Genomic DNA, 220,472 nt, shown 5'->3' with positions numbered 1-220,472 from the left:
GCGCGCATCGCCCGCGCGATCGCGCAGCGCATCCCGAACGGCTGCTCGCTGATCCTGAACCTGGGCACGACCACCGAGGCGGTGGCGCGCGAGCTGCTGCACCACAAGGGCCTGCGCGTGATCACCAACAACCTGAACGTCGCCAGCATCCTGAGCGACAACACCGACTGCGAGTTGGTCATGGTGGGCGGCACGGTGCGGCACCGTGACCGCGGCGTGGTCGGCGAGGCGGCGGTGGACTTCATCCGCCAGTTCAAGGTGGACATCGGCCTGATCGGCATCTCCGGCATCGAGAGCGACGGCTCGCTGCGCGACTTCGACTACCGCGAGGTGATGGTCGCCCGCACCATCATCGAGCACTCGCGCGAGGTCTGGCTGGCCGCCGACCACAGCAAGTTCAACCGCCCGGCGATGGCCGAGGTCGCCCGGCTGCCGCAGATCGACCTGATCTGCACCGACGAAGCCCCGCCCGAGCCCTTCCCCACCCTGCTGAACGACGCCGGCGTAGAGTTGGTCGTGGCCGACTGATGGACCGCCCCCTACGCGCTTCGCGCGCCAAGGCCGGAGGCCTTGGCCGTCGCCAGGCACAAACAGTCCGCAGGGACTGTTTGTGTCCGAGCTCCGCCCCCTCACGGGGGCAAGCCCGAAGGACCGGCAAAGCCGGATCCTCGGGCTTCGCTTGATCAAACCGCGCGAGCGCGAGAGCATCGGCGCCAGCGCAGAGTCACCCTATCGGAGACAAGACAGCAATGACCTACCTGCTCGCCCTCGACCAGGGCACCTCCAGCTCCCGCGCCATCGTGTTCGACGCGCAGGGCGGCATCGTCGCGATGGCGCAGCGCGAGTTCCGCCAGATCTACCCGCAGCCCGGCTGGGTCGAGCATGACGCGCTGGAGATCTGGGACAGCCAGCTGGCCGTCGCGCGCGAGGTGCTGGCCAAGGCGAACCTGAAGGCGGCCGACATCAAGGGCCTGGGCATCACCAACCAGCGCGAGACCACCGTGGTGTGGAACCGCAAGACCGGCCTGCCGATCTATCACGCCATCGTCTGGCAGGACCGCCGCGCCGAGCCCATCTGCGCCGCCCTGCGCGAGCAAGGCCTGACCCCGCTGGTGCAGGGCAAAACCGGCCTGGTGATCGACGCCTATTTCTCCGGCACCAAGTTGAAGTGGATCCTCGACCAGGTGCCGCAGGCGCGCGAGCAGGCCGAGCGCGGCGAGCTGGCCTTCGGCACGATCGACTCCTGGCTGATCTGGCGCCTGACCAATGGCGAGATGCATGTCACCGACGTCAGCAATGCCGCGCGCACGATGCTGTTCAATGTGCACGAGAACCGCTGGGACCAGGAGCTCCTGGAGCTCCTGGAAATCCCCGCCGCCATCCTGCCGGCGGTCCATCCCTCGGCGCATGAATTCGGCCGGGTCGCGCCCGAGCACCTGGGCGGCGCGATCACGATCGGCGGCATCGCCGGCGACCAGCAGAGCGCGCTGTTCGGCCAGGCCTGCTTCAAGGCCGGCATGGCCAAGAACACCTATGGCACCGGCTGCTTCATGCTGATGCACACCGGAGCGCGCTTCCAGACCTCGGCCAACGGCCTGATCACGACCAGCGCCGCGCAGTCGACCAGCACGCCCGAGTTCGCGCTGGAAGGCAGCGTCTTCATCGGCGGCGCGGTGGTGCAATGGCTGCGCGACGGGCTGCAGGCGATCAAGGGCTCGGGCGAGGTGCAGGCCCTCGCGGAGAGCGTGCCGGACGCCGGCGGCGTGATGTTCGTGCCGGCCTTCACCGGCCTGGGCGCGCCCTACTGGAACGCCGAGGCGCGGGGATCAATAGTCGGCCTGACGCGCGGCTCCACCGTCGCCCATATCGCGCGCGCCGCGCTGGAGAGCATCGCCTTCCAGAGCGCGGCCCTGCTGCAGGCGATGAGCCGCGACGCGGTCGCCGCCGGCGGCGCGCCGGTCAGCGAGCTGCGCGTCGACGGCGGCGCCTGCGTCAACAACCTGCTGATGCAGTTCCAGGCCGATCTGCTGGGCATCCCGGTCGTGCGCCCCAAGGTGATCGAGACCACCGCGCTGGGCGCCGCCTACCTGGCCGGTCTGAGCGCCGGCGTCTACCGCAGCCTGGACGAGTTGGGCGACAACTGGCGCGCCGAACGCCGCTTCCTGCCGACCATGCCGCGCGAACGCGCGGCCGAGCTGATGGCGAACTGGGAGCGGGCGGTCAGGCAGGCGTGCGCGAGCTGAGGCGGGGCGTGCTGGCTAGCGCGCGCCGAGGTTGATGATCACGACGCCCAGCACGATCAGGGCCAAGCCCAGCAGCCGCGCCGCGTGGGCCGATTCGTCGAACCAGACGATACCCAGCAGCGCCGTCAGCGCCGTTCCACTGCCCGCCCAGACGGCATAGGTCGGACCGACCTCAAGCTGCCTGACGGCGATCGACATCAGCCAGATCGCCACCCCGTACAGCGCGCAGACGGCGACGGAGGGCATGAGCCTGGTGAAACCGTCCGCATAGCGCAGGGCCATGGTGCCCGCGACTTCCGCCGCCACGCTGGCCGCGATGAGCGACCACGCCAGAGCTTGTTGTGAGCTCATGATGTACCAACCTTCTTCTCAGGCTGCGCGCTTGTACCGAACGCGGCCATGAGAGTGGGAGCGGTACCCCAGGACTGGCGGGAATTCTAGCCAGGGCTGCAGGCGGAATTGCCCATCGGACAATGTAGCAGGAAGGGGTCGCCGTACCTCACCCGAAACCCGCTCGGGGCCTGCACGCCCTATGCTGCCGCGCATCCTTTTCTCGCCTATCTCGTCCGCCGCCCGATCCGATGAAGAAGAAGACGATGCCCCTCATATTTCGCCCGATGCTCCTGCTCGCTGCGATGCCCGTCGTCCTGCTGGCGGCCTGCGCCACACCACCGACGCGCGACACGGCGGCGGCGGGCATCTCTTCAAGCTGCATCCACGCCCATCCCGCCGGCGAGGCGGAGATCGGCTACTGCCAGGCGCGCCGCGTCGGCAACACGCTCTACATCTCCGGCATCGTCGGACAGGGCCCCATGCCGGAGGCGATCGCCCAGGTCTATGGCGGGCTGCAGCGCAGCCTGGCTGCCAACGGCCTGGACTTCCGCCATGTGGTCAAGGAGACGGTGTTCGCCACCGATCTCGATGCCTTCATCCGCCACAAGCAGCTGCGCAAGGACTATTACGCCGGCCATCTGCCGGCCGCCAGCTGGGTGCAGGTGGCGCGGCTGTTCCAGCCGGCTTATGTGCTGGAGGTGGAGCTGATCGCGCAGTTTCCCCAACCCTGATGCAATCGTCGATGTCCGTCAGGTGTTCCACGCCGACACGATCAACAGCACCTTGCCCGACACGCCCGGCTTGGAGTGGCCGGCCGGCAGGGCCACCTCGATCTGCAGCGCACCGCCCTTGACCGTTTCGTAGCTGAGCGCGCGGGTCGCGACGCCGACCCGTTCGCTTTCCCAGTTGTGCTTGATCTGCCAGTCTCCGCCTTCGTTGATCGGCGGCTCCAGCGAGATCAGCAGGCTGTCGCGGAACAGATGGCTGCCCTCGAAATGCTGATCCGGCCAGAAGCGCTTGTTGATCTGGTAGTCGGGCACGCGCACGCCCAGGTCCATCGCATAGGCCAGGGTGCGGTCCTGGGTGCTGACCTTGGCGCGGTTGGCGAGGAAGACAGTCGACAGGTAGATCAGGTTGCCGCCGGTGTCCTGCTGGCGCGTCAGCTGCTGGTGGGTGCGGCAGGCGGGCGAGTCCTCCTCGGCGGTGCGCCGGCTCAGGAACCAGCGCTTGCCGCGCGGCCGCGCCAGCAGCTCGAACTGGTAGAGCGCCTCCACCTCGGCCGCCTGGGCCTCCAGCGCCTCGGGCAGGCGCACCTCGTCGACCTGCAGCCAGATGTCCACCCGCACATCGCCGAACAGGAAGCGCGACAGGTTCTGGTAGGCCTCCTCGCTGTTGACGATGCCGAAGAAGCCGGAATGCGCGCGATAGCAATAAGCGGTGGCCGCGGTCTTGGTGATGTTCAGGCGCGCGTCCAGGCCCCAGACCGAGGCGTTGTCGACCCGCACCAGGCCGTCGCTGCCATTGCCGGCGAAGGCGCGCGACAGGCCCATGCCCGCCTCGTAGTCGGCGCGATTCGTGCCGACCATGCAGAACACCCGGTCGATCGGGAACACCGCCTCGGGTAGGAAGTCGACGCGCCGGAACTTGTCGTAGACCGCCTGCAGGTTCAGGTAGCCGGCCATGCGCCGGTGGTTGAAGTTGTCGATGTCGTTCAGGGTCAGCCAGGACGGCACCTGGAAGCCGGCCAGCTGGATGCCGTTATGCGGCGTCGCGTAGGTAAAGACCTTGTTGACCGCGCGCCGCGCCGCCGCCTCGCCGAGCGCCGGGTTCTGCAGAAAGCCGCGCACCACCAGGCCTCCCATCGAATGCGCGACCAGGTAGCAGCGCACCTCGGCCTCCGGCACGCCCTCCTGCGCCGCCACCAGCGCGCAGACACGCCGCACCAGCGCCGACAGGCCGCGCGAATAGTCCTCGATGTTGCGCGCCTTGCCCTCGCCCAGCAGGGTCGAGCCGTCGTCGTAGTAGCGGTAGATCACGACCGAGCGCGCCGGGATACCGGCATTGCCGGCGCGCGGCTGCCAGTCCGCGTCCATGATGTCCAGGCCGTTCTCGTAGACATCGCCATAGCCGAACTCGGCCGCCAGGCGCAGCAGCGGCGACTCGAACACGAACTTCTTCGGCGGCTCGCGCTTGTCGGTGCTGGCGCGGTAGATCGTCGAACCGAGGTTGAAGCCGCAGAAGGGATCGGCCGCGGTGTCGTTGCGCTCGCCCTCGCTCATCGCGTAGCCGCGCACATAGATGATCGGATGGAACGGTGCCTGCAGCATGGCGCACTCCTCGGGTCGCGTGTCGATCCGGCGCTTATAGCCAAGCCCCCTGGCGGCCGCAATCCTGCGGAAGGCGGACCGGCATGAGAAAACCCGCCGGGGCAGAGAGCCCGGGCGGGTTTGTTTACTTGCCTGAGAAGCGCTGTGGCTTACTTGAACTGGTAGGCCACCGAGCCGTAGTAGAAGCGCCCGCGGGGATCGACGAAGGAGCCGGCATAGCCGGCCGCATGCGAGCCGTAGGACGGCGCCGCGGTATAGGGCGGCTCCTTGTCGAACAGGTTCTTCACGCCCAGGCGCAGGGTCAGGTTCTTGAAGCCGGTGTAGCTGCCCGACAGGTTCCAGCGGCTCGAGTCCTTGACCTTGTGCTCGGCGGCACCGCCGACATTGTTGTAGACCAGCAGGGCCGACTCGGTCCAGCCCTTGACGAACTGGTTCTCCAGCGCGACGCCCCAGGTGGGCTGGGCCCATTCGAAGGTCGCGGTGTGCTGCCAGCGCGGCACCGGCTGCACGATCGCGCCGTCGCCGGCGGTACCCACATAGCTGATGTAGTCGGTGCCCTTGCCGACCTCGCGCTTCCACTCCGCCACATAGGTACCGGTGATGCCGGCACTGAAGCGGCTGCCCTCGCCCAGGTTCCAGGTGCCGCGCACATCGATGTCCAGGCCCGAGGTCTTCATGCCGCCGAGGTTCTCGATCGGCGTGTCGATGTAGGCGATGATGCCCTTGTTGGCGCCGGTCTGGATGCGGTGGATGCGCGACTGGTACAGGGCGTAGAGCTTGTCGTCGCTCAGCACCGCGTCGCCGCCGATCTGGCTGATCTGGTCACGCTTGCGGATGCTCCAGTAGTCCAGCGCCACCGACAGCCATTTGACCGGCTCGGTCACGATGCCCAGCGTGAACTGCTTTGACTTCTCCGGCTTCAGGTTCGGCGAGGCGGTGTTCAGCACATTGAACTGGTTCTCCGCGCAGCGTGGGTCGCCTTCGGCCAGCAGGTCGGGCGGGCAGTCCCGGTCGGTGGCCGGATTGGCGGTATTGGTGAAGGACTGCGGGCTGTGCACATCCCACAGGGTCGGCGCGCGGAAGCCCGTGCCATAGGAGCCGCGCAGCAGCAGTTCCTTGCTGGGCTGGAAGCGCAGCGCGACGCGCGGATTGAAGGTCGAGCCGAAATCGCTGTAATGGTCGTAGCGCGCCGCCAGCGTGCCCTCCCAGCCCTTGGCGAAGGGCAGGCTCAGCTCGGAAAACACCGCACGGATCGTGCGCGAGGCATTGGTGGGCGGCACATTGCCCTCGCCGCCCACATGCAGGCCGGCCGCATAGTCGGCATTGACCGGCCGGTCCTTGGCCTGCTCGCGCCGGAAGTCCACGCCCACCGCCACGGCCATATTGCCGCCCGCCATCGGCATCAGCTCGCGGCTGGCCTTGGCGTCGAGTTCGGTCACGGTACTGGTGGAGCGGCGCATCGGCCCGTCCATGCGGGCGCTGTTCCAGGCCGCCATGTCCGTGCTGGGACCGAAGGGGTTGATATTGCCGGTCGCCAGCGCCTGGATGAACTTGGCCTCGTGCACATAGTTCTCGTACTTCAGCGAGCCCTTGGACTGCGAGTGGGTCAGGCCGGCGTCGTAGTCCCAGCCCGCCAGCAGGCCACGCGCACCCAGCACCAGGCGGCTCTGCGTGTTGGTGTTGTCGTTGATGCGGTTGCCCAGCGGCACCGCACGCAAGGCAACCTCGACCATGCCGGTATTGCCCGGGTCCCATTGCGCGGCGGTGTAGCCCAGCTTGGTCAGCAGGTCCCGCGGGAAATAGGGGCTGCTGGTCGGCAGCCTGAACGAGGGGTATTCGCCGGTCGTGCGGTCGAAATGCCCGGCGGTGGCATCAATCGGCACCGGCGCGATGCGGCCGATGCTGTGATTGCGCGCGAACGAGGCCTCGGCGAACAGTTCATGCTCCGGGCTGAGCTTGAAGCTCAGGCGCCCGAACAGGTCGCCCTTCTCCTGGTCCGGCAGGTTGTCCAGCACCGAGGGGTAGATGAAGCGGCAGCGCTTCTTGTCGGTGTTGTTGGGCGTCTTGGCATCCACGACCTGCAGCACCGTGTAGGTCGGGTCGCAGGCCTCGAAGGCCGCGCCGGGACTCAGGTCCTGATAGGCGCCCGGTGAGATGCCCAGGGCCACCAGGCGACCCGGGAAGGCCCGGCCAGAGGTCGGTGCGCCGCCGTCGACGATCTCGTCGAAGCGGTTGTAGAGCTTCTGGTCCAGTGCCTTGAGCCGGGTGTTGCGCTGCACATTGCCGGTCAGCAGCAGATTGAAGCCATCGGCGTTGTAGTCGCCCAGGCCCACCGACAGCGAGGCCCCCTTCTCGTCGCCGCCGATGCCGGCCGAGGTCGTGCCATAGCGCACCGAGACCTCGCCACGCTTGTAGTCCCGGCGGGTGATGAAGTTGATCACGCCGCCGACCGCGTCGGTGCCATAGACGGCCGAGGCGCCGTCGCGCAGCACCTCGATGCGCTCGATCGCCGCGAAGGGGATGCTGTTCAGGTCGACCGCGACATTGCCGCCGATCGAGCCGAAGGGATGGTTGGCCAGACGGCGGCCGTTCAGCAGCACCAGGGTCGAGTTGGCACCCAGGCCGCGCATGTTCGCGTAGGAGGTGGCATAGCCGGCACCCTGGGTGCTGTCGGAGAAGGCCGCGGCGCTGGCCGACACGCGGCGCAGCAGGTCCTCGACATTGTTGGCCCCGCTCTTCTCGATCTGCTCGCGGGTGATGACCGAGACGGGCAGGGCCGTCTCGGATTCCAGTCGCTTGATCGACGAACCGGTGATCGTCACCCGGTCCAGCGATTCCTGGGCCCAGGCGGCCGGGAGGGCCGTCGCGCCATAGGCGAGCGCTAACGCGCCGCACAGTCTCGTGGTCTTGCGCATAGAGAGGTTTCCTAAGTCGATGTGAGTCCTTCCCGGAGCCGCTCTGACGTCGGCCTGTTGCGCGATAAGCGCACCGGAACCAGGGCATCGATTCTTGGAAGCTCGAACACGCCTCCCCATCAGGGGAAACCTAAGTCGTATGGCCGCCGCAAACTTTCGCCAATGGGCGATTGGCGTGCTAAAAGATGCGCCCTTCGCCCACCCCGGCCAGCACCGCGACCCCCAGCAGCGCAAAGATCACCGCCGCGATGCCATGCACCAGCCGCACCGGGATGCGCCCGGCCAGGCGGTCACCCAGCAGCACGGCCGGGACGTTGGCAATCATCATGCCCAGGGTGGTGCCGGCCACCACGGCCCAGAAGGCCTTGAACTGGGCGGCCATCGCCACCGTCGCGATCTGGGTCTTGTCGCCCATCTCGGCCAGGAAGAAGGCCACGATCGTGGTGCCCAGCACGCCCAGCTTGAGCTTGCCGCCGCCCTCTTCCTCCTCATCCAGCTTGTCGGGCACCAGGGTCCAGGCGGCCATCGCCAGGAAACCCAGGCCCAGGCCCCAGCGCAGCACCTGCGGGCTCAGCTGGGTCGTGATCCAGGCGCCCAGGGCGCCGGCGCAGGCATGGTTGACAACGGTGGCGATCAGGATGCCCAGGCAGATCGGCAGCGGGCGACGGAACCGCGCGGCCAGCAGAAAGGCCAGCAGCTGGGTCTTGTCGCCGATTTCGGCCAGGGCCACCAGGCCGGTAGAAACGAGGAAGGCTTCCATAACGGGACTCACACGGCCAGCAAGCGCGCAATTGACCATGCCGCCCCGGCCGTGTGAGAACGAAGTGCCGGGCAGCATGGTCAAAGGTCTTGCCAGGTGCGGGCACTGCCCGCGCCATGGTTCTCACGAACCAAGTGTGTTGACGCGGGCCAGCAGCGGGATGAGGGCTGCCGCGGCTACTCCCCAATGACGGGGCGGATTGTAGCCTAGGGTCTGTTGCCAGCTCAGCGGCCCCGCGCGCGGCGCTGCAGGGTCGGGCTGGCCAGGTCCAGCTCGGCCGCGCGGATCACCCAGGCACCCGGGTCCAGCGCGCGCAGCCCCGGCCCGGCCGCGCCGAGATCGCCGACCACCACGGTGCGCAGCGCATCGGCGCGCCAGTAGCGCGCGGCGAAGGCGCGCAAGGCCGCCGCGTCCACCGCCTGCAGCTCCTGCGGCAGGCGCGTCAGCGCGGCCGGCTCGCGGCTCTGCAGCAGCTGCTCGGACAGCAGGCCGGCCAGCCCGGCGCTGGTCTCGAGCCGGCGCCCCTGCTCGCCCAGCCAGCTGGCGCGGCGCGCCTCCAGCTCGGCCGCGCCGAGCGGCTCGACGCCCAGGCGCTGGATCTCGGCGGCGATCAGCTTCGCCACCTCGGACGCGCTGTCATGCTTGGTCTGGGTATAGGCCGCCATCCAGCCGCCGCCGGCCAGGCTCTCGACCTGGCTGGCCGCGCCGTAGCTGAGGCCGCGCTTGATGCGCACCTCGCGCCCCAGCCGCGCCGAATAGCCCTGGCCCAGCACCGCATTGGCCAGCAGGCCCGCGCCGAGTTCACGCGCGCCCGCCTCCAGCCCCGCATGCGGCCCCAGCACCAGCACCGCGCTCTGGCCCGCACCGGGCACGTCGACCAGCAGGGTGCGCGCGGCCAGCGGCCGGGCGCGCACCGGCGCCGGCAGCAGGGCCGGCACGCGCGGCGGCGCACGCCAGCCGCCGAAATGGCGCTCGGCCAGCGCGCGCGCCTGTGCCGCGTCGAGATCGCCGCCGAGGATCAGGGTGCTCAGCTCCGGCCGCAGCTGCAGGCGCAGCACGTTCAGCAGATCGTCGCGCCGGATGCGCGCCAGCGAGGCCGGCGTCGGCTGCTGGCCCGCGGCGCTGTCGCCCCAGAACAGCCGCCGCCCCAGCAGCTGGGCCAGCGCGGCCGGATCGGCCAGGGTCTGGCGGTAGCCGTCGATCGCTTGCGCGCGGCTGCGCTCCAGCTCCGAGGCCGGCAGGGTGGGCCGGCGCGCCAGGTCGGCCAGCAGCGCCAGGCCCTCGTCCAGGCTCGGCGTCGCCAGGGTCAGGCCCAGGGTCGCGGCCTGGGCCAGGGTCTGGCTCTCCAGGCTGGCGCCCAGGCTCTCGGCCGCGAAGGCGATGTCGCCGCCGTCCGCCGCCAGACCCTTGTTGCCGCCACCGCCGCGCTGCGCGCCGCGCGTCATCACGTCGAGAAAGAGCTGGGCCAGGCCGGCCTTGCCGGCCGGGTCCAGCAGGCTGCCCAGGTTCAACTGCAGCTGCGCCGTCACCAGCGGCCAGCCGCGCCGCTCGGCCAGCAGCACGCGCAGGCCGTTGTCCAGGCGCAGCTCGCTCAGCGGCGGCGGGCGCGGTGCGCGTGGCCGGCTCGGCGCCGGTGCCTGGTCGAAGCGCTGCTGAGCCCAGGCCGGCCAGGCCAGGGCCGCGCCCCACAGCAGCTGGCGCCGCCTCATCGCGCGGCCCCCTCGCCCGGGCCATAGAGCAGCGCGACGCGCGCGCCCTGCAGCACATGGCGGCGCAGCGCGCGCTGCAGCTCCTCCGCGCCGACCGCCTGCAACCGCACCAGATCGCGCTCGGCCGCCAGCGCGTCGCCGCGCAGCAGCAGCGCGTTGCCCAGCGCCAGCGCGCGGCCCTCGGGCGTCTCGCGCTCCACCAGGGCCTGGGTCAGCAGCTGGGCCTTGGCCTTGTCCAGCTCGGCCGTCGCTAGCGGCTCCTCGGCGACGCGGTGGATCTCGCGCGTCAGCGCCGCCAGCAGCGCCTCGGGGCGCGTCGTGCCGGCCGCGATCGCGTGGGCGGCCAGCAGCCCCGCCTCGGCATTCAGCATCAGCTCGAAGCCCACGCTCTGCGCCAGCGGCCGCTCGTTGACCAGGGCCTCGTTCAGGCGCGCGGCATCGCCCTGTGCCAGCAAGGCCTGGGCCAGCTGCAGCGCCGGCACCTCCTCGGCATCGGCGCGCGGGCCCTGCCAGATCGCCAGCGCGGCCGGCTGCGGCACGCCGGGCGCCGTCAGCCGGTGCAGCTCGTCGCGCGTGCGGCGCGGCTCGCGGCTCTCGCGGCGCGGCACCGGCGCGCGCGGCAGCGGGATGCTGCCGAAGTAATGCTCGACCCAGGCCTCCAGCTGCCCCGGGTCGAAGGCGCCGGCGACGATCAGCACGGCGTTGTCGGGGCGGTAGAAGCCGGCATGGAAGGCGCGCAGATCGGTCAGGGTCGCGGCGTCCAGCTCCTCGATATGGCCGATCACCGGCCGCTGGTAGGCATGCTGCTGGTAGCCGTAGACCGGGATCGCGTTGAACAGCCGACCATAGGGATCGGCCAGCACGCGCTGGCGGTACTCCTCCTTGACCACCGCGCGCTCGCTGTCGAAGGCGGCCTGGTCGACGTTCAGGTTCGCCATGCGCTCGGCCTCGGCCCACAGCAGCGGCTCCAGGTGATGGGCCGGCACGACGCTGTGGTAGACCGTCATGTCCTCGGCGGTGAAGGCATTGTTGCTGCCGCCGACATCCTCGGTCAGTCGGTCGAACTGCTCGGCCGCCATGTGCCGCGTGCCCTTGAACATCATGTGCTCGAACAGGTGCGCGAAGCCGGAGCGGCCGGGTGGATCGTCCTTGCCGCCGACCCGGTACCAGAGCTGCACCGCCACCGAGGCGCTGTCCTCCATCGGCAGCGCCAGCAGGCTCAGGCCGTTGGCCAGGCGGCGCTGGCGCGGCGCCAGCGGCGGCAGGCGCGGCCAGACCAGGCCGCGCGCCGGCAGCGCAAGACCTGCCCCCGCGGCCCAGGCCAGCAGGGCGCGGCGGTTCGGTCCGGAGGTGCTGCTGCGCATGGCGCCGTAGCATAGGGCAAGGCCCTGCTGCCAGCGACTGTCAGCAGGGCCGGCGCATCATCGTGCTCCGCCTCATTTCCTTCGGAGACCCCTCGCATGAACTTCGCCTACACCCTCGTCTATGTCGCCGACGTGGGCGCCTCGCTGGACTTCTACGAGCGCGCCTTCGGCCTGCGGCGCCGCTTCCTGCACGAGTCCGGCGCCTATGGCGAGCTGGAGACCGGTGCCACCGCGCTGGCCTTCGTCGACCACGCGACCGCGCGCGACAGCGTCGGCCACGACTACCTGGCTGCCGAGGGCAGCGAGCGCCCGCTGGGCATGGAGGTCGGCTTCACGACGCCCGACGTGGCCGCCGCCTTCGAGCGCGCGGTGGCGGCCGGCGCGGTGCCGCTGAAGGCACCGACCGTCAAGCCCTGGGGCCAGACCGTCGCCTATGTGCGCTGCCCCGATGGCAGCCTGGTCGAGCTCTGCACCCCGATGGGCTGAGGCGATGCTGGACCGCATCAAGACCTCGGTCTTCATCGCCACCAGCCTGGACGGCTGCATCGCTCGCGCCGACGATGGCCTGGACTGGCTGGATCGGGCCAATGCAGCGGTGCCCGCGGGCGAGGACTGCGGCTTTGGCGCCTTCCTGGCCACGGTGGACGTGCTGATCATGGGCCGCGCCAGCTACGACAAGGTGCTGAGCTTCGGGCCCGAGGCCTGGCCCTATGGCGAGCGACGCGTCATCGTGCTGACGCGCCGGCCGCTGCCGGAGGGCGGGCCGCGGGTCGAGGCCAGCCGCGAGGAACCGGCCGAGCTGCTGGCGCGGCTGCAGGCCGAGGGCCTGCGCCATGCCTATGTCGACGGCGGGCTGACGGTGCAGCGCTTCCTCGCCGCGGACCGGGTCGACGCGTTGACCCTGACGCTGATCCCAGTGCTGCTGGGCGCGGGCAAGCGCCTGTTCGGCGAGCTGCCCGCGGACCGCTGGCTGCACGCCGGGCCGGTCAAGACCTGGCCCTTCGGCTTCGTGCAGCTGTACTACGAACGTCTGCTCGCGGCCTGATCAGGCCGCGCGGCGACGCCGCGCCGCCACGCCGACGGCCAGCAGGCCCAGGGCCATCAGGCCGTAGGTGGCGGGCTCGGGCACCGGGGTCAGCGTGAAGTTCAGGTTGTCGGCATAGCCGTCGTTGTCGCCGCCGCCAACGCGCTCCATGCTGAGCCAGAACTGCAGGGTCGCGGTCTGGCCCGGCAACGCGCCGCTGGCCTCGCGGTAGAACAGGCCGGTCTTGTTGCCGCGGTCGGCCGCCGAGACCGGGCCGATCTCGGTGGAGCCGATCTCGTCGCCGGACAGGTTCAGGAAGGACACGTAGAGCTTGGCGTTGTCGCCCTGGGCCTGCCAGCCGCCCAGCCAGCCGCTCAGGCTGAAGCGGTCGCCGGCGTTGGCCGGCACGCCCAGGTCCAGCGACTGCCAGGCCACGGTGCGCGAGCTCGTGCTCGTACCCGCGAACATCTTGCTGCCGCGGTCCAGCGGGCCCGGCTCGCTGGGCTTGACCCAGTTGTTGCCGTAGTTGACCGACTGGATGAAGCTGTAGTCGTCAAAGCCGTTCCAGCCGGCGATGCCCTGCTCGGCATTGCCGTTGACGATCAGGTTCTGGCCGTAGACGGCGGCCTGGCTGGCGCTGGCGGCCAGGCCCAGCAGGGCGGCCGCGACGAGGGTGTTGAGTTTCAACATGATGGGAATTCCGGAATGAAAAAGAGGTGATGGGGGTTCAGGGGCGGTACTGGTCGAGCAGGGCCGGGCCGCCGAGGGCCGGGTCGCTGATCGAGGGCTCGCCGGTCTCGATATGGCCGGCCAGACGGCGGCTGAAGCCGGCCAGCTCGCGCACCTTGACCGAGAGGTCGTACCAATGGCGGCTGGCGGCCTGCGGCAGGCGCAGCTCGACCGTGGCGCCGGCGGCGACGCGATGCGCCTGGACCGGCTCCTCGCTGTACTTCAGCGCCTGCAGCTCGAAGGTGGCGGCCACCGTGCCGCGGTTGATCAGGCGCAGCAGCAGTTCGCCGTAGACGCGGTCGCTGTGCACCTCGATCTCGGGGCGCGGCTTGTTGGCGGCCAGGGCCACCGGGCCGGTGAAATGGCGGTGGAAGCCGTTGGGGCCCAGCACCCAGAGGTCGTAGCTGGCGCCGACCGGGGTCCAGCGGCCTTCCAGCTGCTTGCCGGCCTCGACCGTGTAGCGGCGCGGCAGGTCGCCCAGCGCCAGGCGGTCGTAGACATGGAACACCGCGCCCACATCACCCTCGTTCTCGAAGCGCAGCAGCACGGCATTGCCGTCCTGGCGCGCCTGCACCTGCAGCTCATAGGGCAGCGCGCGCGCGGGGCGCACGCCCTCTTCCTGCACCGGGGCGACCAGGTTCTGCGGCGTGGCCGGCGTCTTGGTCTGGGTCAGGGCCTTGGCGCGGGCGCGCAGCGCGGCGGTGGCCGGCAGGTCCTTGACGAAGGGCTGGTCCTCCGGGTTGCGGAAGTCGAAGCAGCTCAGCAGATCGCCGCTGACGGCACGGCGCCAGGGGCTGATCAGCGGCTCCTGCACGCCGAAGCGGGCCTCCAGGAAGCGGATCACCGAGCTGTGGTCCGACACCTGCGAGTTGACCCAGCCGCCCTTGCTCCAGGGCGAGACCACGTACATCGGCACGCGCGGGCCGAAGCCGTAGGGGCGGCGGTGGTACTGCGGGTCCGAGCCGTTCAGGTTGTGGTGGTACTCGCCCACCGTGTCCACCGTCGAGGCGCCGGCCAGGCGGGCGCGCGCCGGGTCGGCGTTGTAGGTCTCGTAGGCCGGCACGGCCGGCGGCGGCATATGGTCGAAGAAGCCGTCGTTCTCGTCGAAGTTGATCAGCAGCACCGTCTTGCTCCAGACCTCCGGATTGGCGGTCAGCGCGTCCAGCACCTTGGCGGTGTAGTCGGCGCCCTGGGCCGGGCTGGAGGGGCCGGGATGCTCGGAGCCCTCGGCGGTGGCGACCACCCAGCTGACCTGGGGCAGCTTGTTGGCCAGCACGTCTTCCTTGAGCTTGTCCAGGTCGCGCGTGCTGACGCCGCGCTCGCGCAGCACCTGCGAGTAGCCGGGGCGCTGGTACCAGGCGTCGCGGAAGGGGCGGAAGCCGGCCAGCGGGTTGTCGGTGAAGTTGTCCGCCATGTTCTGGTAGACCTGCCAGCTGATGCCCGCGGACTGCAGGCGCTCGGTGTAGGTGATCCAGGTGTAGTCGGTGGCGGGGTTGGCGTTGAAGCTGTCGTGGCTGTTGTCGGTCGACGGGCCGCCGGCGACGGCCAGCGGGTCGTTGTGGCCGGTCCACAGGAACAGGCGGTTGGTGTTGGTGCCGGTCTGCGTCGCGCAGTGGTAGTGGTCGCACAGGGTGAAGGCCTCGGCCAGCGCGAACTGGAAGGGCAGATCCGCGCGGGCATAGTGGCCCAGCGAATGGTTCTGCTTGGCCTTGGGCCAGTTGTTCATGCGGCCGTGGTCCCAGGCGGCCTGGGCGTCGGTCCAGCTGTGCGGCGTGCCGGACACGCGCATCACGCCGAAGTCCTGCTGGGTGTTCAGGTGGAAGGGCGCAATCGCCTTGCGGCCGCCGCCCCATTCCGGGCGGCCCGGCACCGGCGCGCCGTTGCCGATCGGCTGCACGAACACGCTCTTGCGGGTGTAGGTGCCGGGACGGTCCAGCACCGGGATCGGGAAGGGGTCGCTGAAGCCGCGCACGCCGGCCAGGGTGCCGAAGTAATGGTCGAAGCTGCGGTTCTCCTGGGTCAGGATCACGATGTGCTCGACGTCGTTGAGCGTGCCGGTGCGGTAGCTGGCGGGGATGGCCAGCGCGCGCTGGATCGCGGGCGGGAAGCTGGCCAGGGCGGCCGAGGCGCCGGCGCCGGCGGCGAGGTTGCGCAGGAAACTGCGGCGGTCTTGCTGGGAACTCATGGGGGGAGGACTCCTGGGGACCTGGTCGGGTCCCGTCTAGGTTGGCGAAACGGGCGCCAATCTAGGAGGCCTGTTTGAAGCCCCAACGACGTCGGACTAGGCCGAACGGACTACGCCGGCGACCCATCCCCCTCCCAAAAGGGTCAGCTCTTGCGCTCAGGCCCCATGTTCTGGGGCGCCGCGGCGGATTCGGGCGGCTGCGCCGTCTCCGCGACCACGCGCGCATAGCGCGCAAAGCTCCAGTAGGCCCAGGCCCAATCCATCAGCACGACCAGGCGGTTGCGGAAGCCGATCAGGAAATAGACATGCACGAAGAGCCAGAACAGCCAGGCGAAATAGCCGCTGAACTGGAAGCGCCCGACATCGGCCACCGCGGCCTTGCGGCCGATCGTCGCCAGCGCGCCGTAGTCGATGTAGCGGAACGGCGCCGGCTCCGGCCGGCCGGCGATGCGCGCACGGATCGTCTGCGCCGCATGCCGCCCCATCTGCTTGGCGCCGGGGCTGACGCCGGGCACCGGCTTGCTGGAGCCGTCGCGCTCCAGGCTCTGCGCCGCGGCCAGGTCGCCGACGACGAAGATCTCCGGATGGCCCGGGATGTTGAGCCGGCCGTCGACGATCACCCGCCCGGCGCGGTCCAGCGGCACCTCCAGGTTGCGCCCCAGCGGCGAGGCGGCCACGCCGGCGGCCCAGACCACGGTGCGGGCCGGGATGCGCTCGCGCCGCCCGTCCTGCTCGACGTCCACGCCCTCGGCATCGATGCCAACCACCCGGGCACCGGTGCGCACCGCGACGCCCAGCCCCTCCAGCTGCGTCTGGGCCTTGGCCGAGAGCTCGGGCTGGAAAGCCTGCAGCACCCGCGGCGAGCCCTCCAGCAGCAGCACCTGGGCGCGGCTCGGGTCGATGCGACGGAACTCGTTCTTCAGGGTATGGCGCGCGATCTCGGCCAGGGTGCCGGCCATCTCGACCCCGGTGGGACCGGCGCCGATCACGACGAAATTGAGCCAGGGCCGGCGCGCGCCCTCCTCGTCCAGCACCTCGGCCTGCTCGAAGGCCATCAGCACCTTGGCGCGCAGCTTGAAGGCATCGGCCAGGGTCTTCAGCCCCGGTGCATGCTCGGCCCAGTCGGCCTCGCGGCCGAAATAGCTGTGGGTGGCGCCGCTGGCGACGATCAGATGGTCATAGGCGATCTGCTGCCCATCGGCCAGCAAGACCTGGCCCCGCTGCTTGTCGATGCCGGCCACCTCGGCCATCAGCACCGTGACATTGCGCTGCCGGCGCAGCATGTGGCGGATCGGCGCGGCGATCGAGGGCGCCGACAGGCCGGCGGTGGCGACCTGGTAGAGCAGGGGCTGGAACAGATGGTGGTTGCTGCGGTCGATGATCGTGATGTCGACCAACCCGTCGTCGCCCAGGGTGCGGGCGGCCTCCAGGCCGCCGAAACCGCAACCGACGATCACCACATGAGGCCTCTTACCTCGGTCACTGCCAGCGTCGCTCATCCATGCTCCCGCTCCTGCGATGAAGCCCATTCTCACCCAGGGTGCGAAGCCAGCCGGCGCGCTCGGGCATTTGCAGGTCCGCTTCCGGCCAGCCGGCGCGGCGCGCGGGCGCCAGACTGCGGCCATCGTCAATCGCCATGGAAACCGCCATGACCCGCTACCGCATCGCCGGCCTGTCGCCCGAACCCTTCCGCCCGCTGTTCGGCCTGTCCGACGCCGAACTGGCCGAGCGCCATATCCTGCGCCGCCACGTGCCACCGGGCGGCGGCCTGCCCGACCGCATCGAGCTGCGCGACGCCCAGCCGGGCGAGAGCTGCCTGCTCCTGAACTACTGCCACCTGGACCTGCCCAGCCCCTATCGCGCCAGCCACGCGATCTTCGTGCGCGAGGGCGCCGAACGGGCCTTCGAGGCCGAGAACCAGCTGCCGGAGATGCTGCGCAAGCGTCTGCTGTCCTTGCGCGCCTTCAATGCCCAGGGCCTGATCGTCGAGGCCGGCGTCGTCGAGGGCCGGCTGGCCGAGGGCCTGATCGGCCATCTGCTGGACCTGCCCAGCACCGCCTTCATCCATGCGCATTTCGCCGGCCATGGCTGCTACGCGGCGCGCATCACGCGCGCCTGACAACCCCTCACCTCAGGCCGGCTCGAAGCGCAGCTCCGCGCTCGGCACGGCCTCGATGCGCGGCCCGAAGCTGGTGATGTTGCTCAGGGTCGCGTTGTGGTGGGCGCGGATTTGCGCGCCATCGGCATGGGGCTTGTCATGCGTGGTGTGGGCATCGGCCACCAGGCGCACCGGGTAACCCAGCGCGGCGGCGCGGCGCGTCGTCGTATCGACGCAGAACTCGCTGGCATAGCCGCAGATCGCCAGGCGCTGCACGCCGCGCTGCTGCAGCAGGGCCTGCAGCTCGGTGTGGTTGAAGGAGTCCGGCGTGGTCTTGTGCAGGCGCAGGTCGCCGCTCTCGACCCGCAGCCCGGGCTGTAGCTGCCAGCCCTCGCTGCCGCGGGTCAGCGGCGTGCCCTCGCGCTCATGCAGCACGAAGATCACCGGCGCGCCGGCGGCGCGGGCACGCGCGCTCAGCGCGTTGATGCGCTCGATCACCGCCTCGACCTCGTAGGGGCGTGGCTCCGGATCGAGCAGCGCTCGCTGCATGTCGATGATCAGCAGGGCTTCCAGCGCAGGCATGTGATGACTCTCTTCGCGATCAAGAGGCCGCCAGCCGGCGGCGGAAATAGACGACCCGTTCGGTCTCCTCGAAACCCAGGGCCCGGTGCAGGGCCTGGCTGGCCACATTCTCCAACGCCGTGTCGGAGGCGATCTCGCTGCAGCCCTGGGCGCCGACCCAGCTCGATGCGGCCCGCACCAGCGCGCCGGCGATGCCGCGGCGGCGCGCCTCGGGCCGCACATAGAGGCCCTCCAGGAAACCGACCGGCGAGCCCTCGGTGCCGTTGACATAGTCCCGGCGCAGCGCCACCTCGGCCAACCCCAGCGCAGCGCCGCCCGGCCCGTCCAGCGCCAGGAACTGCGCGTAGCGCGCCGGCTCGGCCACCATCTCGGCCATGTCGGCCCGGTGTTCCTCCTCCGGCCCGGGCCACAGGTCGCGGCGCAGCGCCAACCAGCGCAGGTCGGCCGGATCGGCGCAGGGCTCGATATGCGGTGGCGGCGCGGCCACCACGGGGTCGGGTCTTGCCGGCGCGTGCCCCAGCCCCTTGGCGAACAGCCGGTTCTCGTGGCGCTCGTCCTCGAACTCGTACCAGGTCCGGCCCAGCTCCGCATAACCTTGGCGCGCATAGAAGGCGCGGGCGCGCAGATTGTGGACCCAGGCCGTCAGCCACAGCCGCCCGGCGCCGGCCTCGCGCGCCGCGGCCTCGGCGGCCAGCAGCAGCTGCCGGCCCAGCCCCCGGCCGAGCCAGGGCCGCTGCACGTAGAGCCGCTCCAGCTCGGCGGCCGGCCCGGCATCGCCCAGCAGCGCATGGCCCGCATGCAGGTTCAGCTGGGCAAAGCCGAGCAGATGGCCGTCGCGCTCCGCGACCAGGCAGGCGGCACCGGGACGCGCCAGCCGGGCCCGCAGCGCGGGCACCGACAGCTGGCCCTGCAGCTCGCGCACGAAGGACGGCCGGATGCCCTCGGTCGCATAGGTGTCCAGGAACACCTGGCCGGCCAGCAGGGACAGGCAGTCCAGATCCTCCACCCGCACCGGCCGCAGCCGCACCGTTTGCTCGTCCATCGCCTCGCCTTCCCGCCATCGCTTCACAGAAGAGCCGCGATGGTAGCGGGCTCAGACGTAGGGCCGCTCGCGCAGCCACTTGGTGGCGATGTACTTGACGCCCTCGATCACCGGCAGGCCCGCGTGCAGGGTGGCGTGATCCTCCACACCCTGGGCGTCGACATCGGCGAAGTAGAGCGCGGAGCCGGGTATCGGCCGCAGCTCGTAGCCCAGCTGCGGGAAGCGGGTGCCGCCTCCGGCCTCGACCTCGCTGAGGTAGAGGATGCAGGTGCCGACCCGCTGGCCGCCTTGCTGCAGATGGCGCTGGCTGCCGCTCAGGGTGGGGTGAAAAAAGTCATGATGGGCGCGGTACTCGCCGCCGGGGCCATAGCGCAGCACCTGCAGGCCCTCGCCATGGTCGACCGGCCAACGCAGCAGCGCCGCCAGCCGCGCCTCGATGCGCGCCAACAGCGGCGTCTCGCCGCGATGGAACCAGGCCCCTGCGCTGGTGCGGTGCTCATGCGGACGGGCCTCGCCCAGCTGATCGTCGACCACGGTGGAGCGGGCCAGCCGGGTCTCGGCCAGCGCGATCATCTGGCGGCATTCGTCGGCCGAGAGCAGGTTCTCGAACAGGACGACCTGCGGCGCGTCCAGCACCGCCGCCACCCGCACGCCCTGCCCCTCGCAGACCAGCCGGTTCGCACGCAGATCGGGCGCCGGCCGACCGCGCAAGGCCTGACCCTGAGCGGCGTCGAGCGCGCCGCCATTCAGCGCCTCGTCCAGCGCCCGTTCGGCCAGGACCTGGGCATGCCCGCCCTGCACCAGCAGGGGCAGCATCGAGTCGCGACTGCAGCCACGCCCGACGTTTTCACGGACCCAGGCCTGCCAATCGGGAGAGAGTTGTTGCAGCGACATCGGACGATCGTACTGACAGCACGGCGTCAGCAGTGTGAAGCGAGCATCGGAAGCAGCCACAATGGAGGGATGCGCCGTGCCGACCGCCTGTTCCAGATCGTCCAGCTCATTCGTGGGCGCCGTCTTTCCACCGCCGAGTTCCTGGCCGAACGCCTGGAGGTCTCGGTCCGCACCGTCTACCGCGACGTGGCCGCCCTGCAGCAGCAGGGCGTGCCGATCGAGGGCGAGGCCGGTGTCGGCTACCGCATGAAGGCCGGCTTCGACCTGCCGCCGCTGATGTTCACCAAGGAAGAGGCCCAGGCCCTGGTCGCGGTGGTGCGGCTGGCACGGCCCGCGCTGGACGCCGGCCTGGCGGCGCCGGCGGAGGCCGCGCTGTCCAAGATCCTGGCGGTGCTGTCGCCGGCGGCACGCGCGGCGGCCGAGAGCCTGGCCGTCTACGCGCCGCGCGCCGGCATGGACGAGACCCTGAGCCAGCGCCTGGTGCAGCTGCGCGAGGCCACCGAGCTGCGCCGCAAGCTGCGCCTGAACTACCTGGACCTGAGCGGCATCAGCACCGAGCGGGTGGTGCGGCCGCTGGCCTGCTTCTTCTGGGGGCCGGTCTGGACCGTGGCGGCCTGGTGCGAGATGCGCGAGGACTTCCGCAGCTTCCGCGTCGACCGGATTCAAGACCTGACCCCGCTGGACGAACGCTTCCGCGACGAGCCGGGCAAGACCCTGGCCGATCTGGAGCGCACCCATATGGCGAGCTGAGCGACGGCCTACCGGCTTCGTCATGCTGTCACGGAGCGCGTGGATAGTTGGCGGATAAAAACGTCCGAGTATCTTCTGCATGCAAGCCGCCACAGGCCCCGGTATCGATGACCGGGGCTGGACCGAATGGATCGCTACCAATCTGCTGCGAGGCTGCAGCACCGACTCCATGCTGCAGGGCATGGTGCGTGCCGGCTTGGGCGCCGATCCGGCCCTGGCCGCCATCCAGCGGGTCGCCGATGATCCGATTTTCACGGCGGCCTTGCGAGCCCGGCGCAGGCATCAGAAGCTGCTGTCGGTCGTCGGCAATATGCAGTCGGTGTGGGCCGCGGACCCGCGGTACGCGGAGATCCCCCGGCACCAGGCGATCGATGCCGCCGACTTTCTCGCTCGCTATGTGCATGCCTTCCGCCCCGCGGTGCTGACCGGCCATGCCCGCGCCTGGCCGGCGCTGCGGAACTGGCGCCTGGACCGGCTCGCCGCTCGTTTCGGCGAGGAGCTGATCGAGGTGCAGGACGGGCGCAACGACGATCCACGCTTCGAGGAAAACAGCGTCGCGCACAAACGTCCGATGCGCTTCGGCGAGTTCCTGGCCTATGCCGAGCGGACGGCCTGGGACAACAACGCCTACCTCACCGCCAACAACGGCCTGCTGCGCCAGGCCCGTTTCGCCGGCCTGCTGGACGATGTCGGCGAGCTGCCGCCGCTGGCGGACCGAGCCGCCCTGGCCTCGGCAGCCCATCTGTGGATCGGCCCCGCCGGCACCAAGACGCCGCTGCATCACGACACCTGCATGCTGTTCCACACCCAGATCGTCGGTAGCAAGCGCTGGCGCCTGGTCTCGCCGCTGGAATGGGAGCGCATGTACAACCACAACCATGTGTTCAGCCCAGTCGACCTGGATGCCCCAGACCATCAGCGCTATCCCGACATCGCCGCGACCCGCGTGCTGGAGGCGGTGATCCACCCCGGCGAGACCCTGTTCCTGCCGCTGGGTTGGTGGCACCAGGTCTGCGCGCTGGAGCCCAGCGTCTCGATCAGCTACACGGGGCTGACGATTCCGAACCGCTTCGAATATGTCGATCCGGCCATGCCCTGAGCCGGATGTCCTGATCGAGGATCGCGCCCCGGGCCGCCCGCTGGTCATCAGCTTCGGCTTCGCGCAATGGGAACGCCCGCCCGCCTGCGACTTCCAGGGCCGGCTCAAGAAGATCGAATGGATCCTGGGCGAGAGCTTCCAGAAGATCCACCTGCGCGACACGCGGCTCGCCTGGTACCTGCAAGGGGTCCATGGGCTCGGCCCGGATCTGCCGAGCACGATCAGCAGCCTGCGGGCGCTGATCGATGAGCTTCGCCCCGCAAGAATCATCACGCTCGGTCAGTCGATGGGCGGCTATGGCGCCATCCTGTATGGCCGGGCGCTAGCGGCTGCGCGGGTTGTCGCCTTCGGCGCCTTGTCGACGATGGAACTGGCCGCGGCGCTGCGCCATGGGGACCGCCGCTGGCTGCCCGTCATGCAGTCGCTGCAGGACGCAGGCATCCCCGGCGCCTCGACCGACCTGGTCGACCTGCTGGCGGATCGGGCTACGGAAACCCCGGAACTGCGGCTGCACTATGGCTGCGCGCCCGATGCGCCCGAGCATGGTCATGAGAATCTCGATCTACTGCATGCGCGCCGGTTCCAGGCCCTCGCGGGCACTTCGATCCGGCTGCATCCCGCGGCGTCGCATGCGGTGAGCGAGCATCTGCGGGCCCGCGGCGAACTCGATACCGTGTTGCTGGAAGACCTGTTCGACGTCCCGGCCGAACTGGTGCATTCGCGTGGGCACCCGAGATTGACCGACGACTGGATTCAATGGATCGCGGAGAACCGCATCCGGAACGCGGACATGGACGGGATGATCCACGCGATGGAGGCCAGGGGCATCGCGGGCATCACGGCGCGCTCGGCGATCGCCACCGTGATCCGCGACCCCTTGTACCAATGGGCGGCCCGTACCCTCTCCAGCGTTCAGGGCCCCTGAAGCTACCCGACGGTCCTGGGCGAGGTGACGCTCAGGCGCAGCCGCCCCGCCGGCGCCTCGATCCAGCGGTAGAAGGGCAGCGAGGCCAGGTTGCTCAGGGCCCAGGCCGCGGCCATCGCGGCCACCGCCAGCGGCGCGCTGTCGACGTCCTTGCGCTCGAACAGCGCGTTGACCAGCAGGCAGATCGGGAAATGCACCAGGAACAGCGCGTAGGAATGCGTGCCGGCCTGGGCCACCAGGTCCGCCAGACGGCCCGGCGCCAGCAATGCGCGGCCGGCCTGATGGCGACGCTGCAGCCAGGTCAGCGCCAGCGCGGTCAGCGCGGCCAGCAGGATGCGGCCGCGGAACTCGTACAGCAGCGCGCCCAGCACCAGGACCATGATCAGCAGGGCCCAGCCCCAGCGCCGCCGCGTGCCCAGGTTCAGCCAATGCACCAGCGCACCCAGGCCGTAGGCGCCGAAGAAATAGATCGCGTAGTTGTCCAGCCCGCTGTCCAGGTTGAAGCACCACAGCGAGGCCGCGGCCAGCGCCAGCACCAGCAGCGGCGCCAGCGCGCGCGGGCCGCGCCGCGAGGCCCACAGCAGGGCCAGCAGCAGCGCGAACAGCTGCAGGTCCGCCGCCACATACCAGGCGCCGACGGTCAACGCCTCATGGCCCAGCACACCCTGCAGCAGCAGCGCATGGGCGAGCAGCTGGCCCAGGCTCACCGATTCCGGCACCAGCTCGGGCAGCCAGCGCGCCACCAGGGCCGAGCACAGCAGGGTCAGGCCCACCGCGGCCATGAAGGGCATGGTCAGGCGCAGCCAGCGCCGCAGCAGCAGGGCCAGCGGCGCTCCGCTCGCCGCGAAGCCGCCGTCCGGCGCCAGCGCCCGGGCGCTCAGAAAGCCGCCCAGCACCAGGAAGACCTGCACCGCCATGCGGCCATAGTCGTAGAGCACATCGATCAGCGCCGGCCAGAGGCTCTGGACCGTCTCGGCGACCGGGCCATAGGCGGCCAGGTGGTGCAGCACGATGGCCTGGGCCGCGAGCGCCTTCAGCGCGTCGACATGCAGCAAACGGTGGCGGGAGTTCGTCGTCGGGGAGTTCATGGACGGGGCCGGCAGCGCGCTCCGGCAGGAGCAGCGCGGCACCGGCCCCGGGGCCGGCGCATGGGCCGGCAGGGGCAGCGCAACAAGAAGGCGCTATTTTATGACGCGCCCGTGACGGGCCTCAGGCGCCGTCCTTCAGCCCCGCCAGCGCCAGGCTCTTGCGCGGGTTGACCAGGTTGACGCGGCCGGGCTTGCCGTCGGCGCCCGGCTGGCGCTCGGCGCCCTCCAGGATCAGGGCCTTGGTCTGCTGCGGCGTCAGCTCCGGCTTCAGCGCGATCAGCTTGGCGGCCAGATTGGCCACCTGCGGGCTGGCCATGCTGGTACCGCTGAGCTTCATGCGCTCGCCGCCGGGGATGAAGCTGTCGACCTCGAAGCCGTTGGCATGCACGACCACGGTCTTGCCGAAGGTCGAGAAGCTGGTCTCGCTGCCGCTCTTGTCGACCGCGCCGACCGTGATCAGGTTCGGCAGCGACAGGCCGGCCGGGATGTACTCCTGGAAGTCGGCGCTGTTGTCCTCGTTGCCGGCGCCGGCCACGAACAGGATCTCCGGCGCGCCGGCGATCGCGGCGTTCAGCGCGTCGCGCTCGGTCTTGAACAGCTTCAGCGCCAGCTGCTTGCGCTCCTCCGGGTTCTTGCCGACGTTGTGATACGCCAGCGCGCCCTCGTGGAAGCTCGGGCCATAGCGCCAGCTCATGTTGACGACGCGCACGCCGGCCTTCTTGAAGCCCTCGACGATGCTGCCGTAGACCGCGGCGGCGGCCTTGGAGCGCTCCTCGGTGGGCAGGATGGGCTCGGTCTTGTGGCTCCACAGCATGGTGGCGGCATAGGCCTTGGCGAAGGGATTGCCGTCCAGCGCGATGCCGGCCACATGGGTGCCATGGGTGTAGAGGCCGACCAGGGCCATGTCCTCGGTGAAGCCCTTGGCCTGATCGGCCTTCAGCCCGGCCAGGGTGCTGCGGAACTGGCGCGAGGCCTCGGTGTCCAGCGCCGCGCGCTGGTCCATCGCGCCCTTGACCAGGGTCTTCAGCTGCGGCCAGCGCGGCTCGGCCGCCCCCAGCGGACGCAGCAGATCGGGCGAGGCCTTGCCGTTCTCGTCGAAGGCCAGGCCGCGCTCCGGCACGCCCGGGAACAGCTTCAGGTCCACGCCCGAATCCCAGATGCCGACGACCACTGGCTTGGCGGCCGCGCTGAGCTGCAGCGCGACGGTGCGCGGGGTCCAGATGTCGGGCTTCTCCTGCGACTTGGCCTGCGCGTCCAGCACCGCCTGCAGCCCGGCCACCACCGCGGCCTGGTTGGGCGGCAGGGTCTCCTTCTGCAGGCGTGCGCCGATCACGCCCTGCAGCACCTGGGCCGGCACCACGCCCTGGCCGTTGCGGGCCAGCACATCGAGCTGGGCCTTGAACACGCCGAGCACCAGCTCCGGGTTGTAGACCTCGATCTGGCCCTTGGTCGACTTGACCTGATCCTGCACCTCGGCCCAGTTCATCGCGCCGTAGCGCTGGCGCACCGCGCCCTGCAGCCAGGCGGCGTCGCGCTTCTCCAGCTGCTGCTGCGCGATCAGGTCGGTCAGCACGCCGGCGGTCTGGCGCGGGCCGGCCTTGTCCTGCAGCGCGCGGGCCTGGGCGGTCAGGCCCGGCACCGCGGCCCAGTCGCCGCGCAGCTGGGCCAGGGTGGCCAGGCTGGCGTAGATCTCGCGCAGGGTGGCGGCGTCCTTGATGTCGTAGGCGGCCAGGTCGGCGCGCAGATCGGCCTCCAGCTGAGCGCCCAGGGGCTTCAGCTCGGCCAGCGGCAGCGCCAGGTAGTCGCTGGGCAGCTTGGGCAGGGTGTAGACCCGCCGCGGCAGCTCGTCCGCGCGGGTGATGGTCTGGCGCTGCTGCGGCGCCTGGGTCTGAGCCTGCGCCGGCAGGGTCATCAGCGCGCTGGCGATCGCCAGGCTCAGCAACTTGATCTTGTTACGACTGTTTTGGCTCGAAGTCACGGCAGACACTCCCTTGTCGATGATCGGTGAGGATGATGGTGAACCCCCACGATAGCCGCCCCCGGGCCAGGCTCCAGGGGCATGCGACGAGTGACCGGCCGGAGCGCCTGGGCCGCGGATTCGGCCCGCCGGGGGTCAGATCTTGCCGGTAAAGATGCGGCCCAGCCAGCCCAGATACCAGTCCAGCAGGCGTTTCGGCAAGGGCTTGGCCGGCTCCGGCGCCGCGGCGGCGGCCACCGCATAGCGCGCCTGCAGGGCCTGGTTGAAGGCGGCAAAGAAATCGGCCGCCATCTTCTGCGCCGCCAGGTCGACCAGGCGCGAGCCGATCTGCGCGATCTTGCCGCCCACCGTCGCGACCACCGTGTAGTGCAGCAGGGTCTCGCGCGGGCCCAGGGTCTCCAGCCGCACCTGGGCCTGGCCCTTGCCATGGCCGGCCGCGCCGCCCTGGCCCTCGAAGGCCAGCTGGTAGCTGGTCGGCGGTTTCAGGTCCGAGAGTTTCAGCTTGCCCTTGAATTTCGCCTTCACCGGGCCGATGGCCACCGCCATCAGCACCTCGTACTCGCCCTCGGCCAGCGGCGTCAGCGCCTCGCAGCCGGCGATCGCAGCCCTCAGCATCTCGGTGTCGTTCAGCGCGGCCCAGGCCTGGGCCTGGGCGACGGGCAAGGTTTCCTGTCCGGTCAGTTGCATAGCAAGAGTTCCACGAGCTGTTCCAGGCTCGCCAGATTGTGCGCGGGAAGATGGCTGTCAACCTCGGGCAGCAGCGCGCGGATGCCCGCGGCCTTGGGTTCGAAGCCCTCGAAGCGCAGCAGCGGATTCAGCCACAGCAGGCGTCGGCAGGACAGGCGCAGGCGCCGCGCCTCGAAGGCCAGCTGTTCGAGCGCCGCGGCGTCGCCGGCCTCCAGGCCGTCGCTGACCAGCAGCAGGGTGGCGTCGCTCGTCAGCACCCGGCGCGCCCAATCGCGGTTGAAGGCATGCAGGCAGGCGCCGATGCGGGTGCCGCCGGACCAGTCGGCCACCCGCTGCGCGACGGCCGCCACCGCCAGGTCGGGGTCGCGCTGGCGCAGCAGGCGGCTGATCGGCGTCAGCCGCGTGCCGAACACGAAGCTGTGCACCCGCGGCACCTGGCGCCGCTCGGCCGGGTTCGCCAGGCCATGGGCCAGATGCAGCAGCATGCGCGAGTAGCGGCTCATCGAGCCGGAGATGTCGGCCAGGATCACCAGCGGCGCGATGCGTTCGCGCGGCCGGCGCCAGCGTGGCGGCGCCAGCTCCTGGCGCGCCTGCGCGCGCAGAGTGGCGCGCCAGTCCAGCCGGCCGGCACCGCCGGGGCGGAAGCGGCGCGTCGGGCGGGTCTGCAGCCAGGGCCGCAGGCGCGTCAGCGCGCGCTTGGCCTGCGCCCATTCCTCGGGCGTCATGGTCTCGAAGTCGCGCTGGCGCAGCAACTCGCGCTCGCTGCCGCTGAGATGGGCGTCCAGCTCGAGGCGCTGCTCGGGCTCGCGCGCCGGTTCGATAGCGTCCCGGCGCGGGAACAGCGCCTCGGCCAGGCGACGGTTCTCGGGCGGCGGCGTCAGGGTGCCGGGTCTTGCCTGGACCCGGGGCAGCAGCATCGCCAGCACACGGCCCAAAAGATCAGGGTCCCGCCAGAAGATGTAAAAGGCCTGCTCGAACAGCGCGCGATGCTCGGCCCGGTCAATCAGGCAGGCGGCCAGGGTGGCCTTGAAGTCGGCGCGCCGCGCGATGCCGCCCTCGATGCGCAGCGCTTCCAGCGCGAGCTGCACGCGATCGGTGCCGACCGACATGCCGGCCTTACGCAGCACGCGGCCGAAGTGCATCACGTTCTGAGCCAGAAAGTCAGCCATGGACTTCCGCCTCGACCTGGGCCAGCAAGCGTGCCGCCTCCGAGCCCTGCACCTTGGCGATATCGTCCTGGTACTTCAAGAGCACGCCCAGGGTGTCGTTCAGCGTGGCCGGATCCAGCACCAGGGCGTTGAGCTCCAGCAGCGCGCGCGACCATTCGATGGTCTCGGCGATGCCCGGCAGCTTGTAGAGGTCCATGGCCCGCAGGCCCTGCACCAGCGCGACGATGCGGCGCGCCAGCATCGCGTCGATGCCCGGCAGCTTCAGGCGCAGGATCTCCAGCTCGCGCTCGGCACTGGGGAAATCGACCCAGTGATAGAGGCAGCGGCGCTTGACCGCGTCATGCACCTCGCGCGTGCGGTTGCTGGTCAGCACGACGATCGGCGGGGCCACGGCCTTGATCAGGCCCAGCTCGGGAATGCTGAGCTGAAACTCCGACAGCAGCTCCAGCAGGAAGGCCTCGAAGGCCTCGTCGGCGCGGTCCAGCTCGTCGATCAGCAGCACCGGGCCGACCGGATTCGCCTGCGGGTCGATCGCCTGCAGCAGCGGCCGCGCGATCAGGAAACGGCGCGCGAACAGCGCGTCGCCGCCGGCCAGCGCGCCGCTCTTGATCTCCAGCATCTGACGCGCGTAGTTCCACTCGTAGGCGGCGCTCGCCAGGTCCAGGCCCTCGTAGCATTGCAGCCGGATCAGCGGCCGCTCCAGCAGACCGGCCAGGGCCTTGGCGATCTCGGTCTTGCCGGTGCCGGGCTCTCCCTCCAGGAACAGCGGCCGCGCCAGGCGCAGCGCGAGGAAGGCCGTGGTGGCCAGCTCGCGCGGCGCCACATAGCCCTGGGCGCGCAGGCCCTGCTGCGTGGCGTCGATGCTGGCGGGCAGCTCCGCCATCAGGCCGCCGCCGCGACCGCGCGCCCGGCCAGCACCGGGATCAGCGCGGCGCGGTATTCGGCCGAGCCATGCAGATCGCTGTTCAGGCCATCGGCGGCGATCGTCACGCCCTGCGCCGCGGCGGCGCTCCAGCTCGCCGCCAGTGCCTGCTCCAGCGCCTGGGCGCGGAACACGCAGGGGCCGGCCCCGGTGACAGCCACGCGCACGCCGCCCACCGTCTGCGCGACGAACACGCCGACGATCGAGAAGCGCGAGGCCGGCTGCTTGAACTTCTGCCAGGCTGCCTTGCTCGGGATCGGGAAGCTCACCGAGGTGATGATCTCGCCGGCCTGCAGCGCGGTCTCGTACAGGCCCTTGAAGAAATCGTCCGCGGCGATCGAGCGCTGGTCGGTGTGGATGGTCGCGCCCAGACCCAGCACCGCGGCCGAATAGCAGGCGGCGGGATCGTTGTTGGCCAGGCTGCCGCCCAAGGTGCCGCGGTTGCGCACCTGGCGGTCGCCGATGCGGCCGGCCAGGTCGGCCAGCGCCGGGATCGCGGCCTGCACCTCTTTCGAAGCGGCGACCGTCGCATGCGTCGTCATCGCGCCGATGCGCAGCTGGCCGGCGTCGACGCGGATGCCGCGCAGCTCGGCCAGGCCCGAGATGTCGATCAGCGCCTCGGGCGCGGCCAGGCCCAGCTTGATCGCGCCGAGCAGGCTTTGCCCGCCGGCGATCAGCTTCGCGTCGGTTTGGCTGGCGGCGGCCTTGGCGGCCTCGGCCAGGCTGCCGGCTTGGGAGTAGGCGAATGATGATGAGGTCATGGTCGTCTCCTTGCGCTCAGCGCGGGGCGGCGTTGATCGCCTGCCACACGGTGTGCGGCGTGGCCGGCATCGGCAGGTCCTTCAGGCCCAGCGCGTCGCAGATCGCGTTGATCACCGCCGGCGGCGAGCCGATCGCGCCGGCCTCGCCGCAGCCCTTGACGCCCAGCGGGTTGTGGGTGCAGGGCGTGCCCTTGGCGGTCTTGACATTGAAGCTGGGCAGGTCGTCGGCGCGCGGCATCGCGTAGTCCATATAGCTGCCGGTCAGCAGCTGGCCGGAGTCGGTGTCGTAGATGCCATGCTCCAACAGCGCCTGGCCGATGCCTTGCGCCAGGCCGCCATGCACCTGGCCCTCGACGATCATCGGGTTCACGACATTGCCGAAATCGTCCACCGCGCTGAAGCGGTCCACCCGCACGACGCCGGTGGCCGGGTCCACCTCGACCTCGCAGATATAGCTGCCCGCGGGGTAGGTGAAGTTGGTCGGGTCGTAGAAGGCGTTCTCGTTCAGGCCCGGCTCCAGCTTGTCCAGCGGGTAGTTGTGCGGCACATAGGCGGTCAGCGCGACCGAGGCGAACGGGACCTTCCTGTCGGTGCCCGCCACCTTGAACTCGCCGCCCTCGAAGGCGATGTCGCCCTCGCTGGCCTCCAGCAGATGGGCGGCGATCTTTTTGCCCTTGGCGATCACCTTGTCGACCGCCTTGACGATGGCCGTGCCGCCCACCGCCAGCGAGCGGCTGCCATAGGTACCCATGCCGAACAGCACCTTGCCGGTGTCGCCATGCTGGATGTCGACATCGTCGAGCGGGATGCCCAGCTTGTCGGCCACCACCTGGGCGAAGGTGGTCTCATGGCCCTGGCCATGCGAATGGCTGCCGGTGAAGATCGTGACCTTGCCGGTCGGATGCACCCGCACCTCGCCGGCCTCGAACAGGCCCGCGCGCGCGCCCAAGGCCCCGGCGATGTTGGACGGCGCCAGGCCGCAGGCCTCGATATAGGTCGAGTAGCCGATGCCGCGCTTCAGGCCCTTGGCCTCGGTGGCGGCCTTGCGCGCGCCGTAGCCGGCCACATCGGCCAGCTCCATCACCTGGTTCAGGGTGGCCTCGTAATCGCCAGTGTCGTAGGTCAGGCCCACCGGGGTCGCATAGGGAAAGGTCTTGATGAAGTTGCGGCGGCGGATCTGGTCCGGCGCGATCTTCAGCTCGCGCGCCGCGGTTTCGACCAGGCGCTCGACCACATAGGTGGCCTCGGGCCGGCCGGCGCCGCGGTAGGCGTCGACCGGCGCGGTGTTGGTGAACACGCCGGTGACCTCGGCATAGATCTTGGGCGTGGTGTACTGGCCGGCCAGCAGGGTCGCGTAGAGGATGGTCGGCACGCTGGAGGCGAAAGTGGACAGGTACGCGCCCAGATTGGCCGTGGTCGTCACCCGCATCGCGAGGAAGTTGCCCTGCGCGTCCAGGCCCAGCTCGGCCACCGTCGCATGGTCGCGGCCATGGGCGTCGCTGAGGAAGGCCTCGCCGCGCTCGGCGGTCCACTTGATCGGCCGGCCCAGCTGCTTGCTGGCCCAGGTCAGCGCGGTCTCCTCGGCATAGAGAAAGATCTTCGAGCCGAAGCCGCCGCCGACGTCGGGCGCCACCACGCGCACCTTGTGCTCCGGGATGCCCAGCACGAAGGCGCACATCAGGAGGCGCTCGACATGCGGGTTCTGGTTCGCGACATAGAGCGTGTAGCTCTCGTCGGCCGGGTTGTAGCTGGCGTTGGCCGCGCGCGGCTCGATCGCGTTCGGGATCAGCCGGTTGTTGCGGAACTCCAGGCGGGTCACATGGGCGGCGCGTTCAAAAGCCGCGTCCACGCCGGCCTTGTCGCCGCAGCCCCAGGTGTAGCAGACGTTGTCCGGCGCCTCCTCATGCACCGCGCCGGCGGCGGAGCCCTTGGCGGTGGCGGCATCGACGATCGGGGTCAGGTCTTCATAGTCGACCTCGATCAGCTGGGCCGCGGCCTTCGCCTGCGCATAGCTCTCGGCGACGACCAGCGCGACCTGGTCGCCGACATAGCGCGCCTTGCCGTCGGCCAGGATCGGGTGCTTGGGCTCCTTCATCGGCGTGCCGTCCAGGCTGGTGATCAGCCAGCCGCAGGGCAGGCCGCCGACCGCGCGGAAATGCTCGCCGGTGTAGACGCCCAGCACGCCCTCGGCCGCGGCGGCGGCCTGCGTGTCGATGCGCCGGATGCGCGCATGCGCATAGGGCGAGCGCAGGAAATAGGCATAAGTTTGGCGCGGCAGCACGATGTCGTCGGTGTACTGGCCGCGGCCGGTCAGGAAGCGCGCGTCTTCGCGGCGGCGGATGCTCTGGCCGATCAGGCCGGCCGGTCCCTTGGGTTCTGGTGCGTTCATGGTGGGAGCCCTCCCCTTTTCACTTGGCCATCGCCTGCGCGCCGGCCTGCACCGCGCGCACGATGTTGTGATAGCCGGTGCAGCGGCAGAGATTGCCCTCCAGCCCCTCGCGGATCTCGGTCTCACTGCTACAGCGGTGGTGCTGCACCAGGTCGACCGCGCTCATCACCATGCCCGGGGTGCAGAAGCCGCATTGCAGGCCATGGCACTCCTTGAACGCCGCCTGCATCGGGTGCAGTTCGCCGCCGGCCGGCGCCAGGCCCTCGATCGTCGTCACCTCGGCGCCGGCAACCTGCACGGCCAGGATGTTGCAGCTCTTCACCGCATGGCCGTTCAGATGCACGGTGCAGGCGCCGCATTGGCTGGTGTCGCAGCCGATGTGGGTGCCGGTGAGCGCGAGCTCCTCGCGCAGGAACTGCACCAGCAGGCGGTCCGGCGCGACTTCGCGCGTGACCGTCCTGCCATTGACCTTCAAGCTGATGGTCGGATGGCTGCTCATGGCCTTGTCTCCTGTGGCTGGTTTTGAGGACTGGCTTTCTGTCTGACGTGCCAGCCAATCGTCGCGGCTGGCCTCGCGCGGCGCCATCTACCGTTTACCCGCATGTATGCCCATACATAGGGCGGACGGACCCCGGGTTGCCAGCCGCGGCACCATGCCATGTCTTCTGCGCCCCGGCCGCTCTTCGGGTATGTTTCGCGCCAGGAGAACGCGCAAGCCAACATCACCATGGACAACGTCGATCTGAATGTGCTGCGCCAGGTGGATGCCTGGCTGCGCGAGGGGCGCCGCGCGGTGCTGGGCACGATCACCCGCACCTGGGGCTCGGCGCCGCGGCCGGTCGGCGCGGTGGTGGCGCTGCGCGACGACGGGCTGATCGCCGGCTCCGTCTCCGGCGGCTGCATCGAGGACGATCTGGTTGCCAAGCTGCGCGAGGGCGGGCTGAACATCGCCAAGCCCGAGCTGATCCGCTACGGCGTCGATGCCGAGCAGGCGAACCGCTTCGGTCTGCCCTGCGGCGGCACCCTGGAGCTGATGCTGGAGCCGCTGACGCCGGCCTCGCTGCTGCCCGAGCTGTTGGCGCGGCTGGCGCGCGGCGAACGGGTGCAGCGCCGGCTGGATCTGGCCAGCGGCGCGGTCGAACTGTCCGGCCCGCAGGCCGGGGCCGATGTGGTGCAGCTCTCGGCCAGCGCCCTGATCACCCACCATGGCCCGCAATGGCGGCTGCTGATCATCGGCGCCGGCCAGCTGACCCAGTACCTGGCGAACATGGCCCTGGCGCTGGACTACCAGGTGCTGGTCTGCGACCCGCGCGAGGAATACCAGCCCGAGATCCCCGGCGCCACCCTGACCCGCGAGATGCCCGACGACGTGGTGATGAGTTTCGCGCCGGATGGGCACAGCGCGATCGTCGCGCTGACCCATGACCCCAAGCTGGACGACCTGGCGCTGATGGAGGCGCTGAAATCCCCCGCCTTCTATGTCGGCGCGATCGGCTCGCGCGTCAACCAGGCCAAGCGCAAGGCCCGGCTGGCCGAGCATTTCGGCCTGGCGCCCGAGCAGCTGGCGCGCCTGCACGGCCCGGTCGGCCTGCACATCGGCGCCCGCACCCCGCCCGAGATTGCGCTGGCGATCCTGGCGCACATGACCGCGGAGCGGCATGGGGTGAGGATCGTCAGTAACGCGCCGACGGGGAGCGGGGTGGAGGCGGGATGCGTCGTGCGGTGATCGATTACAAGATCTCCCCGGACATCGGCGACCCGGAGCTGAACCGGCTGTTCTCCGCATCCTGGCCGAACCACCGGGACACCGAGTTCCGATCCACCCATCGCTGCAGCATGGCCTATGTCTGCGCCTACCAGGGGCAGCAGCTGGTCGGCTATGTCAACGCGGCCTGGGACGGCAAGACCCATGTCTTCGTGCTGGACACCACGGTTCACCCCGACGTCCGTCGTCAGGGCATCGGGCGTGAGCTGGTGCTGCGGGTGCTGGAGCAGGCCCGGCTGCGCGGCGCGAGCTGGGTGCATGTCGACTACGAGCCGCAGCTGAGGGAGTTCTACGGCCGCTGCGGGTTCCGCACGTCCGAGGCGGGGGTCATCAGCCTCGCGGGCGCGGGATGATCCGAGCCGGCACCGAACATCAGACAAGTAAGGCACCCATCCTCATGCCGCCTATCCATCGCCGAAACCTGCTGCTGGCCGGGGCGGGTCTTGCGCCGCTGCTCTCGTCCTGCGCGAACGACATCAGTCGGTTGCGCGAGCGTCCGCCGGAGGAACTTGCCCAGCGGCTCAAGGTCTGCTCGGCGGCCTATGCGGTGCTGCGCGCCGGCAAGCCCGGCGCTCCGGTCGCCGTTTCGGGCTGCAACGGCACCGAGGAGGAGAAGGCGCGGCCCGACGCCATCTTCCAGGCCGCCTCACTGACCAAGCCGGTGGTCGCTTATGCCGCGTTGCGCCTGGTGCTCGAGGGCCGGCTCGACCTCGACGCCCCGGTGTCCCGCTATCTGCCCGATGGGTATCGGCATTTCCACAAGGCCCTGATGCGCAGCGCCGACGATGCGCATGACCTGGTGCCCGCAAGCACCTTGCGGCGGGTGTCGGTGGCGCAACTGCTCAATCACAGCGCGGGTTTCCCGAACTGGTCCGGCGGCACGCTCACCCTCGGGTCGGAGCCGGGCCGGCGCTGGGGCTACTCCGGCGAGGGCTATATGCTGCTGCAGAGCGTGATCGAGTCCGTCACCGGGGCCGAGCTGGCGGACTACCTCGACCGGCAGCTGTTCGCGCCGCTGGGCATGGCCGACACCAGCCTGATCTGGCGCGACGCCTTCGAGGCGCGCGCCGTGAGCGGCATGACGACCTACGGCATCCGGCAGCGCGGCCGCTTCCGCCGAGCGATGGCCGCCGCCTCGCTGTACACCACGGCGGCCGACTACGCGCGCTTCATGTCGGCGCTGCTGGCCGACGCCGAGCTGCTGTCGCTGCTGCTCGCCAGGCCGGTCGAGGTCGATGCGGCGCTCGGCCTGCAATGGGGCCTTGGCTGGGGGATCGAGCAGGCCCCGGGCGGCCCCTACCTCTGGCAATGGGGCAACAACCCCGGCTTCCGCGCTTTCGCGATGGCCTCCGCCACGTCGGGCGATGGCTTCGTGCTGCTGAGCAACAACGACCGCGGCATGCCACTGGCCGCCTCGCTGGCGCATGCGGTCCTGCCCGGGGAGCACCGCGTCTTCCGCTTCCCCCGGGTGGCATAGACCCTATCCATCCCCGCCCCACTGCAGAAAGACCCTCCATGTTCGATCATGTCAAATTCGGCGTCAGCGACTACGCGGCCAGCAAGAGCTTTTATCTGCGCGCGCTGGAGCCGCTGGGCGTCAAGCTGGTCGGGGAAGGCGCGCCCAGCTATGGCTGCGAGCTCTGCGTCGAGGGCGGCACGGTGTCCCTGTGCCTGTTCGAGACCGCGGAGAAGCCGGCCCATCTGCACCTGGCCTTCCAGGCCCAAAGCCGCGCGCAGGTGGATGCCTTCCATCGCGCGGCGCTGGCGGCCGGCGGGCGCGACCATGGCGCGCCGGGCCTGCGGCCGAACTATCACGCGAACTACTACGCCGCCTTCGTCATCGGGCCGGACGGGCACAACATCGAAGCGGTGTGCCACGCGGCCGAAGCCTAGTAGGCACAAGCTCTCACCGCATCGTGTAGCCGCGCCCGTCCATGCAGGCCTCCACCGCCCGGTTGAACACCGAGGCGTCGTTCATCGCCGCGGGCTGGGTGGTGGCCCAGCGGTTGCATTCCTGGCGGTCCGCCTCCTGCTGCTGGGCGCCCTGGCCGTTGCGCGGATAGATGATCGGCTCCGGCCGCAGGGGCGGTGGCGGCGGGGCCGGCATCACCTGCGCCTCGGGCGGCGGCGCGGCCACCACATAGCCGGGACCGCCGACCACCGCGGTGTAGTAGATGCCGTTGGCGTAGTAGTAGGGCAGGCCGCCGACGCGCAGGCTCACATAGGCCGAGGGCAGCACCGGCACCACGATGCCGACCGGCGGCACGACGACGCGCCAGCGCGGGCCATGGGGCCGGTACCAGACGCCGCTGTCGAAGAAGAAGCGGTCCGGCCCGAACACGATGCTCAGGCTGCTGCGCGGCAGCGCCGGCGCGATGAAGCCGGGCGCCGGGTAGTAGCGGTCATGGTGGAAGCGGCTGTCGTAGACCATGCGGCCATGGTGGATCGTGTCGCGCGGGCCGCCGGGGCCGCCATGGTGCTGGGCCAGGGCCGGCGTGGCTGCGGCGGCGCCCAAAAGGATGCGGCAGCGGCAGTGCAAAGGCGCCGGATACGGTGCTTGTCGTTCATGGTCGGACCACTCCAGGAAAGGGACGCAGCCCGGGGGACAGGGCTGCTCAGACAACGGCCCCATCCTGCGCCGCGACGACCGCGCTCGCGTTGCTGCCGGGTAAAGAACAAAGCCGCGCGGGCTAGGATGCGGCACCCCTACCCCCTCGGACGCCCGCGATGATCCAGCTGCACTACAACCCCGGCAGCGCCAACCTGGCGCCGCATATCCTGCTGCATGAACTGGCCCTGCCCTTCGAGCCGGTGCCGGTGGACCGCGAGCATGGCGGGCACAAGAGCGCCGCCTATCTGAAGCTCAATCCCAACGGCCTGATCCCGGTGCTGCGCGACGGCGATCTCGTGCTCTACGAGACCGCCGCGATCCTGCTGCACTTGGCCGACAGCCATCCGCGGGCGGGCCTGGCACCGGCGCTGGCCACACCGGAGCGCGCGCATTTCTACAAATGGCTGATCTGGCTGACCAACACCCTGCAGCCACTGCTGATCGCCTATTTCTACCCCGATCGCTGGGTGACCGAGGGCAACGCGGCGGGCGCGGCCGAGGTCAAGGCCCGGGCCGAGGCGCGCATCGCGCCCCTGCTGGACCAGCTGGAGGCGCAGCTGGCCGCGCAGGGCGGGCCCTGGCTGCTGGGCGCGGACTACAGCGCCGCCGATCCGATGGCCTTCATGCTGTGCCGCTGGACCCGCGGCTTCGCGCGGCCCGCGCGCTCGCTGCCGCGGCTGCAGGCCTATCTGCAGCGCATGCTGAAGCGCCCCGCGGTGCTCCAGGCCCTGCAGGCCGAGCGCCTGCCTCAGCCCTGGATCTGAACGAGATCGAGGGGTGCCCGGCCATGGCCTCGCTGCCCAAGCGGGGCTATGCTGGGGCCAGCCACCCCGCCCACCCAGCCCGATGCAAGACCTGCAGGCCTCGCTGAAAACCGAGCAGCGCTTCTCGCTGAACTGGACCTATCTGGACGCCATCGCGCGCGGCGTCTCCGTGATCGACCTGGGGGCGCTGGCGCTGCGCAATCTGCGCGACGCGCGCCAGTTCGCCCGCGAATATGGCTATGACGTCGAGCAGCCCGGCGTGCCGGACTATCTGCGCCGCACCCGGCGCGAGGCCCTGGACTTCGTGCGCGCGCAGTTCCTGCGGCCGGAGCAATGGGCGCTGCTGCCGCCCGAACTGAGCGACGATGCCAGCGACCCGCTGCAGCTGCTGGTGCAGGCCTCGCAGCATGCCCACCGCTTCGAGCCGACCCGGCTGTGGGCCTGCACCCTGCTGAAGGTGATGCACGGTCTGTTCTACATCGACAACAACCTCAAGCTGCGCCATTTCTCGACCATCCGCCAGCAGGTCTTCGCCGGCCTGGACGAGGTGATCCGCGGCGAGGGCGAGCGGCAGTATCTGACCGACGGCCGCATCTGCCTGCCCCTGGTGCATGTGGACCGCAAGCGCAACAAGGGCCGCCACAGCATCCTCCTGAAGCTGCTGCAAAAGCCCGAATATGTGGCGGCCGACATCCATGACCATCTGGGCGTGCGCCTGACCCTGAACACCCGCATGGAATGCCTGCTGGCGCTGGACCTGCTGCGCCGCGCGCATCTGGTGACCCTGACCAATCTGGAGATCAGCCGCACCCGCAACACCCTGGTGGACCTGCTGGCCGCCAAGGAGGTGTTCACCCGCCACCGCGCCGAGATCGACCGCAGCATCGGCTATCCCGAGACCCTGCTGCGCCAGATGGACCAGGAGCTGGCGGCCGCCGCACAACGCCAGACCCAGCGCGACAACCCGCACAGCGCGGCCGACTTCCAAAGCCTGCAGCTGACCGCGCGCAAGATGATCCACCTGCCCGCCGCGGCGCTCGGCCGGCAACCGGAAAGCGCCGAGGATCCGAACGAACGCCTGATCAACAGCGATGGCGATGTCAGCTTCTTCTTCGCCTACGAGATCCAGCTGCAGGACGCGGCCAGCTTCGAGCAGAGCCAGCAGGGCGCAGCCAGCCACGAGGCCTACAAGCGGCGCCAGATCCAGACCGCGCGCCGGCGCGTGCTGGGGCCGCAGCTGCTGGCCTGGCTGCAGGCGCAAGCCGGAGATGCCGACGAGGGCCGAACCGGCACAATCGGCGCATGAGCACAAGTCCCACCGAACTGCTGCTGATCCGCCATGGCGAGACCGACTGGAACCGCCGCCAGAGCTTCCAGGGCCAGATCGATGTGCCGCTGAACGAGCGCGGCCTGGCCCAGGCGCTGCGGGTTGGCGAGCGGCTGGCCGGCGAACGCTTCGACGCGCTGGTCGCCAGCGACCTGATCCGCACCCGCCAGACCGCCGCCCCGCTGGCCGAGGCGCAGCGGCTGGCACCCGCCTTCAGCGCCGAGCTGCGCGAGCAGGCCTTCGGCATCCTGGAGGGTCTGAGCTTCGACGACATCAAGGTCCGGCACCCGGACGAGTTCGCGCTCTGGGCGCGCCATGATCCCGACTACGCGCTGCCCGGCGGCGCGGAAAGCCGGCGCCGCTTCCATGAGCGCGTGATCGGCGCGCTGCAGGCGCTGGGCCACCAGCATCCGGGCGCGCGCCTGGCCGTCGTCACCCATGGCGGCGTGCTGGACATGGTGTGGCGCAGCGCCAGGAACCTGCCGCTGACGGGCCCGCGCGAATGCCCGATTCCGAACGCCGGCCTGAACCGGCTGCGCCTGGCGCCGGACGGCCGCTTCGAGATCCTCGCCTGGGGCGAGGACGCGCATGTGCGAGACCTGGCTTAATTAAGAAAGCGCCTCAGCCCGTACCCTGCAGCGCACGCCGGATCGAGGCGCGATAGCCCGCCGGCAGATTGGCCGGCAGCGCATCGGCGGCGAACAGGCCGATCTGCTTGTGCTCGTGGCTCAGCCGCGGCTCGAAACGCGCGCCCTCCCGCAGGCGGCAGCGATGCGTGACGATGAAGACATGGCGCGTGGGGATGACCTCGAACAGATAGCTGTCCAGCGGCGCGCCGACCTCGACCCGCAGGTCCAGCTCCTCCTCGATCTCGCGCGCCAGGCATTGCGGCACCGTCTCGCCCGGCTCCAGCCGGCCGCCCGGCAGCTCCCACTCGTCGCGCTCATTGAGCATCAGCACCAGCGCGCCGGCCGGCGAGCACAGCACGCCCTTGATCGAGACCGGATAGCGATCGCTGCTCATCCTGTGCTTCCTCCTCAGGGCTGCGCCACCGGCAGCGCGCGCAGATAGGTGTAGAGCTTTATCGCCAGCGCCTCGCGCTCGGCCGGCGCCAAGGTGTCGGGCAGCGGCGGCATCGCGGTGCCGGGCTTCACCGCGGCCGGCTCGATCAGCCAGCGCCGCCAGGCCGACTCGTCCAGCTGCTTGGCACGCAGCGCCAGGTTCAGCGGCATCTTGTCGCCGCCGAAGCCGTTGACCTGGTGGCAGCTCAGGCAGAACTTCTGCGCCTGCGCCGCCGCGTCCTCATGGCCCGCCGGCAGCCCGGCCGGCAGCAGGGCCAGGCGGCTGCTGGGCTTCAGCGCGATCTGCGCCACCTGGTAGGGCCACAGCGCCCCGCCCTCGGCCAGCAGCTCGGGCGCGCCGATGTTGTCCCACACCAGGTAATAGGGCCCCAGCTCGACCTGCTTCTCATGCTGCGCGACGTTGTCCACCTTGAAGGCGCTGCCGTCCTGGCGCGCGAACACCAGCCAGGCGCGGTACTTGGCGAAGCGCTCGACCGGGATGCGCGAGACAAAGCCGTCCAGCGCGCGGACCTCGACCTCCTGGCCCGGCGTCGCGTTCCAGCGCGGCCCCAGCCAGGCGGCCAGCAGGGCCGTGGCCGGCCAGCCGCGGTAGACCAGGCGCACCTCCTTGCCGCCGACGCTCAGGTGCGGCTCGACCACCGTGACGTCCCGGACCTCGGCCGCGACGCGCTCGCGCAGCGCGGCGGGCGCGGGCAGCGGATTCGCCGGCTGGGCCAGCGCGGGCCCGCCCAGCAGCAGCCCGCACAGCAGCGGCAGAACTCTTCTCAGCATCGGTCTTGCGGCCATGGTCTCGTCTCCTCCCTGGCGCCGCAGGTTAACGCAAGCCCGATGACGGGCGCCAGCCTCGCGAGATGGTGCACAGTTGGGGCATGACGAAAGACATGACGATGTTGCTGATACGCGGCGCGCGCCTGTGGGCCGGCATCGGCCGGGGCGCCGCGGCGCCGCAGGACCTGCTGCTGCGCGAGGGCCGGGTGGCCGCGATCGGCACGCGGCTGGACGCGCCGCCCGGCGCGGCGATCGAGGACGGCAGCGGCTGCCTGCTGCTGCCCGGTCTGGTCGATGCCCATGCCCATATCGACAAGACCCTGTGGGGTCAGCCCTGGCATCCGCACCGCGCCGGCCCCAGCCTGCGCGAGAAGATCGACAACGAACGCGCGGTGCTGCGCGAGCTGGGCCTGTCGCCCGAGCTGCAGAGCGAACGCCTGCTGCGCCACATGCTGGCGCGCGGCACCACGCACACGCGCACCCATGTCGACGTCGGGCCCGAGATCGGCCTGGCGCATTTCCACGGCGTGCGGGCGATGGCCGAGCGGCACCGGGCGCTGATGGACATCGAGATCGTCGCCTTCCCGCAGACCGGCGTGATGTGCGCGCCCGGCACCCTGGACCTGCTGGAGCAGGCCGCGCGCGAAGGTGCGCAGCTGATCGGCGGGCTGGACCCGATGGGCATGGACCGCGACCCCAAGGGCCAGCTGGACGGCCTGTTCGCGATCGCTGCACGCCATGGCTGCGGACTGGATATCCATCTGCACGACCGCGCCGACCTCGGCGCGGTGACCGTCGAGATGGTGGCCGAGCGCAGCCGCGCGCTGGGCCTGCGCGGCAAGGTGGCGCTGAGCCACGCCTTCTGCCTGGGTCAGGTCGAGCCGGCGCGGCTGGAGGGCCTGATCGAGCTGCTGCTGCGCGAGGACATCGCGGTGATGACCCATGCGCCCTCGGGGCCGACCGCCTTCCCGCCGGTGCGTCTGCTGGCCGAACGCGGCGTGCGCCTGTTCAGCGGCTCGGACGGCGTGCGCGACACCTGGAGCCCGCTGAACAACGGCGACATGCTGGAGCGTGCCTACCTGATCGCCTATCGCAGCGGCTTTCGCGACGACGCGGGCATCGAGCTGGCGCTGTCGATGTGCAGCTTCGGCGGCGCGCAGGCGATGGGCGCGCCGGGCTATGGCCTGGCGGTCGGCGACCGCGCCGATCTGCTGCTGGTCGAGGCCGAGACGGCGGCCGAGGCGGTGGTGATGCATCCACTGCGCCGGCTGGTGATCAAGGGCGGCCGGGTGGTCGCGCGCAACGGGCGCGCGCTGGTCTGAGCCGACAACAGGACGAGAAAGGATTCCCCATGGCGATCAGCTGGCTGACGGCGCTCAAGGCCGTGCCCTGGAGCGATGTGATCGAGGCGACGCCGGTGCTGGTCAAGGGCGCGCGCAAGCTGTTCAAGCGCAGCCAGGACGAGGCCGCTGAGCAGGAAACGGCCAGCAGCACCGAGCGGCCCCAGACCCTGGGTGAGGCGCTGGACCGGCTGCAGCGGCTGGAGGCCGAGCTGGCCCAGCTGAGCCGCCAGCAGGCCGACAGCGCGGCCCTGCTGCAGAGCCTGGCCGAGCAGAACGCGCGGCTGGTCGTGGCGATCGAGGGCCTGCGGCTGCGCGCGAAGCTGCTGCTGGGAGGCTGTGCCGCGCTGGGCGGCGGGCTGATCGCGCTGCTGGTGTGGCAGCTCGGCAGATGAAGAAGGCAAGCCCCCAAGAAAGAAAAAGCCCCGCTCAAGGCGGGGCTCAGGATCGTGCTTCTAGCGAAAGCCAGATCAGAAGGCGTAGACGGCGCCCAGGTTGAACTGGTTGATCTTGACGTCAAAGCGGTCGGCGCCCGAACCGATCGTGTTCTTGCCCAGGTTCACGTACTCGGCACGCAGCGACCAGTTCTTGTCGATGGCATAAGCACCACCGAAGCCGATCAGGGCCTTGTTCTTGTGCACGGACACGCTGACATTACCTTCGGACCAGTCCAGCGAGTTGCGGGCGTAGCCCAGGCGGCCATAGAGCGAGAACTCCTTGCTCAGCGGGAGAATGCCCAGCACCGAGGCGCTCAGCGAATTGGCGCTCAGCTTTTCGCCATCCAGGGTCCAGCGGCCCAGACGGCGCGCTTGCACTTCGAAGGCCACGTTCTCGTTCAGGCTGTAGCCCACGGTACCGCCGAAACCGGTGCGGCTGGACTTCTCGCCTTCCACCTTGAACTTGCTGGAGCCGATGTCACCACCGACGTACCAGGCGGAGCCGGCGGCCAGAGTTTGACCAGCGGCGATGGCGAGAGCGGCCAGCACAAATGCTTTCTTCATTGTTCAACTACCTTGTTCTATCTAGATCGTTACGGCCCCCCCTGCGAGAGCCGGCGCGGATGCTAGCAACAGTTCTTTACCAAGCAGCAAAGAACTGTTGTAGGTAGCATGAAAACCCGCCCCTGGGGGAGGTGTTCCGTGAAGAAAGCCCGGCGGATCAGTGCCGCATCGCGGCCAAAGTTTCGACGCGCTTGAGCAGCTCGCGGTCGTTCCAGGGCTTCTTGAACAGGCCGTACAGGCCCTGGATCTCGTGCACACGGGTGTGCAGCTCGTCGTGGCCGGTGATCGCGATGATCGGCAGGTTCTCGGTGGCCATGTCGCCCTGCACCGCGGCGATCAGCTCGAAGCCGTCCTTGTTGGGCATCTCCAGGTCGGTCACCAGTACCGCGAAATGCTGGCCGGCGGCCAGGGCCTCCAGCGCCTCGACCCCGTCCTTGGCCAGGGTGATACGGTAGCCGGCGCCCTCGAACAGCTTGCCCAGCTTGGCGCGCACCACCGCCGAATCGTCGACCAGCAGCAGATGGGCCGGGTCGTTGGACTTGACCGGCTGGGTCGGCTGGAAGGTCGGCGGCGGCGGCGTGGCCGGCACCGGTGCGGCAGCCGCAGCCGGCGGCGCGGCGGGCGGGCGCGGCGCCCGCGTGGCCACCTCGTCGTCATCGCCCCGGCGGCGGCTGATCACGATCACCACGATGGCCAGCGGCACCGCGATCAGCAGCGGCAGCAGATAGTGGCTCAGCAACTCCGGGACTTCAAAAGGCATGTGGGCTCTCTTTGCTCGGCACGGCGCGGCAAGACCACCATGGAGATGGCCGGCCGCCTGGGGCGGACCGCCAATCTACCATCAGCCCATGACCGGCACAGCGCGGAAAAGCCCGCGTTTGGCCGGCCGGCCGGCCCCGCGCTTCAGCCCTGGCGGCCGTCGCCGCCGACCGCCCGGTAGGCCACCGCGCCCAGCACCGCGCCGATGATCGGCGCCACCCAGAACAGCCACAGCTGCTGCACCGCCCAGCCGCCCACGTAGAGCGCCACGCCGGTGCTGCGCGCCGGGTTCACCGAGGTGTTGGTGACCGGGATCGAGATCAGGTGGATCAGGGTCAGGGCCAGGCCGATCGCGATCGGCGCGAAGCCGGCCGGCGCGCGCTTGTCGGTCGCGCCCAGGATGATGATCAGGAAGAAGGCGGTCATCACCACCTCGCAGACCAGGGCCGCCACCAGGCCATAGCCGCCCGGCGAATGCTCGCCGAAGCCGTTCGAGGCGAAGCCGGCGCCGACATCGAAGCCGGCCTTGCCGCTGGCGATCAGGTAGAGCACGCCACCGGCCGCCAGACCGCCCAACACCTGGGCGATGATGTAGGGCAGCAGCTGCGAGGCCGGGAAGCGCCCGCCGGCCCACAGGCCGACCGAGACCGCCGGGTTGAAATGCCCGCCCGAGATATGGCCCACCGCATAGGCCATCGTCAGCACGGTCAGGCCGAAGGCCAGCGACACGCCATGCAGGCCGATACCCACATTCGGGAAGGCCGCCGCCAGCACCGCGCTGCCACAACCGCCCAGGACCAGCCAGAAGGTCCCCAGGAACTCGGCGCCATATTGCTTGCTACTACTCATATCGTCTCTACCTCCGCTAGGTTGCCGGGCCGCGCGACTGCGCCCCGATGCGCGGCATCATGGAGCGAGCGGTGTGACAAGACAAGCTGCGGTTTGTCCCCTGCGCAGGGGCCAGGTCTTGCTGCGGACGGCGGCCTGCTGCTTACTTGTCGGACAACAGCAGCCGCACGCCCAGCAGCGCCAGCACCGCGCCGCTCAGGCGGTCCAGCGTGGTCTTGGCGCGCAGATAGCGCTGCCGCGGCCCGGCGGCCGACAGGGCCAGCGCCACCAGCAGGTACCAGCCGCCCTCCAGCAGCAGCACCGCGGGCGGCAGGGTCAGGCTCAGCGCCAGCGACGGGCTGGCGGGCAGCAGGGCCGCGAAGATCACGCCGTACTGCACGATGGCCTTCGGGTTGCCGAGCATGGTGCCGGCGCCCAGCAGGAAATGACGCAGCCATTGCCCGGTGCGATCCGCCGTCCCGGCAGCGCTTGTCGCGTCGACGGCCAGCGGTGCACGCGCGCCGCGCCAGATCTGCCAGCCCAGATAGAGCAGATAGAGGCCGCCAACCACCTTCAGGCCCAGATAGACCAGCGGCAGCTTGATCAGCAGCGCATGCAGGCCCAACAGAGCCAGCAAGGCCAGCACCATCGCGCCGATCGCCATGCCCAGCGCCGACGCCACGCCGGCGGTGCGCGAGACGCCGACCGCCGTGCGCGCCACCAGCAGAAAGCTGGGTCCCGGGCTGACCACACCGACCAGCAGCACGGCCAGGATCCCCATCAGTGACATCACGGTTTCCATTGCGTTCCTTTTCTATGGCCAAGGTCAGATCTGATCGAACCTCGGCAGGAACACAAGGAAAGATTCAGCCCAGATCCTGCTGCCGCTCGATCACGCGCGAGGCGATGCCGTATTCAATCGCTTCTTCGGCGCTCAGCCAATGGTCACGTTCCATGTCGGCCTGCACGCGCTCAAGCTTCTGGCCGGTCTGGGTCGCGATCACCTTGGCGATGCGCTCGCGGGTGCGCAGGATCTCGCGCGCCTGGATCGCGATGTCGGAAGCCTGGCCGCCAGCGCCGCCCGCGGGCTGGTGGATCATGAAGCGGGTGTTGGGCAGGCAGACGCGGCGCTCCTTCGGCGGCGCCAGGAAGATATGCGCGCCGGCGCTGGCCACCCAGCCGGTGCCGACCGTCGTCACCGGCGCGTTCACGAAGCGGATCATGTCGTGGATCGCGTCGCCCGATTCCACATGGCCGCCCGGCGAGGAGATCAGCAGGGTGATCGGCTTGTCCGACTCGGCCGCCAGCGCCAGCAGGCGGCGGCAGGTGGCATGGGCTATGGTGTCGGTGATCTCGCCGAACAGCAGCACGAAGCGCGACTTGAAGGCGAGCTGGGCCTCCAGGTTGTCGGGACGTTCGCTGCTGCTAGGAGTCTCGGGGGTTTGCTGGCTCATGATGATGGGCTCCTGAAGATATTGATATTGCAGATTTCTCAATGAGGGCGATTGTGGGTCATCCGGGACGGCATCGTCAGACTTCGGGGGAAGAAGAAGCAAACACGCCGGCCAGCTTGGCGATCGACGCGCCGCCCGCGTAACCGACGGTGCCGACCGGCACCCGGCCGCCGATGGCGGCGATCACCTGGCCGGCCCATTCGGGTTCGAAGCCGCCGCACAGCTCGATGAACTGCGCCCCTGCCTCGACCAGCTCCACCGCCACCGGCACCGCCGCCGGCACCGCCGCCGCGGGTTCCGGCACCGCGACCACCACGCTGCGCACGCCGCCACGCTCGATCACGAGCCGATCGATGTGCGGGTCGGTCTCGGGTGCTTCGAAGATGAAGGCCCAGCTGATCGTCATGGGTGTGCTCCCGTTCTGCTCGGAAGCACAAGCTTAGCGGGCATCGATCGGCGATGCCTTTTGCACCAGCCTCAGGAGGCCTGACGCGCCGCCCGCAACCTCCGCAACACCGGCTCGTTCAGCTCGCGGCTCATCTTGTTCCAATGCCGGGTGATGCGTTCGATCTCAGCCTGCAGGCGCTGCGCGGTGGCCTGGTCGCCGATGCCCAGAGCCCAGATCGCGTATTCGGCATGGGCCTCGAAGGTGCCGTGGCGGGACAGGGCCTCCTCGAAGGCGGCGCGGGCCTCGTCGCGGTGGTGACCGTCCAGTGCAGCCAGGCAGCGGGCCCGCAGCACCGCGATCTGATCGGCGCGGAAGTCGGCGCGCTCGCGGCGCAGCGCCTCCAGATGGGCCAGGGCCTCGACCGGGCGGCCGCTATCGGCGAAGGCGCGCGCGGCGCCCAGGCGGATGTCGGGATCGGAGGCGAACGGCCCCTTCAGGCAGGCCTCGTACTGCGTGGCCGCCTCCGCGGCCTGGCCGTTGTCCAGCAGCGCGGCGGCCAGATCCATCTGGTGCTGGGCGGTCGGGGTGGCGTCGAAGCGCTCGCGGGCCTCGCGCACCGCGCGGCCCGGATCCAGACTGCGCGCGGCGGCCGACAGGGTTTTGCGCGCGCCGCGCTCCAGCCGCGAGTTGGGCAGGTAGATCACGAAGAAATACACCAGGCTGCCCAGCAGCGGGAAGGCGAACAGGATGAACAGCCAGTAGAGCTGTTGACCGCTGCGCACGACATGGACGGCGCAGAACAGCGCAAACAGGATATGAAGGCCGAGCCCGGCGAATGGCATGTTCTTTCCTCCCTGAAAGATGACGGTCGCCGGCCCGCGCTTGTTTTCTTTTCTGACATGCGTCGGGTCCGGCGGTGAAGCGCCATCCTAACCGCGCCCGGCGCGCCGCTCAGCGATAGCCGCTGCGCCCGCGGTTCGCCATCGGGTTGCCGCGCCGGATCACCAGCGACTCGCCCGCACCTTCATCCGTGTCCTCCTCGGGCGGCAGCGGCCAGTCGCGCTGCGGGCCGCGCAGTTGCTCGAAGGCCCGGGCCAGGCGCAGCACGCCCAGGTCGTCGAAACGCTGGCCAATGAGCTGCAGGCCGATCGGTAGGCCGTCCTTCGCGGTGTAGCCGCAGTTGATGCTGGCGGCCGGCTGCTCGCTCATGTTGTAGGGCAGGGTGAAGGCGATGTGCTCGAAGGGGCGCTGCGGGTCGTTGATCGGGCTGGCCCATCCGGCCGGGAAGGCGGTGATCGGCGCGGTGGGCGACAGCACATAGTCAAAGGGCTGGCAGGCCGCCACCGCGGCCTCGCGCAGCGCGGCCATCTGGCTGTAGCCGTGGAACAGCTCGGCGGCGCCCAGGTTCGCGCCGGTCGAGACCCAGTCGCGGATATAGGGCAGCACCTTCGCGCGGCGCTCGGCCGGCAGGGCCGAGATGTCCAGCCAGGAGCGCATGCGCCAGAAGCGGTCCAGCCCGTCGATCATCGCGCGGGTGCTGAAGCCGGGCATCGGCTCGACCCGCGCGCCGGCCTGCTCGAACAGGCGCGCCGCCGCCTGCACCGCGGCGCGCGTCTCGGCATCGACGGGCAGGCCCCAGCCGGCGTCCAGCATCAGCCCGATGCGCAGCCCCCGCAGGTCCAGGCCGTCCTCCAGCGCCAGCCAGTCGATGTCCTGCGCCGGCAGGCTGGTGGTGTCGCGCCAGTCGGGGCGGGCCAGTGCGGCCATCATCACCGCGGCATCCTCGACGCTGCGCGTCATCGGCCCGGCGACGCGGCCGGCATAGGGCGGCTTGATCGGGATGCGGCCCAGGCTGGGCTTCAGGGTGAACAGCCCGCACCAGGCGGCCGGCAGACGCACCGAGCCGCCGATGTCGGTGCCCAGGTGCAGCGGGCCGTAGCCGGCCGCGGCGGCCGCGGCGGCGCCGGCGCTGGAACCGCCGGGGTTCCGGTCCAGGGCCCAGGGATTGCGGGTCAGCGCATGGAAGCTGGAGAGGCCGGAGCTGAGCATGCCGTAGTCCGGCATCGTGGTCTTGGCCAGCAGCAGCGCGCCGACCTCACGCAGCCGCGCGGCCGGCGGCGCGTCCTCGGCCGCCGGCACCAGCTCGGTGGCCGCGCTGCCCAGCGGCACCGGCGTGCCGCGGGTCGCGATGTTCTCCTTCAGGGTGACCGGCACGCCGTCGAGGGTCAGGCCTTGCGCATTGGTGATCGGCTCGCCGCGCAGCCAGCGCGCCTCCGAGGCGCGCGCCTGCTCCAGCACGGCCTCCGGCTCGAAGGCATAGAGCGCATGCAGATGCGGTTCCCAGCGCGTCACATGCTCCAGGAGCGAGCGCGCCACCTCCAGCGGCGAGAAGTCCCGGCCGCGATAGCCCTCGACCAGCGCCAGCGCGCCCAGCTCGTGCAGCGGCTTTTCGCTCATCGGAGGCTCACTCCCAGCTCAGGGTCGACAGGTCGTTGACGAAGATCGGCATGCTGGTCCATAGGCCCTTGACCTGGCGTTTCGCCACCGTGATCCAGACCGGCTGATAGAGCCAGGTGTTGACCGCGTCGCGCGCCAGCAGGCGCTGCGCATCGCCCAGCAGCTTCAGGCGCTCGGGCTCGCGCGGGCTGTTGTTGATCCTGTCGAACAGCTGGTTGAACTCCGCGCTCTCATAGCCCCAGTAGTAGCCGGGCTTGGCGTAGTTGGCCAGGTCGAAGGGCTCGACATGGGAAATGATCGACAGGTCGTAGTTGCGGTTCGTGTAGACGCCGGACAGCCATTGCGCCCATTCGACGTTCTCGATCTTGGCGGTGATGCCCACCTTGGCCAGCTGCGCGGCCACCACCTCGCCGCCCTGGCGCGCATAGGGCGTCGGCGGCAGCTTCAGGCTCAGCTCCAGCGGCGCGCTCACGCCGGCCTCCTTCAGCAGCGCGCGCGCCTTGGCCGGGTCGAAGGGGCTGGCCGCGGTCAGGTCCACATAGCCGGGTGCGCCCGGCACGTAATGGCTGCCGATCGGCACGCCGAAGCCGTCGGCCGCGGCCTCGATCACCGCCTTGCGGTCGATCGCCAGCGCGATCGCGCGGCGCACCCGCACATCGTCGAGCGGCTTCTTCCTGTTGTTGATCGCGACAATGGTCTTGGCGCGCGAGCCGGCCTGGATCACCTGGAAGCGCTTGGGGCTTTGCTGGAACTGCGCCAGGCTGCGCGCCGCCGCCACGCGCGGGAAGGCGTCCACATCGCCGGACAGCAGGGCCGCGACCTGGGCCGCCGGGTCGCCGATGAAGCGGAATGTCACGCGCTTGAGCTTCACCGCGCCAGCGGCTCGGTAGCCCTCCCATTTGCCCAGGGTGACGCTGGCGCCCTTGGCCCAAGCGTCCAGCTTGTAGGGGCCGGTGCCGACCGGCTGGGTGGCGTTCTTCTCGGCGCTCCTGGGCTCGACGATCGCGGCGGTGGCCTGACCGATCAGGAACAGGAAATCCGGCTCGATGGTCTTCAGCCCGATCACCACGGTATGCGGATCGGGCGTGCCGACGAAGGCCATGCTGGCGAACAGGCGCTTGTCCTTGTTGCTGCTCTTGTCGGAGGCGGCGCGCTCGAAGCTGAACTTCACCGCGGCCGCGTCGAAGGGCTCGCCGTTCTGGAACTTCACGCCACGCCTGAGCTTGAAGGTCCAGGTCTTCAGGTCCGGCGAGACCTCCCAGCTCTCGGCCAGCAGCGGGCTGACCTTGCCGTCCGCGCCGATCTTTGTCAGGGTCTCGAAGATGTTGTAGTGCACGATCTCGGCGATCGCCGAGGCCGCGCCGGCGGTCGGGTCCAGGCCGGGCGGCTCCAGGGTCATCGCCAGCACCAGGCTGCCGTCCTTGCGCGCCTGCGCCTGGGCGGCCGGTGCGGCGGCCAGCAGGGCCGAGGCGACGCTGGCGGCGCCCATCGCCGACCACAGCAGCAGTGCTTGTCTTCTCGTCTTCTTCATGGCGAAGCCTCCTCCAGATGAACCACGCGATGGCGCAGTATCGCCTCGGCATGGTGGCAGGCGGCCTGTTGCCCGCCGCCCAGCGCACGCAGGCCCGGCGCCTCGGCCAGGCAGCGCGGCGTGGCATGCGGGCAGCGCGCGGCATAGTCGCAGCCGGTGCCGGGTCTTGCCTGGGCCGCCAGCGGCGCAGCTGCCGCCGGCCTGCGCCGCCGCGCGCCCGGCCGCGCCTGCGGCACCGCATCCAGCAGCGCCTGGGTATAGGGATGGGCCGCCAGGCGGAACAGCGCCTCCGGGCTGCCCTGCTCCACCACGCGGCCGCGATACAGCACCAGGATCTCGTCGCAGACATGGTCGACAACCGCCAGGTCATGGCTGATCAGCAGATAGCTCAGCCGGAAACGCTGGCGCAGCTCGGCCAGCAGGTTCAGCACCTGGGCCTGCACCGAGACGTCCAGCGCGCTGACCGGCTCGTCGGCCACCACCAGGGCCGGCCGCGTGACGATGGCACGCGCGATCGCGATGCGCTGGCGCTGGCCGCCGGAGAACTCGTGCGGATACTTGTCCAGGTCCGCCTCGCGCAGGCCCACCGCCAGCACCGTTTCCAGCACGCGCTCGCGCTGCGCGGCCGCGCCCAGCCCGGTCAGGCTGGCCAGCGGCTCGGCGACGATGCGGCCGACCTGGCGGCGCGGGTCCAGCGAGCCGTAGGGGTCCTGGAACACCATCTGCAGGCGGGCGCGGGCGAGGCGCAGCTCCTCGGGCGCCAGCGCCAGCAGGTCGCGGCCATCCAGCAAGACCTGGCCCCCATCCCGCTGATGCGGCTCGTCCAGCGCCATCACCGCCCGCGCCAGGGTGCTCTTGCCCGAGCCCGATTCGCCGACGATGCCCAGCGAGCGCCCGGCCGGCAGGCGCAGGCTGATATCGCGCAGCGCCTGCATGCGCGGCACAGGCCCGAACAAGCGCTCGCGCGGCAGGCGGTAATGCCGGCTCAGCCCGCGCAGCTCTAGCAAGGGGGTCGGTTCAGCCATCGGCCAGGGCCTCCGCCAGATGGACGCAGCGCGCGTCGTGGCCCGGACCGAGCGGCCGCGCCGCGGGCCGCGCGGCCGCGCAGTCCGCGGTCGCCAGTGCGCAGCGTGGCGCGAAGGGGCAGCCGGGCGGCATCTCGTGCAGGCCCGGCACGCTGCCGGGGATCGCGCGCAAGGCCTGACCCCGTGCCGAGCCCAGGCGCGGCCGCGCGGCCATCAGGCCCTGGGTGTAGGGATGCCCCATGCGCTCGAACACGGCCGCGCTGGGGCCGCGCTCGACCACCGTGCCGCCGTACATCACCAGCATCGAGGCGACGTTCTCGGCGATCACGCCCAGGTCGTGCGAGATCAAGAGCAGGGCCATGCCGCGCTCCTCGACCAGCTCGGCCAGCAGGTCCAGGATCTGCGCCTGCACGGTGACGTCCAGCGCGGTGGTCGGCTCGTCGGCGATCAGCAGCGCCGGCTCGCAGGCCAGCGCCATCGCGATGCCGACCCGCTGGCGCTGGCCGCCGGACAGCTCATGCGGATAGGCCGCCAGGCGCCGCCGCGCGTCCGGCAGTCCGACCCGCTCCAGCAGGGTCAGCGCGCGGCCCTCGGCCTCGTGCCGGCTCAAGCCCAGGTGCAGGCGCAGCGGCTCGGCCACCTGGCGGCCGATCGGGTGCAGCGGGTTCAGCGCCGTCATCGGCTCCTGGAACACCATCGCCAGGCGCCGGCCGCGCAGGCCGGCCAACGCACGCTCCGACAGGGTCAGCAAGTCCTGACCCTCGAAAAGCACGCGGCCGCTGGCCCTGGCGCCCTCCGGCAGCAGGCCCATCAGCGCCAGCGCGCTCAGGGATTTGCCGCTGCCCGATTCGCCGATCAGGCCCAGGGTGTCGCCGCGCGCCAGCGCAAAGTCGATGCCGCGCACGGCCTCGGCCGGGCCCTGCGGCGTGGCGAGCGTGATGCGCAGGTCTTCGACTTCCAACATCAGCGCGCCCTCGCCAGCTTCGGGTCCAGGATGTCGCGCAGCCCGTCGCCCAGCAGGTTCAGCCCCAGCACCGCCAGCATGATGGCCAGGCCCGGGAACACCGCCAGCAGCGGCGCCTGGAACAGAAGAGTCTGGGCCTCGGCCAGCATGCGGCCCCAGCTGGGCGCGGGCGGCTGCGTGCCCAGGCCCAGATAGGACAGCGCGGCCTCGGCCAGGATGGCCAGCGCGAACTGGATCGTCGCCTGCACGATCAGCACCGGCGCGATGTTCGGCAGCACATGCTCCCAGCTGATGCGCCAGGGCCCCTTGCCGCAGGCGCGCGCGGCCAGCACATAGTCGCGCGCCCATTGCTGGCGCGCCGCGGCGCGGGTGATGCGGGCGAAGGTCGGGATGTTGTGCAGGCCGATCGCGACGATCGCATTGACGATGCCCGGCCCGGCCACCGCGCTCAGCATGATGGCCAGCAGGATGGCCGGAAAGGCGAAGCTGAAGTCGGTCAGGCGCATCAGCGCCTCCTCCACCCAGCCGCGCCGCGCCGCCGCCCACAAGCCGAGCAGCAGGCCCGCGGCCAGGCCGATGCCGACCGCGATCACGCCGACCAGGATGGAGTTGCGCGCGCCGACCAGGATCAGGCTCAGCACGTCGCGGCCCAGCGTGTCCGTGCCCAGCCAATGCCGCGCGCTGGGCGGCTGCAGCTTGGCGGCCATGTCGATCTCGTAGGGCGGCCAGGGCGTCCAGACCAGGGACAGCGCCGCCGCGGCCAGCACCAGGCCGCACAGCAGCGCGCCGACAAGGAAACTGCGATGCCGGGTCATAACTCTGAGGTCTTGATGCGCGGATCGATCCAGGCGTACAGCACATCGACCACGAAGTTGACGACGATCACCATCACCGCGAGCAGCAGCACGCAGTTGCGCACCACGATCAGGTCGCGGTTGGCGATCGACTGGAAGATCAGCCGGCCCAGGCCCGGCAGGTAGAACACGTTCTCGACCACGATGGTGCCGGCCAGCAGGTTGGCGAACTGCAGGCCCATCACGGTCAGCACCGGGATCATCGCGTTGCGCAAGGCATGACCCCAGAGCGCGCGGCGCTTCGACAGGCCCTTGGCGCGCGCGGTGCGCATGAAGTCCTCGCGCAGCACCTCCAGCATCGCCGAGCGGGTGATGCGCGCCAGGATCGCAGCCTGCACCACGGCCAGCGCCAGCGCCGGCAGGATCAGCGCCTGCAGCGCCGGCCAGAAGCCGCCGCCGGCGTCCTCGCTCCAGCCCGGGAAGCCGCCGGCCGACAGCCATTGCAGCTTCACCGCGAACAAGAGGATCAGCAGGATCGCGAACCAGAAGCTGGGCACCGCGATGCCCAGCTGGCTGATCAGCATCACGCCCATGTCACCCGGCCTGCCGTGGCGCGCCGCGGCGTAGATGCCGGTGGAGAGCGCGATCGCGGTGGTCAGCGCCATCGCCAGCAAGGCCAGCGGCACGGTCAGCGCCAGGCGCTCCAGCACCAGCTCGGCCACCGGCGTGCTGTAGGCATAGGACAGGCCCATGTCCAGCCGCGCCAGGCCGGCCAGCCATTGCAGATAGCGCTGCCAGGCCGGCTGGTTCAGCCCCAGCTTCTCGGCCAGCGCCGCCACCGCGTCGGGCGCGGCGTCCGGTCCCATCAGCAGCTGCGCGGCATTGCCGGGCAGGATCTCCAGCACCGCGAACACCAGCGCGGAGGCGGCCAGCAGGGTCAGGATCAGCGTGCCCAGGCGGCGCGCCAGGAAGATCGTCATGCGGCCGTCGCGTGGCGCGCGGCCGCGCTAGCGGCGGCCTCCTCGGCGATCTCCGCCCGCAGGCAGCGGATCGTGGCCTGGATATGCAGGCGGCCCAGCCGCTCGGCCAGCTCGCCGTCACCGGCGGCGATCGCCTCGACGATGCGCTGGTGCTCCTGGATCGCCGGCCCCGCGCGGTCCTGGCTGATCAGCACCGCGGGCGCGAACACCTGCGAGGTCTTGCGCACCAGGGCCAGCTGGGCCGAGAGGAATTCGTTGTCGGCCAGCTCGACGATGGCCACATGCAGCTCGACGTTCAGCCGCGTGTACTCGGCCGGCCGCCAGGGGTCCAGGGTATGGCGCTGCGCCTCGATGATCGGCACCAGCAGCGCCCGCGCGCGGTCTGACGCGCGCTCGGCCGCCTGGCGCGCGGCCAGGCCGTCCAGCATCTCGCGCAGCGCATAGGCATTCAGCAGCCGGGTGCGGTCGGCGCGCGCGACGCTGACGCCGCGCACCCCGTCGGCCTCCACCAGGCCCTCGCTCTGCAGCATGCGCAGCGCCTCGCGCAGCGGCGTGCGGCTGACCTTCAGGTCCTCGGACAGCTGCACCTGGCGCAGCAGTTCGCCCGGCGGGTAGAAGCCGGTATAGATGCGCTGCCGCAGCACGCGGGCGACCTCGTCCACCAGACGCACCCGGCTTTGCCATTCGAAGGCCTCGCCGCCATCACCGCCACTGCTGCTGTTACTGCTGCTCATCACCGTTCACCATCACCACCATGTCCGCACGGCCCGTCATTGCGGCCCCATTTGCCGGGGCGCCATTCTGACCGCATCCGGGACGGTTTTCGGGGTCGGTTGACGGCCCGCCGCCAAGCGCCCTGGATTCTGGATACAGAGTACAGAGCACCGTCAGGCCTGGGCTCAGGCAAAACCAGAACCCTGCTTGTACCGCATCGGGCGGCCGATGCCCGCGGCGTCGCGGGTTCACGGGACAGGTAAGGCCACGGACAGTCGCGCCGATGGCATCCCTAGTTATAGGGACAGTTAGCGTGGTTTCATATCAAAACCTCATGGGCCGACGCCAAAAAGTAATTCCGGACGCTGGTTAGCCCTAGGCTTGGTTTTTCACGGCTTTGCCAAGATTTACACAACCAATACCAGTCACCGACCAATTATCGAAATTGAGCGGGCGGGCCGGGTATTGCCCGGGTCCGGCATTTTCATATCGCCGGAATACGAAACCAGCACATCCTTTGACGAGGGATTCGATGACGACGATTGGAAAAAGAAACAGGCGAACGCTTGCGGCACTGGCCCTCGGGCTGGCGGGCGCCGGCGCCAGCCAGGCGGCGCTGGTCAACTACGGCAATGGCATGGTCTATGACGATGTGGCCGACCTGACCTGGCTGCTGGACGCCAACTACGCCCGGACCAGCGGCCATGACGCCGACGGCCTGATGAGCTGGCAGCAGGCGCAGGACTGGGTGGCCGGCCTGAGCTTCGGCGGCGTCGGCGGCTGGCGCCTGCCGACGGTGACGCCGGCCAATGGCATCCGGTTCAATCTGGACTATGCCGAGGACGGCAGCAGCGACAGCGGGCTCAATATCAAGGGCCTGCATTCGGAACTCGGCCATATGTTCCATGTGAATCTGCGCAATACCGCGGTCGGCGGCCTGCAGAACAGCGGCCCCTTTGCGAATCTGCACAATTTCGCCTACTGGACCGGCACCACCATCCCCGAATATCAGGACGAGGCCTTTCATTTCTTCACCGCCTTCGGCGACCAGGGTTTCTCGCCCAAGGCCGGCGAGTTTTATGCCTGGGCCGTACACAGCGGCAATGTGGCCGCGGTGCCGGAACCGGCCAGCCTGGCCCTGCTGAGCGCGGGCCTGGCGGCGCTGGGGCTGGCGATCCGGCGCCGGCGCGCCTGACGCCCTTTCGTCTTTTTTCCGTTTCTTTCTCGTCACACCGTCGGAGTCGGCCCCGAGGCCGAAAGCCGCGGCCACCCACGCCCCGATGCGGAGGATGTTCGATGACATCACACAACAACAGCGCGGCCCGCGGTCTGCGCGCCCTGCTGGCGCTCGGCGCCGGCCTGCTGCTGGCCCTGGGCGGCGCCCGGGCCCAGAACCCCACGCCGAATGACTGGCTGTGCGATAACAAGGTCGGCGGCAGCTGGAGCCATGGCCGCGCACCCAGCGGCTGCGATGCAGCCACCTTCGGCCCGGACGCCTTCGTGCGCGGCAACTATGGCCCGCTGATCTTCGACGACGCCCAGACCCGCGCCACCGAGCAGAAGCGCTACATGCAGGAGATGTACGCGATGGCGCGCGAGTCCGCCGCGCGCTACCTCACGCTGCGCAACCCGGCCGCGGATGCCGAGGAGAAGGCCGCCTTCCAATGGGGCCTGTTCGCGCTGTTGCGCCAGGAGAGCTTCTGGTCGCATTACCGCGACGCCCAGCTCGCCGCCGGCCTGCCCTACCAGCTGAAGATGATGCGCGGCGACTCCGGCCATGGTCACGGCATGATGCAGCTCGACGACCGCTACCACTTCGTGCCGGTCTCCGAGGGCAAGGGCTGGAACATGATGCAGAACTTCGCCTACTCGATCGAGATCTACTACGACGCGTGGAAGAAGGCGCCCGCCAGCTGCCTGGCCGGCCGGACCGTCGATGCCAGCTACTGGCGCGACCGCGCACGCTCCGCCTGGTCGGCCTACAACGGCGGCCCGACGCGCATCTGCCGCTGGCAGAACCCGGCGGATGCCAATGCCGCCAAGGACAACAGCTACCTCGACGTCTACACCAAGAAGTACTGGGAGGCCGATGTCGCCGACAAGCTCAAGCCGGTGGCGATCGACATCGCCTGCCTGATGGACATGGGCAGCCAATGCCCGCTGCCCAGCTCCGGCGGTGACTGGAACGGCAAGCTGCTGAAGGTGGGCGCCGGCGCCTGCGTGCTCGCGGCGGGCACCGTGCATTGCGTGGACGCGATGCGCGACGCCGCCTGCCTGGCCGCGATCGCGCCCTTCGACGCCGGCCAGGCCCTGACCGTCTATGGCTATGAGATCAACGGCAGGAAGCGCATCGACTACAACCGCAACCAGCTCTGCCGCGCCCAGGTGCCGGGCCTGCTGTCGGTCGGCGCGAGCTTCGCGACCAAGGCCGCGCTGCCGCTGCGCGGTACGGTGGACGGCGCCGTGATCGCCACCCTGCCCGCCGGCGCCTACCAGCTGCTGGACTTCGAGCTGCGCGACCCGGTCGCCCAGGAGCGCTACTACCGCGTCAGGCATGGCGAGCTGGACGGCTGGATCCACGCCGGCAACCGCGACACCCATGCCGGCATCGCCGCCTGGGCGCCGCCCGCGGCCGGCGCCACCGCCCTGCTGCCCTACCCCGGCGACTGGGTCGAGGTGGCCACCACCAGCAACCTGAACCTGCGCGACACGCCCGCGGGCCTGCTGCGCGGCTCGCTGCCGCGCGGCACCCGGCTGCAGGTCAAGGAGATCTTCGCCACCACCTCGCTGAACAACCTCTACTACCGGGTGAACTTCAACGGCCAGGACGGCTGGATCAACGCCGGCAACGTCTACCCGGCCAACACCCTGGCCAGCTGGACCCGGCCCAGCACGCCGCCCGACGGCGTGAGCGCCAAGGCCGCGCTCTGCCCGGCGGGCACGCAGTTCGACGCGCATCTGCGCCATTGCGTCAGCGCCTCCACCGCCTACGGCCCCTTCGGCGAGACCGCCACCCAGCAATGCCTGGCGGCCGGCGGCGGAGCGGGCTGCACGGCCCAGCGCGGCGTGGTGATCGAGGGCCGAGCGCTGCAGACCCAGCTCTGGCAGCGCCCCGCAGCGGCCGCCTACCGCGGCAACGGCGACTGCCCGCGTGGCGCCGAGCGCTCGATGAAGCATCGCTTCCACTGCGTCGAGACGGTACAGCGCAACGGGCAGACCGAGCAGGACGTGTTCGGTCCCTTCGGCAGCATCTTGGCGAATGCCTGCCTGGCGCAGACCGGCGGCGGAGGCAACGCCGTCTGCTACACCAACCGCTGGCCGGCCCCGCTCTTCGTCGGCCTGCAGCCGCTGCAGGCCGGGCAGTAAGGGCAAGCCGCGATGAAGAAACAGCCGCGACTGCCGATCGCGCTGGGCCTGGTCGCCGCCGCGGTGGCCATCGGCGCCTGGCTGGCCGAGCCCGAGCGCGGGCGGCAGGCTCTGACGAGCGGCACGGCCGGCCATGCCGGCGGGCCAATGTCATCCGGGCCGCCGAGCCAGCACACCGGTGCGGCACCGTTATCGGTTGCCGCACCGCCCGCCGGCAGCCAGGCCGCCGCGGCGCTGCAACAGCAGCCCCAGGCCGCGCTGCGCGCGTTGAAACGCTGCTACTACGCCGACAGCTGCGGCTTTCCCGAGACCGACAGCCGCAGCGCCCATTTCGCCGCCGCCCACGCGATCGCCGCGCAGCTGCGCGCCCTGCCACGCGAGGGCGGCGGCAACACGGCCGAGCTGGGCGCGCTGGCGCGCGAGTTCCTGGCCTTTCCCGACGGCCATGTGCAGGAGGCCGCGCTGCGCCTGGCCGCCGGTCTGCCGCCCGACGCCGCAACCGTCGCCGCCACCATCGCGGCGCTGGCCGACAACCATGACGCGCCGCTGTTCAGGATCGCCCTGCCCATCCTCGAGCAGTGGCAGAAGCTGGGGTTGGATGCCGGTCTGGACAGCATGCTCGGCGCCACCCTGCGCACCGGTGGCCTGTTCGCCGCACAGACCGTGGCGGAGCAGCTGACCCCCTTCGTCAACGAGGCGAACTGGGCCCGCTACCAGGCCCTGGCCGCGGAAATGCCCGAGGGCGCCCGCCGCCAGGCCCTGCAGCAGAGCCTGCGTGAATACCAGTTGCGGCGCAGCGGTGGCTAGCACTGTCGGAGAAATTTACAAGATCAACTGGTATCTCAAAGTCATGTGGATCAAGTCATAAAAATCAACAACTTGCGAACTGGCTCGAGAATTGCTTAACGATATTGCCGTTAGCCAAACTCCAAGGAGTCCAGCCATGCGTCATCACCACAAGAGAGTCTCATTACGACAGTCCCTCGGGGTCGTCGCCCTCGCCAGCCTGTTGGCCGCAGGCAGCGTGGGAGCGGTCCCGACATTGCAGGTCGGCGCCCCGGGCGGCCCGGGCGAAGGCACCTATGCCGACTACGTCGCCAACCTGACCAATCCGACCGAGACCGATACCGCCACCACCTCCGGCACCAAGCTGTTTGTCGGCGGAGCTTACAAGCCTGGCGACCTGCTGCTTGGCGGCATGTATCCGGGCGGCAAGGACTGGTCGCAGATGGAGTACACCAACGGCAGCCTGTTCCCCTCGATCTTCAACACGCGCGGCGCGGTGCTGATGGCTACGGTGGCTGAGGGTGCGGCGGGCACGCTCACCATCAATGGCCTCAATGCCTTCACGACTTCGGACACGGCCTTTTTCCCCAACAACCATGATCCGGTGAAAGACGCCACGGCCGACTTCCTGTACTTCGACATCGGCAACTTCGCCAACAACCCCGGCGCAGTGCCCGACTTCGCCAGCGAGACCGGCGGAGCCGATGGCCAGATCAAGGAATTGCTGCTGGCCATATCCGGCTATAGCTGGGTGCATTTCGACGTCATGGCCCTGGTGACCGACACACAGGGTCAGACCACTTTGCGCACGACGCTCGACAACAACCCCGGCTCACACGACGTCACCTGGAAGACGGGTGGCGGTGGCGGTGGGGGCGGCGGCGGAGGTGGGGGGGCGGCGTGCCCGAACCCGCCAGCTTGGCCCTGGTTGCCCTGGCGCTGCTGAGCGCCGGCTGGACGCGCCACCTGAAGCGCGCTCGCCGTTGAGCCGACCGGTCCTTCGGCTTCAATGAAAAAAGCCCGCCGATGGCGGGCTTTGTTTTGGTCTTGGAAGACGATCCGCTCAGCGGCGTGTCACCTGCACCGACACGCTGCGGCTGTTACCGGCAGCATCCCTGGCGGTGGCGGTAACGGTGTGCGTCCCCAACGCCGCCTTGCGCGTGTTCCAGTTGTAGGCCAGGCTCGCTCCGCTGCCCGTCGCCACGGTCTTGCCGTCGATCGCCAGGGTCTGCACCAGGCCCGCCGCCCCGGCGTTGTCGCTGGCCGAGACGCTGATGCTCAAGGTGCCCGACACCGTGCTGCCATTGACCGGGTTCAGGATGCTCACCACCGGCGCGGTCGTGTCGGCCACCACGATGTTGGCCACATTGACCGTCACCGCCGCCGAGCTGCCCGCATTGCCGGCCGCGTCATAGGCATAGGCCACCAGGTTGGCGTTGCCGTTGGCCACCTTGCTGGAGTCCCAGCTGAAGGCATAGGGCGCCGTGGTGTCGGTCGCGACGAGCTGGCCGTTGGCCCGCAGCTCGACCCGGCTGACGCCGACGTTGTCGCTGGCCGTCACGTCCACCGCCACCAGGCCGTTGACGTTGCTCAGCCCCAGCGGCGCGGCGATGCCGACGCTGGGCGCCTGGGTGTCGGGCGCGGCGGCGGTCAGCACGGCCGTCACCGCCGCGGCGGCGTTGACGCGGCCATAGCCGAACTTCTTGTCGCGGCCCACATCGCCCAGGTCCTGGGCTGTGCTGTAGAGCAGGCTCTCGATCTGGCTGCCGCTCAGCGCGGGTTTGGCCGCCATCATCAGGCCGAGCACGCCGGAGACGACCGGGCTGGCCATCGAGGTGCCCCACCAGGCCTGGTAGCCGCCGTCGCGCGTCGTGGTCCAGATGTCCTTGCCCGGGGCCGACACGGTGACGAAGCTGCCCCAGCTGGAGAAGCTGGCCAGCGCATCGGCGCTGTCGGTGGCCGACACCACGATCATCATCGAGCTGGTCGGCGCGATGGTTTCCTCGATGCCGTTGTTGCCCGCTGCCGCGATCACCAGGCCGCCCTTGCTCTTCATGTAATTGGCCGCGCTCTGCACCGCCGCGCTGCCGGCCACGCCGACATAGCTGATGTTGGCGATGCGCGCGCCGTTGTCGGCCGCCCAGGTCACGCCCTGCGCCACCGTGCTCCAGTAGGCATACGCGTTCGCGTCGGCGATGCGCACCGGCATCAGCCGCGCCGCGCCGGCCACCGCGGCCACGCCCACGCCGTTGTTCAAGGTCGCCGCGGCGCCGCCGGCCACGGCCGTGCCATGGCCATGCACATCGGTGGTGTTGGCATTGTTGTCGTAGAAGTTCCAGCCCGGCACCATGCGCGCGGCCAGGTCGGGGTGGCTGGCGTTGATGCCGGTGTCCAGGATCGCGATCGTCACGCCCGCGCCCTGGCTCTTGTCCCAGGCGGTCTGCGCGCCGATCTTGCTCAGGTGCCATTGGCTGCCGGCATAGGGTCGTTGACCGCCATCGCCGGGGCCACGCGCCGGTCCAGCTCCACGAAGCGCAGCTGCGGGTGCTTGGCCAGCAGCGCCTGCACCGCTCGCTCCGACGCGTTCCCCGGCAGCTCGATCACGTGCAGGTCGCTCTTGCCGATTCGTCGTGCCTTCCCGCCATGGCCCTTGGCAACCTTCTCCATCTCAATATCCGACAGCCCCGCGCGGGCCTGCACCAGCAGGCGCCCCTTGGCGAATTCTGGCTCGGCCGTCTGTGCCGAAACGCCCCAGCTCGCCAGACCCGTGGCGATGGCGATCATGAGATGCGAGCCGCGTTGCAGCAGGATCCGGTGCGCGGAGGAACCGGCGGAGAAAGAGGAGAAGTTCATACCCAAACCTTCTGAGTAGAACCTGGACCCTCTTGGGCCGGTCTGCGCAGACGGGGGCAGCGGCGGCAAGGGAATTGCACGCCGTGACGGCATCGGACGCGGGAAAGCATCCGCGATGCACGGGGTTGTGTCTGGCAGTCCAGCCGTCATGGGGCCACAGGCCCTTTAGACCGTTGACTTTGCGTCCCGCGCTTTCGCGCGGTTTGCCCTTTGCAGAACAACTCTGCTGCTGCGGGGGCCTGTCGTACTGCACAGGCGCTGGGGCTCTTTCTTGTCGAGCGGGATGGGCTACCGGGCGGTAGCCATCGGGTCCGCTGCCACCCCGAAAAGCTCCGGGGCGAGCCGCCAATATCGCTGAGAGGCCAATCCATCAGGCATCCACGCCCGCATTATCGGCAGCCCCTTGACAAGGCCAGGGCGGACTTGTAACGGCCGGTTGGGCGCGCCGCAGCGGTTCAGCCTCCGCGGACAAGCATCCCGTTTCCTCGGGAAAAGTCGGCCGGGCGTGGTGCCTCGGCCGCTTACATCTGATCACACCTCGGGTGCAGCATGCACGCGGGCGGCGGTCTCAGCGGATGGTGACCTGCACCGACACGCTGCGGCTGTTACCGGCAGCATCCCTGGCGGTGGCGGTAACGGTGTGCGTCCCCAACGCCGCCTTGCGCGTGTTCCAGTTGTAGGCCAGGCTCGCTCCGCTGCCCGTCGCCACGGTCTTGCCGTCGATCGCCAGGGTCTGCACCAGGCCCGCCGCCCCGGCGTTGTCGCTGGCCGAGACGCTGATGCTCAAGGTGCCCGACACCGTGCTGCCATTGACCGGGTTCAGGATGCTCACCACCGGCGCGGTCGTGTCGGCCACCACGATGTTGGCCACATTGACCGTCACCGCCGCCGAGCTGCCCGCATTGCCGGCCGCGTCATAGGCATAGGCCACCAGGTTGGCGTTGCCGTTGGCCACCTTGCTGGAGTCCCAGCTGAAGGCATAGGGCGCCGTGGTGTCGGTCGCGACGAGCTGGCCGTTGGCCCGCAGCTCGACCCGGCTGACGCCGACGTTGTCGCTGGCCGTCACGTCCACCGCCACCAGGCCGTTGACGTTGCTCAGCCCCAGCGGCGCGGCGATGCCGACGCTGGGCGCCTGGGTGTCGGGCGCGGCGGCGGTCAGCACGGCCGTCACCGCCGCGGCGGCGTTGACGCGGCCATAGCCGAACTTCTTGTCGCGGCCCACATCGCCCAGGTCCTGGGCTGTGCTGTAGAGCAGGCTCTCGATCTGGCTGCCGCTCAGCGCGGGTTTGGCCGCCATCATCAGGCCGAGCACGCCGGAGACGACCGGGCTGGCCATCGAGGTGCCCCACCAGGCCTGGTAGCCGCCGTCGCGCGTCGTGGTCCAGATGTCCTTGCCCGGGGCCGACACGGTGACGAAGCTGCCCCAGCTGGAGAAGCTGGCCAGCGCATCGGCGCTGTCGGTGGCCGACACCACGATCATCGAGCTGGTCGGCGCGATGGTTTCCTCGATGCCGTTGTTGCCCGCTGCCGCGATCACCAGGCCGCCCTTGCTCTTCATGTAATTGGCCGCGCTCTGCACCGCCGCGCTGCCGGCCACGCCGACATAGCTGATGTTGGCGATGCGCGCGCCGTTGTCGGCCGCCCAGGTCACGCCCTGCGCCACCGTGCTCCAGTAGGCATACGCGTTCGCGTCGGCGATGCGCACCGGCATCAGCCGCGCCGCGCCGGCCACCGCGGCCACGCCCACGCCGTTGTTCAAGGTCGCCGCGGCGCCGCCGGCCACGGCCGTGCCATGGCCATGCACATCGGTGGTGTTGGCATTGTTGTCGTAGAAGTTCCAGCCCGGCACCATGCGCGCGGCCAGGTCGGGGTGGCTGGCGTTGATGCCGGTGTCCAGGATCGCGATCGTCACGCCCGCGCCCTGGCTCTTGTCCCAGGCGGTCTGCGCGCCGATCTTGCTCAGGTGCCATTGGCTGCCGGCATAGGGGTCGTTGACCGCCATCGCCGGGGCCACGCGCCGGTCCAGCTCCACGAAGCGCAGCTGCGGGTGCTTGGCCAGCAGCGCCTGCACCGCTCGCTCCGACGCGTTCCCCGGCAGCTCGATCACGTGCAGGTCGCTCTTGCCGATTCGTCGTGCCTTCCCGCCATGGCCCTTGGCAACCTTCTCCATCTCAATATCCGACAGCCCCGCGCGGGCCTGCACCAGCAGGCGCCCCTTGGCGAATTCTGGCTCGGCCGTCTGTGCCGAAACGCCCCAGCTCGCCAGACCCGTGGCGATGGCGATCATGAGATGCGAGCCGCGTTGCAGCAGGATCCGGTGCGCGGAGGAACCGGCGGAGAAAGAGGAGAAGTTCATACCCAAACCTTCTGAGTAGAACCTGGACCCTCTTGGGCCGGTCTGCGCAGACGGGGGCAGCGGCGGCAAGGGAATTGCACGCCGTGACGGCATCGGACGCGGGAAAGCATCCGCGATGCACGGGGTTGTGTCTGGCAGTCCAGCCGTCATGGGGCCACAGGCCCTTTAGACCGTTGACTTTGCGTCCCGCGCTTTCGCGCGGTTTGCCCTTTGCAGAACAACTCTGCTGCGGGGGCCTGTCGTACTGCACAGGCGCTGGGGCTCTTTCTTGTCGAGCGGGATGGGCTACCGGGCGGTAGCCATCGGGTCCGCTGCCACCCCGAAAAGCTCCGGGGCGAGCCGCCAATATCGCTGAGAGGCCAATCCATCAGGCATCCACGCCCGCATTATCGGCAGCCCCTTGACAAGGCCAGGGCGGACTTGTAACGGCCGGTTGGGCGCGCCGCAGCGGTTCAGCCTCCGCGGACAAGCATCCCGTTTCCTCGGGAAAAGTCGGCCGGGCGTGGTGCCTCGGCCGCTTACATCTGATCACACCTCGGGTGCAGCATGCACGCGGGCGGCGGTCTCAGCGGATGGTGACCTGCACCGACACGCTGCGGCTGTTACCGGCAGCATCCCTGGCGGTGGCGGTAACGGTGTGCGTCCCCAACGCCGCCTTGCGCGTGTTCCAGTTGTAGGCCAGGCTCGCTCCGCTGCCCGTCGCCACGGTCTTGCCGTCGATCGCCAGGGTCTGCACCAGGCCCGCCGCCCCGGCGTTGTCGCTGGCCGAGACGCTGATGCTCAAGGTGCCCGACACCGTGCTGCCATTGACCGGGTTCAGGATGCTCACCACCGGCGCGGTCGTGTCGGCCACCACGATGTTGGCCACATTGACCGTCACCGCCGCCGAGCTGCCCGCATTGCCGGCCGCGTCATAGGCATAGGCCACCAGGTTGGCGTTGCCGTTGGCCACCTTGCTGGAGTCCCAGCTGAAGGCATAGGGCGCCGTGGTGTCGGTCGCGACGAGCTGGCCGTTGGCCCGCAGCTCGACCCGGCTGACGCCGACGTTGTCGCTGGCCGTCACGTCCACCGCCACCAGGCCGTTGACGTTGCTCAGCCCCAGCGGCGCGGCGATGCCGACGCTGGGCGCCTGGGTGTCGGGCGCGGCGGCGGTCAGCACGGCCGTCACCGCCGCGGCGGCGGCGTTGACGCGGCCATAGCCGAACTTCTTGTCGCGGCCCACATCGCCCAGGTCCTGGGCTGTGCTGTAGAGCAGGCTCTCGATCTGGCTGCCGCTCAGCGCGGGTTTGGCCGCCATCATCAGGCCGAGCACGCCGGAGACGACCGGGCTGGCCATCGAGGTGCCCCACCAGGCCTGGTAGCCGCCGTCGCGCGTCGTGGTCCAGATGTCCTTGCCCGGGGCCGACACGGTGACGAAGCTGCCCCAGCTGGAGAAGCTGGCCAGCGCATCGGCGCTGTCGGTGGCCGACACCACGATCATCGAGCTGGTCGGCGCGATGGTTTCCTCGATGCCGTTGTTGCCCGCTGCCGCGATCACCAGGCCGCCCTTGCTCTTCATGTAATTGGCCGCGCTCTGCACCGCCGCGCTGCCGGCCACGCCGACATAGCTGATGTTGGCGATGCGCGCGCCGTTGTCGGCCGCCCAGGTCACGCCCTGCGCCACCGTGCTCCAGTAGGCATACGCGTTCGCGTCGGCGATGCGCACCGGCATCAGCCGCGCCGCGCCGGCCACCGCGGCCACGCCCACGCCGTTGTTCAAGGTCGCCGCGGCGCCGCCGGCCACGGCCGTGCCATGGCCATGCACATCGGTGGTGTTGGCATTGTTGTCGTAGAAGTTCCAGCCCGGCACCATGCGCGCGGCCAGGTCGGGGTGGCTGGCGTTGATGCCGGTGTCCAGGATCGCGATCGTCACGCCCGCGCCCTGGCTCTTGTCCCAGGCGGTCTGCGCGCCGATCTTGCTCAGGTGCCATTGGCTGCCGGCATAGGGGTCGTTGACCGCCATCGCCGGGGCCACGCGCCGGTCCAGCTCCACGAAGCGCAGCTGCGGGTGCTTGGCCAGCAGCGCCTGCACCGCTCGCTCCGACGCGTTCCCCGGCAGCTCGATCACGTGCAGGTCGCTCTTGCCGATTCGTCTCGCCTTCGCTCCATGCGGACCCATGACCTTGCCCAGCTCCACGTCCGACAGCCCGGCCCGCGCCAGTACCAACAGCCGGCCCGGGGCATAGACCGGCTCACCAGCGGCCGGAGGATAGGCGCTCAGCACCAGCTCCGGATCCACGCCGGCCCGTGGCGACAGGCCGGTGCGCTCGACCCGCAGGCTGTGGTGCCCGTTCAGCGTGACCAAAATGCACTGCCGCCCTTCGCAGAAGGCCAGCGCCGGCTCCGCGACCTTCAGGGCCGAGCGGTCAGGCCGGTCGCAGACGCCGCGGCCGCTCAGCAGGCCGCTGAGCGTATCGCCGTAGCGCTGCTCGCCGCGTACCCCGTCGCGATCGATCCAGACCAGCTCATCGAAGCGCAGCCGGTCGATGCGCTGACGCAGCGCCTTGCGTTGCTCCGGCGGCAGGTCCTGGAAGCGCTCGACGCTGCTGGCGACATCGCCCTCGTAGGCGGCTTGGGTGGCGGGATCCCAGGTGCAGGCCTGGGAAGACGACAGGCTGGCGGCCAACGCGACGGCGGTGAGGACCATGGTCACGGCTCCAAACGGACAAGGCCGGCGACTCTCTGCTCACGCCCGGCGCATCGACCTCGTCTTGCTCCCCGACAAACAGGTCCGGCCGGTTCGGCATCGCTGCCTGGTGGACGGACCTCTCGCGTGAATTAGTGCGCAAATCGCACGGCACGACAAGCACCGCCCGCCCGACTGAGGGGGTGCCGCGGGGAGGCCGTCGCGCGGCTCAGAGGAAGTCCAGTCCGCGCCGCGCCGAGGCGCCTAACTCGGGCATCGGCACGGTCTCCTCGCACCAGCCGATGTCGCGCCGCATGCGCGCATCCAGGTCGTGCAGGCCGACCGGTTCGGGCGCGGCCGGTGGCGGTAGCAGACGGGCCAGCAGCTGGCGCCAGAACGAGCGGCCGGCCGGGTCGATCGAGGCAAGGGCCGCGACGGAAGGGGTGGTACAGGCGGTCATGGTGAGACTCCAGGGGTTCCGACAAGAGGGGCAAGGAAAAGCTTGGCGAGTGGGTTCAGAATAGGGCCCGCCTCTGGACAATGGAATTGATTGTTTTTCGCCGATTTGGTCGAAATTTCTAACCAGCAAAGCCGCCACGCCACATGTCCCGCCTGCCCCTGAACACCCTGCCGACCTTCCGCGTCGTGGCGCAGCTGCAGAACCTGCGCGCCGCGGCCGAGCGCCTGCACCTGACCCATAGCGCGGTCAGCCATCAGTTGCGGACGCTGGAGACCCAGCTGGGGCATCCGCTGTTCGAGCGGCGCGGCCGCCGCCTGGTGCTGAATGGCGCGGGCGAGGCCCTGCTGGCCAGCGTCAACAAGGCGCTGGCGGAACTGGAGCGCGGCGTCGCCGCGGCGGGCGACGCGGCCGGGCTGGATGCGCAGACCCTGCGTCTGTCGGTGCTGCCCTCCTTCGCCCAGCGCTGGCTGCTGCCGCGCATGCAGCGCTGGCGCCAGCGGCATCCGGGCCTGGTGCTGGAGATCAGCACCTCGGCCCAGTTGGTCGACCTGGCGCGCGAGGGCTTCCATGCCGGCATCCGCCAGGGCTCGGGCCCCTGGCCGGGGCTGGCGTCCGAGGTGCTGATCGGCATCTCGATGCCGCTGGTGGTGGTCGGTTCACCAGCGGCGGCCAAGCGCCTGGGCCTGACCGGCCGGCGCCCCCATGCCGAGCCGCATGAGAGCTGCTTTGGCGCCGAGCCGCTGCTGGGCGACGACGAGCCCTGGGTCGAATGGTTCGCGGCCGCCGGCGTGACCCGCCGCATCACGCCGGTGGCGGTCTTCAACGACGCCGGGATGCTGCTGCAGGCGGCCGAGCAGGATCTGGGCATCGCGCTGGCGCGCGAGATCCTGGCGGCCGATGCGCTGCGCGACGGCCGGCTCAAGCGCCTGTCGCCGCTGACCATCAGCTACCGGCATGCCAAGCCCTATCACCTGGCCTATCCGCCGGCGCTGGAGGACTGGGCGCCGCTGGTGGCGCTGCGGCAATGGCTGCGCGAGGAACTGAGCGCGGCGCCGGCGGGCTGACGCGCCTTCTTCAGTTGCACAGGCCGAGGATGCGTTCCTCGTTGGAGCAGCGCTTCTTCGGCGTGCAGGCGCGCAGCTCGCGCGCGGTGGGCGGGTAGTAGATCCAGCCCGAGCCCAGCTCGGGCAGGGCCAGCTTGACCTCGCGCCACTTGGGATGACCATGCTCCTGCAGCCGCTCGAAGTTCTGGCACAGCGAGCGGCCGAAGCTGCGGAAGCTCTCCACCGTGCCCCTCAGGTTGTAGTCGTAGGTGACCAGGAAGGCGCCGACCGAGATGGTCGTGAAGTCCTCGCTCAGCAGGTTCGGATAGCTGCGCGCGAACACGGTGGCCGGCGTGTAGGTGCCCAGCGGCAACTTGGCCGAGGGATGGTTGGGATCGAACTTCAGCAGCTTGATGAACTTCTGCGCCTCCGGCTTCATGTTGGCGATCAGCGGCGCCGGCTGCCCGGCCGCGACCACCACCACGTCGACCGACTTGTCGCCGATCAGCTTGACCAGGGCCTCCTCGTTGGAGAGGAAGCTAGCCTGCGCGTCGGGCATCGGGCCGCCGAACATCATGCGGTAGAGCGTGTGCGTGATCAGCGCCGCACCGCTGCCGACCAGGCCGCCGTTGATCTTGGCGTCGCGCAGATCGTGCAGATAGTTCAGCGGCGAGTCAGCGCGCACGATGTAGTGGATCTCGGTGTTGTAGAGCGGCAGGATCACGCGCAGCGGCCGGATCAGCGCGCTGGCCTCGGCATTGCCGGCACCGGAGCGGTCGACGAAGGCCTGGAACACATCGGCCTGCACCACCGCGAACTTGACGCCCGGCTCGTAGCGCAGCAGCTTGACATTGGCCGCCGAGCCCGAGGTGGCCAGCACCTCCAGATTGATGTCGGCCCCGGGCGCGACATAGCGCGCCAGGTCCTTGCCGATCGCGTAATAGGTGCCCTTGTCCGAGGCGGTGACGATCTTGTAGTCGACCGTGGCCGCAAGGCCAACGCCGCAGGCGAGCAACAGGCCGCCAGCCGCGACGGCAGCGCCCACCAGCATCTTGATCGTTGTCGTCATCATCACGGTCTCCTCGAGGGGTTGGCGGCATCGCCGGCGCACAGGCCCAGCGCCGCGACGGCATCGGTGCAGGGCCCCGGCGGCGGCGTCGGGCGCTGCGCCGGATCGTCGGCCAGCGCACTGCGCGCCGCGCGTGGGGGTGCGTCGCGGCCATGCGCCGGCGCGGCCTGACGCGGCTTTGCCACGGGCCGGATCTCGACCAAGCCGGCGCCGGACGGTGCCTCGCGCTGGAGGTGGTCCTCGACGGTTTCCGCCGCTTCGGACGCCGCGAGGGGTGGCGGCAAGGCCGCCAGCGCCGGGAGCACGACCGCTTGCGGCGGCGGTGATAGGGGCTGAGATGCGGCCGGCGCAGGAGGGGGGCGAACGGCCGGTGGCGGTGCGGCCGGGCCATAGAGGCGATAGGCCAGCAGCGCGCCCAGCGCCGGCAGGGCCAAGGCCAGGGTCAGCGGCCAACGCCGCAAGGTCGGCAGCATGGGCGGCGCCGTTGCGGGCGTGGCCGTGAACACCAGCGCATGGCGGCGCTCGTCCGCGACCTGCCAGTCGGCCGTCTCCGCCGCCTCGGCGGCGCGCTCGGGCGCCGGCTCGCCGACCAGGCCGAGATCCTGCTTGCAACGCGCGCATTGCCGGGTCTGGGTGATGTCGTTGAGCGCGCCGCAATGCGGGCAGGGCCGCAGGTGCAGGGCCGCGCCGCATTCGTTGCAGAACTTCGAGCCCGGCGGGCTGCGATGCTCGCAAAACGGACACAAGCTCGGCGGCCGGGCCAGGGTCCTGGCCAGCGGTTGGTCCGGCGACATCGGGGGTGGCGTGGTGGATCCGATGCTGATCCCCTGGAGCTGCCAGACCAGTGTATGGCGCCGCGCCGGCCGGCGCCACCCGCCCGGCCGGGCGGGGCAAGACCTGTCCCTGACACCGGTGACGCGCGCAGCGATTCAGGACTGGCCGGCGAGCGGCCGCCGGCGCAGGCGCCACATCCCGTCCAGGGCCCAGGCCGAGAGCCAGCACAGCAGCGCCGACCACAGGGTGTGGCTCATGAAATGCGCGCCGCGCAGCTGCTGCGACAGGCCCAGCAGCAGGCCCGCAGCCAGCGCGGCGCAAAGCCAGCGCCGCGCGATCGCGGGCGCCACGCCGCGGAAGGCGAAATAGCCGCCGACGAAGGCAAAGCCCGCCGAGGCATGGCCGGCCGGGAAGCAATGCCCGCCGCCGCCGTCGCCGCGCCAGAAGCCCAGCCAATGCGGCACATAGCGCGCCACGCCGCCGAACTGCTGCAGATCCCAGGGGCAGCTGGTGCTGCTGGCACCCTTCAGCAGGCTGACCACAAGCACCGCCAGCCAGCCCGACAGCACCAGCTGCAAGCGCTGCGACCAGGCCAGCCGGCGCAGCGGCCCCTGCGGCCACCACAGGCCCAGGCTCACCAGCAGCATCAGCAGCCAGGCCAGCAGGCGCCCGCCCTGGTGCAGCACATCGACCAGCAGCCAATGCTCGCGCAACGCGAACCCAGCCGGCCCGCCGGCCAGCGCGGCCAGGCGCAGGTCCAGGCCGCTGCCCTCCCAGGCCAGCAGCAACAACAGGGCCGCGCCGGTGGCCAGGGCCAGGCGCGCATCGGAGGCGATCTTTTTTGACATGGGGCGGCACCATGCCGGGGCGGTCTTAAGCGGCCCTTAGCTGCCCCATGCGGCCGAGGCACAATGCCCGCATGCGTGTACTGGTGGTCGAGGACGACGAGGGCATCGCCCAGGGCTTGGGCGCCCAGCTGCGCCAGCAGGGTCATGCGGTGGACATCGCCGGCAGCGTGGCCGCCGGCTGGACGGCGCTGCGCGCCGAGCCCTTCGAGCTGCTGCTGCTCGACCTGGGCCTGCCCGACGGCGACGGCGGCGAGCTGTTGCAGCGCCTGCGGCAGGCGCCCGAGGGCCGGCTACCCGACCCGATGACGCCGGTGCTGATCATGACCGCGCGCGACCAGTTGGCCTCGCGCATCGCCGGCCTGGACATGGGCGCCGACGACTATGTCACCAAGCCCTTCAATGCCGAGGAGTTGGCCGCGCGCATGCGCGCGCTGCGCCGGCGCGCCTCGGGCCGCGCCCAGCCGCTGCTGCGCTGGGGCGAGATCGAGCTGGACCCGGCCAAGCGCAGCGTACGCCGCGCCGGCACCGAGGTGGAGCTGTCCAGCCGCGAGTTCGGCGTGCTGACCGCGCTCCTGGAGGTGCGGCCACGCGTGCTGTCGCGCCAGCAGCTGGAGGCCAGCCTCTACAACTTCGACCAGGCGCTGGGCAGCAACGCGATCGAGGTGCATGTGCACCACCTGCGCCGCAAGCTCGGCGAGGAACTGATCCGCACGGTGCGCGGCGTCGGCTACTTCATCCCGGCCGAGCCGTGACGCCGCCGGCCCCGCCCAGCAGCAGCCTGCTGCGCCACCTGCTGGCCTGGGTGCTGGGCGCGCTGGTGCTGGTCTGGGGCAGCTTCATCGCGGTCGGTTTCATGACCGGCCTGCACGAGGCCGACGAACTGACCGACGGCCATCTGGCCAGCGTCGCCGCGCTGCTGCTGAACCAGCGCGGCGGCAGCGAATTCATCGACCGCACGCCGGCGCGCACCGGCCTGCTGCCGCCGGACCTGAAGAGCCACGACTACCAGCAGAGCCTGAGCGTGCTGATCTGGGACGAGGCCGGCCGGCTGGTCTCGCAGACCGGCCTGGCGCCGGTGCCGGCCTTCGACGACGGCGAGGGTTTCGCCACCCTGCAGCTGGCCGACGAGCCCTGGCGCAGCTTCGCGCGCTGGGACCCGCGCCACCAGCGCCGCGTGATGGTGTTGCTGCGCGAGGACGAGCGCCACGACCTGGCGATGGACATCGCCGGCCAGGTCGCCGAGCCGGGCATGTGGCTGCTACCGGTGGTCGCGCTGGCGCTGGGCCTGGCGCTGCGGCGCGGCCTGCGGCCGCTGTACGCGCTCTCGGACGAGGTGCATGGCCTGGATCCGCGCCGCCCCGATCCGCTGCCGCTGGCCGAGCGCAAGCAGGAGTTCCAGGCCGTGGTCGAGGCGATCAACGCGCTGAGCGCGCGCTACCGCGCCGCACTGACGCGTGAGCAGGAGCTGGCCAACGAGCTGGCCCATGAGCTGCGCACGCCGCTGGCCTCCTTGACCCTGCATGCCGGCAATCTGCGCGGCGCGCTGGACGGCGCGGAGCGCGAGCAGGCGCTGGCGCGCATCGAGCAGGAGGCGCTGCGCACCGCCCAGGTGCTGAACGAGCTGCTGGCGCTGGCCCGCGCCAGCCGCACCGAGCTGGCCGAGGCGCAGCAGGCGCTGGACCTGCGTGAGCTGGCCGGCCGGGTGCTGGCCGACTATGCGCAGGCTGCGCTGGACGGCGGCCATGAGCTGGCGCTCGGCGGCACGGACGAGCCCTTCCCGCTGCAGGGCCATCCGGTGCTGCTGGAGCTGGCGCTGCGCAACCTGGTCGAGAACGCGCTGAGCCACACGCCACCCGGCAGCCTGGTCGAGGTGCAGCTCGACCCCGGACAGCAATGGCTGCAGGTCTGCGACCGCGCGGACGCCGCGGTGGCCCTGCCGACGCAGGGCCCGCGGCGCCTGCCGACCCTGGGCCTGGGCCTGGGGCACCGGGTGGTGGACAAGGTCGCCAGCGTGCATGGCGCGGTGTTCGCCGCGGTGCCGCCGCCCAAGGGTTATCGCAGCTGCTACCGGCTGCAGTTCGGCCTGCCCGCCGCTCAGGGGCCCCAGCGGTAGGCCAGGCCGGCCGCGGCGGAGTAGCTGTAGCGGCGCTGCGTCAGCGGGCTGGCCGCCGCATCGGCCAGCAGGGTCGAGATCCCCGCACCGACGAAACCCACCCAATGCCGGTCTAGCACGCGGCTCAGGCCGATGCCGGCATGCAGATCGCGGGTCGCGCGCTCCGGGTCGAAGACGGCATAGACGCTGCGCGCCGCCACCGCCTCGCTGATGCCGAAATAGCTGCGCATATAGCGACGGTCGCCAAAGGACAGGCCGGCCCCCGCGCCCCATTCGGTCCCCGGCCCCAGCCGCCCGCGATAGTTCAGGTCCAGGCTGCCCAGCAGGCCGCCCTTGCGCCCCAGCAGGTCCTGCGACAGCCCGCCGGCCAGCGACCAGGGACCGGCCAGGACATAGGACGCATAGACCCGGCCGCGAAGGGTGCCACGCACATCGGGCACGCCGGCCAGGTGCGCGGATTCGTCGCTGTCGCGCCCGCGATCCACGCGCAGCGACAGCCCCAGGCGCAACCGTTCACCGCGCAACAGGTCCAGACTGGCGCCGGGACCACCGGCCTCGCCGCCGCCCAGGCTCATCAGGCCGCTGGCGCGGCTGGTGCTGAGGCGAAAGCGTCCATACTGCATCGCCCAGAGCGGGCGCAGCTTGAAGCGCTGCCGATCGGCCCCCGCGTATTCGGGCTCGACCGACAGGGCGGCACCGAGCAGGTAACGCGCGCCCTTGTGCTCGGGCTCCGCGGCCGCGGGTTCCGGATCGGCACGCGCACCGAGGCCCATCAGACACAGGACACAGAACCAGGCGATGCGCGACTTCATCATCATGAGCGCAGCATCGCCAGCCTCGATTAAGGCCAGCTTACCGCGCCAGCAGGGTCAGGGCTTGCGCCCGCCGCCGTCACCAACGGCTACTTGCTCTTCGTCTTCCACTGCTGCACCGCCTTCAGCATCGCCTCGACATGGCCGTCCGGGCTCAGGCTCTCGAACACCGCGCCGATGCGGCCGTCCGGCGTGATCAGGTAGGAGATGCGGTCCGCCATGCCGGGGGCCAGGCGCAGCGCCGCGTCATAGTCCTTCATCACCTTGGCGCCGGCATCGGCCGCCACCGCGAACTTGCTGCGGCAGGCCTCGACCGAGAACTTCTTCAGGGTGTCGATGTCGTCGTTGGACATGCCGATCACGCGCGCGCCCAGCTTGCGGAACTCCTCGGTGGCCTCGGCAAAGCGGTGCGCCTCGATCGTGCAGCCGCTGGTGAAGGCCTTGGGATAGAAGTACAGCACCACCGGCCCCTCGCGCAGCGCGCTGGCCAGATGGAAGCTGAAGGCCTTGCCGCCGACCGCGGCCTCGGCCTTGAAGTCGGGGGCTGGGGCGCCGGGTGGCAGGGCGGCGTGGCTGCTCAAGACGCAGGCCGACAAGACGGCGGCGAGCAGTAGGGGACGGGCAATCGACGGCATGGCGGGATCAGGAAATGGCGGTGCCCCATGATCGCCGAAAGCGCCGCCCGGCGCTCAGGCCGTGGTATTCGCCAACAGCAGTCCCGCGGCCAGCCATTGCTGCAGCAACGTCACCACGGCCGGCGCGGCCTGCTCAGCACCCAGCTGCCGCTCGGCCAGCTGGCAGACCGCGTCGAAATCCTGGCCATCCAGCACGGCACCGAGCAGCAGGGCATCCAGCGCCGGCAGCGAACGCCAGCGCGTCTCCAGCGCCTCGCGCCAGACCAGCAGGTGATGGCGCAGGGGCTCGGGCGCCGGTAGCGCCTCGGCGCCCTGCTCCGGATCGGCCTCGCGCAGCCGACGCCAGGCGGCCTCGATCGCCCAGTCCAGCTCCAGCAGACGCACGCTCGGATGGGCGGCAAAGCGCAGCGTCGGCCAGGCCTCGGGCGGCAGCTCGCGCAGCGCCTGCGCATCCAGCGGTGCCGCATCCGCCGCATCAAACGCCGCCCTGAGGGCCCAGTCCATCCGCGCCAGGTCCACCAGCGCCGGATGCGGCAGGGCCGGCCAGGCGCTCGACATGAAATCGGCCAGGCCGTCGCCGAACCAGCGGATCGATGGCTTCATTGAGGGCCGGGCGGCCAGATAGGCGAGGCCTAGCGCGTCGAAGGCCGCGTCGCCCAGCGCGCGCTGCAGCACCAGGTAGTTGTCGCGCAGCGCGGCCAGCAGCCGCGCGCGGTAGGCCTGCCGGTAGACGTCCAACCCGGGCCCGTCGGACCAGGCCTGCAGCAGCTCGGCATTGCCGCAGATCGCGGCATGCAAGAGGGCCTGCTGCCGGGCCAGGCGCGCGGGCTGCTGGTTCATGCCGCGGCCACCGGTTCCGGCGGGCAGACCGAGCGGCTCAGCGCACGCGCCAGATCCAGCTCCTGCAGCAGCTCGGGCAGCGGCGGGATGTGGTCGTCGCGTTCGATCATCGTCGGCCGCGGCCCCAGGCGCTGCAGCGCATGCACGTACAGGGCCCAGACCGCGTTGCAGACCGGCTGGTCATGCGTGTCGATCAGCAGGTCGCCGCGGTCCTCATGGCCGGCCAGATGGATCTGCACGATCTGCACGGCGGGCAGGCGGTCGATATAGGCCCGCGCGTCGTAGCCATGGTTGCGCGCCGAGACATGGACGTTGTTGACGTCCAGCAGCAGCCGGCAGCCGCTGCGGCGCAGCAGCTCGGCGACGAACTCCGCCTCGTCCATCTCGTCGGCCGCGCAGCGCAGATAGCTGGAGACGTTCTCCAGCACCAGCGGTCGCGCCAGCAGCCCCTGCACCCGGTCGATGCGCTCACACAGATGGCGCAGCGCCGCCTCGGTCAGCGGCAGCGGCAGCAGGTCATGGCTGTTGTGCCCGCCGATGCCGGTCCAGCACAAATGGTCCGAGACCCAGGCCGGCTGCACCCGCTCGGCCAGGGCCTTCAGCTCGCGCAGATAGCCGAGGTCCAACGGGTCGCTGCCACCGATCGACAGCGACACGCCATGCATCACCATCGGGTAGTCGCGCCGCAGGCGGTCCAGGTGCTGCAGCGGGCGCCCGCCGGGCACCAGGTAGTTTTCGGAAATGATCTCCAGCCAGTCCGGGCGCAGCGCGGGCGGCAGCGGCTCGGCCAGGGCCCGGTAATGCTCGGGACGCAGGCCGAGGCCGAAACCGGTGACGGCGGCGCTGGACATGGTGGAACCGCGGCTGATGTGGAGGACCTGCTTACTTCTTCGCGTCCATCTCCACCTTGCCGCCGGCCTTGGTGCATTCGTCGGCGCTCTTCTTGCTGACCCAGCCCTGACCCTTGCAGCTGTTGTGGCCCTTGCATTCGCTCTTGGCGGTCTTGCATTCGGAGCTGCCCTTGCAGCTGTTGATGCCGGAACACTTGACCATGCCGTCGGCGGCCTGCACGCTGGGGGCGAAACCCGCGCTGGCAAACAGGGCGGCGGCCGCGGCGGCCACGCTCAGGCCGGTCTTCAGATGTGCTTGCATGATGGTCTCCTGGATCGAGGTTGACGATAGGGGTCGGGGTGATGCGCCCTTGCGGGACGCCTGCGTCTGTCGCCCCAGCCCCGCGCTTCCTTACAGCGCCGCTGAATCCGGTAGCGATTACCTGGTGTTATGGGCGCAAAGCCTGCTTTCATTGGTCAGACCATTTGTAGACCATTAGAGTCCCAGCAAACCCGACAACGGCCCCACCTCCCCATGCTCAAGACCGAGACGCCCAGCAGCACCCACGCGGACCTGGATCTTTACGAACTGCCCCAGCTGATCAGCGCCTTCGTCGAGGACCAGCTGGACGCCGTCCGGGCGGTGCGCGCGGCCGGGCCGCAGCTGGCGGCGGCGGTGGCGGCGGCGCTGCCGCGCATCCAGGCCGGCGGGCGCCTGGTCTATGCCGGCGCCGGCACCTCGGGACGCCTGGGCGTGCTGGACAGCGTCGAGCTCTATCCGACCTTCTCCTGGCCGCAGGAGCGCGCGGTGGCCCTGATCGCCGGCGGCCAGGGCGCGATGTTCGTCGCGGTGGAAGGCGCCGAGGACGACCAGGACCAGGGCGAGCGCGACCTGCAAGGTGTGGGCATCGGCCCCAACGATGTGCTGCTGGCCCTGGCCGCCTCGGGCGGCACGCCCTATGTGCTGGGCGCGCTGAAGGCGGCGCGCGCGGCCGGCGCGCTAACCATCGGCTTCGCCAACAACGCCAGCGCGCCGGTGACGGCCGCGGCCGAGATCGGCATCACGCTGGACACCGGCCCCGAGGTGATCTCCGGGTCGACCCGGCTGAAGGCCGGCAGCGCACAGAAGATGGCGCTGAACACCTTCTCCAGCAGCCTGATGGTCAAGCTCAACAAGGTCTACGGCAATCTGATGGTGGACCTGAAGGCGACCAACGCGAAGCTGGTGCGCCGCGCGGTGGCGCTGACGATGCGCGCCGCCGAGGTGGACGAGGCCGCCGCACGCGCGGTGCTGGAGCGCTGCGACTTCCATGTCAAGGTGGCGGTGGTGGCGCTGCGCAAGAAGGTCTCGGTGGAGGCCGCGCGCCAGCTGCTGGAGCTGGCGCAGGGCAGCGTGCGCCAGGCCCTGCGGGACTGAGAGCCACGCCCATGAACCTGCGCTGGGCGCCCAAGCGCGAATACACGCTGGACTTCAAGCGCGCGGCGCTGGCACTGGCGGCGGGCCAGGGCGTCTATGCCACCGCCCGCGAGCTGGGCCTGGCCGAGCAGACCCTGCGCAACTGGGCCAAGGCACAGCAGCGCGAGGGCGGGCTGGAAAATGCGGCCGGCCATGCGGCGACGGCCGAGCAGATGGAGTTGTCCCGCTTGCGGGCCGAGAATGCGCGCCTGAGGATGCGGCTGCAGCTGCTGCTACCACCCCAGCCGACCGAACCCAGCCGACCGAGCGCATGACGACGACGACCACGCCCACCACCAGCCCCCGCAATCCCTGGACCTGGATCCCCAGCCTCTACTTCGGCCAAGGCATTCCCTATGTCGTCGTGATGACCCTCTCGGTCGTCATGTACAAGAACCTCGAGGTCTCCAACACCGACATCGCGCTCTACACCAGCTGGCTCTACCTGCCCTGGGTGATCAAGCCGCTGTGGTCGCCGCTGGTGGAGATGTTCAGCACCAAGCGCGCCTGGATCGTCGCGCTGCAGTTCCTGGTCGGCGTGGCGCTGGCGATGGTGGCGCTGACCATTCCCGCGCCCAAGTTCTTCCAGCTGACCCTGGCAGTGTTCTGGCTGATGGCCTTCGCCTCGGCCTCGCACGACATCGCGGCCGACGGCTTCTACATGCTGGCGCTCAAGCAGCATGAGCAGGCCGCCTTCGTCGGCGTGCGCTCCACCTTCTACCGCCTGGCCAATATCGGCGGCCAGGGCGGCCTGGTCTACCTGGCCGGCGAGCTGCAGGAGCGCACCGGCAGCATGACCCTGGCCTGGAGCGTGGTGTTCTGGGTGCTGGCCGGGCTGTTCGCCGCGATGGCCGTCTATCACTTCTTCATGCTGCCGCGCCCGGCCAGCGACAGCGCGCGCCAGGTGCAGGGCAATCCGGTGCGGGAGTTCTTCGGCGTGTTCGTCGAGTTCTTCAAAAAGCCCGGCATCCTGGTCGTGCTCGGCTTCCTGCTGCTCTACCGCTTCCCCGAGGCGCAGCTGCTGAAGCTGGCCTCGCCCTTCCTGCTCGACAAGCCGGAGGTCGGAGGCCTGGGCCTGACGACCAAGGAGGTCGGCATCGCTTATGGCACCGTCGGCCTGACCGCGCTGACCCTGGGCGGCCTGGCCGGCGGCTGGGTGATCTCCCGGATCGGCCTGAAGCGCGCGCTGTGGCCGCTGATCTTGGCGATGCATGTGCCGAACGTCGTGTTCCTGGCGCTGGCGCTGTGGCACCCGCATAACCTGTGGATCGTCAGCAGCGCGCTGGCGGTCGAGCAGTTCGGCTACGGCCTGGGCTTCACCGCCTACCTGATGTACATGATCCTGGTCGCCGACGGTCCGCACAAGACCGCGCATTACGCGATCTGCACCGGCTTCATGGCCCTGGGCATGATGGTGCCGGGCATGTGGAGCGGCTGGCTGCAGGACCATGTCGGCTACCCGATGTTCTTCGCCTGGGTGCTGGTCTCGACCGTGCCCTCGTTCGCGATGGCCGCGCTGATCAAGGTGCCGGCCGACTTCGGAAAAAAGGACGCATGAGCGCCTCCCATCGCCTGCTCTCGCTGGACGCCTTCCGCGGCTTCACGATCGCCGCGATGCTGCTGGTCAACAACCCGGGCGACTGGGGCCATCTCTACGCCCCGCTGGGCCATGCCGCCTGGGACGGCTGGACCTTCACCGACTGGATCTTCCCCTTCTTCGTCTTCATCAGCGGCATCTCGATGACGATCAGCCTGGGCCGCCGTGCGGCGCTGGGCGACGACAAGGTCTCGCTGCTGGCCCAGACCGCGCGCCGCGCCGCCACCATCATCGCGATCGGCCTGCTGCTGAACCTGATTCCGGCCTTCAACCTGGCCGAGCTGCGCATCCCCGGCGTACTGCAGCGCCTGGGCCTGTGCACCCTGCTGGCCGCGCCGATCGCGCTGTGGTGGGGCTGGCGCGGCCAGCTGGCCTGGGCTCTCGGCCTGCTGGCGCTCTACAGCTTGATCCAGCTGGGCGTGCCGGTGCCGGATGCCCATGGCGTCTGGCATACCGGCTCGCTGCGCCCCGGCGAGGATGTCGGCGCCTGGCTGGACCGCGCGCTGATGGACGGCCATCTCTGGCGCCAGAGCCGCACCTGGGACCCAGAGGGCCTGCTCAGCACCCTGCCGGCCGTGGCCAGCCAGGTCTTCGGCCTGCTGGCCGGCCATTGGCTGGCGAGCAAGCGCAACCCGGTCGAGAAGGCGATGTGGTTCATGGTGGCAGGTCTTGCCTGCTTGTGGCTGGGCGAGGTGCTGGGCGCCTGGCTGATGCCGATCAACAAGAGCCTGTGGACCCCGTCCTATGCGGTCGCAATGGCCGGCTGGGCCTGCCTGGTGTTCGGCAGCTGCTACTGGCTGCTGGATGCGATGCCCCTGCCGCTGCTGCGCGAGCGGGTGGCGCGCTGGGCCCATCCGCTGGTGGTGTTCGGCATGAACGCGCTTTTCTTGTTCGCCTTCTCCGGCCTGGTGGCCAAGCTGCTGGGTTTCATCAAACCCGATGGGGAACGTTCGCTGAAGGCGCTGCTCTATGCGCCGATCCGCGAGCTGCCCATCGCTCCCGTCAACGCCTCGCTGCTGTATGCGCTGGGCTTCGTCGCCGCGATGTATGCGGTGGCCTGGTTCATGTACCGCAAGCGCTGGTTCGTCAAGGTCTGACTTTTCTTCTTCCTCCTTCGCCCATGCAACGCCGTTCCGTCCTGACCCTGGCCGCCTCGGCCGCCGCCCTCGCCGCCTGCAGCAGCCGCGCGCCGCTGCTGCCCCGCCCGCTGGGCCGCAGCGCGCCCGAACTGGCCGAGGCCGCGCCGCCCGCGCCGCGCGAGTTCCGCGCCGCCTGGGTCGCCACCGTCGCCAATATCGACTGGCCCAGCAAGCCAGGCCTGAGCGCCGCGCAGCAGCAGGCCGAGATGCGCGCGATCCTGGACCGGGCGGTTTCGTTGAAGCTCAATGCGGTGGTGTTCCAGATCCGCACCAGCACCGATGCGCTCTACGACTCGCGCCTGGAGCCCTGGAGCGAGTACCTGAGCGGGCGCCAGGGCCAGTCGCCCGGCTACGACCCGCTGGCGCTGTGGATCACCGAGGCGCACCAGCGCGGCCTGGAGCTGCATGCCTGGTTCAACCCCTTCCGTGCGCGCCAGAACAGCGCCAAGTCCCCGGCCGCGGCCAACCATCTGAGCCAGACCCATCCCGACTGGGTCAAGAGCTATGGCGACCAGCAATGGCTGGACCCGGGCGAGCCCGGCGCGGCCGAGCACACGCTGGCGGTGTTCCGCGACGTGCTGCAGCGCTACGACGTCGACGGCATCCATATCGACGACTACTTCTACCCCTACCCGATCCCGCAGCCGGGCAGCGACCCCACGGCCAAGCTGGAGCTGGACTTCCCGGACGAGCCGTCCTGGCAGCGCTACCTGCAGGGTGGCGGCAAGCTGGGCCGCCATGACTGGCGGCGCCAGAACGTCGACGAGATGATCCGCCGCCTGCATCAGCTGATCCTCGCGACCAAGCCCTGGGTGCGCTTCGGCATCAGCCCCTTCGGCCTGCCCAAGCCCGCGCTGCGGCCCGAGGGCATCACCGGCTTCAGCCAGTACGACAAGCTCTATGCCGATGTCGAGCGCTGGCTGCACGAGGGCTGGCTGGACTATCTGGTGCCGCAGCTCTACTGGCCGCGCGCGCAGAAGGCCCAAGCCTTCGCGCCGCTGCTGGACTACTGGCAGGCGCAGAACAAGCAGGGCCGCCATGTCTGGGCCGGCCTCTTCACCAGCCGCGTCACGCCGGCCGACAAGGCCGAGAGCTGGCCGATCGAGGAGATCGGCGCGCAGATCGAGATCACGCGCCAGGCCTACCCCGGCAGCGGCCATGTGCACTTCAGCATGGTCGCGCTGATGCAGAACCGCCGCGGCCTGGCCGATGCGCTGCAGCGCGGCCTCTACCAGCAGGAGGCCCTGGTGCCCGCGACGCCCTGGCTGGAGGCCGGCGGCCCGGCCGCGCCGCAGGCCGAGCTGCAGGAGGCCGATGCGGGCCGCCTGCGGCTGCGCCTGGCGGCCGGCCCCGGCAAGCCGGTGCTGCGCTATGCGCTGTGGCAGCGCCGCGGTCAGGTCTGGAGCTTCTCGACCACGCAGCAGCCGGAGCTGCTGCTGGAGCGCCAGGGGCTCGACGGCCTGGTGGTCTCGGCGCTGGACCGCGTGGGCAACGAGGGCCCGCGCGTCGGCCTGCAGCTCAGCGAGTGACGGTGGGGTCCGCCGCGGTGCAACGGCCACGCCGCGCCGCGACGCCCAGCGCGCCCAGGCCCAGCCCCATCATCAGCCAACTGCCCGGCTCGGGCACCGCGGTCGCGATCAGCGCGATCGGCGTGATCGAGATGTAGCGGCGCGTGCCGTCGAACTGGATCAGCGGGCTCTGCAGCAGGGTGCTGATCTGGGCCGAGCTCAGGAAGCTGTTGTTGCTGCCGATGGTCGGGTTCATCAGGTTGTTGGTGCTCGACAGATGGCCGAGGTTCAGGTTGTGCGCCAGCTCATGCGCGGCCAGCACGCCGCCGAAGCTGGGATTCGCCGCCCAGTCGGAATCCAGCGCCAGCACATTGCCCGGCGTGTCGGCGCAGCCGATGATGTTCGAGCCGGTGCCACCGCACCAGCTGATGCTGTCGGTGAAGAACATGCTGACCGTCTTGGCGTTCGGCACGGCCAGGGCCGTCATCTGATTCCACTCGGCCAGGCTGTCGATGCCCACCAGGGTCGGGCGCACATAGCTCAGCGGCGCATTGAAGCGGATGTCGATCGTGTTGGCGCCGAAGCCGGCCTGGCTGAAGATGCTGTCCATCTTCGCCTCGTTGGTGGTGATGAAGCCGGCCATCGCGCCGCTGGCGGCCAGCGAGCCGGCCAGCAGAGCGGCCACACCGCGCAGCAGGCTCTTGATCTGGTTCATGACAATCCCCTTATGTGAGTCGCGGGCAAGTTTCGCCCAGCGCCATGACGGCTTCGGGGCCTGCCGGCCGACAAACTAGGGGGAGCTCGAGCCCCGATCCAGGCCCGCGGCGCGCGCCGCCAGGGTGCCCAGCCTCTCGTACAGCGGCAGCAGATTGCTCGGCTGACCGGGGTGCACGCGGTTTGACAACAAGATGTAAAAGCTGCGACTGCCTGGATCGATCCAGAGGACGCAGCCGGTGAAGCCGGTGTGGCCGAAGCTGGTCTTCGGATAGAGGCCGCCGCGCGGGCGCGAATAGGGCGTGTCGATGTCCCAGCCCATGCCGCGCCGCTCGGCCAGCGCCGGCGGCGACTGCACCGTGCTCATCAGGGCCATGCTCTGCGCGGACAGCAGCCGGCGCCCGTCCTCGGCCACGCCGCCGTTCAGCAGCATGCGCGCGAAGCGGGCCAGGTCGGCCGCGCTGGTGAACAGGCCCGCATGCCCGGCCACGCCGCCCATCGCGCGCGCGGTCGGGTCGTGCACCTCGCCGCGCAAGACCTGACCCTGCGCGATCTCCTGCGTCGGCGCGATGCGCGCGGCCGGCAGGTGCTGCAGCGGCAGGTAGCCGCTGTCGCGCATGCCCAGCGGCTCGAACAGGCGCTCGCGCGCCAGCCGCTGCAGCGGCAGCCCGGAGACCCGCTCCAGCACCGCGCCGAGCAAGATGAAGTTGATGTCCGAGTAGCGGAACTGGCTGCCCGGCGCGGCCGTCAGGGTCTGGGCGCAGGCCAGGCGCAGCGCCGCCTCGGGGCCGCTCCAGGGCGGATTGCGGGACAGCCCGGCCGGCAGGCCCGAGGCATGGGTCAGCAGCAGGCGCAGGCTGATCGCCTCGTAGCCGGCGCCGCGGCATTCGGGCAGGTAGCGCTGCAGCGGCGCGTCCAGCTCCAGCCGGCCTTCCTCGCGCAGCAGCTGCACGAGCGGCGCGGTCACCACCGCCTTGGTCAGCGAGGCGGCGTCGAACACGGTGGCCTCGTCCAGCGGCTCCGGCGCGGGCCGCAGCGCGCGCTGGCCGTAGGCGCGGTGGTAGCGGGCGCCGCGCGCCGCGCTCTCGATCCACAGCACGCCGCCGGGCAGTTGGCCGGCTTCGATGGCCTCGCGCATGGCCGCGTCGGCCTCGGCCAGCGGTTCCCGCGGCAGCGTGGAACAGGCGGCCAGCGCGAGGCTGGCGGCCAGCAGCCATGCCGTGCCCGGGCGGCCGGATCGACGGGGGGCGTGGACGTCGTCATGCATCGCCGCATTCTGCGGCCCGGATTCAGCGTGCTGATGCGCCCTGCGAACGGCGTGCGCGCTGGCTGGACGCGACGATGTTGTCGCCCGCCACTGCGCGGCCCTCGCGCAGCGCGGCGATCCAGTCCGCCGTGTCCAGCACCGCCGCGAAGCCGGTGTTCAGCACCACCGTGTAGACGCGGTGCACCTCCTCGGCGCTGGCCCGGCCGGCCGCGTTCTCGTAGGACGGCGAGCCGCTGGCATCGGCCAGGAACTCCACCTGCAGGCCCAGGTGCGAGGCCTGCACCGCGGTCGAGGCATTGCAATGCTGGGTCATGTAGCCGCAGACGGTCAGCGTGTCGATGTGTTGCGCCCGCAGCCAGTCCTGCAGATCGGTGCCGACGAAGCTGCTGGGACGGGTCTTGCGGATCAGGTGCTGGTGCGGGCGGCTCGCCACCACCTCGTGCAGCTGCCAGCCGCGCGAGCCGGTCGCGAACACCGGCGAATCCGCGGGCGCGTCATGCTGCACCACGATCACCGGCACGCCGGCGGCCTGGGCCGCGTCCATCGCCGCGGCGATGCGCTGCAGCGATTGCGCGAAGGGCGGGTATTCGATCGGCAGGCCGCCGCCGGCGTCGTACTCGTTCTGCACATCGATCACGATCAGCGCGCGGCGCGGGGTGGCTTGGCTCATGGGGCGCTCCTTCAGGGTTGCGATGGTCTCATTCTTCCGAGGGGCGGCCCGCCGCGACAGTGGCCCGATTCACCGCTTTCGTTAGGATCGGGCCAAGATGAGCAAGAAGAAGACCGATTCCGAAACCGCCCCGCTGCGCATCGCCGTGCTCGCCTTCGAGGGCATCAGCGCCTTCCACCTGGCCGTGCCCTGCCTGGTGTTCGGCGAGGACCGCAGCGCGCTGGGCCTGCCGCGCTTCGAGCTGACCGTCTGCGGCCTGCAGACCGGCACCCTGCATTGCTCCAGCGGCTTCGGCATCACGCCGCAGGCCGGCCTGGCCGCGCTGCAGCGGGCCGACATCGTGATCGTGCCGGCCTGGCCCGACCATCTGCCGCCAGCGCCGCCCGCGCTGCTGCAGGCGCTGCGCCGCGTCCGCGCGCGCGGCGCGCAGCTGGTCGCGCTGTGCCTGGGCGCCTTCGTGCTGGCCGAGGCCGGCCTGCTGGATGGCCGGCGCGCCACCACCCACTGGATGGCCGCGGCCGAGTTCGCCGCCCGCCATCCCGCGGTGCAATTGGAGGCCGATGCGCTGTATGTGGAGGACGAGGGGCTGCTGACCTCGGCCGGCACCGCCGCCGCGCTGGACTGCTGCCTGCACCTGCTGCGCCAGCGCTGCGGCGCCGAGCTGGCGAACCGGCTGGCGCGCCGCCTGGTGGTGGCGCCGCACCGCAGCGGCGGCCAGGCCCAGTTCGTCGAGCAACCGTTGCCGGTCAGCGCCGGCGAGCAGCGCCTGCAGCAGCTGCTGGAATGGATGGGCCGGCATCTGGACCAGCGCCTGAGCCTGGACCAGCTGGCGGCGCGCGCGCTGATGAGCCGGCGCAGCTTCACCCGCCAGTTCCGCCAGGCCACCGGCACCACGGTGCAGCATTGGCTGCTGGAGCAGCGCCTGGCGCGCGCCCGGCGCCTGCTGGAAACCAGCGACCGCCCGGTCGAGCGCATCGCCGCGCAGGCCGGCTTCGGCTCGGCCCTGTCGCTGCGCCAGCATTTTCAGGCCCGACTCGGCCTGGCGCCCAGCGCCTACCGGCGCCAGTACCGCGCCTGATCAGGCAAAGGTGTCGACCAGGCCGCCGATCGTGCCGCCGCGCTCGGTGTGCTGCCACATCAGCGGCCCCAGCTCGACCCGCACCCGCAGGCCATCGCCCTCGTACAAGGTGTACTGGCCGCGCGAGTAGGCGGGCGTGTGCACCGCCTTGACCGACTCGGCCAGCTGGCCCAGCGGCTTCAGGCCGTAGTAGACGTCGTGCTGCGCCTCGTCGATGAAGTCCTGCAGCGGCGAGGAGGTGAAGCTGGTCGTGTCCAGCCGCACCGGCGGCGTGGCGCCGGCGGCGAATTCCTCCTGCACCACCCGGCGGCGTTCGCGCAGCGGGTCGGTGCCAAAGGACGATGTCTGGACGGGGTAACGGTAGATCTCGGACGCGCGCACGGCCCGGCCGGCGCGACCGGCAGCGGCTGCCGGCGCGACGACCCTCCCTCAAGGCTGGTGTTCTTGTGTGGTCAGGGCGACCGCATCGGGCCGCCGCTTAAGTTCCGCCAGCAACTGCCGACAAGGGGCGCGAGTCTAGAAGCAGCGCGGACCCCGTTTGCGCGACATGCGCACGGCGGCATCAACGCGCGGCCGGCAGGCCATGCTGGCGTCGCAGCGCCTCCAGGCGGCCGGCGGCGATCAGGCCGTCCGCGGCGCGCAGCAGCGCCTGGACCAGGGGCGGCTCCATGCCGCGGCTGCAGGCCAGCCACAGTGGCAGGCTCAGCTCCGGGATCGGCAGCACGGCCTCGAACTCCTCGGGGTTCAAGCCCTGCTCGCGCGCCCGGTAGGCCAGGCTGATCTCCGGATGGGCGAACAGGTCGATGCGCTGCAGCTGCGCCTTGCGCAGGTTCAGCGCGTTCTGGCGCACCACCTCGATGCGGCTGTTGTCGCTGCCCTGGGCGATGCCCTGGCGGCGCAGCCAGGCCTCGAAGTTGCTCTGGTCCTGCACGCCGAAGCGCAGGTTGCGCCCCTTCAGCTCGGCCAGGCTGCGCGGCGCCGGCGTCGTCGCGCTGCGATGCCGATAAAGCCAGAGCCGGTACGGCGCCACCTCGCGCAGCCACTGCAGCTGCTCCTCGCGCTCCGGCGTGCGGGCCACGCTGAGCAGCAGCACATGGGGTTCCGCCTGGGCCTGGGCCAGCGCGCGCTTGAGCGGCACGAACTGCAGGGGCCGCGCGCCCAGCGCCGGCTGCTCGCGCGCCGCCAGCGCCAGCAGCTCCTGCACGAAGGCATGGACATAGCCGCTGGGCAGGCCCTCCGGCGTCTCGTACTGCAGCGGCGGGAAGGCCTCGGCCAGCACCGCGAGCGTGGTCGCCGGCTGCGCCCCGAGCGGCCGCAGGGCCGGGGTCGACAACAGGGCCAGCAGGAGCGGTCGCCGCATCACGACAAGCATGCGGCCCATCCTAAGCCAAATCGGCTAGCCGGCCTTGCGGAATGTGAGGTTCAGGCGCAGCGCCCCGAGGCGCTCATGCGCGCCCGCCGCCAGCGGCGCCACGCCGTGATAACGCAGCCGCGCCGGCCCGCCCCAGACCAGCACATCGCCGTGGCGCAGCGCCAGGCGCAGGCAGGCATCGGCGCGCCGCAGCCCGCCGAACAGGAAGATCGCCGGCAGGCCCAGCGAGACCGAGACGATGGGCTGGCCATAGTCCAGCTCGTCCTTGTCCTGGTGCAGCGACAGCCGCGTGCCCGGCTCGTAGCGGTTGAGCAGACAGGCATCGGGCCGGAAGTCCGCAAAGCCGCAGGCCGCCGCGGCGCGGCCGGCCAGCCCGCGCAGCCGCGGGTCCATCGCCGGCCAGGGGTGGCCGCTGTCGGGGTCCAGCGCGCCATAGCGGTAGCCATGCTCGTCGCTGATCCAGCCCAGCTCGCCGCAATTGCTCATCGCCACCGCCATGCGCCGCCCGCCCGGCGTCAGCCAGCGCCGCGGCGGCGCGGCCGCATAGACGGCCTCCGCGGCGGTCAGCAGGCCCTCGGCCTCGTCCAGCGCATAGCCGGGCAGCAGGAAGGCGCCCGGGGCCAGGTCTTGCCGGGCACCGGCCTCGGGGGCGAACAGCTCGCTCTGGCTCATGCCGCATCGTGGAAGATGATGCCGAGGGTATGGCGCCGGCCGGCGCGCAGGCGGCTGACGCCATGGCGCATCGCCACCCGGTAGATGCCGCGCGTTCCCGTCACCGGGCGCTGGTTGACCGCGAACAGCACCGCGTCGCCGCGCCGCAGCGGCACCACCTCGGGCCGCGACTGCATGCGCGGGCGCTGCTCGGTCAGCACGAACTCGCCGCCCTCGAAATCCTCGCCCGGCTGCGACAGCAGCACCGCGATCTGCAGCGGGAACACCTGCTCGCCGTAGAGGTCCTGATGCAGGCAGTTGTAGTCGCCCTCGCGGTAGCGCAGCAGCAGCGGCGTCGGGCGCCGCTGGCCGGCCGCATGGCATTGCGCGATGAAGTCCTCATGCTCGGCCGGGAAGCGCCCCGGCAGACCCAGGGCCTGCTGCCAGCGGTTCGCGATCGGCACCAGCGGCGGGTACAGCGCCGAGCGCAGCGCCGCAATCGGCACGGGCAGCGGATAGGCGAAGTACTGATACTCGCCCTGGCCATAGCCATGGCGCTGCATGATCACCTTGCTGCGAAACAGCGCCGGCCGCTCGTACAACGCCGCCAGCTCCGCGCAGTCGGCCGCGTCCAGAAAACCGGGCAGCAGCGCGCAGCCGCGCTGGTCCAGCTCCGCCTCGGCCCGCGTCCAATCCACCACCGGCTTCATCCGCGCTCCCGGTCCAACAAGGCCTGCTTGCGATCGACACCCCAGCGGTAGCCCGACAGGCTGCCGTCCTGGCGCAGCACGCGATGGCAGGGGATGGCCACCGCCAGCCGGTTCGCCGCGCAGGCGCCGGCGACCGCGCGCACCGCGGCCGGCGCGCCGATGCGCTCGGCGATCTCGGCATAGCTGGCGGTGCGGCCCGGCGGGATCTCGCGCAGGGCCTGCCAGACGCGCTGCTGGAAGGCCGTGCCGCGCACGTCCAGCGGCAGGTCCAGGCCCAGGCCCGGCGCCTCGACGAAGCCGACCACCCGCGCCACCAGGCGCTCGAACTCGGCGTCGCCGCCGATCAGCCGCGCCTTCGGGAACTGGTCCTGCAGCTCGCGCAGCAGGGCCTCCGGGTCTTCGCCCAGGCTGATCGCGCACAGGCCCCGGCCGCTCTGCGCCACCAGGATCGCGCCCAGCGCGCATTGCCCGATCGCGAAGCGGATCTCGGCCTGGGCGCCGCCGTCGCGGTAGCGCCGCGGCGCCATGCCCAGCAGGCCCTCGGCCCGGGCATAGAAGCGGCTGCTGGCATTGAAGCCGGCCTCGTAGGCCGCCGCGGTGACGCTGTCGGCGGCCGGCAGCTGGGCGCGCAGGCGCCGCGCCCGGTGCGCCTCGGCATAGGCCCGCGGCGTCAGGCCGGTCTGGGCCTTGAACAGGCGGTGCAGATGATGCGGGCTCAGGCCCGCGCGCTCGGCCAGGATCGCCAGCGCCGGCGGCGTCTCGCTGGCCTCGATGAAGCGGCACAGCTCGGCCACCAGCGCGGCCTGGCGCTGCGCGCGCGGCGGCTGGTCGGGCCGGCAGCGCCGGCAGGGGCGAAAGCCCGCCGCCTCGGCCGCAGCCGCGCTGGCATGGAAGGCCACATTCTCCGGCCGCGCCGCGCGGGCGCCGCAGGAGGGCTTGCAGTAGACGCCGGTGCTGCGCACCGAGTAGAAAAACTGGCCGTCGGCGCTGGCGTCGCGCGCGCGCACCGCCGCCCAGCGCGGGTCGGCGGCGGTGGCGAGGGCGCGGGTTTCGGTCTTGCTTGTCATGTTCATGGCATCGCTCCGTTGCATGATGAACGAAATCTAGGCCCCGAGCCCGGGCGGGGCATCCCGCTGCTTGCTTTTGAATTCCCCCCCCGCCCGCGCCACCGGTCATTGACACAGGTTATGCCCGGCGCCGGCATTGACATTGGCCGGCATCGCGCGCTGCCCCTAAGCTGAGCCGTCCCATGTCAGTCTCCCCTTCTCTCGCCCCGCCGCTGGGCCTCGGCCTGGATGCCGGCGGCACCCAGACCCGCTGGGCCCTCGCCGATGCCGCCGGCCGCACGGTGGCGCAGGGCCATGTGGCCGGGCTCAGCGGCCTGCAGCTGGCCGGTACCCAGGGCCGCGTCGCGCTGGCCCAGACCGCGCACCAGCTCGCCTTCGCGGTGCTGCCGCATGGCCGGCCCGCCGGCCTGTATGCCGGCGTCACCGGCGTCGGCGAGGCCAACGGCCCGGCCGCGCTGCAGCTCAAGGACATCCTGTCGCAGGCCCTGGGCCTGCAGCCGGCGCGCATGTTCGTCGGCAGCGACATGGACATCGCCTACCGCAGCGCCTTCGCGCCGGGCGAGGGCTACCTGCTCTATGCCGGCACCGGCGCGATCGCCGCCTTCATCGACGCCGAGGGCCGCATGCAGCGCGCCGGCGGGCGCGGCGCGCTGCTGGGCGACGAGGGCAGCGGCTTCTGGATCGCGCGCGAGGCGCTGGCCCTGGTGTGGCGCCGCGAGGACGAGGCGCCCGGCGCCTGGCGCGAGTCCGCGCTGGCGCGGCGCCTGTTCGAGGCCCTGGGCGGCGCCGACTGGGCCCAGACCCGCACCTTCGTCTATGCCGGCGAGCGCGGCGCGATGGGCCGGCTGGCGCTGGCGGTGGCCGCCGCAGCCGAGGCGGATGCCGACCCGGACGCCCGCGCCCTGCTGCAGCGCGCCGGCGCCGAACTGGCGCGACTGGCGCTGGCGCTGCTGAAGCGGTATGGTGCGCGTCCGGTGGTGGCCGCCGGCCGCGCGCTGCAGCTGCATCCGCTGATCCCGCAGGGGCTGCGCGCCGCCCTGCCCACCGGCACCGCGCTGACCGTCACCCATCTGGAACCCCATCTCACCGCCGCGCAGCTGGCGGCCCGCTTGTAACGACGACGATGATGATCATCAACAAGAAACTGCTGACCCCCCTGGCGCTCGCGGCCCTGCTGAGCGCCTGCGCCACCGGCCCCGACGCGCCGCTGCGCATCGACACCAGCTACACCTCGGCCAACCAGGACAGCCGCGCGCTGTTCCTGGTGCTGCACTACACGGTGCTGGACTACGAGAAGTCGCTGAAGGTGCTGACCAGCGGCGGCATGGTCTCCAGCCATTACCTGGTGCGCGACGAGCCGCCCACCGTTTATCGCCTGGTCGACGAGAACCGCCGCGCCTGGCATGCCGGCGCCAGCTTCTGGGCCGGCCACACCAACCTGAACTCCAGCTCGATCGGCATCGAGATCGTCAACCCCGGCTACACCGACACGCCGCAGGGCCGGGTCTACGCGCCCTTCTCGCAGAAGCAGATCGACGAGGTGATCAAGCTCAGCAAGGACATCGTCGCGCGCCACAACATCAAGCCCGAGCGCATCATCGGCCACGCCGACATCGCGCCGGGCCGCAAGCAGGACCCGGGTCCCGCCTTCCCCTGGAAGCAGTTCGCCGATGCCGGCCTGATCGGCTGGCCCGACGCGGCCCAGGTGGCCGCGAAGATCCCGGCCTTCACCCTGCAGCCGCCCGATATCGCCTGGGCCCAGGAGCGCCTGGCCCGCATCGGCTACAACGTGCCACGCCATGGCCAGCCGGACCAGCTGACGCAGGAAACCATCGTCACCTTCCAGATGAAGTACCGCCCCGCGCGCTACGACGGCCAGCTCGACGCCGAGACCGCGGCGCTGCTGGACGTGGCGACCACGCCGGGCGGCATGGTGATGTCGGGCAAGGCGGCGAACGGCAGCGCGCCGCAGCCCTACACCTCACGCTTCTGATTCGGGCCATCGGCACAAACACCTAAGCCGCGCGCACGGGCTGCGCGGCGGCCGGGAACCCCGATGGCATCGATGTTCCCGGCCATCCATAACCGCGCCACATGCAACACCGACAACAAGGAATTGTCGGCTTGCGGCGGGGCTACCCATCATGCATACGCCAGCAACATCGCGCGTGTAGGCAACTGCGAGCGCGCGACCCGGTCCAGGGCTGTTTGCTGGTCTCCGTCGGTCCTTGTCGGCCGGCGTCGAACAACATCCATGCATGCAGAGGGTCCCGGCAGGGACCTCGGGAGCCCCACCGATCATGATGACGACTAAGCCCAAGCCCACCCCCATCGCCCAGGCCGTCGCGCTGGGCCTGCTGCTGGCCGGCACCGCGCTGGCGCAGGCGCAGCAGGCGGCGACCGCCCCCGCCAACGAGACCCCGGAGCAGCGCCAGACGCGCGAGGCGAAGGAAGCGGAGGCCCGCAAGAACCAGCAGCTGGAGACCGTCACGGTCACCGGCATCCGCGCCTCGGTCGAGCAGGCGATCAACATCAAGCGCATGGCGTCCAGCAATGTGGACGTGATCACCGCGGTGGACGTGGGCAAGATGCCCGACAAGAACCTGGCGGACTCGCTGCAGCGCATCGTCGGCGTCGCGGTGCGCACCGACTACGACGAGGCCGAGAAGGTGGCGATGCGCGGCACCAATGCCGACATGAGCCTGATCCTGTTCAACGGCCACGCGGTCAGCAGCGGCGACTGGTATGTGGCCGACCAGCTGTCCAGCACGCGCAGCACCTCGCTGAGCCTGATGCCCTCCTCGGTGCTGAACGCCGCGACGGTCTACAAGACCTCGCAGGCCAATATCGTCGACGGCGGCCTGGCCGGCACGATCGACGTCACGACGCGCAAGCCGCTGGACGAGAAGGCCCGCTTCGGCGGCGTGCTGAGCGCCGGCGCGGTCTATGCCGACCTGCCCGGCAAGACCAGCCCGCAGCTCAATGCCAGCTTCAACTGGAAGAACGAGGCCAACAACTTCGGCGTGATCGGCCAGGTCTTCAAGGAAAAGCGCCACATCCGCCGCGACACCGCCTCGCGCTTCGCCTACGGCACCAGCAGCGGCTGGGGCGAGATCAATACCGCGACGATGAAGGGCATCACCGACGCATCGCTGGCCGGCACCGGCTACAAGGCCGCCGACCTGAACGGCGTGCGCCTGCCGGGCTCGATGTCCAGCGAGTTCGTCGAGGGCGTACGCGACCGCAGCGGCGGCATGCTGTCGCTGCAGGCCCGGCCCACCAAGGACCTGGACCTGGGCGTCACCGGCTTCTACTCGTCGATGAAGGCCAACAACTTCGGCCGCCTGAACTCGGGCGCGATGTACAGCATGCTGCTGGGCAAGGCCGGCTCCACCGGTGGCACCGCCGCCGCCGATCCCAACACCAACTCGAACGGCCAGCAGGTGTTCGCGCAGATCCGCAACCCGGTAATCGTCGAGGAGACGACGATCTACGGCGACAAGCTGCGCGTGCTGAAGAGCGCCGACATCGTCTTCCCCGACGGCACCACGCCGCAGTACATCGGCAACTCCGAGGCCTTCTACCGCGATGGCGCCGTCGCCAGCAGCGGCTTCCTGGACTTCGACGCCAAGTGGCAGGTCAACAAGGACCTGGTGCTGAAGGGCCTGTTCAGCACCACCAAGGGCGTCGGCAAGACCGCGCTGGACCAGGGTCTGACCTATGCTCGCTACGGCACCGGCGTGTCCTATGCGCTGGGCAAGGTCGACGAGGCGCCCTTCGTGCAGTATCACGGCGCCGGCGCGAACCTGCCGGTGCTGAATGCCGACGGCAGCGGCTATGCCCTGGTCGGCCGCACCGCGTCCAGCACCAAGACGGTGGACAGCGAGCAGAGCCTGGCGATCGACGGCGAGTACACGCAGGACAGCGGCGTGTTCACCTCGCTGGCCTTCGGCGCCCGCCATGCCGAGCACAAGCGCGACCTGCGCCGCTGGGCCCCGACCTTCCGCTACGCCGCGCTGACCGGCCCCGATCCGTCGCTGGCGGTCGGCTACCCCGGCGACTTCGGCAAGGAACTGGGCGGCGGCAATGGCTGGGACCGCTCCGGCTTCTACTTCCCGAAGGACGTGCTGACCGGGTTCATGGCCTCACAGTTCAAGGCCACCACGCCCGAGTTCGAGCGCCGCGTCGCCTCCGAGATCGAGATGCGCGAGAAGCAGAGCGCGCTCTATGTGATGCAGAACCTGGAAGGCGCGAACAACCGCTGGTCCGGCAATGTCGGCCTGCGCCTGGTGCGCACCACGGTGGACGCGCAGATCGTCACGCCACTGCCGGCCGGCACCTGCGCGAAGATCGAACCCGGCAAGCCGGCCACGCCCTGTGCGGCCTTCCCGGGCGCGATCAACACTGCCGGCGACGGCAACACCTATTACGACGGCTCCCCCTTCGATCCCACGAAGGGCACGGTCTACTACAAGGTGCCCAGCCACAAGCAGTTCGACCATCTGCTGCCCAGCATGAACCTGCGTTACGAGCTGACCGACCGCCTGATCGGCCGGCTGGGTCTGAGCCGCACGCTCGGCCGCCAGAACTACAACGTCTACGGCTCCGGCTTCACCAACCAGAGCTGCGGCCCCGCCGGCTGCACGGTCACCGGCCCGAACCCCAGCCTGGCGCCGCTGACCTCGAACAACGCCGATGTCTCGCTGGCCTGGTACTTCGCGAAGCGCTCGATCCTGGCGGTGAACCTGTTCAGCTCGCGCATCCATGGCTATCCGAAGACCGGCTCGGTGCGCCAGGACGCGACGGTGAACCTGGTCGACCCGGTGGACAACAAGGTCAAGACCTATTTCATCAACACCGCCTCGCAGCAGAAGGCGCGCATCCACGGCATCGAAGTCAGCTACGAGCAGCCGATCGGCGCCGGCTTCGGCTTCACCGCCAATGCCAGTCGCTCCGACACCAAGGTGGAGGACGGCCGGCCGATGGTGGGCGCCTCGAAGTACTCCGCCAACCTGGGCGGCTATTTCGAGAACGACGCCTTCAGCGTGCGCCTGGTCTATAACTACCGCAGCGAATACGTCTCCAGCTCGACCGCCCCCTCGCCCACCGCCAACAGCCAGGGCCAGGTGACGATCGGCGGCGTCACGATGCCGACCGCGCCGACCATGGCCGCGCCGGTGTCCAACGTCGCGCTGTCGATGAACTACAACATCACCGACGCGCTGCAGCTCTCGTTCAACGCCACCAACCTGCTGAACCCGGTGCGCGCGACCTACCGCTACAGCGAGGCCGAGCAGCAGAAGGTCGACGTCAGCGGCCGCCAGTACTACCTGGAGGCGCGCTACAAATTCTGAGCGCGCGGCCATCGATCGACATCGAACCCGGGGCTGGTCCGAAAGGGCCGGCCCTTTTCGTTTGTGCGCTGCACGATCACGAAGCCGATAACGCAAAGTTATATTTCGTCAAGCTCAATTCAATTGTGAGCCCGCCCCGCCCTTCGAACAATGACCGGTCCGCCATGAAGTCTGCCCCGCCGTCGTCCTCGTCTCGATCCGAGCCCCCGAACCGCCACCCCGGCGCTGCGCGGAGGGCCTGAGCATGCGGCTGCGCCATATCGAGGTTTTCCATGCGGTGATGCAGGCCGGCACGATCAGCGGCGCCGCCCAGCTGCTGCACATCTCGCAGCCGGCGGTCACCAAGGTGCTGCAGCATTGCGAGCTGCAGCTGGGCATGCCGCTGTTCGACCGCGTGCGCGGCAAGCTCTACCCGACGCCCGAGGCCGAGCGCCTGTTCGTCGAGATCGACAAGCTCAACCGCGACCTGGTCTCGATCCGCCGCCTGGCCGCCAATCTGCGCAGCGGCGAATCGGAGCAGGTGCGCCTGGTCGCGACGCCCACCCTGGGCGCCGCGGTGATTCCCCACGCGATGGCGCAATGGTGCCGCGCCTATCCGCAAGCCAACTGCGTGCTGGCGACCAACCACACGCGGGAGATCGTCTCCGCGCTGCTGCTGGGCGAGGCCGACCTGGCCCTGTCGCTGCAGGACCCGCGCCATCCCGGCATCAAGACCGAGGTGATCGCCGCCGGTCCGATGGTCGCGCTGTGCCCGCTGGGCTCGCCCGAGGCCGCCGGCGAGGGCCCGCTGCCGCTGGACCAGATCCGCAGCGAGCTGGTCGCCCTGCCCGGCGACGACCCGCTGGGCAGCGTCGTGATGAACGCCTGCGAGGCGCAAGGCACGCAGCCCGCCGGCCGGCTGACCGTGCAGACCTACCAGCTGGCGCGCTCCCTGGTCGAAGCCGGCCTGGGCCTGGCCATCGTCGACCCCTTCACCGCCGCCAGCGCCGATCGCGCCAAGGTGCGGCTGCGCCCGGTGGTGCCCAACCTGCCGGTGCAGCTCTACCTGCTGACCGCGTCGAACGCGCCGCTGGCGCAGACCGCGCGCCGCCTGGTCAAGTACCTGAGCGAGGCCGCCAAGCAAAACCTAGAGAACCTGTAGCCGTGCCTTCCAATCCGTCGATGATCCCCTGCGAGGAGGTGCCCGGGCACCCCGATTTCCGCGCGCTGCAAAGCATCCCCGGCATCGAGGTGGACCTGCGCTACGCGACGCCGGACAACTTCGTTGGCCGCGCGGTCTACGGCGGGCTGGACTGCAGCTATCTGCGCCGCGAGGCCGCCGACGCGCTGCAGCGCGCCGCCGCCTGGCTGGCCGAGCACCGCCCCGGCTACACCCTGCTGGTGCTGGATGCGCTGCGCCCCCAGCGGGTGCAGGAGCTGCTGTGGAACGAGCTGCAGGGCACGCCGCTGACCCTCTACCTGGCCAACCCCGAGCGCGGCTCGATCCACAGCTTCGGCATGGCGGTGGACCTGACCGTGCTGGACCCGCAGGGCCGCGAGGTGGACATGGGCTCCGGCTTCGACGAGATGGCGCTGAGCTCGCATCCCGACCATGAGGCCGAGCACCTGGCCCGCGGCGTCCTCAGCGCCGCCCAGCTGACCGAGCGCGGCTGGCTGCGCGCCGCGATGCGCGAGGCCGGCTTCCAGGGCATCCCCACCGAATGGTGGCATTTCGACTTCGGCGACCGCATCGCCGTGCGCCGCGACCTGCCGCGGGTGCTGTAAAGGAGCGCGCAAGACATGACCCTGAGCCGCCGCCTGCTGGGCCAGTCCCTGATCGCCGCCGGCGCCGGCCTGAGTGCCGCTGTGGGCGCCCAGCCCGCCGCACGCCGCCCGGCGCCGCTGCTGCCCAGGCGCCTGCAGCCCGGCGACACGCTGGCGCTGGTCAGCCCGGCCAAGGCCACCTTCGAGCGCGAGCCCTATGCGATCGCGACCGAGGCGCTGCAGGCCCTGGGCTTCAAGGTGCGCGAGGCGCCGAACCTGCGCGCCCGCTGGGGCAAGTTCGGCGGCACCGACGAACAGCGCGCGGCCGACCTGAACGCGATGTTCGCCGACGACTCGGTGGCCGGCATCGTCGCGATGACCGGCGGCTCCGGCTGCAACCGCATCGTCGACAAGCTGGACTACCGGCTGATCGCCGCCAAGCCCAAGTACTTCGGCGGCTTCTCCGACATCACCTGCCTGATCAACGCGATGCAGCGCCAGACCGGGCTGGTGACCTTCCACGCGCCGGTGGCCGAATCGGAGTGGAACGCCTTCTCGGTCGCGCATTGGCGCGCGCTGGTGATGGAGGGCCAGGCCGCGCTGCTGAAAAACCCGACGGGCGAGCGCGGCGACAACCTGGTGCAGAAGGACGACCGCATCAGCACCCTGCGCGGCGGCCGCGCGCGCGGCCATCTGGTCGGCGGCAACCTGGCGGTGCTGGCCTCGCTGGTCGGCACGCCCTATTTCCCCGACTGCCGCGGCGCGATCCTGTTCCTCGAAGAGATCAACGAGTACATCTACCGCGTCGAGCGCATGCTCTCGACCCTGCGCCTGTCCGGCGCGCTGGCCCAGCTCTCGGGCGTGGTGATCGGCAAGTTCACCAAATGCGAGCCCGGCGATGGTTATGCCAGCCACACGCTGGACGAGACCTTCGACGACTATTTCCTGCCGCTGAACGTGCCGGTTTACCGCGGCGCGATGATCGGCCACATCAAGCGCAAGTTCACGATCCCGGTCGGCGCCGAGGCCGAGATCGATGCCGACGCCGGCACGCTGAAGATCTTGCGGCCGGTGGTGAGTTGAGCCTCAAGTCCTCCTCGTTCTATTGAGGAGTAATGGGAAACAACCGTTCGATCTCAGCCAACACTTGCCCGTCTGGAGCAGCACGGCCGCTGCCCTGCTAAACGCGTCGCACAGTTCCTTGCCGCCCTGGACTCCTCAGTGCCAAGTTCGGCAGCCAGCACATCCACACCGTCATACAGTCGCTGCGGCTCCGGAAGGTGCTTTGTTATGAACTCCACAAGCTCCCGATGAGATGGAGCATCTGGGCCTAGATAGTGGGCAAGCTCCTGAGCAATCACGAGCTTGCGCTTCTCGTCAAAATTCCCGACCACTTGCCGAGAAAACGCAACGACAGCTCTCGCTAGCTTCGCACAGGGCATGAGCGCTAGCTGTGAATCAGGGCGATGTCCCGGGAGCAGTAGTTCAAATAGCTGTAGAACAGATATGAGTCCTCCTGTCTCGACAACGACTACTGATTCCACACGAGTCCAACGGAATGTCCTCTTCTCCTGACGTTCTTCGCAAAATGCGTCGAACCCAGAACTGTCGGCAAGCCCTGGAGCAGGGACAACTATCCGACTCGAGGTGTGACCATTTCCATCCCGATAGCTAATGCGAAACCTGTTGGTCATATCCCCGCCGCTGTTTAGCAAATGGTGAGTGAATCAGCGCACGCGCCCTTTGAAGGGTGCCTGTGACTCGATACCGGTCCTGCAAATCATCGGCTCAAGCCTTGCCACAGGCCGAGGCCGGCAGCGCATGGGGCTTGATCAGCTCCGCGCTGCGCCCGCTGCGGCACAGCCGCACCAGCGCCGCATTGAAGGCCTGGAACTCCTTGGGCCCGATGCGCTGGCGCGACAGGCCGAAAGCATAGGCAAAACTGCGCACCATGCCGGCGGCCTGCAGGCCGCCGATGCCCTGCTCGCGGATCAGGTGCAGGGCCACGCTCTCGTTGATCAGCGCCAGCCCCTGCGGCCCGTAGCGGCCGGCGGCCAGCTTGCGCAGCACGGTCGGGTTGTCGGGCTCGACCTCGGTCTTCAGCTCCAGCCCCTCGGCCAGTTCGTCCAGCGCCAGCACCGTGGCCGAGGGCCCGTAAGCGGCGATGGTGCGGCCCAGCAACTGCTGGCGCTCGCCGCGGTAGAGAAAATCGTCGCCGGCCCGCGCGAACAGGGTGTAGCGCGCATCGATCACCGGCACCGAGACATGGAAGTAGGCGCGCCGCTCGGGCGTGTCGACCACGGTGAAGATGCCGTCCACCTCGCCGCGCTGCGCCTGGGCCAGCGCGCGCCGCCAGGGCAGCAGCTCGATCTCGCATTGCCATTGCAGCGCCGCGCAGGCCTCGCGCAGCACCTCGACCATCGGCCCGGCCGGGCTGCCGCCGGCTCCGGCATAGGTGTAGGGCGGAAAGGGCTCGGTGACGAAATGCCGGGGCGGGTCCGCCGCCGCGGGCTGCAGCAGCGACAACACCGCCACCCAAGCGGCACATCGTCTCGGCAGGCCTGTGCTCTTGCGCATCGCCACGCACCTCCCCGGCGCTCAAGCCGCGAGGATACGCCAGACCACGGGGTCGGCGGGCCTTGGCGATTAACGCACAATGGCCCCCACAAGGTCCGCCCCTTCCTCCCCGATGTACCCCCCCGCTCCGCCCGCGCGCGCCGACGCGCGCTTCGCCTGGCTGTCGCAGCAGCGCGACCGCTATCTGGCCGAGCCCTGCGCGGCGCTGGAGCTGGTCGGCCCGCTGCAGGCGCGGCTGGACCTGGCGCTGGCCGGGGAGCCCGACGATTTCGCGATCGAGCTGGCCTGGCTGCTGGCCGAGATGTATGGCGAGCTGTGGCAGGCCGAGAAGGTCGAGCAGCCGCTGGACGCGGTGCTGCCCTGGATGCTGGCCGGCCATGGCTCGCTGACCTGCAGGGTCGGCGCGCTGGCGCTGCGATGCCGGATGCATCTGCGCTTCGGGCGCCGCGCCGAGGGCATGGCCCTGCTGCAGATCCTGACCGAACTGAGCGTCGACAGCGAGGACCCGCTGGTCTGCGCCCATCGCGCCCGCGCGCTGGGCCATGCGCTGGCCGGCCAGCGGGACTGGCAGCGCGCGATCGACTGCCTGCGCGAGGCCCAGGCCCTGGCGACCGAGGCCGGCGACGGCGGGCGCTGGGTCGACATGCTGATCACGATCGCGGTGGCGCACCAGGCCCTGGGCGATCCGCAGGCCCAGCTGACCGCGCTGCGCGAGGGCGCGCTGCTGGCCGAGGCGCAGCGGCGCTGGCTGGCCGGGATGAACAGCTGGTCGGGCGTGGCCGAGGAAGGCGTGCTGCGCGGCGAGCTGGAACTGGCCGGCCAGGCGCTGGAGCGCGCCCAGCAATGCCGCGCACGCGCCGGCGCCAGCGCCGAGCGCCTGATCAAGGAGCTGCTGGCCACCGAGGCCCAGCTGCATGCCGCCCATGGCCGGCTGGAGCCGGCGATCGCGCTGATGCACGAGGTGATCGTGCAGAGCGAGCGCTGGTCGATGCGGCGCCAGCTGCTGCGCCGCATGCGCCAGCTGGTGCCCTGGCTGATGCAGGCCGGCCGCCCGGCCGAGGCGCTGGCGCTGCTGGAGCGGGCGCACAAGCAGGAGCTGGTGGAACAGGGCGAGATCGGCCGCCGCGACGCGGCCGAGCAGCTGCGGCGCGCCGAGCTGGCCCATGCGCTGGGCCAGCAGGCCCGCAGCGAGGCCCATGCGCGCGAGCTGGAGCTGAAGAACGGCGCGCTGGAGCAGGCCCTGGCCCTGCAGCGCGAGCTGCAGAGCGAGCTGCTGGAGGCCGGCAAGCTGGCCAGCCTGGGCCAGCTGCTGGCCGGCATGGCGCATGAGCTGAACACCCCGCTGGGCACCGCGCTGACCGCGCTCAGCACCTCGGCCGACCTGAGCCGCGCGCTGTCGCTGAGCATCGGCGACGGCCGCCCGGCCTCGCGCCAGCGCGTGCTCGCCGATCTGCAGCATTGCGAACAGGGTGCCGAGTTGGCACGCCGCAATGTCGAGCAAGCCCTGACCCTGGTGCAGGCCTACCAAGCCGCCGGCCAGCAGCCCGATCGGCCGCGCCTGCTGCGGCTGGACACCCTGGTGCGCGCGGCCTGGGAGCGCGCGCTGAGCCCGGACACGCGGCTGTGCCTGGAGCTGGATGCGGCGCTGGAGCTGCACACCCTGGCCGAGCCGCTGAACGAGCTGCTGGTGCAGCTGTTCCACAACGTCGAGCGCCATGCCTATGCGCCGGGCCAGCCGGGGCTGGTGCGGGTCAGCGCGCACCGGGCCGACGGGCGGGTGCGCCTGGTGGTGCAGGACCATGGCGCCGGCATCGCGCCGGAGCTGCTGCCGCGGGTGTTCGATCCCTATGTCAGCAGCCAGTTTGGCCATGGCCGCAGCGGGCTGGGCCTGTTCATCGCGCAGGCCGCGGTGACGCAGCGCCTGCGCGGCCGGGTGCGGGTGGAGAGCCAGCCGCGCCGCGGCGCGCGCTTCGAGATCGACTGGCCGCTGTCTGTCTAACAGGCTGTTGAAGAACGTCGCGAGGACGGCCGGCGGCTAGGCGCCCGGAGCGCAGGAACCGGAACGTACTTCCTGTACGTGAGGATTCCGAGCACCTCGCAACGACGCAGCAGGCCGCCGCAGTAGTTGTTCAATAGCCTGTCAGCGACGGCTGGCCAGCCAGTCGATCAGGGTGTCGAGCACCGGCCGGCCCTTGGCCGAGGCCTTGGGGTCGTTCAGCATCGCGGCCACCACCCAGGTGTGGCCACCGGCGTCCGGCACATAGCCGGCCAGCGCGACCGCGCTGTTCAGGCTGCCGGTCTTCAGGCGCGCGCGGCCGGCGGCCGGGCCCTCCTTCAGGCGCCGGCTCAGGGTGCCGTCGACCCCCGCCACCGGCAGGGTGACCAGCAGCTCGGGGCCATGGCGGCCGCGCTGCGCGGCCTGCAGCAGGCCGGCCAGCTGCTGCGCGCTGATGCGCTCGCTGCGCGACAGGCCGGAGCCGTTGTCCAGCACCAGGCCGGTGCTGTCCAGACCCTGCTCGGCGAACCAGGCGCGCACCGTCCGCTCGGCCGCGGCGCGCGTGTCCTCGCCCGGCGCGGCGGCCGCGGCACCCAGACGCAGATAGACCAGGCGGGTCAGCGGGTTGTCCGAACTCTTCATCATGCCGCGCATCAGCTCGGCCAGCGGCCGGCCCTGGTGCCGCGCCAGCACGACGGCCCCGGCCGGCGTGGCGCCGTCGCGGTCCTCGCCGGCGATCGTGCCGCCCAACTCGCGCCAGATCTGGCGCAGGGCCTGGGTGGCGATCCATTGCCGCTCGATCAGGTTCAGCTGCGGCTCGACCTTGCAGTTCTTCGGGAAGCTGCCGGCCAGACGCACCGTGGCGCCGCTCGCGTCCTGGGCCACCGCGGGTAGCTGCCAGCCGCGCTCCCAATCGCGGCAGGCCCGCTCGTCGAGCTTCACCGCGCTGGTGTCGACGCGCATGCCGGGCCAGGCCGGGAACAGGCGCGCATTCAGCGTCGTCGCATCGGACTGCAGCAGCAGGCCCAGCAGCTGGCCGTTCAGGTACAGCGCATCGGGGATCACGTTGTACTGAAACTCGGGCGCCTCGTCGAAGGGCGGCACGCCGATGTCCAGCCGGCCCGGCACGAACAGGCCGCGGTCGACCACCAGGCCGCCGCGGATCTCGCGCAGGCCATGCTGCTCGCGCAGCTGGCGCAGCATCAGCCACAGCGCGCCCCAGTCGAGCTGGTCGTCGGCGCCGCCGCGCAGATAGAGCGGGCCCTCCAGCACCTCACCGCTGATCGGGCCTTCGGCCAGCAGCTCGGTGCGGCCGCGGCTGTTCGGGCCCAGGCGGTCCAGCGCCACCGCGCCGGTCACCAGCTTCATCGCCGAGGCCGGCTGCATCGGCCGATCGGGCTGCACGCGCAGGCCGCCGAGCTGTTGCCGCGATGCATCCAGCGGGAAGGCCACGACCGCCAGCGCCGACTCCGGCAGCTCGGCCTTGGCCAGCGCGGCGCGCACCTCCTCCGGCAGGCCGGGGCCGATCGGCGCCAGGCTGGCGCAGCCGCTCAGCGCCAGCGCGGCGGCCAGCAGGCCCAGCTGGCGGATCTTCTTCTTGCTTGTCTTGATCATGGGTTCTGCTCGTTCAGGCGGCGATGGACCAGCTGCGCCAGCGCGATGTCCTCCAGGCCGATGCCGACGCTTTTATAAACCGTGATGGCACGCGGATCATGCGATGGCGGCGGCGATGCATCGGCCGCCAGCAGTTCGCCCAGCTCGAGCAGGCGCTCCGGCGCCACCGCACCGCGCACCAGCTCGCCGGCCTCGCTCAGCGCGGCCGGCTTCCATTCGACGACGATGCGCGCGGCGCGCGCCAGCAGCGCGTCATCCAGCTCGCGCGCCGCCGGCTTGCTGGAGCCCACCGCGGCGACCAGGGCGCCGGGCTTGACCAGGGCGCCGTCGAACAACGGCTCGGTCGCGCGGGTGGCGGTGACGATCACATCGGCCGCGGCGGCCGCGCTCGCGGCATCGACGAGCTCGGCGCCGATGCGCGCGGCGAACTCCGCCGCGGCGTGCGCATTGCGCCCCACCAACAGCACGCGCTCAAAGCGGCGCAGCGGCCGCAGCGCCTCGGCATGGGCCTGCGCCTGCGTGCCGGTGCCGAAGATCGCCAGCACCCTGGCATCCGGCGCGGCCAGCGTGTCGACCGCCAGCGCGGTGGTGGCCGCGGTGCGCACGCGGGTCAGCTCGTTGGCCTCCAGGGTCGCGAGCGGCGCGCCGCTGGCGCTGTCGAACAGGGTGATGACGAACTGGAACTGGCCGTTGCGGGTCGAGTAGACCTTGGTGCCCAGCACGCCCGAGGCCGTCAGCACCGCGCCCATCGCGCTGACCATCAGCGCCGCGCCGTCCCTCGCATCGGTGGCGGCGGCACGCCCGCGCGCCAGCACCGCGGCCTGGCCGCGGCCCAGCTGCACAAAGGCCTCGCGCAGCGCTGCCCGCGCGGCCGCGGGTTCGTTCGTCAGGATCTGGGCGACTTGGGATTCGGTGATCAGCTGCATCGGGGCGATGGGTCCGGGAGGGTGAGTGGCGCGGCCACTGTATCGGCCGCGGCCGGCGCGGGCCATAACTTCTTGCGCGGCGTTCAGAAGCCGCGGGAATGGGCCGCGCGCCCGCCCCAGAACCCGGCATCGGCCGCCGCAGAACGGCGCAGCGGCGCGCCATGCCGGGGCGTTCCTGTGTCCGCATTCCATGAGGTTATATGCGGGCGACAAGCATTCATCGTGCGACACGCAACAACCCTCTGGCGGCGGACCCATGGCCTGGCCGATCATGACCGAAAGCAGGCGCCGCTTGCCACGAGCGCTCAGACCTGCAAACCCAGGGACGGACAAAACCTATTGATTGATCAAGCAGCGCGCTTGCGTCAAGCCGCCGCATTGGCTTGAACGAAGCCCACGAAGGAGAAGCACCTTGAAACTGAACAAACTCGCACGCAGCCTGGCCCTGATCGGCATCGGCGTGCAGGCCGCGGGCCTGGGCTGGGCGCAGAGCGGCTCCGACGTGCAGAAGGTCGAGCGGGTGGAGATCACCGGCTCGAGCATCAAGCGCCTGGCCGCCGAGGGCGCGCTGCCGGTGCAGGTCATCACCGCCGAGGAGCTGAGCCGCAAGGGCATCACGACCGCCGAGCAGATGCTGAGCCAGATGGGCATCAACGGCACCGGCGCCGACAGCGCGGTGGCCAACAACAATGTGTTCGGCAACGACACCGACCGTCTGACCGGCGGCTCGGCCAACGCCAATCTGCGCGGCCTGGGCCCGGGCAGCACCCTGGTGCTGCTGAACGGCCGCCGCGTCTCGACCCATGGCATGAGCGGCGGCGCGGTCGACCTGAACGCGATCCCGATGGCCGCGGTGGCGCGGGTCGAGGTGCTGAAGGACGGCGCCTCGGCGATCTACGGCACCGACGCGATCGGCGGCGTGATCAACTTCATCCTGAAGAAGGACATGCAGGGCGTCGACGTCGCGGTCACCTACTCCCAGCCGCTGGAGTCCAGCGCCGGCACCAGGCGCCGCGCCAGCGTCACCGGCGGCTTCGGCAACCTGGACCGCGACCGCTTCAACTTCCTGGGCAGCCTGACCCTGGACAAGGACGACATCCTGCGCGGCAGCGACCGCAAATGGGCCACGGGCTTCCAGCCGGAACGCTACCTGTCGCCGGACTCGTCCAGCCATCCCTTCGCCAACATCGTCGGCAACAGCTCGACCGTCTCCGGCACCGCGCTGGGCGGCGTCAGCGGCACGGCCGGCTCGACCATCGGCACCGGCGACCCGACCAAGTACACCCGCATCAACCTGCTGAGCCTGCAGGGTGCCTGCGACTCGATCCCGACCGGCGTGCAGTACCAGCCGCAGCTGTGGGGCGCCAGCGCCGCCAGCAGCCGCTACATCTGCAACACCGACTATGGCGCGCAGTCGATGCTGGCCGCCCCCAAGGACGCCTACAACCTGGTGGCGCGCGGCAACTTCCTGCTCAGCGACAGCCACAGCGCCTTCATCGAGCTGACCGCCTCGCGCACCGAGAGCAAGGCCGAGCTGACCCCCGGCCAGTTCAGCACCACCAATGCGGCCCAGAACCATTACCCGGTCAACGGCCCGCATTACCTGAACCTGAAGAACTACGGCGTCAACGACTTCGACCCGACCAAGGCGATCGCCTACCGCTGGCGCATGCAGGACTTCGGCAACCGCGTGATCGAGAACGTGTCCGAGAACCAGCGCCTGGCCGCCGGCCTGGACGGCGAGATCGGCGCCTACTCGTACAAGCTGGGCCTGTCGGCCGCCAAGGCCGAGGGCTGGTCCAACCTGATCGACGGCTATGCCTACACCGCCAAGCTCAATGCGGCGCTGAAGACCGGCCTGATCAACCCCTGGCTCAAGCCCGGCGAGAAGCAGACCCAGGCCGCGATGGACCTGATCGAATCGACCAAGGCGCGCGGCCGCCTGCAGGGCGGCGAGACCACGCTGACCCAGTTCGACGGCGCACTCTCGGGCGAGCTGTTGAAGCTGCCGGCCGGCCCGGTGGACTTCGCGCTGGGCTTCGACGTGCGCAAGGAGAGCTACGAGTTCGCACCCGCGCCCGATTCCTTCGCCTGCGTCTCCGGCCTGAGCAATGGTGCCAACGACGTGCTGCTGTGCCCGGGCAATGGCGAGGTGCGCAAGCAATCGCGCGACGTCCGCGCGGTCTACGGCGAGCTGGCGGTGCCGGTGTTCAAGGGTCTGGATCTGCAGCTGGCGGTGCGCCACGACCAGTACAGCAAGATCGGCGGCACGACCAATCCGAAGATCGCCTTCCGCTACCAGCCCAATGAGATGGTGCTGCTGCGCGGCTCGATCAACACCGGCTTCAAGGCCCCGAGCTTCCAGCAGCTGGCGCCGAACATGGCCCCGCTGCTGGACACGGCCGACTGGCGCGACCCGCAGCTCTGCCCGACCGTCGATGCCAGCAACCCGAACTGCGCACGCCGGCTGGACTATGTCGCGACCGGCAACCCGCTGCTGAAGCCCGAGAAGTCCAAGCAGGGCACGATCGGCATCGTGATCTCGCCGCTGCGCGACCTGACCTTCTATGCCGACTACTGGCGCGTCGACCTGGAAGACCGCCTGCGCAAGCTGACCCTGAACGAGGTGAAGAACAACTACGAGCTGTTCAAGGACCGCTTCGCCCGCGACGCCTCCGGCCGCGTGACCCTGGTCACCACCGGCTGGGAGAACGCCGCCGACAGCTCCACCAAAGGCCTGGACTGGGGCGCCACCTATCAGCTCAAGCACAGCAGCGGCACCTGGCGCACCAGCATCAACGGCACGCACATGATCAGCCACAAGGAGCGCGCGCTGGAGAACCAGCCGCTGCAGGAGCTGGTCGGTGAATTCGCGCTGCGCACCCTGTACCTGCGCGACAAGTTCAGCGCCGACCTCGGCTGGAGCCGCGACGACTGGAGCACCACGCTGAGCGCGGTCTACAAGTCCGGCTACAAGGATCAGGACCTGAGCCGCTTCGGCACGCCGCGCCGCAATGTCAGCAGCTACACCACCTTCAACCTGTTCGGCAGCTACTCCGGCATCAAGAACATGGTGATCACCGCCGGCCTGAACAACCTGTTCGACAAGGCCCCGCCGTTCACGTATCACAACGTCGACGACGTGGTCGGCGCCGGCTGGGATCCGCGCGTCGGCGACCCGTTCGGCCGCACCCTGAGCCTGTCGGTGAACTACAGCTTCCGCTGAGAAGAAAGAAAGAGAGAGCCGCGTCGGCCAGCGCCGCCGACGCACGGATCAGCAAACGATCACCTCCCCCTTCAGCCCGCCCGCATCAGCCGGCGGGCTCTTTTTTGGCCGAAACCAGGGTCACAGGTTCACATCGCGCCCGGCAGCGCCACGGTGATCGTCAGGACGGTGCCGTCCTCGTCGTAGTCGAGGCTCAGCTCGCGGCCATCGATCTGCCATTGCTCCCATTCGAAGCCGTCTTCGTCATCGTCGGCCTCGCCATCGGACGGCGCACCGTAGGCGGCCAACGCCTCGTCGCGAGTCTCGATGGGCTGGTTGGCGAACGGGGCATCACCCTCATAGGGCTCGACCTCCTCGCTGCCGACCGGGTAGTAGAACAACCCGCTCAGCACCTGCGTACCGGCGCCGCGCGGCTCGCCATAGTCGGCAGCATGGGCCTCGCGCGGGCTGAAGGCCATCACGACGCCTTGCTCCTTCAACAGCACGAAACCCGAACGGATCTCCTTCTTGCGCTTCTGGGACAGCTCGGTCGGCACCGGCGCGCCGGCAGCAGGCGTGGTGTAAGCCAGGATCGCGGCGATCAGCGGGGCGTCGAGCTCGGTGAGGCCGAGCAGGCTGGGGAGCTCGGGCAGCGGGGAGATGGCGTCGGGGGTCATGGGGCGAACGATAACCCGGGCGAGAGGCTATGCCTTCGATGGCGAGTTCCTCACGTCAGCGCCGCCTAGCGATAGCCATGTGCTGACTAAAGTAGGCAATCGATCAGCGCTCCTGTGCTTGCCGTGCACAGTGATGCCGCGTCATCCACCGTCTTTCACCCTGCCCAGCAGCGTCAGCCGGCACACATGGTCCTCAGCCAAGCTGTAGAGGACGTGCAAGTCATAGGCCCCGAAGTGCCATCGATGATGGCCTTGCATCTCATCCATATGCTGCCGATCGGGTGGGCGCCCGACCTTGGCCACGACGGTGTCCGGTCCGTCATCGAACGTGATGCCGAAGAGAAGCGGGCCTTGCCATTGCAGGCTCTTGAAATCGAGATCGCATCGATAGCGGGCGCCGGACAGACACAGCGTTCCCGGGAGCGCTTCGTTTGCGCGCTCATGGATCAAGGCCTCGGCGGGCGCCACGTAGAGCTCGAAGCCGTCCGTCGTGGAAAAGTCTATCTCGCCATAGCTGCTGGCTTCGGGGAGCCTCTGCGCGTAGTCGACGGAGGCGAATGCCGCCTTGACAGGCTCCGAGGATGCCGGTGTCCCCAGCGCCGCGAGAATCCGATCCGGGCCGGGCAAGGCCAATTGACGCTGTCGCGCCTCGGCACGCATCGCCTCAGCCTCGGGCGCGTACGGCAGCATCAGCGACACCAGCCTGCACTCCCCGGACGAATTGAAGCTCACATCCACCAGCCGGCCATCGACGAGCCACCTCGCCTTCCGGATCACTCCGGCAACCTCATGGGTCCATTCGGCACGACCCAGCGTATCGGCCCAGACATCAAACCCGGCGCCCGTCGTCAAATCGCCCAGGACCGATCCCTCATAGGCATCCACATCGGCGTGGTACTTCCCGAAAAGGACCACCCGGCTGATGACGATCGGCCCCTCGCTTCTCGCAACCCCGAAACGAGCCATGTAAGAAGGGGCATCGGTGAAGAACAGGTAGATGCCCTGCTCCAGTTCGAAGAGCGAGAGCCTGCCATCCACCACGGCCTTGTCGATCGACTCTTCATCGATGAAAGGGCGGTCCGGCCAAGCGGCGATCGTCCGCTGGACCGCCAGGTCGCTCCAGCCTCGACCCAAGAGATCCAGGGGCGACATGGTCACCTTTTCACCATCGGCACCGACACCGAAATGTTGTCAATCTGGGCGCCATCGCTGTAACTCGTTCGCACCTGGCGGCCATCGAACGTCCATTGATCCCACTCGAAGACATCGTCGTCTTCCATGGAGCGCTGAGGATCGCCATAGACGCGCAGCGCATCCTCGCGTGTGGTGACCGCGGCCTGGCCGAATGGCGCGACACCCGCGTACGCATCGACGTCCTCGGCGCCTGCAGGATAGAAGAAGGCGCCCGCGAAGATGTACGGGCCATCACCGCGCGGCTCGCCCCGCTTCAGCTGAAAGGCAGCGCGCGGAACAAAGGTCAGGCTGACACCCTTCGCCTTCAGGTGGACGAAGTCGCTGCCTTCCGAGCTGAGCTTCTTAGCCGACAGGCTGGAGACCGATCCTCCGTTCGCCTCGATGGCGTCGACCATCTGAGCGTCTGTGTTGCTGAAGCCAAGCAGTTGGTGAATGTTCTCAATGTTCATACGTTTCCTTTGCTACTTCTTCTTTCTGGCCGTCTTCATGGTCTGGTCCAGCCACTTGTCCCACTCTTCGTTGGTGATGGCAGAGAACGCCTTGGCCGCTTCCTCGTAGGCACCCCGGCAACCCGGGTCGAACTCGTCAACGTGCTTGAGGATGTTATCGGTGTTTTCTTTGGCTGCCTTTTGCAGGTTGCCGGCGTCATTCAGGATGCGCTTCTGGCCGTCAACGGTCTGGTTCTGTCTGCCGCCGTAGGTCTCGCTGTGCTTTCGATGCAGGTCCTCAGGGATCGCGATCGTGGGGGCGCCTTCGATGATCGCAGTCTTCTCCGCTGCCGACAGCAGGTCGCCCTTGATCTCTTCCGCCTTGGCAAGCAGCGCCGCCTTCGACGGCACGTGATCCCAGTTAAAGCCCTTGTTGTCGTGGTCGTCGCGATCCTTGTACGGCCCGCGTTGCCCGCATTCGGGCTTCGGCTTGGGTTTGACCTTGCCGCCATCGGCTCCCTCATCCTTGGCCTTCGGGGCCTCATCGGGCTTGGGCTTTGGTTTGGGCTCCCTTCCGGCCAGTTCGTCGATCTTGGCTTCCGCCTTCTCGATCGCATCGCGGAGCTTGCGCTGAACCCCTTCCGGGAGGTGCGGCAGGATCTCGTCCGCTACCTTGCGCACGCCCGCCGTGTAACGATCGGCGTTCTTTGCAATCTTTGCGGCGGTGGCCGCTTCACCGGCGATGGGGACCACACCGAGCAGGGACAGTCCCGCGCCCAACCAGTCCCCGCGCGCCGCGCTGATCAGGCCGTTGAGAATGTCCGCCGGCGCACCGAGACCAGGGATCAGCCCCACCACATCCAGGAGCATCTGCAGCGCGTCCAGCTTGGAGATCTCGATGGTCTCCACCTTGACACCTGCGTTCGCGTCTTCCGCCTTCCCCGCACCGGTCGCCGGTTTCTGCAGGACTCCCGTCGTGTTGTAGCTTCCCATGCGATCAGCCGCCGTTCATCCAGAACTTGTCGCCGTGGCGGACGATCCACTTCTTGCCGGCACGCACCGTCGAGCTCTTGTCCAGCGGCTCACACTTCTTGCCCACCGTGCTGCTCTTCATGCCGGTACCGCTGCCTGGCGTGTCGCCGGCGCTGCTGGACGTCTTGCTCTGGTCAAAGACCACGGCAGGTTTGCCATTGATCTTCACGCTCTCGACAACGCCGGTCGCGTCGCTGAGCTGCGAGGTGATCGGATACGGAACCGGCACCATCGAGCTGCCCATCGGCGTCTTGCAGACGTCCGGCGGCATGCTGTAGACCACCCAGCCGCTTTCCTTGCGCGCTCCCAGGTTACTGGCCATGAGCGGCCTCCTCCATCTTGAACAGCGGCGCCGCCAGGTCGGTCTCGAAGCGCAATTCGGCCGTCTTCACGTTCATCTCGGCCAACACGCTCGCACGCCAGACGATGGCCAACTCCATCGCGTCCGTGTCGACATGCAAGGTGTCGATCGCGCAGACACCGCCGAGCATCAGGCCACTCGCCATGCGGAACAGCACCGACACCCGGTGCCCGGGCAAGGCGACAAAGGCGTGTCCACTCGGGCAAAGGGCTGGGTCGATCAGATTGCCCAGCTCCAAGTAGCAATCCGGACGCGGAAAGACAATCTGCTGATCCTCCGGCGCGGCGTTCCAGTACGCCATGTCGAAGTCCTTGGGCAGATTCGGCCAGCGTTCCGCCAACCATTGGTCGTCGTAGGAGCCCGCACGCTGGATGCGCGGCGTCCAAGCCCTGCCGACCGGGCCGAAGCCCGCGGGACGATGCGCATAAACCTTGGCCTGCTCCAGCATCTGCGGCGGCTGTTGACCCGCCGTCTGCGGCGTGATGTCAGGGTGCTCGACCGGACGATCCGGCGGTTCGATCTGCGGTGCGGGCCAGGTCGAAGGCATCGGCACCCTTGCGTCCCGTGACGCAGACCCCAAGTCCACGTGCATCCAGCCGCGACCCAAGGGATTCAGGAAGCAGACCTCGTTCAGCAGCCACTCCGGCGCATCGTCCCGATGGCCGAACTCGGGATTCGGCACGCGGCTGCTACCGCCGTAGGCCAGTTCGTACAAGAGCGGAACGCTGCTAGCGAGACTCAGCGTTCGCCGTGTCCATGCGCCCTTCGCATCGCGCGAAAACTCGGACGGCGAGCTCAGGTGCAGCGCCTTGTCCAGCAACATCTCCCGGCTGCGATCGCCGTTCGGGCCGGGTGCGCGCAGCCAGCCGTCGATCGCGATGCGCCGTTGCTCCTGCCATGCGACACGGTCGGCGAAGCTGGTGTCCGAATCCGTCAACGGCGGCACATAGCCGGCGGCGGGGTCCGCCTGTGGATGACGCGCGGGTTGACTGACGCGCAACCGGGCCAGCCAGCCCTCGCTGGCCCGACCGCCCGGCGCATGGCTGGTGCCTGTCACCAGCACATCGCACTTCGGCTTGAACGGCGCCAGATCGCTGTCGGCGCGCACACTGCTGAGACCGATCTCGCCGACGTACTGATCCTCGGTGACCAGGGGCGGTGCACCCTCATCGACCAGCTGCGGCACGAGTCGCATCGGACCAGCAGCGGTTGGCTGCGTACCTTCCAGCTGCCAGGCCGGCACCAGCTTGTAGACCGTGCGCAGCGTCACGACCTCGTGCTCGCGATCCTGCGTGTCGATCCCGCGATAGCCCGCCGCGCCGAATGGCGTGAGGTTGACCAGTTCCATACGGCGCTCCGATCTCAGTTGAGATCGATGTCCTTGCCGTTGATCTGCACCGGCCCAGACGCATCGAACAGGAACTCCGAACCGACGATCGTCACCTTGCCGTCCTTGGTCATCGTCAGGCTGGCCTTGCCGACGACAAAGCGGATCGCATCGCCGGCCACCAGCTCATAGGTCTTGCCGACCCTGCTTGTCTTGTTCAGCCCGACCTGCTCGGACTGCTGCAGTCCGACCGTGGTGTTCATCAGGCCACCGACCGTCGTCTGGTAGGCCGCACCGATCGTCAGCGCCTTGCCCAGGCCGATGGTTTCGGCCTTGGCCAACGCAATGGTCTCCATCTTCGCGCCGCCGATCGTCACCGACCGGTTCGATCCGATGCTGATCGTCTCGTTGACCCCCACATCCTCGGAGCGGTTCATCCCGATCGAGATCTTCTCGTCCAGATCGACCCGCTCGCTGCGGTTCTGGTGGATGGTGATGGTCTCATCCAGATCCACCGTCTCGGTGCGGTTGCCCTTGACCAGGGTGGTCTCATGCCGGTCGATGGTCTTGCGCCGGTCGTTGCCCACCCACTTGTCTTCGTCGTGCTCGACCTCGGTGAGCTGGTCCTTCTCGGCGTGGATCCACAGCTGCTCCGCCCCCTGCTTGTCCTCGAAGCGGATCGCATTGGCGTTGTCGTAGCCCCCACCCTTGCTGGAGCGGGTCAGGAAGCCGCTCTGCGTGGCGTTGGCCGGCAGCTCCCAGGGCGGCATGTTCTCGCCGTTGTAGGTGCGCCCGATGATGATCGGCATGTCGGGGTCGCCCTCCATGAAGCCGACGATCACCTCCTGGCCGATGCGCGGGATGTGCACGCCGCCGAAGTTGGAGCCCGCCCAAGGATGCGCCACGCTGACCCAGCAGGAGGTCTCGCCGTCGCGCTGGCCGCGCCGGTCCCAGTGGAACTGCACCTTCACCCGGCCGAACTTGTCGGTGAAGATCTCCTCGCCCGGCGGCCCGGTGACGATGGCGGTCTGCGGCCCCGGCACCATGGGCTTGGGCGTGCGCCGCGCCGGGCGGTACTGCTGCTTGGCCGGCATGCAGCTGAAGCTGCAGCGCAGCGAGGATTCGCCGCTGCCGCTCTCGCTGGTGGCCTGGCTGAGCTGCAGGGTGGTGGCGGTGACCAGGTACTGGGCGTTCTGGTCGTCGCGCGGGTGGCGCGTGAGCGTCAGCAGGTGGCCGGTGGCCACGCCCTGGGCGTTGGTGCTGGCGTCGAAGAGGTCGACGCCGCTCTGGATCTCGTCGAGCCGGTCCTCGGCGTACTGGGCCCCGTCGGCGCTCTTGGTGTAGACGCCGGGGTAGTCGAAGATCTCGCCGTCGCTGAGGTTGTAGTCGCGGCTCTGATTCTGCTGGGCCAGCAGCGAGGTGGAGGGGCGCTCGAAGTCGTAGGAGGTGATCGCCACCTTGCCGGGCTTGAGGCATTGCATGCTGCCCCAGCGCTCGACATGCTCGAGCTGGGGCGGCACCTGGGACGCGCCGCCGTAGAAGGGCAGGCTCTCGCAGCCCGGGGCCGGGTCATGCCCGCTGGCGCTGTCGCACAGCACCAGCTTGTGGCCCTTGTCGTCGTGCTCCAGGTACCAGTAGATGCCTTCATGCTCCAGCAGCCGGGCGATGAAGTTGAAGTCGGTCTCGCGGTACTGGACGCAGTAGCGCCAGGGGCGGTAGGGACGCAGCAGCTTGAACTCGAAGCGGGCGACCGGGTGGTCCTCGAACACCTTCTTGACGATCTCGGGCACGCTCTGGCGCTGGAAGACCCGGCAGTCGGCGGTGCGGGTGAGCAGCCACAGCCAGGGCTTGAGGCTCATCTCGTAGACGCAGTAACGGCCCTCGAAGCCGACTTGCGCAAAGCGGGTGACGTAGCCCGAGAGATGGCGCGGGGCATCGGCGCGCTGGGCGATGCTCAGCGCCGCGGGCTTGCCCAGCAGGTCCACCGCCTGGATGTCCTTGCGCTCGCTCAGCAGGGTCAGCGTGGCTTCCCCCAGCTCGCTCAGGCCTTCGCGCCACACGCAGGTGTGCACGCGCAGCAGGTCTTCGGGCAGGGCGGTCTTGAGACGGTAGGGGCTGATGGCCATGGCGCAAGGAGGTAAGCAGGGCGCACCATAGGCGCGCCGGCCACTCCCGGCCAAGCGACGAAAGTCATCCGGGATCACCCGCCCCGGGGGCGGATCGTGAGCAGATGTTGCGGGAATCCGACCGGATCAGAGGTAGCTCAGGCGCCGCCGCGCCACGTCCAGCTCCACCTGCAGCCCCATCGGCAGCGCCACATTGGGCGTCTGGTGGCCGCTGGGCCAACCCGCCAGCACCGGCTTGCCGCAGGTGCCGAAGTAGTCGGCCAGCACCGCATCGGCCGGTTCCTCGGCGCCGGTGAAGCCGCCCAGCACAAAGCCCGCCGCGGCCTCCAGCACGCCGGCCAGGCGCAGCTGCGCCAGCAGGCGGTCGACCCGGTAGGGCGGCTCGCTGACGTCTTCCAGGAACAGGATCACCCCCTCGGCGCGCGGCGCCCAGGGCGTGCCCAGCAGCGCGGTGAAGACCGCCAGATTGCCGCCGATCAGGCGGCCGCGCACCGGGCCCTCGCCGCGATTCAGCGCATGCGGCGCGAAGCCGGCCGGCGCGATCACGTCGCCGCGCCGCAGGCCGCGATGCAGCAGGGCGAATAGCGCCCGCGCATCGTTCGCGCTCTCCGGCTCGAGCAGGTTGGAGCTGGGCATCGGCGCATGCAGGCTGGGCAGGCCCAGGTGGTCCAGCAGCCCGATCAGCGAGCTGATGTCACTGAAGCCGATCAGCAGCTTGGGGTGCCGGCGCAGCAGCGCGGTGTCGATGCGGTCCAGCAGGCGCGCACAGCCATAGCCGCCGCGCAGGCACAGCACCGCGTCGACCTCCGGGTCGGCAAAGGCCGCATGCAGATCGGCCAGGCGGGTCGCATCGTCGGCCGCCAGATAGTCCAGCCGCGCCGGGCCGGCCGCGATGCCGGGCATGAACTTGGCCCGGAAGCCATGTGCCGCCAGCAGCGCCGGGATGCGGTCCAGGCTCTCCCGCTTGGGCGGGCCGGCCGGGGCGATCAGGCCCAGGGTCGCGCCTTCGGGCAGCGCGGCGATCAGTTCCAGGTCCTTGCTCGTCATCGGGTGCTCCCTGCTGCTGTTCTTTCTTCTCAATCGCCCAGGCGTTGGCGGAGGTAGTCGTCGATCGCGCGTCCCAGGGCCGGCAGGCGCCAGGTCGTGGCCGCGCGTGGATCGGGAGCATAGCGGCGCCCCAGGCTGCTGGTCAGCGCGATCAGGTAATGGCGCCGCGCGCCACCGGTGCCGCGCGCGATGCCGGCATCGGACGCGTAGTTCTCGGTGGTGCCGGTCTTGTGCGCGAAGCGCAGGCTGCCCGTCTCCGGGCGCGCGCGCAGGTCCGGCGGGAACTCGCGCTCGCCGGCGCGGGCGCTGCCGTCGGCGCGCAGCCAGCGTGCCGGCAGCCGCGCCGGCAGGCCCTCCACATGGCCGTCGAAGCCGGCCAGCAGCCCGCTGGACAGGATCTCATGCAGGGCCTGCTGCTCCAGTGCATGCAGCACCCAGCTGCGCGACAGCGGGCTCAGCAGCGGCGCGGCCTCCGCCGGCCGCCAGGGCGCGGCGGGCGCGGCCGGGTCCAGCAGCCACAGCAGGCGCAGGCTGTCCCAGGCCGTCATCTGGATGCGGCCGACGCCGGAGCCGGCGGCATTGCCCCAGCCGCCCTCGGGCCGGGTGCCGGCCAGGCGCAGGCTCGGCAGGCCCAGGCCCTCGAACAGCTGGTGCAGCGCGTTGTGCAGCTCGGCGCCGCTGGCCGCGTCACGTCGGATCGCGCCCAGCCGGTGCAGCAGCGCGACCAGGGCCGAGGTTGCGCGGTTGCAGCTGATCGCGGTCATGTCGAAGGCCCAGTCGGCGATGCTGCGCGTTTGGCCCTGGTAGTCCAGGCTTTCGGTCCAGCCGGCATGGCCCTGGTCGATCAGCCGCGCCACGCCAACCAGCACCATCAGCTTCAGCAGCGAGGCCGGGAACGGTGCGACAAAACGATGCGGCCCGGCGCCGGCCAGCGGCGGGAAGTCCAGGCGCGACCAGTCGGCGCCGGGCAGCCAGGCGATCGAATCGCCCTGCGCGTCCTGCAGGTCGGCCCGGAAGGCGATGTTGGCCACCGCGCCGGCGTCGGCGCCGATCTCGGCCACCAGGCCCTCGGGAAACTCGCGCGAGAACAGCACATTGGCCCAGAAGGCCGGTCGCCCGCCCTCGGGAAAGGCGGCCACCGCCAGGTCGAGGCTGGGGAAGGCCTGCAGCGGCGCGCCGCCGCGCCGGCCGTCGGCGGTGGCCATGAAATCCTGCGCCAGCACCGCCCGGCGCAGCGCCTCGGCCAGGGCCGGGTCGTTCATGGGGCGGCCAGCCGCAACCCGTCCAGCGCGATCGGGCTGTCGCCACCGGAGATCAGCTCGGCCAGGATGCGGGCCGAGCCGAAGGAGAAGGTGAAACCCAAGGCGCCATGGCCGACATTGAGCCAGAGGTTGCCGACCGGCGTGGCGCCCAGGATCGGCGCGCCGCTGGGCGTGGCCGGGCGCAGGCCGGCCCATTCGCTGGCGCGCGCATAGTCGGCCGCCTGCGGGAACATCGCATGCACCGCCCGCTTCAGCGAGGCGATGCGGCCTGGGTCGATGCGGACATCGTCGCCCACCAGGTCCACCATCGCGGCCACGCGCAGCTGCTCGCCGATGCGCGCATACAGCACCTTGCGCTCGAAATCGGTCACGCTGACCTCGGGCGGGCGGTGCCCGGGGCCGATCGGCGCGGTCAGGCTGTAGCCCTTGAGCGGATAGATCGGCAGGTTCAGGCCAACGCTCTTGCCCAGGCCGCGGCTGTGCAGGCCGGCCGCCAGCACGAAGGCATCGGCGCCGATCTCCTCGCCGCCCGCGCCGCGCAGCGCCTGGGCGCGGCCGGCCGCGTCGCGCCGGAAGCTGCGCGCCTCGGCGGCGATAAAGCCCCTGAAATTGCCATGCCGGCGCAACCGTGCGGCCAGCTGCAGGCAGACCGCGTGGCAGTCCGCCACCGCCTCGCCGGTGGTGAAGATGCCGCCGGCGAACTGGGTGTCGCCGAAGGCCAGGGCCGGCTCCAGCGCCACGCATTCGTCATGGCTCAGCGCCCGCTCGGGCCCGCCCGGCTGGGCGCGCAGGCGCTCGGCGACGCGGCGGAACTCCTGCGGCTTGCGGTAGACCACCAGCTTGCCCGGTGCGCGCAGCGAAATGCCGCCATCCAGCCCGGCCTGCTGGCGCAGCTCGCCGAAGGCCCGCTGGCTGAAGGCGCCCAGCTCCAAGAGCCGCGCGGTGGTGCGGCGGTTCACCGGGCCGCGGCAGGCGCGCAGGAAATCCAGCATCCAGGCCCATTGGTGCCAGCGCAGCTCGGGCTTGAAGCGCAGCGGGCCGTCCGGATCGAACAGCCAGCGCAGCGCCTTCAGCGGCACGCCCTGGTCGGCCAGCGGCGAGACATAGCGGTAGCTGAGCTGGCCGCCATTGGCCCGGCTGGCGCCGCTGGCGAGCTCGGGCTCGCGCTCCACCAGCGTGACCTGGTGGCCCCGCTCGGCCAGGGCCCAGGCGGTCGTCAGGCCGACCACCCCTCCCCCTATCACCACAACATGCTTCATCCGGACTCTTGGGCTTCGATGTGCCGGCAGGGTACGGGACGAGCGGCCCGCCGTGCCAATGAAAGCGGCAGCGGACCTTATAACTTGGATGAATGCGGGGGCCGTCCCGCTTAACCTGGGGTAATCCTCAGGCCAGCACGGCGGCCATCGCGTTGGCGGTGGCTTCGACGTTGCGGGTGTTCAGGCCGGCGATGCACATGCGGCCCGAACGGATCAGGTAGACGCCGAACTCGTTCTTCAGCCGGTCCACCTGCTCGGCCGAGAGGCCGGTGTAGCTGAACATGCCGCGCTGGGTCAGGAAGTAGCGCAGGTCGCGGCCCGGCAGCTTGGCGCTCAGCACCTCGAACAAGGCGTTGCGCATCGCCAGGATGCGCTCGCGCATCTCCTCGACCTCGCCCTCCCACAGGGTGCGCAGCGCCGGATCGCTGAGCACGCGCGCCACCACCTGGCCGCCATGCATCGGCGGGTTGGAATAGTTGCGGCGGATCATGAACTTCAGCTGGCCCAGCACATTGCCGGCCTGGGCCGCGTCGGGGCAGACCACCGACAGCGCGCCACAGCGCTCGCCGTACAGGCTCATGTTCTTCGAGAAGCTGTTGGCGATGAAGAAGGACAGGCCGGCATCGGCCAGCGCGCGGATCGCGAAGGCGTCCTGCTCCAGGCCGTCGCCATAGCCCTGGTAGGCCAGGTCGAGGAAGGGCAGCAGCTCGCGTTCCTTCAGCACCGGGATCAGCTCGGACCATTGCAGCGGGGTCAGGTCCACGCCGGTCGGGTTGTGGCAGCAGGCGTGCAGCAGGATCACGCTTTGCTTGGGCAGGCCGCGCAGGGCCTCCAGCATGTCGGCGAAGCGCAGGCCGCCGGTCTTGGCGTCGTAGTAGGGGTAGTTCTTGACCTCGATGCCCGAACCCTCGAACACCGCGCGGTGGTTGTCCCAGGTCGGCTCGGAGACATAGATCGCGCTGGCGGGGAAGTAGCGCTTGATGAAATCGGCGCCGACCTTCAGGCCGCCGCTGGAGCCGACGCCCTGGATCGTCGCGACGCGGCCGGCCTTCAGCAGCGGATGCTCGGGTCCGAACAGCAGGGCCTGCACCGCGCTGCGGAAGTTGGCCGCGCCTTCCATCGGCAGATAGGGCCGGGCGCCGGCCTCGGCGACCACGGCCAGCTCGGCGCGGCGCACCGAGTCCAGCATCGGGATGCGGCCCTCGTCGTCGAAATAGATGCCGATCGACAGATTGATCTTGCCCTGGCGCTCGTCCTTCTGGAAGGCTTCGTTGAGGCTCAGGATGGGATCGCCGGCATAGGCGTCGACGTGCTGGAACATGTTCGGAACTCCAAGGCTGCGAATGGACAAAGGGGCCGCGGACGGGCGGCCGCCATTATCACCAGCGCGCGCGCTCCCGGGCGATGTCCATGATCAGGCGCAGGTTCAGCAGCAGCTTGGGCGCGATCGAGTCGACCAGCACATATTCGGCATTGGTGGTGTGCGCGCCGAAGCCGCGCAGGCCCATGCCCTCCAGCACCGGCGCCTTGGTGGCCAGCGCCGCGAAGGCCGCGTCGGTGCCGCCGCCGGTGGGCTTGTCGCGCACCACCAGGGCCAGGCCCTGCTCGGTGGCCAGCTTCTCGGCATGGGCGGCCAGGGTGCGCGCGGCCTCGCTGGCCTGCAGCGGCGGGCGACGGCGCTCGAAAGTCAGCGAGACCTCGGACTCCGGCAGCAGCTTGCGCTCGATGCGGGCGCGCAGCTCGCGCTCGATGCCGTCGAAATCGGCCACCCGGTCGACCCGCACATCGGCCGAGGCCTCGGCGGCCGGCGGGATCATGTTGCGCACCAGGCCGGCGCGCGCCAGGGTCCAGTGCACCTGGCGCCCGACCTTGGGGTCGGACAGGTCGCGCGCCTGCATCAGCTGGTGCGCCAGCTCGTACAGCGCGTTGACGCCGCGCTCCGGCGAGGCGCCGGCATGCGAGGCGCGGCCCTTGACCAGCAGGTTCGCCGCCGCGATGCCGCTGGTGGCCAGGCGCAGGCTGTCCGGCCCGGTCGGCCCGCCGCCGCCCTCGTATGACAGCACCACGTCATGCTCGCCGCCCAGCCTGGTGATCAGCGCGCGCGAGGCCGGCGAGCTGATCTCCTCGTCGCCGTTGATCAGCACCGTCAGCTGGCCCCAGTCGGCGAAGCCCTCGGCGCGCAGCAGGGCCAGCAGGTGCAGGATCATCGCAACGCCCTGCTTGTCGTCGGCGATGCCCAGGCCATAGGCCTTGTCGCCCTCGACGCGGAAGGGCTGCTGCGCCAGCATGCCGCGCGCATAGACCGTGTCCATATGGGCCAGCAGCAGGATCTTCTTCTGGCCGCGCCCGGCGAAGCTGGCCTTGACCATCTGGCCCGGCTTCTCCGGCGTGTCGAACATGCGGTAGATCTCGAAGCCGGGCTGGGCCGGGTCGATCAGCTCGACCTGGCCGCCCAGGGCGCGCAGGCGCTGCGCGATCAGCGCCGCGATGCGGTCCAGGCCCTCGCGGTCGGCGCTGCCGGACTCGATCTCGACCAACTCCTTCATCGTCTGCAGCAGCGCCGGCTGCTCGCGCTGCACCGCGGCGCGCAGCCGCTCCAGTTCCGGTGCCTGCGCGCGGGCCAGGCCCGGCAGGGCCAACGACAAAGCCAAGGCAGACAGGGCAGCAAAGCGCTGCAGCAGCGCGGGGCGGCGGGTGGCGATCGTCATGGGATTCGGGCCCGGAGGCCGGAGCTGTCGATAGCGCCGCAGGATACGCCGCCCCGGCTTGCCGCGGCGTCGCACGCCGCCCACAATCGGCCGGCAACAGGGGGCAGCAGCATGACGACGACGACGAGTCACGACGGGCGCGAGCCCCTGATCCTGGCGCCGGGCGCGGGCCGGGCCTACGAGATGGGCCGCATCGGCGCGGTCTTCAAGGCCGACGACGCCGAGACCGCGCGGCGCTACTCGATCTCCGAATGGTGGCTGGAGCCGCATACCCAGGGCCCCGGCGCCCATGCCCATGAGGAGGACGATGTGTTCCTGGTGATCGAGGGCGTGATGAGCTTCCTGGTCGGCGAGGCCTGGCACGAGGCGCCGCGCGGCAGCTTCGTGCTGGTGCCAGGCGGCGTCCGGCACGACTTCGAGAACCGCGGCGCGCAGCGCGCCGGGGTGTTCAATATCTCGGTGCCGGGCGGCTTCGAGGACGCGATGCCGGCGATCGCGCAATGGTTCCTCGAACACCCGCCGGGCCGCGCCGGCTGAGCGGGCGCACCGTCACCGCTCCAGCCATTGCAGCCAGCGCCCGTGCGGGTGCGACCAGGCCAGCGCGCGGCGCTGCAGCGCTGCGGTGGGTGCGGCCCAGCTCAGGCTCCACAGCGTGGCCGCGCCCGGGTCGGCCGGCGGCGCGGGCGGCGCCGCGAGCCCCGCGCCATGCAGGGCCGGCGACTCGGCGCAGAGCCAGGCGATGCCGCGCTCGCGCACCAGGCGCAGCAGCCGGGCCTGGTAGTCGGCCAGCGCGGCCGGGTCGAAATAGGCCAGCACCCAGCTGTTGAACAGCACCGGCTGCACGCCCGGCGCCAGAGCGTCCAGCCAGGGCTCGATCGCGGCCAGGCAGTCGTCGGCGCGCCGCACCGCGGGCCCCTCGGCGCGCGCCAGCGCAACGGCCTGCTCGAAGCGCCGCGCGCGCTCGCGGTCATGCGGCCACAGGCAGGCGCGCAGCCAGCGCACAGCGGCCTCGTCCTGCAGGTCGACCGGCGCCGGGTCCAGACCGGCGCGCTCGACCAGGCGCCATGCCGGCGCCTCGGCCGGCGGCGGCGCCTCGCCCAGCCAGTCGCAGGCGATCGTCGGCAGCTCCGGCCCGGCCGGCGCGCCGCGCTGGAAGCGTCCATAGTCGTAGCGGTAGCGGTCCACGCCCAGGGTCAGCCCGGCGCTGCTGCCGATGTCGAGCAGGGCCAGGTCTTGCCCACCGGTGGCCGCGGCCACCGCCTGCAGCGCCGGCCACAGCACCGCGCAGCGCCCGCATTCGTTGGTCTGGGTGCTGCGCGTTGCCAGTAGCTCGGTCAGTGCTGTGCGCCGGCGCCGCACGAAGTCCAGCAACAGGGCCGGCAGTTCGGCATCCGGCGCGCGGGCGCCGCCGAGGCTGGGGTAGTAGTCCGCCAGTGAATGGGCCTCCTCGCCGGCCAGCAGCTGGTCCTGCAGCGCGGCCAGCAGCAGGTTCGGCCGGCGCTGCGTAGCCGGCGCTGCGGCCATCAGGGTCAACAGCTCGGGCAGGCCGGCGATCGCCTCGCAGATCGCCACGTAGAGCGGATCCTGCGGGCATTCGAACGCGGCGAAATGGCGGTACTGCGCGGCCCAGGCCTGCAGCGCTGTGTCGTCTTCGGGTCGTTGCTCGTCCATGGCCGCCAGCTTAAGTCCGGGCTACACGCCACAATGTCGGGTACCCGACATTTTCCGCCGACCCACGATGGATGACGATGGACTGGAGCGGGCACTAGACCTGGTGCTGGCGGCCAACTTCCCCGGCCTGCGGCCGGCCGAGGCCGCGCTGCGCCGCCGCCTGCTGCCGCTGCTGAGCCTGCGCCGGCTGGCGCGCGGCCGCACCCTGTTCGCGCAGGACCAGCCGACCCGCGCCTTCTACGCGGTGCTGGCCGGCGAGGTCGAGGCGCGCTTCACCGGCCTGGACGGCACGGTCTCGGTGCTGGAGCATGTGCAGGCGCCCAAGCTGTTCGGCCTGGCCGCCTTCGCCGCCGGGCGGCCGGCCAGCTACGAGGCGCTGGCGCGCCAGGGCAGCCGGCTGCTGGTGTTCGGCGCCGAGGCCTATGCGCTGCTGATGGACGAGCTGCCGGGCTTTGCCCGCGCGCTGCTGCAGGAGTTCGCCGGCCGCTACGACGACATGCTGCGCCTGCTGGAGGCCTCGCGGCATCGCCCGGCCGAGGAGCGCTTCGCCCTGGCCCTGGCCCAGCTGGCGCGCGAGCGCGGCGGCGCGGCCGACGCCGAGGGCTGGCAGGCCGTGGCCGCCACCCAGGCCGAGCTGGCCGCGCTGGCCAATCTGTCACGCCAGACCGTCAGCCAGCTGATCGGCGCGGCCGAGGCAGCGGGCCGGCTGCGGCGGGGGTATGGGAGGCTGTGGATCCGGTACGGGCAAGCATCGCCGTAGCTGGCCGGACATACGGCCGGTTGGCTCGTGCCTCGGACCGCGCCTCCGCCCCGAAGAGGGATGGCCGCCCCTGCCTCCTTCGCCGACGCTCGCCCGCCTACTGGGATCTCGTTGGGCGTGAATTCAGCCCGCACTCAAGCCATCACAGCCAGATGGGCAAGGGGCAAGGCCAAGTGCATTTCGCATGGCTGCTGGATCTGGTCTGCGACGCATGATCGCCGGCCGGCGTTACGCCTGATGTGCGGCAATACCGCCAGGCCCCACCAAGTTCGCCACTATCGCTGCGTGCCTCAGGCCGCCAGCGCCGCCTCGATATCCGCGCGCAGCTTCTCCGGCTCCTCGTTGGGCGCATAGCGCTTGAGGACCTGGCCGTTGCGGCCGACCAGGAACTTGGTGAAGTTCCACTTGATCACCTCGGTGCCGAGGATGCCGGGCTTCTCGCCCTTCAGCCATTTCCACAGCGGGTGCGCCTCGCCGCCGTTGACCTTGATCTTGGCCATCATCGGGAAGCTGACGCCGTAGTTCATCTCGCAGAAGCTGGCGATCTCGCCATTGCTGCCGGGGTCCTGGCCGCCGAACTCGTTGCTCGGGAAGCCGATCACGACCAGGCCGCGCGCCGCATAGTCCTCCCAGAGCTTCTCCAGCCCCTTGAACTGCGGCGTGAAGCCGCAGGCGCTGGCGGTGTTGACGATCAGCAGCACCTTGCCGCGCTGGCTGGCCAGGTCGGCCGGCTCACCCTGGATCGACAGGGCCTGGAAGTCGTAGGCGGTGGTCTGGCTCATCGAGCGCTCCTCGTGGATCAGGCCCGGATGCTAGGGCCTGTCACCCGATAGAACAACCCTGCGCCGGAACTGAGAGGCGCTGCAAAGCTCCGGCCCCAGCAGGCGGCTGAGAACCGTCGCGAGGACGGCCCGCTGCTAGGCGCCCGGAGCGCAGGAACCGGAACGTCCTTCCTGTGCATGAGGATGCCGAGCACCGCGCAACGACGCAGAGGGCCGCCGCAGTAGGTTTTCAAGCGCCTGCTAGCGCCTGCGCTCCAGCGCCGCCAGCAGGGCCGCACCCAGGATCGCCAGGCCACCGAGCGCGGTCTTGAGGTCCAGCGCGCCGCCGCCCAGCCACAGCGCCGAGAGGGCCGCGGCCGGCACCTCGACCAGCATCACGATCGCCGTCACATTGGCCGGCAGGCGGCTGGCGCCATATTGCAGCGCCAGGTTGGAGAGGAAGAACAGCAGCGCCATCGCTGCCACCGGCAGCAGCCACCACCAGCCCGGCAGCGCCGGGGCCGGCACCAGGCCCGCGCCGGCCATCGCCAACGCGGCGCTGCCGGCCACCAGCACGCCGCCGCCGAACATCGCCAGCGCCCGGGCATGCGGGCTGCGCGCGGCCTCGCGCCGCAGCATCACATTGTTGAAGGCGAAGGTCAGGCCGCCCAGCACGCCCAGCCAGTCCGCCAGGCTGGCGGGCAGCGGGAAGCCGCCCTGCTCCGGCCACAGCACCGCCGCCGCGCCGGACAGGGCCAGCGCGATGCGCGCCAGCGCCAGCGGGGTCAGGTGTTCCTTCAGGATCACCCGCGCCAGCAGCACCGCCCACAGCGGCATCAGATAGAACAGCAGCACCACCCGCACCACGTCGCCCATCGCCACGCCCCAGTTGAAGGCGGTGTTGGTGGTGCCGGCGGCCAGCATGATCAGCCACAGGGCCGGGGTGCCGAGGAACTCGCGCCAGGCGCGCCGGCCGGCGGTCAGGCTGATCACGAGCATCGAGACGCTGTACAGCAGCACCGTGGTCCACAGCGGATGCAGCCCGGCGGCCTGGAACTGCCGGAACGGCCACCAGGACAGGCCCCAGATCAGGGCGTTGAAAACAAGGGCGAAATAGGGGGCGGGGGAACGCATGGGCGAGGGGAACGCCCGGCGATGCGAGGGCGGGATTCATGAAGGGGTTGGCTCGCTGCAACAACCCCCTTAAAAGCGCTGGCAAAGCCCGGTGGCCCCGGCCAACAATGCCCAGGGTTTATAGCATGGCGAAACGCGCGCCCCTGGCCTTCCAATTCGGCTGCGTGCGCGGTGCGCCTCGCCTGTCACCGATCGAGCCTTGTAGGGAGACCGCCTTTTGGATCATCTGGCCTGCTTCACACCGGCAGACTTGCCCTCGAATCCCGCGCCTTTTCTGGAGGGCTACCGCTGGCGTCTGCTGGCCCAGGGGGATTCCTGGTTCTCGGCGGCCGCGGCCAAGCTGAGCGCCCATGCCAATCTGCTGCAGGAACTGGTGTTCCAGCAGCGCGCGCTGGCCATCAACTGCGCCGGCCAGAACGAGGCCCTGGCCCATATGGTGGACCTGCAGGGGGCGCCCGAGTTCGTGCGCCTGCTGACGGCGCCGGACGCGCCGGTCTGGGACGGGCTGCTGCTCTCGGTCGGCGGCAACGACCTGATCGCCGCCGCCCGCACCCCGGCGCACCCGGTCGGGCAAGACCCGACCCCGGTCGAGCTGATCCCGCTGCACCTGCGCCTGCTGCGCCACCAGACCGAATGGGGCGCGCCCTCGCAGGGCGTGGCGCGCTATTTCTCCGAACCCGGCTGGTCGACCTATGCCGACTATCTGCGCGCCAACATCCGCCATCTGCTGAGCCTGCGCGACCAGGGCCCCTCGGCGGGCAAGCCGGTCTTCATGCATTGCTATGCAGTGCCGATGCCGCGCCCGGCCGGCGCCGAGGACAGCGGCCCCTGGCTCTACCCCACCTTCCGGGCCTACAACATCCCCGCGGCCGACTGGGCCGCGGTGAGCCGGCTGATGGTGATGCACCTGGCCCTGCTGCTGAAGAGCCTGGCGGCCGACCAGGCCCAGTTCCCCGGCCTGCAGGTGTTCGACAGCACCGCGGTGCCGCTGGCCCTGGCCACGCCGGGCACCACCGGCATCAGCGGCGACTGGCACAACGAGATCCACCTGAACCACAGCGGCTGCTTCAAGATCGGCCGCGCCTGGTCCGAGCATATCGAGCGGGTGCTGCGCGGCGAGCCGGCGCATCAGGCCGGCAACCAGTCGCAGCCCGGCAAGCGCAAGGCCTGACCCTCGTCGCGGCGCTCGCGCAGGCGCCTGATCTCGCCGCTCAGGCGCGCCCGGTCGGCCTCGGCCAGCAGCTTGATCAGCTGCAGGTCCAGTTCGGCCAGGCGTTGGCGCAGGCGTGCGGCCTCGGCCTGACGGCGGGCCTCGGCGGCTTCCAGCTCGGCCTGCACCCGGTCCGCCGCCGCATCCTCGCCGAGCCGGCGGCGCAGCCGTAGCAGCGTGATCAGGGTGCGCAGCCAGAGCTGGCGGCGCAGCTCCGGCCCGCCGGCCTGCAGCAGCTCCTCGCACAGCACGGCGGCCTCGGCCGGGCGCTGCTGGGTCTCCAGCAGCAGGGCCAGTTCGAGCCGCAGCGCCAGCGCCAGGATCAGCCAGCCGCGCTCGATGGCCTGGGCCAGCAGCTCGCGCAGCGGCGCCTCGGTCGAGGCCGGCTGGCCGCGCCGGCGCTGCCAGCGCAGCCGGTTGCCCCGCCACTGGCCGCGCACATAGTCCGGCACCTCGCCGGCCGCCAGCCGGTCGCCCTCGGTGGTGAAGCGGGCGAAGCGCAGCAGCTGCGCGTGCGCGCCGGCCTCGTCCTGCGTCACCCGCGCGTCATACAGGGTGCAGGCCAGGTGCAGGGCGTTCGAGTAGCGCAGCAGGTCGCGCGGCCGCGGCTCGCTCTGCCGCTGGAAGCCCAGCGCCTCCAGCATGTAGCGTTCGGCGCCGGTGGCGTCGCCCATCCAGAGATAGGCCATCGCGAAGCGCTCCAGCGCCAGCGCCGCCAGGTCGGTCTCGTCCAGCGCCAGCGCGTCGCGCAGCGCCAGCTGGGCGGCATGCAGGGCCGGCTCGCACAGGCCGCCATGGTTGTAGGCGAAGCTCATCAGCGCCAGCAGCTCGGCGCGCAGCCGGCTCGGCTCGGGCGGCGCCAGCGCGAGCGCCGCATGGGCGGCGTCCAGCATGGCCTCGAAGCGGTCGAACTTGCCCAGGCTGCGCAGCCGCAGCATCTGGGCCGCGAGGCGCTGGGCGGGGGTGGCGCCGCTGTCCGGGGCCAGCAGCGGCGGCGTCAGCTGCTCCAGCACCGGCTCGAAACGGCCACGCGCGAAGGCCGCCTCCGCGGCCTCCAGCTCCACCTGCCAGCGCTGCGAGGTCTCGCCGTCCATGCCTGCCTGCCGCCCATCGAGCCGCCGATGCCGACCTTTGTAGCACGCCGCCGCGCCCGGCGGGGATCAGCTCAATGGTGGTCGCTGCGCGCCACCGCCAGCAGGCGTTCCAGTTCCTCGGGGTGATTGCGGCAGTTGCGCTGGTGCCAGCGGCGGATCAGCCACATGGTGCCGGCCACGACCAGGCCGAAGATCGCGATCGCGCCGAAGGCGGACATGCCGAAGCGGGTCAGCGCGGTGTAGAGCGCGCCCAGGCCCAGGATGCAGGCCTGCTCGTTGAAGTTCTGCACCGCGATGGAGCGGCCCGCGCCCATCAGGTTGTGGCCGCGGTGCTGCAGCAGCGCGTTCATCGGCACGACCAGAAAGCCGCCGATGCCGCCCAGCAGGATCAGGAAGGGCGCCGCGACCCAGACATTGCTGATCGCGTTCATCACGATCACCAGCAGGCCCATCGCGATGCCCAGCGGGATCACGCCGGTGGCGCGGTCCAGCCGCATATAGACCGAGGCGACCACCGCGCCGACCGCGGTGCCGATCGCCACCACGCCGACCAGGCTGGAGGCCTGGGTTGTGCCGTAGCCCAGCGCCGCGGCGGCCCAGGCCAGCACGATGTAGCGCAGATTGCCGGAGACGCCCCAGAACAAGGTGGTCGTCGCCAGCGAGATCTGACCCAGCTTGTCCTGCCACAGGCGCGAGTTGCAGTTGGCGAAGTCGCGCACCAGGCCCAGCGGCGACAGGCCGACCGGCTGCAGCGGCGCGTCGGTGCGCGGGATGCGCAGATTGAACAGGGCCGCGATCACATACAGGCTGACCAGGCCGGCGATCGCCGCCTCGGGCGCGCTGTCGATGCCGGTCTCGATCATCGGCAGGTCGAATCCCAGCAGCATCGCCGAGACGCGGTCGCCGACCAACTGGCCGCCGAGCAGCACGCCCAGGATGATGGAGGCGATCGTCAGGCCCTCGATCCAGCCATTGGCCTTGACCAACTGGGAGGGCGGCAGCAGTTCGGTCAGGATGCCGTACTTGGCCGGCGAGTAGGCCGCCGCGCCCAGGCCAACGATCGCGTAAGCCAGCAGCGGATGGCTGCCGAACAGCATCATCAGGCAGCCGGCCACCTTGATGGTGTTCGAATAGAACATCACCTTGCCCTTGGGCACGGCGTCGGCGAAGGCCCCGACGAAGGGGGCCAGTACCACATAGAACAGCGCGAACATCGGCACCAGCGCGGCGCGTTGCCACTCCGGCTCGCCCGAGGTACGCAGCAGCTCCACGGCGGCAACGAACAGCGCGTTATCAGCCAGCGAGCTGAAAAACTGCGCTGACATGATGGTGTAGAAACCTTTTTTCATCTGCCCGTGAGAAAACTTCTGGTGCTTGCGATCAAGGCTGGCCTGGCACCCGGAATGGCGTTTCACAAGTGGGCACGAGCGCGGCTTTATAGCATGCAGCCATTTCGTGGGACAGCCGCATCGCTGCGGACCCGTGCAGGCAGGGGGTGCCACAATCCCGCCCATGCCGCGTCCGATCGAAGCCCTGATCCATGTTTCCGCCCTCGCCCACAACCTGGCCCGCGCCCGCGCCTGCGCGCCCGACGCCAAGGTCTGGGCGGTCGTCAAGGCGAATGCCTATGGCCATGGCATCGCCGCCGCCTACGAGGGTCTGCGCGGCGCCGACGGCTTCGCGCTGCTGGATTTCGCCGAGGCCGAGCAGCTGCGTGCACTGGGCTGGCGCGGCCCGATCCTGCTGCTGGAGGGCTGCTTCGAGACGCGCGACCTGGAGCTGTGCTCGCGCCTGCGCCTGTGGCATGCGGTGCACAACGAGCAGCAGATCGACTGGCTGGCGATGCACAAGACCCATGAGCCGCATCGCGTGTTCCTGAAGATGAACAGCGGCATGAACCGCCTCGGGTTCACGCCGCAGGCCTTCCGCGCCGCCTGGACAAGGCTGAACGCCCTGCCCCAGGTGGACGAGATCTCGCTGATGACCCATTTCTCCGACGCCGATGCGCTGCGCTTCGGCCAGGACGGCATCGCTCACCAGGTGGCGGCCTTCGAGGCCGTCACCCATGACTTGCCGGGCGAGCGCTCGGTCAGCAACAGCGCCGCCACCCTGCGCCACACGCCGCGCCTGCGCAGCGACTGGGTGCGCGCCGGCATCATGAGCTACGGCGGCATCCCCGACTTCCCGGAGCATGACGACGCCTACTGGGACCTGCAGCCGGCGATGACCTTGCGCTCCAAGGTCATCGGCCTGCAGAACCTGCAGCCCGGCGACAGCGTCGGCTACGGCAGCAGCTTCACCGCCGACCGGCCGATGCGCATCGGCATCGTCGCCTGCGGCTATGCCGACGGCTACCCGCGCCATTGCCCGCATGGCACGCCGGTGCTGGTCGACGGCCAGCGCAGCGGCACGGTCGGCCGCGTCTCGATGGACATGCTGGCGGTCGACCTGAGCGCCCTGCCTCAGGCCGGCCTGGGCAGCGAGATCACCTTGTGGGGCCGCGGCCCGAAGGGCAGCCGGCTGCCGATCGACGAGGTGGCCAAGGCCGGCGGCACGATCGGCTACGAGCTGATGTGCGCGCTGGCACGAAGAGTGCCTGTCACGATCGAACATATCGACTGACACCCAGGAGCCGCTCATGGACATGCCCGCCCACCAACTCAGCATGACGGTGCTGATGACGCCCGACATGGCCAATTTCTCCGGCAATGTGCATGGCGGCACCATCCTGAAGCTGCTCGACCAGGCCGCCTATGCCTGCGCCAGCCGCTACGCCGGGCGCTATGTCGTGACCCTGTCGGTCGACCAGGTGATGTTCCGCCAGCCGATCCATGTCGGCGAGCTGGTCAGCTTCCTGGCCTCGGTCAACTACACCGGCACCTCCTCGATGGAGATCGGCATCAAGGTGGTGGCCGAGAACATTCGCAGCCAGGTCATGCGCCATGCCAACAGCTGCTTCTTCACGATGGTGGCGGTCGACGACGAGGGCCGCCCCGCGCCGGTGCCGCCGCTGAGCCCGGTGACGCCGGACGAATGCCGGCGCTTCGCCGCCGCCAAGATCCGCCGCCAGCTGCGCCAGGAGCTGGAGCAGCGCTTCCAGGACATCCGCCAGCCCGGCAACAACGCCTGCTGATATCCCCGATGAACCTGCACTGGCAGCCGGCCGATTGGGAGCTGGAGTTCAGCTTCATCCGCGCCCAGGGCGCCGGCGGCCAGAACGTCAACAAGGTGTCCAGCGCGGTGCATCTGCGCTTCGACATCCGCCGCTCCACCCTGCCGCCGGCGATCAAGGAGCGGCTGCTGGCGCTGTCGGACCAGCGCATCACCGCCGAGGGCGTGGTCGTGATCAAGGCCCAGGAGCATCGCAGCCAGGAGATGAACCGGGCCGACGCAGTGGCGCGCCTGGTGGCCCTGGCCCAGAGCGTGGCCCATGTGCCGAAGGCGCGCCGCGCCACCAAGCCGACCTGGGGTTCGCAGCAGCGCCGGCTGGCGGGCAAGGCGCAGCGCGCCGGAGTCAAGGCCGGGCGTGGGAAGGTGCTCGAGTAGCCATCCACAGGCTGACCAGGCTCAGCCCCATGCCGGCCAGCGACAGCGGCGTCGGCCGCCAGCCCTCGAACAGCGCCGAGATCGCCAGCGCGATCACCGGGATCACGACGCCGGTCAGCGCCGCGCGCGCCGGGCCCTGGCGCTGCGCCAGCTTGAAATACAGCACGAAGGCCACCACCGAGCCCGCCACCGACAGGTACAGCAGGCTCAGCAGATAGCTCGGCTGCCAGGAGAACTGCAGCCCGGCACCGCTGAGCAGCGAGGCCGCCAGCAGAAAGGCCGCGCCATAGCCCATGCTCCAGGCCAGCACCGGCACCAGGGGCAGGCCGCGCCGGGTCAGGGTGAGCGTCAGCACATTGCCGATGCAGGCCGCCAGCACGGCCAGCAGGCCCAGCCCCAGGCCGTAGGCGGCGCTGGGCCGCGCGCCGGTGGCGGCGATCTCGGGCCAGAAGATCATCACGACGCCGGACACCGCGCCGGCGCTGGCCAGCAGGAAGCGCCGCGTCACCCGCTGGCCGAAGAACAGCCGCCCCGACAGCGCATTGCCGAACACCATCAGGCAGAACAGCACCGCCACCAGGCCCGAGGGGATGTGGCGCTCGGCCTCGTACACCGACACATAGTTGCCGCTGTACTGCACCACGCCGGTCGCCAGCATCAGGCCATGGGCCGACAGCGGCAGGCCGCGCAGGGACTGGCCCTGCCAACGCGCCAGCGCCGCCAGCAGCAGGGCCGCCAGCGCAAAGCGCCAGCCGACCGAGTTCAGCACCGGCACGCCCGCGGCCAGTTGGTAGAGGATCACATGCCAGGTGCTGGCCCAGATCAGGGTCGGGACCCAGAACAGCCAGCGGTCGGAAAGCGTAGACATGGGCAAGGAAGAGAAGAAGGAGAAAGACCGGAATGAAAAAGGCCGCCCGCTGGCGGCCTGGCTGGATCGGGTGGCCGGCGCTCAGGCCGCGCGCTTGAAGGTCGCGAGCAGCGCGCCGGCGGCGATGAAGAGCGAACCGAAGGTCTTGTTCAGCAGCTTCAGGTGGCGCTCCGAGCGCAGCGCCGACAGCACGCGGGCGGCCAGCACCGTGTAGCCGGCCATCACCACCAGGTCGGTGAACATCAGGGTGGCGCCGATCACCGCGTACTGCTTGGCCAGCGGCGCATGCAGGTCCAGGAACTGCGGCACCACGGCCAGCAGGAACACCGTGCCCTTGGGGTTCACCGCGTTGATGGCCCAGCCGCGCAGCACCAGTTGGCGGCGCGTCACCGCGCCCTCGCCGGTCTCGGCCACCATCGGCCGGGCCGGCGCGCGCCATTGCTGCACGCCCAGATAGACCAGATAGGCCACGCCCAGCCATTTGACGATCGCGAAGCCCAGCGAGGAGGCCGCGATCAGCGCGCCCAGGCCGGCGCCGACGAAGACGATCTGGGTCAGGATGCCCAGCACCAGGCCGAAGGTCGTGAAGTAGCCGCGCCTGAAGCCATGGTTCAGACCCGAACTCATCGCCGCGATCGCACCCGCGCCGGGCGACAGGCTGATCGCCCAGGCCGCGGCAAAGAAGGCCAGCCAAACCGAGAATTCCATGATGCTTACTGCTCCGCTGCTGCTGCTACGCCGGAATGCCCGGACCGGGCCGGCGTGGACGGCTTTGTAGCACGAGGGCGGCCGGTCCGCCCGGGTCCGGTCTTGCGTACAGTCGGCGCCGGGGAGGAAACACAAGATGCCCACGCGAGCCCAACGCGCCCGCGCCCAGCGTCCCTGGGTCGCCGAACAGCAGTTCGAACATCGCACCCGCGAACGGCTGCGCCGCCGGCGCTGGCTGCGCCTGCATGTCTTCCTGATCGCCAGCGTCCTGCTGGCCCTGCTGTGGGGCGGCGGCGCGGCCCTGCGGCTGGCCGGTGTCGAGTCGCTGGCCTGGCGCTATGCCCTGCTGCTGCCGGGCTGCTACTTCGCCTATCTGGGCCTGCTGCGCCTGTGGGCCGCCTATCTGCTGAGCCGCGAGGAGGCCGGGCCGGACGGGCTGGACCTGCCCCAAGGTAGTGGCGGCGGTGGCCGCGGCCAGGCCCCGTTCGAGAGCGGCGGCGGGGGCGATTTCGCCGGCGGCGGGGCCAGCGGCGATTTCGGTGACGCGGCGGCGGAGGGCGGCTCCGAGCTGGCCGGCCGCGCGCTCGAGAGCGGGGCCGAGGCGCTGGGCGGGCTGGACGAGGGCGCGGTGGTGCTGGTGCCGCTGGCCCTGGTGGCCGGCCTCGTGCTGCTGCTGGCCTCGCTGCTGGGCGCCGGCGTGTTCATGCTGTTCGGCGTCGAGGTGCTGCTGGCGGTGGCGGTCGAGGTGGCGCTGGCCGCGCTGGCCGGCGGCCTGGCCTGGCGCCGCCAGCGCCGCGGCTGGCTCGGTGCGGCCCTGCATCACACCTGGCGCGGCGCCCTGGGCCTGCTGCTGCTGGGCATCGCGCTGGGCGCGCTGATCGACCACCGGCTGCCGCAGGCGGATTCGCTGCTGGAGGCGTTCCGGCTGCTGCGCGGGCGCTGACAATCCCCCCCATGGCGAAAGAAAAATCCATCTACACCTGCTCCGACTGCGGTGCGACCAGCCCCAAGTGGCTGGGCAAATGCCCGGGCTGCGGCGCCTGGAACACGCTGATCGAGGGCGTCGCCGAGCCCGCGGGCGGCGCCAGGAATCGCTATCAGGCGCTGGCCAAGAGCCAGCCGGTGGCGACCCTGTCCGAGATCGAGGCCACCGATTTCGAGCGCACGCCCACCGGCCAGGATGAACTGGACCGGGTGCTGGGCGGCGGCATCGTGGCCGGCGGCGTGGTGCTGATCGGCGGCGATCCGGGCATCGGCAAGTCGACCCTGTTGCTGCAGGCGATCGAGGACCTGTCGGCGCGCGTGCCGGTGCTTTATGTCACCGGCGAGGAATCGGGCGCGCAGATCGCGATGCGCTCGCGCCGCCTGGGCCTGTCGGGCGCCAAGGTGCGGGTGCTGGCCGAGATCAACCTGGAGAAGATCCTCGCGACCCTGGAGGCCGAGCGGCCGGCCTTCTGCGTGATCGACTCGATCCAGACCATCTATTCCGAGCAGCTCAGCTCGGCACCCGGCTCGGTGGCCCAGGTGCGCGAATGCGCGGCGCACCTGACGCGCACCGCCAAGGCCAGCGGCTGCGCGATGGTGCTGGTCGGCCATGTCACGAAAGAAGGCGCGCTGGCCGGCCCGCGCGTGCTGGAGCACATCGTCGACACGGTGCTGTACTTCGAGGGCGACACGCATTCCAGCTTCCGCCTGGTGCGCGCGATCAAGAACCGCTTCGGCGCGGTCAACGAGATCGGCGTGTTCGCAATGACCGACAAGGGCCTGAAGGGCGTGGCCAACCCGAGCGCGATCTTCCTCTCGACCCATGGCGAGCCGGTGCCGGGCAGCTGCGTGCTGGTCACGCTGGAGGGCACCCGGCCGATGCTGGTCGAGCTGCAAGCCCTGGTGGACAGCGGCGGCCCGAGCGCGCGCCGCCTCTCGGTGGGCCTGGACCGCGACCGGCTGGCGATGCTGCTGGCGGTGCTGCACCGCCATGCCGGCGTCGCGACGATGGACCAGGACGTGTTCGTCAACGCGGTCGGCGGCGTGCGCATCGGCGAGCCGGCGGCCGACCTGGCGGTGCTGCTGGCGATCCAGGGCTCGCTGCGCGGCCGCGCCCTGCCCAAGGGCTTCATCGCCTTCGGCGAGGTCGGCCTGGCCGGCGAGGTGCGGCCCGCGCCGCGCGGCCAGGAGCGCCTGAAGGAGGCCGCCAAGCTGGGCTTCAGCGTCGCGGTGGTGCCGAAGGCGAATGCGCCGAAGAAGCCGATCGAGGGCCTGACCGTGCATGCGGTCGAGCGCATCGAGGAGGCGATGGACCTGGTCAGGGGCCTGTGAGCCCGCCCGCCGGCGGCGCGCCGACCTCGTCGAGCAGGCGCCGGCCGGCGCGCTTGTTGCGGTACATCGCGTCGTCGGCCGACTTGGTCAGGCTCAGCTCGTCGCTGCCGTCCTCGGGGTAGAGCGCCAGGCCCAGCGAGCAGGTGATCTCCAGGCGCAGCCCGGCCAGCTCGATCGGCAGGGCCACCTGGTTGAAGATCTTGTCGGCCACCACCCGCGCGGTCTCGCGCGTCACCGGGCCGGTCAGCAGCACGACGAACTCGTCGCCGCCGATGCGGCCCACGGTGTCGGTCTCGCGCACCGAGCCCTTGATGCGCTTGGCCACGGTCTGCAGCAGCTGGTCGCCGACCGCATGGCCATGGCTGTCGTTGACCGGCTTGAAGCGGTCCAGGTCCAAGAGGATCAGGCCGATGCTCTCGTTGTAGCGCCGCGCATTGGCCAGCGCGAAATGCATGCGCTCCTCGAAATGGGCGCGGTTCGCCAGCTCGGTCAGCGGGTCGTGCAGGGCCATGAAGCGCACCCGCTCCTCGGACAGGCGGCGCGCATTGATGTCCGACAGGGTGCCGATCACGCGCAGCGGGCGCTGCGCCGGGCCACGCTCCATCACGGTGGCACGCGCCAGCACCCAGTTCCAGCCGCCGCTGCCGTCGGCGACCCGGTATTCGCTGACCAGGCTGGCGCTGTGCCCGTCCAGGCAGCGCTGCAGCTCGGCCTGCACCCGCGGCAGGTCCTCCGGGTGGATGCAGGCCAGCATCTGCGCCAGGGTCGGTTCGCCCTGCCCCGGCCGCAGGCCCATGATGGCCTTCCAGCGCGCCGAGCTGCTGATGCTGCCGCTGACCACCTGCCAGTCCCAGACGCCGTCGCCCGCGCCCTCCAGCGCGAAGGCCCAGCGCCGCTCGCTCTCGCGCAGCGCCTGCGTCATGCGCTCGGCCAGGGCCAGCGCGCGGTCGCGCGCGGTGGCCAGCTGCCAGGCCAGCAGCGCCAGCAGGGCCGACAGCGCCGCGCCGATCGGCAAGGCCAGCGCCGCGCCGACCGCGCCACGCTGCTCGGCGAAGGCCGGCCGCGCCGCCAGGCTGACGGTCCAGGTATGGCCGCCCAGCACCAGGAACTCCTGGCCGCGCAGCAGCGCCTCGCCGCCGCGCCCGCCGGCCGAGCGGAACAGCAGCTCGGCCTCGCCCAGGTCCTGGCCGTCATGCACCTGCAGCTCCAGGCCCGGCGCCAGCTCGCCGTAGAGGCTGGCCATCAGCTCCGGCACCAGCACCGGCGCCACCACCCAGCCGCGCAGGCGCTTGCGCCGCTCCTGCAGCGAGTCGGGCGGCTCGTTGCCGCGATAGACCGGCAGCGCCATCAGGAAGCTGGCCGGCGCCGCGCCGTCCGCCGGCGCCAGCCGGGCCGACAGCGCCAGCCGGCCCGAGTCGCGCGCCGCCTCCAGCGCGCGGCGCGGCACCGCATCGGCCCAGAGGTCGCGTCCCAGCTGCACGCGGTTGCGCTGCACGTCCGGCTCCAGCTGCAGCAGCGGCGCGTACTGTTCGCGCACACCGGGCGGCCAGAGCGGGGGACGCTTCAGCCGGGCCAGGTCCTCCGGCGCCAGCGGCTCGGCCCAGCCCAGGCCCTGCAGGCCGGCATAGTCGGCGCCCAGCGGCAGCGCATCGACATAGCGGCGCAGCGCCTGTTCGTCGACCTGGGGCTGAGCGTCGAAGAAGCCGCGCAGGCCCTGCAGCAGATGCTCATGCGCGGCCATGCGCTGCTCGATGCGCAGGCTGGCGTCGCGCAGGCTGGCGTCGAAGTCGGCGCGCAGCTGGCGCCGGTCCTCATGCGCCTGCTGCTGCCAGTACAGCAGGGTCAGCCCGAGGCCGCCGGCCAGCACCAGCAGCGGCAGGCCGCGCCAGCGCAACCAGCGGGATGAGGTACTGCGGCTGTCCAAGGGCGGGGCTCCAAAGGCGCTCAGAACTGCACCATCGTGCGGGCCAGTTCCGGTTTGAAATATCTCTCGAAGATGCGCTGCACCGTGCCGTCGCGGCGCATACCGTCGACCAGCGCACGCCATTTGGCCTGTTCCGCCTCCGGCAGCGCGGCGCGCGACATGATCAGCCCGTGCGGCACCGGCGCATCGCCGAACTCGAGGATCTGGCTCAGCGCGCGGATGCGCTCGGACTCCAGGGTCGGGTAGTCGAAGGGCTCGATGATCATGGCCTGGATCTGGCCGGCCACCAGCGCGCTGAACAGCGCGCTCAGCCCGGACGACAACACCAGGCGCTGCTGCGCGTCGAGTGCGTCGACCAGGCGATTCGCGCTCTCGCTGTAGCGGAAGCTGCGGATCACGCCCAGCTTCAGGCGCGGGTTGCGCTCGAACTCCTCCAGCTTCGCGATCTGCGCGTCGCGCCGTACCAGCAGGTAGTACTTGTTGCTGAAGTACCAGGCGAAGGCGGCGAACTTCTCGCGCGCCGGATTGCTGATGCCCGAGAGGCTGAAGTCCAGCGCGCCGGACTCGATCAACTGCCAGATGCGCGCGCGCGGCAGCAGCGAGACATGGAAGCGGCAGCCGCTGCGGCGCGCCAGCTCGTCGGCGAAATCCTTGTCGATGCCCTCGGCCGTCTCGGCCGAATAGAGCAGGCCATGGTCGTGCAGGCCCAGGCTCAGCGGGCGGTCGCAATCGGGCTTGCCCGCCGGCGGGGCCGGCTGGGCCCAGGCTATGCCCGCGCCCAGCAGGGCGCAGACGCACAACAGGCGCGACCAGCGACCAGACCTCATTTGTTCTTGTTCCTTGCAGCGGGCCGGCTGGGCACAATGCCGCTGCCGTCCGAGCGGCAAGAATACGCTATTCGCACAGGAGCAAACCATGTCCGGCTTCGCGCCTCGCCCCCAAACGCCCTATTACGCGGTGATTTTCACGAGTCAGCGCACCGCGCTGCAGGCCGGCTACGGCGAGACCGCCGACCGCATGGTGGCGCTGGCCGCCGAGCAGCCCGGCTACCTGGGTGTCGAGAGCACGCGCGGCGAGGACGGGCTGGGCATCACCGTCTCCTACTGGCGCAGCCTGGAGGACATCAAGGCCTGGCGCGCCGTCGCCGAGCACCGCGCCGCCCGCGATCAGGGCCGTGCCGACTGGTACAGCCACTACGAGCTGCGCATCGCCAAGGTGGAACGCGCCTATGGCTGGGACGCGGTGGACGACGCGCCCGGCGATCCAGGTCTGTGAGGCTCAGGCCCAGACCGACTGCACGGCGGAGCTGAGCGCGACCACCAGCGGGTCGCCGACCCGCTCCACCGCGCTGCAGAAATACAGCCGCGCGTCCACCCGCGCATGGCCCCAGACCACCCAGTCGCCGCGCTCGACGCCGGCCAGCGCCACCTCCTCGCGCAGCAAGGCGCAGGCGCTGCCGGCGCGCACAAAGGTCTCCAGCGCGCTGGTGTCCTCGCTGCGCACCACCACGTTGGGCGCCAGGCCCTGCTGCTCGAACAGCTGGCGCAGCATCAGGTGCACATGCGAATCGGCCACCCCATCGACCCAGGGCAGGCCGGCCAGCACGCGCCAGCCGCCGCGCTGCATCTCGCCGGCCAGGCGGGTCGGGAAGGCGATGCGGTAGCTGACCGAGCGCAGCGCCAGCCAGTGCAGATTGCGCGGCGGATGGGCGGCGATCGCGAAGGCGCCGGACAGGGCGCCGCCGCGCACCTGGTCCAGCAGCTGGCCGACCGCCTGGGTATGGGTGTGCAGCTCGACCAGGGGCAGGTCGCGCTGCACCGCCAGCGCCAGCGCACCGGTGCGCAGGAAATCGGAGGTCTCGCCCGGCAGACCCAGGTCGAGCCGGCCGCTGAGCTCGCCCTGCATGCTGCGCGCCAGGCCGCGCAGCTCGCTGGCTGCGGCCAGCAGGGTCTCGGCCTGCGGCAGCAGCTTCTCGCCGGCGCGGGTCAGGCTCATGCGGCCGCCGCCGCGGTCGAACAGCGCCACGCCCAGGCTGGACTCCAGGCCCTTGATCTGGCCCGTCACCGCCGGCTGGGTCACGCACAGCACATCGGCCGCCTTGGTCACATTGCCGACGCGGGCCACCGTGACGAAGGCCCGGATCTGATGCAGTTCCATCGCCGGCGCTCAGGCGCCGAACAGACGGACCTGCGAGGGCTCGATGCCCAGGCTGACCTGGCCGCCCAGCGGGAAGGTGGACAGGCCGGCATGGTGCGGATGGTCCACCGCCAGGTTCTGCGCGCCGACCCGCACCCGGTAGCGGGTGAACTCGCCGAGGAACTCGCTGGCCTCCACCGTGCCGGGCATCCAGACATAGCGCGCGTCGCGCACCGCGTCGGCCACATCGATGCGCAGCGAATGCGGGCGGAAGCTGACCTGGATCTGCGGCGCCTCCGGCGCCTCGGCCTGCAGCGGGAACTGCAGCTCGCCGACGCCCTCGACGTCCAGGGTCAGCAGGTCGGCGCGGCGCGTGCGCACCTTGCCGGCCAGCAGGTTCATCGTGCCGACGAAGTTGGCGACGAAGGTGTTGACCGGGTAGTCGTAGAGCGTGGCCGGCGCGCCGACCTGCTGCACCACGCCCTTGTCCAGCACCGCCATGCGGTCGGCCGTGGTCATCGCCTCCTCCTGGTCATGGGTGACGAAGATCGTCGTCAGGCCCAGGCGGCGCTGCATCGCCAGCAGCTCCTGGCGCATCTGCACGCGCAGGGTCTTGTCCAGGTTGGACAGCGGCTCGTCGAGCAGCAAGACCTTGGGCTCGATCACGATGGTGCGCGCCAGCGCGACGCGCTGCTGCTGGCCGCCGGACAGCTGGTTGGGCCGCCGCTGCGCATAGGCCGACAGGCCCACCAGCTCCAGCGCCGCGCCGACCTTGGCCTTGATCGTGGCCTTGTCGACGCGCCGCTCCACCAGGCCGAAAGCGACGTTGTCCCACACCGTCATGTGCGGCCACAGCGCATAGCTTTGAAACACCATGCCGACATCGCGCTCCCAGGGCGCCTTGGCGCTGACGTCCTGGCCGTCGATCAGCAGCTGGCCCTGCTGGTGGCGGTTGAAGCCCGCGATCAGGCGCAGCAGGGTGGATTTGCCCGAGCCCGAGGGGCCCAGCAGCGCGAAGAACTCGCCCGGCTCAACATCCAGGTTGACGTCCTTCAGCACCTCGGTGCTGCCGTAGGCCAGGCGAATGTTGCGGCATTGGACCGGTACTTTTTTCATGCTGTCTGTCTCCACTCTTGTTCTCAGGGCTTGGCCGGCACGCCAGCGGGCAGCGGCGGCAGCGCTTCCTCATCGACCGGCCGCTCGGCGAAGCGGCTGCCGGTGCGTTCGACCACCACATGCGAGAGGTAGGTGCCCAGCGCCACCACCAAGATCGCCAGCACCCCCAGCGCGGCGCCCGGGCCGCGGCCCGCGACGCTCTGCATATAGAGGTAGATGCCATAGCTCATCGGCGCCTGCGATTCGGCCGAGGACAGCAGGATGGTGGCCGACAGCTCCACCGCCGCCGTGATGAAGCTGGTGACGAATCCCGCGAGTATGCCGCCAGCCATCAGCGGCACGACGACGCGCCGGATCGTGCTCAGCTTGCCGGCGCCCAGGCTCTCGGCCGCCTCCTCCAGCGAGACATGCACCTGCTGCAGCGCCGCCACGCAGGAGCGCAGCGCATAGGGCAGGCGCCGCACCGCGTAGGCCAGCATGATGACGATCCAGGTGCTGGTCAGCAGGGTCTCGGTGCCCGGCACCATCACGCCCTTGAACAGGCGCAGATAGCCGATCGCCAGCACGATGCCCGGCACGGCCAGCGAGGCGGTCGCGATCCAGTCCAGCCATTTGCGCGCCGGCAGGGTGGTGCGCAGCATCAGGTAGGCGATCGTCACGCCCAGCAGCACGTCCAGGCCCGCGGCCAGGCCGCAGTAGATCAGGGTGTTGCGGATCATGCCGCCGGAGTCCTGGAACACGGTCTGGTAATGCGCCAGCGTGTAGGCGTCGGGCAGCGGCGAGAAGCTCCAGACCTGGGCCAGCGACAGCAGCAGCACGCCCAGGTGCGGGCTCAGCACGATCAGCAGCACCACCGCGATCCAGCCATAGGCGGCCAGCGAGCCCAGCGGCGTGAGCCGGCGGCGGGCGATGCTGGCGCCGCCCTTTTGCAAGGTCGAGTAGTCCTTGCCGGCCAGCATGCGCGCCGACAGCGCCATCGCCAGGATCGAGAACAGGATCATGATCACGCTGATCACATAGCCGGTCGGATCCTCCAGGCCCACCTGGGTGATGCGCAGATAGGCCTGCGGCGCCAGCATATTGGTCTGGCCCAGCACCAGCGGCGTGCCCAGGTCGTCGAACACCTTGACGAACACCAGCGAGGCGCCGGCCACGAAGCCCGGCATCGCCAGCGGGAAGATCACGCGCCAGAACAGGCGCAGGCCCTTGCAGCCGAGGTTCAGCGCCGCTTCCTCCATCGCCCCGTCGATATTGCGCAGCGCCACCGTCAGGTTCATCAGGATGAAGGGGAAGTAATGGATGGCCTCGACGAAGATCACCCCGTTCAGCCCCTCCATGATCGGGATGCTGATGCCGAAATGCTCATTCAGCAGCAGGTTGATCGTGCCGGAGCGGCCGAAGATCAGCTGCATCGCCGCCGCGCCGACGAAGGGCGGCATGATCAGCGGCAGCACGCCCAGGGTCTGAATCAGCAGCGCGCCGCGGAACTGGAAGCGCACAGTGAAATAGGCCAGCGGCACCGCGATCAGCGCGGCGAACAGCGCCGACATCGTCGCCACATAGAGGCTGTTGGCGAAGGACTCGCGCATCAGGTCCTGTTCCAGGAAGGCGCCGAAATGCCCCAGGGTCAGGCCGCCATGGGCGTCGACGAAGGCGGTGTGGAACACCTTGCCGACCGGCAGCACCAGGAACAGGGTCAGGAAGGCCAGCACCAGGGCGCCGGCCAGCCACATGCCGGGCCGCACCTGGCCCAGCCAGGCGGGACGCCAGCCGCGCGGCGCGGCGTCGGCTGCCGCCGTATCGATCACGGTAGACATAGCTTGTTGCTTTCTCAATCTTCAGGGAAGCCCGCGCCCGGCACGGGGCGGTGCGTCAGCGGGCGGCGGCCAGGGCCTGCTCGGCGAAGGCCTTGGCGCGGCCGTAGTTGTCGCGCGCCTGCGAGTTCCAGCGATCCTCCAGGCCGGTGACCTGCTTGTTGGCCGCGGCGTCCTTCTTGTTGGCGGTGAACAGCGCCAGGAAGCTCTTGTCGCCGGCCATCGAGGCGCCGACGATGGGCGTGAACGCCAGGTCGCGCGCCTGCTTCAGCAAGGCCTGACCCTGGGCGTTGGGCTTCTTCGCCAGCGCGGCGGCGGCGGCGTGGATGGCCTTGGTCGCCTCCCTCAGCTCCTTGTGGCGGAAGGTGATGGTCTGGTCGAACATCGAGGAGACCACGTTGTAGCGCGCCTCCGAGAGGTCGGAGTCGAAGCTGACCTTGGCGCGCTTGGCGATCTCGAAGGGGTTGGGATAGGCCGGCGGCACCTTGCCGCCCAGCGCCGCCGGCGGCAGCACCGGCAGGCGCGAGATCTTCGGATCCAGCAGCAGCAGCTGGCCCTCGGTCGAGACACTGTAGGCGATGAAGCGGCGCGCCTCCTCGGGGTTCTTGCTGCCGTTGATCAGCGCGATATTGGCCGGCACCACCGCGGTCACGTCCGGGTAGGTGAACTCGACCGGGAAGCCGGAGAACTTGCCGGCCAGGCCGAAGAAGTCGATCACCAGCCCGATGCCGAACTGGCCGTTGTTGACGCCATCCGGCACGCCGAAGCTGCGCTCGGTGATCGCCGCGCTATTGCCCGAGATCTGCAGTAGCTGGGCCCAGCCCTTGTCCCAGCCCTCGCCCTGCAGCAGGGTCTCGACGGTCAGGTGCGTGGTGCCGGAGCGCGAGGGTGCGCTCAGCGAGACATGGCCGAAGTAGACCGGCTTCATCAGGTCCGCCCATTGCGCCGGCGCCGGCAGCTTGTGCGCGCTCATGTAGCGGGTGTTCCACATCAGGCCGTAGCCGGCCAGGGCCTGGCCCAGGTAGAGGCCGTCGGGGCTGTTGATCGGATAGCTGCCGACCTTGGCCGGCACCGCCTTGTTGGCCTGCTCGGCCACATTGGCCAGCAGCTTCTGGCCGGCCAGCACCTCGAAGGCATCGGGCGCCGAGGCCCAGAAGATGTCGGGCCGCTGGCCCTCGGGCAGCTCGCGCACATAGGCGATGCCCTGCACCGTGCTCTTGTTCAGGATCTCCAGCTTGATGCCGGGGTTGGCCTTCTCGAACGCGCTCTTGTAGGCCTGGGTCAGCTCTTTCGGGAAGGAGGTCACCACGGTCACGGTGCCGGCCTGCACGGCCGCGGCGGCGCCGAGCAGCAGCAGCGGCGCCAGCAGGCGCCTCAGCAGGGCGGGTGCGGTGGCGCGGGTTCTGTTGTGGTTCGCCATGGTTGTCTCCTGGTTGGAATATGTGTGTCAGGGCGCGGGGAACAGGTCGGGCTGGTCGTCGCGGCTGCGCTCGCCGAGATGGGCGGTGCCGCCCCACTCGAGCAGCTGCAGCCCGGCGGGGCCGTGGGAGAGGCGGCTGAGGGCCGCGTTCTCCAGGCCCCAGCGGCGCGGCGCGTCGAGCGGCAGGCCGGCGGCGGCGCGGTACAGGCAGTCCAGCACGCCGCCATGGCAGACGATCGCGATGCGCTGCCCGGCATGGGCGCGGGCCAGCGCCTCGACCGCGGCGACACAGCGCTGCGCGAATGCGCGGCGGGTCTCGCCGCCCTCGGGGCCGAAGTCCGGCTCGCGGCGCTGCCAGCGCGCGGCCGCCTCGGGCCAGCGCTGGGCGATCTCGTCCGCGGTATGGCCCTGGAAGCAGCCGAAATGCTGCTCGCGCAGCGCCGGCTCCCGCCGCACCGGCAGGCCCAGCGCCGCGCCGATCGCCGCGGCGGTGTCGGCGGCGCGGGCCAGGTCGCTGGTGTAGAGCGCGGCCAGCTCGCGGCCGGCCAGGGCCGCGGCGGCCTGCTGCGCCTGGGCGCGGCCGGTGGCGTTGAGGCCGATGTCGAGCTGGCCCTGGTAGCGGCCGTCGCGGTTCCAGTCGGTCTCGCCATGGCGGATCGCCAGGATCTCGGTGGGGTGGGCTTGCATGGCGGCCATCCTGCCCAGGCTGGATCGGGGCGTCCAATCAGACCTGCTGATGCGCGCCATCAAGCGCAGGGGTTAACCCGCGCGCCGCACGGGTTAGCATGCGGCCCCATGAATCAATGGATCGGTGGGGCGCTGGCCCTGGCCGCCCTCGTGGTGGGCGGCATTTTCTTTGGCTGGAAGGGCGTGATCCTGGCGCTGACCGGGGTCGTGTTCTGGCTGCTGATGCAGTTCACCCGGTTGATGCGCGTGATGCGCATGGCCAACAGCTCGCCCGTCGGCCATGTGGACAGCGCGGTGATGCTGAACGCCAAGCTGAAGCCCGGCATGAAGCTGGTCGAGGTGCTGCCGCTGACCCTGAGCCTGGGCCAGAAGGCCAGCGACGCGCCGGAGACCTATGTCTGGACCGACACCGGCGGCGTGCGCGTCGAGGTGGTGCTGGAGCACGCCCGCGTGGCGCGCTGGACCCTGATCCGGCCCGAGGCGGCCGGGCAGTGAACGCTCAGCGGCGCGCGCGGCGCCGCGCGATGAAGCCGATCGCGCTCAGCCCGGCCAGCATCAGCGCATAGGTGCCGGGCTCCGGCACCGCGGCGGCCAGCGGCGGCGCCGACAGCGCGTTGCCGATGTAGACCGCATGCGACAGGCCGCCAGTCTGCTGGCCGACCACGCCCTTGACGTCGAAGCTCAGGCTGTTGATGCCGGCCGTGCCGCCGTCGAACAGGTAGAGGCTGTAGCGGTTCGCCTGCTTCAGGCCGATCACGAACAGGCCGGTGGCGCGCTGGTCGTTGTCGAAGCTGAGGCTGAAGTTCTTGCCGTCGCCGGTGAACAGGCCATTGCCGGCGGCGTCGCTCTTGCTGTAGAGCATGCCGGCGCTGTAGCTGAAGCCGTTGTCGCCGAACTGGCTGTTCAGGGTCGCGATCTGCGCGCTGCTCAGCGAACCGCCGAGATTGCCCTCGAAGGAGCCGGCGCAGTCGATGAAGGCCGCGTGGGTCGTGCCCGCGCCGCAGGCCGGGCCGCTGTCGGCGGGTTTGGCGGCCAGCGCCAGCGAGCCGGACAGGCCCAGGGCGGCGGAGAAGGCAGCGGCGGCAAGCTTCTTGTACATGGCAGACCTCGATTCACAACAGGTGTGGCGCGACTCTAGGGCTTGCCACGGCCGCACCAGCGTCGGCGCCCCCCGCGCCTGCGGGGCTGCGCCACAGCGCCGGGGCGATTGGCGTGACATATGCCGCGGCCGCGGCCGGTCGCGCCGGCACGCATAAAATCCCTGCCTCATCTGCCCCCTAGCAACAGGAGTACCTCATGTCCATGGAAGACCGCGACGGCAAGATCTGGATGGACGGCCAGCTGGTCGACTGGCGCGACGCCAAGATCCATGTGCTGACCCACACGCTGCACTACGGCTGCGGCGCCTTCGAGGGCGTGCGCGCCTACAAGACGGACAAGGGCACCGCGATCTTCCGCCTGCGCGAGCACACCGAGCGCCTGTTCAACAGCGCCAAGATCCTGCGCATGAAGATCCCGTTCACGGTCGAACAGATCGAGGAAGCACAGAAGGCCGTCGTGCGCGAGAACCAGCTGGAAAGCTGCTACCTGCGCCCGCTGACCTGGATCGGCTCCGAGAAGCTGGGCGTCAGCCCCAAGGGCAACAAGATCCATCTGATGGTCGCGGCCTGGGCCTGGGGCGCCTACCTGGGCGAGGAAGGCCTGAAGCGCGGCATCCGCGTCAAGACCAGCAGCTACACCCGCCACCACGTCAACATCACGATGACCCAGGCCAAGGCGGTGTCGAACTACTCGAACTCGATCCTGGCCAATATGGAAGCCCTGGACGACGGCTATGACGAGGCCCTGCTGCTGGACAGCGCCGGCTTCGTCTCCGAGGGCGCGGGCGAGAACATCTTCGTGATCAAGAACGGCGTGGTCTACACGCCCGACCTGTCGGCCGGCGCGCTGAATGGCATCACCCGCAACACCATCTTCGCGATCTGCCAGGACCTGGGCCTGAAGCTCGTGGAGAAGCGCATCACCCGCGACGAGGTCTACATCTCCGACGAGGCCTTCTTCACCGGCACCGCCGCGGAGGTGACCCCGATCCGCGAACTGGACCGCATCGAGATCGGCAGCGGCAGCCGCGGCCCGATCACCGAGAAGATCCAGGCGGCCTTCTTCGACATCGTCAACGGCCGCAACCCCAAGTACGCCGAGTGGCTGACCCTGGTTTGAGAGAGAAGAACATCATGAGCAACGAAGTCAAAGCCGTGGTCGAAGTGACCGCCAAGGACGTGCAGGGCCCCGGCGTCGTGGCCTGCCCGAATCCCAAGATGACCCTGTGGAGCACCCACCCCAAGGTCTTCATCGACATCACCCACGAGGGCGGCGGCAAGTGCCCCTATTGCGGCACGGTCTACAAGCTGAAGGCCGGCGAAGTCCTGCACGCGCATCACTGAGGCCCCCAGGGCCGGGCTGCGCCCCGCCCGCCCCCCCGAGGGGGTCAATCAAGCAAACTTGGGACGGCCCTGCGTTTGCTTGTGGAGATCAGCGGCGCGCGCGGCTCGTCAGGGCCAGCGCGATGCCGCCCAGGATGGCCGCCGAGGCCAGCAACAGGCGCAGCGACAGCGCCTCGCCCAGCAGCAGCACGCCGCCCAGCGCGGCCAGCGGCGGCACCGCCAGCTGCAGGGTGGCGGCGCGCAGCGCCGACAGGCCCGGCAGGGCCGCGTACCAGAGCACATAGCCCAGGCCCGAGGTCAGCCCGCCCGACAGCAGGGCCAGCACGATGCCCTCGCCCCGCAGCTGCAGGGCCGGGATCATCAAGAGGCTGAGCAGCAGGGCCAGCGGCAGTGCGCGCAGAAAATTGCCGGCGCTGGCGCCCAGCGCATCGCCGGCCCGGCGGCCGCGCAGCGAATAGACGCCCCAGGCCAGGCCGGCCAGCGCCATCAGCGCCGCGGCCCCCGGCGGCGGCGCGGCCAGGCCCGGCGCCAGCAGATAGAGCAGGCCCGCCAGCGCCAGCACCAGGCCCGCCCAGGCCAGCGGCGCGAAGCGCTCGCCGGCGCGCAGGCCGGCGCCGAACATCGTCAGCTGTACCGCGGCGAACAGGATCAGCGCCCCGCTGCCGGCCGACAGGCTGACATAGGCAAAAGAGAAGCAGGCCATATAGGTCCACAGCATCAGCGCCGCCAGCCTGTCGGGCGGCACCGCCGCCGCGGCCGGCCGCCGCCGATGCACGATCAGCGCCAGCACCAGGGCCCCGGCGGCCAGGCGCAGGCTGGTGAAGCTGGCCGGGTCGATGCTGGCGCGCTGCAGCGCCAGGCGGCACAGCAGGGAGTTGGCCGCGAAGGCCAGCAGGGCCGCGCCGCTCAGGCCCAGCAGGCGCCAGGGCAGCTTCATCATCATGCCGCGCGCGCCAGCAGCAGGCCCAGCGCCCCCGCCAGCAGCAGCCAGCCCAGCGGCCGGCTGAGCCGCCGCCCCCAGGGGAAGTTCTTCTCCAGCGCCATCGCCGCGGCCAGCAGCAGCATCCAGCCCAGATGCCCCATGCCGACGACGAACATCAGCAGCATCAGCGCCCAGCAGCAGCCGACGCAGTACAGGCCATGGTGGATGCCCAGCGCCAGCGCCTGCCGCCCCGCGTGCGGGCCGCCATGCCAATGCGACATCGCAAAGCTCAGCGGCGTGCGGCATTGCTCCAGGCACAAATACTTGAGCCGGCTGAACTGGAAGGCGCCGGCGGCGGCCAGGCTGGCCGCGCCCAGCAGCCAGGCATGACGCGCCAGCAGCGGCAGCCGGTCGACGCCGCCCAGCAGCAGGCCATGCAGGGCATGCACCAGCAGGCCGAACAGGCCCCAGGCCAGCAGATAACCGAGCCCCAGCAGGCCCAGCAGGCGGCCGCGGTCGGCGCGCCGCGCGCTCAGCCTATCCAGCACCTCGAACAGCGGCAGGGTGGTCGGCAGCATCATCGCGCCGCTCATCAGCAGCCAGGCCAGCGCCGAGACGGCCGCCGGCACCAGCAGGCTGCCGCCCGGCAGGGCGCGGCACAGCGCGGCCACCGGCCCCTCGGCCACCCAGTCCCCATGCGCCAGATAGGCGGCATAGGGGCTCAGGCTCCAGGCCCACAGCAGGGCCCAGGCCAGCGCGATCAGCGCGAGCCACAGCGGCAGGAAGGCACGGCGATGGCGCCTGCTGTCCACGGGCCCGCCGCTTCGTCAGGCGTCGAACAGGAAGGTGCTCTGCAGGGCGTTGTGGCCCTTGATGTCCAGGTCGATGCCCAGCGCCGCGTTCTTCGAGCGGTAGCGCGGCGACTTGCCGACGAAGACCGGCGCGCCCGGCACGGTCGAGAAGACCGTGTCGGACAAGGTGGTCTTGCCGCCGGTGGCGCCCAGATAGGGCTCCAGCTCGGCGTAGTAGTCGCTGCCGATCTCCAGGGTGCCATGGCCGCCCTGCACGTCGAAGCGGATCGGCGCGCGCTGCACCGAGACCACGGTGCCGATCAGCTGCGCCAGGTCGGCCACCGGCCCGCCGGCCTGGCCGGTGTAGACCTTCAGCAGCGCCGCCTCCTGGGCCGCGCTGGCGCGGTCGTCGACGAAGATCGCGGCCGACCAGTTGCCCTGCAGGATGTTGCCGGGCACATGGGCGACCGCGGCGATCGTCAGGCCCGAGACATCGGTGCCCTCGATCAGGCCCTGGTCGATGCGCCAGGCGACGATGGTGTCGCAGGTGCCGAAGTCGGGGTCCTCGCCGATCCAGCAAGGGCACAGCACCTTGCAGTTGCAGACCTCCAGCAGACGTCCTTCGAGGTGGTAGCTCATGGGCCCTCCTATCGAACAGGCTGTCGTCGATGCCCGCCGCCGCGGCCGCGACGGGATCGATCGATGCTACGCCCGCGGCCCGCGCGGCGCGGCTTTGCCCACAACGCCAGCATCTGCTTGCCTTTGCGTGTCGCGGGCGTAGCATGCAGGCCGTTCCTGCGCGCGACGCCCCCGAGGGCCGCGTCGCCCCACGCTCATCGCCAGGCCCTCCCACTCGCCAGGAGTCGGATGATGGTCACCTATATCGCTTTGATGAGTTTCACGGACAAGGGCCTGCAGGACATCAAGGGCACGACCCAGCGCGCCGCGGCCGCCAAGGAGGTGGCGGGCAAGTTCGGCGTGAACATGCGCGAGATCTACTGGACCCTGGGCGAATGCGACATCGTCTGCGTGCTGGAGGCCCAGGACGAGCAGGCGCTGACGGCCTTCAGCCTGAGCATCGCCAAGCAGGGCAATGTCCGGTCCAGGTCGCTGCGGGCCTTCTCGGCGGCCGAGATGGACAAGGTCCTGGCCAAGCTGCCCTGAGCGCCTTCTTGCCGCTTACGCGCCGACACGCGCGGCGGAGGCACCCTCCCTACAATCCGGCCATGCACCGCCCCAAAGCCCAGACCGCCGCCCTGCTCGCCTCGCCCGAGGACACCGAAGCGCAGTTCTACGAAGCGCTGCAGAACGCCGACCTGGAGCGGCTGATGGAGGTGTGGGCAGACGAGGACGAGGTCTCCTGCGTGCATCCGGGCGGGCCGCGCGTGGTCGGCCTGGGCGCGATCCGCGCCGGCTTCGAGGCCATGTTCGGCCAAGGCGCGATCGCCGTGCACCCGGAGCGGGTGCGGCGCCTGCAGACCGGCGAGACCGCGATCCACCAGGTGCTGGAGCGGGTGCAGGTGAACGGCCCCGAGGGCCGGCAGAGCGCCTGGGTGATCGCCACCAATGTCTATCTGAAGACGGCGCTGGGCTGGCGCATGGTGCTGCACCATGCCAGCCCCGGCACCCCGCACGATGTGCAGGACGTGGTCGAGGAACCGGCGACCCTGCACTAGATCTTGGCGATGCAGTACCAGGCCCCGCCGTGGCTGCCCGGCGGCCATGCCCAGACCATCTGGCCGGCGCTCTATGCGCGCCGCTTCGACGGCCCGCCGCCGGCCTTCCGGCGCGAGCGCTGGCACACGCCCGACGGCGACTTCGTCGACGTGGACTTCCTGGTCGAGCCCGATTCCGCGCCCGGGCGGCCGCTGCTGGTGCTGTTCCATGGCCTGGAAGGCAGCTCGCAGAGCCAGTATGTGCAGGCCTTCGCCGGGGTGGCGCGCGCGCGCGGCTGGGCCTTCGCGCTGCCGCATTTCCGCGGCTGCTCGGGCGAGCTGAACCTGGCGCCGCGCGCCTACCACTCGGGCGACTACGAGGAGGTGGGCTGGATGCTGGCGCGCTTTCGCGCCGGGCATCCGGGCCCGCTGCTGGCCGCCGGCGTCTCGCTGGGCGGCAACGCGCTGCTGCGCTGGGCCCAGGAGGCCGGCGACACGGCCGGCGCCACCGCGCGCGCGGTCTGCTCGATCTGCTCGCCGGTCGACCTGAGCGCCGCCGGCCACGCGATCGGGCGCGGCTTCAACCGCCTCGTCTACACCCGCATGTTCCTGCGCACCATGGTGCCCAAGGCCCTGCTGAAGCTGCAGCAGCACCCGGGCCTGTTCGATGGCGAGCGGCTGGCCCAGGTGCGCAACCTGTACGAGTTCGACGACCTGTTCACCGCACCGCTGCACGGCTTTCGCGGCACCGACGACTACTGGTCGCGCGCCTCGGCCAAGCCGCATCTGCAGCGCATCCGCATCCCGGCTCTGGTGCTGAACGCGCGCAACGACCCCTTCGTGCCGGCCGCCTGCCTGCCGCGCGCCGGCGAGGTCGGGCCGCAGGTGACGCTGTGGCAGCCGGCCCAGGGCGGCCATGTCGGCTTCCCGCATGGCCGGCCACCGGCGCGCGTCACCACGATGCCGACCCAGGTCTGCGACTGGCTGGCCGAACGGCTCTGAGCGAGCGACACTGCCGCGATGGATGCAATCGTTCAAGCCGCCCTGAAGAAATGGCCCAATGTGCCGCATTGCTACGGCTGGCTGGCGCTGGATGCGCGCGGCGACTGGTATATGCGCGACGAGCGCATCCAGGCCGCCGGCCCCTTCCCGCGGGTCAAGGGCAGCCGCATCCAGCATGAAAAGCTCCTGGAGTTCATCCACCGCAACTATGCCGCCGACGAGCAGGGCGCCTGGTTCTTCCAGAACGGCCCGCAGCGTGTCTATGTGCAGCTGGAGGCCGCACCCTGGATCTGGCGCCTGGACGGCGATGCGGCGCAGTTGCAATTGCACAGCCATACCGGCCGCGCGGCCGGCCCGGTCGAGGCGGTCTGGCTGGACGAGCAGGACCGGCTCTTCCTCGCCACCGAGCTGGGCCTGGGCCTGGTGCACAGCCTGGACATGGGCCTGGCGGCCGAGCTGGTGGAGGCCGGCACCTGGGCGCCGCAGCCGGCCACCCATGCGGAACTGCTGGCGCGCTACGGCGTGCTGGCCGAGCCGGCACCGCTCGGTCGATAAGCCGGCTGATCGCGCAGCCGGCCGATCTCGGTCCACCAGCGCTCGACCCGCTCCATCGTCGCGGCCGCCAGGCCCGGCCGCACCATCGCGTAGAAGCTGGCCATCGCGAACGGGCGCGACAGCATCGCCAGCTCGGCATTGACCGGCTCGCGCAGCAGCAACTGCAGCTCATGCTCGAAGGCCACGGCCAGGTCGACGCGGCGCGCGCGCAGCTTGGCCAGCAGCTGCGGCGTGCCGACGCCGGCGGCATCGATGCGCAGGCCCAGGGCCTGCAGCTTCTCGATCGCGATGAACACGCCGGGCCGCGCGCCGGCCAGCAGCTCGGCCGGCGCGGCGCCCGACAGGCGCTGGCCGTCCCAGTCGACCGGGCTGTCGCGCCGCTTGACCCAGAACAGCTGCGCCACCGCCAGGCGGCGGCCCTCGTCGATCGCGCCGCCCTTCATCGGGAAGCGCCCCAGCTCCAGATTGCGCGCGGCCGGGCCGGCCACGATCGACTCGATCGCGCCGTTCTGCAGCAGGGCCTGGCAGCGCTGCGCGGGCGCGCGCTGCAGCTGCACGTCCAGCCCGGCGGGCCGGCCGGCATCGACCATCAGGCGCTCGACCAGGCCGCGCCGCAGCGGATCGACCACCGCATAGGGCGGTGCGTCCAGGTCGACGACGCAGACGCGCAAGGGCAGTGGTGTCGCCGTCGCCAGCGGCAGCAGCAACGACCCCATTGCCCAGCCCAACAGCACCCGCCTCACCATGGGCGCGAGCATAGCCTTGTGCGGGCATAAAAAAACCGACCCCGGGGGTCGGTTCTTGCCTTTCGCGGGCGCGCTTACTGAGCGGCCGAGGCGGCGGGGGCCGGGGCCTTCGGCTCGTCGAACTTGGCGCCGCCCTGGTTGGACAGGTAGACCACCGCGCGCGAGATCTCGAAGTCGCTGAAGTCGCCGCCGCCCTGCGGGCCCATGCTGCCCTTGCCCTTCAGGGCCGAGGTCAGCAACGCGTCGAAGCCGTTCTTGATGCGGGGGCCCCAGGCGGCCGCGTCGGCCAGCTTGGGTGCGCCGGCGGCGCCGGTGCTGTGGCAGGCCGCGCATTGGGCCTGGAACACCTGCTCGCCGGTCTTCATCGCGCCGGGGTCGGACAGGTCCTTGATCTCGATGCTGCCGACCGGCTGGATGCGCGCGGCGATCGCCTGGTCGGTCAGGCCCTCGCTGCCGGCGCTCGGCTTGACCGCGCTCGACACATAGTTGGCCAGCAGGATGATCACGATCACCGGCACCACGAAGGCAAAGCCCACCGCCCAGATCAGCTGCTTGGGCGTCTTGATCGGCCCCTCGTGCGCCGCGTGCGCGCTGTGGTCGTGGCCATGATCTTGGGTTGCGCTCATTGAATCCTCGTTGGCTGTCGGCAATTGGAAAATCTCAAGGCGACACCGCCCAAGCTGCAGGCGGCACAAGAGCGAGATTATATCGACGCCGGCTTCGGCAAACCCCGGGGTGAGCCCGAGCACTGCTAGAATGCGCCGCGCTGCGCCCGTAGCTCAATGGATAGAGTACTGCCCTCCGAAGGCAGGGGTTGTTGGTTCGATCCCAACCGGGCGCGCCACCGGATTGCATAGGAATCAATGGCTTACCGCGACATCGCGGTAGGCCATTTTTCTTGGCCCGTCCGCCCCACGCTGCGCGTACAGCGCCCGGGCGGCCGCGGCTTGCTTGAGCCAGCGCAAGCGTCGGGCAGATGTAGCGGACGCCGCCAGTCGCGCGGATGCGACACCAATCGGCTCTGCTAGGCTGGACCCTTGTTCGATCCGACCGGGAGCCTCCGATGTTCACCCCCTCCTCCCCCAAGACCCTGCTGCGCCGCGCCCTGCCCCTGCTGGGCGCCGTCTGGCTGCTGGCCGGCTGCGCGACGAGCGGTAGCGGCGGTGCGGCCCCCGAGGCCAGCGTCGGTGGCAGCGCGACCTACCGCGAGCGCATCGCGCTGCCGCCGGGTGCGGTGTTCGAGGCCAAGCTGCTGGACGTCTCGCTGGCCGATGCGCCCTCGGTGACCCTGGGCAGCATGCGCGTGACCGATCCGCGCGTGCCGCTGAACTTCACGATCGCCTACGACCCGGCCCGCATCGAGAAGCGGCACCGCTACATCGTCAGCGCGACGATCCGCCACGGCGAGCAACTGCTGTTCATCACCGACACCGCCCATCCGGTGCTGGGCGACACCGGCCTGCGCCAGGTGGACCTGCTGCTGAAGCGGGTCGAGCCGGCGCCTCAGGCCGCGCCGGCCAGCCGGTAAGACCCGCGGCCGGCCGCCTTGGCCTCGTAGAGCGCCCGGTCGGCGCTCTCCATCAGCGCCTCGGGCGTGGCCGCGCCGGCGCGGTCGTAGGCCACACCGACGCTGGTCGAGACCGGCAGCGGCGGCCCGTCCGGCAGCGCGAAGGGCGGCTGCATCGCCTCCAGCACCTTGCGCGCCACCAGCTCGGCCTCGGCCGGCTCGCGCAGGCCCTCCAGCACGATCACGAACTCGTCACCGGCCAGCCGCGCCACCAGGTCGGTGCCGCGCACGCAGCCGGTCAACCGGCGCGCGAACTCGCGCAGCACCGCGTCGCCCGCCGCATGCCCCAGGCCGTCGTTGATGTCCTTGAACTTGTCGATGTCCAGGAACAGCAGGGCCAGGTCTTGCCGGCTGCGGCGCGCGCGCGCCAGCGCCTGCGGCAGACGCTCCTCGAGCTGGCGCCGGTTCGGGCCGCCGGTCAGCGCGTCGGTGCGGGTTAGCCGGTCCAGGTGCTGCTCGACCAGCTTGGCGGCCGTGATGTCGCTGCCCAGGGTGTAGAGACCGGCCACGGTGCCGTCGTCCAGCAGGTCCGGGATGTACTCGATGCGCAGCAGGCGCTTGGCACCGCCCTCGCCCGCCGCTGCCGCCACCTCGATCTCGAAATCGACCCGCTGCCCGGCCAGCGCGCGCGCCAGCTGCAGCTGGCGTGCCGAGTAGTCGCCGGGGCTCAGCAGCTCGGGCAGGCGCCGGCCCAGCGCGGCCCGCGGGTCCAGGCCCATCCAGGACTGGAAGGTGGCGTTCAGGAACAGCAGGCGCTGGTCGCGGTCGATATAGGAGATCAGCGCCGGCAGGTTGTCGGTGATCATGCGCAGGCGCCGCTCGCCGGCCTGCAGCTGGGCCAGGGCCTGCTGCAGCTCCTGGGTGCGCTGCGCCACGCGCTGCTCCAGCGAGGCGTTCAGTCCGGCCAGCGCCGCGTCCTGCTCGGCCTGGCGGCGCGACAGATCGCCTAAAGCGTCGGACAGCAGCGCCACCTCGCGGTAGCCGCCGACATGGGGCATCTGCCCGCCCTCGCCCAGATGGCGCCGCGCCGCGATCGCATTGGCCAGCCGCACCAGCGGCGCCGTCAGCCGGCGCGACAGCCAGCGCGCCAGCGGCACGGACAGCAGCATCAGCACCAGCGCGGTGACGATGATCTGCAGGCGCAGCCGGTGGTAGTCGGCCAGCGCCAGCGCCTCGGGCTTGCGCAGCAGCACGGTCCAGCCCAGGCCGGTATAGGCGCCCTGGCCGCGGGTGGCGGCGGCCACCGCGAAATAGTCGACGCCGGCCTCGGTATAGCGCAGCACCTGGCTGGCCGGCCCGGGCTCCAGCGCGACGCCGCCAAGCTTCTTGCCCTCCAGCGCCGGCGGGCCGAGCAGCACCGTGCCGTCCTTGCCGATCACCAGGGCCTCGGCCTCGTGCGACTCCATCGCCGCATCGATCAGTTCGCTCTTGATCTGGCGCGCCCAGCCCCAGCTCAGGTGCACGCCGAACACGCCCAGCACCTGGCCGCGCTCGTTGCGCAGCGGCCAGGCGAAGTCGACGAAGCGCCAGGGATCGTTCTGCTGCGGCAGCAGTTTCTCTAGCAGCACCGCGGCATGCACGTCGCCGACATAGATGCCCTGCAGCGCGTTCTGCCACCAGGGCCGCTTCGAGACATTGACCCCCTCCAGCAGCCCGCCGCCGGAGGCCAGCACCTTGCCCTCGGCATCGGTCACGCCCATCCAGGCGAACTGCGGCAGGCCCAGCTGGATCTGGTTCAGCGCGCGCCGCATCGCGGCCGGGTCCTCGTGATGCTGGAACAGCTCCAGCTGCGACAGCACCTTGACCTCGCGGAACTGCTGGGCCATGCCGCGGTCCAGCGCGTCGCGGAAGTCCACCGCGATCTGGCGCAGCGCCTCGTTGGCGCCGCGCTCCGCATTGGCGCGCGCGAAGGAGCCGATCAGCGCCGCATAGCCCAGCACGGCCAGCAGCACCGCCGACAGCACCGCGGCGCTCAGCCAGCTGCCCAGGCGCAGGCGGTCGCCGCGCGGGGCGGAGGTGGCGGCGAGAGGTGGAGGAGACGGATCGATCGGCTCGGCGACGCTCATCCCCGGTTTTGTATCCCGCCGCCTCGAGGGCCGCAAGCCCGGGTGATGCACCAGCACGACGCGGGCCGGGCGCACCGGCACGGTGCCGGCTGGATTCGGGCACCAAGTTCGGGCAAGCTGTGCTCATGGCTATGGCCCTGGCCCTCGGCACAGGGCTTGCATCTACACAGGTTCACGCAGACGACGGAGTTCCGACCCATCATGCATGCCCTGACCCTGCCGCCCCCGGGCCACCACGACGAGATGCTGCTGGCCAGCGGCGCGATCCGCCCGCATTACCAGGAATTCGCGCATTGGCTGCACGCACAGACGCCCGAGGCCCTGGCCAAGAAGCGCGCCGAGGCCGACCTGCTGTTCCACAAGGTCGGCATCACCTTCGCGGTCTACGGCGATGAGGCCGGCGCCGAGCGCCTGATCCCCTTCGACACCGTGCCGCGCATCGTGCCGGCCAGCGAATGGCAGATGCTGGAGGCCGGGCTGCGCCAGCGCGTCAGCGCGCTCAACAAATTCCTGTGGGACATCTACCACGAGCACGAGATCGTCAAGGCCGGCCTGATCCCGGCCGAGCAGGTGTTCGCCAATGCCCAATACCAGCCGGCGATGCAGGGCCTGGACCTGCCGCATGGCATCTACACCCAGATCACCGGCGTGGACCTGATCCGCCACAGCGACGGCGGCTACTACGTGCTGGAGGACAACCTGCGCGTGCCCAGCGGCGTCTCCTACATGCTGGAGAACCGCAAGATGATGATGCGGCTGTTCCCCGAGCTGTTCGAGCGCTACCAGGTGGCGCCGGTCGCGCATTACCCGACCCTGCTGCTGAACACCCTGCGCCATGCCAGCCTGGCGGAGAACCCGACCGTCGTGGTGCTGACGCCCGGGCCCTTCAACAGCGCCTATTTCGAGCATGCCTTCCTGGCCCAGCAGATGGGCGTGGAGCTGGTCGAGGGGCAGGACCTGTTCGTCAAGGACGACTACCTCTATATGCGCACCACCGTCGGCCCGCAGCGGGTCGACGTGATCTACCGCCGCATCGACGACGCCTTCCTCGACCCGCTGGCCTTTCGCGCCGACTCGATGCTGGGCGTGCCGGGCCTGCTGTCGGTCTACAAGCGGGGCCACCTGATCCTGGCCAATGCGATCGGCACCGGGGTCGCGGACGACAAGTCCATCTATCCCTATGTGCCGGACATGATCCGCTTCTATCTGAACGAGGAGCCGATCCTGCACAACGTGCCGACCTGGCAATGCCGCCGGGCGGCGGACCTGGAACATGTGCTGGCCCATATGGCCGAGCTGGTGGTCAAGGAGGTGCATGGCGCCGGCGGCTACGGCATGCTGGTCGGCCCGGCCTCGACTGCGGCCGAGGTGGCGGACTTCCGCGAGCGGGTCCAGGCCAATCCGAGCAACTACATCGCGCAGCCCACGCTGTGCCTGTCGAGCTGCCCGACCTTCGTCGAGAGCGGCATCGCGCCGCGCCATATCGACCTGCGGCCCTTCGTGCTGACCGGACGCGAGACGACCATGGTGGCGGGCGGCCTGACGCGCGTGGCATTGAAACAAGGATCCCTGGTGGTGAACTCGTCCCAAGGCGGCGGCACCAAGGACACCTGGATCCTGGAGGCCTGAAATGATGCCCCCACGCTCACTTTGTTCACTGCCCCCCATGGGGGCGCAGGCCTCCCTTGGGTCGGCCCGGCGGGAGGCCTGACTATGCTGTCGAGAACCGCCGCCCAGCTCTACTGGATGAGCCGCTATGTGGAGCGCGCCGAGAACCTGGTGCGCATGCTGGACGTGACCCATTCGCTGTCCCTGCTGCCGCAGAGCCGCGGCGCACTGACCGAGCTGGCCGCGCCGCTGGCCGTCACCGGCGCGCTGGAGGCCTACAGCGCGCGCCACCCCAAGCTCGATGCGCAGTCGCTGTTCAACTTCATGGCCCTGGACCTGGAGAACCCGGCCTCGGTGCTGAGCTGCCTGAAGCTGGCGCGCGAGAACGCCCATGCGGTGCGCGGCCAGATCACCGCCGAGATGTGGGAGGCGATCAACGCCACCTGGCTTGAAGGCCGCGGCCTGCCCAAGCGCGGCATCCCCAGCGTCTCCAGCTATTTCGACTGGGTCAAGGAGCGCTCGCACCTGTTCCGCGGCGCCACCTACGGCACCCTGCAGCGCAACGACGCCTACTGCTTCATCCGCCTGGGCACCTTCGTCGAGCGGGCCGACAACACCGCGCGCCTGCTGGACGTGAAATCGCAGCTGATCGAGCCGGCCGTGGCCTCGCTGATGCCGGTCGACGCGCCCAGCGAGAGCGCGCCGGACTTCTATGCCTGGAGCGCGCTCTTGCGCTCGCTGTCGGCCTTCGAGGCCTACCACGCGGCCTATCGCGACAGCCTGGACGGCCGGCGCGTCACCGAGCTGCTGATCCTGCGCCCGGACGTGCCGCGGTCCCTACGCGCCTGCTGCGACGAAATCGTCGCGATCCTGCCGCAGATCGAGGCCAACCCCGGCGCACAGGATGCCGGCCGCCAGGTCAAGCAGCTGGCCGGCCGCCTGGCCCTGCGCCTGGAATATGGCGGCGTCGACGAGATCCTGGAGACGGGCCTGCACCGCTGGCTGACCGGCTTCCTGGACGAATCGGCGGGGCTGGGCGAAGCGATCCGCACCGCCTATCTCGAGGCCAACTGATATGCACCTGGTCATTGCCCACGAGACCATCTACCGCTACGACGCCCCGGTGGCGCGCAGCACCCAGTACCTGCGCCTGACGCCGCAGAGCGGCACGCGCCAGACCGTGCTGCGCTGGGCGTTGCAGCTGCCGGCACCGGCCAAGGACACGCGCGATGCCTATGGCAATGTGATGCATGTGCTGACCCTGGACCACCCCGGCCGCGAGATCCACCTTTACGCGCGCGGCGAGGTCGACACGCAGGACGCCCCGCCCGCGCCCGACCCGCGGGACGAGCTGCCGGCACCGCTGTTCCTGCGCGAATCGCCGCTGACCCGGCCCGACGCGGCGCTGCGCGAGTTCGCCGCCGGCTGCGCCGGCGCCGACCCGCTGCCGGCGCTGCAGACCCTGATGCGGGCGCTGGGCCAGCACATGCCCTACACGCCCGGCGTCACCGACGCCGCCACGCCGGCGGCCGAGGCCTTCGCCTCGCGCCTGGGCGTCTGCCAGGACCATGCCCAGGTCTTCGTCACCTGCGCGCGCCTGCTGGGCCTGCCGGCGCGCTATGTCTCCGGCTACCTGGCCGCGGATGCCGAGCATGTGGCCAGCCATGCCTGGGCCGAGGTGCGCCTGACCGAAGGCTGGCTGGGCTTCGACGTCAGCAACCAATGCCTGGCCGATGGCCGCTATGTCAAGCTGGCGATCGGCGCCGACTACCTGGACGCCTGCCCGGTGCGCGGCATGCGCCTGGGCGGCGGCAGCGAAGTCCTGCACACGATGGTGCAGGTCACCTTGGCCGGCGCGCAGGCCCAGCAGCAATAATTCGGCCTCATGACTTACTGCGTTGCCATGCGGCTGAAGGCCGGCCTGCTGTTCGCCTCGGATTCGCGCACCAATGCGGGCGTCGACCATATCTCGACCTTCCGCAAGATGAACCTGTTCGAGGCGCCGGGCGAGCGCATGCTCTGCGTGCTGAATGCCGGCAACCTGGCCACCACGCAGAGCGTGATCAGCCTGCTGCGCCAGCGCTGCGAGCAGGAGGGCAAGCACCTGCTGAACACCCCCTCGCTGTACGACGCCGCCGAGCTGGTCGGCCGCACCCTGAAGGAGGTGGTGGCGCGCGATGCCAACGACGCCACCCTGGGCCAGGGCGTGGATTTCGGCGCCAACTTCATCGTCGGCGGCCAGATCAGGGGCGAGGCGCCGCGCCTCTTCCATGTCTACCCGCAGGGCAACTTCATCGAGGCCACCGAGGACACGCCCTATTTCCAGATCGGCGAGGCCAAGTACGGCAAGCCCATCATCGACCGGGTGATCCGCTTCGACAGCTCGCTGGCCGAGGCGACCAAGTGCACCCTGATCTCCTTCGACTCGACGATACGCAGCAACCTCTCGGTGGGCCTGCCGATCGACATGCTGCTGTACCGCGGCGACAGCTTCACGCCCGCCGCGGTGCACCGCGTCGAGGCCACCGATCCCTATTTCCTCAAGCTCAGCCGCGGCTGGGGCGAGGGCCTGCGCCGCGTCTTCGCCAAGCTGCCCGACGAGGACTGGTTCCTCAGCTGAGCAACAGCGCGTCCAGCCTCCGATAGCCCTGGGCCATGCCCGCGGTCATGCCGCAGGCCAGCGCCCGATCGCGGCCGCGCTGGCCGCTGAAGCGGATCGTCACCGTCACCAGGGTCAGGCCCGGCGCCAGCGCAGCGAACTCGGTCGCCACCCGGGTCTCGCCCTCGGTCCAGTCCTCGTCGAAGCGTTCGAAATGCACCAGGCGCTCCGGCGCCCGCAGCTCGATGAAGCGCCCGCTCATGCCCATGCGCCGGCCGTCGGCGCCGGCCCATTCGTAGCGCAGGCAGCCGCCGCAGCGCGCCTCGATGCGGCAGACCGGCAGGCTCCAACCCTCGGGGCCGCAGCACCAGCGCTGCACCCGCTCCGGCCGGGTGAAGGCCTCGAACAGCGCCTCGCGCGGCGCGGCGAAGCGCCGGCGCAGCTGCACCTCGTCCGGCAGCGGCAGGCTCAGCTGCAGCTCGAAGGAATCGGCTCCTGCGGCAGACATGACGGCATCTCCCGGCGGCGCTCGGCCGCGCCGCTGCCCCGCATGCTCGGCAGGCGCCGCGCCGCCGTCAAGTGCGGGGCCGGTTCAGCCCAGGGTCGCGCCGCTGTCCAGGTCCAGCACCGCGCCGGTCAGGCCGCGCGCGCCCATCGCGAACAGATAGGCCGCCGCGGTCTCCTCGGCAGTCGCCGTGTAGCCCAGCGGCAGGCCGGCACCGAGCTGGCGGAACTTCTCGGCGCGGCTGGCCGCATCCGGAAAGCTCCAGCCCGGCGTGTCCACCGGCCCCGGGCTGACCGCGTAGACGCGCAGCCGCGGCGCCAGTTCCCGGGCCAGCTGGCGCACCGCCGCCTCCAGGCCGGCATTGATCACCGTCTTGACCAGGGCATTGGGCGTCGGCTTGCGCGCCAGCATGCCCGAGGTGAAGCCGATCGAGCCGCCGGGGCGCAGCCACGGCAGCGCCTGCTGCGCGGCGCGCAGGCTGCCCAGCAGCTTGACGTCCAGCGCCTCGCGCGCCGCGCCCGCCAGGTCCAGCTCGCCCAGCGGCGCCGCCCCGATGCTGGCGCCGGCGGTGACGACCAGATGGTCGAGGCCGCCGATGCGCTCGAAGAAGGCGGCCAATGCCGGGCCGTCGCCGATGTCCAGCGCGGCGCTGCGCAGGCCCGGCGTGGCGGCGACGGCCGCGGCCAGGCGCTGCGGGTCGCGCCCCGCGATCCAGGTGCTGGCGCCGGCTGCCAGCGCGCCGCGCGCCACCGCCAGGCCGATGCCCGAGCTGCCGCCGAGCACGGCGACGGTCTGTCCTTGCAGCGAGAAAGTCATGTCAGGATTCCTTGACGAGTTGCAGTGAAGAAGAAGAGGTGGCGGGTGACGACCCGCCGACGGCCGCCAGCGCGAGCGCCAGCAGGGCCAGCGCGGCGGCGGCCAACGGCAGGCTGCGCAGGGACCAGTCGGCCGCCAGCAGCGCGCCGCCCAGCCAGGCACCGCCGGCATTGCCCAGATTGAAGGCGCCGATGTTCAGGGTCGAGGCCAGGGTGGGCGCGGCGCCGGCGCGCTCCAGCACGCGCATCTGCAGGCCCGGCACGGTGGCGAAGGCCGCGATGCCCCAGGCGAACACGGTGGCGATCGCCGGCAGCGGCCGGGTCGCGGTCAGCGCCAGCAGGGCCTCGACCGCGGCCAGCGCCGCCAGGATGCCCAGCATCGAGCCGCGCGGCCAGCGGTCGGCCAGGCGCCCGCCCAGCACATTGCCCAGGGTCAGGCCCAGGCCGAACAGGCACAGCACGCCGGTCACCGCGCCGGGCGCGAGCCCGGTCTGCTCACGCAGCAGCGGTGCGATATAGGTGAAGGCGGTGAAGATGCCGCCGAAGCCCAGCACCGTCAGGCCCAGCGCGGCCAGCACCTGGCGGTCGCGCAGCACGCGCCATTCGCTGGCACCGCCCTCACCGGCCGCGGCGCGGCCCGCGCGCGGCACCAGGGCCGCGACCGCCACCAGCGCCAGCACGCCCAGCACCGACACGGTCCAGAAGGTGGCGCGCCAGCCCCAGCCCTGGCCGATCCAGGTGCCCAGCGGCACGCCCAGCACATTGGCCAGGGTCAGGCCGGTGAACATCAGCGCCACCGCGGCGGCGCGGCGCGTCGGCGCCACCAGGCCGCTGGCCACCACCGCGCCGATGCCGAAGAAGGAGCCATGGGCCAGCGAGGCCAGCACCCGGCCCGCCATCAGGAGCCCGTAGCCCGGTGCCAGGGCCGACAGCAGGTTGCCGGCGATGAACAGGCCCATCAGCACCAGCAGGGTGGTCTTGCGCGGCCAGCGCGCGGTGGCCAGCGCCACCAGCGGCGCGCCCAGGGCCACGCCCAGCGCATAGCCGCTGACCAGCAGGCCAGCGGCCGGCAGGTCCACGCCCAGATCGCGCGCGACCTCGGGCAGGATGCCCATGATGACGAACTCGGTGGTGCCGATCGCGAAGGCGGCCAGCGCCAGCGCGATGATCGGCAGCGGCAGGCGCTCGGCAGAGCCGGCGGCGGGTGGGGCGGACATGGGATGGCATTCCGGTGGTCTGAATGAGCGCCACTGTCTTCTTTTCCCAAATAATTGAGAATCCGCCTTGCTGCACAAGCAGCTTCTCCAATTTGGAATAGATCACCGGGAGTCGAGCATGGCCGAGCTGGCCGATATGCGTTTGTTCGTCCAGACCGTGCAGGCCGGCAGCCTGTCCGCTGCCGGACGGGTGCTGGGCTTTTCGCCGGCGGTGGGCAGCAAACGGCTGGCGCGGCTGGAGGCCGAGCTGGGCGCGCGGCTGCTGCAGCGCAACTCGCGCCGGCTCGCGCTGACCGAGGAGGGCGCGATCTACTTCGAGCAATGCTTGGCCATCCTGGCCCAGGTCGACGAGGCCGAGGCCGCGATCGGCCGCGGCCGCCAGCAGGCGCAGGGCCTGCTGCGGGTCAGCTCCCCGGTGGCGCTGGGGCGGCGCTGGATCGGGCCGGCGCTGGCGCGCTTCGCGGCCGCGCATCCGGCGGTCACGGTGCAGCTCTCGCTGAGCGACACCCTGGTCGACCTGCTGGAGGGCGGCTACGACTGCGCGGTGCGCATCGGCGGCCCGCCGGACTCGCGCCTGGTGGCGCGGCACCTGGCCGACAACCGCCGCATCGTCTGCGCCACGCCCGAGTACCTGGCCCGCCACGGCCGGCCCGCGCGCCCCGAGGACCTGGCCGGCCACCAATGCATCGTCGTCGCCCGCCAGGGCGCGACCGAGAGCGAATGGAGCTTCTGGCGCCGCGACGCGCCGCGGGCCGCCGCGCCGACCCTGGTGCGGGTCGGCGGGCGCCTGTCCTGCGACAACGGCGAGCTGGCCAACGACTGGGGCCTGGCCGGCCTGGGCGTGATGCGGCGCTCGATCTGGGATGTACGCCGCGAGATGGCCGAGGGCCGCCTGGTCGAGCTGCTGCCCGACTGGCGCGGCGACATCGCGCCGATCCAGCTGGTCTTCCCCTCGCGGCGCTTCCTGCCGGCACGCACGCGGCTGTTCATCGACCAACTGGCGCAGGAGTTCAGGCAGGCGGCAGAGGGAAGTTGAGGCGGCGCGCGCAGCGCGCACGCGGGGGATGCCGTTCGGCCCATGCGCCGATGGCGGCCGCGTCACCGGCCCGGCCTAGATTGCGGGCCGCATTCCCTCCCCCAAGACCGACAAGGATCCTCGCATGACCGCCTCCTTCCGCCCCCGCTTCGCCCCGCCGGCCCTGGCCGCCCTGCTGCTGGCCGCCGCCGCCCTGCCCGCCAGCGCCGACGCGCTGAAGACCCTGCACGGCCAGGCCCCGCTGGTGATCGCGCACCGCGGCGCCAGCGGCTACCTGCCCGAACACACGCTGGCCGGCTACGAGCTGGCGATCAGGATGGGCGCCGACTACATCGAGCCCGATCTGCAGCTGAGCAAGGACGGCCATCTGGTCGCGATGCACGACACCACCTTGAACCGCACCACCGATGTGGCCAGCAAGCTGGGCGCGCGCAACGGCGGCTACAAGGTCTCGGACTACACGCTGGCCGAGATCAAGCAGCTGACCGTCAAGCCCACCGGCACCGCCAAGACCAGCTATCCGGGCTTCACGCCCAGCTCGGCGAACCCGCTGCGCATCCCCACCTTCGACGAGGTGCTGGCCCTGGCCAAGTCGCAGGGCGCGCTGACCGGCCGCACGATCGGCATCTACCCCGAGGCCAAGATCGCCGCCCCGGCCATGGAGGACAAGATCCTGGCCTCGCTGCAGGCCTTCGGCTACGGCAGGTCCAGCGACAAGGTCTTCATCCAGTCCTTCAGCCTGGACACCCTGAAGAGCCTCCGCGCCAAGCAGGATGCGCTGGGCATGAGCATCCAGGAGGTGTTCCTGGGCAATACGGCCAGCGCCTCCTTCAGCGACATCGCCAAATGGGTCAACGGCATCGGCCCCTCGATCACCGCCGGCGGCGCCAATGCGGTCAACCAGGCCTATATCGCGGCGGCCCACGCGGCCGGCCTGCTGGTGCACGGCTACACCTTCGCCCAGGCCAATCCGGAGCCGGCCGCGGCGCAATACGGCAAGTATCTCGGCTGGGGCATGGACGGCGTGTTCAGCAACTACACCGACCTGGCCTACAACGCCCGCGCCGAACTGCTGGCCGCGGTGCCAGAGCCCGAGAGCTATGCGCTGATGCTGGGCGGCCTGGCCGTCGTGGGCCTGGTCGCGCGCCGCCGCCGCAAGACGATGGCCTAAACGGGACCCAGCACCCGCATCGAATAGTCGACCGCCCGGACATCCTTGGTCAGGCGGCCGATCGAGATGCGGTCCACCCCGGTGGCAGCGATCCAGCGCAGCTGCTCCAGCGCGACGCCGCCCGAGACCTCCAGCAGCGCCGCGCCGCCGCGCGCGGCGTTCAGCGCCACCGCCTCCTTCATCATCGCCTCGTCGAAGTTGTCCAGCAGCACGCTGGTGGCGCCGGCCTCCAGCGCCTCGCTCAGCTCGGCCAGGCTCTCGACCTCGATCTGGATGTCGACGCCGGCGTTCAGCGCCTGCGCGGCGCGCAGCGCCGCGGCCACGCCGCCAGCCGCGGCGATATGGTTCTCCTTGATCAGGATGCCGGCGTAGAGCGCCAGGCGCTGGTTGGCGCCGCCGCCGACGCGCACCGCGTATTTCTGCGCCAGGCGCAGGCCCGGCAGGGTCTTGCGCGTGTCCAGTACGGCGCAGCCGCGTGGGTTGGGGCTGGCGCCCTCGACCGCATCCGCATGGGCGCGGGTGATCGTCGCGGTGCCGGACAGCAGCTGCAGGAAGTTCAGCGCCGGGCGCTCGGCGGACAGCAGCGCGCGGCCGTCGGCCTCGATCTCGCAGACCAGGGTGTCGGCCGCCATGCGCGCGCCCTCGGCATAGCGCCAGTCGATGCGGGCCGTCGCGTCCAGCGCGGCGAACACGCCCTCGAACCAGTCGCGCCCGCACAGCACCGCGGCCTCGTCACGCACCCGCACCTGCGCCCGGACGCGGCGCCCGGCCGGCACCAGCCGCGCGGTCCAGTCGGCCACGCCGATGTCTTCGATCAGCGCCTCGCGGATATTGCGGGCGCGGGCTTCTTCCAGGGTCTCGTTGTGGTCGAACATGGGGGCTGCAGAGGTGAAGGCGGGACGACGGCCGCCATTGTCGGCCAGTTCAGCGTTCGCGCAGCCGCATGCCCAGGCTGGTGGGCGCCATCGTGAAGACCAGGCGTTCCGCGGCCTCGCCACCCTCCGGCGTGTCGACCGCCAGGATCTCGAAGCGGCCCAGCAGCATCGCCATCGCCAGCTTGATTTCCAGGATCGCCAGGTAGCGCCCCGGGCAGATGCGCGGCCCGGCGCCGAAGGGCATCGCCAGGTGCCGCAGCGCCGCGGCACTCGTGCCGTCCAGCCAGCGCTCGGGTTCGAAGGCCTGGGGCCGCGGCACCTGCGCCTCGTCGACGCTGTCGTGGCGCAGCAGGCAGAGCACCACGGTGCCGGCCTCGATATGCAGATCGCCGATGCGGCGCTCCTGCAGGGCCTGCAACGCCAGGATCGGCGCCACCGGCTTGAGCCGCATCGTCTCCTGGATGCAGGCGTCCAGATAGGCCAGACCGGCGAGCTGCTCCTGGCCGGTCTGCTCCGCCTGCGGCGCGCCGTCCAGCAGCTCGGCCTGCACCCGCGCCAGCGCCACCGGATGGCGCCACAGCAGATAGATCAGCCAGGCCAGGGTGTTGGCGGTGGTGTCCTCGCCGGCCAGCAGCATGGTCAGCACATTGCCGGCGACCTGATCGTCGTCGACCCCGCTGTCCGGCTGGTCGGCCGCGACCAGCATCGCCTCCAGCAGATGGGTCGGCCGCGCGCGCCGCGAAGGCTCGGCCATCAGCCGGGCGCGCGAACGCGCGATGAAGCTGGCCACCGCGGTGTTGACCGCCTCGATGCTGCCGGCCAGCTCGCGGTCCGCCCGGCTGGGCCACCAGCGCCACAGCGGCAGCGGCGCCAGCACGCGCGCCAGCAACGCCGGGAAGATCTTGTCCAGATGGCGCTGGATCACCTCCTCGCCCGCCTCCGGCGCCAGCGTGTTGACCTCGGTGCCGAAGGCCAGGCCAGCGATCGTGTCCACCGTGTAGCGCATCAGGTCGGCCTGCAGGTCGATCGAGCGCTCCACCCGCGCGGCCAGGCGCCAGCGCGCGGCCAGGCGCGCCGCCACCCGCTGCATCGCCGGGAAATACTCGCGCACATGGCCCGGGTCGAAGCCGGCCATCACCATGCGGCGCTGGCGCGCCCAGGCCTCGCCATGGGCGCCGAACACGCCGACCGGCAGGCCCATCTCGCGCCAGACCGCCTCCAGCTTGGTGGTGCGGCGATAGCCCTCGGGGCGGTCGCGCAGGATCGCGGCCACCGCCTGGTGCTCGCCGACCACCACCGCGCGCCGGTCGCCCAGCTGCAGCCGGTACAGCGGGCCATGGATCGCGGCCCAATGCTCCAGCTGCTGGTGAAAGCGGGCCGATTCGATCTGCAGCGCATTGCCCAGCAGCGGAATGCCGCGCGGGCCGGGCAGGTCCCGGTAGCTGCGGCCGGCGGCGGCCGACGGGGAGCTGAGTTCCATGACCACCTCCCTGTGCATGGCACAGAAGGGCGATGCTCGGCCTCGCGGCCGTGCGCGTCAAGTCTGTCGTTCAGTCAGCAGCGCCGATCTCCAGGCTCAGTTCGCCCAGACCCTCGATGCGGCCGCTGAGGCGGTCGCCCGGCTTCACCGCGCCGACGCCCTCGGGCGTGCCGGTGTAGATCAGGTCGCCCGGCTGCAGGTGATAGAACTGCGACAGGTTGGCGATGATCTCGGGCACGCTCCAGATCATGTCCGACAGGTCGCCGCGCTGCTTCTCGCTGCCATTGACCGCCAGGGTGATCGCGCCGGCCTTCAGCTCGCCGGTCTCGGCCAGCGGCACCAGCTCGGTGATGACGGCCGAGTTCTCGAAGCCCTTGGCGGTGTCCCAGGGCCGGCCGGCGGCCTTGGCCTCGGCCTGCAGGTCGCGGCGCGTCATGTCCAGGCCCGCGGCATAGCCCCAGACGGCCGCGCCGGCGGCCTGGGGCGTGACCCTGAACACCGGCGCACCGATCGCGACCACCAGCTCCATCTCGTAGTGCAGGTTCTGCGTGCCGGGCGGATAGGCCATCACCGAGCCCGAAGGCAGCAGCGCATTGGCCGGTTTGGTGAAGTAGAACGGCGGCTCGCGGTCGGGGTTGCCGCCCATCTCGCGCGCATGGGCCGCGTAGTTGCGGCCGACGCAGAAGATGCGCTGCACCGCATAGCGCTGCCGGCTGCCGCGCACCGCGACGCTGGGCTGGACCTGAGGGGCGAAGACAAAGTCGGTGATGCTCATGGCGACAAAGGCGCAGTGGGGACGCCGCAGCATAGCCAAGACCGACCCGGCGCGGCTCTCGGTCTTTGCGTACGTATCCCTTGGTTTCCGGCCGCTCGGGAGCGCGGCCGAGCGGCTACCATCGCGGCCGATGTCGCAGCACAACAAGCCCCTGTCCCTGATCTCGCTGGCGCTGCTGGCCGCCCTGCTGGCCGGTTGCGCCTCGCGTGCGCCGCAGCAGACCTCATCGCCGACCCTGCCCTCGCGGCCGGCCGGCGGCTGGCCGGACCGGGACGGCCCCGACGCGGTGATCCCGCCCGACCTGCACAAGGTGCCCGACGCCCTGCCCCGGCTGGAGAACATCCGCAAGGGCGGCCCCAACAAGCCCTACGAGGTGCTGGGCCAGCGCTACCAGCCGATGACCGAGGACGCCCCGCTGGTCGAGCGCGGCCTGGCCTCCTGGTACGGCCGCAAATTCCACGGCCGGCCGACCTCCAGCGGCGAGGTCTACAACATGTACGCGATGACGGCCGCGCACCCGACCATGCCGATCCCGAGCTACGCCCGCGTGCGCAACCCGAAGAACGGCCGCGAGGTGATCGTGCGCGTCAACGACCGCGGTCCCTTCCATGCCGGCCGCATCATCGACCTGAGCTACACCGCCGCGCTGAAGCTGGACCTGCTGCGCGGCGTCGCGCCGGTGGAGCTGGAGCGCCTGACCTACGAGGACATCCGCACCGGCGCCTGGATGCGCGGCAACGGTAGCCCCGAGGCCGCGCCGCTGCCGGCCGCCGAGCCGCCGCCGGTCTATGTGGCTAGCGCCGCCCCCGGCGCACCCGAGCCGACCACCACCGCCAACGTGGCGCCGCCGCCCGCCGCCGAACCGGCTGCAGCGCCGGCGCCGCAGACCCAGGCCAAGATCGCCGCCGGCTTCTGGGTCCAGCTGGGCGCCTATGGCCGGCTGGACGGCGCCGAGGCGATGCGCCAGCAGGTGCTGGCGCGGCTGGACTGGCTGGCGCCGCTGCTGGCCGTCGTGCGCGACAAGGGCCTGCACCGCCTGCAGGCCGGCCCCTACAGCAGCCGCGAGGACGCGCGCCAGGCGGCCGAGCGGCTGCGCGGCGAGCTGGCGCTGCAACCGCTGGTGGTCGAGCGGCGCTGACTAGCCGTCCAGCTGCAGCAGCACCTCGCGCACCCGCTCCAGCGAGGGCGGGATGTCCAGCGCCTCGATCGCGCCGAAGCCCAGCACCAGCCCCTGACGCGGTGCCCCCTCGGCATAGAACACGTCGAGCGGGTACAGCCCCACCTCGACACGCCGCGCCAGGCTCAGCAGCGCCGCCATGTCCAGCGGCCGGCACGCCAGCGCGGCCATGTGAAACCCGGCCTCGATTGGCACCGCCTCGAACCAGGGAGCCAACGGCCCGGCCAGCTGTTCCAGCAGCAGCGCGCGGCGCCGCGCATAGGCCTGGTGGCAGCGGCCGATGTGCTTGCGCAGCTCGCCCTCGGCGATGAAGCGGGCCAGCGCCCATTGCGCCGGCAGCGGGCTGTGCCAGTCGGCCAGATGCTTGGCATTGGCCACGGCCTCGATCAGCGGCCGCGGCGCGACCAGGTAGCCCAGCCGCAGGCTCGGCGACAGGGTCTTGGAAAAGCTGCCGACGAAGGCCACCCGCCCCTGCTCGTCCAGGCCCTGCAGCGAATCGGTGGGCCGGCCCTCGTAGCGGAACTCGCTGTCGTAGTCGTCCTCGACCAGGATCGCGCCATGGCGCTGCGCATGGGCCAGCAGGGCGCGGCGCCGCGCCGGACTCATCGGCATGCCCAACGGGAACTGGTGTGCCGGTGTCACATAGATCAGCCGCGCCTCGGCCGGGATGCGCTCGACGATCAGGCCCTCGGCATCGACCGGCACGCCGACGACGCGCGCGCCCTGCGCCTGCAGCAGCAGCCGCGCCTGCAGATAGCCGGGCTCCTCGACCGCCACCGTGCAGCCCGGCTCCACCAGCACCCGCGCCAGCAGGTCCAGCGCCTGCTGCGCACCGTTGGTGACCAGCACCTCGCTCGCCTCGGCCCGCACGCCGCGCGCGAAGGCCAGGTGCCGCGCGATCGCCTCGCGCAACTCGGGCAGGCCCTCGGCCGGGCCGTATTGCCCGCGCGACCGCGCCGCGTCCTGGCGCAGCCCATGCTGCATGCAGCGGCGCCAGGCCTCATGCGGGAACAGGCGCGGCTCCGGCGCGCCGCCGATGTACTCGTAGCGCGCGCCGCCCTGCGGCGCCGGATGACGCAGCGGCAGCGTCAGGGCACGCCATCGCGCGATGCGCGCGTCCGCACCGCTCTCCGACGCGAGCGATGGCCGTGGCTCGGCCGGCGGCGGCGCGGCTCGGGCCACGAAGGTGCCGCTGCCCGGCCGGCCCTCCAGCAGGCGCTCGTAGGCCAGGCGCGCATAGGCCTCGGCCACGGTCTTGCGCGACAGGCCCAGCTGCGCGGCCAGCAGCCGCGTCGGCGGCAGGCGCTCACCCGCGGCGAGGTGGCCGCCGCGGATCAGCCCGCGGATCTGGCGGCAGAGCTGGCCGACCAGATCGGCCTGGCCGGGATCGACGACGAGATGCAGCTCCAACGACTGGACTCCTGGAAATGCCGCGGATTGGCCTCCGCGACGCGGCCGGGCCGCTCCTACAGTGGCTCCATCCCCCCATTCCACGACGCAGCCTGAACATGGAACAGAAGTACGCCCGGATCGATTTTTACAAAGCCTCGCCCGAGGCCGTGAAGGCGCTGATCGCGCTGGATGCCGCGGTCGGCAGGCTGGGCCTGGAGCCGCTGCTGCTGGACCTGGTCAAGCTGCGCGCCTCGCAGCTGAACGGCTGCGCCTTCTGCGTCGACCTGCACAGCACCGACGCGCGCCGGAAGGGCGAGACCGAGCGCCGGCTTTATGCCGTTGCGGTCTGGCGCGAGACGCTCTTCTTTACGCCGCGCGAACGCGCCGCGCTGGCCTGGACCGAGGCCCTGACCCTGCTGCCCCAGACCCATGCGCCGGATGCCGACTATGCGCTGCTGGCCGCGCAGTTCGATGAGAAGGAGCGGGTTGACCTGAGCGCGGCGATCGCGCTGATCAATGCCTGGAACCGCATGGCCGTCGGCTTTCGCAAGCTGCCGGTGGCCTGAGCCCCCGGCTACTTCTTGGCGCGCGCCAGCTGGTAGGCGACCAGCGCATTGGCATGGCCATGGCCCATCTCATGCTCGGTCTTCAGCAGCGCCACCAGCTCCATATGCTTGAGATCGCCCCGGGCCGCGATCAGCTTCAGCCAATGCTCGATCGGCTGGCCGTACTTCTTCTCGATCGAGGGGAAGTAGGAGGCTGGACCCTTGACGGGTTCGGCGGTGGTCGTTGTGCTCTTGCTGGCCATCGGAACAAGCTCCGGCTCGTTGGAAGTAGGCGCCGAGTGTCGCCGCTCGAGCGCGGGTCTGCAGCGCACGGGCGATGAAGTGCGCTCAGGCCGGCGCGAGCTGCTCGAAATGCGCCTTCAGCGCCGCGATCGCATGCCGCACCTTGGCCGGCTGGGCATCGCGCTGCGGCGTCAGCGCATAGACCGGCAGACCCGGCAGGTCCAGCCCGGCCAGCAGCGGCACCAGGCGGCCGTCCTGCGCCGCGCCGTCCAGGTCGCTGGGGCTCAGCAGCGCCAGGCCCAGGCCGGCCTCGCAGAGCTGCTGCAGGCTCAGCTGGTTGTTGCTGCTGGCCTTGGGCGCGACACGCAGGGTCTGGCTGCCGCCGCCAGGCGTGCGCAGCGGCAGCTGGTGGAAGCCGTCGGTGCCGGGGCGCAGCAGCAGCCAGTCATGCGCGCTCAGCTCGGCCACGCCCGCGGGCACGCCGCGGCGCGCCAGGTAGGCCGGCGCGGCGAACAGGCTCACGCTCTTCTCGCCCAGCTTCTGCGCCACCCAGGCGCTGTCGGGCAGGCGGCCGAAACGCACCGCCAGGTCGATGCGCTTGGCCACCAGGTCGGTGAAGCCGTCGTCCACCTCCAGGTGCAGGGACAGGCCCGGATGCGCATGCAGCAGCGGCGCCAGCGCCGGCCCCAGATGGCGGCCAAAGCCGACCGGCGCCGCGACGCGCAGCTCGCCCTCGGGCGCGTCGCGCAGCTGCAGCAGTCCGGCCTGGGCCTGCTGGGCAGCCGCCAGCATCGCCGCGCAGCCCTCGTGGAAGCGCGCGCCGGCCGGGGTCAGCGCCAGCTTGCGGGTCGAGCGGTGCAGCAGGGTCACACCCATGTCGCGCTCCAGCGCCCGGATCTGCTGGCTGACCGCCGAGGTGGTGGTGCGCAGCTGCCGGGCCGCGGCCACGAAGCTGCCCTGCTCGACCACGGTGGCCAGCACCGCCATGCGTTTCAGCTGCTCCAGCATGCGTCAATCATGAAGTTTTTCTAAATAAAGAAGGTGATTTTGAGGACTTAACGCGAGATTGTGAAGTTCCTACAGTTGAGGCCATCGAAGCAAACGGCCTCCAGGCCAGAAGGAACTCAGATGAAAGTCGCATTGATCGGACCCACCGGATTTGTCGGCAAGGCCGTGCTGGCGGAGCTGCTGGCGCGCGGCCACGAGGTCGTCGCGCTGGCCCGCGACCCGGCCAAGCTGGAAGCCCGACCGGGCCTGACGGTGGTGCAGGCCGATGTGCTGCAGGCCGAGGCGGTGGCGCAAGCGGTGCGCGGCAGCGACGCGGTGGTCAGCGCCTACAACCCCGGCTGGGGCGTGGCCGACCTCTACGCGGAATTCCTGCAGGGCACCCAGGCCATCTACGCCGGCGTCAAGGCCGCCGAGGTGAAGCGCCTGCTGGTGGTCGGCGGCGCCGGCAGCCTCTACGCCGCACCGGGCCTGCAGATCGTCGACCTGCCGGACTTCCCGGCCGAATGGAAGACCGGCGCGCTGGCCGCGCGCGAGGCGCTGAACCTGATCAAGCAGGAAAGCAGCCTGGACTGGACCTTCCTGTCGCCCGCGCCGCACCTGGAGCCGGGCGAGCGCCGCGGCAGCTACCGCAGCAGCCTGGAAACCCCGGTGCTGGATGCCGAGGGCCAGCCCGGCCGCATCAGCACCGCCGACCTGGCCGTCGCCATCGTCGACGAACTGGAGCAGCGTCAGCATATCCGCCGGCGCTTCACCGTCGGTTATTGAGCCCACCCCTTACGGCCTGCGGCCACCCCCTCAAGGGGGCACACCCGCAGGCCCGGCAAAGCCGGATCCTCGGGTGTCGCTGGGGAAGACAGGCGCGCGGTCAAGGCCGCGCGCGGAGTCAACCCGCCTTCTGCTCCAGCAGGAAGCTGGCGCCATCGTACTGGCCCAGCTTCTCGACCAGATAGGGCAGGCATTCCTGCAGCTCGTCGTGCAGGGTGTAGGGTGGGTTGACGACGAACATGCCGCTGCCCAGCATGCCGAAGCCGCGTTCGTCGGGCTGGGTCACGGTCAGGCGCACATGCAGCCAACCCTTCTTCGCGCCGGCATCGGCGGCGGCCTTCAGGCGCTGCGCCAGCTGGCTCGATTCCAGCAGCGCCAGCTGCGGATACCAGATCATGAACACGCCCTCGGCGAACTTCTGCAGGCCCTCGCGCAGCGCGGCCAGCACCTTGGCGTAGTCGGTCTTGATCTCGTAGGGCGGGTCCATCAGCACCGCGGCGCGGCGCGAGGGCGGCGGCAGCTCGCCCTTCAGCGAGGCGAAGCCGTCCTTGTCGCTGACCTGGGTGTTGGGCCGGCTCTCCAGGTAGCTGGCCAGGATGCGGTGGTCGGTCGGGTGCAGCTCGTAGCAGCGCAGCCGGTCCTGCTCGCGCATCAGGAGGTTGGCGATCGCCGGCGAGCCGGGGTACTGGCGCAGCTGGCCGTCGGTGTTGAACTGGCGCACCAGGTCCATATAGGCGGCCAGCGGCGCGGGCAGGTCCTTGCGGTCGTACAGGCGCGCCACGCCGGCGCTGTATTCGGCGGTCTTCTGCGCGTAGCGGCCCTCGATCGAGTAGCCGCCGGCGCCGGCATGGGTGTCGACCAGGGTGTAAGGCTTCTCCTTCTCGCCCATGTAGCGCAGCACCTGCGACAGCACCAGGTGTTTCAGGACATCGGCATGGTTGCCGGCATGGAAGGCGTGACGATAGGCGAGCATAGGCTCGCACTGTAGCGCCTGCGGGCCCGGCTAGTCCGGTTGCAGCGCGCCGGGATAGCGCGCCGGCCCGGCCAGCGCCGTGCTGCCCAGCGGCGCGCGGGGCTGGCGCTCGGGCCGCAGCGGCGCGCCTTCGGGGCCGGCGGCCGGCCCCGGATCGACCAAGCGGCCGCGCAGCGCCGCGCCGGGCCGCAGCGCGGCGGCGCGCTCGTTGCCGCGCGACTCCCAGGCCGGGGCGGGGTCGAACAGGCCCGGCCCGACCAGCAGATTGTTCAGCAGCCGCGCCGGCAGCGGCCCCGGCGCCGCGCGCAGGAAGCGCCCGCCGGCCGGCAGGCTGTCGACCAGGGTGTTGTGCACCAGCCAGAGCCCCTGGGCCTGGCCGGGCCGGTAGCCCTCGGCACCGAAGGCCAGCAGATGCGGGTTCTCGCTGCGCGGACCCTGCACGATCACGTTGCCCAGCACCAGGGCCAGGCCGCCGTTGGGGAACTCCAGCTCGTAGCTGGCCGAGCCCTCGGCATCGTCCAGGCGGTTGTAGCGGATCAGGTTCAGCGCCGCGCGGCTCTTCAGCAAATGGCCGGTGCGGCCATGGTGGAAATGGCAGCCGCTGACTTCCAGCCGCGCGATCGTGCCGGCATAGAGCAGATGCGCCGGCCGGCCCTGGGCGCGCGCCGGCGCATGGGCGAACTCGCAGTCCTCCACCGTCAGCCGGGCGGCGCTATCGTTGTTGCTCAGCAGGCCCATCTCGCAATGGCTGAACAGGCAGTCGCGCACCCGCAGCGAGCCGCGCTCGAAGCGGATGCCGGCGCCGTTGCCGTCCGGCGCGCTGGCGCCGATGAAGTCGAAGCCCTCGATCTCGACGCCCTCGCCGGCCACCACGAAGATGCCCTTGCCCTGCGCATGCGCGCCGCGCGGCAGCAGACGCACCCGGCCGCCGACCGCGCGCAGGCTCAGGCCGTCGCGGCTCCAGCTGGCCACATCGCCGACATAGTCGCCGGCATCGACCTCGATGCGCATGCCCGCGCGCGCCAGCCGTGCCGCCTCGGCCAGGCTGCGCACCGCGCGCGTCGGGCCGACCTGCAGCAGCGCCGGCGCCTCCGAGCGGCCCTGCGCCGCGCCGGCGGCACTCAGCAGCAGCGACAGCAAGGCGGTTCGTCGAGAAGGCGCTGAAGGCATCCGGGCGTCTCTGCGGGTTCACGCGCGCATTTACACAAGAACGGCGAGGCGCGCTGGAGCGCCACCATAGCAGCATGCCGCGCCGGGCTGTCGCCTGGCGGACGACGGGCGCGGCCGAATCCCGCTAGGCTGACGCCCATCTTCCGTTTACAGCCTTGAAAAACCCACCATGGCCAATCTGTTCGACCCGATCCAGCTCGGCGATCTGAGCCTCGCCAACCGCATCGTGATGGCACCGCTGACGCGCAGCCGCTCCCAGGGCCTGCTGCCCGGGCCGCTGGCCGTCGAGTACTACCGCCAGCGCGCCAGCGCCGGCCTGATCATCAGCGAGGGCACGCAGATCTCGGCCGAGGGCCAGGGCTATCTGGACACGCCCGGCATCCACACGCCGGAGCAGATCGCGGCCTGGAAGAAGGTCACCGACGCGGTCCATGCCGAGGGCGGCAAGATCGCGGTGCAGCTCTGGCATGTGGGCCGGATCTCGCACCAGGTGTTCCAGCCCGACGGCGGCGCGCCGCTGTCCTCGACCGACCGCATCGCCAACGGCCGCACCTTCACGAGCGAGGGCTTCGTGCCGGTTTCGGCGCCGCGCGCGCTGAGCAGCGCCGAGATCCCGCAGGTGGTGCAGCAGTTCGTCCATGCCGCGCGCTGCGCGATGGAGGCCGGCTTCGACGCCATCGAGGTGCACGGCGCCAACGGCTATCTGCTGGACCAGTTCATGCGCGACAGCATCAACGACCGCCGCGACGACTACGGCGGCTCGATCGAGAACCGCGCACGCCTGACCGTCGAGGTGATGAGCGCGATCGCCCGGGCCATCGGGCCGGGGCGCAGCGGCATCCGCCTCTCGCCGGTGACCCCGGTCAACGATGCCGGCCAGGACAGCGATGCCCAGGCCTTGTTCAATCACGTGGCGGCACAACTGGCGCCGCTGCAGCTGGCCTTCGTGCATGTGATCGAGGGCCACACGATGGGCCCGCGCGATGTCGCACCCTTCGACTACCAGGCGATGCGCGCCAACTTCCAAGGCCCCTGGATGGTCAACAACGGCTACACCCGCGAGATGGCGCTGCAGGCCGTCGCCGAGGGCCGGGCCGATCTGGTGGCCTTCGGGCGCGACTTCATCAGCAACCCCGACCTGGTGCGCCGCCTGCGCCTGAACGCGCCGCTGCAGCCGCTGGACAAGGCCACGCAGTACGGCGGCGACGCACGCGGCTACACCGACTATCCGGCACTGGCCTGAACCCGCGCCGCGGCGGGGTCAGTTCTTGCTGCGGGTCTTGGCCCGGAACAGCTCGGAGATCCCCACCTCGCGCGGCCCCGGCAGCAGCTCGAAGCCCTCGCCGGCCGCCAGGCTGCCGGCGCGCTGCACCGCCAGGTAGAAGCCGCACCAGCCGTTCTGCATCATCAGCTTGACGGCCTGGTTGAAGCCCATCGCCGCATTGAACTTGAAGCAGGGATAGCGCGGCTCGCTGACCACCAACTCGCAATCCGGGAAGCGCAGGGTGTCGCCGATCCAGACCTGGTTCTCCAGCAGGCCGGCCAGGGTCAGGTTCTCGCCCATCGCGCCGGGCGGCAGCGCCTCGCCCCAGGCCCCCGCCTGGGCTTGCGCCCGCACCGTCTGCCAGAAGCCGTAATGCTCACTGGGATAGGCGTAGACCGCCTTCGACGGCCCGCCATGCACGCTCAGGTCGGCCTGCGCATCGCCCTCCACCCCCAGCGTCCCGACCGCCACCCGCCCCTCTCGCGCGCGCTTTAGGATGCCGGAAGGCACGCTGCGGTCGGCATCGATCCGGAGGTTCTGGATGGTGGAGGTGTTGAGGCTGAGCAGTTGCATGCGAACGTGGGGATGAAGAAAGATGGGACCAAGCGCCCCATTGTCGCCGGCGATCGAAGCGCGGCCGCTGCTATGCCTGGGCCGCGGACGGCTCGAACGGGATATGGATCGTCAGCCGCGCCTCGGGGTCATGTGGGTTGAAATCCTCCGCATAGCGCTCGTAGAACAAGCTCGCTGGCACGCGCTGCCCGGTCGCCTGCGGCAGCCAGACGCGGAAGATCTGCTCGAACGCCTGCGCAATGCGCGAGAACGGGGTTTCGAACACCGCGTAGGTGCCCGCCGGAATGGTCTTCCTCACCATCCCCGCCGGCACCACGCTGCCCGGCCGGGCCTTGAGGCAGGCGAGGTATTCGAACCGAGCCTCCTTGCCTGCCAGTCGCCCCATGACGCCGTAACTGAAGGGGTCGTCGCCGGTGGCGGCGATCTCCGGCATCCGGGGCACGAAGCGGGTCCACAGCATGGGCATGTCGGATGACGCCGGGGTCGTGAGGATCTCAAGTCCCACCACCTCGAACGCGGCTTGATTCAGCAGACGGGGTTCCATGATCGATCGGCCTCCTTCCCTCTTGTTCAACTGATCGATCTCCGGCAAGCGGCAGCGCAAAAATGCCAGAGATCAAGCGCTCCCTATTAGTCGAACTGTCGACACTAACGAGCTCCGACCATGAAACCGCAGACCTTGAAGACATCAAGCCATAGCGCTCAATAGACCTCAAACGTCCGGTTGACCAACGTAGATCCACCAGGCCCCGTCGCCGTAAAAATGCAATTACGCTGGCCGGGCGTGTTTGATGACCCGCTTCGTTTGTAATTGACACCAGGCGGCAAACTTCCGGTGAACGAAACGCCCCCTGAGCAGGTATAGGTGATATCTGTCGCATAGTTGCTTGTCCACCTTACCTCGTATGATTGCCCCTTGGCGACGCGGGCAGGAGAGTACTCGACACTCAGGCTTGGTGAGAATTCTTGAGCTACTGTTGCTGCCGCACCGATTTTTATGATTTTTGCTTGCGATGGAACCCCTGCCGCATCAATGGCAAAGAGCATATAAAATCCCGGCGTAAGGGTTGCTCCGCTATTCGGAATCTGCAGATTCCAACTACCAGCAACGTACCCGAGATTTTTGAGCTCAATGAAACGCTGATCCATATTCAAACCATGCGTCACTGAGCCAGTCTTGACCAAGGTAAATTTGGATATGCTCAAATTATTGGGACTCGTGGCGACAACACTCATGACGCTCCCCAACTGCACCGTAGCCGTCGGTGAGGAAGTGATTGTCGGTCTCGCTGCGGCGGCACCGGTCACCTTGTCGTACAAATACGGCGGATAGTAAATTCGCGCATTGTTATTTTCATACGGCGCATACCTATGCGCACCTCCGCCGCCAACTAGAACTGTTGCATCCGGCAAAAGCAGGGCAACGGAATGATAATAGCGGCCCGGCTCGCCAACCGGCGCATTGCCAGCGATCCATTGATTCACCTGAGGGTCATAGATCAATGGGGTATTCTGCGTTCCGTTGATAGCAGCCGCAATTGCCTGATCACGCCGACTGCTTGCAACACCCTCGTTAGCGTACCCCGGATCCCAATTACTTGTCCCTCCTGTCGCCAAAACACGCCCATCCGCTAGCACGGTCCCGTTGACGAACCAGCGCCCAGCATTCAGTGCCGCTCCTGTGGACTCAACCTTTGGGGCTTCACTGGTCGAATTCGGCATCTTCAGCATATAGGTGTCGGCCGAGGCCCCACCGAACAAAAGCGCCCGGCCATATTGATAGGCAACAGCGGTAGCCTCATTTCCAGAAACCGGAGCAGGCGACGCAGAGAGGGGTGCTAAGCCTAGCGTTATCGATCCCGTTCCTTGGGTGCTGATCTTGAAGGTGCTGCCGCCCTCAGCAATCCCAACGACTTCCCCACTGGGGGCCACGAAATTCTTTGGATAATTTGAATAATCCAAACGCTGGACTACAGCATTGGTACTCGACCCTGCGGAGCCCAGAACCACAAATGAACCGTCGGCGCGCCTAACTTCCGGTGCGTACAGAACTCCCGAAGTCGGCCCAGAAGTCCCATCAGTCTTCACATTGGCGTCATAAGCCGTGTTCGGACGCCCCCCATGGACGAGGATATCGCCGCTTGGCAAAGTGGTGGTAGTTGCATACCACCGAGGGCGAGACATGGGACTACCCGAATTCAGGCTAGGTGTTTGATTCGCATAACTCAAGACAAGCGAGTTATTGATGCCTAGATTTGTAGTTCCACCAAAGTAGGTTCCACCAACGCCGGTCCATTGATCACCGCCAGCAATGAAGACCTTGCCGTCGCCAGGCAAAAGCAATTGCGCGCTGCAGAATGAGTCGACACCGGTGCCATTTGGGAGCACCATATGAGCACTTTTACCAAGACCGGCCGCTGGATCCCAAATATCGTACACAAAGTAGCCTGTCTGCTGCGAGATAGACGATTTGTTTGTAGCGGCGGCCCAGTCCATAGAACTAGTCGATGATGCGCTATTGGAGTTGGAACCGTAGGTGAGTACCCGGCCATCTTGCAGAAGAACCGCGTGCAACGGAATCAAGGGCCAAACCCCCAAGTTACCCCAGGCTCCCCCAACTCCGGCATTCGGCACCGTAGGTGGCGCTGTCAGTGCCTTGGTCGTAGGTCCGAGCATGGCCTTCGTTTCGGGCGTCGATGCGACCTCCCCCTCCCCATTGCACCCGCTCAGAAGCGAACATACTGCGAGTGCAACAGCAGAAATACTTGAATTCTTTTGAAGAGCGTTCATTCAACTGGTTCCTGTAAGGAAGTTAACGTAGCTTCAACTGGTGACGCGGTATCAAGAAGCGCTCGTTTCGATCAATGAGATCTGGGTTGCGTGGAGTTCCCATCACCCAGTAGCGATGAAAGTAGCCAAGGAGGCCACTCATCGCCTTACGGCGCTGCGCCATGGTCGCTTCGGTCCGCGCAACCGCTATTCCCCCTCTTGGGGGAAATAGCTTAGAACCAACGGGTATCGCGTTTCGCGCCGCACAAGCAGAAGAAAACTATGGCGCAGCCAACCGTGGGCAGCCGTTTTCCAGATATGCCAGAGAAGCTCTGGATGGCTCCTAGCCCCCTAGACAAGCCATGCCATCTCGCCGCGACAAGTTCAAAGCCTTTGAACTGATGTCACCCAGGCAGCTACGGCGGCAATGAGGGCTTTAGGCGATCCGATGCAGTCAAAGACATCGCTGGAGAGGCTCCCGGGTCTTACGGATGCGCGCGTCTGCCCGCCAGAAGTCGCGCATGAAGTCATACCGGAATTGCATGACCCCCAGGTCCGCGGAGGTTACGGCGTGATTACATTGGGACGACAATGCCTGTCCCGGTCCCGCAGGCCGGTTTCAGCAGCCCCATGCGCCCCCTCTGGCGAGCGGCATTGGGCCAGGTCCGCACCCCCACGAGCCTGACCCAATTCTGCTTTTCAAACTTGAGAGTATTGGGATCGCCATGAACCAACCCCTGATGGAAGGGCTGCGCTTGAACGTGCCTGCCTACGTGAAACACCAGCGTCTGATCGCCTGGGTGGCCGAGATCGCGGCGCTGACCGAAGCGCGCGATGTCTACTGGTGCGACGGCAGCCAGGAAGAGTACGACCGGCTGTGCGGGCAGCTGGTCGCGGCCGGTACCTTCGTGAAACTCAACCCGGCGCTGCGTCCCAACAGCTACCTGGCCTGCTCCGACCCGACCGACGTCGCTCGCGTCGAGGACCGCACCTTCATCTGCACGCCCGACAAGGCCGATGCCGGCCCGACCAACAACTGGATGGCCCCGGCCGAAATGCGCTCGCTGCTGCAGACCGGTGAGAACGCGCTGTTCAAGGGCGCCATGAAGGGCCGCACGCTGTATGTCGTGCCCTTCAGCATGGGCCCGCTGGGCTCGCCGATCGCCCATATCGGCGTCGAGCTGTCGGACAGCCCCTATGTGGCGGTCAATATGCGCATCATGACCCGCATGGGCCGCAAGGTGCTGGACGTGCTGGGAGCCGATGGCGAGTTCGTGCCCTGCGTGCACACGGTGGGCGCGCCGTTGGCGGCCGGCCAGGCCGACGTCAAGTGGCCCTGCAACAAGACCAAGTACATCGTCCACTACCCCGAGACCCGCGAGATCTGGTCCTACGGCTCGGGCTACGGCGGCAATGCGCTGCTGGGCAAGAAATGCTTCGCGCTGCGCATCGCCTCGACGATGGGCCGCGACCAGGGCTGGCTGGCCGAGCACATGCTGGTGCTGGGCGTCGAAAGCCCCGAGGGCAAGAAGCACCATGTCGCCGCCGCCTTCCCCAGCGCCTGCGGCAAGACCAATTTCGCGATGCTGATCCCGCCCAAGGCCTTCGCCGGCTGGAAGGTGACGACCATCGGCGACGACATCGCCTGGATCAAGCCCGGCCAGGATGGCCGCCTGTACGCGATCAACCCCGAGGCTGGCTATTTCGGCGTCGCCCCGGGCACCAACACCCTGACCAACCCGAACTGCATGGCCAGCCTGCAGCGCGACGTGATCTTCACCAACGTGGCGCTGACCGATGACGGCGATGTCTGGTGGGAGGGCATGACCGACACCCCGCCGGCCCATGCGATCGACTGGCAGGGCAAGGACTGGACCCCCGCGATCGCCAAGGAAACCGGCGCCAAGGCCGCGCATCCGAACGCCCGTTTCACCGTCGCCGCCACCAACAACCCGGTGCTGGACCCCGAGTGGGACAACCCGGTCGGCGTGGCGATCGATGCCTTCATCTTCGGCGGCCGCCGCTCGACCACCGTGCCCCTGGTCTGCGAGGCGCGCGACTGGACCGAGGGCGTCTACATGGCCGCCACGATGGGTTCGGAAACCACCGCCGCGGCCGCCGGCCAGCAGGGCGTGGTGCGCCGCGACCCGTTCGCGATGCTGCCCTTCATGGGCTACAACATGAGCGACTACTTCCAGCATTGGCTGGACCTGGGCGCCAAGCTGCAGGCTTCGGGCGCCAAGCTGCCGCAGATCTACTGCGTCAACTGGTTCCGCAAGGGCCCGGACGGCAAGTTCGTCTGGCCCGGCTACGGCGAGAACATGCGCGTGCTGAAGTGGATGCTGGACCGCATCGAGGGCCAGGGCACCGGCCAGGAGAATGTGTTCGGCGTCACCCCCGGCTACGGCGACCTGAACTGGGAAGGCCTGGACTTCAGCGCCGCCCAGTTCGAGCAGGTCACCAGCATCGACCGCGCCGCCTGGACCGAGGAGCTGGCCCTGCACGAGCAGCTGTTCCAGCAGCTGGCGCATCACCTGCCGGCCGCCCTGCCCGCCACCAAGGCCAAGATCGAACAGCGTCTGGCTGGCAAGTAAGCACTAACCTGACCGGATGTTCCGGCCAGCAAAAAGCCCGCTCGTTGAGCGGGCTTTTTTCATCTGCCTTGGCTTGACCGCCAGGCTCGGTACCGGCCGCGGCAGCGGCCGATCAGCGGCGGCGGGCGTTGGCGGCGCGCAGTTCGGCCGCGAACGAGGGCATGCTGGATTCGTACTGGGCGGCCAGGGCCAGCAGTTCGCGCTCGGCGCGGCGCTCGGCGGCCAGCGCGTAATGGGTCTTGACGCTGTCGATCAGACGCATCCAGAGGCGGGCGCCGATGGCGGTGAACGAACCGCCGTGGGCGATCGAACGGGACAGGGGCAGACCGAAAGTTTGGGAGGCGACGCTCATGGCTAGGTTTCCTGGTGGTTTGTTTTGGAAGCTCTTTTGGAGCCGACGGAACGAATTTTGGGGTAAACCCTAGGCACATCGCAAATGAATCCTTTGCATTGGATATATAAATACGGCGCATAACATAGGCGGTTCGTGATGAATTTCCGCAATCTGGACCTGAACCTGCTGAAGGTGTTCGATGCTGTGATGGCCGAACGCAGCCTGACTCGCGCCGCCGAGCGCCTGGCAATGACCCAGCCGGCCGTCAGCCATGCGCTGAAGCGCCTGCGCGAGGCGCTGGGCGAGGAGCTGTTCGTGCGCCAGGCCTTCGGCATGAAGCCGACCTCGCGGGCCGAGGGCATGTGGCCCGAGGTGCGCGCGGCGCTGGACCGGCTGCGCGGCGTGCTGGACCCGGGCGACTTTCGACCGGCCGAGAACGACTACACCTTCCGCCTGGCGATGGCCGACTCCACCGCGGCGCTGCTGCTACCGCACCTGGTGGTGCAGATGGAGGCGGTGCAGGCCCTGGCCAATGTGCATGTGCTGCCGCTGACCACACGCGACCCGCGCGCGCTGCTGGAGCAGGGCGAGGCGGACTTCGCGCTGGGCTACTTCCCGCAGGCGGTGGCGGCGCTGCAGTCGCTGGGCACGATGGCGACGATCCGCCAGCACCGGCTCTACGAGAGCGAATATGTCTGCGTGATGCGCCTGGGCCATCCGCTGGCCGATGTCGAGCTGGACCTGGACCGCTACTGCGCCGCGCACCACCTGCTGGTCAGCTTCTCGGGCCGGCCGCATGGCTTCACCGACGAGGCGCTGGCCGCGCTGGGCCGCTCGCGCCGCATCATGCTGACGGTCAACCAGTTCTTCACCGCCGGCCGCATCGTCACCCATTCGGACCTGCTGACCGTGCTGCCGGCCTCCTTCGTCGAGGCCACCGGCTACAAGGGCCAGCTGGTCGAGCGGCCGCTGCCGATGCCGCTGGCGCGGGTGCATGTGGACATGCTCTGGCACCTGCGTAACGATGGCCGCAGCGCGATGCGCTGGATGCGCGAGCGCCTGATCCAGGCCGCGCGGGCGGCCACAACGGCGACAATCGCGGCATGAGCACCCCGAACACCGACCTGACCGATGCCGAGTTCGCCGAACTCGACGAACTCCTCGCCACCACGCCCGCGCCGCTGCAGGCGCTGGACGCCTCGATGCTGGACGGCTATCTGTGCGGCGTGCTGGTGCAGCCGCGCCAGATCGAGATCGACGAATGGCTGCCCAATATCTTCGACTACGACGGCGGCCAGTTGCCCGACGCGGCCGACCCGGTCTGGCATGCGCGCATCCAGGCCCTGGTCGAGCGCCGCTACAAGGCGCTGAACCGTGCGATGGTCGAGAACGGCTGGTTCGACCCGGTCGTGCTGGACATGGACGACCCGAGCAACACCGAGCCGGCGGCCGGCGAGGAAGAGGATCCGGTCTACGCCGCGATGACCCCGATCTCGCGCGCCCTGCTGCCCTGGGTGGCCGGATTCCAGCATGCCTGCCTGTGCTTCCCCGAGCTCTCGGAGATGCCGGACGACGCGGTGATGGCCGCGCTGGCGCGCCTGTACCGCCATCTGCCGGCCGAGACGCCGGAGGAGAAGGAGATCGTCGCCACCCTGGACCGCGAGCATCCGCTGAAGGACCTGGACGACGCGATCGAGGAGCTGGTGGTGACCGTGGCCGACCTGCGCGACCTGACCGAGGAGCATCGCTACAAGGTCGAGACCCTGCGCCGCGAAGGCCCCAAGGTCGGCCGCAACGACCCCTGCCCCTGCGGCTCCGGCCGCAAGTACAAGCAGTGCCACGGCAGTAACTGAGCCCACCCCCTACGGCCTTCGGCCGCCCCCTCTAGGGGGCGATGCCGGCCGACCGGCAAAGCCGGATCGGCGGCATCCGCTGAGTCAACAGCCCAAGTACCGACGTGCGACTGCAGCTGATCTCCGACCTTCATCTCGAAACCGAGCGCTTCACGCCCGAGCCGGCGCCCGGCGCCGACGCGCTGGTGCTGGCCGGCGATGTGGACAGCGGCTGGGACGGCCTGCGGCTGTTCCGCGACTGGCCGGTACCGCTGCTCTACGTCCCCGGCAACCATGAGTACGACGACCGCGACTTCGACCAGGCCCGCGCCGACCTGCATGCACTGGCCGCCAAGCTGGGCTTCGTGATGCTGGACGACGCGGTGCATCTGCTGACGGACGCGCAGGGCCGCCGCGTGCGCTTCGTCGGCAGCACGCGCTGGTGCGACTTCGACCTGTTCGGCCCGACCCAGCGCGAGCGCGCGCTGCGCGCGGGCAGCTATTTCCAGCGCGTGATGAACGCGACCCGCGCCGGCCAGCCCTTCGACGCGCTGGCGGTGCGCGAGGAGGCGCTGCGCTGCCGCGCCTGGCTGGAGCAGACCCTGGCCGCGCCCGAGAGCGGGCCGGACTGGGACGCCACCGTCGCGATCACTCATTTCGGTCCCAGCATCCAGAGCGCCGACCCGCGCTACGGCCGCCAGCCCGGCACCGCCAGCTTCTGCAACGACGACGAGGCCTTGCTGCCGGGCGCGCGGCTCTGGGTCCACGGCCATCTGCATTGCCGCCACGACTACCGGCTGCACGGCTGCCGCGTGGTCTGCAACGCGCGCGGCCACAGCAAGCGCGGCGAGGCGCTGGGCTATGACGGGCAGCGTTGCGTCGAGGTGTTCACCGCTTGACGGCCGTCAAGCCGCGGCGCCGGCGCCTGTGTCAGACTGCGTCCTGACTTCAATCACACGGAGCAGCGAATGAAGATCTTGGTCGCGGTCGACGGCAGTTCCTATACCAAGCGCATGCTGGCCTATCTGGCCGCCCACGACGAATGGCTGGGCGACCGGCATCAGTACACCGTGATCAACGCCGTGCCGGCCGTGCCGCCGCGCGCCGCCGCCGCGCTCGACAAGGAGCTGCTGAAGAGCTACTACGGCGACGAGGCCGAGAAGGTCTTCAAGCCGCTGCGCACCTTCTTCGACAAGCAGCGCATCCGCGCCGAGTTCGTCAGCAAGGTCGGCCCGGCCCATGACGTGATCGCGGCCCTGGCCGACAAGGGCAAGTTCGACCTGCTGATCATGGGCTCGCGCGGCCATAGCGCGCTGGGCAATCTGGTGCTGGGCTCGGTCACCACCAAGGTGATGGCCAACTGCGGCGTGCCGGTGCTGCTGGTACGTTAACTAGTTAAGCACACCGCGCCAGCCGCTCAATGGCCGCGCTTGCTGAGCCAGGCCAGCGGCGATTCCAGCGCGGCGCGGTTCGCGGCCTGCTCGGATTCCAGCTCGTAGCTCGAGTTCGGCACCGTGGCGCCACCGCCATCGTCGCCCTCCAGGCTGGCCTCCATCCCGAAGGCGGTGCCCAGGTCGGCCGGGTCATGCGGCTCGGCCGGCAGCGAACTTTTGCGGAAGAAACGCAGTGCGGGAGTGAATCGCATGGTGGACCTCGCAATTGTTCGTGGCGTGGAAGCCAGTGTGCGCGCATGCGCGTAGGGCAGAATCCCCAAATTGGGTGGCTATCGCGCCACAGTTGGGAAAATCGCACGCTAGCGCTTTCGGATACACCTACACACAGCATGGCGCCCGCTTCGGGCGCCTACTAACACCCCCAGTTGACGCCCGTCGGTCCATCCCACCTTGGAAGGATGGCTGCGGCGACTTGACACTCCTATTCTTCGCCGCCTCGGGCCCGCCCCGGCGTTGTAGTTTCTTTATGACCCCTGTCGTTCTCACCTGTCTGACCCGCGGCGTCGTCGGCACCGCGGTGCTTGGCGCGCTGGTGCTGGCCCATGCCACCCAACGCCCCGACCAGAACCGCCGCCTGCCGCATGCCGGCGGCCTGGCCGCGAGCAGCAAGCCCGGCAAAGGCGCCACCACGCTCCTGGTGCAGGCGCCGCTGAAGGCGCAAACGCCGCGCTGAATCTCCCGGCGCGAACTCAGGCCTGCGCCAGTTCGCGCCGCGCCCCCACCGCCAGCGCCTGACCGATCTGATCCAGCAGCGCCACCCGCGCCGGCGCGGCCTGCAGCTCGGTCACCAGCTTCCATTGATGCCAGTACAGCGCCACCTCGACGCTGACCTCGGGCCGCAGCGCGACCAGCTCGCCGCTGGCCAGGAGCGGCCGCAGCTGTAGCTCAGGCGCCACGCCGACGCCCCAGCCCATGCAGACCGCCCGCACATAGGCCTCGCTGGACGGCACGAAGCGCTCGCGCAGGCGCGGCGCACGCACGCCGAAGGCCTTGCTGACCCATTGCGACTGGGTGTCGTCCTTGCGGTTGAAGACCAGGAAGGGCGTCTGGGCGAAGTTCGCCGCCGTCAGCCCGGCGCTCAGTTGGGCCTGCAGAAAGGCCGGGCTGGCCACCGCCACATAGCGCATCACGCCCAGCGGCTGAACCAAGCAGCCGCGCAGCGCCTGGCGCACCGTGCTGACGCAGCCCAGCACCTCGCCCTGGCGCAGCCAGTCATGGGTGAAATCCTGGTCGTCGACCACCAGCTCCAGCCCGAAACCCTCGCGCAGCCCCTGCTGCACCACGCCGTCCAGCGCCGGCAGCACCCAGGTCGCCAGGCTGTCGGCGTTCACCGCGATCGCGATGCGCTCATGCGGCGCGACCCGCGCGCCCAGCTCGCGCACCACATCGCTGCGCAGCGCCTGCAGCTGGCGCGCATAGCGCAGCAGCACCTTGCCCGCCTCGGTCAGGCGCAAGGGACGCGAGCGCACCACCAGCAGCTGCCCCACCTGGGCCTCCAGGCTGCGCAGGCGCTGCGAGACCGCACTCTGCGTGATCGCCAGCCGCTGAGCGGCGCGCTCGAAGCTGCGCTCATCGGCCAGCGCGGCCAGGCAATCGAGTCCGGCGGAGTCCAGGTCTTTCATAAGTATCTTTAATGTACTCCGAGAAATATGAATCCTGCTTCATACCGGAGCGGCCTCTGCCGACAATCCGGGTCAAAGTTTGCCCGCGCGAATCCTCCCGCCCCTCCCCACCATGTTCCCCAGCGACCTGACCGCCCTGAGCCAGGGCTGGCTCACCGGAGCCAGCCTGATCATGGCCATCGGCGCGCAGAACGCGCTGGTGCTGCGCCAGGGCCTGCTGCGCCAGCATGTGGCGCCGGTGGTGGGCCTGTGCAGCGTCTCGGACGTGATCCTGATCTGCCTGGGCGTGTTCGGGCTGGGCCAGCTGATCTCGGCCAGCCCGCTGCTGCTGAACCTGTTCCGCTATGGCGGCGCGGCCTTTCTGCTGCTCTACGGCCTGCGTGCCGCGCAGCGCGCCTGGGCCGGCAACGACGGCCTGCAGGCCTCGGCCGGCCGCGCCAGCCTCGGCGCGGTGCTGGGCAGCGCGATGGCGATGACCTATCTGAACCCCCATGTCTATCTGGACACGGTGGTCTTGCTCGGCACGATCGGCGCCCAGCATCCGGTCGACGCGCGCCCCGCCTTCGCGCTGGGCGCCAGCATCGCCTCGGTGATGTGGTTCTCGCTGCTGGGCTTCGGCGCCGCCGCGCTGGCGCCGGCATTGCGCCGGCCGCTGGTGTGGCGCAGCATCGATGCCGGCGTGGCGTTGCTGATGTTCGTTCTGGGTCTACAACTCTTGCTGAGCCCGCTGCAGGGCCGGTGAGATTCACAACAAGGAAGCCGTCATGAAGGTTGTCGTTTTGGGCGCGGGCATCATCGGCGTCAGCACCGCCTGGTATCTGCTGGAGCAGGGCCATGAGGTCACGGTGGTCGACCGCCAGGAAGACGCCGCGCTGGAGACCAGCTTCGCCAACGGCGCCCAGATCTCGGTCAGCTTCTGCGAACCCTGGGCCAATGCCGGCGCGCCCTTCAAGGTGGCCAAGTGGCTGCTGAAGGACGACTCGCCGCTGCTGTTCCGCCCGCGCCTGGACCCGGCGCAATGGCGCTGGGGCCTGAGCTTCCTGGGCCAATGCACCACCGCCGCCTTCGAGCGCAATGTCGAGGAGCTGGTGCAGCTGGGCCGCTACAGCCATGCCTCGCTGAAGGAGCTGGTGGCGCAGACCGGCATCGAGTACGAGCGCCTGGAGCGCGGCATCCTGCATTTCTTCTCCAGCCAGGCCGATTTCGAGGCCGGCGCGATCGCCGCCGAGATCATGCAGCGCCATGGCGTGGACCGCCGCATCCTGAACCGCGAGGAGGTGCTGGCGGTCGAGCCCGCGCTGCGCAGCTTCCAGCATGGCGTGTTCGGCGGCACCTTCACGCCCAGCGACGAATCGGGCGACGCGCGCATCTTCACCCAGAAGCTGGCCAAGCTCTGCGCCGAGCGCGGCGCCACCTTCCTGTGGGAGCACGATGTGCTGGCGCTGGAGCAGGCCGGCGGCAGCATCGTCGGCGCCCAGGTCGCCTCGCGCCTGAGCGGCCAGAAGCGCAGCCTGAAGGCCGACGCCTATGTCGCCGCGATGGCCTCCTACACCCCGGCGCTGCTGAAGCCGCTGGGCGAGCACCTGAACATCTACCCGGCCAAGGGCTACTCGGCCACCCTGAAGCTCAAGCGCCCCGACGACGCCAGCGTCGTCAGCCTGCTGGACGACGGCCGCAAGATCGCGATCTCGCGCCTGGGCGACACCATCCGCATTGCCGGCACCGCCGAGCTGGCCGGCTTCGACCTCAGCCTGGACAGCGCCACCTCGCGCTCGCGCTGTGCCTCGCTGGTCAAGCGCTACGAGGAGCTGTTCCCCGGCGTCGCCGACACCAGCGAGCCCAATTTCTGGACCGGCCTGCGCCCCAGCACGCCGACCAACATCCCCTATATCGGCCGCAGCAAGAAGGCCAAGAACCTCTGGCTCAACGCCGGCCATGGCACCCTGGGCTGGACCCATGGCGCCGGCTCCGGCCATGCGCTGGCCGAGCTGATGGCCGGCCGCGCGCCCGACATGGCCTTCGGCTTCTACGGCGACGCGCTGCCCGAAAAACGCATCCGCAGCATGGCCACCGCCTGAGTCATGGCGGGCTCGCTACAATCCGCGCCCCTCTTTGCGGTGCGACTGTCATGAGCCCTTCCTTCTGCGCCATCGATTTCGGCACCTCGAATTCCGCGATCGCAATTCCCGCCGCTGGCGGCGCGATGCGCCTGGTCGAGCTGGAGTCCGGGCATTCGACCATGCCCACCGCGGTGTTCTATTTCGTCGAGGGCCGCCATGACGCCGACGGCCCGCCGCGCGCCTTCGGCCGCGCCGCGCTGGCCGCCTATATCGAGGGCGCCGACGGCCGGCTGATGCGCTCGATGAAGAGCATCCTCGGCTCCGGCCTGATCGAGCAGACCACCGATGTCGGCGGCGGCCGCGGCGTCAAGTACTCCGACATCCTGTCCGGCTACCTGAAGCGCCTGCGCAAGCAGGCCCTGGCCGCCGGCGCGCCCGAACCGCTCAACAAGGTGGTGCTGGGCCGGCCGGTGTTCTTCGTCGACGAGGAGCCGGCGCGCGACGCCGCCGCGCAGAAATCGCTCGAGCAGGCCGCCCATGCGGTCGGCTTCAGCGAGGTGCATTTCCAGTACGAACCGATCGCCGCGGCCTTCGACTACGAGAGCCGCGTCGACGCCGAGCGCATCGTGCTGGTGGCCGACATCGGCGGCGGCACCTCGGACTTCTCGGTGGTGCGCGTCGGCCCGGCGCGCATGCAGCGCCTGGACCGCCGCGACGACATCCTGGCCAACCATGGCGTGCATATCGCCGGCACCGACTTCGACCGCCATATCGAGCTGGCCGCGATCCTGCGCGAGCTCGGCTACCGCTCGCTCGGCCCGGAGCGCGCGGGCCAGCCGGCGCGCGAGGTGCCCAGCGGCATCTACTTCGACCTCGCCACCTGGCACCTGATCAACACCGTCTACAGCCCGCAGCGCGTCGCCGAGCTGCGCAATATGCGCGGCTTCTACGGCAACCCGCTGCATCACGACCGCCTGATGACGGTGCTGGAGGACCACCTGGGCCATGAGCTGGCGGCGCGCGCCGAGGACGCCAAGATCGCGGTCTCCGGCGGCGGCGACACCCTGATCGACCTCGGCCTGGTCGAGAACGGCCTGCAAGTGCCGCTGTCCGAGGGCGTCGCCGTCGGCGCGCTGGAGGCCGACATCGACCGCATCGCGCGCGCCGGCCGCGAGACCGTGGCCCAGGCCGGCCTCAAGCCCGAGCAGATCGACGCGCTCTATTTCACCGGCGGCTCCACCGGCCTGCGCCTGCTGGCCGACCGCATCGCGGCCGAGTTCCCCGCCGCGCAGAGCGTGCGCGGCGACCGCTTCGCCTCGGTCGCCACCGGCCTGGGCCTGCACGCGGCGCGGCTGTTCGCGCAGTAGCGCTCCCGGGCGGCACGGGCGGCCCGCGCCCAGGGCCTGTCACCCAATAGGACAGCCCTGCGTAGCCCCGCCCAGCGGGCGCAATCTAGGCGCAAAGCGGAACCGGGGTGGGGCCCCGGTGAGCATTTGCAACGACGAGTGCGCCCGCTGGGCGGGGCTACCCGAAGGGCCGGGGCTGCAAGACACGCATCGCGTCGTTACGTCCCTTGGTCGGGGATGGCCCCGACCTGCAGCCCGCGCCTAGCGCTGCATGCCTTGCAGTCCCGGCGCAGGGTTGCCCTATTGGGTGACAGGCCCTAGGCTGCGCGCTCATCGAACCGCGCGAGCCCATCTCCATGCCGACCCGACCGTCCCGCCTGATCCTCGCCCTGGCCCTGCTCGGCCCCACCGCCGCGCTGGCCACGACACCCGCCCCGGGCTACCAGCAGCCATCGGCCGCAATCCGCGCGGTGCTGGATGCCGCGCCGCTGGCCAGCCATCTGCTGGCGCCGGACCAGCGCAGCCTGGCCCTGGTCACCCAGCGCCGGCACCGCACGATCCAGGAACTGGCCCGGCCCAGCGAGCGCCTGGCCGGCCTGCGCATCGACGCCGCCGCCAACAGCCCGCAGCAGCTGCCGCAGATCGAGTCGCTGCGCCTGCTGGCGCTCGATGAGGCCGGCCAACCCATCGGCCCGGAGCGCGTCGTCGCCCTGCCCGCCGGCGGCGATTTCCACCAGCTGCGCTGGTCGCCCGATGGCCGGCATTTCCTGCTGAACCGCCGCACCGAGCAGGCCGTCGAGCTATGGGTCGGCGAGGTCGCCAGCGGCCGCCTGCTGCAGATCCCGCGGCTGCGCCTGAACACCGTGCTGGAGGACGAGATCGTCTGGCTCGGCGCCGACGAGATCCTGGTGCTGGCGGTGCCCGAGCGGCACGGCCCGGCACCGCGCTTCGACGCGCCCAATGGCCCGGTGATCCAGGAATCGATGGGCCGCAACTCGCCCGAATACACCCTGCAGGACCTGCTGGAGAACCCGCAGGACGAGGCCCTGTTCGCACACCTCGCGAGTTCGGTGTTGCGCCATGTGACGCTCTCCAGCGGCGCCTCGCGCGAGCTCGGCGAGCCGGGCCTGTACAGCCGGCTCAGCGCGGCCGGCACGCAGGGCCTGCTGCTGACCGAACGCCTGCTGCAGCCCTTCAGCTACCGGGTGCGCGCGGCCGACTTCGCGCGCGTCGTCGAGCTGCGCGACGCCCAGGGCCGGCTGCAGCGCGAGCTGGGCCGCATCGCGCTGAAGGAGAACGTGCCCTTCGGCGGCGTGGTCAGCGGCGCGCGCCAGTTCTGGGCTTCGCCGGCCGCCGATGCGGCGATCTACTGGGTCGAGGCGCTGGACGGCGGCGACCCGCGCCGCAAGGCCGAGCACCGCGACCGCCTGCTGCGCCTGGACCCGCCCTACCGCGCGGCGGACGCGCGCGAGATCTACCGCAGCGCCGCGCGCCTGACCGGCCTGGACTTCCTGGAAGACGGCCGCCAGGCCCTGATCGGCCAGTTCGACCGCGACCGCCTCTGGACCAGCCGCGAGCTGCTGGCGCTGGACGGCGCCGGCACGCCGCTGCGCTTGAACGAACGTTCCTCACGCGACCGCTACCGCGACCCGGGCCTGCCGCTGCAGCGCCTGCTGGCCAATGGCCGCAGCGCGGTGCGGGTCGACCAGGGCGCGATCTGGCTGCTGGGCCAGGGTGCCGGCCCCGCGGGCGACCGCCCCTTCCTGGACCGCCAGAGCCTGGCCGACGGCAGCAGCCAGCGCCGCTTCCAGTCTGATGACGCGAAGTACTACGAGCGGCCATTGGCCCCGCTGGGCACCGCGGGCGAGCGCCTGCTGAGCCTGCGCGAGAGCTTCAGCGAGCCGCCCCAGCTGCTGCTGCGCAGCGGCGCCGGCCTGGCCGAAACCCGGCTGCTCAGCGCCCAGGCCGACCCGGCGCCGCCGCTGCGCCAGATCCGCCGCGAACTGGTGCGCTTCAAGCGCGCCGACGGGGTCGAGCTGTCCTTCTGGCTGCATCTGCCGCCCGGCTACCGGGCCGGCGAGCGCCGCCCCACCCTGGTCTGGGCCTATCCGCTGGAATACACCGACGCCGGCACCGCCGGCCAGATCAGCGGCTCCGACCAGCGCTTCACCAGCCTGGGCGGCAGCAGCCCGGTGATGCTGGCGCTGGACGGCTATGTGGTGCTGATGGACGCGACGATGCCGGTGGTCGGCGACCCCAAGACCGTCAACGACAGCTTCATCGCCCAGATCACGCTGAACGCCCAGGCCATCATCGACAAGGCGGTCGAGCTGGGCGTGTCCGAGCGCGGCCGCATGGTGGTGGGCGGCCACAGCTACGGCGCCTTCATGACCGCCAATCTGCTGGCCCATACCCAGCTGTTCAAGGCCGGCATCGCGCGCAGCGGCGCCTACAACCGCACCTTGACGCCCTTCGGTTTCCAGAGCGAGCGCCGCAGCCTGTGGGAGGCCCAGGACAGCTATCTGCGCCTGTCACCCTTCCTGTATGCCGACAAGATCAAGGCCCCGCTGCTGCTGATCCATGGCGCCGACGACAACAACCCCGGCACCTTCCCGATGCAGAGCCAGCGCCTCTACCAGGCCCTGGCCGGCACCGGCGGCCGGGTGCGCTTCGTCTCGCTGCCCAATGAGTCGCATGGCTATGCGGCGCGCGAGTCGCTGGGTCACACGCTCCACGAGATGAGCGAGTGGATGGGCCGGCAGGTCGGCCGGCCCTGAGCGCGCGGCTTCAGTGGCGCCGGCCGCCGCGCGGCGGGGGCGGGCCGCGGCGCTTGGCCGGCGGCCGGGCGCCCGCCGCGGGAGCGGGCTGGGGCCGCGACACATCGGCCAGCATCAGGCAGGCGCTTACCAGGGCCTCGACCGCCTGCTCCAGATCGGCCGGCGGCTCCAGGCTCTCGATCTCCTCGAGCAGGTCGTCGGCATCCTCCAGATCGTCCGGGTCCAGGTGCATATAGAGCGCGGCCAGCGGCTCCAGCAGCCGCGCCGCGTCCAGGCGCATCAGCTCGGGGAAGATCTCGGTGGCGAGCGCGAAGCCGGCCACCCAGGGCAGCAGGGCCTCGGAGGGATTGCCCTCGTCGTCGTCGTCGTCGTCGAAATCGGCTTCCTCGTCGCCGAGCTCGAACACCCAGGGGTCGAACCATTGGCGCTCGGCGATCGCGCGGTTCAGCTGCTGGTGGCGGCGCTTGCACAGCGCCAGGATCGGATCGGTCTGCAGGCCCGGCGGCAGCTCGCGGCCCTCGCTGTCGAGGATGGGGCGCAGCCATTGATGCGCCGGCACGGCCTTGGGCTGCAGCAGCACGCCGACCAGATAGCCGTCCAGCATGCTGACGTCCAGCGGCTCCAGCGGCGCCGGCAGCGCGTCGAGCAGGTCTTGCAGCTTGCCCATCTCCAGCTCGCTGAGCGGCTGGACGGGGGTTTTGAGGGCGGGCGGGTTGGCGGGGGCGACTGCTCATGCCCCTATTGTCTCGCCATCGCACGCCGCTTCGTATCATCGGCGGCATGAGCACCAATTTCCTGTTCCTGGTCGCCAGCACCCGCGTCAGCGGCGTGCTGGGCAATACCGAGGCCCTGGCGCGCCGCGCCGCCGAGGGGCTGCCGCCCGCGGCCGAGCAGCGCTGGGAGCACCTGGCGCGGCTGAGCCTGCCGCCCTTCACCGATCTGCGCCACGATGTCGGCAGCTACCCGATGCCCGAGGGCGACGCCAAGCGCCTGCTGGACGCGACCCTGGCCGCCAGCGATCTGGTGCTGGTCGCGCCGGTCTACTGGTACAGCCTGCCGGCCACCGTGAAGCTCTACCTCGACCATTGGAGCGCCTGGATGCGGGTGCCAGGTCTTGACTTCAAGGCCCGGATGGCCGGCAAGCGCTTCTGGCTGGTCACGACCAGCGGCGACCGCGCCAAGGCCCAGCCGACCATCGACAGCGCCCGGCTCAGCGCCGAGTTCATGGCGATGGACTGGCGCGAACCGCTGTGGGGCAAGGGCGGTCCGCCGGACACTGTGCAACAAGATGCAAGCGCCTGGGCGCAGGCGCCGGGGCATTTCAGGACCATCCCCTAAGGGTGGGATGGCTGGGCCGGACGGCCTTGCCTACATTGCCCCCCATGCCCGGCGTCGGCCGGGCTTCGGTCCCAACGACGTCCTTGAGCTCCAAGGACTTGAAACGCCCGCCCGGTTCGCCGGTCGGGCGTCCTTTTTTGTGCGGCCGCCTCAACCGAAACCAGCACCAAGAGCCGCCTTCAGATGCTCGGTGAACAGGCGCACCGGCCGCGGCGTCGCGCTGCTCCAGGGGTGGATCGCGTAGATGCCGTCGCCGAAGAAGCCGGCCGGCCGCCAGCCGGGCAGCAGCTCCTTCAGCCGCCCCGCGCGCAGCGCCGGCGCCGCGCTGAAGTCCGGCAGCAGCGCGATGCCCATGCCCGCCAGCGCGGCCTCGCGCAGCACCTCGCTGTTACCGGCGCGCAGCGGCCCCTGCACCGGCACCTTGACCCGCTCGCCCTGCTTCTCGAACAGCCAGACCGCCGGGCCCGGCCGCAGATAGGGCAGGCATTGGTGCCGGGCCAGCTCGGCCGGATGCTCGGGCGCGCCATGCCGGCGCAGGTAGGCGCCGCTGGCCAGCAGCAGCGCGCGCGAGGCGCAGAGCTTCACCGCCACATGGGTGTCGGGCGGGCTGCTGGTGTGGCGGATCGCCAGGTCGAAGCCCTCCTGCGCCAGCGGCACCAGCCGGTCCGACAGGTCAAGCTCGATGCGGATCTCCGGGTACTGTCGGAAGAAGCTCTCCAGCTGCGGCGCCACATGCTGGCGGCCCAGGGCGACCGGCGCGGTGACGCGCAGCAGGCCGCGCGGCTGGCCCGCGGCGTCGCGCGCCTCGGCCAGGCTGCGGGTGATATGGGCGAAGCTGGCCTCGGTGTCCTCGACCAGGCGCGCGCCGGCCTCGTTCAGGCGCACCGAGCGGGTCGTGCGCGCCACCAGCTGCTGGCCCATCGCGCGCTCCAGGTCGGCGATGCGCTGGCTGACCGCGGCCTTGGACAGGCCCAGGCGCTGCGCCGCCCGGGTGAAGCTGCCCTGCTGGGCGATCACCAGCAGCGCATGCAGCTGGCCCCACAGCAGTTCGTTGCGCAGCTCGGGGGTCGGCGGCTTGGTCTCCATTGTTCGGATTATCGAACAATCAAATCGCCGCAAGCGGATTGGCAGGGCCCGGGGTGCGGCCTAGACTGGCCCGATACCACCGAACCAGGAGACCGCCATGGCCCTCGCCCCCGTGCCCGCCTATGACAGCAAGCGCGACCTCACCCACCATATCGGCGGCGCGCCGGTCGAGGCCACGTCGGGCCGCGGCCAGGCCGTCTACAACCCGGCCACCGGCCAGGTCGCGCGCCAGCTGCAGCTGGGCAGCGTGGCCGATGTCGAGCGGGCCGTGGCCGCCGCGCAGGCCGCTTTCCCCGCCTGGGCCGATGCGCCGCCGCTGCGCCGCGCGCGGGTGATGTTCAAGTTCCTGGAGCTGCTGAACCAGCACCGCGACCAGATCGCCGCGATGATCACCGCCGAGCACGGCAAGGTCTTCACCGACGCCCAGGGCGAGGTGACGCGCGGCATCGACATCGTCGAGTTCGCCTGCGGCGTGCCGCAGCTCTTGAAGGGCGACTACACCGAGCAGGTCTCGACCGGCATCGACAACTGGACGCTGCGCCAGCCGCTGGGCGTCGTGGCCGGCATCACGCCCTTCAACTTCCCCTTCATGGTACCGATGTGGATGGCGCCCGTGGCCATCGCCACCGGCAATGCCTTCATCCTGAAGCCCAGCGAGCGCGACCCCTCGCCCAGCCTGCTGATCGCCGAGCTGTTCAAGCAGGCGGGCCTGCCGGACGGCATCTTCAACGTGGTGCAGGGCGACAAGGTGGTGGTCGACGCGCTCCTGCACCATCCGGACGTCAAGGCGCTCAGCTTCGTCGGCTCGACGCCGATCGCGCAGTACATCTACGAGACCGGTGCCAGAAACGGCAAGCGCGTCCAGGCCCTGGGCGGCGCCAAGAACCATATGGTCGTGATGCCCGATGCCGACATCGAGCAGGCGGTCGACGCGCTGATCGGTGCGGCCTACGGCTCGGCCGGCGAGCGCTGCATGGCGATCTCGGTGGCGGTGCTGGTCGGCGATGTGGCCGACAAGATCATCCCGAAGCTGGCCGAGCGCGCCCGCGCGCTGAAGATCAGGAACGGCATGGAGCTGGACGCCGAGATGGGCCCGATCGTCACGCGCGAGGCGCGCGAGCGCATCGAGAACTACATCGACATCGGCGTGCAGGAGGGCGCGACCTTGGTGGTCGACGGCCGCGGCCATCAGGTGGCCGGCCATGAACAGGGCTTCTTCACCGGCGGCACCCTGTTCGATCATGTGACGCCCTCGATGCGCATCTACAAGGAAGAGATCTTCGGTCCGGTGCTGGCCTGCGTGCGCGCGCATGACTTCGCCGAGGCGGTCGAGCTGGTCAATGCGCATGAGTTCGGCAACGGCGTCGCCTGCTTCACCAGCGACGGCAATATCGCGCGCGAGTTCGCGCGCCGCATCCAGGTCGGCATGGTCGGCATCAATGTGCCGATCCCGGTGCCGATGGCCTGGCATGGCTTCGGCGGCTGGAAGAAGAGCCTGTTCGGCGACATGCATGCCTATGGCGAGGAGGGCGTGCGCTTCTATACCAAGCAGAAGAGCGTGATGCAGCGCTGGCCCGCCAGCATCGGCAAGGGCGCCGAGTTCGTGATGCCGACGAGCCGCTGACATCGATCACCAATTGGGCGACATTCGCACAAATTGCGTGCAACGCACAGCGCAAGCGCCCCGGCCGGATCGCTTGCGCTACCCTTGCCCTTTTGTGACCAGTTGTAGCCAGCCCTCATGCCAGATGCAGTCGTCAGCGGCGAGGTCCGTTCCAGCACCGATGAACTGAATGCCTGCCTGGCGGCCGCCCGTCAGGCCCAGGCCGCGTCCCTGCTCGACGAGGGCCAGGCCCAGGCCCAGCGCGCCTGGGACCTGGCGCGCGCCCAGGGCCATGTGGCCGAGCAGATCGAGGCCGGCCGGCTGCGCGCCTTCTTTCTCTACCGCCGCGGCGCGCTGGCCGCGCTGATCCGCGCCGGCGAGGCGGTGCTGCCGCTGCTGCGCAACCAGGGCGCCAGCCCCGAGCTCTGCGAGCTGCTGCGCTGGATGACCCTGGCCGGCTTCGAGACCGGCGACTTCGACACCGCGATGCGCAGCGCCAACGAGGGCTGCGCGGTGGCCCAGGAGCTGGGCGACCTGCGCCTGATCGCGATGTCGTTGAACGCGCTGGGCGCCACCTTCGAGCGCATGGGCGACCCCTGGCAGGCCGAGCGCCTGATGAGCGAGGCCGCGGTGCTGATCCGCGGCCAGGCCTCGCCCTACGAGCATGTGGTCACCCTGAACAACCTCTGCGGCGTCGCGCTGGGCGCCTTCTACCTGCTGCGCGACAGCGGCAACGACGCCGCCTGCGCCGAGGCCCTGGCCGGCGCGCTGCGCTATGCGCAGGAGGTGCGGCCGCATGCGCTGGACTTCGGCGACCCCTTCGCGCTGGTGATGACCGAGGGCAACCTCGGCGAGGCCCTGCTGCATGCCGGCCGGCTGGAGGAGGCCGAGACGCTGCTGGAGCAGACCCTGGACCAGGCGCGCGTGCGCGGCTACGAGGCCCAGGGCTGGCGCGTGCGCTGCTCGCTGGCCGAGCTGGCGCTGCTGCGCGGCCGACCCGAGGCCGCCTACGACGACCTGCGCCTGCTGCTGCAGGAGGCCGGCGACCGCGCCCCGGCCGCCACCGCGCTGCGCGTCCACCATGCGCTGTACCGCGCCGCCAAGCAGCTGGGCCACCATGAGCAGGCGCTGCGGCAGTTCGAGATCTTCCAGGCCATCGAGCGGCGCCGCGCGATCGCCCAGCTGATGGCGCAGTCGCGCTTCTTCGTCACCCGGCTGGAGGCCGAGCAGGCGCGCGAGCGCGCCGAGCGCCAGGAGGCGCGCGCCGCAGCACTGGAGGTGCATGTCGAACAGGACCCGCTGACCGGCCTGGGCAACCGGCGCTGCATGGAGTCGCGCATGCCGGCCCTGCTGCGCGAGGCCGAGGCCAGCGGCCAGGCCCTGACCCTGGCCCTGATCGACGCCGACCGCTTCAAGGACATCAACGACGGCCATGGCCATGCGGTCGGCGACAAGGTGCTGCAGCAGCTGGCCCAGATGCTGCGCGACAACACCCGCGGCAGCGACCTGCTGCTGCGCTACGGCGGCGAGGAGTTCCTGGTGCTGTTCCCGGACACCGTGCCGGACCGCGCCTTCGAGGTCTGCGAGCGGCTGCGCCACCGGGTCGAGGCCTTCCCCTGGCAAGACCTGTCCCCGGGCCTGGAGGTCACGCTGTCGATCGGCCTGGCCAGCACCCCGCCCTACGCCACCGATCTGCTGATCGCCCGCGCCGACAGCGCGATGTACCGCGCCAAGCACCTGGGCCGCAACCGCGTCGCGCTGGCCTGAGATGGCGCCGCCGATCACCCTGATCACCGGCGCCGGCCGCGGCATCGGCGCCGGCACCGCGCGGCTGCTGGCCGCGCGCGGGCATGAGCTGGCGCTGGGCTATGCGCGCGACGGCGCGGCCGCCGAGGCGCTGGCCGCCGAGCTGCGCACGGCCCACCCCGGCCGGCGCGTGATCTGCCTGCAGGCCGATGTGGCCGACGAGGGCCAGGTGCTGGCCATGTTCGCCCGCCTCGATGCCGAGCTGGGCCGGCTGACAGGCCTGGTCAACAACGCCGGCATCGTCGCGCCGGCGCAGCGCCTGGACCAGATGGAGCTGGCGCGCTGGCAACGCCTGTTCGGCGTCAACGTGATCGGCACCCTGCTGTGCTGCCGCGAGGCGGTCAAGCGCATGAGCACCCGCCATGGCGGCGCCGGCGGCGCGATCGTCAACCTCAGCTCGCGCGCCGCGCAGCTGGGCTCGCCGGGCGTCTATGTCGACTATGCGGCCAGCAAGGGCGCGATCGACAGCCTGACCGTCGGCCTGGCGCGCGAGGTGATCGCCGAGGGCGTGCGCGTCAACGGCGTGCGCCCCGGCATCATCGACACCGAGATCCATGGCGGCAGCGGCGTGGACGCCCATGGCGCCGCCGCCGGCATCCCGATCCAGCGCCTGGGCCGCGCCGACGAGATCGCCGAGGCGATCGCCTGGCTGCTGTCGGATGCGGCCAGCTACACGGTGGGCACGCTGCTGGATGTCGCGGGAGGGCGCTAAGCTCGGGGCTTCACCGCCGAGCAAGACATGACCCTCAGCCCCGCCGCGATCGCCCGCACCGTCCCCTTTGCCGCCTTCATGGTCCTGCTGGCGCTGCGCGGCGCCCTGCCGGAGCAGCCCAACTTCGACGCGCGCTGGATCTACGGCCTGTCGGTGCTGGTGGTCGGCGGCCTGCTGGTCTGGTACTGGCGCGACTACGGCGAGCTGGCGCGCCAGAACCTGCCGAGCGGGCGCGAGCTGCTGCTCAGCGTCGCGGTCGGCCTGCTGGTGTTCGCGCTCTGGATCCGGCTCGATGCGCCCTGGATGCAGCTCTCGACCCCGACCGCCAGCTTCGTGCCGCTGGATGCCAGCGGCGCGCTGATCTGGCCGCTGGTGGCGCTGCGCTGGGCCGGCGCGGCCCTGCTGGTGCCGGTGATGGAGGAGCTGTTCTGGCGCAGCTTCCTGATGCGCTGGATCGCCGACCCGCAGTTCGAGCGCGTCGACCCGCGCCGCGCCGGGCTGAAGGCCCTGGTGCTCTCCACCTTCGTCTTCATGCTGGCCCATACCCTGTGGCTGGCCGCCATCGTCGCCGGCCTCGCCTATGCCTGGCTCTATATGCGCACCGGCAAGCTCTGGACCGCGGTGATCGCCCATGCGGTGACCAACGGCGTGCTGGGCATCTGGGTGATCAGGACCGGGAACTGGCAGTTCTGGTGAGATCGCTGCGCTGCAGGTGCCGGAAGGCCTCGAACAGCCAGCTGCGCATGCCCACCACCATCGTGTAGCGGCGCTTCTCGGCGTCCGGCAGCTTCTGGTCCAGCACATGCTGGCGCGCGAAGTCCTCGGCCACCCGCTCCAGCCGTTCGGCCAGCTCGCGCGCCATCGCATGGCTCAGCTGGCCATGCACCAGGCTCAGCACCTCGCCCTCGCCATCGAAACCGCCGGCGAAGAAGTCGCCCATCACCGACTCGCGGAAGAAGTTCATCACCGGCCCCTGCGGCCGCCAGCGGAAGGTCTTGGCCACCTGCAGCTTGTAGCGGTTCAGCGGCTTCAGCTCGATGATGCCCAGCCGGTCCAGCTCGGCCAGGTAGCGGGTCGCCTCGGCCTCGCTGATGCGGTAGCCGGCGACGATCTGCTCGAAGCTCCAGTGGCTCAGGCAGCAGATCGCGGTCAGCAGCAGCTTCGGGTCGGCCAGCACCGCGCGCTCCTGCGCCAGGGTCAGCTCGCGCCGCAGCTGGCGGCGCTCGCCCAGGCGCTGCGTCAGCGCGGCGAAATCGGTCTGCAGCACGCGGCACAGCTCGTCGACGCGCGACAGCGGCATCTCGCCGCCCGGCGCGAACATGCGCTTGACCGCCGACTCCGACAGCGCCAGCTCGCGCGCCACATCGGCATAACTGAGGCCGCGGCTCTTCAGCTCGGCCTTGATGATCTCGATCAGGGTCTGGGTGCTCATGGCCCGCGACGGTAGCGCAAAACGCCACCGCCGGCGGCGAGCCCCGCCGCCGCGCGGGAAAAACCGCGGCGCCGCTGCCGCCGCTGCCGAACATCGCGGCCCATCACGACTCCCGGGCCCCGCGCCCCTCGACCTTCACCATGCAACGACGCCACCTGCTGTGCTGCGGCGCGGCCGCCGTCGCCGGCCTGTTCAGCAGCCTGACCGACCCGGCCCGGGCCTCCTCCTATCTGCGCAACCCCTGCGGCCGCGGCCTGCCGCTGGAGCTGCGCGAGCACCCGCTGCTGCAGGCCTGCTGGCAGGACCTGGACCCGGCCCAGCTGTGGGACGTGCATTGCCATCTGCTGGGCACCGGCGACGCCGGCAGCGGCTGCCGCATCCACCCGCAGATGACGCAGTGGTGGCATCCGGTCGAGAGCCTGCGCCGGCGCGCCATCATGGACGGCGCCTGCGTGCCGGCCGACGCGCCCAGCGTGGACCGCGCCTACCTGCAGCACCTGGACGAGCTGGCCGCCGGCTTCCCGAGCGGCGCGCGCTGGCTGCTCTATGCCTTCGACGAGGCCCATGACGAGCGGGGCCGGCCGCAGCCGGACTGGACCACCTTCCATGTGCCCGACGCCTATGCGCGCCGGGTCGCCACCGCCCAGCCGCGGCGCTACGCCTGGGTGGCCTCGATCCATCCCTACCGCGCGGATGCGTTGACACGGCTGGAGGCGGCGATCGCCGGCGGCGCGGTGGCGCTGAAATGGCTGCCCAGCAGCATGAACATCGATCTGCGCGACCCGCGCCTGAGCCCCTTCTACGACCGCCTGGCCGCGGCGCGCCTGCCGCTGATCGTGCATTGCGGCGAGGAGAAGGCCGTGCCCGGCGCCGGCCGCGAGGAACTGGGCAACCCGCTGCTGCTGCGCGCGCCGCTGGCCCGCGGCGTGCGCGTGATCGCCGCGCATTGCGCCTCGCTGGGCCAGGCGCTGGACCTGGACCGGCCGCGACCGCGCCCGGTGCCGGCCTTCGAGCTGTTCGCCCGGCTGATGGACGAGCCGGCCTGGGATGCCCTGCTGCTGGGCGACGTGTCGGCGCTGTTCCAGTTCAACCGCCGGCCCGAGGTCTGGCGCGCGCTGCTGGAGCGGCAGGACTGGCATGGCCGCCTGCTGCATGGCTCGGACTATCCGCTGCCGGGCGTCGGGCCGCTGTACCGGCTCGGCGGCCTGGTGCGCGCGGAGCTGCTGCGGCCGGACCAGGTGGCGCCGCTGGAGCGTCTGCGCGAGCACAACCCGCTGCTGTTCGACCTGGCGCTGAAGCGCGCGGTGCGCTGGCGGGGTCAGGCCTTGCGCGCCGAGGTGTTCGCGACGCGCCGGCATTTCGAGGCTCAGGTAGCGTGAAACGCTACCTGAGCGTGCACCGAGCGAGCCCGTCAACAAATGAAACTACGCAAACCTGTCAGGCCACGCGATGATCACGCCACCTCGTCACTCGGAATCCAGTCTTGATGAAGATGCAACAGGTGTGGGCGCCGATGTCGGCCCTGATACTCGCCTCGGCGCTGCAGGCTCCGGTCCGGGCCCAGTCGACAGCTTCCGAGGCCAGCGGCCTTTCGCTGCTGCCGGTGGCGGTATCGGTTGCAGCACCGGTGGCCCTGCTAACGGCCGGCGCGACGCTGAGCGTCACCGCGGTCGAAGCCTCGGCCGACGGCAGCGTCTGGATCCTAGAGCGCGCCTCGGACGGCGCCCGCGCCAGCGTCCGCTTCACCGGCAAGGCGAGCCAAGCGGTCGGCACCGCGGTGATCGTCACCGCGATCGGCAGTGGTTATGTGTTGTCGGCAGCCGGCCAGGCCATCGCCTTTGTCCCCAATGCCATCGGCGATGCCCTGCTGCACAACGAAAAGATCACCCGATGAACAGCCCCCGGCTGCTCGCGATGATCCCGCTGGCGCTGGCCGCCGCCGGCGCCTGGGCCGGCCGGCCCTGCGAGGACAAGCCGCTGACGATCGAGCAGATCACGCAGGGCATGAACCTGGCCGAGCTCACCGCACGCCGGCTCGAGGCCAGCGGCGCGCAGGTGGTGCTGCTGGCCCGCGCCGGGCAGGACCTGGGCAAGTACGGGCTGCAGTGGTCGCATGTCGGCCTGGCCTATCGCCAGGACGGCGGGGACGCGACGCGCCCACCGGTCTGGCGCGTCGTGCACAAGCTCAACCATTGCGGCACCGCCCGCGCCGACCTGTTCCGCCAGGGCCTGGGCGAATTCTTCCTGGACCGGCCGCATCGCTACGAGGCCGCCTATGCGCGCCTGAGCCCCGAGCTGCAGCGCAGCCTGCTGCCGCTGCTGCGCGACGCGCGCTGGCCGGCCACCCTGCACGAGCCGCGCTACAGCATGGTGGCCTATGCCTGGGGCCAGACCTACCAGCAGAGCAACCAATGGGCGCTGGAGACCCTGGCGCTGGCAGCCGCCTCGCCGGCCCCGCGCAACCGCGCCGAGGCCCAGGCCTGGGCGCGCGCGCAGGGCTACCAGCCAACCGATCTGCGCCTGTCCACCGCGACGCGCCTGGGCGCGCGCGTGGGCATGGCCAATGTGGCCTTCGACGACCACCCCTCGGCGCGCCGCTTCGCCGGCCATATCGACACCATCACCGCCGATTCGATGTTCGCCTGGCTGGCCCGCGCCGGCCTGGCCGAGCGGCCCGAAACCATCCGCTGATCCGACGAGGAAAGCCTTTCCCTCATGCAGCACGACCCTTCAGCCCCGCACAGCAGCCAGTTCGCCCTGCTCCGCCAGCGCCGCTTCGCGCCCTTCTTCTGGACCCAGTTCCTCGGCGCGGCGAACGACAACCTGTTCAAGTTCGCCTTCACCGTGCTGGTCACCTACCAGCTGCAGCTGGGCTGGCTGCCGCCGGCGCAGGCCGGGCTGGTGATCGGCGCGCTGTTCATCCTGCCCTTCGTGCTGTTCTCGGCCACCAGCGGCCAGCTGGCGGACAAGCATGACAAGACGCGGCTGATCCGCTTCATCAAGAGCCTGGAGATCGCGATCATGGCGCTGGCGGCCTGGGGCTTCCACGCGACGCACGTGCCGGCGCTGCTGGCCTGCGTGTTCCTGCTGGGCCTGCACTCGACCTTGTTCGGCCCGGTCAAATACGCCTACCTGCCGCAGCAGCTGAGCGAGCGCGAGCTGACCGGCGGCAACGGCATGGTGGAGATGGGCACCTTCGTCGCGATCCTGCTCGGCAATGTGGCCGGCGGCCTGCTGATCGCGACGCCGCAGGTCGGCGCCCAGCATGTGGCGATTGCCTGCTTCGCGCTGGCGCTGCTGGGCCGGCTGACGGCCCAGGCCATCCCGTCCAGCCCGGCCACCGACCCGCATTTGAAGATCAACTGGAACCCGGTCAGCGAAACCTGGCGCAACCTGAGCCTGGCGCGCGAGCAGCTGGCGGTGTTCCGCTCGCTGCTGGGCATCTCCTGGATGTGGTTCTTCGGCGCGGTGTTCCTGGCCAACTTCCCGGCCTTCGCCAAGGAGGTGCTGCATGGCAACGAGCAGGTCGCGTCCTTGCTGCTGGTGGTGTTCTCGGTCGGCATCGGTGTCGGCTCGCTGCTGTGCGAGGTGCTGTCGCGCCGCCATGTCGAGATCGGCCTGGTGCCGCTGGGCGCGATCGGCATGAGCGTGTTCGCGATCGACCTCTACTTCGCCTCGCGCGGCCTACCGGCCCCGCCCGCGGCGCTGAGCCTGGGCGCCTTCATGGCCCAGGCCGCGCATTGGCGCGTGCTGCTTGACCTGTGCCTGCTGGCCCTGTTCGCGGGCCTGTACAGCGTGCCGATGTATGCGCTGATCCAGCTGCGCGCGCAGCCGACGCACCGCGCCCGCATCATCGCGGCCAACAACATCCTGAACGCGCTGTTCATGATCGCCAGCTCGTTGCTGGCCGGCGCGCTGCTGGGCGCGGGCCTGAGCATCCCCGAGCTGTTCCTGGCCGTCGGCCTGGCGAACGCGGTGGTGGCCTTCTACATCTTCATGCTGGTGCCCGAGTACCTGCTGCGCTTCGTCGCCTTCATCGCCTCGCGCTGCATCTACCGCTTCCGCATCCGTGGCGACGAGCACATCCCCACCAAGGGCCCGGCCGTGCTGGTCTGCAACCATGTGTCCTTCGTCGACCCGGTGCTGCTGATGGCGGCCAGCCCGCGGCCGATCCGCTTCATCATGGATCACCGCATCTTCCGCATGCCGGTGCTGGGCTGGATGTTCCGCCTGGCCAAGGCGATCCCGATCGCGCCGCGCCACGAGGACGAGGCCACCTACGAGGCCGCCTTCCGCGAGGCGCGCCGCGTGCTGGACGACGGCGAGCTGCTGTGCATCTTCCCCGAGGGCGGCATCACCCGCGACGGCAGCTTGCAGCCCTTCAAGGGCGGCGTGGTGAAGATCCTGGAGGAGCAGCCCGAGGGCGGCGCCGGCATCCCGGTGGTGCCGCTGGCGCTGACCAATCTGTGGGGCTCCTTCTTCTCGCGCGTCGAGCAGGGCCAGGCCATGGTGCGGCCCTTCCGGCGCGGATTTTTCAGCCGGGTGGGGCTCGCCGCGGACGCACCGATCGCCGCGCGGGATGTGACGCCGGAGCTGCTGCGGGAGCGTGTGGCAGGGCTGCTCGGAGCACCCACGGCCACGCCGGGCGCGGCCTATCGCGGATCGCGGTCGTCCACATAATTCTTGCTGCAGGTCTTGATCAGGGATGGCGCACAGGCCTCCTCAAGACCAAGAGCGATGGCTGTCGGCGGGATCTCCGCGCCGATCAGATCTCCTTGCGTTGGCGGCGCCAGGCACGGCGCAGGCGCTGCCGCATCGCCCGCGCCGCGCGCCACGCCGCACTCCCCCGCACCCACGCCAGCAGCTCGGCCTTCCAGCCGCTCCAGCGCGCATACAGGCGCGCGAACCAGGCCAGGCGCAGCAGCGCCGGCTGGATCAGCTGAAACAGCCAGGCCAGCAGTGCGGTGCCGGCCAGCTTGGCCGCGACGATCACGGCGACGCCCAGCATCGCCTTGCCCTCGGCGATCAGCCACAGCGCCAGCAGCTTGATCGGGATGATCAGCAGGCTGGGCAGGACCAGCACCAGCAGCGCCGCATGGGGCGGCAGCCTCGTCAGCCGGCGCTCCAGCCAGCGCAGCGGCAGCCGCGCGGCCAGCCGGGCCATCGCGCGGCGCAGCGGCTCCCAGCCCCATTCCTCGAAGAGGATGAGCAGGGCCAGCAGCAGGCGGGCCAGCCAGCGCAGCGGTTTCATCACCAGCTTCATCATCATCACCGTGGCGCCACCGCAAAGTGCCGGCGATAGTCGACCGGCGGCAGCCCGCTGCGGCGCCGGAACTCGCGCGCGAAATGCGACTGGTCGGCATAGCCGCAGAGAAAACCGATCTCCGCCAGCGGCGCGGCGCTGCGCAGCAGCCACCAGCCGGCGCTGCGAAAGCGCGCCTCGGCCAGCAGGGTCCGGAACGCGGTGCCCTGGCGCTGCAGCTCGCGCTGGGCGCTGCGCCGCGACAGACCCAGGCTCAGCGCCAGCTCGTCCATGCCCGGCGGAGAGGGCAGGCGCGCGGCCAGTTGATCGAACACCTGCCGGACCCAGCCGGCCCAGGACTCGCCCTCGGCCAGGCCGGCCGGCGCGGCGGTAGCGGGCGCCGGCTCGGTCTCGGGAGCGGTATGGCCGCTCCAGCGCAGGCACCAGTCCGCCGTCGCACCCACGGCCATGGCCCGGGCCAGGGCCGCGCCATCGTCGACGCGCGGATACACCTGCACCGCGTCGTTGATCTCGCAGCGCACCCCGCGATGGCCGCAGGCCTCCAGCAGCGCCGCCAGCAGGCCGGCGACGACCAGGCTCTCGGCTGGCTGCGGTGATGAGGTCTGTGGACTCAGCGACACATGGTGCAGCCGCGCCTGCCCCGCCTCCAGCCGCAGCAGCCGCACCCGATGGCGCGAATGGATATAGCGCTCCAGCCGGCCCCAACGCTCGAACAGATCGGCGGCATCGCGCGCCGAGGTCAGCGCGCGGTGCGTCGGCTCATGACGGAAGCGATGCACGCCCCGGCCCAGCAGGGCCAGGCATGCCGGGCCGCCCACCGCCAGCGCATGGGCCAGCAGGCGGCGCTTGTCGTCCAGCGGCACGGTGGCGCGCCCCTCGGCGCCGCGCGGATCGGCGGCGCCCGGCGGCAGCCCCAGGTCCAGCAGGCCCTGGCGCAGCACGCGCAGCATCGCCGCGCTGGCGAAATCGCCGGACGGCGCAGCGCTGGAGGCTGGCGGGCTCTTCCTCTTCATCGACGCTCATTGTCACGCAGCCATTCGGGCCGGCAGGGCAGCGCACGCAGGCGCACGCCGGTGGCGGCGCGGATCGCGTTGGCGATCGCCGCGCCCGCGGCGACGATCGCGGTCTCTCCGGCGCCGCTGGGCGGCTCGCCATGGTCGACCAGCTCGATCTCCAGCGGGGGAATCTCATGCCAGCGCGGGATCGGTGAATCCGCGAAGCCGCTGGCGCCGACCGCGCGCCCGTCGAAGGCCAGCGCCTCCACCAGCACCATGCCCAGGCCCCAGACCAGATTGCCCTCGCATTGGGCGCGCACCTGCTCGGCATCGATCACACGCCCGCAGTCATGGGCGCAGCACAGGCGCGTCACCCGGACCTCGCCGCTGGCCGCCACCACCACGTCCGCGACCACGGCGGCATAGCTCATGTCCTTGTAGATGCCGCAGGCCAGGCCGCGGCCCGTGCGTTCCCCCGGGGCCGGGGCCGGAGGCGCATCGCCCCAGCGCGCGCGCCGCGCCACCCGCTGCAGCACCCGCGCCAGCCGGGCCTGCGGCGGCGAGGCGGCCGCATCCAGATGCGCCAGCCGGAAGGCCAGCGGGTCCTGCCCCAGGCGGCGCGCGCATTCGTCGACCACCGACTCGACGACGAAATGGTTGGACCCGGCGCCCAGGCCGCGCCAGGGTCCGGTCAAGAGCGGCAAGCGCACCAGCGCGAAGCGGGTCTCGCGCCGCGCCGCGCGATAGGGCAGCTGCGCGCCGCGCGCCACGCCGGCGTCGCCGACCAGCCGGCTGACCTGCTGCATCCAGACCGGCATCGCGGCATTGGTGAACAGGATGTGGCTGCTGACGAAGGCATGCCACCAGTCCTGCAGCCGGCCCTGCCGCAGCCGCACCCGCACGCGGTGGCTGGACGGCGCGCGATGAAAACCCTGGCGCAGCTCCTGCGCGCGGGTCCATTGCACCTTGACCGGCCGCCGCACGGCCTGGGCCAGCAGCGCCGCCTCCAGCTCCACGGTGCAAATGGTCTTGCTGCCGAAGGCGCCGCCGACGCGGCAGGCCTGCACCAGCACCTTCTCCGCGTCCAGGCCCAGGCGCTGCGCCACCACGTCGCGCTGGTAGAACACGTCCTGGCTGCCGACCCACAGCCGCAGCTCGCCGCGCGCGGCATCGAACTCGGCCACCGCCGCGCGCGGCTCCAGCGCCGCATGGGCGGCGGAGGGGATGTCGAAGCGCAGGTCCAGGTCCCAGGCGCCGTCCGGGTCGATGGGGCCGGCATCGTCGCCCACCGCATGGGGCAGACGCCGCCCCGCGGCCAGCGCGAGGTCCACGTCCAGCGCCGCGGCCCAGTCGCCGGCCGGCTTGGGCGATGGCTCGGCCATCTGCCATTGCAGGGCCAGGGCCCGCTCGATGCGGTCCAGCGCCCCCGGCGTGGCCGCCACCAGGCCCAGCCCGCGGGCCCGTCCCTGGACCAGGCGCGCATCGCGCAGCAGGGCCACGAAACCGGGCACGGCGCGCGCGGCCGCCTCGTCCAGCGCACCGGGCGCGGATTCGAACTCGGGCGACTGCGGCGCATACAGCACGCGGCCGAACAGCTGGCCGGGCCGGCGCACATCGGCCACATAAAGCGGCCGGCCGGTCACGATGGCCTCGCCCTGCTCCAGCGGCGACGTCGGCAGGCCGGCCAGTGCGTTGCTTGGCCCCAGCGAGCGCAGCGCGGCCGGCGCCTGTTCGGCTGCCGCCGCGAACCCGCCGCGCGCCACCGCCTCGCGCAGCAGCGCGCAGGCCTGGGCCAGCGGCAGCGCATAGTCCTTGATCGACTCGCTGCCGACGCTGGCCTTGACCCGGCCGATGTCCGCCGTGCTGGGCAGGCGCAGCTCGACCCGTTCCCAGGGCACGCCCAGCTCCGCGCAGGCGATCCGCTTGAGGCCGTTCAGGATGTTCTGCCCCATCTCGATCCGCGGCACCCAGAGGAGGTAGCGGCCGTCCTGGTGGCGTATCCAGCCCAGCGCATCGTCCAGGCTGGGCATCGGCCGGCGCGGGATGACCGGCAGCGCGCAGCCGGCGAACAGGGCCACGGTCAGGCCGGCGCCGCTGTGCCGCAGAAAGCGGCGGCGCGAGGGTTGGGCGAGGCCGCTCTTCATCCCTGTTCCACCACCAGCATGATGGCTCGGCGGATGCGCTGCTGGGTGCCGCAGCGGCACAGGTGGCCGGCCATCGCCGCATCAATCTCGGCCGCGTCGGGTCGCGGCTTGCGGCGCAGCAGCGCGGCCGCGCCCATCAGCTGGCCGGCCTGGCAGTAGCCGCATTGCGGCACCTGCAGGCTCAGCCAGGCGCGCTGCAGCGGATGCGGCGCCTCGGGCGTGCCCAGGCCCTCGATGGTGGTGATCTCATGCCCCGCGACGGCGGCCACCGGCAGCAGGCAGCTGCGCGCGGCCTCGCCGTCCAGCAGCACCGTGCAGGCGCCGCATTGGCCCTGGCCGCAGCCGAACTTGCTGCCGGTCAGGCCCAGGTGCTCGCGCAGCACATGCAGCAGCGATTCTTCGCGCCAGCCGGCGGCCACCGCATGGCGCCGGCCGTTGATCCGCAAGTCCATGGCAACTACTCCCTTCTCGAAGTGAGAGGGAGCATGCCGGCGGCGGGCGCCGTAGGTCTAGAACGATTGCGCCAGGCCGGCGCGGCCGGCCTGCCTCAAACCCCGCGCGCCCGATCCTCGGCGAATTTCTTCATGAAGCCCGCGAAGTTGCCGGCGTCCAGCGCCTCGCGCACTTCCTTCATCAGGTTCAGGTAGTAGTGCAGGTTGTGCACCGAGGTCAGCATCGGGCCCAGCATCTCGCCGCAGCGGTCCAGGTGGTGCAGATAGGCGCGGCTGAAATTGGCGCAGCAGTAGCAGCGGCAGGTCTCGTCGACCGGGCGCTCGTCGGCCTTGTAGCGGGCGTTGCGCAGGCGCAGGTCGCCGAAGCGGGTGAACAGATGGCCGTTGCGCGCGTTGCGGGTCGGCATCACGCAGTCGAACATGTCGACGCCCTGGCTGACGCCCTCGACCAAATCCTCCGGCGTGCCCACGCCCATCAGGTAGCGCGGCTTGTGCGCCGGCAGCTGATGGCCGATATGGGTCAGCACGCGCTGCATGTCGGCCTTGGGCTCGCCGACCGAGAGGCCGCCGATCGCGTAGCCGGGCAGGTCCAGCGCGGTGAGTCCCGCCAGCGATTCGTCGCGCAGGTTCTCGAACATGCCGCCCTGCACAATGCCGAACAGCGCGTTCGGGTTCTGCAGGCGCGCGAACTCGTCCTGGCAGCGCTTGGCCCAGCGCAGGCTCATCTCCATCGACTTGCGCGCTTCCAGCTCGGTGGTGATATGGCCCTTGGTCTCGTAGGGCGTGCACTCGTCGAACTGCATGACGATGTCGCTGTTCAGGATCGTCTGGATCTGCATCGAGATCTCGGGCGTCAGGAACAGCTTGTCGCCATTGACCGGCGAGGCGAACTTGACGCCCTCCTCGCTGATCTTGCGCATCTCGCCGAGCGACCAGACCTGGAAGCCGCCGCTGTCGGTCAGGATGGGCTTGTTCCAGCTCTCGAACTTATGCAGGCCGCCGAACTGCTTCATGATGTCCAAACCCGGGCGCATCCAGAGGTGGAAGGTGTTGCCCAGGATGATCTGCGCGCCCATCTCCTCCAGCGAGCGCGGCATCACGCCCTTGACCGTGCCGTAGGTGCCCACCGGCATGAAGATGGGGGTCTGCACCACGCCATGGTTGAGCGTGAGCACGCCGCGACGCGCGCGGCCTTCGGTCTTGAGCAGGTCGAACTTCAGCATGATGGCGCGATTGTCGCAGCACGGCCGCGGCCGCCTGTTTGGGCGAGGACTTTGCAAGCGCGCAACAACAAGCGGCCGCCGAGCGTGAAAAGCTGCGCGGCTTTGCGCGCCCGGCCGGCACCCCGGCCTTTTCTCCGGCGCCGACGGCGTCGCCTCTTGGCAATATCGCCCCGCCCAGCGGCGCGGTCGATGCCCTGGTCCAAGACAAAGCAGTCCGGAGTTCCTTACGATGAAAAAGACAGTCCACCCCTCCCTGTGCCACCTGAGCGCGCTGGCCGCGGCCGGCCTGCTGGCCGCCTGCGGCGGCGGCGGTAGCGGCGACAGCAGCACCGACACCCCACCGGTTGCCGCCAGCTACGAGGTGGCCGGCGTGGCCGCCAAGGGGCTGTTGGCGAACGCCAATGTCAGCGCCCATCCGATCAAGGACGGCCAGCCCGATCTGAACACCACCCTGGCCAGCGCCACCACCGACGCCAACGGCGCCTATTCGCTGAAGTTCGCCGCCGCCGCCGGCAGCGTCTACGCGGTGCGCATCAGCGCCAAGACGGACGGCAGCACGACGCAGAAGGACGAGATCACCGGCGCGGCCCAGCCCCTGCCCAGCGGCTTCGCGCTGCGCGCCCTGCTGTCGGCCGAGGCCGCCTCCGGCAAGGCCGAGCTGTTCGTGACGCCCTTCTCCGAGATGGCCGCCGCGGCCGCCGCCAAGGCCGGCATCAGCAAGGACAGCCTGCAGCAGGCCCAGTCCAATGTGATCCAGCTGCTGGGCTTCGACCCGAGCAAGGTCAAACCGGCCGACCTGAAGAGCGCCGGCAGCGAGGACGAGAAGAAGCTCGCGGTGATGCTGACCTCGGTGGCCCAGCTGGCCGCCAAGGGCGAGCTGGGCTGCGCCGGTGGCGCCAGCGCCGGCGACAAGGTCAAGTGCGTGGTCGAGAAGCTGGCCGAGTCGAGCAAGCTGGACTCGATCAAGCCCGGCAAGGTCGGCGACATCGACGTGGCCGGCAAGCTGGTCGCGGCGGTCGGCAGCGTGCTGGCCGATCCCAAGCTGAACAATGGCGCGGTCGATCCGGCCGCGTTGAACATCGCGCTGAAGAACCTGGAAGGCGACGGCAAGCCGGCGCCGGTCAGCGATGCCGGCGCGGTCGCCGCCGGCAAGACCCTGTTCACCGAGCTGCGCAGCAACCTCACCGCACTGCTGGCCGCGCCCAGCGCCGGCGCCGCCGCGCCGCTGCAGGCCGAGGCCGACAAGTTCGAGCGCGCCGTGGCCGATGTGCAGCTGCCTGCCGAGCTGCTGCTGAAGGACGCCACCGCGCTGGTCAGCGGCGTGCAGCTCTACCTGGACTACACCCAGCGCGACGGCAAGACCGTCTCGCGCGACGGCTTCTTCGACATGCTGCCCGGCGGCCCGGCCAATGCCACCGGCATGAGCTGCGGCCTCTACCAGGACACCGATCGCCTGGTGCTGGCCACAGCGGTGGCCAATGCGCGCTACATCGGCTGCAGCGCGCGCTACCACGCGCGCCTGATCAACGACCCCGCGCAGGGCGGCAACCTGGTCTGGGCCTATACGCGCCACCGCATCTTCCTGGAGCCGCAGGCCGATGGCAGCTTCAGCTACAGCGCCCGCGCCCGCAAGGTGATCTGCAAGACCAAGACCGCCCTCTGCGGCGCCAATGGCGCGGCCTCGCAGAGCGATCCGCAGAGCGCGCCGGCCACCGACTTCGCCGGCAAGATCAGCGTGACCCAGCAGGACTACCGCATCAAGAGCTTCAGCATCAGCGGCGAGCTGCCGGCGATGTTCCGCAAGGACAGCTTCGACCTCTACAACCCGCAGGGCAAGGGCGTGATCGCGCTGAGCGGCTCGCGCAATGTGATCCTGGGCGCCAGCGCCAAGGCCGGCGACCTGGAGACCGTTGCGCTGGAGGGCAAGCTGGCGTTGTACCGCGACGGCGGCAACACCCTGGACAGCGAGCTGGTGATCAAGCCCGAATCACGCCTGGTCAGCCGTGTCGAGGCCGACGGCTCGGAGTCGCGCGAGCTCGCCGAGCTGGCACTCAACCTGCTGGCGCGCAATGGCAGCGCCGAGTTCGAGGGCCAGTTCAGCCTCGGCGGGATGATGGCCGACAAGAGCGGCAGCGTGATCGAACCGACCAAGCTGGGCCTGAAGGGCTCGCTGCGCAACAAGAGCGGCGACAGCGTCAGCGAGTTCCTCAGCGGCCAGTTCAGCCTGGCCCTGCAGAACTACGCCGCCTATGACGCCAGCCTGCCGCTGTCCGCGAGCAACAGCTACAAGGCCCAGGTCGGCTTCAACGGCTCGGTCACCGCGCCGAACCGCCCGCTGCTGGCGCTGAGCCTGGAATTCGGCCGCTCCAAGTCCGCCGATGCGCTGCGCGACGGCAAGCTCAGCGGCCAGTTCAAGACCGTGGTCAACGGCGCGCCCAAGCTGGTGCTGAGCTTCGAGGCCAGCGAGGCCAAGGACGCGGCCCAGCGCAGCAGCCTGCGCATCAGCGAGGCGGCCTCCGGCCTGAACTTCGCGGTGGACGGCGCCAGCTCGCTGATCGACCTGAAGAAGGGCGACGTGAAGATCGGCGTGATCGATCTGAGCAATGGCCGCGTGACCTTCACCAACGGCGAGTTCGTCTCGCTGAACTGAGCCCGCGGCTCCAGGGCGCCCCGGCTCCGGCCGGGGCGCCCTGCCCTTTTTCCGGAGTCCCCATGAAGTCCCTTCTGATCGCCGCCGGCCTGCTGCTGGCGCTGGCGGCCGGCGCCCAGGGCGCCGACGACGTGCTGAGCCTGGAGCTGCAGACCCTGCGCCACAGCGACGCGATGCCGCTGAACCGGCTGGACAGCGCCGGCCCCCTGCCGCTGGATCCGCGCGGCGGCCGCAACCTGGTGCGCCAGGACAACGAGCTGCGCCTGGCCTACCACCGGGGCGACTGGCGCTGGAGCCTGCTGGCCCGCCAGAGCGCCGTCGCGATCGCGCCCGAGTCGACCCTGCAGCTGGTGCGCGACGTGCAGGGCAAGGCCCGGCCCGACGGCGATCGCCAGTACCGGGTCGAGCTGGACTACCGCGGCTTTGCCGGCGCCGGCCTGGCGCTGGCGCGCGACTTCGGCCAGGCCTTCGACGGCGCGGCGCGGGACGCCGGCTGGTCGGCGCGCGTCGAGCTGCAGGCGCTGGCGCTGAACCGCCTGCGCCTGGCCGAGCTGGACGGCCGGGCCGACTACCGCGCCGCCACCCAGGCCTACGGCTTCGCGCTGCAGGGTCAGCGGGTGCAGGAGAACCTGCGCTTCCCCTTCATGGACGAGGGTGGCCCCAGCCGCGGCCTGGGCCTGCTGCTGCAGACCGAGCTGCGCTGGTGCGGGCCGCCCTGGTGCCTGGGCCTGGGCCTGCACGACCTGGGCCGCCTGCAATGGCGCCGCATGCCGCAGGAGTTCGACCAGGTCGACTCGCAGACCCAGAGCTACGACGCCGACGGCTTCCTGGTCTACAAGCCGCTGCTGAACGGCCGCTATGCCCAGGGCAGTTTTTCGCAGAGCAGCCGGCAGCGCTGGCAGCTGGAGGCCAGCCACCGCTCGGACCTGGGCCTGGCCGAGCTGCGCCTGGATCATCTGCAGGGCTATGGCTGGCTGCCGCAATGGGGCTGGAGCTGGCCGCTGGCCGAGCCCGGCCCGCTGGGCCTGAAGCAATGGGGCCTGCGCTGGCATGCGCATGAGCGCCGCCTCGGCCTGGCGCTGCGCGCGCAACGCTGGCAGCTGGGCCTGGGCGCGGACCGCCTGGACGGGCGGGCGCGCTCGCGCGAGCTGAGCCTGGCCTGGCTGCAGCCGTTCTGACGACGGATTGATTGCCGCCGGTCGATGCCGGCCGTAGACTGGCCGCACAGGGAGCGAGACCCGCGCCGATGACGCGGGCACAGCGGCGGCGGATGATGACCACCTTCCGCCGGGAATGGATGACGGCCCCGCGATGCACGCTGCCCTGCTGCTGGCCCTGACGCCCCTGCTGCTGGCGGCGCTCGCGTCGCCGGCCCAGGCCTGCGGCCCCTACAAGGTCGGCTATTTCAGCTTCGGCCCCTTCTTCCACCTGAATGGCGAGGGCAAGCCCGCCGGCATCGATGTCGACCTGGTCGCCGCGCTGGCGCAGCGCAGCGGCTGCCTGCTGGAGGGCCAGATGGAATCGCGGGTGCGCACCTGGGCGCTGATGGAGCGCGGCGGGGTGGACATCACCCTGTCGGCGATCCCGACGCCGGAGCGCAAGCGCCTGGCCGAGTTCACGCCCTATGCGCGCAGCCGCAACCATGTGCTGCTGCCGCGCACCCTGACCCAGCGCATCGACTCGGTCGACGAGTTCAATGCCGATGCCGCGCTGCGCGTCGGCGTGGTGCGCGGCTACCGCCATGGGCCGATGCTGGATGCCTGGCTGGACGGGCTGCGCCGCCAGGGCCGGGTCTACGAGGTCGCGGATTTCGATGCGCTGCTGCGCGTGCTGCGCGCCGGGCGGGTCGAGCTGGTGCTGATGCACCCGATGAATCTGCGGCCCAGCGACGGGAGCTGGATGGGCGAGTTCAGCCTGCGCGACTGGGCGCCGCAGGACGATGTGCCCAGCGCGATGGCGATCTCGCGCCGCCGGGTCGATCCGGCCGACCGCGCCCGGCTGCAGCGCACGCTGCAGGAGCTGCTGCAGGAGGGCGAGGTGGAGCGCATCCTGGCCCGCCACCTGGGCGAGGAGATGATGCGCCAGGTGCGGCTGCCGCGCTGAGCCCGGCCCAGCGCCGGAAGCGCCCGGCGACAATGGCCGCCCCATGCCCCTGAGCCTTGCCCGCCCCGTCGACAGCGACCTGCTGATCAAGAAGAGCCGCTTCCTCGGCCGCGTCGAGCCCTGCGCCGGGCGCGAGGCGGCGCTGGAGCGGGTGGCCGCGCTGCGCGCCGAACATCCCGGCGCGGCCCATGTCTGCTGGGCCCTGCTGGCCGGCGGGCAGAGCGCCGCCAACGACGACGGCGAGCCCGGCGGCACCGCCGGCCGGCCGATGCTGGAGGTGCTGCGGCATCAGGATCTGGAGGGCGTGCTGGCCACCGTGGTGCGCTACTTCGGCGGCGTCAAGCTGGGCGCCGGCGGCCTGGTGCGGGCCTATACCGATGCGGTGGCCCAGGCCCTGCTGGGAGCCGAGAAGGTGCCGCTGGTGCGCCTGGTCACCCTGCGCTGCACCTTGCCCTATGCGCTGGAGGGCCTGGCCCGCCGCGAACTGGAGCTGGCCGGAGCGCAGCTGCTGGAGGTCAGGCATGGGGCCCAGGTGGAGATGCGCCTGGCCCTGGCCGAGGACGCCGCGGCGGCCTTCCGGGCCCGGCTCTCGGACGCCGGCCAGGGGCGGATCGGCTGGTTTTCGCCCGAGGATGGACCGGCCCTCTGAGGCCCGCCAAAGCCGCCGCCTAGAATAGGGCAAACCCGCCCATCATCATTTTTCTTCAGCGCGAGAGAGAAAGAGAAGTCCCGTGGCCGCAACCATCCTCCAAAAGATTCCCGCCGGCGAGCGCGTCGGCATCGCCTTTTCCGGCGGCCTGGACACCAGCGCCGCCGTGCACTGGATGCGCGCCAAGGGCGCCATCCCCTGCGCCTACACCGCCAACCTGGGCCAGCCCGACGAGAGCGACTACGAGGAGATCCCGCGCAAGGCCAAGGCCTACGGCGCCGAGATCGCCCGCCTGATCGACTGCCGTGCCCAGCTGGTGGCCGAGGGCATCGCCGCGATCCAGTGCGGTGCCTTCCACATCAAGAGCGGCGGCGCCACCTACTTCAACACCACCCCGCTGGGCCGCGCCGTGACCGGCACCGCGCTGGTGGTGGCGATGCGCGACGACGGCGTCAACATCTGGGGCGACGGCTCGACCTACAAGGGCAACGACATCGAGCGCTTCTACCGCTACGGCCTGCTGGCCAACCCGGCGCTGAAGATCTACAAGCCCTGGCTGGACCAGAGCTTCATCGACGAGCTGGGCGGCCGCAAGGAGATGAGCGAGTACCTGATCGCCAACGGCTTCGACTACAAGATGAGCGTGGAGAAGGCCTACTCGACCGACTCCAACATGCTGGGCGCCACCCATGAGGCCAAGGACCTGGAGTTCCTGAACTCCGGCATGCACATCGTCAAGCCCATCATGGGCGTGGCCTTCTGGAAGGATGACGTCGTCATCAAGCCGGAGACCGTCAGCGTGCGCTTCGAGGAAGGCGTGCCGGTGGCGATCAACGGCCGCACGTTCGCCAACGCGGTCGAGCTGTTCGCCGAGGCGAACGTGATCGGCGGCCGCCACGGCCTGGGCATGTGCGACCAGATCGAGAACCGCATCATCGAGGCCAAGAGCCGCGGCATCTACGAAGCCCCGGGCATGGCCCTGCTGCACATCGCCTACGAGCGCCTGGTGACCGGCATCCACAACGAGGACACGATCGAGCAGTACCGCATGAACGGCATGAAGCTCGGCCGCCTGCTGTACCAGGGCCGCTGGTTCGACCCGCAATGCCTGATGCTGCGCGAGACCGCCCAGCGCTGGGTGGCCCGCGCCATCACCGGCGAGGTGACCCTGGAACTGCGCCGCGGCAACGACTACTCGATCATGGACACGGTCAGCGCGAATCTGACCTACGCGCCGGAGCGCCTGTCGATGGAAAAGGTCGAAGACGCCGCCTTCACCCCGGCCGACCGCATCGGCCAGCTGACCATGCGCAACCTGGACATCACCGACACACGCCAGAAGCTGGGCATCTACACCAGCACCGGCCTGCTGGGCAGCCAGAGCGAAGGCAGCGTGCAGCTGCTGACGGGTGGGGACGGCGGCGCTAGCAAGGCCTGACCCTGGCGCGGGCGTTTGCTCGCGTGACGATGGATGAATGAGAAAGAAACGGCCACCTTCGGGTGGCCGTTTTGTTTGCGGCCGCACATGGGCAATGCCAGCGCAATGGGTTGTCGCATCACTCACCACTTGGAGGGATAGGTTTTCTAGGGCGGCGCCTGGGCCTGCGACTGCACACTGGCGAGCACCTATCCAGACTCGCTCTTGTCGCAGGTAGCTGCTTGGCAAGTCCGGTGTTATGCGGCAAGACTGTCGCCCTACTACCTAGCTAACTAGAAGTCATGAATCGCTACGCAGACGGAACCGAACTTCGTGTTGGGGATGAGGTTGCGCTTGTAGGCGGGCGCGCTACCGTACAGGTGAACCTTGATGCGGGCGAGTATTCCGCGAAGTTCCTGCGCTCGGAGTGGAGCTACTTGGGCGACGGCGTAATTCTTGATACTGACTTTGCCGGCGTCTTGCACATTCCGGCGGAGCGAGTGGAATCATTTGTTCTTCTTCACAGACCGCGATGACTTCTGACCTCTCATTGCAGCGGACTTGCGCCAGTTGCGCTGGCCTTTCCGTTGAACTCAAGCGCTAGATCTCGTGAAAAGCCCTGCTCGCGCTCTGGCGGTCGTAATGTTTGTTGCAAGCAGCTCGCTGCTGGGATCACCGCCCGTGGCGATCCCCCTCAGGGAGCTGTATGTCGAGGCAAAGTCCGTCGCGGTCGTGGAAGTTGTAGAGGGACGTACGGTCTCGGCCAAGGGAAAACCGTGCGGAGCAAGGTACAAGGGTCGCGTCGTGCACTCAGTCAAGAACGCAGCGCCCAGGGCCGTCATCGAGTTCGGCTACGTTCCATCTCTGAAGATTGGCACTCCATACCTCTTGCTGTTGGGTGACTACATCGACGTCCCTCTCGAAGCTGCTCCTGAGTTCCATGCCAGGTGTAAATCGGTGCTCCCCTCAACAGCCGTCATCGCTCACTGGCGCGGCGCGATGGAAATTGTTGGCGATACGGGCGAACCTGGAAAACGCGAGACTTGGACTGTTAGGCCACCAACTCATGTCGTGTTCCCTTTGGGGGCTAGAACCACTGCTGTACATGGAGAAAAGCAGTTCTGGTTTAACGATTTGGTAAAAAGAATGGCTGAGGAACCGTGAGCTCCGACCCGTCAATCAAGCGGGCGTGCCTTCAACGCTAGACCTCAATGTCACCACCGCCACGCCTCCTCGACGATGCTGATGTGTTGGCCTACGCGGCTGTACCTGCGAGCGCCCGCTTTACAGGGCGCCTGCGTCTCTACTCGGGCGACAAACGCGTGGGTTCGGTGCCGAACCTCGCAATCTGCAAGTTGCATCGTGACTCGAGCTTACTCTTGCTCCACTGTGACGACTCGTGGAACATCATCGGGTTGCAGGGCTGGAATACGAGCAACTATGAGTTCGTCGCCACAGTCGAGTCCGTGAAGCAGCAAACCGAAAGATATTACGAGGGCCTCGTGGAAAGTTGGAAAGAGGTGCCAGGTGTTGCCTAACCCCAGCGCTCAAGCCGACTAGGCGACGGCTGGCCTCTTCGGTCCGCCATTTCATCTGGCCCTCTATTTCCGGCCGCAACTCCCGACTCAGTTAAATCGTTGAACATCCAGCGCCGAATGCTCGTAGATCTAGATCTTTCGATACTTACTTCGACCAGTGCTGTTGGCCGGATACACGGCTCACTGGAGTTTGTCGTGTTGCCGCGTGTTGGAGAGCGGGTGGCATTTCCGCTCGCTGCAGTTGGCGCCAGAGGTTTCACGGGCCAATTGACGGTAGAGCACGTAGTTCATGCGCCCGGCGCGGACACAAAGCCAATGCTCCTACTGGGCGATGTGGTCGCCAGCGACAGGGCTGAAGGAGATCGGCTGGGCAAGTCATTCGAGAATGCGTACTCCCTGTACTTCGATCCGTATGAACCGTAGGTCACCCAAGGCCAGACCGCGCGGTCGGACCAAGGTGCTTCACCCTTCGCTGCAGCGGGCTGCTTCGCCGTCCACTGAGCTTGAAAGTTAGACCTCGCAGCTACGGTTCCCGCCCAGATGCAATCAAGCAACGAGCACTTTCCTTCGGTCGCACAGGCCGCCCTACTTCTTCTTGCGAACTTCCTTCTGCAGTACTTGTTGAGCGCACTTCTGTACGACTTCCGCCACTTCACCGGGCTGACAGAGGCTCAAGCTCAGCCGCTTGTTATGGTGCTGGCATATGGCATCGTCCTGGTGTCCGTCATGCACTACAGCCGCATGACCTACGGGAACCTGCTGCATTCAACGAAATCTTCGGCTTCAGCCACGTTGATGCTCTTGGTTCCTCCGGTTCTTCTGCTCGTTCCGCTCGTGTTGCTTCTTGATCACGCTCTCATGGGTATCGTCGAGTGGCTGCTTCCACTTTCCCGTTGGGAGGAGAGTGCGTTCGCCAGCATGGTTGCCGGCAATCTTCCGACGGTAATCGCCACCTGCGTACTGGCACCCATCCTGGAAGAGATGCTCTTTCGCGGAGTCTTGCTTCGAGCGTTCTTGAACCGCCATCCGCGCTGGGCGGCGATCTCATACTCCGCACTGCTGTTCGGCGCAGCGCATATGAACGTCTACCAGTTTCTGCTGGCGCTATGGCTTGGCCTTCTGCTCGGCT

General features: G+C 70.2%; 211 protein-coding genes, 1 tRNA gene, 2 pseudogenes and 3 riboswitches (2 of these 217 only partly in view). Of the genes and pseudogenes, 94 read left to right on the top strand and 120 right to left on the bottom strand.

The annotated features are described in order from the left end of the window. Both G8A07_RS02335 and glpK read left to right on the top strand, forming a co-directional pair. Positions 1–528 carry the 3' portion of a DeoR/GlpR family DNA-binding transcription regulator gene (locus G8A07_RS02335; protein WP_195797552.1) on the top strand. The gene continues 237 nt to the left of window position 1, outside the view, so only the last 528 of its 765 coding nucleotides appear in the window; its start codon lies beyond the left edge, outside the window; it ends in the stop codon at positions 526–528. Positions 529–749: 221 nt separating this feature from the next. Next, positions 750–2,243, top strand: a complete 1,494-nt coding sequence (gene glpK / locus G8A07_RS02330; RefSeq protein WP_195795527.1) for a glycerol kinase GlpK — start codon at positions 750–752, stop codon at positions 2,241–2,243. Positions 2,244–2,258: 15 nt separating this feature from the next. Here glpK and G8A07_RS02325 read toward each other — a convergent pair whose 3' ends face one another. After that, positions 2,259–2,594 (bottom strand): multidrug efflux SMR transporter, encoded by a 336-nt coding sequence (locus G8A07_RS02325; protein WP_195795526.1) that lies wholly within the window; start codon positions 2,592–2,594, stop codon positions 2,259–2,261. 266 nt (positions 2,595–2,860) lie between these two features. On the opposite strand from G8A07_RS02325, the gene G8A07_RS02320 reads away from it, so the two are divergent. Beyond that, positions 2,861–3,307: a RidA family protein gene (locus tag G8A07_RS02320; RefSeq protein WP_195795525.1), complete on the top strand. Its 447-nt coding sequence runs from the start codon at positions 2,861–2,863 to the stop codon at positions 3,305–3,307. Between the two features lie 18 nt (positions 3,308–3,325). On the opposite strand, the gene G8A07_RS02315 is transcribed toward G8A07_RS02320, so the two are convergent. The 5 genes from G8A07_RS02315 to G8A07_RS02295 all read right to left on the bottom strand — a co-directional run bounded on the left by G8A07_RS02315 (position 3,326) and on the right by G8A07_RS02295 (position 11,651). Then, on the bottom strand, positions 3,326–4,903 hold the full coding sequence (locus tag G8A07_RS02315) for a triacylglycerol lipase (protein ID WP_195795524.1): 1,578 nt from the start codon (positions 4,901–4,903) through the stop codon (positions 3,326–3,328). A gap of 149 nt (positions 4,904–5,052) precedes the next feature. Beyond that, positions 5,053–7,818, bottom strand: coding sequence for a TonB-dependent receptor (locus G8A07_RS02310; protein ID WP_195795523.1), 2,766 nt, complete (start codon positions 7,816–7,818; stop codon positions 5,053–5,055). Between the two features lie 178 nt (positions 7,819–7,996). Continuing rightward, positions 7,997–8,578, bottom strand: a complete 582-nt coding sequence (locus tag G8A07_RS02305) for a TMEM165/GDT1 family protein (protein WP_195795522.1) — start codon at positions 8,576–8,578, stop codon at positions 7,997–7,999. A 63-nt stretch (positions 8,579–8,641) separates the two neighbouring features. Next, positions 8,642–8,775: riboswitch (yybP-ykoY riboswitch) on the bottom strand. Between the two features lie 27 nt (positions 8,776–8,802). Next, the gene (locus G8A07_RS28150; protein WP_195795521.1) at positions 8,803–10,287 is read right to left on the bottom strand and encodes a pitrilysin family protein; all 1,485 of its coding nucleotides are present in this window, start codon (positions 10,285–10,287) and stop codon (positions 8,803–8,805) included. Continuing rightward, positions 10,284–11,651 (bottom strand): pitrilysin family protein, encoded by a 1,368-nt coding sequence (locus tag G8A07_RS02295; protein ID WP_195795520.1) that lies wholly within the window; start codon positions 11,649–11,651, stop codon positions 10,284–10,286. The genes G8A07_RS28150 and G8A07_RS02295 overlap by 4 nt, the downstream gene beginning before the upstream one ends. Before the next feature lie 96 nt (positions 11,652–11,747). Here G8A07_RS02295 and G8A07_RS02290 point away from each other — a divergent pair, with 96 nt between their 5' ends. Beyond that, on the top strand, positions 11,748–12,137 hold the full coding sequence (locus tag G8A07_RS02290; RefSeq protein ID WP_195795519.1) for a VOC family protein: 390 nt from the start codon (positions 11,748–11,750) through the stop codon (positions 12,135–12,137). Between the two features lie 4 nt (positions 12,138–12,141). Continuing rightward, entirely contained in the window at positions 12,142–12,696 is a 555-nt protein-coding gene (locus G8A07_RS02285) for a dihydrofolate reductase family protein (protein ID WP_195795518.1), read from the top strand. On the opposite strand, the gene G8A07_RS02280 is transcribed toward G8A07_RS02285, so the two are convergent. From G8A07_RS02280 to G8A07_RS02270, 3 genes are all read right to left on the bottom strand, one after another. Further along, positions 12,697–13,365: a PEP-CTERM sorting domain-containing protein gene (locus G8A07_RS02280; protein WP_195795517.1), complete on the bottom strand. Its 669-nt coding sequence runs from the start codon at positions 13,363–13,365 to the stop codon at positions 12,697–12,699. A gap of 37 nt (positions 13,366–13,402) precedes the next feature. After that, positions 13,403–15,589 carry a phosphocholine-specific phospholipase C gene (locus tag G8A07_RS02275; RefSeq protein WP_195795516.1) on the bottom strand — a complete coding sequence of 729 codons (2,187 nt, stop codon included), beginning with the start codon at positions 15,587–15,589 and terminating at the stop codon, positions 13,403–13,405. A 143-nt stretch (positions 15,590–15,732) separates the two neighbouring features. Beyond that, positions 15,733–17,088 (bottom strand): NAD(P)/FAD-dependent oxidoreductase, encoded by a 1,356-nt coding sequence (locus G8A07_RS02270; protein WP_195795515.1) that lies wholly within the window; start codon positions 17,086–17,088, stop codon positions 15,733–15,735. 137 nt (positions 17,089–17,225) lie between these two features. On the opposite strand from G8A07_RS02270, the gene G8A07_RS02265 reads away from it, so the two are divergent. Continuing rightward, on the top strand, positions 17,226–17,708 hold the full coding sequence (locus G8A07_RS02265) for a DUF1203 domain-containing protein (RefSeq protein WP_213086220.1): 483 nt from the start codon (positions 17,226–17,228) through the stop codon (positions 17,706–17,708). A gap of 12 nt (positions 17,709–17,720) precedes the next feature. On the opposite strand, the gene G8A07_RS02260 is transcribed toward G8A07_RS02265, so the two are convergent. From G8A07_RS02260 to G8A07_RS02245, 4 genes and pseudogenes are all read right to left on the bottom strand, one after another. Next, positions 17,721–18,269, bottom strand: coding sequence for a cysteine hydrolase family protein (locus G8A07_RS02260; protein ID WP_195795514.1), 549 nt, complete (start codon positions 18,267–18,269; stop codon positions 17,721–17,723). A 19-nt stretch (positions 18,270–18,288) separates the two neighbouring features. Beyond that, the gene (aac(6'), locus tag G8A07_RS28240; protein ID WP_371816465.1) at positions 18,289–18,756 is read right to left on the bottom strand and encodes an aminoglycoside 6'-N-acetyltransferase; all 468 of its coding nucleotides are present in this window, start codon (positions 18,754–18,756) and stop codon (positions 18,289–18,291) included. 96 nt (positions 18,757–18,852) lie between these two features. Then, positions 18,853–19,311 (bottom strand): annotated as a pseudogene (locus G8A07_RS28235) (GNAT family N-acetyltransferase); the annotation flags it as partial. 51 nt (positions 19,312–19,362) lie between these two features. Then, positions 19,363–20,205, bottom strand: a complete 843-nt coding sequence (locus tag G8A07_RS02245; RefSeq protein ID WP_195795513.1) for a 2OG-Fe(II) oxygenase — start codon at positions 20,203–20,205, stop codon at positions 19,363–19,365. A gap of 69 nt (positions 20,206–20,274) precedes the next feature. On the opposite strand from G8A07_RS02245, the gene G8A07_RS02240 reads away from it, so the two are divergent. The 3 genes from G8A07_RS02240 to G8A07_RS02230 all read left to right on the top strand — a co-directional run bounded on the left by G8A07_RS02240 (position 20,275) and on the right by G8A07_RS02230 (position 22,979). After that, a complete protein-coding gene (locus tag G8A07_RS02240; RefSeq protein WP_195795512.1) occupies positions 20,275–20,955 on the top strand; it encodes a YafY family protein in 681 nt (226 codons plus the stop codon). Between the two features lie 79 nt (positions 20,956–21,034). Then, positions 21,035–22,054 carry a cupin-like domain-containing protein gene (locus G8A07_RS02235; protein ID WP_195795511.1) on the top strand — a complete coding sequence of 340 codons (1,020 nt, stop codon included), beginning with the start codon at positions 21,035–21,037 and terminating at the stop codon, positions 22,052–22,054. Next, positions 22,032–22,979 carry a hypothetical protein gene (locus G8A07_RS02230; protein ID WP_195795510.1) on the top strand — a complete coding sequence of 316 codons (948 nt, stop codon included), beginning with the start codon at positions 22,032–22,034 and terminating at the stop codon, positions 22,977–22,979. The genes G8A07_RS02235 and G8A07_RS02230 overlap by 23 nt, the downstream gene beginning before the upstream one ends. A gap of 2 nt (positions 22,980–22,981) precedes the next feature. Here G8A07_RS02230 and G8A07_RS02225 read toward each other — a convergent pair whose 3' ends face one another. The 8 genes from G8A07_RS02225 to G8A07_RS02190 form a co-directional block, all read right to left on the bottom strand. Then, the gene (locus tag G8A07_RS02225) at positions 22,982–24,067 is read right to left on the bottom strand and encodes an acyltransferase family protein (protein WP_195795509.1); all 1,086 of its coding nucleotides are present in this window, start codon (positions 24,065–24,067) and stop codon (positions 22,982–22,984) included. 121 nt (positions 24,068–24,188) lie between these two features. Next, positions 24,189–26,045 (bottom strand): S8 family serine peptidase, encoded by a 1,857-nt coding sequence (locus G8A07_RS02220; RefSeq protein WP_195795508.1) that lies wholly within the window; start codon positions 26,043–26,045, stop codon positions 24,189–24,191. A gap of 135 nt (positions 26,046–26,180) precedes the next feature. Next, positions 26,181–26,732 (bottom strand): CoxG family protein, encoded by a 552-nt coding sequence (locus G8A07_RS02215; protein WP_195795507.1) that lies wholly within the window; start codon positions 26,730–26,732, stop codon positions 26,181–26,183. After that, the gene (locus G8A07_RS02210; RefSeq protein ID WP_195795506.1) at positions 26,723–27,901 is read right to left on the bottom strand and encodes a VWA domain-containing protein; all 1,179 of its coding nucleotides are present in this window, start codon (positions 27,899–27,901) and stop codon (positions 26,723–26,725) included. The genes G8A07_RS02215 and G8A07_RS02210 overlap by 10 nt, the downstream gene beginning before the upstream one ends. Continuing rightward, a complete protein-coding gene (locus G8A07_RS02205) occupies positions 27,894–28,784 on the bottom strand; it encodes a MoxR family ATPase (protein WP_195795505.1) in 891 nt (296 codons plus the stop codon). Before G8A07_RS02205 ends, G8A07_RS02210 begins: the two co-directional genes overlap by 8 nt. Next, positions 28,784–29,584, bottom strand: a complete 801-nt coding sequence (locus G8A07_RS02200) for a xanthine dehydrogenase family protein subunit M (protein WP_195795504.1) — start codon at positions 29,582–29,584, stop codon at positions 28,784–28,786. Before G8A07_RS02200 ends, G8A07_RS02205 begins: the two co-directional genes overlap by 1 nt. 16 nt (positions 29,585–29,600) lie before the next feature. After that, the gene (locus G8A07_RS02195) at positions 29,601–31,973 is read right to left on the bottom strand and encodes a xanthine dehydrogenase family protein molybdopterin-binding subunit (protein WP_195795503.1); all 2,373 of its coding nucleotides are present in this window, start codon (positions 31,971–31,973) and stop codon (positions 29,601–29,603) included. 19 nt (positions 31,974–31,992) lie between these two features. Next, on the bottom strand, positions 31,993–32,472 hold the full coding sequence (locus G8A07_RS02190; protein ID WP_195795502.1) for a (2Fe-2S)-binding protein: 480 nt from the start codon (positions 32,470–32,472) through the stop codon (positions 31,993–31,995). A 228-nt stretch (positions 32,473–32,700) separates the two neighbouring features. Between G8A07_RS02190 and G8A07_RS02185 the strand changes: the two genes are divergently transcribed. From G8A07_RS02185 to G8A07_RS02170, 4 genes are read left to right on the top strand one after another with little or no spacing between them, the layout of a single operon-like run. Further along, the gene (locus G8A07_RS02185; RefSeq protein ID WP_195795501.1) at positions 32,701–33,699 is read left to right on the top strand and encodes an XdhC family protein; all 999 of its coding nucleotides are present in this window, start codon (positions 32,701–32,703) and stop codon (positions 33,697–33,699) included. Then, positions 33,696–34,091: a GNAT family N-acetyltransferase gene (locus G8A07_RS02180; protein ID WP_213086218.1), complete on the top strand. Its 396-nt coding sequence runs from the start codon at positions 33,696–33,698 to the stop codon at positions 34,089–34,091. Before G8A07_RS02185 ends, G8A07_RS02180 begins: the two co-directional genes overlap by 4 nt. Positions 34,092–34,135: 44 nt before the next feature. Beyond that, positions 34,136–35,215, top strand: a complete 1,080-nt coding sequence (locus tag G8A07_RS02175; RefSeq protein ID WP_195795499.1) for a serine hydrolase — start codon at positions 34,136–34,138, stop codon at positions 35,213–35,215. A 38-nt stretch (positions 35,216–35,253) separates the two neighbouring features. Next, a complete protein-coding gene (locus G8A07_RS02170; protein WP_195795498.1) occupies positions 35,254–35,631 on the top strand; it encodes a VOC family protein in 378 nt (125 codons plus the stop codon). 13 nt (positions 35,632–35,644) lie between these two features. Here the strand turns inward: G8A07_RS02170 and G8A07_RS02165 are convergent, their stop codons facing one another. Further along, the gene (locus tag G8A07_RS02165) at positions 35,645–36,253 is read right to left on the bottom strand and encodes a DUF6515 family protein (RefSeq protein WP_195795497.1); all 609 of its coding nucleotides are present in this window, start codon (positions 36,251–36,253) and stop codon (positions 35,645–35,647) included. Between the two features lie 212 nt (positions 36,254–36,465). Between G8A07_RS02165 and G8A07_RS02160 the strand changes: the two genes are divergently transcribed. The 3 genes from G8A07_RS02160 to G8A07_RS02150 all read left to right on the top strand — a co-directional run bounded on the left by G8A07_RS02160 (position 36,466) and on the right by G8A07_RS02150 (position 39,048). Then, on the top strand, positions 36,466–37,113 hold the full coding sequence (locus G8A07_RS02160) for a glutathione S-transferase family protein (RefSeq protein ID WP_195795496.1): 648 nt from the start codon (positions 36,466–36,468) through the stop codon (positions 37,111–37,113). Positions 37,114–37,195: 82 nt separating this feature from the next. Beyond that, on the top strand, positions 37,196–38,419 hold the full coding sequence (locus G8A07_RS02155) for a TIGR04552 family protein (protein ID WP_195795495.1): 1,224 nt from the start codon (positions 37,196–37,198) through the stop codon (positions 38,417–38,419). Further along, positions 38,416–39,048 carry a histidine phosphatase family protein gene (locus tag G8A07_RS02150; protein ID WP_195795494.1) on the top strand — a complete coding sequence of 211 codons (633 nt, stop codon included), beginning with the start codon at positions 38,416–38,418 and terminating at the stop codon, positions 39,046–39,048. The genes G8A07_RS02155 and G8A07_RS02150 overlap by 4 nt, the downstream gene beginning before the upstream one ends. Before the next feature lie 13 nt (positions 39,049–39,061). Here G8A07_RS02150 and G8A07_RS02145 read toward each other — a convergent pair whose 3' ends face one another. Beyond that, positions 39,062–39,463 (bottom strand): NUDIX domain-containing protein, encoded by a 402-nt coding sequence (locus tag G8A07_RS02145; RefSeq protein ID WP_195795493.1) that lies wholly within the window; start codon positions 39,461–39,463, stop codon positions 39,062–39,064. A 14-nt stretch (positions 39,464–39,477) separates the two neighbouring features. Beyond that, positions 39,478–40,308: a cytochrome c gene (locus G8A07_RS02140; RefSeq protein WP_195795492.1), complete on the bottom strand. Its 831-nt coding sequence runs from the start codon at positions 40,306–40,308 to the stop codon at positions 39,478–39,480. Positions 40,309–40,409: 101 nt separating this feature from the next. On the opposite strand from G8A07_RS02140, the gene G8A07_RS02135 reads away from it, so the two are divergent. Together G8A07_RS02135 and G8A07_RS02130 are read left to right on the top strand one after the other, a co-directional pair. Beyond that, entirely contained in the window at positions 40,410–41,612 is a 1,203-nt protein-coding gene (locus G8A07_RS02135; protein ID WP_213086217.1) for an amidohydrolase family protein, read from the top strand. 29 nt (positions 41,613–41,641) lie between these two features. Next, positions 41,642–42,025, top strand: a complete 384-nt coding sequence (locus G8A07_RS02130) for a hypothetical protein (protein WP_195795490.1) — start codon at positions 41,642–41,644, stop codon at positions 42,023–42,025. Between the two features lie 75 nt (positions 42,026–42,100). Here G8A07_RS02130 and G8A07_RS02125 read toward each other — a convergent pair whose 3' ends face one another. The 14 genes from G8A07_RS02125 to G8A07_RS02060 form a co-directional block, all read right to left on the bottom strand. Next, entirely contained in the window at positions 42,101–42,631 is a 531-nt protein-coding gene (locus G8A07_RS02125; protein WP_195795489.1) for a porin family protein, read from the bottom strand. 157 nt (positions 42,632–42,788) lie between these two features. Beyond that, the gene (locus G8A07_RS02120) at positions 42,789–43,391 is read right to left on the bottom strand and encodes a PleD family two-component system response regulator (protein ID WP_195795488.1); all 603 of its coding nucleotides are present in this window, start codon (positions 43,389–43,391) and stop codon (positions 42,789–42,791) included. Between the two features lie 143 nt (positions 43,392–43,534). Continuing rightward, positions 43,535–44,239, bottom strand: a complete 705-nt coding sequence (gene aqpZ / locus G8A07_RS02115) for an aquaporin Z (protein WP_195795487.1) — start codon at positions 44,237–44,239, stop codon at positions 43,535–43,537. A gap of 142 nt (positions 44,240–44,381) precedes the next feature. Then, positions 44,382–45,008 (bottom strand): LysE family translocator, encoded by a 627-nt coding sequence (locus G8A07_RS02110; RefSeq protein ID WP_249937196.1) that lies wholly within the window; start codon positions 45,006–45,008, stop codon positions 44,382–44,384. A gap of 76 nt (positions 45,009–45,084) precedes the next feature. Continuing rightward, positions 45,085–45,672, bottom strand: a complete 588-nt coding sequence (locus G8A07_RS02105) for a ClpP family protease (protein ID WP_195795485.1) — start codon at positions 45,670–45,672, stop codon at positions 45,085–45,087. 76 nt (positions 45,673–45,748) lie between these two features. Then, complete coding sequence (locus G8A07_RS02100; protein ID WP_195795484.1) at positions 45,749–46,078, bottom strand: DUF6506 family protein; 330 nt, start codon at positions 46,076–46,078, stop codon at positions 45,749–45,751. Between the two features lie 71 nt (positions 46,079–46,149). Next, the gene (locus tag G8A07_RS02095) at positions 46,150–46,902 is read right to left on the bottom strand and encodes a tetratricopeptide repeat protein (RefSeq protein WP_195795483.1); all 753 of its coding nucleotides are present in this window, start codon (positions 46,900–46,902) and stop codon (positions 46,150–46,152) included. A 109-nt stretch (positions 46,903–47,011) separates the two neighbouring features. Continuing rightward, a complete protein-coding gene (locus G8A07_RS02090; protein WP_195795482.1) occupies positions 47,012–48,517 on the bottom strand; it encodes an amidase in 1,506 nt (501 codons plus the stop codon). A gap of 7 nt (positions 48,518–48,524) precedes the next feature. Next, positions 48,525–50,048, bottom strand: a complete 1,524-nt coding sequence (locus G8A07_RS02085) for an ABC transporter substrate-binding protein (protein ID WP_371816413.1) — start codon at positions 50,046–50,048, stop codon at positions 48,525–48,527. Continuing rightward, positions 50,045–51,073 carry an oligopeptide/dipeptide ABC transporter ATP-binding protein gene (locus tag G8A07_RS02080; protein ID WP_195795481.1) on the bottom strand — a complete coding sequence of 343 codons (1,029 nt, stop codon included), beginning with the start codon at positions 51,071–51,073 and terminating at the stop codon, positions 50,045–50,047. Before G8A07_RS02080 ends, G8A07_RS02085 begins: the two co-directional genes overlap by 4 nt. Next, positions 51,066–52,037, bottom strand: a complete 972-nt coding sequence (locus G8A07_RS02075; protein ID WP_195795480.1) for an ABC transporter ATP-binding protein — start codon at positions 52,035–52,037, stop codon at positions 51,066–51,068. Before G8A07_RS02075 ends, G8A07_RS02080 begins: the two co-directional genes overlap by 8 nt. After that, on the bottom strand, positions 52,037–52,852 hold the full coding sequence (locus G8A07_RS02070) for an ABC transporter permease (RefSeq protein ID WP_195795479.1): 816 nt from the start codon (positions 52,850–52,852) through the stop codon (positions 52,037–52,039). The genes G8A07_RS02075 and G8A07_RS02070 overlap by 1 nt, the downstream gene beginning before the upstream one ends. Further along, the gene (locus G8A07_RS02065; protein ID WP_195795478.1) at positions 52,849–53,811 is read right to left on the bottom strand and encodes an ABC transporter permease; all 963 of its coding nucleotides are present in this window, start codon (positions 53,809–53,811) and stop codon (positions 52,849–52,851) included. Before G8A07_RS02065 ends, G8A07_RS02070 begins: the two co-directional genes overlap by 4 nt. Continuing rightward, positions 53,808–54,545 (bottom strand): GntR family transcriptional regulator, encoded by a 738-nt coding sequence (locus G8A07_RS02060; RefSeq protein ID WP_195795477.1) that lies wholly within the window; start codon positions 54,543–54,545, stop codon positions 53,808–53,810. The genes G8A07_RS02065 and G8A07_RS02060 overlap by 4 nt, the downstream gene beginning before the upstream one ends. Before the next feature lie 512 nt (positions 54,546–55,057). Here G8A07_RS02060 and G8A07_RS02055 point away from each other — a divergent pair. The 5 genes from G8A07_RS02055 to G8A07_RS28230 all read left to right on the top strand — a co-directional run bounded on the left by G8A07_RS02055 (position 55,058) and on the right by G8A07_RS28230 (position 59,664). Beyond that, complete coding sequence (locus G8A07_RS02055) at positions 55,058–55,720, top strand: DUF1566 domain-containing protein (RefSeq protein ID WP_195795476.1); 663 nt, start codon at positions 55,058–55,060, stop codon at positions 55,718–55,720. Between the two features lie 101 nt (positions 55,721–55,821). Next, the gene (locus tag G8A07_RS02050) at positions 55,822–57,891 is read left to right on the top strand and encodes an SH3 domain-containing protein (RefSeq protein ID WP_195795475.1); all 2,070 of its coding nucleotides are present in this window, start codon (positions 55,822–55,824) and stop codon (positions 57,889–57,891) included. Positions 57,892–57,903: 12 nt separating this feature from the next. Beyond that, a complete protein-coding gene (locus G8A07_RS02045; RefSeq protein ID WP_195795474.1) occupies positions 57,904–58,698 on the top strand; it encodes a hypothetical protein in 795 nt (264 codons plus the stop codon). Between the two features lie 136 nt (positions 58,699–58,834). After that, a complete protein-coding gene (locus G8A07_RS02040) occupies positions 58,835–59,623 on the top strand; it encodes a choice-of-anchor N protein (RefSeq protein ID WP_195795473.1) in 789 nt (262 codons plus the stop codon). Next, the gene (locus G8A07_RS28230; RefSeq protein WP_371816464.1) at positions 59,596–59,664 is read left to right on the top strand and encodes a hypothetical protein; all 69 of its coding nucleotides are present in this window, start codon (positions 59,596–59,598) and stop codon (positions 59,662–59,664) included. Before G8A07_RS02040 ends, G8A07_RS28230 begins: the two co-directional genes overlap by 28 nt. A gap of 76 nt (positions 59,665–59,740) precedes the next feature. On the opposite strand, the gene G8A07_RS02035 is transcribed toward G8A07_RS28230, so the two are convergent. The 5 genes from G8A07_RS02035 to G8A07_RS02020 all read right to left on the bottom strand — a co-directional run bounded on the left by G8A07_RS02035 (position 59,741) and on the right by G8A07_RS02020 (position 67,011). Continuing rightward, on the bottom strand, positions 59,741–61,087 hold the full coding sequence (locus G8A07_RS02035; RefSeq protein WP_249937195.1) for a S8 family serine peptidase: 1,347 nt from the start codon (positions 61,085–61,087) through the stop codon (positions 59,741–59,743). A gap of 47 nt (positions 61,088–61,134) precedes the next feature. Beyond that, positions 61,135–61,530 carry a hypothetical protein gene (locus G8A07_RS27770; protein ID WP_249937194.1) on the bottom strand — a complete coding sequence of 132 codons (396 nt, stop codon included), beginning with the start codon at positions 61,528–61,530 and terminating at the stop codon, positions 61,135–61,137. A 130-nt stretch (positions 61,531–61,660) separates the two neighbouring features. After that, a riboswitch (cyclic di-GMP riboswitch) is annotated at positions 61,661–61,748 on the bottom strand. 350 nt (positions 61,749–62,098) lie between these two features. Beyond that, a complete protein-coding gene (locus G8A07_RS02030) occupies positions 62,099–63,886 on the bottom strand; it encodes a S8 family serine peptidase (protein WP_249937193.1) in 1,788 nt (595 codons plus the stop codon). Between the two features lie 130 nt (positions 63,887–64,016). Continuing rightward, positions 64,017–64,104, bottom strand: a riboswitch (cyclic di-GMP riboswitch). Between the two features lie 347 nt (positions 64,105–64,451). Continuing rightward, entirely contained in the window at positions 64,452–66,572 is a 2,121-nt protein-coding gene (locus G8A07_RS02025) for a S8 family serine peptidase (RefSeq protein ID WP_195795472.1), read from the bottom strand. 208 nt (positions 66,573–66,780) lie between these two features. Next, positions 66,781–67,011 carry a hypothetical protein gene (locus tag G8A07_RS02020; protein ID WP_195795471.1) on the bottom strand — a complete coding sequence of 77 codons (231 nt, stop codon included), beginning with the start codon at positions 67,009–67,011 and terminating at the stop codon, positions 66,781–66,783. Between the two features lie 143 nt (positions 67,012–67,154). Between G8A07_RS02020 and G8A07_RS02015 the strand changes: the two genes are divergently transcribed. Further along, positions 67,155–68,075, top strand: a complete 921-nt coding sequence (locus G8A07_RS02015; RefSeq protein WP_195795470.1) for a LysR substrate-binding domain-containing protein — start codon at positions 67,155–67,157, stop codon at positions 68,073–68,075. A 10-nt stretch (positions 68,076–68,085) separates the two neighbouring features. Here G8A07_RS02015 and G8A07_RS02010 read toward each other — a convergent pair whose 3' ends face one another. The 3 genes from G8A07_RS02010 to G8A07_RS02000 form a co-directional block, all read right to left on the bottom strand. Then, complete coding sequence (locus G8A07_RS02010; RefSeq protein WP_249937192.1) at positions 68,086–69,126, bottom strand: TAXI family TRAP transporter solute-binding subunit; 1,041 nt, start codon at positions 69,124–69,126, stop codon at positions 68,086–68,088. Continuing rightward, on the bottom strand, positions 69,126–69,917 hold the full coding sequence (locus G8A07_RS02005; protein WP_195795469.1) for a zinc ribbon domain-containing protein: 792 nt from the start codon (positions 69,915–69,917) through the stop codon (positions 69,126–69,128). Before G8A07_RS02005 ends, G8A07_RS02010 begins: the two co-directional genes overlap by 1 nt. A gap of 135 nt (positions 69,918–70,052) precedes the next feature. Further along, entirely contained in the window at positions 70,053–70,745 is a 693-nt protein-coding gene (locus G8A07_RS02000) for a phosphatase PAP2 family protein (RefSeq protein ID WP_195795468.1), read from the bottom strand. Between the two features lie 71 nt (positions 70,746–70,816). On the opposite strand from G8A07_RS02000, the gene G8A07_RS01995 reads away from it, so the two are divergent. Together G8A07_RS01995 and G8A07_RS01990 are read left to right on the top strand one after the other, a co-directional pair. Then, a complete protein-coding gene (locus G8A07_RS01995; protein WP_195795467.1) occupies positions 70,817–71,497 on the top strand; it encodes a response regulator transcription factor in 681 nt (226 codons plus the stop codon). Beyond that, complete coding sequence (locus G8A07_RS01990) at positions 71,494–72,858, top strand: histidine kinase dimerization/phospho-acceptor domain-containing protein (RefSeq protein ID WP_249937191.1); 1,365 nt, start codon at positions 71,494–71,496, stop codon at positions 72,856–72,858. The genes G8A07_RS01995 and G8A07_RS01990 overlap by 4 nt, the downstream gene beginning before the upstream one ends. Here the strand turns inward: G8A07_RS01990 and G8A07_RS01985 are convergent. The 5 genes from G8A07_RS01985 to G8A07_RS01965 form a co-directional block, all read right to left on the bottom strand. Beyond that, positions 72,840–73,676, bottom strand: coding sequence for a MipA/OmpV family protein (locus G8A07_RS01985; protein WP_195795466.1), 837 nt, complete (start codon positions 73,674–73,676; stop codon positions 72,840–72,842). The two genes, G8A07_RS01990 and G8A07_RS01985, sit on opposite strands and share 19 nt — an antisense overlap. An 83-nt stretch (positions 73,677–73,759) precedes the next feature. Then, positions 73,760–74,296, bottom strand: a complete 537-nt coding sequence (locus G8A07_RS01980; protein WP_195797545.1) for a peroxiredoxin — start codon at positions 74,294–74,296, stop codon at positions 73,760–73,762. Between the two features lie 63 nt (positions 74,297–74,359). Then, positions 74,360–75,145, bottom strand: a complete 786-nt coding sequence (locus G8A07_RS01975) for a DNA-binding domain-containing protein (RefSeq protein ID WP_195795465.1) — start codon at positions 75,143–75,145, stop codon at positions 74,360–74,362. Further along, positions 75,142–75,996: a DUF692 domain-containing protein gene (locus G8A07_RS01970; RefSeq protein WP_195795464.1), complete on the bottom strand. Its 855-nt coding sequence runs from the start codon at positions 75,994–75,996 to the stop codon at positions 75,142–75,144. Before G8A07_RS01970 ends, G8A07_RS01975 begins: the two co-directional genes overlap by 4 nt. 31 nt (positions 75,997–76,027) lie before the next feature. After that, positions 76,028–76,297 (bottom strand): hypothetical protein, encoded by a 270-nt coding sequence (locus G8A07_RS01965; RefSeq protein ID WP_195795463.1) that lies wholly within the window; start codon positions 76,295–76,297, stop codon positions 76,028–76,030. A gap of 129 nt (positions 76,298–76,426) precedes the next feature. Here G8A07_RS01965 and G8A07_RS01960 point away from each other — a divergent pair, with 129 nt between their 5' ends. The 5 genes and pseudogenes from G8A07_RS01960 (at position 76,427) to G8A07_RS01940 (ending at position 81,696) form a co-directional block, all read left to right on the top strand. Continuing rightward, positions 76,427–77,392 (top strand): N-acetylmuramic acid 6-phosphate etherase, encoded by a 966-nt coding sequence (locus tag G8A07_RS01960; protein WP_195795462.1) that lies wholly within the window; start codon positions 76,427–76,429, stop codon positions 77,390–77,392. An 11-nt stretch (positions 77,393–77,403) separates the two neighbouring features. Further along, positions 77,404–77,664, top strand: a pseudogene (locus G8A07_RS01955) (transposase); the annotation flags it as partial. 38 nt (positions 77,665–77,702) lie between these two features. Beyond that, on the top strand, positions 77,703–78,989 hold the full coding sequence (locus G8A07_RS01950; protein WP_195795460.1) for an MFS transporter: 1,287 nt from the start codon (positions 77,703–77,705) through the stop codon (positions 78,987–78,989). Further along, positions 78,986–80,125 carry an acyltransferase family protein gene (locus G8A07_RS01945; RefSeq protein WP_195795459.1) on the top strand — a complete coding sequence of 380 codons (1,140 nt, stop codon included), beginning with the start codon at positions 78,986–78,988 and terminating at the stop codon, positions 80,123–80,125. The genes G8A07_RS01950 and G8A07_RS01945 overlap by 4 nt, the downstream gene beginning before the upstream one ends. 23 nt (positions 80,126–80,148) lie before the next feature. Further along, a complete protein-coding gene (locus G8A07_RS01940) occupies positions 80,149–81,696 on the top strand; it encodes a glycoside hydrolase family 10 protein (RefSeq protein WP_195795458.1) in 1,548 nt (515 codons plus the stop codon). Here the strand turns inward: G8A07_RS01940 and G8A07_RS01935 are convergent. The 3 genes from G8A07_RS01935 to G8A07_RS01925 all read right to left on the bottom strand — a co-directional run bounded on the left by G8A07_RS01935 (position 81,686) and on the right by G8A07_RS01925 (position 84,326). Next, entirely contained in the window at positions 81,686–82,390 is a 705-nt protein-coding gene (locus G8A07_RS01935; protein WP_195795457.1) for a PEP-CTERM sorting domain-containing protein, read from the bottom strand. The genes G8A07_RS01940 and G8A07_RS01935 overlap by 11 nt on opposite strands. 75 nt (positions 82,391–82,465) lie before the next feature. Further along, positions 82,466–83,656: a serine hydrolase gene (locus G8A07_RS01930; RefSeq protein ID WP_195795456.1), complete on the bottom strand. Its 1,191-nt coding sequence runs from the start codon at positions 83,654–83,656 to the stop codon at positions 82,466–82,468. A 22-nt stretch (positions 83,657–83,678) separates the two neighbouring features. After that, positions 83,679–84,326 carry a cysteine hydrolase family protein gene (locus G8A07_RS01925; RefSeq protein ID WP_195795455.1) on the bottom strand — a complete coding sequence of 216 codons (648 nt, stop codon included), beginning with the start codon at positions 84,324–84,326 and terminating at the stop codon, positions 83,679–83,681. A gap of 97 nt (positions 84,327–84,423) precedes the next feature. On the opposite strand from G8A07_RS01925, the gene G8A07_RS01920 reads away from it, so the two are divergent. Beyond that, positions 84,424–85,404 carry a GlxA family transcriptional regulator gene (locus tag G8A07_RS01920; RefSeq protein WP_195795454.1) on the top strand — a complete coding sequence of 327 codons (981 nt, stop codon included), beginning with the start codon at positions 84,424–84,426 and terminating at the stop codon, positions 85,402–85,404. On the opposite strand, the gene G8A07_RS01915 is transcribed toward G8A07_RS01920, so the two are convergent. The 5 genes from G8A07_RS01915 to ada form a co-directional block, all read right to left on the bottom strand. Continuing rightward, complete coding sequence (locus tag G8A07_RS01915) at positions 85,405–85,785, bottom strand: hypothetical protein (RefSeq protein ID WP_195795453.1); 381 nt, start codon at positions 85,783–85,785, stop codon at positions 85,405–85,407. Positions 85,786–85,966: 181 nt separating this feature from the next. Next, positions 85,967–86,764, bottom strand: a complete 798-nt coding sequence (locus tag G8A07_RS01910; RefSeq protein WP_195795452.1) for an ABC transporter substrate-binding protein — start codon at positions 86,762–86,764, stop codon at positions 85,967–85,969. A gap of 36 nt (positions 86,765–86,800) precedes the next feature. Then, entirely contained in the window at positions 86,801–87,448 is a 648-nt protein-coding gene (gene alkB / locus G8A07_RS01905) for a DNA oxidative demethylase AlkB (protein ID WP_195795451.1), read from the bottom strand. Beyond that, the gene (locus tag G8A07_RS01900; RefSeq protein ID WP_195795450.1) at positions 87,445–88,137 is read right to left on the bottom strand and encodes a 2OG-Fe(II) oxygenase; all 693 of its coding nucleotides are present in this window, start codon (positions 88,135–88,137) and stop codon (positions 87,445–87,447) included. The genes alkB and G8A07_RS01900 overlap by 4 nt, the downstream gene beginning before the upstream one ends. Then, positions 88,134–89,210: a bifunctional DNA-binding transcriptional regulator/O6-methylguanine-DNA methyltransferase Ada gene (ada, locus tag G8A07_RS01895; protein ID WP_195795449.1), complete on the bottom strand. Its 1,077-nt coding sequence runs from the start codon at positions 89,208–89,210 to the stop codon at positions 88,134–88,136. Before ada ends, G8A07_RS01900 begins: the two co-directional genes overlap by 4 nt. A 176-nt stretch (positions 89,211–89,386) precedes the next feature. Here ada and G8A07_RS01890 point away from each other — a divergent pair, with 176 nt between their 5' ends. The 6 genes from G8A07_RS01890 (at position 89,387) to G8A07_RS01865 (ending at position 97,384) form a co-directional block, all read left to right on the top strand. Next, entirely contained in the window at positions 89,387–90,319 is a 933-nt protein-coding gene (locus G8A07_RS01890; RefSeq protein ID WP_195795448.1) for an N-acetylglucosamine kinase, read from the top strand. 8 nt (positions 90,320–90,327) lie between these two features. Next, entirely contained in the window at positions 90,328–91,197 is an 870-nt protein-coding gene (locus G8A07_RS01885; protein WP_305798635.1) for an N-acetylmuramoyl-L-alanine amidase, read from the top strand. Between the two features lie 307 nt (positions 91,198–91,504). Continuing rightward, positions 91,505–94,558 (top strand): TonB-dependent receptor, encoded by a 3,054-nt coding sequence (locus G8A07_RS01880; RefSeq protein ID WP_249937189.1) that lies wholly within the window; start codon positions 91,505–91,507, stop codon positions 94,556–94,558. A 244-nt stretch (positions 94,559–94,802) separates the two neighbouring features. Beyond that, positions 94,803–95,699 carry a LysR family transcriptional regulator gene (locus G8A07_RS01875; protein ID WP_195795447.1) on the top strand — a complete coding sequence of 299 codons (897 nt, stop codon included), beginning with the start codon at positions 94,803–94,805 and terminating at the stop codon, positions 95,697–95,699. A gap of 2 nt (positions 95,700–95,701) precedes the next feature. After that, a complete protein-coding gene (locus tag G8A07_RS01870) occupies positions 95,702–96,322 on the top strand; it encodes a M15 family metallopeptidase (RefSeq protein ID WP_249937188.1) in 621 nt (206 codons plus the stop codon). A gap of 15 nt (positions 96,323–96,337) precedes the next feature. Then, complete coding sequence (locus tag G8A07_RS01865; protein ID WP_195795446.1) at positions 96,338–97,384, top strand: LD-carboxypeptidase; 1,047 nt, start codon at positions 96,338–96,340, stop codon at positions 97,382–97,384. Positions 97,385–98,089: 705 nt separating this feature from the next. Here G8A07_RS01865 and G8A07_RS01860 read toward each other — a convergent pair. Next, entirely contained in the window at positions 98,090–98,878 is a 789-nt protein-coding gene (locus tag G8A07_RS01860; RefSeq protein WP_195795445.1) for an ABC transporter substrate-binding protein, read from the bottom strand. A gap of 112 nt (positions 98,879–98,990) precedes the next feature. On the opposite strand from G8A07_RS01860, the gene G8A07_RS01855 reads away from it, so the two are divergent. Next, positions 98,991–100,877, top strand: coding sequence for a sensor histidine kinase (locus G8A07_RS01855; RefSeq protein ID WP_195795444.1), 1,887 nt, complete (start codon positions 98,991–98,993; stop codon positions 100,875–100,877). 141 nt (positions 100,878–101,018) lie between these two features. Here the strand turns inward: G8A07_RS01855 and dacB are convergent, their stop codons facing one another. Both dacB and G8A07_RS01845 read right to left on the bottom strand, forming a co-directional pair. Further along, positions 101,019–102,488 carry a D-alanyl-D-alanine carboxypeptidase/D-alanyl-D-alanine-endopeptidase gene (gene dacB, locus G8A07_RS01850; RefSeq protein ID WP_195795443.1) on the bottom strand — a complete coding sequence of 490 codons (1,470 nt, stop codon included), beginning with the start codon at positions 102,486–102,488 and terminating at the stop codon, positions 101,019–101,021. Continuing rightward, entirely contained in the window at positions 102,485–103,414 is a 930-nt protein-coding gene (locus tag G8A07_RS01845) for an ornithine cyclodeaminase family protein (protein WP_195795442.1), read from the bottom strand. The genes dacB and G8A07_RS01845 overlap by 4 nt, the downstream gene beginning before the upstream one ends. Positions 103,415–103,826: 412 nt before the next feature. Here G8A07_RS01845 and G8A07_RS01840 point away from each other — a divergent pair, with 412 nt between their 5' ends. Continuing rightward, on the top strand, positions 103,827–106,640 hold the full coding sequence (locus G8A07_RS01840) for a TonB-dependent receptor (RefSeq protein ID WP_195795441.1): 2,814 nt from the start codon (positions 103,827–103,829) through the stop codon (positions 106,638–106,640). Positions 106,641–106,768: 128 nt separating this feature from the next. On the opposite strand, the gene G8A07_RS01835 is transcribed toward G8A07_RS01840, so the two are convergent. From G8A07_RS01835 to G8A07_RS01780, 12 genes are all read right to left on the bottom strand, one after another. Next, complete coding sequence (locus G8A07_RS01835; protein ID WP_195795440.1) at positions 106,769–107,296, bottom strand: hypothetical protein; 528 nt, start codon at positions 107,294–107,296, stop codon at positions 106,769–106,771. A 141-nt stretch (positions 107,297–107,437) separates the two neighbouring features. Further along, on the bottom strand, positions 107,438–108,448 hold the full coding sequence (locus G8A07_RS01830) for a hypothetical protein (protein ID WP_195795439.1): 1,011 nt from the start codon (positions 108,446–108,448) through the stop codon (positions 107,438–107,440). A 2-nt stretch (positions 108,449–108,450) separates the two neighbouring features. Further along, complete coding sequence (locus G8A07_RS01825) at positions 108,451–108,939, bottom strand: hypothetical protein (RefSeq protein ID WP_195795438.1); 489 nt, start codon at positions 108,937–108,939, stop codon at positions 108,451–108,453. A 12-nt stretch (positions 108,940–108,951) separates the two neighbouring features. Continuing rightward, positions 108,952–109,911, bottom strand: a complete 960-nt coding sequence (locus G8A07_RS01820; RefSeq protein WP_195795437.1) for a hypothetical protein — start codon at positions 109,909–109,911, stop codon at positions 108,952–108,954. Positions 109,912–109,915: 4 nt separating this feature from the next. Beyond that, positions 109,916–110,272, bottom strand: coding sequence for a DUF4150 domain-containing protein (locus tag G8A07_RS01815; protein ID WP_195795436.1), 357 nt, complete (start codon positions 110,270–110,272; stop codon positions 109,916–109,918). Beyond that, positions 110,262–111,659 (bottom strand): DUF2169 domain-containing protein, encoded by a 1,398-nt coding sequence (locus G8A07_RS01810; protein WP_195795435.1) that lies wholly within the window; start codon positions 111,657–111,659, stop codon positions 110,262–110,264. Before G8A07_RS01810 ends, G8A07_RS01815 begins: the two co-directional genes overlap by 11 nt. Before the next feature lie 14 nt (positions 111,660–111,673). Next, the gene (locus G8A07_RS01805) at positions 111,674–113,764 is read right to left on the bottom strand and encodes a type VI secretion system Vgr family protein (RefSeq protein ID WP_195795434.1); all 2,091 of its coding nucleotides are present in this window, start codon (positions 113,762–113,764) and stop codon (positions 111,674–111,676) included. A 126-nt stretch (positions 113,765–113,890) separates the two neighbouring features. Next, positions 113,891–114,811 carry an LD-carboxypeptidase gene (locus G8A07_RS01800; RefSeq protein WP_195795433.1) on the bottom strand — a complete coding sequence of 307 codons (921 nt, stop codon included), beginning with the start codon at positions 114,809–114,811 and terminating at the stop codon, positions 113,891–113,893. Positions 114,812–114,840: 29 nt separating this feature from the next. Then, positions 114,841–116,073, bottom strand: coding sequence for a serine hydrolase (locus tag G8A07_RS01795; RefSeq protein ID WP_195795432.1), 1,233 nt, complete (start codon positions 116,071–116,073; stop codon positions 114,841–114,843). Then, positions 116,070–117,332 (bottom strand): D-amino acid dehydrogenase, encoded by a 1,263-nt coding sequence (locus G8A07_RS01790; protein ID WP_195795431.1) that lies wholly within the window; start codon positions 117,330–117,332, stop codon positions 116,070–116,072. The genes G8A07_RS01795 and G8A07_RS01790 overlap by 4 nt, the downstream gene beginning before the upstream one ends. A gap of 127 nt (positions 117,333–117,459) precedes the next feature. Beyond that, positions 117,460–118,653, bottom strand: coding sequence for an amino acid aminotransferase (locus G8A07_RS01785; protein ID WP_195795430.1), 1,194 nt, complete (start codon positions 118,651–118,653; stop codon positions 117,460–117,462). 58 nt (positions 118,654–118,711) lie between these two features. Further along, positions 118,712–120,040, bottom strand: coding sequence for a glutamate carboxypeptidase (locus tag G8A07_RS01780; protein WP_195795429.1), 1,329 nt, complete (start codon positions 120,038–120,040; stop codon positions 118,712–118,714). Between the two features lie 111 nt (positions 120,041–120,151). On the opposite strand from G8A07_RS01780, the gene G8A07_RS01775 reads away from it, so the two are divergent. Next, positions 120,152–120,577 carry a cupin domain-containing protein gene (locus G8A07_RS01775; protein ID WP_213086216.1) on the top strand — a complete coding sequence of 142 codons (426 nt, stop codon included), beginning with the start codon at positions 120,152–120,154 and terminating at the stop codon, positions 120,575–120,577. 12 nt (positions 120,578–120,589) lie between these two features. On the opposite strand, the gene G8A07_RS01770 is transcribed toward G8A07_RS01775, so the two are convergent. Further along, positions 120,590–121,711: a DUF2332 domain-containing protein gene (locus tag G8A07_RS01770; protein ID WP_195795428.1), complete on the bottom strand. Its 1,122-nt coding sequence runs from the start codon at positions 121,709–121,711 to the stop codon at positions 120,590–120,592. A gap of 67 nt (positions 121,712–121,778) precedes the next feature. Here G8A07_RS01770 and G8A07_RS01765 point away from each other — a divergent pair, with 67 nt between their 5' ends. After that, a complete protein-coding gene (locus tag G8A07_RS01765) occupies positions 121,779–122,471 on the top strand; it encodes a Crp/Fnr family transcriptional regulator (protein WP_195795427.1) in 693 nt (230 codons plus the stop codon). Between the two features lie 290 nt (positions 122,472–122,761). Here G8A07_RS01765 and G8A07_RS01760 read toward each other — a convergent pair whose 3' ends face one another. Together G8A07_RS01760 and G8A07_RS01755 are read right to left on the bottom strand one after the other, a co-directional pair. Then, the gene (locus tag G8A07_RS01760; RefSeq protein ID WP_195795426.1) at positions 122,762–123,253 is read right to left on the bottom strand and encodes a glutathione peroxidase; all 492 of its coding nucleotides are present in this window, start codon (positions 123,251–123,253) and stop codon (positions 122,762–122,764) included. A 240-nt stretch (positions 123,254–123,493) separates the two neighbouring features. Continuing rightward, positions 123,494–124,366 (bottom strand): DMT family transporter, encoded by an 873-nt coding sequence (locus tag G8A07_RS01755; RefSeq protein WP_195795425.1) that lies wholly within the window; start codon positions 124,364–124,366, stop codon positions 123,494–123,496. Positions 124,367–124,616: 250 nt separating this feature from the next. On the opposite strand from G8A07_RS01755, the gene G8A07_RS01750 reads away from it, so the two are divergent. Next, positions 124,617–125,537 carry a hypothetical protein gene (locus G8A07_RS01750; RefSeq protein ID WP_195795424.1) on the top strand — a complete coding sequence of 307 codons (921 nt, stop codon included), beginning with the start codon at positions 124,617–124,619 and terminating at the stop codon, positions 125,535–125,537. On the opposite strand, the gene G8A07_RS01745 is transcribed toward G8A07_RS01750, so the two are convergent. Next, positions 125,495–126,670, bottom strand: a complete 1,176-nt coding sequence (locus G8A07_RS01745) for a hypothetical protein (protein ID WP_195795423.1) — start codon at positions 126,668–126,670, stop codon at positions 125,495–125,497. The genes G8A07_RS01750 and G8A07_RS01745 overlap by 43 nt on opposite strands. A gap of 71 nt (positions 126,671–126,741) precedes the next feature. Next, positions 126,742–128,019, bottom strand: coding sequence for a lysophospholipid transporter LplT (lplT, locus tag G8A07_RS01740; protein WP_195795422.1), 1,278 nt, complete (start codon positions 128,017–128,019; stop codon positions 126,742–126,744). 163 nt (positions 128,020–128,182) lie between these two features. On the opposite strand from lplT, the gene alr reads away from it, so the two are divergent. From alr to arfB, 3 genes are read left to right on the top strand one after another with little or no spacing between them, the layout of a single operon-like run. Next, positions 128,183–129,292 carry an alanine racemase gene (gene alr, locus G8A07_RS01735; protein ID WP_195795421.1) on the top strand — a complete coding sequence of 370 codons (1,110 nt, stop codon included), beginning with the start codon at positions 128,183–128,185 and terminating at the stop codon, positions 129,290–129,292. A gap of 16 nt (positions 129,293–129,308) precedes the next feature. After that, positions 129,309–129,803: an acyl-CoA thioesterase gene (locus G8A07_RS01730; RefSeq protein WP_195795420.1), complete on the top strand. Its 495-nt coding sequence runs from the start codon at positions 129,309–129,311 to the stop codon at positions 129,801–129,803. Between the two features lie 8 nt (positions 129,804–129,811). Further along, complete coding sequence (gene arfB, locus G8A07_RS01725) at positions 129,812–130,216, top strand: alternative ribosome rescue aminoacyl-tRNA hydrolase ArfB (protein ID WP_195795419.1); 405 nt, start codon at positions 129,812–129,814, stop codon at positions 130,214–130,216. Here the strand turns inward: arfB and G8A07_RS01720 are convergent. Both G8A07_RS01720 and G8A07_RS01715 read right to left on the bottom strand, forming a co-directional pair. Further along, entirely contained in the window at positions 130,185–131,084 is a 900-nt protein-coding gene (locus G8A07_RS01720; RefSeq protein ID WP_195795418.1) for a DMT family transporter, read from the bottom strand. The genes arfB and G8A07_RS01720 overlap by 32 nt on opposite strands. An 81-nt stretch (positions 131,085–131,165) precedes the next feature. Continuing rightward, complete coding sequence (locus G8A07_RS01715; protein ID WP_195795417.1) at positions 131,166–131,792, bottom strand: LysE family transporter; 627 nt, start codon at positions 131,790–131,792, stop codon at positions 131,166–131,168. A 136-nt stretch (positions 131,793–131,928) separates the two neighbouring features. Here G8A07_RS01715 and G8A07_RS01710 point away from each other — a divergent pair, with 136 nt between their 5' ends. Further along, positions 131,929–132,735, top strand: coding sequence for a hypothetical protein (locus G8A07_RS01710; RefSeq protein ID WP_195795416.1), 807 nt, complete (start codon positions 131,929–131,931; stop codon positions 132,733–132,735). A gap of 11 nt (positions 132,736–132,746) precedes the next feature. Then, on the top strand, positions 132,747–134,108 hold the full coding sequence (gene radA, locus G8A07_RS01705) for a DNA repair protein RadA (RefSeq protein WP_195795415.1): 1,362 nt from the start codon (positions 132,747–132,749) through the stop codon (positions 134,106–134,108). Here the strand turns inward: radA and G8A07_RS01700 are convergent. Continuing rightward, on the bottom strand, positions 134,095–136,032 hold the full coding sequence (locus G8A07_RS01700; RefSeq protein WP_195795414.1) for a diguanylate cyclase domain-containing protein: 1,938 nt from the start codon (positions 136,030–136,032) through the stop codon (positions 134,095–134,097). The genes radA and G8A07_RS01700 overlap by 14 nt on opposite strands. Before the next feature lie 20 nt (positions 136,033–136,052). Beyond that, positions 136,053–136,859: an ABC transporter substrate-binding protein gene (locus G8A07_RS01695; protein WP_195795413.1), complete on the bottom strand. Its 807-nt coding sequence runs from the start codon at positions 136,857–136,859 to the stop codon at positions 136,053–136,055. A gap of 88 nt (positions 136,860–136,947) precedes the next feature. On the opposite strand from G8A07_RS01695, the gene G8A07_RS01690 reads away from it, so the two are divergent. Beyond that, positions 136,948–137,307, top strand: coding sequence for an antibiotic biosynthesis monooxygenase (locus G8A07_RS01690; RefSeq protein WP_195795412.1), 360 nt, complete (start codon positions 136,948–136,950; stop codon positions 137,305–137,307). A 3-nt stretch (positions 137,308–137,310) separates the two neighbouring features. Here the strand turns inward: G8A07_RS01690 and G8A07_RS01685 are convergent, their stop codons facing one another. The 5 genes from G8A07_RS01685 to G8A07_RS01665 form a co-directional block, all read right to left on the bottom strand. Then, positions 137,311–138,189, bottom strand: coding sequence for a LysR family transcriptional regulator (locus tag G8A07_RS01685; protein WP_195795411.1), 879 nt, complete (start codon positions 138,187–138,189; stop codon positions 137,311–137,313). A 9-nt stretch (positions 138,190–138,198) separates the two neighbouring features. Next, positions 138,199–139,284: an ABC transporter ATP-binding protein gene (locus tag G8A07_RS01680; RefSeq protein ID WP_195795410.1), complete on the bottom strand. Its 1,086-nt coding sequence runs from the start codon at positions 139,282–139,284 to the stop codon at positions 138,199–138,201. 23 nt (positions 139,285–139,307) lie between these two features. Continuing rightward, entirely contained in the window at positions 139,308–141,017 is a 1,710-nt protein-coding gene (locus tag G8A07_RS01675; protein ID WP_195797540.1) for an iron ABC transporter permease, read from the bottom strand. A 139-nt stretch (positions 141,018–141,156) separates the two neighbouring features. After that, the gene (locus G8A07_RS01670) at positions 141,157–142,518 is read right to left on the bottom strand and encodes an ABC transporter substrate-binding protein (RefSeq protein ID WP_195795409.1); all 1,362 of its coding nucleotides are present in this window, start codon (positions 142,516–142,518) and stop codon (positions 141,157–141,159) included. Between the two features lie 27 nt (positions 142,519–142,545). After that, positions 142,546–143,205 (bottom strand): histidine phosphatase family protein, encoded by a 660-nt coding sequence (locus G8A07_RS01665; RefSeq protein ID WP_195795408.1) that lies wholly within the window; start codon positions 143,203–143,205, stop codon positions 142,546–142,548. Positions 143,206–143,313: 108 nt separating this feature from the next. On the opposite strand from G8A07_RS01665, the gene G8A07_RS01660 reads away from it, so the two are divergent. Then, positions 143,314–143,700, top strand: coding sequence for a hypothetical protein (locus G8A07_RS01660; protein WP_195795407.1), 387 nt, complete (start codon positions 143,314–143,316; stop codon positions 143,698–143,700). Positions 143,701–143,704: 4 nt separating this feature from the next. On the opposite strand, the gene G8A07_RS01655 is transcribed toward G8A07_RS01660, so the two are convergent. Then, positions 143,705–144,304, bottom strand: coding sequence for a PEP-CTERM sorting domain-containing protein (locus tag G8A07_RS01655; protein ID WP_195795406.1), 600 nt, complete (start codon positions 144,302–144,304; stop codon positions 143,705–143,707). 197 nt (positions 144,305–144,501) lie between these two features. On the opposite strand from G8A07_RS01655, the gene G8A07_RS01650 reads away from it, so the two are divergent. Together G8A07_RS01650 and G8A07_RS01645 are read left to right on the top strand one after the other, a co-directional pair. Continuing rightward, on the top strand, positions 144,502–145,425 hold the full coding sequence (locus tag G8A07_RS01650) for a branched-chain amino acid transaminase (protein ID WP_195795405.1): 924 nt from the start codon (positions 144,502–144,504) through the stop codon (positions 145,423–145,425). Between the two features lie 14 nt (positions 145,426–145,439). Next, on the top strand, positions 145,440–145,649 hold the full coding sequence (locus G8A07_RS01645) for a zinc-finger domain-containing protein (RefSeq protein ID WP_195795404.1): 210 nt from the start codon (positions 145,440–145,442) through the stop codon (positions 145,647–145,649). Between the two features lie 88 nt (positions 145,650–145,737). On the opposite strand, the gene G8A07_RS01640 is transcribed toward G8A07_RS01645, so the two are convergent. The 3 genes from G8A07_RS01640 to G8A07_RS01630 are packed head-to-tail and all read right to left on the bottom strand — an operon-like array spanning position 145,738 to position 148,001. Next, a complete protein-coding gene (locus tag G8A07_RS01640) occupies positions 145,738–146,592 on the bottom strand; it encodes an EamA family transporter (RefSeq protein WP_195795403.1) in 855 nt (284 codons plus the stop codon). Continuing rightward, a complete protein-coding gene (locus G8A07_RS01635; protein ID WP_195795402.1) occupies positions 146,589–147,383 on the bottom strand; it encodes a DUF2182 domain-containing protein in 795 nt (264 codons plus the stop codon). The genes G8A07_RS01640 and G8A07_RS01635 overlap by 4 nt, the downstream gene beginning before the upstream one ends. Positions 147,384–147,398: 15 nt before the next feature. After that, on the bottom strand, positions 147,399–148,001 hold the full coding sequence (locus tag G8A07_RS01630; RefSeq protein ID WP_195795401.1) for a DUF1326 domain-containing protein: 603 nt from the start codon (positions 147,999–148,001) through the stop codon (positions 147,399–147,401). 252 nt (positions 148,002–148,253) lie between these two features. Here G8A07_RS01630 and G8A07_RS01625 point away from each other — a divergent pair, with 252 nt between their 5' ends. The 4 genes from G8A07_RS01625 (at position 148,254) to G8A07_RS01610 (ending at position 150,574) form a co-directional block, all read left to right on the top strand. Further along, positions 148,254–148,526, top strand: coding sequence for a GYD domain-containing protein (locus tag G8A07_RS01625; protein WP_371816412.1), 273 nt, complete (start codon positions 148,254–148,256; stop codon positions 148,524–148,526). A gap of 62 nt (positions 148,527–148,588) precedes the next feature. After that, a complete protein-coding gene (locus tag G8A07_RS01620; protein ID WP_195795400.1) occupies positions 148,589–149,038 on the top strand; it encodes a nuclear transport factor 2 family protein in 450 nt (149 codons plus the stop codon). A gap of 9 nt (positions 149,039–149,047) precedes the next feature. Further along, entirely contained in the window at positions 149,048–150,019 is a 972-nt protein-coding gene (locus G8A07_RS01615) for a YheT family hydrolase (RefSeq protein WP_195795399.1), read from the top strand. 18 nt (positions 150,020–150,037) lie between these two features. Then, a complete protein-coding gene (locus G8A07_RS01610) occupies positions 150,038–150,574 on the top strand; it encodes a DUF2946 family protein (protein ID WP_195795398.1) in 537 nt (178 codons plus the stop codon). On the opposite strand, the gene G8A07_RS01605 is transcribed toward G8A07_RS01610, so the two are convergent. Both G8A07_RS01605 and G8A07_RS01600 read right to left on the bottom strand, forming a co-directional pair. Further along, positions 150,535–151,290, bottom strand: a complete 756-nt coding sequence (locus G8A07_RS01605) for a hypothetical protein (protein WP_195795397.1) — start codon at positions 151,288–151,290, stop codon at positions 150,535–150,537. The genes G8A07_RS01610 and G8A07_RS01605 overlap by 40 nt on opposite strands. Before the next feature lie 104 nt (positions 151,291–151,394). Then, on the bottom strand, positions 151,395–151,946 hold the full coding sequence (locus tag G8A07_RS01600; RefSeq protein ID WP_195795396.1) for a cytochrome c5 family protein: 552 nt from the start codon (positions 151,944–151,946) through the stop codon (positions 151,395–151,397). Positions 151,947–152,088: 142 nt separating this feature from the next. Between G8A07_RS01600 and G8A07_RS01595 the strand changes: the two genes are divergently transcribed. After that, positions 152,089–152,164, top strand: a tRNA-Arg gene (locus G8A07_RS01595). A 219-nt stretch (positions 152,165–152,383) separates the two neighbouring features. Next, a complete protein-coding gene (locus tag G8A07_RS01590; RefSeq protein WP_195795395.1) occupies positions 152,384–152,848 on the top strand; it encodes a YbaY family lipoprotein in 465 nt (154 codons plus the stop codon). Here G8A07_RS01590 and G8A07_RS01585 read toward each other — a convergent pair. Continuing rightward, on the bottom strand, positions 152,824–154,953 hold the full coding sequence (locus G8A07_RS01585; RefSeq protein WP_195795394.1) for a diguanylate cyclase domain-containing protein: 2,130 nt from the start codon (positions 154,951–154,953) through the stop codon (positions 152,824–152,826). The genes G8A07_RS01590 and G8A07_RS01585 overlap by 25 nt on opposite strands. A gap of 201 nt (positions 154,954–155,154) precedes the next feature. Here G8A07_RS01585 and G8A07_RS01580 point away from each other — a divergent pair, with 201 nt between their 5' ends. The 4 genes from G8A07_RS01580 (at position 155,155) to G8A07_RS01565 (ending at position 159,181) form a co-directional block, all read left to right on the top strand. Continuing rightward, the gene (locus tag G8A07_RS01580) at positions 155,155–156,582 is read left to right on the top strand and encodes a circularly permuted type 2 ATP-grasp protein (protein WP_195795393.1); all 1,428 of its coding nucleotides are present in this window, start codon (positions 155,155–155,157) and stop codon (positions 156,580–156,582) included. A gap of 84 nt (positions 156,583–156,666) precedes the next feature. Beyond that, positions 156,667–157,635, top strand: a complete 969-nt coding sequence (locus G8A07_RS01575) for an alpha-E domain-containing protein (protein ID WP_195795392.1) — start codon at positions 156,667–156,669, stop codon at positions 157,633–157,635. Position 157,636: 1 nt separating this feature from the next. Beyond that, a complete protein-coding gene (locus G8A07_RS01570) occupies positions 157,637–158,437 on the top strand; it encodes a transglutaminase family protein (protein ID WP_195795391.1) in 801 nt (266 codons plus the stop codon). Positions 158,438–158,446: 9 nt separating this feature from the next. Beyond that, on the top strand, positions 158,447–159,181 hold the full coding sequence (locus tag G8A07_RS01565) for a proteasome-type protease (protein WP_195795390.1): 735 nt from the start codon (positions 158,447–158,449) through the stop codon (positions 159,179–159,181). Here the strand turns inward: G8A07_RS01565 and G8A07_RS01560 are convergent. The 3 genes from G8A07_RS01560 to G8A07_RS01550 all read right to left on the bottom strand — a co-directional run bounded on the left by G8A07_RS01560 (position 159,174) and on the right by G8A07_RS01550 (position 161,661). Continuing rightward, positions 159,174–159,668, bottom strand: a complete 495-nt coding sequence (locus G8A07_RS01560) for an SRPBCC domain-containing protein (RefSeq protein ID WP_195795389.1) — start codon at positions 159,666–159,668, stop codon at positions 159,174–159,176. The genes G8A07_RS01565 and G8A07_RS01560 overlap by 8 nt on opposite strands. Before the next feature lie 84 nt (positions 159,669–159,752). After that, positions 159,753–160,481, bottom strand: coding sequence for an SDR family oxidoreductase (locus G8A07_RS01555; RefSeq protein WP_195795388.1), 729 nt, complete (start codon positions 160,479–160,481; stop codon positions 159,753–159,755). A 1-nt stretch (position 160,482) separates the two neighbouring features. Continuing rightward, the gene (locus G8A07_RS01550) at positions 160,483–161,661 is read right to left on the bottom strand and encodes an MFS transporter (RefSeq protein WP_195797538.1); all 1,179 of its coding nucleotides are present in this window, start codon (positions 161,659–161,661) and stop codon (positions 160,483–160,485) included. 154 nt (positions 161,662–161,815) lie between these two features. On the opposite strand from G8A07_RS01550, the gene G8A07_RS01545 reads away from it, so the two are divergent. After that, on the top strand, positions 161,816–162,733 hold the full coding sequence (locus tag G8A07_RS01545; RefSeq protein WP_195795387.1) for a LysR family transcriptional regulator: 918 nt from the start codon (positions 161,816–161,818) through the stop codon (positions 162,731–162,733). A gap of 124 nt (positions 162,734–162,857) precedes the next feature. Beyond that, a complete protein-coding gene (locus tag G8A07_RS01540) occupies positions 162,858–163,904 on the top strand; it encodes a glycerophosphodiester phosphodiesterase family protein (RefSeq protein ID WP_195795386.1) in 1,047 nt (348 codons plus the stop codon). Here G8A07_RS01540 and nadC read toward each other — a convergent pair. The 3 genes from nadC to G8A07_RS01525 all read right to left on the bottom strand — a co-directional run bounded on the left by nadC (position 163,901) and on the right by G8A07_RS01525 (position 167,034). Then, a complete protein-coding gene (gene nadC, locus G8A07_RS01535; protein ID WP_195795385.1) occupies positions 163,901–164,779 on the bottom strand; it encodes a carboxylating nicotinate-nucleotide diphosphorylase in 879 nt (292 codons plus the stop codon). The two genes, G8A07_RS01540 and nadC, sit on opposite strands and share 4 nt — an antisense overlap. A 49-nt stretch (positions 164,780–164,828) precedes the next feature. After that, positions 164,829–166,259, bottom strand: coding sequence for a cytochrome P450 (locus G8A07_RS01530; RefSeq protein ID WP_195795384.1), 1,431 nt, complete (start codon positions 166,257–166,259; stop codon positions 164,829–164,831). A 70-nt stretch (positions 166,260–166,329) separates the two neighbouring features. Continuing rightward, positions 166,330–167,034, bottom strand: coding sequence for a fumarylacetoacetate hydrolase family protein (locus G8A07_RS01525; RefSeq protein WP_195795383.1), 705 nt, complete (start codon positions 167,032–167,034; stop codon positions 166,330–166,332). Between the two features lie 130 nt (positions 167,035–167,164). On the opposite strand from G8A07_RS01525, the gene G8A07_RS01520 reads away from it, so the two are divergent. Continuing rightward, positions 167,165–168,172 (top strand): septal ring lytic transglycosylase RlpA family protein, encoded by a 1,008-nt coding sequence (locus G8A07_RS01520; protein ID WP_195795382.1) that lies wholly within the window; start codon positions 167,165–167,167, stop codon positions 168,170–168,172. Here G8A07_RS01520 and G8A07_RS01515 read toward each other — a convergent pair whose 3' ends face one another. Further along, complete coding sequence (locus G8A07_RS01515; RefSeq protein ID WP_195795381.1) at positions 168,173–169,621, bottom strand: PLP-dependent aminotransferase family protein; 1,449 nt, start codon at positions 169,619–169,621, stop codon at positions 168,173–168,175. It lies immediately after the preceding gene. Between the two features lie 98 nt (positions 169,622–169,719). On the opposite strand from G8A07_RS01515, the gene G8A07_RS01510 reads away from it, so the two are divergent. Beyond that, positions 169,720–170,169, top strand: coding sequence for a carboxymuconolactone decarboxylase family protein (locus G8A07_RS01510; protein WP_195795380.1), 450 nt, complete (start codon positions 169,720–169,722; stop codon positions 170,167–170,169). An 8-nt stretch (positions 170,170–170,177) separates the two neighbouring features. On the opposite strand, the gene G8A07_RS01505 is transcribed toward G8A07_RS01510, so the two are convergent. Together G8A07_RS01505 and G8A07_RS01500 are read right to left on the bottom strand one after the other, a co-directional pair. After that, the gene (locus G8A07_RS01505; RefSeq protein WP_195795379.1) at positions 170,178–170,411 is read right to left on the bottom strand and encodes a DUF4287 domain-containing protein; all 234 of its coding nucleotides are present in this window, start codon (positions 170,409–170,411) and stop codon (positions 170,178–170,180) included. 85 nt (positions 170,412–170,496) lie between these two features. Next, positions 170,497–171,399, bottom strand: a complete 903-nt coding sequence (locus G8A07_RS01500; protein WP_371816410.1) for a LysR family transcriptional regulator — start codon at positions 171,397–171,399, stop codon at positions 170,497–170,499. A gap of 120 nt (positions 171,400–171,519) precedes the next feature. Between G8A07_RS01500 and G8A07_RS01495 the strand changes: the two genes are divergently transcribed. Continuing rightward, a complete protein-coding gene (locus G8A07_RS01495; protein WP_195795378.1) occupies positions 171,520–172,164 on the top strand; it encodes an NAD(P)-dependent oxidoreductase in 645 nt (214 codons plus the stop codon). A gap of 118 nt (positions 172,165–172,282) precedes the next feature. Here G8A07_RS01495 and G8A07_RS01490 read toward each other — a convergent pair whose 3' ends face one another. Both G8A07_RS01490 and G8A07_RS01485 read right to left on the bottom strand, forming a co-directional pair. Then, positions 172,283–173,137 carry a 23S rRNA (adenine(2030)-N(6))-methyltransferase RlmJ gene (locus G8A07_RS01490; protein ID WP_195795377.1) on the bottom strand — a complete coding sequence of 285 codons (855 nt, stop codon included), beginning with the start codon at positions 173,135–173,137 and terminating at the stop codon, positions 172,283–172,285. Positions 173,138–173,167: 30 nt separating this feature from the next. Then, positions 173,168–174,277 (bottom strand): right-handed parallel beta-helix repeat-containing protein, encoded by a 1,110-nt coding sequence (locus G8A07_RS01485; RefSeq protein WP_195795376.1) that lies wholly within the window; start codon positions 174,275–174,277, stop codon positions 173,168–173,170. 199 nt (positions 174,278–174,476) lie between these two features. Between G8A07_RS01485 and G8A07_RS01480 the strand changes: the two genes are divergently transcribed. Beyond that, complete coding sequence (locus G8A07_RS01480) at positions 174,477–175,550, top strand: alkene reductase (protein WP_195795375.1); 1,074 nt, start codon at positions 174,477–174,479, stop codon at positions 175,548–175,550. An 18-nt stretch (positions 175,551–175,568) separates the two neighbouring features. Here the strand turns inward: G8A07_RS01480 and G8A07_RS01475 are convergent, their stop codons facing one another. The 3 genes from G8A07_RS01475 to G8A07_RS01465 all read right to left on the bottom strand — a co-directional run bounded on the left by G8A07_RS01475 (position 175,569) and on the right by G8A07_RS01465 (position 178,934). Beyond that, positions 175,569–176,144 carry an MOSC domain-containing protein gene (locus tag G8A07_RS01475; RefSeq protein WP_195795374.1) on the bottom strand — a complete coding sequence of 192 codons (576 nt, stop codon included), beginning with the start codon at positions 176,142–176,144 and terminating at the stop codon, positions 175,569–175,571. A 70-nt stretch (positions 176,145–176,214) separates the two neighbouring features. Then, on the bottom strand, positions 176,215–176,688 hold the full coding sequence (locus tag G8A07_RS01470; RefSeq protein WP_195795373.1) for a GyrI-like domain-containing protein: 474 nt from the start codon (positions 176,686–176,688) through the stop codon (positions 176,215–176,217). 158 nt (positions 176,689–176,846) lie between these two features. Beyond that, positions 176,847–178,934, bottom strand: coding sequence for a galactose oxidase early set domain-containing protein (locus G8A07_RS01465; protein WP_195795372.1), 2,088 nt, complete (start codon positions 178,932–178,934; stop codon positions 176,847–176,849). Positions 178,935–179,638: 704 nt separating this feature from the next. Between G8A07_RS01465 and G8A07_RS01460 the strand changes: the two genes are divergently transcribed. Beyond that, positions 179,639–181,507, top strand: coding sequence for a phosphoenolpyruvate carboxykinase (GTP) (locus G8A07_RS01460; protein WP_195795371.1), 1,869 nt, complete (start codon positions 179,639–179,641; stop codon positions 181,505–181,507). Positions 181,508–181,619: 112 nt separating this feature from the next. Here the strand turns inward: G8A07_RS01460 and G8A07_RS01455 are convergent, their stop codons facing one another. Further along, positions 181,620–181,859: a hypothetical protein gene (locus G8A07_RS01455; protein ID WP_195795370.1), complete on the bottom strand. Its 240-nt coding sequence runs from the start codon at positions 181,857–181,859 to the stop codon at positions 181,620–181,622. A gap of 138 nt (positions 181,860–181,997) precedes the next feature. Here G8A07_RS01455 and G8A07_RS01450 point away from each other — a divergent pair, with 138 nt between their 5' ends. The 4 genes from G8A07_RS01450 to G8A07_RS01435 all read left to right on the top strand — a co-directional run bounded on the left by G8A07_RS01450 (position 181,998) and on the right by G8A07_RS01435 (position 185,064). After that, entirely contained in the window at positions 181,998–182,948 is a 951-nt protein-coding gene (locus tag G8A07_RS01450) for a LysR family transcriptional regulator (protein ID WP_195795369.1), read from the top strand. Then, positions 182,945–183,694 (top strand): UPF0149 family protein, encoded by a 750-nt coding sequence (locus G8A07_RS01445; RefSeq protein WP_195795368.1) that lies wholly within the window; start codon positions 182,945–182,947, stop codon positions 183,692–183,694. The genes G8A07_RS01450 and G8A07_RS01445 overlap by 4 nt, the downstream gene beginning before the upstream one ends. A 104-nt stretch (positions 183,695–183,798) precedes the next feature. Next, positions 183,799–184,572 (top strand): metallophosphoesterase, encoded by a 774-nt coding sequence (locus G8A07_RS01440; protein ID WP_195795367.1) that lies wholly within the window; start codon positions 183,799–183,801, stop codon positions 184,570–184,572. 69 nt (positions 184,573–184,641) lie between these two features. Next, entirely contained in the window at positions 184,642–185,064 is a 423-nt protein-coding gene (locus G8A07_RS01435) for a universal stress protein (protein WP_195795366.1), read from the top strand. A gap of 26 nt (positions 185,065–185,090) precedes the next feature. On the opposite strand, the gene G8A07_RS01430 is transcribed toward G8A07_RS01435, so the two are convergent. Next, complete coding sequence (locus G8A07_RS01430; protein ID WP_195795365.1) at positions 185,091–185,318, bottom strand: hypothetical protein; 228 nt, start codon at positions 185,316–185,318, stop codon at positions 185,091–185,093. A 275-nt stretch (positions 185,319–185,593) separates the two neighbouring features. On the opposite strand from G8A07_RS01430, the gene G8A07_RS01425 reads away from it, so the two are divergent. Beyond that, a complete protein-coding gene (locus G8A07_RS01425) occupies positions 185,594–185,800 on the top strand; it encodes a hypothetical protein (RefSeq protein ID WP_195795364.1) in 207 nt (68 codons plus the stop codon). Between the two features lie 16 nt (positions 185,801–185,816). Here the strand turns inward: G8A07_RS01425 and G8A07_RS01420 are convergent, their stop codons facing one another. Beyond that, positions 185,817–186,749 (bottom strand): LysR family transcriptional regulator ArgP, encoded by a 933-nt coding sequence (locus G8A07_RS01420; protein WP_195795363.1) that lies wholly within the window; start codon positions 186,747–186,749, stop codon positions 185,817–185,819. Positions 186,750–186,861: 112 nt separating this feature from the next. On the opposite strand from G8A07_RS01420, the gene G8A07_RS01415 reads away from it, so the two are divergent. The 4 genes from G8A07_RS01415 to G8A07_RS01400 all read left to right on the top strand — a co-directional run bounded on the left by G8A07_RS01415 (position 186,862) and on the right by G8A07_RS01400 (position 192,932). Then, complete coding sequence (locus G8A07_RS01415; protein WP_195795362.1) at positions 186,862–187,491, top strand: LysE/ArgO family amino acid transporter; 630 nt, start codon at positions 186,862–186,864, stop codon at positions 187,489–187,491. A 22-nt stretch (positions 187,492–187,513) separates the two neighbouring features. Then, entirely contained in the window at positions 187,514–188,827 is a 1,314-nt protein-coding gene (locus tag G8A07_RS01410) for a D-amino acid dehydrogenase (protein WP_195795361.1), read from the top strand. 50 nt (positions 188,828–188,877) lie between these two features. Further along, positions 188,878–190,176, top strand: coding sequence for an Hsp70 family protein (locus tag G8A07_RS01405; protein ID WP_195795360.1), 1,299 nt, complete (start codon positions 188,878–188,880; stop codon positions 190,174–190,176). Positions 190,177–190,511: 335 nt separating this feature from the next. After that, positions 190,512–192,932, top strand: coding sequence for a S9 family peptidase (locus G8A07_RS01400; RefSeq protein WP_195795359.1), 2,421 nt, complete (start codon positions 190,512–190,514; stop codon positions 192,930–192,932). A 10-nt stretch (positions 192,933–192,942) separates the two neighbouring features. On the opposite strand, the gene G8A07_RS01395 is transcribed toward G8A07_RS01400, so the two are convergent. Then, positions 192,943–193,599: a YecA family protein gene (locus G8A07_RS01395; protein ID WP_195795358.1), complete on the bottom strand. Its 657-nt coding sequence runs from the start codon at positions 193,597–193,599 to the stop codon at positions 192,943–192,945. A 113-nt stretch (positions 193,600–193,712) separates the two neighbouring features. Here G8A07_RS01395 and G8A07_RS01390 point away from each other — a divergent pair, with 113 nt between their 5' ends. Beyond that, positions 193,713–194,270, top strand: a complete 558-nt coding sequence (locus G8A07_RS01390; RefSeq protein WP_195795357.1) for a flavodoxin family protein — start codon at positions 193,713–193,715, stop codon at positions 194,268–194,270. A 150-nt stretch (positions 194,271–194,420) separates the two neighbouring features. Here the strand turns inward: G8A07_RS01390 and G8A07_RS01385 are convergent, their stop codons facing one another. Further along, positions 194,421–195,356, bottom strand: a complete 936-nt coding sequence (locus G8A07_RS01385; protein ID WP_195795356.1) for a LysR family transcriptional regulator — start codon at positions 195,354–195,356, stop codon at positions 194,421–194,423. 97 nt (positions 195,357–195,453) lie between these two features. On the opposite strand from G8A07_RS01385, the gene G8A07_RS01380 reads away from it, so the two are divergent. The 4 genes from G8A07_RS01380 (at position 195,454) to G8A07_RS01365 (ending at position 200,173) form a co-directional block, all read left to right on the top strand. Continuing rightward, on the top strand, positions 195,454–196,980 hold the full coding sequence (locus G8A07_RS01380) for a CoA-acylating methylmalonate-semialdehyde dehydrogenase (RefSeq protein ID WP_195795355.1): 1,527 nt from the start codon (positions 195,454–195,456) through the stop codon (positions 196,978–196,980). Positions 196,981–197,097: 117 nt separating this feature from the next. Further along, complete coding sequence (locus tag G8A07_RS01375) at positions 197,098–198,726, top strand: diguanylate cyclase (protein ID WP_195795354.1); 1,629 nt, start codon at positions 197,098–197,100, stop codon at positions 198,724–198,726. 1 nt (position 198,727) lies between these two features. Then, positions 198,728–199,477, top strand: coding sequence for an SDR family oxidoreductase (locus tag G8A07_RS01370; protein WP_195795353.1), 750 nt, complete (start codon positions 198,728–198,730; stop codon positions 199,475–199,477). A 27-nt stretch (positions 199,478–199,504) separates the two neighbouring features. Beyond that, the gene (locus G8A07_RS01365; protein ID WP_195795352.1) at positions 199,505–200,173 is read left to right on the top strand and encodes a CAAX prenyl protease-related protein; all 669 of its coding nucleotides are present in this window, start codon (positions 199,505–199,507) and stop codon (positions 200,171–200,173) included. Here the strand turns inward: G8A07_RS01365 and G8A07_RS01360 are convergent. Beyond that, the gene (locus tag G8A07_RS01360) at positions 200,145–200,909 is read right to left on the bottom strand and encodes a helix-turn-helix transcriptional regulator (RefSeq protein ID WP_195795351.1); all 765 of its coding nucleotides are present in this window, start codon (positions 200,907–200,909) and stop codon (positions 200,145–200,147) included. The two genes, G8A07_RS01365 and G8A07_RS01360, sit on opposite strands and share 29 nt — an antisense overlap. A gap of 140 nt (positions 200,910–201,049) precedes the next feature. Between G8A07_RS01360 and G8A07_RS01355 the strand changes: the two genes are divergently transcribed. From G8A07_RS01355 to G8A07_RS01340, 4 genes are all read left to right on the top strand, one after another. Continuing rightward, positions 201,050–202,288, top strand: a complete 1,239-nt coding sequence (locus G8A07_RS01355; protein ID WP_195795350.1) for an amidohydrolase family protein — start codon at positions 201,050–201,052, stop codon at positions 202,286–202,288. Positions 202,289–202,395: 107 nt separating this feature from the next. Further along, positions 202,396–202,803, top strand: coding sequence for a hypothetical protein (locus tag G8A07_RS01350; RefSeq protein ID WP_371816409.1), 408 nt, complete (start codon positions 202,396–202,398; stop codon positions 202,801–202,803). Continuing rightward, positions 202,800–203,600, top strand: a complete 801-nt coding sequence (locus G8A07_RS01345) for a DUF2145 domain-containing protein (protein WP_195795349.1) — start codon at positions 202,800–202,802, stop codon at positions 203,598–203,600. The genes G8A07_RS01350 and G8A07_RS01345 overlap by 4 nt, the downstream gene beginning before the upstream one ends. A 24-nt stretch (positions 203,601–203,624) precedes the next feature. After that, positions 203,625–205,589, top strand: a complete 1,965-nt coding sequence (locus tag G8A07_RS01340; protein ID WP_195795348.1) for an MFS transporter — start codon at positions 203,625–203,627, stop codon at positions 205,587–205,589. Between the two features lie 85 nt (positions 205,590–205,674). On the opposite strand, the gene G8A07_RS01335 is transcribed toward G8A07_RS01340, so the two are convergent. From G8A07_RS01335 to tgt, 5 genes are all read right to left on the bottom strand, one after another. Next, positions 205,675–206,178, bottom strand: a complete 504-nt coding sequence (locus G8A07_RS01335) for a hypothetical protein (protein WP_371816408.1) — start codon at positions 206,176–206,178, stop codon at positions 205,675–205,677. Further along, positions 206,178–207,185, bottom strand: a complete 1,008-nt coding sequence (locus tag G8A07_RS01330; RefSeq protein WP_195795347.1) for an AraC family transcriptional regulator — start codon at positions 207,183–207,185, stop codon at positions 206,178–206,180. The genes G8A07_RS01335 and G8A07_RS01330 overlap by 1 nt, the downstream gene beginning before the upstream one ends. Next, positions 207,182–209,311, bottom strand: coding sequence for a xanthine dehydrogenase family protein molybdopterin-binding subunit (locus G8A07_RS01325; protein WP_195795346.1), 2,130 nt, complete (start codon positions 209,309–209,311; stop codon positions 207,182–207,184). Before G8A07_RS01325 ends, G8A07_RS01330 begins: the two co-directional genes overlap by 4 nt. Continuing rightward, positions 209,308–209,763, bottom strand: a complete 456-nt coding sequence (locus G8A07_RS01320; RefSeq protein ID WP_195795345.1) for a (2Fe-2S)-binding protein — start codon at positions 209,761–209,763, stop codon at positions 209,308–209,310. The genes G8A07_RS01325 and G8A07_RS01320 overlap by 4 nt, the downstream gene beginning before the upstream one ends. 95 nt (positions 209,764–209,858) lie before the next feature. After that, positions 209,859–210,986, bottom strand: a complete 1,128-nt coding sequence (gene tgt, locus G8A07_RS01315; protein WP_195795344.1) for a tRNA guanosine(34) transglycosylase Tgt — start codon at positions 210,984–210,986, stop codon at positions 209,859–209,861. A 229-nt stretch (positions 210,987–211,215) separates the two neighbouring features. Here tgt and G8A07_RS01310 point away from each other — a divergent pair, with 229 nt between their 5' ends. The 7 genes from G8A07_RS01310 to G8A07_RS01280 form a co-directional block, all read left to right on the top strand. Beyond that, the gene (locus G8A07_RS01310; protein ID WP_195795343.1) at positions 211,216–213,636 is read left to right on the top strand and encodes a hypothetical protein; all 2,421 of its coding nucleotides are present in this window, start codon (positions 211,216–211,218) and stop codon (positions 213,634–213,636) included. Between the two features lie 62 nt (positions 213,637–213,698). Continuing rightward, positions 213,699–214,814, top strand: a complete 1,116-nt coding sequence (locus G8A07_RS01305) for a hypothetical protein (protein WP_195795342.1) — start codon at positions 213,699–213,701, stop codon at positions 214,812–214,814. A gap of 133 nt (positions 214,815–214,947) precedes the next feature. After that, positions 214,948–215,739, top strand: coding sequence for an ABC transporter substrate-binding protein (locus G8A07_RS01300; RefSeq protein ID WP_195795341.1), 792 nt, complete (start codon positions 214,948–214,950; stop codon positions 215,737–215,739). Between the two features lie 43 nt (positions 215,740–215,782). After that, a complete protein-coding gene (locus G8A07_RS01295; RefSeq protein ID WP_195795340.1) occupies positions 215,783–216,388 on the top strand; it encodes a YigZ family protein in 606 nt (201 codons plus the stop codon). 82 nt (positions 216,389–216,470) lie between these two features. Further along, the gene (gene argG, locus G8A07_RS01290) at positions 216,471–217,826 is read left to right on the top strand and encodes an argininosuccinate synthase (protein WP_195795339.1); all 1,356 of its coding nucleotides are present in this window, start codon (positions 216,471–216,473) and stop codon (positions 217,824–217,826) included. 660 nt (positions 217,827–218,486) lie between these two features. Continuing rightward, positions 218,487–218,969, top strand: a complete 483-nt coding sequence (locus G8A07_RS01285; protein WP_195795338.1) for a hypothetical protein — start codon at positions 218,487–218,489, stop codon at positions 218,967–218,969. 914 nt (positions 218,970–219,883) lie between these two features. Beyond that, a protein-coding gene (locus G8A07_RS01280; RefSeq protein WP_195795337.1) for a CPBP family intramembrane glutamic endopeptidase crosses the window boundary here: on the top strand, positions 219,884–220,472 show its 5' portion. The gene runs 227 nt beyond the window's last position; only the first 589 of its 816 coding nucleotides appear in the window; its start codon is at positions 219,884–219,886; its stop codon lies off the right edge, out of view.

The sequence above is a fragment of the Roseateles sp. DAIF2 genome (assembly GCF_015624425.1).
Lineage (GTDB): Bacteria > Pseudomonadota > Gammaproteobacteria > Burkholderiales > Burkholderiaceae_C > Kinneretia.
The sequence above is the reverse complement of the archived record's forward strand: the minus strand, read 5'-3'. Positions and strand labels throughout refer to the sequence as shown.

What these genes read in the sequence shown, in the direction of transcription:
- glpK (WP_195795527.1), top strand. Translation starts at nt 750, where the DNA reads ATGACCTACCTGCTCGCCCTCGACCAGGGCACCTCCAGCTCCCGCGCC.
- G8A07_RS02325 (WP_195795526.1), bottom strand. Translation starts at nt 2,594, where the DNA reads ATGAGCTCACAACAAGCTCTGGCGTGGTCGCTCATCGCGGCCAGCGTG.
- G8A07_RS02320 (WP_195795525.1), top strand. Translation starts at nt 2,861, where the DNA reads ATGCTCCTGCTCGCTGCGATGCCCGTCGTCCTGCTGGCGGCCTGCGCC.
- G8A07_RS02315 (WP_195795524.1), bottom strand. Translation starts at nt 4,903, where the DNA reads ATGCTGCAGGCACCGTTCCATCCGATCATCTATGTGCGCGGCTACGCG.
- G8A07_RS02310 (WP_195795523.1), bottom strand. Translation starts at nt 7,818, where the DNA reads ATGCGCAAGACCACGAGACTGTGCGGCGCGTTAGCGCTCGCCTATGGC.
- G8A07_RS02305 (WP_195795522.1), bottom strand. Translation starts at nt 8,578, where the DNA reads ATGGAAGCCTTCCTCGTTTCTACCGGCCTGGTGGCCCTGGCCGAAATC.
- G8A07_RS28150 (WP_195795521.1), bottom strand. Translation starts at nt 10,287, where the DNA reads ATGAGGCGGCGCCAGCTGCTGTGGGGCGCGGCCCTGGCCTGGCCGGCC.
- G8A07_RS02295 (WP_195795520.1), bottom strand. Translation starts at nt 11,651, where the DNA reads ATGCGCAGCAGCACCTCCGGACCGAACCGCCGCGCCCTGCTGGCCTGG.
- G8A07_RS02290 (WP_195795519.1), top strand. Translation starts at nt 11,748, where the DNA reads ATGAACTTCGCCTACACCCTCGTCTATGTCGCCGACGTGGGCGCCTCG.
- G8A07_RS02285 (WP_195795518.1), top strand. Translation starts at nt 12,142, where the DNA reads ATGCTGGACCGCATCAAGACCTCGGTCTTCATCGCCACCAGCCTGGAC.
- G8A07_RS02280 (WP_195795517.1), bottom strand. Translation starts at nt 13,365, where the DNA reads ATGTTGAAACTCAACACCCTCGTCGCGGCCGCCCTGCTGGGCCTGGCC.
- G8A07_RS02275 (WP_195795516.1), bottom strand. Translation starts at nt 15,589, where the DNA reads ATGAGTTCCCAGCAAGACCGCCGCAGTTTCCTGCGCAACCTCGCCGCC.
- G8A07_RS02270 (WP_195795515.1), bottom strand. Translation starts at nt 17,088, where the DNA reads ATGAGCGACGCTGGCAGTGACCGAGGTAAGAGGCCTCATGTGGTGATC.
- G8A07_RS02265 (WP_213086220.1), top strand. Translation starts at nt 17,226, where the DNA reads ATGGAAACCGCCATGACCCGCTACCGCATCGCCGGCCTGTCGCCCGAA.
- G8A07_RS02260 (WP_195795514.1), bottom strand. Translation starts at nt 18,269, where the DNA reads ATGCCTGCGCTGGAAGCCCTGCTGATCATCGACATGCAGCGAGCGCTG.
- G8A07_RS02245 (WP_195795513.1), bottom strand. Translation starts at nt 20,205, where the DNA reads ATGTCGCTGCAACAACTCTCTCCCGATTGGCAGGCCTGGGTCCGTGAA.
- G8A07_RS02240 (WP_195795512.1), top strand. Translation starts at nt 20,275, where the DNA reads ATGCGCCGTGCCGACCGCCTGTTCCAGATCGTCCAGCTCATTCGTGGG.
- G8A07_RS02235 (WP_195795511.1), top strand. Translation starts at nt 21,035, where the DNA reads ATGCAAGCCGCCACAGGCCCCGGTATCGATGACCGGGGCTGGACCGAA.
- G8A07_RS02230 (WP_195795510.1), top strand. Translation starts at nt 22,032, where the DNA reads ATGTCGATCCGGCCATGCCCTGAGCCGGATGTCCTGATCGAGGATCGC.
- G8A07_RS02225 (WP_195795509.1), bottom strand. Translation starts at nt 24,067, where the DNA reads ATGAACTCCCCGACGACGAACTCCCGCCACCGTTTGCTGCATGTCGAC.
- G8A07_RS02215 (WP_195795507.1), bottom strand. Translation starts at nt 26,732, where the DNA reads ATGCAACTGACCGGACAGGAAACCTTGCCCGTCGCCCAGGCCCAGGCC.
- G8A07_RS02210 (WP_195795506.1), bottom strand. Translation starts at nt 27,901, where the DNA reads ATGGCTGACTTTCTGGCTCAGAACGTGATGCACTTCGGCCGCGTGCTG.
- G8A07_RS02205 (WP_195795505.1), bottom strand. Translation starts at nt 28,784, where the DNA reads ATGGCGGAGCTGCCCGCCAGCATCGACGCCACGCAGCAGGGCCTGCGC.
- G8A07_RS02200 (WP_195795504.1), bottom strand. Translation starts at nt 29,584, where the DNA reads ATGACCTCATCATCATTCGCCTACTCCCAAGCCGGCAGCCTGGCCGAG.
- G8A07_RS02195 (WP_195795503.1), bottom strand. Translation starts at nt 31,973, where the DNA reads ATGAACGCACCAGAACCCAAGGGACCGGCCGGCCTGATCGGCCAGAGC.
- G8A07_RS02190 (WP_195795502.1), bottom strand. Translation starts at nt 32,472, where the DNA reads ATGAGCAGCCATCCGACCATCAGCTTGAAGGTCAATGGCAGGACGGTC.
- G8A07_RS02185 (WP_195795501.1), top strand. Translation starts at nt 32,701, where the DNA reads ATGGACAACGTCGATCTGAATGTGCTGCGCCAGGTGGATGCCTGGCTG.
- G8A07_RS02175 (WP_195795499.1), top strand. Translation starts at nt 34,136, where the DNA reads ATGCCGCCTATCCATCGCCGAAACCTGCTGCTGGCCGGGGCGGGTCTT.
- G8A07_RS02170 (WP_195795498.1), top strand. Translation starts at nt 35,254, where the DNA reads ATGTTCGATCATGTCAAATTCGGCGTCAGCGACTACGCGGCCAGCAAG.
- G8A07_RS02160 (WP_195795496.1), top strand. Translation starts at nt 36,466, where the DNA reads ATGATCCAGCTGCACTACAACCCCGGCAGCGCCAACCTGGCGCCGCAT.
- G8A07_RS02155 (WP_195795495.1), top strand. Translation starts at nt 37,196, where the DNA reads ATGCAAGACCTGCAGGCCTCGCTGAAAACCGAGCAGCGCTTCTCGCTG.
- G8A07_RS02150 (WP_195795494.1), top strand. Translation starts at nt 38,416, where the DNA reads ATGAGCACAAGTCCCACCGAACTGCTGCTGATCCGCCATGGCGAGACC.
- G8A07_RS02145 (WP_195795493.1), bottom strand. Translation starts at nt 39,463, where the DNA reads ATGAGCAGCGATCGCTATCCGGTCTCGATCAAGGGCGTGCTGTGCTCG.
- G8A07_RS02140 (WP_195795492.1), bottom strand. Translation starts at nt 40,308, where the DNA reads ATGGCCGCAAGACCGATGCTGAGAAGAGTTCTGCCGCTGCTGTGCGGG.
- G8A07_RS02135 (WP_213086217.1), top strand. Translation starts at nt 40,410, where the DNA reads ATGTTGCTGATACGCGGCGCGCGCCTGTGGGCCGGCATCGGCCGGGGC.
- G8A07_RS02130 (WP_195795490.1), top strand. Translation starts at nt 41,642, where the DNA reads ATGGCGATCAGCTGGCTGACGGCGCTCAAGGCCGTGCCCTGGAGCGAT.
- G8A07_RS02125 (WP_195795489.1), bottom strand. Translation starts at nt 42,631, where the DNA reads ATGAAGAAAGCATTTGTGCTGGCCGCTCTCGCCATCGCCGCTGGTCAA.
- G8A07_RS02120 (WP_195795488.1), bottom strand. Translation starts at nt 43,391, where the DNA reads ATGCCTTTTGAAGTCCCGGAGTTGCTGAGCCACTATCTGCTGCCGCTG.
- aqpZ (WP_195795487.1), bottom strand. Translation starts at nt 44,239, where the DNA reads ATGAGTAGTAGCAAGCAATATGGCGCCGAGTTCCTGGGGACCTTCTGG.
- G8A07_RS02110 (WP_249937196.1), bottom strand. Translation starts at nt 45,008, where the DNA reads ATGTCACTGATGGGGATCCTGGCCGTGCTGCTGGTCGGTGTGGTCAGC.
- G8A07_RS02105 (WP_195795485.1), bottom strand. Translation starts at nt 45,672, where the DNA reads ATGAGCCAGCAAACCCCCGAGACTCCTAGCAGCAGCGAACGTCCCGAC.
- G8A07_RS02100 (WP_195795484.1), bottom strand. Translation starts at nt 46,078, where the DNA reads ATGACGATCAGCTGGGCCTTCATCTTCGAAGCACCCGAGACCGACCCG.
- G8A07_RS02095 (WP_195795483.1), bottom strand. Translation starts at nt 46,902, where the DNA reads ATGCCATTCGCCGGGCTCGGCCTTCATATCCTGTTTGCGCTGTTCTGC.
- G8A07_RS02090 (WP_195795482.1), bottom strand. Translation starts at nt 48,517, where the DNA reads ATGAGCGAAAAGCCGCTGCACGAGCTGGGCGCGCTGGCGCTGGTCGAG.
- G8A07_RS02085 (WP_371816413.1), bottom strand. Translation starts at nt 50,048, where the DNA reads ATGAAGAAGACGAGAAGACAAGCACTGCTGCTGTGGTCGGCGATGGGC.
- G8A07_RS02080 (WP_195795481.1), bottom strand. Translation starts at nt 51,073, where the DNA reads ATGGCTGAACCGACCCCCTTGCTAGAGCTGCGCGGGCTGAGCCGGCAT.
- G8A07_RS02075 (WP_195795480.1), bottom strand. Translation starts at nt 52,037, where the DNA reads ATGTTGGAAGTCGAAGACCTGCGCATCACGCTCGCCACGCCGCAGGGC.
- G8A07_RS02070 (WP_195795479.1), bottom strand. Translation starts at nt 52,852, where the DNA reads ATGACCCGGCATCGCAGTTTCCTTGTCGGCGCGCTGCTGTGCGGCCTG.
- G8A07_RS02065 (WP_195795478.1), bottom strand. Translation starts at nt 53,811, where the DNA reads ATGACGATCTTCCTGGCGCGCCGCCTGGGCACGCTGATCCTGACCCTG.
- G8A07_RS02060 (WP_195795477.1), bottom strand. Translation starts at nt 54,545, where the DNA reads ATGAGCAGCAGTAACAGCAGCAGTGGCGGTGATGGCGGCGAGGCCTTC.
- G8A07_RS02055 (WP_195795476.1), top strand. Translation starts at nt 55,058, where the DNA reads ATGACGACGATTGGAAAAAGAAACAGGCGAACGCTTGCGGCACTGGCC.
- G8A07_RS02050 (WP_195795475.1), top strand. Translation starts at nt 55,822, where the DNA reads ATGACATCACACAACAACAGCGCGGCCCGCGGTCTGCGCGCCCTGCTG.
- G8A07_RS02045 (WP_195795474.1), top strand. Translation starts at nt 57,904, where the DNA reads ATGAAGAAACAGCCGCGACTGCCGATCGCGCTGGGCCTGGTCGCCGCC.
- G8A07_RS02040 (WP_195795473.1), top strand. Translation starts at nt 58,835, where the DNA reads ATGCGTCATCACCACAAGAGAGTCTCATTACGACAGTCCCTCGGGGTC.
- G8A07_RS27770 (WP_249937194.1), bottom strand. Translation starts at nt 61,530, where the DNA reads ATGAACTTCTCCTCTTTCTCCGCCGGTTCCTCCGCGCACCGGATCCTG.
- G8A07_RS02030 (WP_249937193.1), bottom strand. Translation starts at nt 63,886, where the DNA reads ATGAACTTCTCCTCTTTCTCCGCCGGTTCCTCCGCGCACCGGATCCTG.
- G8A07_RS02025 (WP_195795472.1), bottom strand. Translation starts at nt 66,572, where the DNA reads ATGGTCCTCACCGCCGTCGCGTTGGCCGCCAGCCTGTCGTCTTCCCAG.
- G8A07_RS02020 (WP_195795471.1), bottom strand. Translation starts at nt 67,011, where the DNA reads ATGACCGCCTGTACCACCCCTTCCGTCGCGGCCCTTGCCTCGATCGAC.
- G8A07_RS02015 (WP_195795470.1), top strand. Translation starts at nt 67,155, where the DNA reads ATGTCCCGCCTGCCCCTGAACACCCTGCCGACCTTCCGCGTCGTGGCG.
- G8A07_RS02010 (WP_249937192.1), bottom strand. Translation starts at nt 69,126, where the DNA reads ATGATGACGACAACGATCAAGATGCTGGTGGGCGCTGCCGTCGCGGCT.
- G8A07_RS02005 (WP_195795469.1), bottom strand. Translation starts at nt 69,917, where the DNA reads ATGTCGCCGGACCAACCGCTGGCCAGGACCCTGGCCCGGCCGCCGAGC.
- G8A07_RS02000 (WP_195795468.1), bottom strand. Translation starts at nt 70,745, where the DNA reads ATGTCAAAAAAGATCGCCTCCGATGCGCGCCTGGCCCTGGCCACCGGC.
- G8A07_RS01995 (WP_195795467.1), top strand. Translation starts at nt 70,817, where the DNA reads ATGCGTGTACTGGTGGTCGAGGACGACGAGGGCATCGCCCAGGGCTTG.
- G8A07_RS01985 (WP_195795466.1), bottom strand. Translation starts at nt 73,676, where the DNA reads ATGATGATGAAGTCGCGCATCGCCTGGTTCTGTGTCCTGTGTCTGATG.
- G8A07_RS01975 (WP_195795465.1), bottom strand. Translation starts at nt 75,145, where the DNA reads ATGAACCAGCAGCCCGCGCGCCTGGCCCGGCAGCAGGCCCTCTTGCAT.
- G8A07_RS01970 (WP_195795464.1), bottom strand. Translation starts at nt 75,996, where the DNA reads ATGTCCAGCGCCGCCGTCACCGGTTTCGGCCTCGGCCTGCGTCCCGAG.
- G8A07_RS01965 (WP_195795463.1), bottom strand. Translation starts at nt 76,297, where the DNA reads ATGCAAGCACATCTGAAGACCGGCCTGAGCGTGGCCGCCGCGGCCGCC.
- G8A07_RS01960 (WP_195795462.1), top strand. Translation starts at nt 76,427, where the DNA reads ATGGGCGCAAAGCCTGCTTTCATTGGTCAGACCATTTGTAGACCATTA.
- G8A07_RS01950 (WP_195795460.1), top strand. Translation starts at nt 77,703, where the DNA reads ATGACGACGACGACCACGCCCACCACCAGCCCCCGCAATCCCTGGACC.
- G8A07_RS01945 (WP_195795459.1), top strand. Translation starts at nt 78,986, where the DNA reads ATGAGCGCCTCCCATCGCCTGCTCTCGCTGGACGCCTTCCGCGGCTTC.
- G8A07_RS01940 (WP_195795458.1), top strand. Translation starts at nt 80,149, where the DNA reads ATGCAACGCCGTTCCGTCCTGACCCTGGCCGCCTCGGCCGCCGCCCTC.
- G8A07_RS01935 (WP_195795457.1), bottom strand. Translation starts at nt 82,390, where the DNA reads ATGAACCAGATCAAGAGCCTGCTGCGCGGTGTGGCCGCTCTGCTGGCC.
- G8A07_RS01930 (WP_195795456.1), bottom strand. Translation starts at nt 83,656, where the DNA reads ATGCATGACGACGTCCACGCCCCCCGTCGATCCGGCCGCCCGGGCACG.
- G8A07_RS01925 (WP_195795455.1), bottom strand. Translation starts at nt 84,326, where the DNA reads ATGAGCCAAGCCACCCCGCGCCGCGCGCTGATCGTGATCGATGTGCAG.
- G8A07_RS01920 (WP_195795454.1), top strand. Translation starts at nt 84,424, where the DNA reads ATGAGCAAGAAGAAGACCGATTCCGAAACCGCCCCGCTGCGCATCGCC.
- G8A07_RS01910 (WP_195795452.1), bottom strand. Translation starts at nt 86,764, where the DNA reads ATGCGGCGACCGCTCCTGCTGGCCCTGTTGTCGACCCCGGCCCTGCGG.
- alkB (WP_195795451.1), bottom strand. Translation starts at nt 87,448, where the DNA reads ATGAGCCAGAGCGAGCTGTTCGCCCCCGAGGCCGGTGCCCGGCAAGAC.
- G8A07_RS01900 (WP_195795450.1), bottom strand. Translation starts at nt 88,137, where the DNA reads ATGAAGCCGGTGGTGGATTGGACGCGGGCCGAGGCGGAGCTGGACCAG.
- ada (WP_195795449.1), bottom strand. Translation starts at nt 89,210, where the DNA reads ATGAACATGACAAGCAAGACCGAAACCCGCGCCCTCGCCACCGCCGCC.
- G8A07_RS01890 (WP_195795448.1), top strand. Translation starts at nt 89,387, where the DNA reads ATGTCAGTCTCCCCTTCTCTCGCCCCGCCGCTGGGCCTCGGCCTGGAT.
- G8A07_RS01885 (WP_305798635.1), top strand. Translation starts at nt 90,328, where the DNA reads ATGATGATCATCAACAAGAAACTGCTGACCCCCCTGGCGCTCGCGGCC.
- G8A07_RS01880 (WP_249937189.1), top strand. Translation starts at nt 91,505, where the DNA reads ATGATGACGACTAAGCCCAAGCCCACCCCCATCGCCCAGGCCGTCGCG.
- G8A07_RS01875 (WP_195795447.1), top strand. Translation starts at nt 94,803, where the DNA reads ATGCGGCTGCGCCATATCGAGGTTTTCCATGCGGTGATGCAGGCCGGC.
- G8A07_RS01865 (WP_195795446.1), top strand. Translation starts at nt 96,338, where the DNA reads ATGACCCTGAGCCGCCGCCTGCTGGGCCAGTCCCTGATCGCCGCCGGC.
- G8A07_RS01860 (WP_195795445.1), bottom strand. Translation starts at nt 98,878, where the DNA reads ATGCGCAAGAGCACAGGCCTGCCGAGACGATGTGCCGCTTGGGTGGCG.
- G8A07_RS01855 (WP_195795444.1), top strand. Translation starts at nt 98,991, where the DNA reads ATGTACCCCCCCGCTCCGCCCGCGCGCGCCGACGCGCGCTTCGCCTGG.
- dacB (WP_195795443.1), bottom strand. Translation starts at nt 102,488, where the DNA reads ATGATCAAGACAAGCAAGAAGAAGATCCGCCAGCTGGGCCTGCTGGCC.
- G8A07_RS01845 (WP_195795442.1), bottom strand. Translation starts at nt 103,414, where the DNA reads ATGCAGCTGATCACCGAATCCCAAGTCGCCCAGATCCTGACGAACGAA.
- G8A07_RS01835 (WP_195795440.1), bottom strand. Translation starts at nt 107,296, where the DNA reads ATGACCCCCGACGCCATCTCCCCGCTGCCCGAGCTCCCCAGCCTGCTC.
- G8A07_RS01830 (WP_195795439.1), bottom strand. Translation starts at nt 108,448, where the DNA reads ATGTCGCCCCTGGATCTCTTGGGTCGAGGCTGGAGCGACCTGGCGGTC.
- G8A07_RS01825 (WP_195795438.1), bottom strand. Translation starts at nt 108,939, where the DNA reads ATGAACATTGAGAACATTCACCAACTGCTTGGCTTCAGCAACACAGAC.
- G8A07_RS01820 (WP_195795437.1), bottom strand. Translation starts at nt 109,911, where the DNA reads ATGGGAAGCTACAACACGACGGGAGTCCTGCAGAAACCGGCGACCGGT.
- G8A07_RS01815 (WP_195795436.1), bottom strand. Translation starts at nt 110,272, where the DNA reads ATGGCCAGTAACCTGGGAGCGCGCAAGGAAAGCGGCTGGGTGGTCTAC.
- G8A07_RS01810 (WP_195795435.1), bottom strand. Translation starts at nt 111,659, where the DNA reads ATGGAACTGGTCAACCTCACGCCATTCGGCGCGGCGGGCTATCGCGGG.
- G8A07_RS01805 (WP_195795434.1), bottom strand. Translation starts at nt 113,764, where the DNA reads ATGGCCATCAGCCCCTACCGTCTCAAGACCGCCCTGCCCGAAGACCTG.
- G8A07_RS01800 (WP_195795433.1), bottom strand. Translation starts at nt 114,811, where the DNA reads ATGACGAGCAAGGACCTGGAACTGATCGCCGCGCTGCCCGAAGGCGCG.
- G8A07_RS01795 (WP_195795432.1), bottom strand. Translation starts at nt 116,073, where the DNA reads ATGAACGACCCGGCCCTGGCCGAGGCGCTGCGCCGGGCGGTGCTGGCG.
- G8A07_RS01790 (WP_195795431.1), bottom strand. Translation starts at nt 117,332, where the DNA reads ATGAAGCATGTTGTGGTGATAGGGGGAGGGGTGGTCGGCCTGACGACC.
- G8A07_RS01785 (WP_195795430.1), bottom strand. Translation starts at nt 118,653, where the DNA reads ATGTTCCAGCACGTCGACGCCTATGCCGGCGATCCCATCCTGAGCCTC.
- G8A07_RS01780 (WP_195795429.1), bottom strand. Translation starts at nt 120,040, where the DNA reads ATGACGATCGCCACCCGCCGCCCCGCGCTGCTGCAGCGCTTTGCTGCC.
- G8A07_RS01775 (WP_213086216.1), top strand. Translation starts at nt 120,152, where the DNA reads ATGACGACGACGACGAGTCACGACGGGCGCGAGCCCCTGATCCTGGCG.
- G8A07_RS01770 (WP_195795428.1), bottom strand. Translation starts at nt 121,711, where the DNA reads ATGGACGAGCAACGACCCGAAGACGACACAGCGCTGCAGGCCTGGGCC.
- G8A07_RS01765 (WP_195795427.1), top strand. Translation starts at nt 121,779, where the DNA reads ATGGATGACGATGGACTGGAGCGGGCACTAGACCTGGTGCTGGCGGCC.
- G8A07_RS01760 (WP_195795426.1), bottom strand. Translation starts at nt 123,253, where the DNA reads ATGAGCCAGACCACCGCCTACGACTTCCAGGCCCTGTCGATCCAGGGT.
- G8A07_RS01755 (WP_195795425.1), bottom strand. Translation starts at nt 124,366, where the DNA reads ATGCGTTCCCCCGCCCCCTATTTCGCCCTTGTTTTCAACGCCCTGATC.
- G8A07_RS01745 (WP_195795423.1), bottom strand. Translation starts at nt 126,670, where the DNA reads ATGGACGGCGAGACCTCGCAGCGCTGGCAGGTGGAGCTGGAGGCCGCG.
- lplT (WP_195795422.1), bottom strand. Translation starts at nt 128,019, where the DNA reads ATGAAAAAAGGTTTCTACACCATCATGTCAGCGCAGTTTTTCAGCTCG.
- alr (WP_195795421.1), top strand. Translation starts at nt 128,183, where the DNA reads ATGCCGCGTCCGATCGAAGCCCTGATCCATGTTTCCGCCCTCGCCCAC.
- G8A07_RS01730 (WP_195795420.1), top strand. Translation starts at nt 129,309, where the DNA reads ATGGACATGCCCGCCCACCAACTCAGCATGACGGTGCTGATGACGCCC.
- arfB (WP_195795419.1), top strand. Translation starts at nt 129,812, where the DNA reads ATGAACCTGCACTGGCAGCCGGCCGATTGGGAGCTGGAGTTCAGCTTC.
- G8A07_RS01720 (WP_195795418.1), bottom strand. Translation starts at nt 131,084, where the DNA reads ATGTCTACGCTTTCCGACCGCTGGCTGTTCTGGGTCCCGACCCTGATC.
- G8A07_RS01715 (WP_195795417.1), bottom strand. Translation starts at nt 131,792, where the DNA reads ATGGAATTCTCGGTTTGGCTGGCCTTCTTTGCCGCGGCCTGGGCGATC.
- G8A07_RS01710 (WP_195795416.1), top strand. Translation starts at nt 131,929, where the DNA reads ATGCCCACGCGAGCCCAACGCGCCCGCGCCCAGCGTCCCTGGGTCGCC.
- radA (WP_195795415.1), top strand. Translation starts at nt 132,747, where the DNA reads ATGGCGAAAGAAAAATCCATCTACACCTGCTCCGACTGCGGTGCGACC.
- G8A07_RS01695 (WP_195795413.1), bottom strand. Translation starts at nt 136,859, where the DNA reads ATGAGGTCTGGTCGCTGGTCGCGCCTGTTGTGCGTCTGCGCCCTGCTG.
- G8A07_RS01690 (WP_195795412.1), top strand. Translation starts at nt 136,948, where the DNA reads ATGTCCGGCTTCGCGCCTCGCCCCCAAACGCCCTATTACGCGGTGATT.
- G8A07_RS01685 (WP_195795411.1), bottom strand. Translation starts at nt 138,189, where the DNA reads ATGGAACTGCATCAGATCCGGGCCTTCGTCACGGTGGCCCGCGTCGGC.
- G8A07_RS01680 (WP_195795410.1), bottom strand. Translation starts at nt 139,284, where the DNA reads ATGAAAAAAGTACCGGTCCAATGCCGCAACATTCGCCTGGCCTACGGC.
- G8A07_RS01675 (WP_195797540.1), bottom strand. Translation starts at nt 141,017, where the DNA reads ATGTGGCTGGCCGGCGCCCTGGTGCTGGCCTTCCTGACCCTGTTCCTG.
- G8A07_RS01670 (WP_195795409.1), bottom strand. Translation starts at nt 142,518, where the DNA reads ATGGCGAACCACAACAGAACCCGCGCCACCGCACCCGCCCTGCTGAGG.
- G8A07_RS01665 (WP_195795408.1), bottom strand. Translation starts at nt 143,205, where the DNA reads ATGCAAGCCCACCCCACCGAGATCCTGGCGATCCGCCATGGCGAGACC.
- G8A07_RS01660 (WP_195795407.1), top strand. Translation starts at nt 143,314, where the DNA reads ATGAATCAATGGATCGGTGGGGCGCTGGCCCTGGCCGCCCTCGTGGTG.
- G8A07_RS01655 (WP_195795406.1), bottom strand. Translation starts at nt 144,304, where the DNA reads ATGTACAAGAAGCTTGCCGCCGCTGCCTTCTCCGCCGCCCTGGGCCTG.
- G8A07_RS01650 (WP_195795405.1), top strand. Translation starts at nt 144,502, where the DNA reads ATGTCCATGGAAGACCGCGACGGCAAGATCTGGATGGACGGCCAGCTG.
- G8A07_RS01645 (WP_195795404.1), top strand. Translation starts at nt 145,440, where the DNA reads ATGAGCAACGAAGTCAAAGCCGTGGTCGAAGTGACCGCCAAGGACGTG.
- G8A07_RS01640 (WP_195795403.1), bottom strand. Translation starts at nt 146,592, where the DNA reads ATGATGATGAAGCTGCCCTGGCGCCTGCTGGGCCTGAGCGGCGCGGCC.
- G8A07_RS01630 (WP_195795401.1), bottom strand. Translation starts at nt 148,001, where the DNA reads ATGAGCTACCACCTCGAAGGACGTCTGCTGGAGGTCTGCAACTGCAAG.
- G8A07_RS01625 (WP_371816412.1), top strand. Translation starts at nt 148,254, where the DNA reads ATGAGTTTCACGGACAAGGGCCTGCAGGACATCAAGGGCACGACCCAG.
- G8A07_RS01620 (WP_195795400.1), top strand. Translation starts at nt 148,589, where the DNA reads ATGCACCGCCCCAAAGCCCAGACCGCCGCCCTGCTCGCCTCGCCCGAG.
- G8A07_RS01615 (WP_195795399.1), top strand. Translation starts at nt 149,048, where the DNA reads ATGCAGTACCAGGCCCCGCCGTGGCTGCCCGGCGGCCATGCCCAGACC.
- G8A07_RS01610 (WP_195795398.1), top strand. Translation starts at nt 150,038, where the DNA reads ATGGATGCAATCGTTCAAGCCGCCCTGAAGAAATGGCCCAATGTGCCG.
- G8A07_RS01605 (WP_195795397.1), bottom strand. Translation starts at nt 151,290, where the DNA reads ATGGGGTCGTTGCTGCTGCCGCTGGCGACGGCGACACCACTGCCCTTG.
- G8A07_RS01600 (WP_195795396.1), bottom strand. Translation starts at nt 151,946, where the DNA reads ATGAGCGCAACCCAAGATCATGGCCACGACCACAGCGCGCACGCGGCG.
- G8A07_RS01590 (WP_195795395.1), top strand. Translation starts at nt 152,384, where the DNA reads ATGTTCACCCCCTCCTCCCCCAAGACCCTGCTGCGCCGCGCCCTGCCC.
- G8A07_RS01585 (WP_195795394.1), bottom strand. Translation starts at nt 154,953, where the DNA reads ATGAGCGTCGCCGAGCCGATCGATCCGTCTCCTCCACCTCTCGCCGCC.
- G8A07_RS01580 (WP_195795393.1), top strand. Translation starts at nt 155,155, where the DNA reads ATGCATGCCCTGACCCTGCCGCCCCCGGGCCACCACGACGAGATGCTG.
- G8A07_RS01575 (WP_195795392.1), top strand. Translation starts at nt 156,667, where the DNA reads ATGCTGTCGAGAACCGCCGCCCAGCTCTACTGGATGAGCCGCTATGTG.
- G8A07_RS01570 (WP_195795391.1), top strand. Translation starts at nt 157,637, where the DNA reads ATGCACCTGGTCATTGCCCACGAGACCATCTACCGCTACGACGCCCCG.
- G8A07_RS01565 (WP_195795390.1), top strand. Translation starts at nt 158,447, where the DNA reads ATGACTTACTGCGTTGCCATGCGGCTGAAGGCCGGCCTGCTGTTCGCC.
- G8A07_RS01560 (WP_195795389.1), bottom strand. Translation starts at nt 159,668, where the DNA reads ATGTCTGCCGCAGGAGCCGATTCCTTCGAGCTGCAGCTGAGCCTGCCG.
- G8A07_RS01555 (WP_195795388.1), bottom strand. Translation starts at nt 160,481, where the DNA reads ATGACTTTCTCGCTGCAAGGACAGACCGTCGCCGTGCTCGGCGGCAGC.
- G8A07_RS01545 (WP_195795387.1), top strand. Translation starts at nt 161,816, where the DNA reads ATGGCCGAGCTGGCCGATATGCGTTTGTTCGTCCAGACCGTGCAGGCC.
- G8A07_RS01540 (WP_195795386.1), top strand. Translation starts at nt 162,858, where the DNA reads ATGACCGCCTCCTTCCGCCCCCGCTTCGCCCCGCCGGCCCTGGCCGCC.
- nadC (WP_195795385.1), bottom strand. Translation starts at nt 164,779, where the DNA reads ATGTTCGACCACAACGAGACCCTGGAAGAAGCCCGCGCCCGCAATATC.
- G8A07_RS01530 (WP_195795384.1), bottom strand. Translation starts at nt 166,259, where the DNA reads ATGGAACTCAGCTCCCCGTCGGCCGCCGCCGGCCGCAGCTACCGGGAC.
- G8A07_RS01525 (WP_195795383.1), bottom strand. Translation starts at nt 167,034, where the DNA reads ATGAGCATCACCGACTTTGTCTTCGCCCCTCAGGTCCAGCCCAGCGTC.
- G8A07_RS01520 (WP_195795382.1), top strand. Translation starts at nt 167,165, where the DNA reads ATGTCGCAGCACAACAAGCCCCTGTCCCTGATCTCGCTGGCGCTGCTG.
- G8A07_RS01510 (WP_195795380.1), top strand. Translation starts at nt 169,720, where the DNA reads ATGGAACAGAAGTACGCCCGGATCGATTTTTACAAAGCCTCGCCCGAG.
- G8A07_RS01505 (WP_195795379.1), bottom strand. Translation starts at nt 170,411, where the DNA reads ATGGCCAGCAAGAGCACAACGACCACCGCCGAACCCGTCAAGGGTCCA.
- G8A07_RS01500 (WP_371816410.1), bottom strand. Translation starts at nt 171,399, where the DNA reads ATGCTGGAGCAGCTGAAACGCATGGCGGTGCTGGCCACCGTGGTCGAG.
- G8A07_RS01495 (WP_195795378.1), top strand. Translation starts at nt 171,520, where the DNA reads ATGAAAGTCGCATTGATCGGACCCACCGGATTTGTCGGCAAGGCCGTG.
- G8A07_RS01490 (WP_195795377.1), bottom strand. Translation starts at nt 173,137, where the DNA reads ATGCTCGCCTATCGTCACGCCTTCCATGCCGGCAACCATGCCGATGTC.
- G8A07_RS01480 (WP_195795375.1), top strand. Translation starts at nt 174,477, where the DNA reads ATGGCCAATCTGTTCGACCCGATCCAGCTCGGCGATCTGAGCCTCGCC.
- G8A07_RS01475 (WP_195795374.1), bottom strand. Translation starts at nt 176,144, where the DNA reads ATGCAACTGCTCAGCCTCAACACCTCCACCATCCAGAACCTCCGGATC.
- G8A07_RS01470 (WP_195795373.1), bottom strand. Translation starts at nt 176,688, where the DNA reads ATGGAACCCCGTCTGCTGAATCAAGCCGCGTTCGAGGTGGTGGGACTT.
- G8A07_RS01465 (WP_195795372.1), bottom strand. Translation starts at nt 178,934, where the DNA reads ATGAACGCTCTTCAAAAGAATTCAAGTATTTCTGCTGTTGCACTCGCA.
- G8A07_RS01460 (WP_195795371.1), top strand. Translation starts at nt 179,639, where the DNA reads ATGAACCAACCCCTGATGGAAGGGCTGCGCTTGAACGTGCCTGCCTAC.
- G8A07_RS01455 (WP_195795370.1), bottom strand. Translation starts at nt 181,859, where the DNA reads ATGAGCGTCGCCTCCCAAACTTTCGGTCTGCCCCTGTCCCGTTCGATC.
- G8A07_RS01450 (WP_195795369.1), top strand. Translation starts at nt 181,998, where the DNA reads ATGAATTTCCGCAATCTGGACCTGAACCTGCTGAAGGTGTTCGATGCT.
- G8A07_RS01445 (WP_195795368.1), top strand. Translation starts at nt 182,945, where the DNA reads ATGAGCACCCCGAACACCGACCTGACCGATGCCGAGTTCGCCGAACTC.
- G8A07_RS01435 (WP_195795366.1), top strand. Translation starts at nt 184,642, where the DNA reads ATGAAGATCTTGGTCGCGGTCGACGGCAGTTCCTATACCAAGCGCATG.
- G8A07_RS01430 (WP_195795365.1), bottom strand. Translation starts at nt 185,318, where the DNA reads ATGCGATTCACTCCCGCACTGCGTTTCTTCCGCAAAAGTTCGCTGCCG.
- G8A07_RS01425 (WP_195795364.1), top strand. Translation starts at nt 185,594, where the DNA reads ATGACCCCTGTCGTTCTCACCTGTCTGACCCGCGGCGTCGTCGGCACC.
- G8A07_RS01420 (WP_195795363.1), bottom strand. Translation starts at nt 186,749, where the DNA reads ATGAAAGACCTGGACTCCGCCGGACTCGATTGCCTGGCCGCGCTGGCC.
- G8A07_RS01415 (WP_195795362.1), top strand. Translation starts at nt 186,862, where the DNA reads ATGTTCCCCAGCGACCTGACCGCCCTGAGCCAGGGCTGGCTCACCGGA.
- G8A07_RS01410 (WP_195795361.1), top strand. Translation starts at nt 187,514, where the DNA reads ATGAAGGTTGTCGTTTTGGGCGCGGGCATCATCGGCGTCAGCACCGCC.
- G8A07_RS01405 (WP_195795360.1), top strand. Translation starts at nt 188,878, where the DNA reads ATGAGCCCTTCCTTCTGCGCCATCGATTTCGGCACCTCGAATTCCGCG.
- G8A07_RS01400 (WP_195795359.1), top strand. Translation starts at nt 190,512, where the DNA reads ATGCCGACCCGACCGTCCCGCCTGATCCTCGCCCTGGCCCTGCTCGGC.
- G8A07_RS01395 (WP_195795358.1), bottom strand. Translation starts at nt 193,599, where the DNA reads ATGGGCAAGCTGCAAGACCTGCTCGACGCGCTGCCGGCGCCGCTGGAG.
- G8A07_RS01390 (WP_195795357.1), top strand. Translation starts at nt 193,713, where the DNA reads ATGAGCACCAATTTCCTGTTCCTGGTCGCCAGCACCCGCGTCAGCGGC.
- G8A07_RS01385 (WP_195795356.1), bottom strand. Translation starts at nt 195,356, where the DNA reads ATGGAGACCAAGCCGCCGACCCCCGAGCTGCGCAACGAACTGCTGTGG.
- G8A07_RS01380 (WP_195795355.1), top strand. Translation starts at nt 195,454, where the DNA reads ATGGCCCTCGCCCCCGTGCCCGCCTATGACAGCAAGCGCGACCTCACC.
- G8A07_RS01375 (WP_195795354.1), top strand. Translation starts at nt 197,098, where the DNA reads ATGCCAGATGCAGTCGTCAGCGGCGAGGTCCGTTCCAGCACCGATGAA.
- G8A07_RS01370 (WP_195795353.1), top strand. Translation starts at nt 198,728, where the DNA reads ATGGCGCCGCCGATCACCCTGATCACCGGCGCCGGCCGCGGCATCGGC.
- G8A07_RS01365 (WP_195795352.1), top strand. Translation starts at nt 199,505, where the DNA reads ATGACCCTCAGCCCCGCCGCGATCGCCCGCACCGTCCCCTTTGCCGCC.
- G8A07_RS01360 (WP_195795351.1), bottom strand. Translation starts at nt 200,909, where the DNA reads ATGAGCACCCAGACCCTGATCGAGATCATCAAGGCCGAGCTGAAGAGC.
- G8A07_RS01355 (WP_195795350.1), top strand. Translation starts at nt 201,050, where the DNA reads ATGCAACGACGCCACCTGCTGTGCTGCGGCGCGGCCGCCGTCGCCGGC.
- G8A07_RS01350 (WP_371816409.1), top strand. Translation starts at nt 202,396, where the DNA reads ATGAAGATGCAACAGGTGTGGGCGCCGATGTCGGCCCTGATACTCGCC.
- G8A07_RS01345 (WP_195795349.1), top strand. Translation starts at nt 202,800, where the DNA reads ATGAACAGCCCCCGGCTGCTCGCGATGATCCCGCTGGCGCTGGCCGCC.
- G8A07_RS01340 (WP_195795348.1), top strand. Translation starts at nt 203,625, where the DNA reads ATGCAGCACGACCCTTCAGCCCCGCACAGCAGCCAGTTCGCCCTGCTC.
- G8A07_RS01335 (WP_371816408.1), bottom strand. Translation starts at nt 206,178, where the DNA reads ATGATGATGAAGCTGGTGATGAAACCGCTGCGCTGGCTGGCCCGCCTG.
- G8A07_RS01330 (WP_195795347.1), bottom strand. Translation starts at nt 207,185, where the DNA reads ATGAAGAGGAAGAGCCCGCCAGCCTCCAGCGCTGCGCCGTCCGGCGAT.
- G8A07_RS01325 (WP_195795346.1), bottom strand. Translation starts at nt 209,311, where the DNA reads ATGAAGAGCGGCCTCGCCCAACCCTCGCGCCGCCGCTTTCTGCGGCAC.
- G8A07_RS01320 (WP_195795345.1), bottom strand. Translation starts at nt 209,763, where the DNA reads ATGGACTTGCGGATCAACGGCCGGCGCCATGCGGTGGCCGCCGGCTGG.
- tgt (WP_195795344.1), bottom strand. Translation starts at nt 210,986, where the DNA reads ATGCTGAAGTTCGACCTGCTCAAGACCGAAGGCCGCGCGCGTCGCGGC.
- G8A07_RS01310 (WP_195795343.1), top strand. Translation starts at nt 211,216, where the DNA reads ATGAAAAAGACAGTCCACCCCTCCCTGTGCCACCTGAGCGCGCTGGCC.
- G8A07_RS01305 (WP_195795342.1), top strand. Translation starts at nt 213,699, where the DNA reads ATGAAGTCCCTTCTGATCGCCGCCGGCCTGCTGCTGGCGCTGGCGGCC.
- G8A07_RS01300 (WP_195795341.1), top strand. Translation starts at nt 214,948, where the DNA reads ATGCACGCTGCCCTGCTGCTGGCCCTGACGCCCCTGCTGCTGGCGGCG.
- G8A07_RS01295 (WP_195795340.1), top strand. Translation starts at nt 215,783, where the DNA reads ATGCCCCTGAGCCTTGCCCGCCCCGTCGACAGCGACCTGCTGATCAAG.